This window comes from Pseudomonas serbiensis (assembly GCF_030580745.1).
Classification (GTDB): Bacteria; Pseudomonadota; Gammaproteobacteria; order Pseudomonadales; family Pseudomonadaceae; genus Aquipseudomonas; species Aquipseudomonas serbiensis.
The window spans coordinates 57,672-275,215 of sequence record NZ_JAUQOO010000007.1; the positions used below are offsets into that span (position 1 = coordinate 57,672).

The window sequence follows — 217,544 nt, forward strand, 5'->3', positions numbered from 1 at the left end:
GCCGGTGTCGGTGAACTCAACCTGATGCAGGTCAGCCAGATCGATATCCGGCGCATCCGCAGCGATCTCGGCATGTTCCACGGCCTCGGCGCGGACTTCCGGTGGCGTCGCGCCAAACGACTCTTCATGGTACTGCGCCATGTTGAAGCCGCTTTCCTGCAACATGCGCTTGACCGCACTCATGTACGGCGTCGGCCCACAACAGAACACCTCGCGATCCTTGTAGTCCGGCGCCATCAGCTCCAGCATTCTCTGGTTCAGGTAACCGCGATAACCGGCCCATGGCTCGCCGAGGCCGTGCTTCTCACAGATCAGGTGCAGACTGAAGTTATCGATCCGCGAAGCCATGTGTTCCAGCTCGCGGTGATAGATGATGTCCTTGGGTGAGCGGGCGCTGTGTACGAACACCATGTCGACATTGGCGTTGGTGTCGTAGAACCAGCGGGCCATGGACATGACCGGGGTGATGCCGACGCCACCGCTCAGGTAGAGAATCTTCGGGTTCGGGAAGTCGATGGCATTGAACAACCCGACCGGCCCGTGTACCGCCAGCTCCTGGCCTTCATGCAGCGTATCGTGCAGGTAATTGGAAACCTTGCCGCCCGGCACGCGCTTGACGGTGATGGAGAAACTGTACGGCACCGACGGCGAGCTGGAAATGGTGTATGAGCGCATGATGGGCAGGCCATCGATTTCCAGCTCCAGGGTAACGAACTGGCCCGGCTTGAAAAAGAACAGGATCGGCTGGTCGGCCATGAAGCAGAAGGTCCGCACATCCCAGGTTTCCTGGATCACCTTGACGACGCGCACAAGATGGCGGCCATTGGCCCATGTCTGGGTGGTTACCGGGTTGAGAAAGCTCTGGGACATACTTGATCTCCACGACCGACTGTCGGCCTTTTATGATGGGGATTCTGCGTAACGCGCAGGAGGCGCATTTACCTATCAACGACATTCACGTACTTACGGCGACCAGCCCCCATAGACCGTGGCTTCCCTAGTCGGGAACGGATTCGGCCATGTCGCCCATGGATAAGGTTCAGTCCGCGCCCAGCTCCACACTCCGGAACAGCCACGAAAGAATTCACAAGCATGAGCGATCCCGAATCGTCTTGCGTGCAGTGCTGCAAAGAACCGTATTAGCCACATTCGCAGGCCGCCATAGATGCGGTCATGAGGGAACTTGAAAAATGGACATCACCGCAACCTTGAGCCTTGGCGACCCACTGGAACCAGCACGCAAGGCCACTGCCGAGATGCTGCAGAATCGCGAACGCACCTATTCGCTGCCGCAGCCTTTCTACAGTGATGACCGACTGTTTGAAATCGACATGCAGGAAATCTTTCACAAAGAATGGCTGATTGCGGGGATGACGTGCGAAATCCCGGCCAAGGGCAACTACCTGACGTTGCAGATCGGCAAGAACCCGATCCTCGTCGTGCGCGCCCCGGACGGCAGCGTAAATGCATTCCACAATGTCTGCCGTCACCGCGGCTCACGCCTGTGTACCGGCGAGAAAGGCAAGGTCGCCAAGCTGGTCTGCCCTTACCACCAGTGGACGTACGAGCTGGACGGACGCCTGCTGTACGCGGGTACCGAGATGGGCGACGACTTCGACATGAAGAACTTCAGCCTCAAGCCCGTGAACGTCAAGACCGCAGGCGGCTATATCTTCATCAGCCTGGCGGAGAATCCACCCGCCATCGATGAGTTCCTGGCCACGCTCAAGCACTACATGGAACCCTACGACATGGAAAACACCAAGGTGGCGGTACAGACCACCTTGATGGAAAAGGCCAACTGGAAGCTGGTGATCGAAAACAACCGCGAGTGCTATCACTGCAACGGCTCACACCCGGAGCTGTTGAAAACCCTGCTGGAATGGGACGACGTCACCGACCCGCGTGCCGATCAGACCTTCAAGGACCATGTGGCCGCCTCCGCCGCAGCCTGGGACGCCGAGAAGATTCCCTACGCACACGCCAGCTTTGGCCTGCGCAACCGCATAGTGCGCATGCCGCTGCTCAAGGGCACTGTGTCCATGACCATGGATGGCAAGGTCGGCTGCAAGAAGCTCATGGGCCGTATCCAGAACCCGGATCTGGGCTCGATGCGCATCCTGCACCTGCCTCACTCCTGGAACCACTGCATGGGCGATCACATCATCGTTTTCACGGTATGGCCGATCAGCGCTCAGGAAACCATGGTCACGACCAAGTGGATCGTCCACAAGGATGCCGTGGAAGGCGTCGATTACGACGTGGAGCGCATGCGTCAGGTGTGGGACGCCACCAACGATCAGGACCGTCGCCTGGCCGAAGAGAACCAGCGCGGTATCAACTCCAGCGCCTACCAGCCAGGCCCGTACTCCAAGACCTATGAGTTCGGCGTGGTCAACTTCATCGATTGGTACAGCTCCCGCGTTCTGGAAAACCTCGGTGCAGAACCGGCTCCATACCTCAAAGGCGTAGCGGTCAACCACGAGTAACCCTGGCGGAGTTGGGTGTTGATCAAAAAACATCCAACTCCCTCGCAGCCCAGCTCTGCCGCCCTCTTCCGGGGTCAGCGAACAACTTATCCACAGAGCAACCCACAGCAATTGTGGGAAAGTCATCTTCCCGGCTCTCGAAAATCCAGAAAAAACCGAGACTTAGTAATTGTTGCAATTGCGGGACAATCTGATCATTTTTTGACCAAACCTTTGAAAGCCTTGTATTCAATGGGCTGTAAAGGAACACGAACACCTTATCCACAGAAGCGCCAACAGACTTTGGGGGCAACTTCGGATCTGGAGGCCATGGGCTGTGGAAAACTGCTCAAGACGTGATGCAGCAAGGCTTCAAAGCGAGCTTTATGCCGATTGACGATCAATTGATCATTTTTTATACGAAAGCTTGTAAGCCACGTTTTATATGGCTCTCAGGAGATCACGAACAACTTGTCCACAGAGAGGCCAACAGAGATTGTGGGCAATTGATTGAGCGTGTGATGATCGGTGGATTGTTTATCCACATGGAAAAGTCAGTAAAAACCGCAAGTTAGGTTGATCATTTTTCAACCAGAGGCCTGTAAGGCACGGTTTACATGGGGTTCAGCAACCCGCGAACACGTTATCCACAGGTGGGCGCACAGGGAATGTGTGTAACTGCGGTGGATAACCGCGTAGGAGCGAATTCATTCGCGAATGAATTCGCTCCTACGGTTTTTATCGGATGACGCCTTCTTCGACCAGCAGCTTGAGGATCGCTGCGGCACCCTCTTGCGGGCTGACGCCCTTGAGGACTTGCCCGGTGCCGCCGCTGGCCTTGGCGGTTGCGGCTTTCATGCGATCGGCGCCGCTCTTGGCCTTGATCACTTTCAGGCGTTTTGGGCGAGGTTTGGCCGGTTGCAGGGCATGAGCTGTGAGTAACTCATCCACAACCACTTCCACCTCCTCCACACCCAAGGCTCCACGCTGCGCCGGGCCATACGCGCTCTGACGTGGCTTGGGCGCGGCGTTATCCACAGTGGCCAGAAACGGCAGGCGAACCTTCAGGCGTCGCCGCTGGCCTCGCGGCAAGGCTTGCAGAACAAGGGCCACGCCGTTGTCCAGCGACTCAACCTGAGCCAGCCCCACCACCAGCGGCCAACCAAGCCTTTCCGCCAGCAGAAACGGCAGCATGCCCGAACCTTCACCGGTTTCCGCCTGACTGCCGGTGAGGACAATCTGTACCGCCGAATCGCGGATGTAATCGGTCAGCGCAGGCAATGCATCCGCGCCTTCTGGCTGCTCCAGCACCTGCAACTCATCCAGCCCCATGCCCATATAGGCCCGCAATACCGGCTCCCGGGCATTGCCCGCATGCAACACCTGCAAGTTATCCCCAGCCAGTTGCAGACCCAGTTCCACGGCGCGGGCATCCTGCTCGGCGCGGCGGGCGCGTCCCGAAGCCGGATGGGAGCCGATGGACACCAGGCTCATGACCTGCAATGCGCTCTTGTTCAATGAAGAATTATCCACAGACGAACTCGCTTGCTCAGGCCGCATCACGTTTTGCCTCATTGCGATAAGCCTCGACCGCGTCGATCAAGGCATTGAGGAGTTCTGCGCTCTCACCGATCACCGACAGATCAGCACGTTTGATCATGTCGCAGCCGGCATCCAGATTGATCGCAATCACCTTGTCGCAGGCGCCGATGCCTTGCAGGTGCTGGATCGCGCCCGAGATACCCACAGCCACATAGACCCGTGCCGTGACCCAGGTGCCGCTGGCACCGACCTGACGATCCCGGCTCATGAAACCGTCGTCCACAGCGACCCTGGATGCGCCCTCGGTCGCGCCCAAGGCAGCCGCTGTGCGATGGAACAGGTCCCAATCCTTGACGCCATTGCCGCCCGAGAAGATGAACTCCGCCTCGGCCATGGGGATAACTGCCGGATCGACCGCGACAGCACCGAGATCTTCAATGCGGGCCAGACTGCGGGCCACAGGTGTGGATAACTCCACTGGCAGCGCTTCATGTCGGGTTTCACTGACCGGTTCGGCGCACTCGGCAGCCGCCAGAATCAGACGGGCCAGCGGGCGGGCCAGATCTTCACGCCCCGCTCCGGCACGCCCGATACATTGCTCATCCTTGACCTGCCAGACACGAGTCGCCGGGCGCTCGCCCAGGCTGGCAGCAAAACGCCGCCCCAACTCCCCGCCGCCGCTGCGGCTGTCAGGCAGCAGCCAGTGCCGAGGGTTGAACTGGTTATCCACAGCCCGCAGCCCTTGCACGCGCTGCTCGGGTGAATAACCGCTGAATTCATCACCATCAAGCACCAACAGGCGATCGACACCCGCTGTATCGAAAGTGCTTTCCTTGTGCTCACCAAACACCACCGCCAATACAGCGCCATCGACGCCAGCCAGTTGGTGAGCCATCCCCAATAGATCACGGTCGTGACTGCTCAGGCGGCCACCGACCATATCGGGTACAACCGTGATGTAAAAAGCCGGCTCCGGTACTTGATGCAGCGGCAGGCTGACTTCGACGGCTGCCGAACGCTTGGCCGTACCGCCCTGCTGTGCGCCACTGCGGTCGATGCGCTTGATGCCGTTGGGGCCGATAAAACCCAGCCCATGCACGTTCTTGCGCACCAGACCGTTGGGCCCCATCCAGCTCGTTTGTACGGGCTGCATCGCCGCATGCAAGGGATGCAGACGGTTACGGGCAATCCATTCTGCACGCGGGTCGCGGCGGATAATGTCGCTCATCAATGCACCTCCGCAGGTTCACGCCTGGCAGGCGCTGGCTTGCTGACCACCGGCTCTTCAATCAAGGCATCGGCCACAAGCTCGGCAATGTCCTTGATCAACGGACGCGGCTCGACCACACCTTCAAGCATCGCCGTGCATTGTGGACAACCTACTGCCACCAGTTCGGCACCGGTTTCGCGGATATCTTCCATACGCATGTCGGGAATGCGCTGCTTGCCGGGAATGTCGGTAATGGGCGCGCCGCCACCGCCACCGCAGCAGCGGGAGCGGAAGCCGGAGCGCTGCATTTCCTTGACCTCGATGCCCAGGGCGCGCAACACCTCACGCGGCGCTTCGTACTCGCCGTTGTAACGGCCCAGATAGCATGGATCGTGATAGGTCACGCTGGAGCCTTTGTGTTGACCGAGCTTGAGGGCGCCGCCCTGAAGCAGCTCAGCCATATAAGTGCTGTGATGCTGCACGAGGTAGTCGCCACCAAAAGCGCCGTACTCGTTTTTCAGCACATGGAAGCTGTGCGGGTCGCAGGTAACGATGCGTTTGAAGCTGTACCGGGCCAGTGTCTGGATATTGCGTCGGGCAAGCATCTGGAAAGTCGCTTCATCGCCCAGACGACGGGCCACATCGCCACTGTCGCGTTCTTCAAGGCCCAGCACGGCGAAGTCGACCTTCGCGGCTTTCAGGACTTTGACGAAGGCGCGCAGCGTGCGCTGGTTGCGCATATCGAACGCGCCATCACCGACCCAGAACAGCACGTCGGTGGTTTTCTTCTCGCTGAGCAGGTCAAGGTTCAGGTCCGCCGCCCAGTTCATCCGCCCGCCCGGAGCGAACCCACCGGGGTTATCGGTGGCGATCAGGTTATCCAGCACTTCGGCGCCCTTGTTGGGGGTCGCGCCTTTTTCCAGGGTCAGGTGACGGCGCATGTCGACGATGGCATCCACGTGCTCGATCATCATCGGGCACTCTTCCACGCACGCCCGACAAGTGGTGCAGGACCATAGCGTCTCGGCATCCACCAGCCCGTTGACGATAGGCTGATGCGGATTGCCGCCATGTTCGCCGATGGGCTTGCCCTTGCCGTCGAGGGATGGATACGGGCTGCCTGCAAATCTGGCATCGGTGCCGCCCGCCAAGCCAACCACCATGTCCTGAATCAGCTTCTTGGGGTTCAAGGGCTGCCCGGCAGCAAACGCCGGACAAGCCGCTTCGCATTTGCCGCACTGCACACAGGCGTCAAAACCCAGCAACTGGTTCCAGGTGAAATCCTTGGGCTTTTCCACACCCAGCGGTGCGCTCGGGTCAGCAAGGTCCAGCGGCTTCAGGCCGGTGGAACGACCACCACCAAAGCGCTCGGCACGCCGGTGCCAGGCCAGGTGCAAGGCACCGGCGAAGGCGTGCTTCATCGGCCCGCCCCAGGTCATGCCGAAAAACAGCTCGCTGACGCCCCACAGCACGCCCACACCCAGAATCACGGCCAGCAACCAGCCACCGAAGTTCTCGGGCAGAATGCCCGCGACCGGCAAGGTCACCAGAAAGAAGCTGGCAGAAAACGCCATCAGGCTTTTCGGCAGACGCATCCACGGCCCTTTGGACAGACGCGCTGGCGGATTCAGCCGGCGACGATAGACAAACACCGCCCCCACGAACATCACTGCCGACATCAGCAGCAAGGCATAACCCAGGAAGCGGTTATGCAAGCCGAAACCATGCACCAGAATCGCCAGCACGATAGACGCCACTGCCCCACCGGCCGTAGCGACGTGGGTGTTGGCAATGTATTTGTCCCGAGCAACGACATGGTGCAGATCGACCATATAACGCTTGGGCATGGCCAGCAGCCCGCCCAGCAGATCGACCTTGGAAGCCCGACCATTGCGCCACATTTTGACCCGCCGCAAAGCCCCCAGCACCGCAAGGGCCAGGGCAGCGAAGAACAGGAGGGGGAGAATGGTGCTCAACATCAGAATAACCTCTGGCGAGGTGCAAGCCACAAGCCGTAAGCGACAAGTAAAAGCACAGCAGATCCGCTGCCCTCTCTTGCTGCTTACAGCTTATGGCTTGCAGCTTTCCTCAAAAATCCTTACACAACCGCAATCCGTCATAGATCGCTGCATGGGTATTACGCTGGGCCACGCAGTCGCCGATGCGGAACAGCAGATAGCCGTCACCCGGTTGGCTCAGCGAAGGTTGCGGCTGGATGGCGAACAGGGCCTCGATGTCGATCTGGCCTTTGTTGCGCGAACCTTCCTTGAGCCCGTAATAAAGCTCTTCGTCCGGACGCACACCGTTTTCGACGACGATCTGGTCGACTACCCGTTCCTCTTTGGCGCCGGTGTATTCGTTCTCCAGCACGGCAACCAGCTTGTCGCCTTCGCGGTAGACCTTTTCCAGCATCATGTCGCCGGTCATGATCACTTCCTTGGGGTACATGCTGCGGTAGTAGGTCGGGAACGAGGTGCCGCCAATCGCGACGCCGGGTTTGATGTCATCGGTGACGATCTCGACCTGCGAGCCCTTGTCGGCCAGGAAGTCGGCCACGGACATGCCGGTGAACTCACAGATGGTGTCGTAGACCAGCACGTTCTTGCCCGGCGCGACCTTGCCATCCAGCACGTCCCAACTGCTGACCACCAGCCCTTCGGCCGCGCCCCAATGCTCGTTCTGCTCCAGAAACGGATGACCGCCCACCGCCAGCACCACGATGTCCGGGCGCAGGTCGAGAATGGTCGCCGCATCGGCAGCGGTGCCCAGACGCAGATCGACTTTCAGGCGCGCCAGCTCCAGCTGGAACCAGCGGGTGATCCCGGCAATCTGGTCACGTTGCGGTGCCTTGGACGCCGTGGTGATCTGCCCGCCGATGAATTCCTTCTTCTCGAACAGCGTGACGTCATGGCCACGTTCGGCAGACACGCGAGCGGCTTCCATACCCGCAGGACCGGCACCGACAATCACCACCTTGCGCTTCGGCCCGGCGGATTTCTCGATGATGTGCGGCACGCCCATGTACTCACGGGACGTGGCGGCGTTCTGGATGCACAGTACATCCAGCCCTTGGTACTGGCGGTCGATGCAGTAGTTGGCACCGACGCACTGCTTGATCTGGTCGACCTGCCCCATCTTGATCTTGGTAATCAGGTGCGGGTCGGCGATATGGGCGCGGGTCATGCCGACCATATCCACATAGCCACCTTCCAGAATCCGGGTGGCCTGATTCGGGTCCTTGATGTTCTGCGCGTGCAGTACAGGCGCCTTGACCACTTCCTTGATACCGGCCGCAAGATGCAGGAACGGCTCCGGTGGATAACTCATGTTGGGGATAACGTTGGCCAGGGTGTTATGGGTATCGCAGCCCGAACCTACGACACCGATGAAGTCGATCATGCCGGTGGCGTCGTAGTATTTGGCGATTTCCTTCATGTCCTCATGGCTCAGGCCATCAGGGTGGAATTCGTCGCCGCAGATACGGATGCCCACACAGAAATCAGGCCCCACTTCCTTGCGTACAGCCTTGATCACTTCCAGGCCAAACCGCATGCGGTTCTCGAAACTGCCGCCCCACTCATCGGTACGCTTGTTGACGCGCGGGCTCCAGAACTGGTCGATCATGTGCTGGTGTACGGCGGACAACTCGACGCCATCCAGGCCACCGGCCTTGGCGCGTGCCGCGGCACTGGCGTAGTTGCCGATCACCCGCCAGATTTCTTCCGGCTCGATGGTCTTGCAGGTCGCACGGTGTACCGGCTCACGAATGCCGGACGGCGACATGAGGGTCGGCCAGTGATCGCCGTCCCAGCGGGAGCGACGCCCCATGTGGGTAATCTGGATCATGATCTTGGCGCCGTGCTTGTGCATGGCGTCGGCAAGGTTCTGGAAATGCGGGATGATCTTGTCAGTGGCCAGGTTGACCGACTTCCACCAGCCTTGCGGGCTGTCGATGGCCACACTGGAAGAACCGCCGCAGATCGCCAGGCCGATGCCGCCCTTGGCTTTCTCTTCGTAGTACTTCACGTAGCGGTCGGTGGTCATCCCGCCATCGGTGGCATAGACCTCGGCGTGAGCGGTACTCAGGACGCGGTTGCGGATCGTCAGTTTGCCAATCTGGATCGGCTGGAACATCGCTTCGAAAGCCATAACACGATCCTCGACTTACAACGGTTTGACGACAAACAGACCGTCGTCATGACCTTCTTGCGAACCGCCGTAAACCTGCTCGGCAACGGTACGGATCGAGCTGCCGCTGGCGGCCAGGATCTGATCGATTGCTCCGGCGAACCAGCCAGTGAACATGTAATCGACCTTGCGCCCGACCTTGCCGTAGACATACACGAACGCCGAGTGCTCAAGCTTCACGCTGGCGGTGCCTTTTTCCAGATCGATATCCTGAATCTTGAACAGCCCCCAGCCACGCTGCGACAGGCGATTCATGTAGTGCTCGAACACCGCAACGCCTTCAATGCCATGGCACTCGGCCTCTTTTTCGCACCAGTGCCAGGCAGATTTGTAACCGGCCTTGTAGAGAATCTCAGCGTAGGCCTCGGCACCCAGCACCTCTTCAATACCCATATGGTTATTGACGAAAAAATGGCGCGGCACATAGAGCATCGGCAATGCATCGGAGGTCCAGACGCCGGTTTCGCTGTCGACTTCGATAGGCAGTTGCGGGGCGATTTTAGCCATGGGGTCAAACTCCAGAAATTCGGGTTACGCCCACTGCGCACAGGGCAGCGGGGTTATCAATTCAATAAGGTGTGGGTGGCGGTTATTCGCCCCAGACGTCTCGGAGGACGTTGACCCAGTTCTCACCCATGATCTTGCGCACGACACGCTCGCTATGGCCGCGCTTGAGCAGGGTTTCGGTCAGGTTCGGGAATTCGCCTACGGTGCGGATGCCCAGCGGGTTGATGATCTTTCCGAAGTTGGTCAGCCGACGGGCATAGCCCTTGTCGTGAGTCAGGTACTCAAAGAAGTCCTGGCCATGACCCTGGGTGAAGTCGGTACCAATACCGATGGCGTCTTCACCGACGATGTTCATGGTGTACTCGATGGCTTCGGCGTAGTCGTCGATGGTCGACTCGATGCCCTTGGCCAGGAACGGCGCAAACATGGTCACACCGACAAAGCCGCCGTGATCGGCGATGAACTTCAGTTCTGCATCGGACTTGTTGCGGGGATGTTCCTTGAGCCCGGACGGCAGACAGTGGGAATAGCAGACCGGTTTTTTCGATTCGAGGATGACTTCTTCGGAAGTCTTGGAGCCCACGTGAGACAGGTCGCACATGACGCCGACACGGTTCATTTCAGCGACGATCTCACGACCGAAACCCGACAGGCCACCGTCGCGCTCGTAGCAGCCGGTGCCCACCAGATTCTGGGTGTTGTAGCACATCTGCACGATGCCAACGCCCAACTTCTTGAAGATCTCGACGTAGCCGATCTGGTCTTCGTAGGCATGGGCATTCTGGAAGCCGAACAGAATGCCGGTCTTGCCCAGCTCCTTGGCCTTGCGGATGTCGGCGGTGGTATGGACCGGCATCACCAGATCGCTGTTTTCGCGCATCAGCTTCTGGCTGGTGCAGATGCTGTTGATCGTGGCCTGGAAACCCTCCCACACCGATACTGTGCAGTTGGCCATGGTCAGGCCGCCCTTGCGCATGTCTTCAAACAGCTCGCGATTCCATTTGGCAATAATCAGCCCGTCAATAACGATGCTGTCGGCGTGCAGTTCGGCTGGGCTCATCAGGCTGTCCCCTTTTAGGTGCTTGCGCGCCGAATCGGCTGTCGGCGCTATTGGGGTCAGCATATGCCGGAGGGTCAGGCGAGCCGGGTGCAAAAACGACAGGGGGTTTGCCGAAAGCGTCAAGAAGCGACAAAGGGCAATCGGACGCTGCCAGCCTGCGTCGTAAACCTGTTCTTTGCCTCGCGCTTAGGCCAGAATTCACTGCATCAATGGATCGGAGCCACTAGATGAAAACGATTTTCCTGACCTTGGCCCTTATGGCGACAGCCGTGACGGGCGCACAAGCCGCTCAAGACCCGGACAGCACGCCGTGTGATGGCGTCGACAACGATAACCAGACGCTGGAATGCTCGGTCTACAGCCGGCACACCGCAGAAGAGCTGCTCAAGGAAAACTTTCAGAACCTCCTCAATCGCGTCCAGTCGCAATTTGTCGCCAACAAGTCGCAATACAACGACTTCACCAGCAAACTCAAGACTGCCCAGCAAGCCTGGGAAAAGCTGCGCGACGCCGATTGCGCGGTCGAAGTCTTCCCGTCAGCCGCTGGCAGCAAGGCTTACAACATCAACGAAAACGACTGCATTGCCCGCATGAGCGACGAGCGCTCGGAATATCTGGAATCAATTGCGCAGGAATAACGCCAGCGATGAGATAACCTGTTCCTTTATATGAACCGAAGGCACCAGGCATTCCCATGATTATTTGTGGTGTAGAAATCAAAGGCAGTGAAGCCATCTTCGCCCTGGCCACCCGTCAGAACGGCGGCATCTCGCATTTGCCGCTGGCAACCCGAAAGATCGCGCTGGAGGATGACGACGAGGCCGCCAACGTCAAAGCCTTCGCCGCGCAGATCGCCAGTTTCGTGCGGACCAACGGCATCAGCCATGTCGCGATAAAGAAGCGCAGCAAGAAAGGCGAATTCGCCGGTGGCCCGACCACCTTCAAGATCGAAACCGTCTTCCAGCTTCTGGCCGATTGCGACGTGATCCTCGTATCCCCCCAGACCATCAACGCCCAGAACAAGAAACACGACTTCGCCCTGCACGATACGTTGAACAAGTATCAGCATGAGGCTTACAAGACGGCGTGTGCAATGCTCATGAAATAGGCGCCAACCGGACGGTGATGCGCTCGCGAGGGGCCTGAAATCTGCGGCCACTCGCCCGAGCGCCAACTCCCTCAGACAAAATGCCCCTCTCGTCTCTATGGCTCATTTCATATTTTTCTGATCACTGAAAACCCACCGAAATGGCGATATGCCACTGCATGAGCTATACATCGCCGACAGCACACGATTAGAAGGAACTATCCATGCGATCCGACCGGCCCTTGCGCTCTAGCCGTTCCGCACTTTCATACGCATGCATACCGTTGGCATTGAGCCTGTTCACAGCAACGCAACCAGCCACAGCCTACGACATGAACCCTATAGATGTGGAATGCTGGGGGCAGTCCGCTTTCTGCTCGGTAACCAAACTGACCGAGGGCTTGAAGTATCCGGTGCATGAAACCATCACCCTCCTGGCCTATGACTACTATCTGGATCCCGAGAACACCGAGGGAGGAAGGGCCAAGACCTCCGCGGAGACACTCAAACAAAGAGGCGTACTCAGAGATCTTGTCCTAGGTAGCCAATGGAACGACGACCCTGATTCATTGCTGCGTCAGAACGTGACCCGGGCTTATCAATGGTACGCACTATTCAAGGACGCCCAACAACAGGCGCAATGCAAGGAAAACAGCGCACTCCCTTCATGTCGTGCAATCACCGTCACTGCCAACCCGATGATGCTGTACAGAAGCCATTTCGGCGATTTCCAGTTCATTCATTCGATGGCCTCATCACAACAGGAAACGGCACTCGATACCCAGGCAAAAATGCTGGCCTGGGCCAAGTTCACCTACACCCTCTCGATATCTTCCAACAACTTGGCCAAAGAGCCCATCGACGGCCCGGCCATCACTGCCTTCTCGGATATCGCTAGCTATCTCGGGAAACCAGGCTGGACAGTAGGGGCACTGTTCGACCCCATTCCCGGAGGTGAATGGAAACGTTCATTCAGGCCAGGAAAGTTTGGTACTTACGTCGCATCCGGGAATCCCAGAGTGCAGCATAGCTACAAGAGCCAGTCTGAGGCCGTCAGCGTCAAGCACATGGCTCTCGGCTCGCTGCTGCATATGATCCAGGACTCGTACTCGGACGCACACTCGGAACGGAAAGGGAGTTGTAACCCACTGGCCCGGGAGAAAGGCGCAATCATCTCGTTCCGCAACTACGTCTACCAATCCAGCGACGACCATGCCCACGCCGATATCAATCCCAAGTGGCTGGAAAACGGAAAGCTGAAAAAAAACAACCCGCTATGGGCTTCTGCCAAGTTGATCCAGTACTCCTTTTCGAAAACGCCTTGGGAAGGAGAAGTTGAGGCATTCCTGAAAAATGAGGTGTTGGCTTTGAGCAACCCAGGTAACGCACCGACCACCGGCGACCTACCCTGCTATTTGGGTACGCAGTGATCACCTCCAAGCATCAGGATTAAAAAGCGAGCCCTGCTCAAAAACGATGCCGAGCTATGGCAGTCGAGATATATGCGTCGGGCAGGTAAAAATTTTTGTGAGATAGCCTCCGCGGATGGGTCCCTCCTTTTGGGGCGCACTTCAGACTGCCGTCGCGGCCAAGGCCCCTCCCACGAAACCTGTGGGAGGGGCCTTGGCCGCGACTTCACAGTTGAAACGCCGCTAACAAAAAACCCGCATCTCTGCGGGTTTTTCATTACCGGATCAACACTCAGTTGATCTTGGCATCCAGCTCGCCTTTGGCATAGCGCTCGAACATGCGATCCAGGGAGATCGGCTTGATCTTCGAGGCGTTGCCAGCGGTGCCGAAGGCTTCGTAACGGGCGATACAGACGTCACGCATCGCGACGACGGTCTTGGCCAGGTATTTGCGAGGGTCGAACTCGCTGCGGTTCTTGGCCATGAATTCACGGATGGCACCAGTGGAGGCCAGACGCAGGTCGGTGTCGATGTTGACCTTGCGCACGCCGTACTTGATGCCTTCAACGATTTCTTCGACCGGCACGCCGTAGGTTTCTTTGATGTCGCCGCCGTACTCGTTGATGATCTTCAGCCATTCCTGAGGAACGGACGAAGAACCGTGCATCACCAGGTGGGTATTGGGAATACGCTTGTGGATTTCTTTGATGCGCTCGATCGCCAGGATGTCGCCGGTAGGCGGCTTGGTGAACTTGTAAGCGCCGTGGCTGGTGCCGATGGCGATTGCCAGGGCATCGACCTGGGTCTTCTTGACGAAGTCAGCGGCTTCTTCCGGGTCGGTCAGCATCTGGCTGTGATCCAGGATGCCTTCTGCGCCAACGCCGTCTTCTTCACCGGCCATACCGGTTTCCAGAGAACCCAGAACGCCCAGCTCGCCTTCCACGGAAACGCCACAGGCGTGAGCAAAAGCCACTACGCGACGGGTTACGTCAACGTTGTATTCGTAGCTGGCAGGCGTTTTGCCGTCTTCAGCCAGGGAGCCGTCCATCATGACCGAGCTGAAGCCTAACTGGATCGATCGCTGGCAGATGTCCGGGCTGGTGCCGTGATCCTGGTGCATGACCACCGGGATGTGCGGGAACTCTTCGACTGCCGCAAGGATCAGGTGACGCAGGAACGGGGCACCGGCGTATTTGCGGGCGCCGGCCGAAGCCTGAACGATCACCGGGGAGTCGGTCTTGTCGGCCGCTTCCATAATGGCGCGCATTTGTTCCAGGTTGTTTACGTTGAAAGCTGGAACGCCGTAACCGAATTCGGCTGCGTGGTCCAACATCTGGCGCATGCTGATAAGTGCCATTGTCTGTATCTCTCCCGGTCGGGTCGTTAATCGTGCAAGCCTGCCGTAGTGGCGACTGCTATTCAAGTTATACGCATTGGCCACAGGGCCATGCGGTGGTGGAACATCGGCTACGACTTATCTGGCCTTGCAGCCGCGTCCGATCAAATCGTTGGTGGCGTCCCAATAAATCAGGCCTTCGCTACCTTTGTTGGCAAACGCCAACACATTGTTACTGTAGAGCGTCCCGCTGGCAGCACCAGGTTCGGCCTTGAGCCTGAAAACCTGATCGCTCTGGTTCAGGCGTACATCCACTTCCTTTTTGGCCGAATCGGCAAAGCGCCAATGAACTTCGGCCTTGCTGTCACACACCCAATGGTTCCAGGAATCACTGGATTGCGGCGCCTTGGTGGTCGCACAACCGCCAAGCACTGCAAATGCCGCAAGGGCAATCAAGCCTTTCATCACGTCTCCTGGCCTGCCCCGGAAAGCCCGGCATGTGCCGCTCGCTTCTGTACTTCAGGGGCAGTTCTGTTCCTGATTACGGTCACTGGCCGGTTCACCCGTTACATGTGCCTCGACCCGCTGACTGTTTTCGGTCGTCGGAACACTCACGGAGGCCGGGCTGAATATTTCACAGGTACGGGCTTTAGAGCCCGGACTGCTGCAACCTGCCAATACAATGCAACTCACAAGAGCCAGGGTGGCGATTTTCATGGCGAAACTCCTTCTCGAAAAAGATCCCACCTTTTAATGACCGCCAAAGCTCGCAGATGTTGCCAGCGAGCTTTCAACCTGACTCAGAGACAGCCCACATCTCCCGTGCGCGGCATGAACTCGTAACGGTCCCATACTTCCTGACCGCCACGCTTGTAGATCACTGGCACGGTTTCAGCCTGCCAACCGGCCTGATAGCAACTCAATTGAAGCAACTGCGCCTGAGGCTCAGGTTCCGAATCGTTTATCTCAGGCTTGCTCGCACAACCGGCCAGCACACCTGCGATAAGCAACAGCGGTAACGTCCTGACCATGAACTACTCCCTTTCCTGAACCGGAAAATCAGGCCTTTGCACGCTGCTCAAGCACTTCAACGGCTGGCAGGACCTTGCCCTCGACGAATTCGAGGAACGCGCCACCACCGGTAGAAATGTAGGAAATCTGCTGTGCAACGCCGTACTTGTCGATGGCCGCCAGCGTATCGCCGCCACCAGCGATGGAGAACGCTACGCTTTCGGCAATGGCCTTGGCCAGTGTCTTGGTCCCTTCGCCGAACTGATCGAACTCGAACACGCCGACCGGACCGTTCCACAGGATAGTCCCGGAAGATTTCAGCAATTGGGCAAACTGGGCAGCAGTCTGCGGACCGATGTCGAGAATCATGTCGTCATCGGCAACGTCAGCGATGAGTTTGACGGTTGCTGCAGCGCTTTCAGCGAACTCCTTGGCAACAACGACGTCCACCGGCAGTGGCACGCTGACCTTGGCGGCGATGGCACGGGCGGTGTCCAGCAGGTCCGGCTCATACAGCGACTTGCCGACCTTGTGACCGGCTGCTGCCAGGAAGGTGTTGGCGATACCGCCGCCGACGATCAACTGGTCGCAGATTGCGCTCAGGCTGTTGAGTACATCCAGCTTGGTGGAAACCTTGGAGCCGGCAACGATGGCAGCCATTGGCTTGGCCGGAGCACCCAGGGCCTTGCCCAATGCTTCCAGCTCGGCCGCCAGCAGAGGTCCTGCCGCAGCGACCTTGGCAAATTTGGCAACGCCGTGGGTCGAGCCTTCGGCGCGGTGTGCAGTGCCGAAAGCGTCCATCACGAATACGTCGCACAGAGCGGCATACTTCTGCGCCAGCTCGTCAGCGTTCTTTTTCTCGCCCTTGTTGAAGCGCACGTTCTCGAACAGCACGACATCGCCAGCCTTGACGTCGACGCCATCAAGATAGTCGGCAACCAGCGGGACTTCACGGCCCAGCGCCTTGCTCAGGTAGTCGGCAACCGGCTTGAGGCTGTTCTCGGCCGAGAACTCTCCTTCGGTCGGACGACCCAGGTGCGAGCAGACCAGTACGGCAGCACCCTTTTCCAGCGCCAGCTTGATGGTCGGCAGCGAAGCAAGGATTCGGGCATCGCTACTGACAACGCCGTCCTTGATCGGGACGTTGAGGTCTTCGCGAATCAGCACACGCTTACCTTGCAGATCGAGGTCGGTCATCTTCAACACGGTCATGAGGCGTTCCTGTTTTTTACTGTTGTTGATCAGCGACGCGCAAGAAATGGTCCGCAACGTCGAGCATCCGGTTGGCAAAACCCCACTCGTTATCGAACCAGGCCAGCAGGTTTACCAGCCGGGGGCCGGAAACTCGGGTCTGACTCGCATCGACAATGGCCGAATGAGGGTCATGGTTGAAATCACAACTGGCATGCGGCAACTCGGTGTATGCCAGCAGGCCTTTGAGCGGGCCGCTGGTGGCGGCCTCACGCAAGATACGGTTGATTTCCACAGCATCGGTATCACGTGCCGTTTGCAGCGTGATATCCAGGCACGAGACGTTGACCGTCGGTACGCGAACTGCTTTGGCCTGAATTCGGCCCGCAAGTTCCGGCAGGAGCCGCTCAATTCCGCGTGCCAGACCAGTGGACACCGGAATTATCGACTGAAAAGCCGAGCGCGTACGGCGCAAATCCTCGTGGTGATAAGCATCGATCACCGGCTGATCGTTCATTGCCGAGTGGATGGTGGTGATCGAAATGTATTCAAGGCCCAGCGCATCATCCAGCAGACGCAACAACGGCACGCTGCAGTTGGTGGTGCAGGATGCGTTGGAAACCAGTCGCTCGGTGCCGGTCAGTTTCTGCTGATTGATACCGAACACGATGGTGGCATCCACATCGGACTCGCTGGCCATCGGTTGCGAAAACAGCACCCGCGACGCACCCGCATCGAGAAAGCGCTGGCCATCTTCGCGGGTGTTGTAGACGCCCGAACATTCAAGCACCAGATCCGCACCCAACGCCGCCCAGTCGATACCTTCCGGCGTTGCGCTGCGCAGAACCCTGATCCGGTGGTCGTTGATGTGCAGGTATTCCCCGTCGACCCGCACATCGCCGGGGAAACGGCCATGAGTGGAGTCGAAACGGGTGAGATATTCGAGGCTGGCCATATCGGCCAGATCATTGATCGCGACCACTTCAAAACCTGCCCGGGCACCTCGCTCACAGAGCGCGCGCAAGACACAACGACCGATCCGGCCGTAGCCGTTCAGAGCAACTTTGTAAGGGCGGTTTTGGGACATGGTGGTGCTCGCAAGACAAATCGTACTGCGCATAAACCTGTAGGAGCGGACTTGTCCGCGAAAACACTCTGCCAGACGATACAAAAGTATTGGCTGGGCTGGCCTCTTCGCGGATGAATCCGCTCCTACAAGATTATTGCGACCTTTCTCAGTCTTCCAACAACTCTTCAGCCGTGCTCAGGATGTTCTCCAGAGTGAAGCCGAACTCCTCGAACAACGCAGGTGCTGGTGCGGACTCACCGAAAGTGGTCATGCCGATCACGCGGCCTTCCAGACCGACGTACTTGTACCAGTAGTCAGCGTGGGCAGCTTCGATAGCAATACGAGCGCTGACCTGCAATGGCAGAACGGCTTGCTTGTAGCCTGGGTCCTGAGCTTCAAAGACGCTGGTGCAAGGCATGGAAACCACGCGCACCTTACGGCCTTGAGCGCTCAGGGCGTCGAACGCCTGCACGGCCAGACCGATTTCCGAACCGGTAGCGATCAGGATCAGCTCAGGCTCGCCCGCGCAGTCGCGCAGTACGTAGCCACCACGGGCGATGTCCGCCAGTTGAGCTTCGTCACGCGCCTGGTGAGGCAGGTTCTGACGCGAGAAGATCAGCGCCGACGGGCCGTCATTGCGCTCGATGGCGTATTTCCAGGCCACAGCCGATTCCACGGCATCCGCCGGACGCCAGGTGTCCAGGTTCGGCGTGGTACGCAGGCTGGTCAATTGCTCGACCGGCTGGTGAGTCGGGCCGTCTTCGCCCAGACCGATGGAGTCGTGGGTAAACACATGGATCACGCGCTTCTTCATCAGAGCGGCCATGCGCACAGCGTTACGGGCGTATTCCATGAAGATCAGGAAGGTCGCGCCGTAAGGGACGAAACCGCCGTGCAGGGCGATACCGTTCATCATTGCCGCCTGACCGAACTCACGCACACCGTAATGCAGGTAGTTGCCGTTGGCGTCTTCGCCGGTGATGCTCTTGCAGCCTTTCCAGATGGTCAGGTTGGAGCCGGCCAGGTCAGCCGAACCGCCCAGGATCTCAGGCAGCAGCGGGCCGAAAGCACCCAGAGCGTTCTGGCTGGCTTTACGGCTGGCGATGGTTTCGCCCTTGGCGTTGACTTCAGCAACATAAGCAGCCGATTTTGCAGCGAAGTCGGCAGGCAGCTCACCGCTCATGCGACGGATGAACTCGTTGGCCAGCTCAGGGAAAGCAGCGGAGTAGGCAGCAAAACGCTGATCCCAGTCAGCTTCGGCAGCCAGGCCTTTTTCCTTGGCATCCCATTGGGCATAGATATCAGCCGGGATCTCGAAAGGACCATGGTTCCATTTCAGCGCAGCGCGGGTCAGAGCGATTTCATCAGCGCCCAGTGGAGCGCCGTGGGACTCTTCCTTGCCTTGCTTGTTAGGTGAACCGAAACCGATGGTGGTCTTGCAGCAGATCAGGGTCGGCTGCTCGCTCTTGCGGGCGGTGTCGATGGCGGTCTTGATTTCGTCGGCATCATGACCGTCGACATTGCGGATGACCTGCCAGCCGTAGGACTCGAAGCGCTTCGGCGTATCGTCGGTGAACCAGCCTTCGACTTCGCCGTCGATGGAGATGCCGTTGTCATCGTAGAAGGCAATCAGCTTGCCCAGGCCCAGAGTACCGGCCAGGGAAGCAACTTCGTGGGAAATACCTTCCATCATGCAGCCATCGCCCATGAACACGTAGGTGTTGTGGTCGACGATGGTGTGGCCTGGACGGTTGAACTGTGCTGCCAGAGTCTTTTCGGCAACGGCAAAGCCGACGGCGTTGGCAAAACCCTGCCCCAGCGGGCCAGTGGTGGTTTCGACGCCCGGGGTGTAGCCGTATTCCGGGTGACCCGGCGTGCGGCTGTGCAGTTGACGGAAGTTCTTCAGGTCGTCGATGGACAGATCGTAGCCGGTCAGATGCAGCAACGAGTAAATCAACATCGAACCGTGGCCGTTGGACAGAATGAAGCGGTCACGGTCGGCGAACGCTGGGTTGGCCGGGTTGTGCTTCAGATAATCGCGCCACAGAACTTCGGCGATATCCGCCATGCCCATGGGGGCACCGGGGTGGCCGCTGTTGGCTTTTTGCACGGCATCCATGCTGAGGGCACGAATGGCGTTGGCACGCTCACGACGGCTTGGCATCGCTGATCTCCTGGAGAATGAAGGAATGGGATCGGAAAAAAGGCGACCATTTTCTCTCAGGCACTGCCTGGGAGCAATGAAAGATAGTCGTTGGCAGGTGTTTTTCCTGCCTTGTCGCCTTATTTACCCTCATTGATACAGTCTGGCTGCGCCAATAACGTGATGGACATCACGGACAGATGCTCCACCAACCAATATCAAAACTTTTTGATATTGCTATTGCAGCCGGACCGGTCGCTAACTAGACTGCGACCTTATGAACCTATGCGTACCTGCAATTAGCCATGACGACTGCGACGACCTCTCTGCCTTGTGCAAGGCCGGCGGCGACCCTCTACGGCTGAATGTATTGCGCGCCCTGGCCAACGATTCGTTCGGCGTACTGGAGCTGGCGCAGATATTTGCCATCGGTCAGTCAGGCATGAGTCACCACTTGAAAGTGCTGGCACAGGCCGCTCTGGTGGCAACGCGCCGGGAAGGCAACGCAATTTTTTACCGCCGCGCCCTGCCCCATACCGAACTGACCGGCGGCAGGCTGCACGCTGCCCTGCTCGACGAGGTGGATGCCCTGACCCTGCCGCAGGAAGTCAGCCTGCGCATCGACCTTGTGCATCGTCAGCGCGCCCAGGCCAGTCAGGATTTCTTTGCCCGTACTGCAGAAAAGTTTCGCGCCCAGCAGGATTTGATCGCCGGCCTTGGCCAATACCGTGACAGCCTGCTGAGCCTGCTGGACAAACTGAGCTTCACCGCCCAGGCAACAGCACTGGAAGTCGGCCCCGGCGACGGCGGCTTTCTACCGGAACTGGCCAGGCGCTTCGCCCATGTCACCGCCATGGACAACAGCCCGGCGATGCTGGAGCTGGCCCGCGATGTCTGCGAGCGCGAGAAGCTGGACAATGTCGAGCTGGTACTAGCCGACGCCCTCACGGGCACTAAAGTGAGCGCCGACTGTGTCGTTCTGAACATGGTGCTTCACCATTTGGCAGCACCGGCCGAAGCCTTGAGGCAACTGGCCGATCGATTGCAACCCGGCGGTAGCCTGCTGGTAACAGAGTTGTGTAGTCATGACCAAAGCTGGGCCAGGGAGGCCTGTGGCGATCTTTGGTTAGGTTTCGAACAGGATGATCTGGCCCGTTGGGCCATCGCTGCGGGGCTAGTTCCCGGGGAAAGCCTGTATGTAGGCTTACGTAATGGTTTCCAGATCCAGGTTCGCCATTTTCAGCGACCGGCTGGCAACACTCACCATCGGTAAAATTCAGGAAACCCGTAGAGATGAGCGAATACTCACTTTTCACCTCCGAGTCCGTGTCCGAAGGACATCCAGACAAGATCGCCGACCAGATTTCCGACGCAGTACTGGACGCTATCATTGCCCAGGACAAACACGCTCGCGTAGCAGTGGAAACACTGGTCAAGACTGGCGTTGCAATCGTGGCCGGCGAAGTTACCACCACTGCCTGGGTTGACCTGGAGCAGATCGTTCGTGACGTGATCAGCGACATTGGCTACACCAGCTCCGACGTCGGTTTCGACGGCGCCACCTGCGGCGTGATGAACATCATCGGCAAGCAGTCTCCTGACATCAACCAGGGTGTGGACCGTGCCAAGCCTGAAGATCAGGGCGCCGGCGACCAGGGCCTGATGTTCGGCTACGCCAGCAACGAAACAACTGAACTGATGCCTGCGCCAATCGCGTTCTCGCACCAGTTGGTGAAGCGTCAGGCTGAAGCCCGCAAATCCGGCCTGCTGCCATGGCTGCGCCCGGATGCCAAGTCCCAGGTGACTTGCAGCTATGAAAACGGCAAGGTCGTGGGCATCGACGCAGTCGTTCTGTCGACCCAGCACAACCCGGAAGTCTCCTACAACGATCTGCGCGAAGGCGTGATGGAACTGATCGTCAAGCACGTGCTGCCAGCCGAGCTGCTGCACAAGGACACTCAGTTCCACATCAACCCGACTGGCCAGTTCATCATTGGCGGCCCGGTGGGTGACTGCGGCCTGACCGGTCGCAAGATCATCGTCGACAGCTACGGCGGCATGGCTCGCCACGGCGGCGGCGCGTTCTCCGGTAAAGATCCATCCAAGGTTGACCGTTCCGCTGCCTACGCTGGCCGCTACGTTGCCAAGAACATCGTTGCTGCCGGCCTGGCCGAGCGCTGCGAGATTCAGGTTTCCTACGCTATCGGCGTCGCTCAACCGACTTCGATCTCGCTGAACACCTTCGGCACCGGCAAGATCAGCGATGACAAGATCATCAAGCTGGTTCGTGACATCTTCGACCTGCGTCCATACGCAATCACCACGATGCTCGACCTGCTGCACCCGATGTACCAGGAAACCGCTGCCTACGGCCACTTCGGTCGCACGCCGCAAACCAAGACCGTGGGTGACGACACCTTCACCACGTTCACCTGGGAAAAAACCGACCGCGCCGACGCCCTGCGCGCTGCTGCCGGTCTATAATACGCTTTAACGCTTCAACACAAAGCCCCGGACGACCTGATCGTTCGGGGCTTTGTTGTTTCTGCCAATTGCGAAAGCCTTGAATCCGCCGGTGACCTCGGTCGAGCCTGCCGGTATTTTTTCTTACAGCCGAAACTTAGTTTGAAATGTCCAGTCTGTATAGATAATAGCGGAATGCCACATTCGCAACAGTTTAAAATCAAAAGTCCGCTTTAATGACCCGGCCTTAACGAGGTGTCCCGCACACTAAGCCATTAATGGTTTCCCCGCCCCCAACAAATCAATCACTCTCGCAGAGTCGAGTGAGGCTGATTACTTTGCCAGTTATTCCTGCACTTATTGTAAGGAACATCATGAAACTCAAGGCTATCCTGCTGGGCTCCATTCTGATTGTTTCACCGTTCTATCAGGCTTTTGCCGATAATTGCAGAGCCAATATCTTTGGTGGTTATGACTGCCGTTATGACAATGGAACAACCTCAACCAGCAGGTCAAATATCTTCGGTGGGCAAGATACACAATACAGCGACGGCAGACGTTCAAATAGCCGTTCAAACATCTTCGGCGGGCAAGACACTCAATACAATGATGGCACCCGTTCAAACAGCCGCGCCAACATCTTTGGCGGACAAGACACACAATACAGCGACGGCAGAAGTTCAAACAGCCGCTCAAACATCTTCGGCGGACAAGACACCCGAAACAGTGATGGCAGCAGCTCAAAAAGCCGTGCAAACATCTTCGGCGGGCAAGATACAACCAATGAGAAATAACCGGGCCTCAAGCCCGCCGCGACACCAATAACACCGAAGCTGCTCCCGCAAGCAACCCGGCGCAAGCGCGATTGAACAAGCGCTTGCCGCTGGGTCGTGCAAACAGACGACGGGCATGCACGCCCATGTAGCCGTAAAGACAGATAGCGACACACTCCAACACAATGAACAGCCCGCCCAGTACCGCGAACTGGCTGGTAACGTGGTTGGTGTCATCGATGAACTGCGGCAGGAAGGCCGTGAACAGGAGAATCGCCTTCGGGTTGCCGATGGCTACCAGAAACTCCTGACGCGCCAGGCTCCACATGCTTGCAGAAGCACCGCTCATATCGCCCTGATCCTGAGGATTGGCTCGCCACAACTGCACTGCCAGGTAAAACAGATAGGCTGCGCCGAAAATCTTGATCACATGAAACAGCCATTCGGACGTATGCAGTACCGCCGCCAGGCCCACTGCGGCCAGCGAGATCATGATCACGAAAGCCAGCAATCGACCCGCGCCACCGACACATGACCTGACAAAGCCATAGCGCGTTGCGTTACTGATCGACAGCAGATTGTTCGGGCCGGGCGCCATGTTGAGAGCAAAACAGGCAGGAATGAAAACGGCGAGAGTTGATATATCCATTGAGCACCCGATCAAGAGCTGGACTGAATGCCTATTCTGCACGCCTGCAATAAAGACTAAAGACACAGCCATCCACGTAAATCACAGACATCTGTACCTGCCGAAAAAACCTGTAACCACCTTGTCCGCCGCAACAACGAACAGTGACTAGCCTCAAGGCCACTCCCTCAAGGCAAGGACGCTTCGATGTTGAACGCTGTACGTTTATTGAGCTGCGCAACCCTGTTTTTCAGTGTGTCGGCAGCCTTTGCCAACCCATGCCCTGACTGGTCACCGGCAAAGGCCAGCAACGAGATTCTGGCCCTGCAACATCAGGTTAGCCAATGGGACGATAGCTATCACCGCCAGGGCGTCTCGCTGATAGAGGACGAACTTTATGACCAGTCACGCCAGCGCCTGAGCTTTCTACAGTCCTGTTTCTCCTCGACCAGACCCTCCACTGACAACCCGCTGAAAACCGCCCGAGGCCCGCTTACTCACCCTATCCCGCATACCGGCGTGAACAAACTGGCAGACGAGCGAGCGGTGCAGGAGTGGTTGAAAGACCGAAAAGGCTTGTGGATACAGCCCAAGGTCGATGGGGTAGCGGTATCGCTGGTGTATGAAAACGGCAGGCTCAGCAAGGCAATCAGTCGCGGTGACGGCCTCAAGGGCCAGGACTGGACACGCCATGCACAAGGGATCTCTGCCATTCCCAAGCAACTTCCCCAGCCGGAAACGCTGGTTCTGCAGGGCGAGCTGTACTGGCGTCTGTCAGGCCATGTTCAGGCCACTTCGGGCAGCATCAATGCTCGCAGCAAGGTCGCGGGGCTGATGGCTCGACAAGACATGAGCGACAAAGAAGCGGCCAGTATCGGGTTATTCGTCTGGGACTGGCCAGCCGGCCCGGCAGACATGAAGGAGCGGATCGCCGGCCTGAAAGCCATGGGCTTCAGCGACAGCGCCATCTATACCCAGCCGCTGGAAAACTTCACCCAGGCCAGTGACTGGCGCAACCACTGGTATCGCACGGCCCTGCCCTTCGCCACTGATGGCGTCATCATGCGTCACGGCGAACGGCCACCTGCGCAGCGCTGGCAAGCCAGGGCACCGTACTGGATCGCTGCCTGGAAATACCCTTACGCTCAGGTGCTGGCCGAAGTGCGCAAGGTCAACTTCAATATTGGACGCAGCGGCAGAATCACGCCCGTGCTGGATCTCAACCCCGTGCGTCTGGATGACCGGACAATCAGCAAGCTCAGCGTCGGTTCCCTGCAACGCTGGCAAGCACTGGATATCCGCCCTGGCGATCAGGTTTCCCTGAGCCTGGCGGGCCTTACCATCCCGCGCCTGGACAAGGTAGTTTCACGAAATATCGAACGAATTGAACTGACGGTTCCGCAACAAAGCGATTTTCATGGTCTGAGTTGCTGGCAGCCAACGCCGGGATGTGAAAGTCAGTTCCGGGCCAGGCTGGGCTGGCTCAGCAGCAAGAAGGGGCTGGCACTGCCTGGAGTGGGCCCGGGAAGCTGGGACAAGCTGATCGAGGCCGGAGAAATCAACGGTTTGCTCGATTGGATGACCCTGAATCGTGGGCAGCTTGCTAAAATTCCGGGTTTTGCAGAACGCAGCGGCACTAAACTGTTCGATAGCTTGCAAATTGCTCGTGAAAGATCGTTCCAGACCTGGCTTGTCGCTATCGGCCTACCCCCGGCAGGCGGGATAAATCCGGGCATGGAATGGCACGAACTGGCTGCACGAAGTATCGAGCAATGGCAAAACGAACCGGGTATAGGCCCAGGAAGGGCAAAAAGACTCTGGGAGTTTTTTCAGGACCCGCAGGTGCAGGCATTGCGCGAGCAGCTACGGGAGCAAGGTATCGCAGGCTTTTAATATCGTTTTTTTCATCGCCCGCGTGCCCGGACGTTATGGTTTTTCAAGGAGTTCACATGAAGTTTCTTTCCACCCTGATTCTGATCGGCAGCTTTACGCTGTCAGCGTCGCCCTTAATGGCTGCCGAACAAGCCCCGCCCGTGTCGGAGTGCCTGGTTAAGAGTCAGGAGATCAATAACAGGATTCAAGAAGCCAAGGCCGAAGGCAACAAACGTGAGCAGGCGGGCCTGGAAAAAGCCCTGAGCGAAGTCAACGCCAACTGCACCGAGACTTCACTGCTCAAGCAACGGGAACAGAAAGTGCTGGATGCCAAGCGCGAAGTGAGCCGCCGCCAGACCGACCTGAACAAGGCCATGGCCAAAGGCGATCCGGAGAAAATCGACAAGCGTAAGGAAAAGCTCGCGGACTCACGCAAGGAATTGCAGGACGCCCAGACCGAGCTTGAAAAAGTCCAGTAAGGCACAAACAAACATTGTGGGAGGCAGCTTGCTGGCGAAAAGGCCTTGAAACCGGCAGATATTCTGCGCCTGTACACTGAAGTCGCCAGCAAGCTGCCTCCCACAAAGTGATTTAATCCTACGGGGTATTTGGCCTCAATGATTCCTGAACTCCCGATGACACGCCTGGCACGCACCCTCGACCTTATCGACCGCCGGTGTCAGGTTACTGGCTGAAAACGGCCTGACGCCGGACACAGCCACCAGTTCGCCTGTCGCCGCTTCGAGCGAGCGGGCCATTTCCTGAAAGCGGGCCTGTTTCTGCCAGACCGCATCCGTCGCACTTGTCTGGTCAGGCTCCTTGATCTGCGGGAAATGTTTCCAGGGCTCATGGGCCAGGCTGTCCAGCCGGATGGCACCCTCGCTGAAACGCTGGCCATCGAAAGCTATGCGTCCGCGCAACATGCCGCCCAGATCCTCGCTGGTCTTGAGCATTTCCTTGAAGATCGCCTTGCGTTGCCCCAAGGGTGAATCGGGGTCGACACCGCCACAGGCGCTCAATAGCAGACAGGACAGCAGGGCAACACACAGTCTTTTCAAATCAATACTCAATACATCAAATGGACAGTGGTGACCAAGGTCCCTGGCCACCACTGGAAAACACTCAGGCAGCCGGGAAAGCGGAAGCGCCAAACAACCCGACCACAAGACCCAACCCGATCAGCCAGACGATGGAACGCATGGTAGCCAGATCGGCAAGGTAGAAGATGATGTAGAGCAAGCGGCTGGTAATGAATAGAACAGCCAGCACGTCGATAGTGACCAACTGCGCATTGCCCGCGATATGGGCAATGATCACGGCCGCCGCGAACGCCGGGGTGATTTCATAGCTGTTCAACTGCGCCGCATGGGCGCGCTTGGGAAAGCCCTCAAGATGATCGAGAAAGTTTCGCGGGTCGTGATTATGTCGAGACGTGAATTTGCCATTCCCGTACTTGGCGATGGCTGAACACACGAGCGGCAGAAAAATCGCGACCAACACACACCAGAATGCAACTGTCATACCTATTTCCTATAGCTGGAACTTCATTAGAAACATGCCGAACAACACCAGCCCGCAAGCCAATAGCCGAGGGCGACCAAAAGGTTCTTTCAGATAACGCATACCAAACAACACCACCAGCACCACGCTGACTTCGCGCAATGCCGCGGCCTCGGCAACCGAGCCCAGTTGCATGGCCCACAGCACCAACGCATAACTGAACAGGACACACAGCCCGACACACAGCCCCAACTGCCATTGCTCACGCCAGAACGACATGAAGGCCGGGCGCTTGTGGCAGACCGCAAGTAACGGAAACGGCCAGGCGCTGATCAACGTCAGCCAGACCAGATAGTCCAGCGGATGCGCACCCAGCCGGATGGCTTGCCCGTCGATCCAGGTGTAGCTACCGATACATACGCCAATCAGGCCCACTACGGGCAACATCGACCAGGGCAGGCGAGCACCGCCACCTCCATGCCAAAGCAGGCAGACCATGCCACAGGGGATCATCACAATCCCGAAGATCTGCTGGGCGTTCAATTGCTCGCCCGCGAACATCAAGGTCAGCCCCAGCACGACCAACGGCGAAAGCCCGCGCATCAGCGGGTAAACCAACCCCAGATCACCTACCCGATAAGCCTTGATCAGCAGATAGCGATAAAGCAGCTCAAGCACTGCCGAAACCACCAGCCATGGCCAGATATGCCGTTCAGGCACCGTGACAAAGCCCAGCGCCAGTACTGCACAAACCAAGGCCACTGCATCCATGCTGGCAATCACAAGCAGTCGTTCGACACTGAACTTGACGAGGGTGTTCCATGTTGCATGCAGTACCGCTGCCATCAACACCAGAGCAGTTGCCAGCACTCTTTCTCTCCTTGAAACAATTCTCCGCAACGGCAGGAATGACCCCGAGCATAGAGGATTCAGCGAGTGCCCACAGCCTTGCCATGGAGAGAGCTGCTGCGATTGTCGGAGCGATTGGCTAAGATGCCACGACCGCCGCTTGCCGCTGGCGGGTCATGGATGCACAGGAGTAACAATGTCCACCGAAGAGGATATCGCCATCGTTGGCGGTACACCGATGATCCCCGATCAGCGCCGCGAACTGATGCTTCGTCAATTGCGCAAGCACCAGGTACTCAGCGTGCATCAGTTGATGGAGATGTTCGATTGCTCGCACATGACCATACGCCGCGATATCGCCGTGCTGGAGCAGGAAGGACGTGCCTATTCGGTGACCGGCGGCGCACGTATCGCCAGCCAGGTTCACAGTGAACCCAGCCATCAATCCAAGGCCGTCGTGGAGTTGCCCCACAAGCAAGGCATGGCCAGGCTCGCGGCCGGGCTGTTGCACCCGGACATGACCATTTATCTGGATGCCGGCACCAGCACTCTGGAGATCGTGCCGCATATCGTGGCGCTGTCCGGCATGACGGTGGTCACCAATGATTTCGGCATCGTCAACGCTCTGGCCGATGCCGCCCATGTGGATGTCATCCATACCGGTGGTCTGCTCGACCATCCCAACCGCTCCAGCGTAGGCGGCCTGGCTGCCGCGACGCTACGCCAACTGGCGACCGATGTTGCGTTCCTGTCCACCAGCTCATGGGACCTGCAACGGGGCACCACCACGCCGTCGGCGCTTAAAGTCGAAGTCAAACAGGCAGCCATGCAGTCGGCATCACAAACCGTGTTGATCGCCACCAGCTCCAAATACGGCACGTTCGGCATGTACAAGGTCTCGGCACTTGAGCAGTTCGACACCATCATCACCGATGCCGCGCTGGCAGAGGCCGCTGCCGATGGCATTCGCAAGCATCGTATCGAGCTGTTGCTGGCACCGGTCGGTAACAAGCGCTGACTGATTTCGCGAATGAATTCGCTACCGGGTAATGCCGATCAGTTAAGGCACAAGCAAAACTTGTGGGAGGCATCTTGCTGGCGAAAAGGCCTTGAAACCGGCAGATATTCTGCGCCTGCACACTGAAGTCGCCAGCAAGCTGCCTTCCACAAAGTTATTTATGACCTTAACTAACCGGCATTACTCCTACCGGGGTGGTGTGAATTCATTCGCGAACCGCTCATTCCGATAAGCGTCAATTGCCAGCATCCACGCGCTCTGACAGAATCGCGAATAGTTCTCGTTATTTAACACATTCCCATTCGAGGCCATTCGTGTCGTCAGCCCCAAGCACTCATAACGAGATCGTTGGCGTGTTGTATCGCGACCATCGCAGCTGGCTGCTGGCCTGGCTTCGACGCAATGTGGCCTGCCCACAGCGGGCTGAAGACCTGAGCCAGGACACTTTCGTTCGCCTGCTCGGGCGTGACGAACTCAAGGCCCCGAATGAACCCCGTGCTTTTCTGGCAGCCGTCGCCAAAGGCCTGCTGTTCGATTATTTCCGTCGCGCAGCACTGGAACAGGCTTATCTCAACGAGCTGATGCTGATCCCGGAAGCGGAGCACCCTTCCCCGCAGGATCAATTACTGATCCTTGAAGACCTCAAGACCATCGACCGCATGCTGGGCAAACTGTCGAGCAAGGCACGGGCGGCGTTTCTGTATAACCGTCTGGACGGCCTGAGCCATGGTGAAATCGCCGAACGGCTGGGCGTTTCGGTTTCACGGGTCCGGCAATATCTGGCCCAGGCCATGCGCCAGTGCTATGTCGCCCTTTACGGCGAGCCGACATGAAACTCGCAGGCTCCAGACCCGTTTCGGCGCAAGTTCTTGATGCCGCCATTGCCTGGCAACTCTGCCTGGACTCCGGCGACGGGATCGAGCAGGACGAATTCAGCAAATGGCTGGCCGCCAACGAAGAACATGCCAGGGCCTGGAGCCAGTTGGGCATGCTTAACCAGCGCTTCGCCATACCCTCAGGCCCGGCACGCAAGGCACTGCAACAAGCGCCCGGCACCCTTCGCCGTCGCGTGCGCAAGCTGGGCGGCGGGCTGGCCGGGTTGATGTTGAGCTGCGGGCTGGCGCTGTTCATGAGCGAGCGCTATCTGCCGCTGGATTACTGGCTCGCTGATCAGCGCACCGCTACCGGCGAACAACGTGACATTCGTCTGGCAGACAACACGCTGATCCGCCTCAACACCCACAGCGCAATCGATGTGCGTTTCGACGCGAAACAGCGCCGGGTCGTGCTCCAGGACGGCGAAATACTGGTCGAGACCGGCAGCCATGACGACCCGCGCCCCTTTATCGTCGAAACCAGCGACGGCAGGATGCGCGCTCTGGGCACGCGCTTTCTGGTCAGGCGCGAAGCCGATGGCACGCGCCTGAGCGTGCTGCAATCGGCAGTCGCGGCCAATCCGCGTGACAACGGGAACGAACAGGTCTTGCGCGAGGGTCAACAGATCCTGCTGACCCCAGACGGGCTCGGCCCGCTGCTGAGCCTGCCTTCAGGCGCTGATGCCTGGACCCGCGGCATGCTGGTGATGGACAACGCACGCCTGGGCGACATGCTCGACGAACTGAGCCGCTACCGGGTCGGCTACCTGGGAGTATCGCCTCAGGTGGCGGACTTGCGGATTACCGGGAGCTTCCCGTTGGGCAATACCGACTTGGCCCTCAAGGCCTTGTTGCCGACCTTGCCGGTGCAGATCGAACAGCACACGCCATGGTGGGTGAAAGTCCAGGCACGGAGCGAGAAAAACGACAGCGTTGCGCCCGAAAAACCCTGAGTCCGAATTTATTTTCAAACAGCCCTGTCACTTTCTCAGACTCATGCGGCAGAGAGGCAATAGATACCGTTTGCCCTGGAGCCTTGTATGTCTCGCCCGCTTGAAACCCTGATGCGTCCCAGCCTGTTGGCATTGGCAATCGCCCTTGGCGTACCGCTGGTGAGCACTTCACCCATTGCCGCCGAACAGGCTTCAAACGTTCGCGCCTACAACTTGCCGGCCGCTGCTCTGTCCACCACGTTGAATCAGATTGCCAGTCAGGCTGGATTGGCTCTGGCGATAGACCCTTCACTGGTCAGCGGCCGCACATCGGCACCGGTGCAAGGCCAGTTCGAGGCCACCGCAGCCATGCGTCAGGCATTGCGCGGAACGGGCCTGCAATTGGTACGGAGCACGTCGGGCACTTACAGCCTGGAAGCCGCACCGGAAGGAACCATGGCCTTGCCGGAAACCAACATTCAGGGGTTTCAGGGCGAAACTGAAACGGCATGGGGCCCGGTCGAAGGTTATACAGCGACCCGCACGGCGGCGGGCAGCAAGACGGATACGCCTATCGTGGAAGCGCCGCGTTCGATCTCGGTCGTGACCCGCCAGCAGATGGATGACCGCTCGGTGCTCAACCTCAACGACGCCCTGCGCTATACCGCTGGCGTCGTCAGCAGCGGTTATGGCTCCGACTCGCGCAACGACTGGCTGCGCATTCGCGGCTTCGTCCCGACCCAGTTCCTCGATGGCCTGCCGATGCCGGTCGGTTCCTATGCCAACCCCAAACCCGAGCCCTGGAACCTTGAGCGCATCGCAGTCCTGCGCGGCCCATCGTCTTCGGTCTACGGCCAGACACCGCCAGGCGGCATGCTCGACATGGTCAGCCGCCGCCCGCAAGCCGAAAGCAGCAACGAAGTCGGCCTGCAGGTCGGCAACAACGAACACAAGCAGATCAATTTCGACAGCACCGGCAAGATCGACGATGAAGGCCAGTTCCTGTATCGCGTCAGCGGTGTCGTGCGTGACAGCGGCTCGGCCATCGACCACATCCCGGACAAGCGCTACAACATTGCGCCCAGCGTGACCTGGAATATCGATGACGACACGCACCTGACGTTCATCTCGCAGTACACCCGCGACGATACCGGGATCACCGGCCAGTTCCTGCCCTTGCAGGGCACCAAACTGGATTCGGCTGCTGGCAGGATTTCCCATCACAAGAACCTGGGTGATCCGGACTGGGAATTCTATGACCGCACCTATTACGCACTGGGCTATGCCTTCGACCATCGCCTGAACGATGTCTGGCAGTTCCGCCAGAACCTGCGCTATACCAAGAGCGATCTGTCGTTCCAGGCCCTGAGCGTCGCCAATGGCGCGACTGCGGTCGACGCAGACGGCAATATTGGTCGCAGCACCGGTATCGTCAACGAAGACATCAGCCAGTTTGCCGTGGACAACAACTTCCAGGCCGACTTCCAGACCGGTGCGCTGAGCCACACCGTATTGCTGGGCCTGGACCATCAGCGCTCCAATACCAATTACCAGTGGAAGTATGGCTGGGGTAACGTGCCGGGCACCAACGTCAACCGCCCGGTGTACGGCGCGGATTTCTCCAACGTGCTCTACTCGACGCTGTACGACTACAACCAGAAAACCCAGCAGACCGGCCTCTATGCACAGGACCAGATCTCTCTGGACAAGTGGCGCCTGACCCTGGGTGGACGTGAAGACTGGATTCACACCGGCACGAAGTTCTATAACAACAACGACGTGACCAGCACCCAGCGCGACAGCAATTTCAGCACCAACGCTGGCTTGAGCTATGTGTTCGATAACGGCTTCACGCCTTACATTTCCTATACCGAGTCATTCCAGCCAGCCTCCGGCGCAGGCGTCAGTGCGACCGAATCGTTCAAGCCGACCGAGGGCCGTCAGTACGAAGCCGGCCTGAAGTACCAGCCGGTCGGCTCCAAAACCCTGCTGACTGCGGCAGTGTTCGATCTGCGCCAGAAGAACGTGTCGATCACCGAAAACAGCATCACCAGCCAGATTGGCGAGATCAAGGTCCGTGGCCTGGAACTTGAAGCCACTTCGGACGTGACTGATAACCTGAAACTGATCAGTTCCTACACCTACACCGACAGCGAAATCCTCAAGGGCGACGACAAGGGCAGCCGCGTCCCGCAAGTACCGCGTAATCAGGCCACCGCCTGGGCTGACTACACCTGGCACAACGGCACACTCGACGGCTTTGGCGTCGGTGCAGGCGTACGTTATGTCGGTGACACTTACGGCAACCAGAGCAATACCGACCTTGGGCATGTGGGTTCCTACACCGTATATGACGCCTCGGTGCATTACGATCTGGGCCGCCTGGCCAGCAGCCTTAAAGGTGCTTCGATAGCCGTGGATGCCAAGAACATCTTCAACAAGGATTACCTGGCTACCTGCGATGGTTTCTGGTGTTACTACGGCGATCAACGCAACGTCGTCGCCAGCGTCAATTACAAGTGGTGATTCAGCCACGGCATCTCTATTAAAGTGAGAACCAAAGGCCCCTGATTGTCAGCGGGCCTTTTGCTTTTGGAACATGCAATGAAAAGTCAAACCGTGCGCCGCTGGTCCATCGTTCATACCTGGAGCAGCCTGATCTGTACGCTGTTCCTGCTGATGCTGGCGATCACCGGCCTGCCGCTGATCTTTCATCACGAGATCGACCACCTGCTGGGCGACGCGCCGCACTATCGGGAAATGCCCGCCGACACGCCACGCCTGAACCTTGAACAACTGGTCCAGGCCGCAGAAACCCATCGCTCCGGTGAAGTACTGCAATACTTCGGCTGGGACGAAGACGATCCCGACGGGGTCATGGCGATTACGGCGGCGACGGCTGGCACCGAGCCCAATTCGTCCCACACCTTCGCCCTGGATGCACGCACCGGCGAAGCCCAGGAAATGCCTTCGGCCAACGGCGGCTTCATGATGGTCATGCTGCGCCTGCATGTGGATATGTATGCCGAACTGCCGGGCAAACTGTTGCTGGCGTTCATGGGCCTGCTGTTTGTAGTTGCGATTGTTTCCGGGACCGTGTTGTATGCGCCCTTCATGCGCAAGCTTGAATTCGGCACCGTGCGCGCAGGTAAATCCACCCGCACCCGCTGGCTGGACCTGCATAACCTGATTGGCGTCGTGACCCTGACCTGGGCACTGGTGGTCGGCGTAACCGGGGTTATCAGTGCCTGTGCCGACCTGTTGATTGCCTCATGGCGCAACGACGCGCTGGCCACGATGATCGAGCCATATCGCGATGCGCCGCCGCTGCTCCAGCGAGCGCCTGCCACAAACCTGCTGGAAATCGCCGAAGCCGCCGCGCCGGGAATGAAACCGGACTTCATCGCCTTCCCCGGCACACGCTTTTCCAGCGAGCACCATTACGCCGTGTTTCTCAAGGGCAATACGCACCTGACGGCTCACTTGGCGACACCGGTCTTGATCGATGCGCAAACCCTGAAAGTCACGGCCATCGTCGAACGACCCTGGTACATGGATGCCCTGGGCATGTCCCAGCCCCTGCATTTCGGGGATTACGGCGGCATGCCGATGAAAATCCTGTGGGCGGTGCTGGATGTGCTGACCATCATCGTGCTGGGCAGCGGTCTTTACCTGTGGTGGGTACGCCGTCGAACGCAGGTGAAAGCATGAAAAAGGGTTCGACCTTTGCCGTGCCCGGTCTGGTTGGCGTACTGACAGGCGCGGGCTTGTTCATGGCTCTGCTGGGAGATGGCTGGTGGGATACCCTGGCCTGGCTCGGGATGGGGATTGCTGCGGGGCTGAGTATTCGGGGGTTGATGAAACGTCGGGGATGACTCTGTGGGAGGGGCCTTGGCCGCGACTTCATTCACAGGCGCTGAAAACTGGAAGCTGATAAAAGAGCATTGGCCTCACCGGCCCCGTCGCGGGCAAGTCCCCTCCAACAAGGAATTCATTCGCGAAAACCGGATTGCAGACCCACAGCCCGCTGACTAGTCTATGAATCTGTACCCGCCGAGGAACATTCATGTCAGCACCTACCATGACGTTGTATTCCAACCCAGCCTCTCCCTTCGCCCGCAAGGTGATTGTCCTGCTGCATGAAACCGGACAGTTCGACAGAGTGAAGTTGCAGACGATATTGCTCACCCCCGTCACGCCCTCTGCCGAACTCAATGATGACAACCCTGCCGGCAAGATCCCGGCATTGCGCCTGGCTGACGGCAATATCATTCATGACAGCCGAGTGATCTTCGACTATCTGGATCACCAGCATGTCGGCAACCCGCTCATTCCCCGCGAAGGCTCGGCGCGCTGGAGGCGCCTGACCCTGGCTTCACTGGCCGATGCGCTCATGGACGCCGCCCTGTTGATTCGCTATGAAACCGCGCTGCGACCCGAGGAAAAGCATTGGGACCAGTGGCTCGATAACCAGCAGGAAAAGATCGAGCGCGCCCTGAGTTATTTCGAGCAGGATGCAATCACCGAACTCAGTTCAGCCTTCGATGTAGCCTCCATCAGCGTGGCCGCCGCCCTGGGTTATCTGGACTTCCGTCAACCGGACCTGCGCTGGCGCAGCAGCTATCCGCGACTGGCTACCTGGTACGCCGATGTCAGCCAGCGGCCATCGATGCTGGCGACCCGACCGTTCGTTTGAGTGATCGACAGCCTGTTCGCCTGACGCACAGCGTCGGGACGAACCGGCGTTGGCGAACAGGCTCCTGATCCCTTCGATCAAATACCTTGCCTGCACCTGCTCTTCGCGCAGCCCGAGCCAGTTACTCATGGCCGGCCTCCAGAACGGGCTCAGTGGTTTTTACCGACTTGCCCGGCGTGATGCTGTACCAGTCGAGCCTGCGGGTCAGGACCATGAACACACCCAGCAGGCCGAACAAGAGCAGCGCGCCCATCAGCAAGGCGTAGTCTTCAGCACTGAGCAGCCCGTAGAGCAAGCCATACAACGCCGTCAGACCAGCGGCGAACCCCAGGCCATGCAGCACGCCACCCAGCACGTAACAGACATAGAAGCCGATCAACAACACGCAGGCCACAGCCGACACCAGATAGGCACTGGCAAACCCGATGTGCTCGGACAGTGACAGCAACAGCAGGAAGAACAACGCCAGCGCCGCGCCCACCAGAGCATACTGAACAGGGTGTACTGCCATGCTCTTGAGGACTTCGAAGAGGAAGAAACCGGCGAAGGTCAACGCGATAAACAACAGCGCATATTTGATCGCCCGGTCGCTCTTCAGGTATTGATCGACCGGCTCGATGAAGCTGACACCGAAACTACGGTTCTTGAACTCCTGGCACTTGTTTGCCTGCTGGCAGCGGTTCAGCGCGTCTTCCAGATTGGTGGAGAAGAACGACGTCTGCCAGTTGGCACTGAAGCCTTCGGCGGAAATATCCCGGCGTGCAGGCAGATAGTTGCCGATAAAGCTTGGATGCGGCCAGTCGGCAGCCAGTTTCACCGTGCTGGATTTGCCCACGGGGATGACCTTGAATTGCCCGGTGCCTTGCAGACGCAGATCGAAAGCGAACTCCAGACTGGTCTGCTGTTTGCCATCCTGCATCGGCAGATTGACGCTCACGCCCTCGCCCAGCCAGCCCAACCGTGTACCGGGGACGAAATCCAGAGCCTGGCCTTCCAGTTGCAGTTTCATGGCACTTTCTATGCCACGCACATCGCTGATACCCACTGCCAGAAAAGGACGATCGAACTCGTAATCGGCAAGGTTCTCGGTGATCCCGAAATTCTCCGGCAACACGAAATGGCCGCTGACGCGATTGTCTGCATGGTAGAGACGAGCTTCGTAGATGCCCCGCGAACGCAACTCTGTCTGGACCTTGCCATCGAGCTCGAAGCGCTCCGGCAAAAAATACAGGTAACCCTTTTCCTGCGCAGGCTCCAGATAAGACTCGTTGGTCTGCACATTGGTCTTCCAGACCCGCACCGCCTTGCGATAAGGCACCGCCATGACCGGCCCGCTCAGCTGTTGGCTGAGGCTTGAGCTGCTGGCGATATTTTCCAGAACCGCATCGCGTTGCTTCTGCCGCTCCGCGATCAGGTTCCCGATCATCATCAACGGAATCAACAGCAGGATGACCAGCGCCGCGATCATTCCCAGTTTTACAGCCAGACTTCGGTTCATGGGGCTCTCCCTGTTTTCGATAGGGAAAGTCTGGAAGCGCTATGTGGAGAGATGATGGGGAGCGTGTGGAGATTGTGTGTTTGTATCGCGAACGAACCGGCTACAGCGACAAGGTCACCAGAACCCCGCCTTCAACATTTCCGACATGCAGTTCGCCGCCATGCAATTGCACGACCTCTTCGACGAAATTGAGCCCCAGCCCGGTGCTCTTGCGGCCGCTGTGCGGTCGGGGCAGTGAATAGAAGCGCTCGCAGAGACGCGGCAAGGCGTAATCGGGAATCGGTGCTGCGGTATTGAAGAGAGTGACGCGAATACGCTCATCGATTCGCTCGGCCGCCAGACGCAAGGTCCCGCCCGACGGAGTGAAATCCAGGGCGTTGTCCAACAGGTTGGCCATCGCCTGACGCAACAGGAACCGCTCGCCCAGCAGATACAGGTCGGTGCCGATCAGTTGCTCGATCTGTAAACCCTGGCGTTCGGTGCGAACACCGCGCTCGCCCAACAGTTCATCGACCAGCTCTGCCAGCGGCACGGCCACTTTCTCTTCCAGGCCCTGACGCTGCTCGACCATGGCCAGGTTGAGCAAGCGTTCGATCAATTGCTGCATGCGCTCGCTTTCACCATCGATATTGCTGACGAAGCGCTGACGCTGCTCGGCGGGCATTTCATCCTGCAATAACTCGGCAGCACCGCGAATCGCTGCCAGAGGGCTTTTCAGCTCGTGGGTCAGCGTATGCACATAGCGCTCGACATAGGCCTTGCCTTCCAGTTGGGTACGCATGTGTTCGACCGCTGTGGATAACTGCTCCAGCTCGCCACCGCGATAATGCGGCAGCTCGGCACGACGCCCTTTACTGACCGCCTGAGCATAGTCGGTCAGGCGGCGTAATGCCGAGCTGAGCCACCAGGAAAAAAGCGCGCCCAATAACAGGCCCAGAATGATCAGGCCGATGCCGTACCACAGCAGACGACGCTCGGCCCGGTCCACATAGGGCTGTAGCGAACTGTTGGGCTTGGAAACGGTAACCACCCCGATGATCTTGTCGTTGTCGCGAATCGGCGCTCCGACATACATCACCGACGAGTTGGTATCTTCGGGATCGCTGCGGGTCGAGCGGGCACCGTATTCGCCACGCAAGGTCAGGTAGACATCGTTCCAGCGCGAGTAATCCTGGCCCGTCGCTTCGCCGCTGGAATCGAACAGCACAATGCCTCTGGCGTCGGTGACGTAGATGCGGTTGTTGACCTGAGTCTTGGGCAACCCCCAGATTTTCGCGGCCGGCTGGCGCAGGCCGTAAGCCTTGAGCGCATCGGGAAAACGGCTCTGGTTCAGGGTGCCTTGACTGACATCGCTCTGGAGGATTTCAGCCAGCAGGTTGGCAGTGTCCACCAGCGTTTCTTCGGTGGACTGACGCACGCCGGGGCGCACTTCTTTCATGACAGTGCTGAGCACGAAATAGCCGGTCAAGGCGATGAACACCGCATAGACCAGGAAAATCCGGATACTCAGGGACATCAGCTGTGGCCTGGGCTGTAGCTGTAACCGAGGCCGCGATGGGTCTGGATCGGCTCTGCATCGGCGGCAACAAGACGCAGCTTTGCACGCAGGCTTTTGATATGGCTGTCGATGCTGCGCTCATAACCGGCATCGCACGCCACGCCCAGCGCGTCGAGCAATTGCTCGCGGCTGAATACCCGTTCGGGTTGCTCCAGCAGGCACTGCAACAAGCGGAACTCATGTCGGGTCAGGCTCAAGGCCTGGCCACGATAAGTGATCTGTACGCGCTCGCGGTCGACCTGAAACACTTCGTTGTCGCTGCCTGCCGCCGTGGCCGAGCGAGGCAGCATGCGCTTGAGGATAGCCCTGACCCGCGCCGCCACTTCACGAGGGCTGAACGGCTTGACCACATAATCGTCAGCACCGATTTCCAGGCCTACGACCCGATCGATTTCGCCATCCCGGGCACTGAGGAACATGACCGGGACGTTGCTGAAACGGCGCAATTGCTTGCAGGCCTCAAAGCCGGTGATATCCGGCAAGCCAATGTCGAGAATGATCAGGTCGGCCGGTGTGCCGCGTTGATGCTCGACCGCCGCCTGACCGAGGCCCAGCCAGGTCGTGGTAAAACCCTCGCCTTGCAGCGCATAGACCAGCGTGTCGGCTATCGCGGCCTCGTCTTCGACAATCAAAATATGCGGCATGGCATCCGGGCGCTTGAGATAAGGCCGCAAGGATTCGCGATTTCAGCCCTCGACGTCAATCAGCAATCGGGTTTGTCAGCGGTATAGCGACGCGCCGGGTTTACCGCTGCATCGAACTCGCGCAAGGCCTTGGCGCCGATCAGCAAGGGGTAGTTGAAGTGGCTGCGATCCACCAGATTCACTTCGACAGTGCGCTTCTTGTTGCCCAGGCACAGTTCAAGGTCAACAACAGGACGTTTGGTGGGGTCGATGACTTCATCGTCGTCATCGCCTTCCGAGCGGCCCTTGATCTTGCTGATACGCGAAACCTTGTGCTCATGGACCTTATTGTCCGCGTCCTTGGTGGCCAGACGGAAACGTACCCAGTCCTCGCCATCACGCTGGAACAACTCGATGTCCTTGGCCGACAACGACGCAGTCAGCGCACCGGTGTCCATCTTGGCCTTGAAGGTCTCGCCGATCTCGGGAACCTTGATGTTTTCATAGCGACCATACAGCGTCGGTTCGGCGGCCATGACAGGCAACGCCAGCAGGGACAATAGCGCCAGAATCGGTTTCACGTGGCAGGCTCCTCGCAATGTGCAGCGTCTGATTGACGCCCGGTTTTAGACAGCGAACTTGAAGTTTGTTCGGAGATGATCAGCATAATCGTCAGCGCGTGAAACATTTGTAAGCACCTGTGTAATTGGCGTCACAGATCAGTGTCTCTATCATTGCCAACCTTGAAGAGACTCAAGAGATCCTTATGCGTCGTGTGCTTGCTGGCTGTTTCGTCACACTGCTTCTGCTGATCAATACCCTCGTACTGATTGGCCCGCTACTGGTTTTCGCGCTGCTCAAACTGTTGTTTCAGGGCCACATGCGTGATCACTGCTCAGCGGCAGTGATGTGGATTGCCGAAACCTGGGCCGAGATCAACAAGCTCATCTTTGGCGCATTCACTCCGACCCGGTGGGAAATTCGTGGCCATGAAGGCCTGCGCAGCGATACGTCTTATCTGCTGATCTGCAACCATCAGTCATGGGTCGATATTCCGGCCTTGATCCAGGCGCTCAACCGCCGCACGCCGTTCTTCAAGTTCTTCCTGAAAAAGGAACTGATCTGGGTGCCGTTCCTGGGGCTGGCCTGGTGGGCACTGGATTATCCGTTCATGAAGCGCTACAGCAAGGCGTTCCTGGCAAAGCACCCGGAACTCAAGGGCAAGGATCTGGAAATCACCAAATCCGCCTGCGAGCTGTTCAAGCGCCAGCCGGTGACCATCGTCAATTATCTGGAAGGCACACGTTTCACCAAAGCCAAGCATGCGGCCCAGGCATCGCCCTACCGCAACCTGCTCAAACCCAAGGCCGGAGGTGTGGCGTTCGTGCTGGCTGCCATGGGTGAACAACTGGATGCGATTCTGGATGTGACGGTGGTGTATCCGGGTTCACGGATTCCGGGGTTCTGGGACATGCTGTGCGGGCGAGTGCCCAAGGTGATCGTCGACATCAAGACCCGCGAACTGGACCCGGCCCTGTGGCAGGGCGACTACGAGAGCGATCCGGTGTTTCGCGAGAAGATCCAGAACTGGGTCAACCAGCTCTGGATCGAAAAGGATGCGCACATCAGCGCATTGCGTACCGAATCAGCTACCGGCGCCCCATAGGCCGCTCAGGCTCTGCAATGCGGAGCCGCTGGCACCTTGCTGACCGAGGTATTGAAGGATCACCGGCACAAACTGGCTGACCATGCTGCTGTCCATACCCAGCGCCTTGAAGGCATTGTTCACGTCGCCCATGCTTTGCACGTTGCCGAGTGCGCTGTTGAGCACCGAATTGCTCCCGGATTTATCGCCACCACCCAGCAGGCTGCCAAGCCCGCTGCCACCCAGACTGTCCAGGGCCGAAACGCCCGATAGTTGATTCAAACCCGGAACGGATTGGGTCAGTTGCGAGTAATCGGCACCGGTCAGTTTGTTCTTCGCCAGCCCAAGCAAGGCGCCCGTGCCGCCAACGGCCTGTTCCGGGGTAACGTTCAGTTGTGTGCCAAGGGCATTGAGCAGGCCTGCGGCTTCAGGTGCCGCAGTGGCTTTCTGATTACCGCCTGTGGCGTTGGAAACCGCATTCGCTGCGTCATTCAGATTGAACGCAAAAGCCGGGCTTGCCGCCAGGGCCATCAATGTAGCAAGTGCCATACCGCGAGCAGTATTCATTACAGTCAACCTCTAACCGAAACCATCCAGTGGTGGATGATAAAACAGACGGTTTGACTGGAGGATGGAGGGCTTGTTCCCGGATGTAACGGCTGAAGGGTGGTTCTTTCCCATGAAGACGTGCCGTCTGTGATGATGCCGTCGCGGCCAAGCCCCTCCCTCGGGGGCATTGGCCGCGACAGGGCTCAGGCGGCGCTGAACAGTTTGTGCGGATCGATCACGAATTTCTTCGGCACGCCCGCATCGAACTCGCCGTAGCCACGTGGCGCGTCATCCAGGCTGATGACTTCGACACCCACCACATCGGCGATCTTGATGCGATCCCACATGATGGCCTGCATCAATTGACGGTTGTACTTCATGACCGGCGTCTGGCCGGTATGGAAGCTGTGGGACTTGGCCCAGCCCAGACCGAAGCGGATGCTCAGGCTGCCCATTTTCGCGGCAGCATCCACAGCGCCCGGATCCTCGGTAACGTACAGGCCGGGAATACCGATCTTGCCGGCAACCCGCACCACGCCCATCAACGAGTTGAGAACCGTGGCCGGTGCTTCGGACTGCGCACCTGCATGACCATGGCCACGCGCTTCAAAGCCCACGGCATCGATGGCGCAATCCACTTCAGGCTCGCCCAGCAGCGCGGCGATCTGCTCATGGAGCGGCGTATCCAGCGACAGGTCGGCAATCTCGAAACCCTGAGCCTTGGCATGAACCAGTCGCGTCGGATTCACATCCCCCACAATCACCACCGCAGCGCCCAGCAAGCGTGCCGAAGCGGCAGCCGCCAGACCAACAGGCCCGGCACCGGCGACATATACGGTGCTGCCAGGGCCGACACCGGCCGTGACGGCGCCGTGATAACCGGTTGGCAAAATGTCGGAGAGGCATGTCAGGTCGCGAATCTTTTCCATGGCCGCATCGCGGTCAGGCAGCTTCAGCAGGTTGAAATCGGCATAAGGCACCAGTACGTATTCAGCCTGGCCACCGACCCAGTCTCCCATATCGACATAACCATACGCCCCACCAGCACGCGCCGGGTTGACGGTCAGGCAGACGCCGGTGTGCTGCTCCTTGCAACTGCGGCAACGACCGCACGCCACGTTGAACGGCACGGATACCAGATCGCCGACCTTTAGATTTTCGACATCGCGCCCGGCTTCGAGCACTTCGCCAGTGATTTCATGACCGAGCACCAGCCCGGTCTGGGCAGTGGTACGACCGCGAACCATATGCTGGTCCGAGCCGCAGATGTTGGTGGAAACAACGCGCAGAATGACTCCGTGTTCGATGCGCTTGCCTCTTGGATCCTGCATTTTCGGGAAAGGAATTGTTTGCACCTCGACCTTGCCAGCGCCGAGATACACCACACCGCGATTACCAGACATGCTTTCACCTCTGTATTTTGTTGTTGGAAAAAAGAGGGGTTAGCTGCAAGTGGCAAGCTTCAAGCGGCAAGAGGATCTCGCCAGCCTTCAGCTTGCTGCTTGTAGCTTTTCGCTTTTCACTTGCAGCTTAAAACTTGCAGCTTGCAGCTTGCAGCTTGCAGCTTCAGAGCACTACCGTCCTGTTCGCATTCAAGAACACCCGCCGCTCAATGTGATACCCGACGGCGCGTGCCAGTGTCAGTCCTTCGATATCCCGGCCTTTGGCAATCAGGTCCTCGGGATAATGGCTGTGGTCTACCACTTCGACTCCCTGGGCAATGATCGGACCTTCGTCCAGGTCGTTGTTGATGTAATGCGCCGTGGCGCCAACCAGTTTCACGCCCTTGTTGTAGGCCTGATGGTAAGGCTTGGCCCCCTTGAAGCCCGGCAGCAGCGAGTGATGAATGTTGATCGCCTTGCCGTCGAGCTTGCGGCACAGGTCCGGTGACAGCACCTGCATGTAACGGGCAAGGATCACCAGTTCCGCGCCGGACTCTTCAATGACCTGCCAGACCCTGGCCTCTTGAGAAGGCTTATCGTTCGGGTCGAGTGGGAAATGGTAGTACGGAATTCCGTGCCAGCCAGCCAAAGGCTCAAGATCGGGGTGATTGGAGACCACCGCGACCACATCCATGGACAGTTGATTGATGCGCTGGCGGTAGAGAAGATCGTTCAGGCAGTGATCGGCCTTGGAGACCATGATGACGACTTTTGGCCGGTAGTTCGGGGCAGTCAGCTCGAAGATCATGCCAAACGCTTCGCCGCGCTCGGTCAGGCCCGAGCGAAATGCAGCTTCGTCGAAACCGTCAGGCTGGCGGAACTCGACGCGAATGAAAAAACGTCCCGACAACCGATCATCGAACGAATGGTGCTCGGTGACATAGCAGCCCTGCTCGAACAGATAGCGGGTCACCGCATCCACCGTCCCCAGCACGCTGGGGCAATCGGCAGTCAGAATCCATGTATCGGGGGCGCGACTCATATAAAAGAGACTCCTGCCTCATCAATTGTGATCTGTGGGAGGGAGCTTGCTCGCGACAGCGGTTTTCCAGACAACAAAATATGTCTATGGCCCGCTATCGCGACTAAAACGGATCGCCGCTCGGCCGCTCCTACGCCTTGATGCTCAACCCATATTCGGCACTGGCATCCTGCAACCACAGCCACCAGTAATCCGAGAAGCTGCGACGGATCAACAACTCCCAGGTTTCTTCGCCCGTGCGGCGGATCACCAGTTGCGACTTGGCGAACACAGTGCCGACGGCCTTGCCTACTGGGAAGTTGTCGGGGTGTACGTCATAGCTGGTGGACTTCATCAGCACGTCACGAACGTTGGGACCGGTCAGTTCCAGGATGGATTGGCCACCGCTGACATTCACCACCGAGATATGCAGCCCCGCCAGCGCTTCGCGCAGGCGTTGCTCGGTCGCGAACTCTTCGCCTGTAGGCACGATCAGCAGCCACTCGTCCGGGCCAAGCCATTGCAGCGAGCTTTCGCCACTGCTTACCAATGTGAGCGCGGCAGGCAGTTCCATGCCCAGAGCCTTGTGAACTCCGGCAGCAAACGCCGGATCACGGGCGTCGCCACGGAGGGTCAGATGGCCGAGCAGTTTCTTCTCGCGCAGCGTGACGCCGGGATTGGCGCGGCCTTTGCCGACCAGACTGCCGAGGTCGGCGTGGAACAGCGGCGATTCAGCCTTTACGCCCGCTTCGGGGCGCTGTTGGTATACGTTGACTGTGGTCATGGGACACCTGTCATGAATTCTGTTTTGTACTTGTAGGAGCGAATCGGGCGGCGCTCCGCTTATTCGCGAATGAATTCGCTCCCACGGTGTTATCAAGACCGCGTTTTACTCAACGTTCTGCTGATCGCCTTTCGGGTCGAAGAACACCGAAGAAACGATTTCGGCTTCGATCACGCTGCCATCGGCCAGCGGTGCAAAGACCCGCTCGCCCATGCGCTGCAAGCCGCCCTTGACCACACCCAGCGCAAACGAATAACCCAGTGAGTTATGGGCATAGCTGGAAGTGACGTGGCCGACCATCGTCATCGGAATCGTCTGTTGGGTGTCGAAGACCAGTTGCGCGCCTTCCGGCAGCCATTTGGTCGGATCGACCGGCTTGAGGCCCACCAGTTGCTTGCGTTGTTCACGCACACAGTCTTCGCGATTCATGCCGCGCCAGCCGATCCAGGAAAACGGCTTGGTACGACCCACGCACCAGCCCATGTTCAGGTCGTCCGGCGTCATCGAGCCGTCGGTATCCTGACCGACGATGATGAAACCCTTCTCGGCCCGCAGCACGTGCATGGTCTCGGTGCCGTAAGGCGTCAGGTTGTACTTCTTGCCGGCCTCGACGATCTTTTCCAGAACGCCCATGGCGTAATCAGCCTGGATGTTGACCTCGTAGGACAGCTCACCGGTAAAGGAAATACGGAACACCCGCGCCGGCACGCCAGCAACGAGGCCTTCCTTCCAGGTCATGAACGGAAACGCTTCACGGCCCAGATCGATATCGGTCACTTCACTGAGCAGCTTGCGGCTGTTGGGGCCGGACAGCGTCAGGGTCGCGTAATGGTCGGTAACCGAGGTGAAATACACCTTCAGGTCCGGCCATTCGGTCTGCTGATAGATTTCCAGCCATTGCAGAACGCGAGCAGCGCCGCCCGTGGTGGTGGTCATGATGAAGTGGTTGTCAGCGACGCAGGCTGTAACACCATCGTCGAAGACCATGCCGTCTTCCTTGCACATCAGGCCGTAGCGCGCCTTGCCCACATCCAGTTTGGTCCAGGCGTTGGTGTAGACGCGGTTGAGGAACTCCCGGGCATCCGGGCCTTGAATGTCGATCTTGCCCAGGGTCGAGGCATCCAGCAGGCCGACACTTTCGCGCACAGCCTTGCATTCACGGGCGACGGCGGCATGCATGTCTTCGCCGTTTTTCGGGAAGTACCAAGGACGTTTCCACTGGCCGACATCTTCAAATTCGGCACCGTTCTTGAGGTGCCAGGCATGCAGAGCGGTAAAGCGCACGGGCTCGAAGATATGCCCGCAATGGCGACCGGCTACGGCACCGAAGGTCACCGGCGTGTAGTTCGGGCGGAACATGGTGGTGCCCATCTCGGGGATGGAAACCTTCAGCGAATGGGCAGCAATGGCCAGACCATTGACGTTGCCAAGCTTGCCCTGATCGGTGCCGAAACCCAGTGCGGTGTAGCGTTTGACGTGTTCGACCGACTCGAAGCCCTCGCGGGTCGCCAGTTCGATGGCTGCGGCGGTGACGTCGTTCTGCAGATCCACGAACTGCTTGGGCGCACGGGCCGTGCCTTTTTCGTGAGGGACATGGAACAGCGCCAGCGCCGGCTCTTCTGCGCGGCTCAAAGCCTTCGGCATGATGCCTTCCACCGCCTTGAAACCTGCTTCGCTGGCGGCACGAGCGCCGCCTTCAAAGCCGTCGGCCAGCGTATCGGCCAGGCTGTAGACGCCATTTACGCCACCCACGCACACGCGCTTCTGCGGCGCTTCGCCCGGAACGAAACCGAGGATGTCTTCACGCCAGACCGGCTTGCCACCCAGATGCGAAGCCAGGTGTACGATCGGGCTGTAACCACCGGAGCTGGCAACCAGATCACATTCCAGCCATTCACCGGGGCTGGTGACGCTCAGTGTCTTGACGTCGATGGCGGCAACACGGGCAGCAGACACCCGCTTGCTGCCACGGGCTTCGATCACGGCACTGGACGTCAGGATACGAATGCCCTTGGCCCGCGCTTCTTCAACCAGCGGACCACGCGGGTTATGGCGTGCATCGGCAATCGCCACCACTTGCAGGCTGGCATCGATCCAGTCCAGAGCAACGCGATAGGCGTGATCGTTGTTGGTGGACAGCACCAGCTTACGACCCGGAGCCACGCCATAACGACGAACATAAGTGGAAACCGCACCGGCCAGCATGTTGCCCGGCACATCGTTGTTGCCGTAAACCAGTGGCCGCTCATGAGTACCACTGGCCAGCACGACACGCTTGGCGCGTACGCGATGCATGCGCTGACGTACCATGCCGAGTGGCGCACGATCACCCAGGTGATCGGTCAGGCGCTCATGAATGGTCAGAAAGTTGTGGTCGTGATAGCCGTTGACCGTGGCGCGAGGCAGCAGGGTCACGTTCTTCAGGCCCTTGAGCTCGTCGATAACAGTAGCGACCCATTCAGCAGCCGGTTTACCGTCAAGGCTCTCGCGGCTGTCGAGCAGGCTGCCGCCGAACTCTTCCTGCTCATCGGCCAGAATCACCCGTGCGCCACTGCGCGCAGCAGCCAGGGCAGCAGCCAGACCGGCAGGCCCGGCACCGACGATCAGCACGTCGCAGTGCTGGTTCATCGCATCGTAAGTGTCCGGATCGTTCTCGGTCGGCGAACGGCCAAGGCCGGCTGCCTTGCGGATGTACTTCTCGTAAGTCATCCAGAACGATTGCGGGTACATGAAGGTTTTGTAGTAGAAGCCCGGTGGCATCAGCTTGCCGCCGACCTTGCCGAGAATCCCCATCACGTCATTGTTCACACTCGGCCAGCCGTTGGTGCTGGTCGCAACCAACCCTGAATACAACGCCTGCTGCGTGGCACGCACGTTGGGTATCTGGGTCGCTTCGGTCGCGCCGATCTGCAATACCGCGTTCGGCTCTTCGGAGCCAGCCGCAAAAATGCCGCGAGGCCGGGAATACTTGAAGCTGCGGCCGATGATATCCACACCGTTGGCCAGCAGCGCAGCGGCCAGGGTATCCCCCTCGAAACCCTGATAAGACTGACCGTTGAAGGTGAAATTCAGCACCTTGCTACGGTCGATACGGCCACCGTGGGGCAGTCGGTTTGTCTGGCTCATGCCTTGTCTCCCTTGGCCGTGAACTGTGGCTTGGTGCCAATCGGATAGGTTTCCAGAATCTCGTAGGTCACGGTGTCGCGGGTGGCATTGAAGTACTGGCGGCAACCGGCAGCGTGAATCCAGAGTTCGTGGTGCAGGCCACGTGGGTTGTCACGGAAGAACATGTAGTCGCCCCACTCTTCATCAGTGCAGGCGTTCGGGTCCAGCGGACGCGGGATATGCGCCTGACCGGAGCCGTGGAATTCCTCTTCGGAGCGCAGTTCGCCACAGTGAGGACAGAAGATATGCAACATGAAAAGCTCTCCTTCTTAAAACCTCGTGAGAACGTAGCGAGCGAAGGTAATACAAGGCAAAAACAGGCGAGAAAGCGGAGTTTAGAATTCTAAATGAGCATTTCTCGCCTGTTTTTAACGCCGTATTACCGAGCGCAGTAGTTCTCACGTGGTTTTTGTTAGTGGGCGACCGCGGCAGCACCGTGCTCATCAATGAGAGCGCCATTGTGGAAACGCTCGATGGAGAAAGGCTTGGCCAATGGGTGCATTTCGCCCTTGGCAAGGCTGGCGGCAAACACGTTGCCTGAGCCGGGAGTTGCCTTGAATCCACCGGTGCCCCAACCGCAGTTGAAGAACATGTTCGGTACGGGAGTCTTGGAAATGATCGGGCAGGCGTCCGGCGTGGTATCGACGATGCCACCCCACTGGCGGTTCATGCGCACTCGCGACAGCACCGGGAACATTTCGACGATGGCCTGGATGGTGTGCTCGATCACCGGGTACGAACCGCGCTGGCCGTAGCCGACCCAGCCGTCGATACCGGCACCGATCACCAGGTCGCCCTTGTCGGACTGACTGATATAACCGTGAACGGCGTTGGACATGATCACGCTGTCGATGATGGGCTTGATTGGCTCGGAAACCAGCGCCTGCAACGGATGGGATTCAACCGGCAGACGGAAGCCTGCCAGTTTCGCCATGTGCCCGGAGTTACCGGCCGTCACCACGCCGACACGCTTGGCGCCGATGAAGCCCTTGTTGGTTTCTACACCGATGCAGACACCGTTTTCCTTGCGGAAACCGATCACTTCGGTCTGCTGGATCAGGTCCACGCCCAAGGCATCGGCGGCACGGGCAAAACCCCAGGCCACGGCATCGTGACGGGCAACGCCGCCACGGCGCTGGACCGTTGCGCCGATGATCGGGTAACGGGTGTTCTTCGAGCAGTCCAGGTACGGAATCTCTTCGGCAACCTGCTTGCCATTAAGCAGTTCGCCATCCACGCCGTTCAGGCGGTTGGCGCTGACCCGACGCTCCGAGTCGCGCATGTCTTGCAGCGTGTGGCACAGGTTGTACACGCCACGCTGGGAAAACATGACGTTGTAGTTCAGGTCCTGAGACAGGCCTTCCCACAGCTTCATTGCATGCTCATAGAGATGAGCCGACTCATCCCACAGGTAGTTGGAACGCACGATGGTGGTATTGCGCGCCGTGTTACCGCCGCCCAGCCAGCCTTTCTCGACCACGGCCACGTTCTTGATGCCGTGCTCTTTGGCCAGGTAATAGGCCGTCGCCAGACCATGACCGCCACCGCCGACGATCACGACGTCGTAGACCTTCTTGGGCGTCGGCGTGCGCCACATGCGCTGCCAGTTTTCATGATGGCTGAGGGAGTGTTTGAAAAGGCCGAAGCCTGAGTAATGCTGCATGAAAGGCTACTCCTGACTCAGCGATAAACCGGGAAATCGGCGCACAGTGCTGCGACCTGACTGGCGACATTGGCCTCGACATCGGCATCGCCGAGGTTGTCGAGAATGTCGCAGATCCAGCCTGCCAGCTCGATACACTGGGTCACTTTGAAACCGCGACTGGTGACGGCCGGAGTGCCGATCCGCAGGCCCGAAGTCACGAACGGCGACTGCGGATCGTTCGGTACAGAGTTCTTGTTGACGGTGATATGCGCACGGCCCAGAGCGGCGTCCGCATCCTTGCCGGTCAGGCCCTGACGGATCAGGCTGACCAGGAACAGGTGATTGTCGGTTCCACCCGATACCACATCGTAACCACGGTCCACGAATACCTGCGCCATGGCCTGGGCGTTATCGATCACTTGCTGCTGATAGGCCTTGAAGCCTGGCTCCAGCGCTTCCTTGAAGCAAACGGCCTTGGCGGCGATGACGTGCATCAACGGGCCGCCCTGCCCTCCGGGGAATACGGCGGAGTTGAGTTTTTTCTCGAGTTCTTCGTTGGCCTTGGCCAGGATCAGGCCACCACGCGGACCACGCAGGGTCTTGTGGGTGGTGGTGGTCACCACGTCGGCGTATGGCAGCGGGTTCGGGTACAAGCCAGCCGCCACCAGACCGGCAACGTGGGCCATGTCGACGAACAGGTAAGCGCCCACCTTGTCGGCAATTTCGCGGAAACGCGGGAAATCCAGGGTTTTCGAGTAAGCCGAGAAACCGGCAATGATCATCTTTGGCTTGGTTTCCAGGGCAATACGCTCGACTTCGTCGTAATCGATCAGCCCGGTATTGGTGTCGATGCCGTACTGCACAGCGTTATAAAGACGACCGGAAAAACTGACCTTGGCACCGTGGGTCAGGTGACCGCCGTGGGCCAGGCTCATGCCCAGAACGGTATCGCCAGCTTGTAGCAAGGCCAGATAGACAGCGGCGTTGGCCTGACTGCCGGAGTGCGGTTGAACGTTGGCGTAATCGGCACCGAACAATTGCCTGGCCCGCTCGATTGCCAGTTGCTCGACCTTGTCGACATGCTCGCAGCCACCGTAATAACGCTTGCCCGGATAGCCTTCGGCATATTTGTTGGTCAGCCCGCTGCCCTGAGCCTGCATCACACGCTTGCTGGTGTAGTTTTCGGAGGCGATCAGCTCGATATGGTCTTCCTGGCGCTGCTCCTCGGCATTGATCGCAGCCAACAGTGCATCGTCATATCCCTGAATCTGGTCTTGCTTGCTGAACATCGCGGTTCTCCCAGCGGCGGCGTTGCGCCTGGCTTGTCGGCAGGGCGTTGAGCTGCCCTTTGGATGCGATGGTAGGGCCGACGCAAACCGGCCAAATGCCTATGGACGCCACACAAAGGTGCGTTTACGACATGGCTTGGCGGGGAGAGACAAATCGATTGGCGGGAGCACCTGCCGGTAGGAGCGGATTCATCCGCGAGGCGTCATTGAGGGCGATGTATTTGCTTTGACTGTACGGTGTTTTTTGCGCATGAGCGGAGCGCCGCCCGATTCGCTCCCACGGAGATGCGTGGGAGCGGGTTCACTGATTAAAACTCAGGCAGGCTTGTCAGCGCGGAACATGGTGCGAATGCCACGCACGGCCTGACGGATGCGATCCTGGTTTTCAATCAGGGCGAAACGCACATGATCGTCGCCATATTCGCCAAAACCGATACCCGGCGACACACAGACCTTGGCTTCGGCCAGCAGCTTCTTGGCGAACTCCAGCGAGCCGAGGTGCGCGTAGGCGGGAGGAATCTTGGCCCAGACATACATCGACGCCTTGGGATTTTCCACCATCCAGCCCAGTTCATGCAGGCCTTTGACCAGCACATTACGGCGCTGACGATACTGCTCGGCAATATCCAGCACGCATTGCTGGTCGCCTTCGAGTGCAGCAATCGCGGCCACCTGCAAGGGCGTGAAGGTGCCGTAGTCGTGATAGCTCTTGATCCGCGCCAGAGCACTGACCAGTTCCGGGTTGCCGACCATGAAGCCGATACGCCAGCCCGCCATGTTGTAGCTCTTGGACAGGGTGAAAAACTCCACCGCAATGTCCTTGGCACCGGGGACCTGCATGATCGACGGAGCCTTCCAGCCGTCATAGACGATGTCGGCATAGGCCAGATCGTGAATCACCAGCACGTCGTATTGCTTGGCCAGTGCAACCACGCGCTCGAAGAAATCCAGCTCCACGCACTGGGCGGTGGGGTTGGATGGAAAGCCCAGGATCATCATCTTCGGCTTGGGGATCGAGCCACGAATGGCCTTTTCCAGCTCGGCAAAGAAGTCCACACCTGGCACCAGCGGTACCGAACGCACCTGGGCGCCGGCAATCACGGCACCGTAGATGTGGATCGGATAACTGGGGTTGGGCACCAGCACCGTGTCGCCCTGATCGAGGGTGGCGAGCATCAGGTGCGCCAGACCTTCCTTGGAGCCGATGGTGACAATGGCTTCGCTTTCCGGGTCGATATCGACCTCGTAGCGCTTCTTGTACCAGTTGGAAATGGCCCGACGCAGGCGAGGAATACCCCGTGAAGTCGAATAGCCATGGGTGTCTTCGCGCTGGGCAACGGTGACCAGTTTTTCGACGATATGCGGTGGCGTCGCCCCATCGGGGTTGCCCATGCTCAAGTCGATAATGTCTTCACCACGACGACGAGCAGCCATTTTCAGCTCGGCAGTGATGTTGAACACGTAAGGGGGGAGTCGATCTATGCGCGCAAAGCGGCGCGGCAAACCTTGGTCAGCCATGAGTATCTCGCAGACGTAAGCGCCCGGAACCGTCCGAGCGACGTTGGCCACATGAGGCGGCCTGCGGCGAAGATAAGTGCAGTCATGGCAATTTGTCTACAGATATCTGCAGGACCGAATTCATTCGGGAAAGCATCAGTGGGTCAGATACAGATGTTGCGCCTGGACTGGCCTCTTCCCGAATGAATTCGGTCCTGCGGGGTTGAGGGTGTAGTAGGAGCGAATTCATTCGCGAAGGCATCAGTGGGTCAGATACAGATGTTGCGCCTGGACTGGCCTCTTCCCGAATGAATTCGGTCCTACGGGGTTGAGGGTGTAGTAGGAGCGAATTCATTCGCGAAGGCATCAGTGGGTCAGATACAGATGTTGCGCCTGAACTGGCCTCTTCCCGAATGAATTCGGTCCTACGGGGTTTGGTTAGAGAGCCAATAACTCCCGAAGCCCCAGCAGAACCAGAAAGTGTCCGGGATAGATCGCATAAGCCCAGCGCCGCATCGGCATGACCGAAAAGCCCGGCTTCATACGCAGCAGTGCAATCCCCATCACTGGCGCGATCAGGCAGGCGATGATTGAGCCGATGGAAATCGGGTCGCCCCACGACGCGCCGGCAAACATATCGGGCCAGGCATTGCCTGCGACACAGAGCACCGCTGGAAAAACCGCGTACCAGAGCGGTTTCTGCAAGACCAGCAGCAACACCAGCGGCAGCAGCACACCAGCAAATCCAAACATCAGGTGTTGCTGAAATATCGCGGAAAACAGCAAGGCGGTGATGGCCATGAGTCGGGTCGTGACATTGCGATGTCGCCAGCCCTGCGCAACCAGAAGCCCCAGCAACAAGGTCGGCATCACATTCAGGGTCTTGGCGTCGACCATGAACAGTCGATAGGGAATTTCCGACAGCACCGAGAACGCCAGCACCCATCCCAGATAACGCCATTGCACACGTGGCGTCACCAGTGCCGCGCTACGGCGCGCCAGGTTGACGGCAATCGCCAAACAAAACCATGGAAACGCCAGGCGCCCCGGCACGTAGAGAACATTCACCGCCCAGCCCACATAGCGCAGGTGATCGAGCACCATGCTCAGCATCGCCAGCCATTTGAGCAGATCCAGCGCCTTGTCGCGTCCCGGTAGAAAAGGCGGGTTTGAAAGATCCATATCGCTCCCGAAAATAAAAGCATTTCAACCATTAACAATGGCATGACCCGACGCCACATTGTTCGCTAAAGTGCGCACCATAAACGACCACAAGGAATCGGCCATGACAGACCAAAGCCAACAGTTCGCCAGCGATAACTATTCCGGCATCTGCCCCGAAGCCTGGGCGGCCATGGAGCAGGCGAACAAAGGGCATCAGCGTGCCTATGGCGATGACCAGTGGACTGCCCGCGCTTCCGACGATTTCCGTCGACTGTTCGAGACCGATTGCGAAGTGTTCTTTGCCTTCAACGGCACAGCGGCCAACTCGTTGGCACTGTCGTCGCTGTGCCAGAGTTATCACAGTGTCATCTGTTCGGAAACTGCCCACGTCGAAACAGACGAATGCGGCGCACCGGAGTTCTTCTCCAACGGCTCGAAACTGCTCACGGCCCCCAGCGCCGGCGGCAAGCTGACGCCCGAATCGATCCGCGAAGTGGCGCTCAAGCGCCAGGACATTCACTACCCAAAACCCCGCGTCGTGACCCTGACTCAGGCGACCGAAGTCGGCGGCGTCTATCTGCCGGAAGAACTCCGGGCGATCAGCGCCACCTGCAAGGAACTGGGCCTGCACCTGCATATGGACGGAGCCCGCTTCTCCAATGCCTGTGCTTATCTGAACTGCTCACCCGCCGAACTGACCTGGAAATCGGGCGTCGATGTGCTGTGCTTTGGCGGCACCAAAAACGGTATGGCGGTGGGCGAAGCCATTCTGTTCTTCAATCGGGATCTGGCCGAAGACTTCGACTATCGCTGCAAACAGGCCGGGCAACTCGCCTCGAAAATGCGCTTCCTGTCTGCACCGTGGGTCGGCCTGCTGGAAAACGACGCCTGGCTCAAGCATGCCCGCCACGCCAACCATTGCGCGCAATTGCTGGCTGAGCTGGTCAAGGATATTCCAGGCGTGGAACTGATGTTCCCGGTGCAGGCCAACGGCGTGTTCCTGCAACTCTCGGAACCGGCCATTGCCGCACTGACCGCCAAGGGCTGGCGTTTCTACACCTTCATCGGCAAAGGCGGCGCACGCTTCATGTGCTCCTGGGATACCGAAGAGGCACGGGTACGGGAACTGGCGGCGGATATTCGATTGGTGATGCAGGGTTAAGAGTTATCGCCTTGTGCAGAATGTGTGGGAGCGAAAGCTTCGCGGATAAATCCGCTCCCACAACCTTTAACACTCAACCCTGCGAAATCGTCTTGGAAATCACATCAACCGTGGCGCTGACCTGTTCCTGATAGCGTGCCAGTTCGACCTTGTGTTGCTGCTCAAGCTCGATCTGCTGCGAACACAGATTCAACGCTGCCAGCACCAGCAGGCGGTCGCCGATCAGGGTCGGGTATTTGCGCTTGGTGTCGGCCAGGGAAGTCTTGAGCATCGCTGCCGCTTGCAGAAGCGTCTGATCCTCGCCTGCCGGAGCCTTGACCGAATATTCGTTACCCAGAATAGAAAGGACGGTTACCCCGTTTCTGTCGTGGTTCATGCGCTGACAGCACTGGCGCTGGTAGCACGCTCAACCAGCGCTTGAATACGCGCCGCGGTGCTGCCTTGCTTCTCTTCTTGCTCCATCAAGCTCAACTGCAGGCTGTCGTTCTCATCCTTGGCTTTGGCAAGTTCGGCGCTCAATTGCGCATTTGTGTCTTGCAGTTGCTGGTTCTGTTGCACCAGGTCACCGACAAGTTGTTCCAATTGGCTAAGGGAGGCTTCCAACATTCTGATTTCTCGAGCAAATTTCAACGGGCGCACACGATAAAGAAAAGTCACTGCGCATGCTAGGGCCTGAACAACTCTATAAAGCAACGGTTCAGGCGCAATGTGACTACGTTTAAGGCATCGGGTTCCTGCTGTTCGTCAGAACGCCGTCGCTGCGACAAAAGCGCACAGCAAAATACCCGACAACAACACCCGGAAAACGCTCCACCCATTGATTTCAAAGACTTGCAGGGTTTTTTCAATTTTTCCGGAAAAGCGCCATAAATTGATTCCCGTCAAAACACGTGCCCTCGCCTCAAGACTTTCGTCGTAGAACCGATAGGCAAACATCACGTATTTGCCTTTGCTTTTATACGACGCATGGAACGCGCCTTACTTATGGGAACTTCCATGTCACTACGTAATATGAACATCGCGCCGCGCGCGTTCCTCGGGTTTGCCGTGATCGGCACCCTCATGTTGATTCTCGGCATTTTCGCGCTTTCGCAGATGAGCAAGATCCGCGTGGCGACAGAAACCCTGGCCGAGAACAGTGTGCCCAGCATCAAAAGCCTGGACCGGTTTGCAGAGGTGAGTATCCGCCTGCGGGTTCTTTCCTATCGCCTGCTGGTCAACCGCGAACCTGATATTCAACAGAAAACCATCGACCTGCTGGCCATGCGCAACAAGCAGATCAGCGAAGCCCAGGTCATCTATGAAAAGCTGATTGGCGATCCCAAGGAGCAAGCACTCTATAACCAGTATGTGCAGTTGCTCGGTCAATACCGTCAGCTCGAAGAGCGTATGAAAATTCTGACCCGTGCCAACAGGGTCGATGAGCTGCAAGACCTGCTCAATAACGAAATGCTCAGTAACTCCGACCAGATGAACGTGGTACTCGGCAAGCTGGTGGACATCAACACGGAACAGTTGAATGACACCAAGCGTGAAGCCGCTCAGGAATATACTTCGGCCTTCAATCTGGTTATCGGCATGCTGGTCGTCGCCACGCTGCTGACCATTCTGTTCGCCTGGCTGCTGACCAAAAGCATTACCAGCCCGATTTCAGCAGCATTGCATGCGGCCGAAACCATTGCCGAAGGTAATCTGACACGTCCGATCAAGGTTGATGGCACCGACGAAGCCGGTCGTTTGCTGCTGGCCATGGAAACCATGCAAGGCAAGCTGCGCGACACCCTGCAACGTATTTCCGGTTCTGCGACTCAACTGGCCTCAGCGGCAGAAGAACTGAATGCGGTGACCGACGAAAGTGCTCGCGGCCTGGCACAACAGAACAACGAAATCGAACAGGCAGCTACTGCAGTCAACGAAATGACCAGCGCCGTCGAAGAAGTTGCCCGCAACGCAACCAGCACGTCCGAAGCCTCGAAGAATGCCACCTCGTCGGCGGGTGATGGCCGTGATCTGGTCGTGGAAACCGTCAATGCCATCGAACGCATGAGCGGCGACGTGCAAAGCACGGCCGAACTCATCAGCAACCTGGCTAATGAGTCCCGCGATATCGGCAAGGTGCTGGATGTGATTCGCGGTCTGGCCGACCAGACCAACCTGCTGGCCCTCAACGCCGCCATCGAAGCTGCCCGCGCAGGTGAAGCCGGACGTGGTTTTGCGGTAGTGGCCGATGAAGTCCGCGCCCTGGCGCACCGCACCCAGCAATCGACCAGCGAAATCGAACGCATGATCGGCAGCATCCAGGGCGGCACCGAACAGGCCGTGAACTCGATGCGCAACAGCACCGAACGCGCGGAGTCCACCCTGAGCATCGCCAAAGGCGCCGGACTGGCACTGGAGACCATCCATACGGCGGTAGAGGAAATCAACGAACGCAACCTGGTCATCGCCAGCGCCGCCGAAGAGCAGGCTCAAGTTGCCCGTGAAGTCGACCGCAACCTGGTGAACATCCGCGACCTGTCAGCCCAGTCGACGACAGGTGCCAACCAGACCACAGCAGCCAGCAACGAACTGTCGCGCCTGGCAGTCGACCTGAACAGCATGGTTTCGCGGTTTAGCTTGTAATGCCTCGCGAATGAATTAGCTCTCATCAAACATAAACGCAACATGATGAATTAAAGGGTTTTTCTGTAGGAGCGGACTTGTCTTGGGCGGCATTCCGACGATCGAGTGCGAAGCGCTCGCAAATCTACGACTGCTACGCAGCCGATCGCGGACAAGTCCGCTCCTACATCGCACTCTGTTTGCTGCGCGACAGCGCGGCGCCAAGGCAGCGGGTGATCTCCTGCACAACCCGTAGGAGCGAATTCATTCGCGAAAATACCGCCCGAAATATCCTGCCAGACATTAGATAAGCACTGCTCTGTCATCCAGCTAGATTCGGTATCTCTGAATCATTAGCCAAGGATGGCAAAAGATGTCAAAACATGCGCAGGCCTGCCGTCTTAGACTCGGTCGATACTCTCAAACCGGACAAATTTATCTAGTCACATCGGTAGTGCAAGAGCGCATTCCAATATTCAATGATTTTCGCCTGGGGCGACTTATAGTCGAAGAGTTCAGGCGTGCTCAGATGTCTGGCCAAGCCAAGTCATTGGCCTGGGTCGTAATGCCTGATCACTTTCATTGGTTGTTGGAGTTAGGCAACTATTCCCTTGATCAACTTATGAAGCAGGTCAAGGCATGCAGCTCTCTGTCCATCAACAGAGCCACTCAAAGAGAGGGACAGTTATGGCAGAAAGGCTTCCATGACAGAGCGATCCGACGTGAAGAAAATCTGCAAAACGTGGCACGTTATGTTGTTGCCAACCCCCTTCGTGCAGGCTTGGTAACACGACTGGGGGACTACTCGCTATGGGACGCCATTTGGATTTAAGCCTTCGCGAATGAATTCGCTCCTACACGGATGGGGCAGGAGCGAATTCATTCGCGAAAGGGGCCTTACAACCTCACGCTCGCAAATGTCGATTCGTTACGCGCCTGACTCAATGCCGACATGGGGCCAGACAGCGGGGCCAGTACCAGGGCTTGGGGGATTGGCATCATGGCGACTTGCTGGGTGGTGTTTGAACCCACACGTTCGTCACGTGGCGGGATGCCGAAGTATTCGCGGTAGCACTTGGAGAAATGTGGCGTCGATACGAAGCCACAGACCGATGCCACTTCAATGATCGACATGGGGGTTTGCTTGAGCAGTTGCCGGGCGCGGATCAGGCGCAGCTTGAGGTAATAGCGCGACGGTGAGCAGTGCAGGTACTTCTGGAACAGTCGCTCCAGTTGCCTGCGCGAAACCGCCACATAAACCGCCAGTTCATCAAGGTCGATCGGCTCTTCAAGATTGGCCTCCATCAACGCGACGATTTCCTGCAGCTTGGGCTGATTGGTGCCCAGCATGTGCTTGAGCGGCACACGCTGGTGATCCTGTTCGTTACGAATACGCTCGTAGACGAACATCTCGGAAATCGCAGCCGACAGCTCACGACCATGATCGCGGCTGATCAGGTGCAGCATCATGTCCAGCGGCGCAGTGCCACCGGAACTGGTGAAGCGGTTGCGGTCCAGCGTGAACAGGCGAGTGCTCATGGACACACGCGGGAAAGCCTCCTGCATCGCAGCCAGACACTCCCAGTGAACGCTGCAATCGAAACCATCGAGCAGACCGGCACACGCCAATGCCCAACTGCCGGTGCAGACTGCGCCCAGGCGACGGGACTGGCGGGCCTGGCTTTGCAGCCAGCTCACATGTTCACGGGTAACGGTACGCTGAATGCCGACACCACCACAGACAATGATGGTGTCCAGTGCCGGCGCCTTGTGCATGGCGGCATCTGGAGTGATCTGCAAGCCATCGCTGGCCCAGACCTGACCGCCGTCTACACTTAGCGTGGTCCAGCGATAAAGCTCACGACCGGAAAGCTGGTTGGCCATGCGCAGGGGTTCGACCGCCGACGCCAGGGAGATCAGGGTGAAGTTGTCCAGTAGCAGAAAGCCGATGGACTGTGGTGCGCGGTTCTGGGGTTGCGCCCCTGCATTGAACGAAGTCATCACGTATCTCCTCACTCTAGGCGTTGGTTGGCCTCAGGCGAGGCTCTTCTTAGTAGCCTTGCTTCATGCATGGCCTGCCAATCCCATCGCAAATCCCATGCCTAAAATTGAATAGCCATTCAATAACCACTGAAAGCGACGTCGCGAAGCGTCTATTCAGGTGCGACCGGCGTGTCCAATTGCGACGTGCCAGCCCATGACCTGCAAGGGAAGAGTGAGCAATTCGGTAGCACTTCAGGGAAACAGGGAAGAAAAGAACTGCGAGCCAGTGTCACTCATCGCACGAGGCAATAGCACTGCGCCACAACCGGTTTTTTTCGCGCTAAAAGGTGGCGACGCTCATCAGCAATGTTCAAAAAGCGAGCAGGCCGACCGATGCCTGTAACCGAAAATACGCCGCACCACTGAACTTCAATGCACCTTGTCGCCTCCACTATCTGGCCGTTTTTAGCTGCTCCATCCTGGTAAAAGTGCGCTTGCACGATAGAAAGAATCTGTAAGCGACCTTGCTCACACTGGATGCGACCCCGCCTGTACTGGATACGACGCCCCCTGTAGGCGTTTGATTTTCACTGTTACATGATCGGCTTCGACTCGATCGCCGGGCGCAGTGATAGAGCTTCGCAAAATGCCTCGCCAACACGTAAGCCGCGTCAGCGCTCGCCTGCTGATGAGATGAATAGAAAGAACTCACAGGAGTCCACCCCATGAAAGGTTCTAAATCGTTGCTGTTGGCCGCCACGCTCTGCTTGCCGCTACTGGCCCAGGCCGCTGAGCCGCAGGCGTGCCATACAGTCAACTTCTCGGACGTCGGCTGGACTGACATCACGGTCACCACCGCAGTGACCAGCGTTGTACTCGAATCCCTGGGCTACAAGACCAAGACCACCATGATTTCCGTGCCTGTGACCTACAAGTCTCTGGCTGACGGCAAGAACATGGACGTGTTCCTGGGCAACTGGATGCCGACCATGGAAAACGACATCAAGGCCTACCGCGAAGCGGGTACCGTCGAAACCGTTCGCGCCAACCTCGAAAACGCCAAGTACACCCTGGCCGTCCCTCAGGCACTTTACGACAAGGGCCTGAAAGACTTCTCCGATATAGCCAGATTCAAGAAAGAACTCGACGGCAAGATCTACGGGATCGAGCCGGGCAACGACGGCAACCGCCTGATCCAGAGCATGATCGACAAGGACGCCTTCGGTCTGAAGGCCGCAGGCTTCAAGGTCGTCGAATCCAGCGAAGCCGGGATGTTGTCGCAGGTCGATCGTGCAGCACGGCGTGGTACGGACGTGGTATTTCTGGGCTGGGAACCGCATCCGATGAACACCCGTTTCAAGATGCAGTACCTGACCGGTGGCGACGAGTATTTCGGGCCTAACTTCGGCCAGGCCACTATCTTCACCAATACACGCAAAGGCTATGTTCAGGAGTGCAGCAACGTCGGCCAGTTGCTCAAGAACCTATCGTTCACCCTGACGATGGAAAGCACGCTGATGGGTAACGTTCTGGACGACAAGATGAAACCCGATGCCGCCGCCAAGGCGTGGATCAAGAAAAACCCTCAAGTACTGGATACCTGGCTCGCTGGCGTTACCACCGTAGATGGCAAGCCAGGCCTGGAGGCTGCCAAAGCCAAACTGACCCAGTAAGACGATGGCAGGCGGGCCTGCCCGCCTGTTGTCCCATTTCTTCCCGCAAGCGGACAATCGATATCATGCTGACTGACCAAAAAATCCCTCTGGGCCAGTACATCGCGGCCTTTGTCGAATGGTTGACGCAACACGGCGCCAACTACTTCGACGCCATAGCCTCGACCCTGGAAATGATGATCCACGGCCTGACCTTCGGCCTGACCTGGTTCAACCCGTTGGTATTGATTGGCCTGATTGCGGCTCTGGCGCATTACATCCAGCGTAAATGGGGCCTGACAGTCTTCGTCATCCTGGCCTTCCTGCTGATCCTGAACCTGCATTACTGGCAGGAAACCATGGAGACCCTGGCCCAGGTGCTTTTCGCCACGCTGGTCTGTGTGGTGATCGGTGTGCCGCTGGGCATCATCGCCGCCCACAAACCCATGTTCTACACCGTCATCCGTCCCTTGCTGGACCTGATGCAGACCGTACCGACTTTCGTGTACCTGATTCCAACACTGACGCTTTTCGGCCTGGGCGTCGTGCCCGGTCTGATTTCGACAGTGGTTTTCGCCATCGCCGCGCCGATCCGCCTGACGTATCTGGGCATTCGCGATGTGCCTCATGAATTGCTCGATGCCGGTAAAGCCTTTGGCTCGTCACGCCGCCAGTTGCTGACCCGCATTGAACTGCCTTACGCCATGCCCAGCATCGCAGCCGGCATTACCCAGTGCATCATGCTGTCGCTGTCGATGGTGGTGATCGCGGCACTGGTGGGCGCCGACGGTCTGGGCAAACCCGTGGTCAACGCACTGAACACCGCTGATATCGCCCTGGGCTTCGAAGCCGGTCTGGCGATCGTATTGCTGGCCATCATGCTCGACCGTATCTGCAAACAACCCGAAGCCAAGGTAGGGTCCGACGCATGAGTATCATCAAATTCGATCAGGTAGACGTCATCTTCGCCAAGGACCCGCGTGAGGCCCTCAAGCTGCTGGACCAAGGCCTCACGCGCGACCAGATCCTGAAAAAGATCGGCCAGATCGTAGGCGTGGAAAAGGCCACTCTGGAAATCGAAAAAGGCGAAATCTGTGTATTGATGGGCCTGTCCGGCTCGGGCAAGTCCAGCCTGCTGCGTTGCATCAACGGCCTCAATACCGTCAGCCGTGGCTCGTTGTATGTCGAGCATGAAGGCTCGCAGATCAACATCGCCAATTGCACGGCGGCAGAACTGAAAATGATGCGCACCCAGCGCATCGCGATGGTGTTTCAGAAGTTCGCCCTGATGCCCTGGCTGACGGTTCGCGAGAACATCAGCTTTGGCCTGGAAATGCAGGGGCGGCCGGAAAAGGAACGACGCAAGCTGGTGGATGAAAAGCTTGAACTGGTCGGCCTGACCCAATGGCGCAACAAGAAACCCGATGAACTGTCCGGCGGCATGCAGCAGCGTGTCGGCCTGGCCCGGGCGCTGGCGATGGATGCAGACATCCTGCTGATGGACGAACCCTTCTCGGCTCTCGACCCGCTGATTCGCCAGGGTCTGCAAGACGAACTGCTGGCCCTGCAAAGCAAGCTGAGCAAGACCATCGTTTTCGTCAGCCATGACCTGGATGAAGCGCTCAAGCTGGGCAGCCGCATTGCCATCATGAAAGACGGCCGGATCATTCAATACAGCGTGCCCGAAGAGATCGTCCTCAACCCGGCCGATGATTACGTGCGCACCTTCGTTGCCCACACCAATCCGCTCAATGTGCTGTGCGGCCGCAGCCTGATGCGTACCGTCGACAATTGCACCCGGATCAACGGTTCGGTATGCCTGGACCCCGGCGTGGATTCCTGGCTGGACCTGGCCGAAGGCAACGTCATCAAAAGTGCTCGCCAGGGTACTGCGCAGCTCGATCTGCAGAACTGGACACCGGGTCAGGACGTCTCCAGCCTGGATCGCCGTCCGACACTGGTGCATTCCAATATCGGCATGCGCGACGCCTTGCAGATCCGCTACCAGACCGGTAACAAACTGGTGCTGCAGGATGGCAACAAGGTGGTCGGTATTCTGGGGGATAGCGAGTTGTATCACGCGCTGCTGGGCAAGAATCTGGGTTAAATATTTCTTTGTGGGAGAGGGCTTGGTCGCTTCACACGACCTCGTCGCGAGCAAGCTCCCTCCCACAAAATCGGCGCTCCGACGGCCCTTTTGTCACGTCCACAGGTTTTTATTGATTGATCGTTCAATTAAAAACAACTAGGCTAAAAAGGGTCAGCAGCCAAGGAGACTCAAGCCAATGCCCAAGGTTGGTATGCAACCCATCCGCCGCCAACAACTGATCCAGGCCACGCTCAGCGCGGTCGATCAAGTCGGCATGAGCGACGCCAGTATTGCCTTGATCGCGCGTCTGGCCGGAGTCTCCAACGGCATCATCAGCCATTACTTTCAGGACAAGAACGGCCTGATCGCGGCGACCATGCGCCACCTGATGAATGCCTTGATCCAGAGCGTGAGCGAACGCCGTCAGGCGCTGACCGATGACAGCCCGAGGGCGCATCTGCAAGTCATCATCGAGGGCAACTTCGATGCCAGCCAGGTCAACGGCCCGGCGATGAAAACCTGGCTGGCCTTCTGGGCCACCAGCATGCACCACCCGTCACTGCACAGGTTGCAGCGGATCAACGATCACCGCCTGTACTCGAACCTGTGCTGCCAGTTCCGCCGCGCTTTGCCGCTGGAGCAGGCACGCAGCGCAGCCCGTGGGCTTGCGGCGCTTATCGACGGTTTGTGGCTGCGCGGCGCTCTGTCAGGCGATGCCTTCGACACAGAGCAGGCGCAGCAGATCGCTTACGAATACATGGATTTTCAACTGGCGAAAGCGGTGGGCTGAAGCGCTTCAGAGCCTTGTTCACCGAACGACTGCAGCGCAATGTTGCCCAAACTTACCGGCACGCTGAAATCAGTCATCGCCCACCACCTGAATTTGCGAGGACTTTATGGCCCGTTTCGAATTGCAAAAACTTTATATCGATGGCGGTTACGTAGACGCCAGCAACCCCGCCACGTTCGATGCCATCAACCCGGCAAACGGCGAAGTGCTTGCGCAAGTGCAGCGAGCAAGCAAGGAAGATGTCGAACGCGCCGTCGTCAGTGCCGAGAAAGGCCAGAAGGTCTGGGCGGCCATGACCGCCATGCAGCGTTCGCGCATCCTGCGCCGCGCCGTAGACATCCTGCGTGAGCGCAACGATGAACTGGCAGCGCTGGAAACCCTGGATACCGGAAAATCCTGTTCAGAAACCCGTTATGTCGACATCGTGACCGGTGCCGACGTGCTGGAATACTACGCAGGCCTGGTCCCCGCCATCGAGGGCGAACAGATCCCGCTGCGCACATCCTCCTTCGTCTATACCCGCCGCGAGCCACTGGGCGTGGTCGCAGGTATCGGCGCCTGGAACTACCCGATCCAGATCGCACTGTGGAAATCCGCTCCGGCACTGGCGGCAGGCAACGCAATGATCTTCAAGCCCAGCGAAGTCACTTCCCTGACCACCTTGAAACTGGCGGAAATCTACACCGAAGCCGGCGTTCCTGACGGCGTGTTCAACGTGCTGACCGGCAGCGGCCGTGAAGTCGGTACCTGGATCACCGAGCACCCGCGCATCGAAAAGGTTTCCTTCACCGGCGGCACCGACACCGGCAAGAAAGTCATGGCCAGCGCGTCGAGCTCTTCGCTCAAGGAAGTGACCATGGAGTTGGGCGGCAAGTCGCCGCTGATCATCTTCGACGACGCGGACCTGGATCGTGCCGCCGACATTGCAATGATGGCCAACTTCTACAGCTCCGGTCAGGTCTGCACCAACGGCACACGGGTGTTCGTCCCCAACGCCTTGAAGGCGCAACTGGAAGCCAAAATCCTGGAGCGCGTAAAACGCATCCGCATCGGCAACCCGGAAGACGAAAATACCAACTTCGGCCCGCTGGTCAGCTTCGAACATATGGAAAGCGTGCTGGGCTACATCAACAAGGGCAAGGAAGAAGGTGCGCGCCTGCTGTGCGGTGGCGAACGCCTGACCGAAGGCGACCTCGCCAAAGGTGCCTTCGTGGCCCCGACCGTGTTCACCGACTGCACCGATGAAATGACGATCGTGCGCGAAGAGATCTTTGGCCCGGTGATGAGCATCCTCGGTTACGACAATGAGGAAGAAGTGATCCGCCGCGCCAACGACACCGATTTCGGTCTGGCAGCAGGCATCGTCACCCGCGACCTGAACCGCGCTCATCGCGTGATTCACCAGCTTGAAGCCGGCATCTGCTGGATCAACGCCTGGGGCGAGTCGGCGGCGGAAATGCCGGTCGGCGGCTACAAGCAATCCGGTGTCGGCCGCGAGAACGGCATCAGTTCACTGGCGCAATACACACGCATCAAATCCGTACAGGTGGAGTTGGGCGATTACGCGTCGGTGTTTTAAGACAGCCAGCGGCAAGCGGCAAGTTACGAGCCTCAAGTGAAGCCGCTTGCCGCCTCAATTCTTACAGGCACCCCTGAATGCCTTTGCTTGCAGCTTGAAACTTGAGGCTTGCAGCCCTACGAAGGACTTTCTATGACCACGCAATCCGAATTCGACTACATCATCATCGGCGCTGGTTCGGCCGGTAACACCCTGGCAGCCCGCCTCACCGAAGACGCGGGCGTCACCGTTCTGCTGCTGGAAGCTGGCGGCCCGGATTATCGTCTGGATTTCCGTACCCAGATGCCTGCGGCGCTGGCGTTTCCACTGCAAGGCCGTCGCTACAACTGGGCCTATGAGACCGAGCCTGAACCTCACATGAATAACCGCCGCATGGAATGCGGGCGCGGCAAGGGCCTGGGTGGGTCGTCGCTCATCAATGGCATGTGCTACATCCGCGGCAATGCCATGGACTATGACGGCTGGGCCAAGGAACCGGGCCTGGAAGACTGGAGCTACCTCGACTGCCTGCCGTATTTCCGCAAGGCCGAAACCCGCGACATCGGACCCAACGATTATCACGGCGGTGATGGCCCGGTCAGCGTGACGACGCCGAAGGCGGGCAATAACCCGCTGTTCAAGGCCATGGTCGAAGCCGGTGTGCAGGCAGGTTATCCGCGCACGGACGACCTCAACGGTTATCAGCAGGAAGGCTTCGGCCCGATGGACAGAACCGTGACGCCCAATGGCCGTCGCGCCAGCACCGCTCGCGGTTATCTGGATGAGGCCAAAAAGCGCCCGACCCTGACCATCGTCACTCATGCCCTGACGGATCGTATTCTGTTTGAAGGCAAACGTGCCGTGGGCGTGGCCTATCTGGTCGGCGACAGCGATACCCGCATCGAAGCCCGTGCCCGCAAGGAAGTCCTGCTGTGCAGCGGCGCCATTGCTTCACCGCAGATTCTGCAACGCTCCGGTGTCGGCCCGGCCGAACTGCTGAACACGCTAGATATTCCCGTGGTTCACGACCTGCCGGGTGTCGGCCAGAACCTTCAGGATCACCTGGAGATGTACCTGCAATACAGCTGCACCCAGCCTGTTTCGCTCTACCCTTCCCTGCTGTGGTGGAATCAGCCGGCCATTGGCGCGCAATGGATGTTCCTCGGCACAGGCATCGGTGCCAGCAACCAATTCGAGGCGGGCGGGTTCATCCGCTCCAGTGAAGAGTTCGAGTGGCCGAACATCCAGTACCACTTCCTGCCGGTTGCCATTAACTACAACGGCACCAAAGGTGTGAAAGAGCATGGCTTTCAGGCCCACGTCGGTTCCATGCGCTCGCCGAGCCGTGGTCGGGTGCAGGTCAAGTCCAAAGACCCTCGCGAGTACCCGAGCATCCTGTTCAACTACATGTCTAGCGAGCAGGACTGGCAGGAGTTCCGCGACGGCATCCGCCTGACTCGGGAGATCATGCAGCAACCGGCACTGGACCCGTACCGTGGCCGCGAGATCAGCCCAGGCATCGAAGTGCAGTCCGATGAAGAACTGGACGCTTTCGTCCGCGAGCACGCCGAAACTGCATACCACCCCTCGTGCACTTGCAAGATGGGCACCGATGACATGGCGGTGGTCGATGGCCAGGGCCGTGTTCATGGCCTGGAAAGCCTGCGCGTGGTGGATGCTTCGATCATGCCGATCATCACCACAGGCAACCTCAACGCACCGACCATCATGATCGCCGAGAAGATCGCCGACAGGATTCGTGGCCGCCAGCCGTTGCCACGCAGCACCGCCGACTACTTCGTGGCAGGTGATCGCCCGGCACGCGGCACACCGCTGCGAGGTTCAGTAGCACAGGCGTGATTCAGACTCTATGATCTGCGGGCACGCCTGTTCCCTTCGCGAATGAATTCGCTCCTACAGTAGGAGCGAATTCATTCGCGAACACCTTGCCCGCCCAACAAGGAGCCTCTCTGCATGTTCGATTTCTCCGCTCAGCTCAAGCAGCGGTTCGCCGCACTGCAGAGCGATGCGCAATTCTTTTCCGTACGTTATGTCCGCAGAACCAGCCAGCACCTGAGCGTACGCAAGAACGTGGCCGAGCCGCCATCGCTGGGTAGCGATGAAGGGGCGATGCTGACCGTGCGCCTCAATGGTGTCGAAACCTACGCCGCCACCAACGACATTTCCCAGCGTGGCTTGCAGGCCGCGCTGCACCAGGCCGAAGAGCTGGCTCGCCGCCTGGCGCCGCATTCGCTGCTGGACCTGACTGATCAGACTGTCTCGACAGCCCGCGCCGATTACCTGTCGCCCAACCTGAGCAATGCCTTCCCGAGCCTGAGCGATTGCATCGATGTGCTGATGGCCGAGTCGAAGGCCGTACCCAAAGACGAGCGTCTGGTGAACTGGCAAGCAGGGCTGGGACTCGAAAACGTTGAGCAGATTTACCTCAACAGCGCAGGCGCCGAGATTCGTCAGGCACAGCGCTTCGTCTTTCCAGGCATGACGGTAACCGCCTACGACGGTCGTGACAGCCAGACCCGCAGCCTGGGCCGCGATAACTTCGGCCAGCAAGGCGGTGCAGAAATCATCAGCAATTGCGGACTGATCGGCGCTGCCGCACAGGTTGCCGATCAAGCGCTGCAATTGATCCTGGCCCCCAACACACCAACTGGCCCGCGTGATCTGCTGCTGATGCCGGACCAGATGATCTTGCAGATCCACGAATCCATCGGCCATCCACTGGAACTGGACCGGATTCTGGGTGACGAGCGCAATTACGCCGGCACCAGCTTCGTCAAGGCATCGGACTTCGGCACGCTGCAATACGGCTCCAGCCTGCTCAACGTGACGTTCGACCCCGAAATCCCCGAGCAACTGGCCAGTTACGGTCATGACGACGATGGCACGGCGGCTAGCAAGCAGTTCCTGATTCGCGACGGCCTGTTACAGAGGCCATTGGGTGGTGCGCTGTCGCAATACCGCTCCGGCCTGCCGGGCGTCGCCAACAGCCGCGCCTGTAACTGGAACCGTCCACCCATCGACCGTATGGCCAACCTGAATATCGAACCGGGCGACCAGTCGCTGGAGCAACTGATCGGCAATATCGAGCACGGCATCCTGATGTCCACCAACCGCTCGTGGTCCATCGACGATGCGCGCAACAAATTCCAGTTCGGTTGCGAGTGGGGCCAGTTGATCGAAAACGGCGAACTCAGGGGCGTGGTCAAGAACCCCAACTATCGGGCTATTTCCGCGCAGTTCTGGCGCAACCTCAGCGCGGTCGGCGATGCCAGTACCTTCAAGGTGCTGTGCACGCCCAATTGCGGGAAGGGCGAACCCAATCAGGTGGTGCGTGTCGGTCATGCCTCGCCAGCCTGTGTCTTCGCCAATGTCGATGTATTTGGAGGTGATGCCTGATGTCTCATCAACAGCAATTCGAGGCATTGGTCGCCGTCCTCAAGGCAGATATCGGCCCGAACGAACATTTCACACTGGCTTATAACGCCGAAGCTTCGGATTTCATTCGCTTCAATCATGGCCAGGTCCGTCAGGCCGGGCATGTGCAGCAAGCCAGCGTGACCTTCAAACTGATCGATGACGGGCGGCATGCCGATCTGGAACTGACACTCTCCGGCGATGCCGAGGTCGACAGCCAGCGTCTGAAGCAGGCCTTGCTGCAACTGCGCGAAACCTTGGTATCACTCGCCAAGGACCCGTATCTACTGCCCAATACCGAGGCCTGGCACAGCAACAATCTGCAAGAGCCGCCGCTACCGGACAGTGGGCAAGTCGTGGAGCTGATCAGCGGGTTGTCCCAGGGTCTGGACCTGGTGGGCTTTTATGCAGCAGGTCCGGTGTATCGCGGCTTCGCCAGTTCCTGGGGGGCGCTGGGTTGGCATCAGGCCAACAGCTTCAATTTCGACTGGAGCCTGTTCCACGAGAACGGCCAGGCCGTGAAAGCCAACTATGCCGGGCATGACTGGAATAGCGAGGCCTTTACCAGACGCTTCAATCAGGCCCGCGAGCAGCTGGAGTTTCTCGGGCGTCCGCTGCGCACTCTGGAGCCCGGTCAGTACCGCGCTTACCTGGCACCTGCCGCACTGGATGAAATCATCGGCATGCTGTGCTGGGGCGGATTTTCCGCACAGGCACTGGCCAGCAAGCACAGCCCGTTGCAGCGACTGTACAGCGGCGACACCCGTTTCAGCCCGCTGTTCAGCCTGGATGAACAGGTCAGCGGCTCACTGTCACCGGCATTTTCCCGCGAAGGCTATCCACGCAAAGACCTGTCCCTGATCGCCGCTGGCGAAGCACGGGAACAACTGGTCGACTCCAGCAGCGCCGCCGAATACGGCCTGCAAGCAAACGGCGCGGACAACGGCGAGTGGCCAAGCGCACTGAGCATGGCGGGCGGTACTCTGGAGCAGGAACAGATTCTCAAGCAGCTCGGCACTGGCCTGTATATCAGCAACCTCTGGTATCTGAATTTTTCCGACCAGTCTGCCGCACGCCTGACCGGCATGACCCGCTTTGCGACCTTCTGGGTCGAGGACGGCAAGATCGTGGCACCGGTCAGCACCATGCGTTTTGATGACAGCGCCTACAGCCTGCTGGGCAACGCTTTGGAAAACCTGACCCGCGAGCGGGAGCTTATCCTGTCGGCCAGTACTTATAGCCAGCGGCAGACAGCTTCCATTCAGTTGCCCGGGGCTTTGATAAGCAAGCTGACGTTGACGTTGTAATACGCCCTTCGCGAATGAATTCGCTCCTACGGGCCGAATTCATTCGCGCACAACATCACAGGGAACGACATGCCGCACCTGGACGAAAAAACCCTGCGCTGGATGCCTTGGGTCATCGCCATCGCCTTCTTCATGCAAAGCCTGGACGGGACAATCCTCAACACGGCGCTGCCGTCCATGGCCCGTTCGCTGGAAGAAGATCCGCTGCGCATGCAGTCGGTGGTCATTGCCTACATGTTGACCATCGCCCTGCTGATTCCCGCTTCGGGGTGGATTGCCGATCGCTTCGGCATCAAACGCATCTTTTTCAGCGCCATCCTCTTGTTCAGCTTCGGCTCGTTGCTGTGCGCACTGTCCAACTCGCTGAACATGCTGGTGGCAGCACGGATCATTCAGGGGCTTGGCGGCGCGTTGATGCTGCCTATCGGGCGCTTGATCGTATTACGCGCCTACCCACGCTCGGAACTGGTGCGGATCATGGGCTTCATTACCGTGCCCGGCCTGTTGGGTCCGTTGCTCGGGCCGACCATGGGCGGCTGGATGGTCGAGTATTTCAGTTGGCACTGGATCTTCCTGATCAATATTCCGGTGGGTTTGCTGGGCTGCTATGCGGTCAAGCATTTCATCCCGGATATCCCAGGCGGCGGGCGCACACGTTTCGACGGCACAGGATTCATTCTGTTCGGAGCCTCGATGGTGCTGATCACCATTGCGCTGGAAGGCCTGGGCGAGCTGCACCTGCCGCACATGCGCGTGGTCTTGCTGCTGTTCGCCGGCCTGGGCTGTCTGGCGGCCTACTGGCTGCGGGCCGGGCATGTAGAGTTTCCACTCTTTGCACCGTCGTTGTTTCGCACCCGGACCTTTGCGGTGGGCATCCTGGGCAATCTGTTTGCGCGACTGGGCAGTGGCGCCCTGCCGTTTCTGGTGCCCTTGCTGCTGCAGATCCCGCTGGGTTATTCACCGGCGCAGGCCGGCATGAGCATGCTGCCGCTGGCCGCCGCCGGAATGTTCGCCAAAACCGTGGCCCGCTGGCTGATCGAACTGCTGGGGTATCGCACCATCCTGACCGGCAACACGCTGCTGCTTGGAATACTGCTGGCGACCCTGGCGCTGGTGGACACTCAAACCCCGTACTGGGTGCTGCTTGTCCATCTGGCCCTGCTGGGCGCAGTGAACGCCTTGCAGTTCACCGCCATGAACACCGTGACCCTGATCGACCTGGACGACGCCAGCACCGCCAGTGGCAACAGCCTGCTGTCGGTCGTCGCGCAATTGTCACTGAGCCTGGGCGTGGCATCCGCTGCCGCCCTGCTGGGCGGCTTTACCGATGACGTGGCCACGGGCGAAGTCAGCAGTGTGCTGGGGGCTTTTCAACTGACCTTCCTGAGCGTGGGAGTACTGGCGATGTTTGCGGCGGGGATATTTCTGCAACTGCCTGCGCAGGAAGGTAAGAAATTGAGATAAAGGGAGTAGGAGCGAATTCATTCGCGAATGACTGTTTTCGCGAATGAATTCGCTCCTACAGTTTGCTGCGCCATTTATCGACATTGCCATCTGAGCTGGCCTTACGACCTGATACACTGCGCGACATTTTTGTTTTGCAGGTCCTCTGTCGTGACTAACACCGCTTTCAACACTTTGCCCCTGTCCGCTGCCATGCTGGCTAACCTGGAGTCGCTTGGTTATGCCGAGATGACGCCGATTCAGGCGCAAAGCCTGCCGGTGATTCTCAAGGGCATGGACCTGATCGCTCAGGCCAAGACCGGCAGCGGCAAGACCGCCGCCTTTGGTATCGGGCTGCTGAACCCGATCAATCCGCGCTTCTTCGGTTGCCAGGCGCTGGTGATGTGCCCGACACGCGAGCTGGCCGATCAGGTGGCCAAGGAAATTCGCCGTCTGGCACGCTCCGAAGACAACATCAAAGTGCTGACCCTTTGTGGCGGCGTGCCTTTCGGGCCGCAGATCGGTTCGCTGGAGCATGGCGCGCACATCATCGTCGGCACGCCGGGCCGTATCCAGCAGCATTTGCGCAAGGGCTCGCTGGTACTGGACGGGCTGAACACGCTGATCCTCGATGAAGCCGACCGCATGCTGGACATGGGCTTCTACGACGCCATCGCCGACATCATCGAACAGACTCCGCAACGTCGCCAGACCCTGCTGTTCTCGGCCACCTACCCGGTCGGTATCAAGCAACTGGCGTCCAAATTCATGCGTGATCCACAGACCGTCAAGGTCGAAGCGCTGCATGCCGACAGCCAGATCGAGCAGATTTTCTACGAAATCTCCCCGGAGCAACGTCTGGAAGCGGTGGTCAAGGTGCTTGGGCATTTCCGCCCGACTTCCTGTGTCGCGTTCTGCTTCACCAAGCAGCAGGTCCAGGAAGTGGTCGACCACCTGACCGCCAAGGGCATGTCCGCCGTGGGCCTGCATGGCGACCTGGAGCAGCGTGATCGTGATCAGGTACTGGCGATGTTCGCCAACCGCAGCACTTCGGTACTGGTCGCCACCGACGTCGCAGCCCGCGGTCTGGATATCGATGCACTGGACATGGTCATCAACGTTGAGCTGGCCCGCGACTCGGAAATCCACATCCACCGTGTCGGTCGTACCGGGCGTGCGGGCGAGACAGGTATTGCCGTCAGCCTCGTGGCCCCTTCGGAAAGCCAGCGTGCCCGCGCCATCGAAGAGCTGCAGAAGGCTCCGTTGAACTGGCAGCAGTACGACAACCTGAGCGTCAAGGAAGGCGGCAAGTTGCTGCCTGCCATGACAACCCTGTGCATCGGCTCGGGTCGCAAGGACAAGCTGCGTCCGGGCGATATTCTGGGTGCATTGACGGGCGAGGCCGGTGTTCCGGGCGCGCAGGTCGGCAAGATCGCCATCTTCGACTTCCAGGCCTATGTGGCCGTCGAGCGCAGCATCGCCAAACAGGCGCTGGAGCGTTTGAACAATGGCAAGATCAAGGGCAAGTCGTTGCGGGTTCGTATCTTGTAAAAAGCGTCGCGGGCAAGCCCCCTCCCACAGGTTGAACACTATTCCCGGCTCCACACGAGGACCATGCTGTGCCCGTTACTGACGTTGTAATCATTGGCGCTGGCGCCGCAGGTTTGATGTGTGCGCTCACCGCCGCAGGTCGTGGGCGCAAGGTGATGCTGATCGATCACGCCAACAAGCCGGGCAAGAAGATTCTCATGTCCGGTGGCGGGCGCTGCAACTTCACCAACATGTACACGGAGCCGGGCAATTTTCTGTCGCAGAACCCGCACTTCTGCAAGTCGGCACTGGCCCGCTATACCCAGTGGGACTTCATCGCCATGGTCGCCAAGCATGGCGTTCCGTACCACGAGAAGAAGCTGGGCCAGTTGTTCTGCGATAACAAGTCCAGCGACATTCTCGAAATGCTCCTCGAAGAGTGCCGACAGGCCGGTGCCAGCCTGCACATGGACACTTCCGTGCAGCAGATCGAAAAGACTGAAACCGGCTATAGCCTGGAAACCACCCTTGGCACCTTGAGCTGCGAATCGCTGGTAATCGCCACCGGCGGTCTGTCGATCCCGACGCTGGGGGCCACAGGTTTCGGCTATCAGGTCGGCAAGCAATTCGGCCATACGCTGCTGCCGACTCGCGCCGGGCTGGTGCCGTTCACCATTACCGACCAGCTCAAGGAACTGTGCAGCGAGCTGTCGGGAACCTCAGTGGATTGTCTGGTCAGCTGCAATGACATGAGCTTTCGCGAGAACATCCTGTTTACCCACCGTGGCCTCAGTGGCCCGGCAATCCTGCAGATCTCGTCGTTCTGGCAGCCGGGCGACTGCGTGGAAATCAACCTGCTGCCCGATCACGACGTCCCGAACTGGCTGACCGAGCAGCAAGCCGAACGCCCGAACAGCGAGTTGAAGACCCTGCTAGGGGAAATCTTCACCAAGAAGATGGCCAACCTGATTGCCGAGCACTGGTTCGTTTCCAAGCCGATGAAGCAGTACACCCATGCAGAACTGGCCGGGATCGCTGAAAAGCTGGCGGGCTGGCAGGTCGTGCCAGCCGGCACCGAAGGCTATCGAACCGCCGAGGTTACGCTGGGCGGGATCGATACCCGTGAAGTGTCTTCCAAGACCATGGAATCGCTGAAATCGCCTGGGCTGTATTTCGTGGGTGAAGTGCTGGATGTGAGCGGCCATCTGGGCGGCTTCAATTTTCAGTGGGCCTGGGCATCGGCTTATGCGGCGGCCCAATACGTCTGACAGACAGGACGTAGCTCACAGCGGGCAATAATTTTTTTCCCAAGCGGATGTACAGGCCAGCCTCGGGCCTGTACATATCTTTCTGCGGGATCGATCAATTGCGAACAAGGCCGTCAGCTCATTCATGGCATCAAAATCTCTGCGTCATACACTCCGTCGGTTATGGGCGCTGGACAAGTTCAGCTATAGCGTTCGAGTCTTTATCGCGCTGACCGGCAGCATGGCGCTGTGTTGGTATCAAAATGAAATGGGCCTGTTGATTCCCCTGTTCCTGGGGATTATCGCCTGCGCCCTGGCCGAAACCGATGACAGCTGGCAAGGCCGTCTCAATGCGCTGGCTGTGACGCTGGTGTGTTTCAGCATTGCCGCGCTGGCCGTCGAACTCCTGTTTCCCTATCCCTGGCTGTTCGTTTGCGCGCTGGCCCTGGCCAGTTTCTGCCTGACCATGCTCGGGGCGCTGGGCGAGCGCTATGGTGCGATTGCCTATGGAACACTGATTCTGTCGGTCTACACCATGATTGGCGTGGACCAGCGCGGTGGCGAGGTTCTCGATTTCTGGCATGAACCGATGCTGCTGGTGGCGGGCGCGGCCTGGTACGGCTTGCTGTCGGTGTTATGGCAGATGCTGTTTTCCAACCAGCCGGTCCAGCAAGCGCTGGCACGGCTGTTTCGCGAACTTGGGCTGTACCTCAAGCTCAAGTCGACCCTGTTCGAGCCGATTCGCACCCTCAATGTGGAAGAACGACGCCTGGAACTGGCCAAACAGAACGGCCGGGTCGTTGCCGCGCTGAACACCACCAAGGAAATCATCTTGCATCGGGTCGGCAATGGCCGGCCCGGCTCGAAAGTCAGCCGTTATCTGAAGCTGTACTTCATCGCACAGGACATTCACGAGCGCGCCAGCTCTTCGCATTACCCGTACAACTCGCTGGCCGAAGCGTTTTTCCACAGCGATGTGCTGTTCCGCTGCCAGCGTCTGCTGCGCCAGCAGGGCGTGGCCTGTCAGGCGTTGTCCGAATCCATCCAGTTACGCCAGCCGTTTGTCTACGACCCAAGCTTTGCCGAAGCAATGGAGGACCTGCGCGCTTCCCTTGAGCACTTGCGCATCCAGAGCAACCCGGCGTGGCGCAGTCTGTTGCGCTCCTTGCGGGCACTGGCGGCCAACCTTGAAACCCTGGATCGCCTGATCAGCGATGCCAGCAACCCGGACGCCTTGGCCGATGCGACCGACAGCAGCCTGCTGGACCGTTCGCCGCGCAATCTCAAGGACGTCTGGACACGCCTGCGCCTGCAAATGACGCCGACCTCGCTGCTGTTTCGTCATGCCTTGCGCCTGCCGCTGGCCCTGACGGTGGGTTACGCCATGGTGCATCTGATCCACCCTTCACAAGGCTACTGGATCATCCTGACCACCGTTTTCGTCTGCCAGCCAAGTTACGGCGCGACCCGGCGCAAGCTGGTGCAAAGGATCATCGGCACCGCTCTTGGCCTGACCGTGGGCTGGGCGCTTTTCGATCTGGTGACCAACCCGGTCCTGCAATCGATGTGTGCTGTGCTGGCGGGCGTGGTGTTCTTCGTCAACCGCACAACGCGCTACACCCTCTCGACCGCAGCGATCACGGTGATGGTGCTGTTCTGCTTCAATCAGGTGGGCGATGGCTACGGGTTATTCCTGCCGCGCCTGTTCGATACCCTGCTGGGCAGCCTGATTGCCGGGCTTGCGGTATTCCTGTTCCTGCCTGACTGGCAAGGGCGCAAGCTGAACAAGGTGCTGGCCAATACCCTGAGCTGCAACAGCACCTACCTGCGCCAGATCATGCAGCAATACGCCAAGGGCAAGAGCGACGACCTGGCTTATCGTCTGGCACGACGCAATGCGCACAATGCCGATGCGGCGCTCTCCACGACGCTGGCGAACATGCTGATGGAGCCTGGGCACTTCCGCAAGGAAGCCGACGTGGGCTTTCGCTTCCTGGTGCTGTCGCACACGCTGCTGAGTTATCTCTCGGGGCTGGGCGCGCATCGCGATACACAACTGCCCAGCGATGTCCACGAACAGCTCATCGATGGTGCAGGCGCGGCACTGGCGACCAGCATTGATGAAATCGCCCAGAGCCTGGCCGAAAAGAAACCGGTAGCCGTGCAGAACGATGTGGAAGAAGAGCTGGCCACCCAACTGGAACAGATGCCCGACGAACTGGACGAAAGCCAGCGACTGGTACAAACGCAACTGGCCTTGATCTATCGCCAGCTGGCGCCACTACGCACACTGGCGGCGCATTTGATCAAAGGGCCGGAGGCAACAGACCGTGCCGTCTGAGTAGTTCGTCGTAGGTGCCATCTGCTTTCATGCACGCGATTTCCCGGTCAAAACCGGCAACGATTTCCGCATGCCTGGGGTTCTTCAGGCTGACCAGAATATGCAGGCTGTTCTCGCTCAACGAATCCGGCAGGAATTCCAGGCGGTTGCGCACCTCGTCAGGCTCGTTGGCAAGGCTGTAGCGGGCCACGAACTCATCTTCCAGAGCCAGATCAACACGCCCGGCAGCCAGCATGTTCGCAGCCATCGAAAAATTGTGGACCGGTACTTTTTTCAGCGCCGGGTCATTATCGAACGCCGGGTAGTAGGCATAACCGCGCACCACCGCAATGATGTACTTATGCAGTTGAGCAAGGTTCGAGGTATCGATATCCGAGCCTTTGCGCTTTAGAAAGCGCACACGATTGACCAGATACTCGGCAGAAAACTGGCCAACCCGCGTGCGCTCTTGATTGAACCAGGCATTGATCAGCACATCATTGCGCCCCTCGGCGATACCATGCATCGCCCGCGCCCAGGGGACCTGCTCGTATACCGTTCGATACCCGGCACGCTGCAAGGCGGTCCTCACGATATCGGTCGCCAGACCGTCGTTGAGCAGTGCGTCATCAGTGAAGGGAGGCCAGGCATCGGCGACCAGGCGCAACTTCTCCTCTGCGCCGGCCTGAGCGATCAACAGTAACCCCAGCAACCCAATGGCTTGAAGCAATCGCGACATGCTTGAATTCCCCAGGTGGGCAGCATGCCCGATCCAGACTGACAGCCGTTGACCAACACCGACACTTGAATCCTGACCTGTATTGAAGACCCAATCCCGCCAGGAAACAACCCAGATGAATGTTGCATATATACGATTGATCCAGAAAATATTTTGCCTCACATGGGCCAGAGCCACCGATGGACATCACGGCGTTTTATTGGGAATGCGGCCGGATGCGTTTAGAATTCCTTTCTGGTTTATCTGCGAGTCAAAAACATGCCTATCAAATGGATCTGCAAACACCATACCGACCTGAGCATCGAACAGCTTTATGCCGTTCTGAAACTGCGCTCCGAGGTGTTCGTGGTCGAGCAGCAGTGCGTGTATCAGGATGTTGATGGTCTGGACCTGACAGGCGATACCTGCCATTTGATGGCCTGGCAAGGAAGTAAGCTGGTGGCTTACCTGCGTTTGCTGGACCCGATCCAGCAAGGCGGCGATGTCACCATTGGCCGCGTGGTGACCGCACCGTCGATTCGCAGCAAAGGCATGGGCCATGAACTGATGGTGCAGGCGCTGGATCATGCAGAAAAGAAATGGCCCGACCAGCCCATCTATCTGTCGGCGCAAGCGCATTTGCAGGGCTACTACAGCCGCTACGGCTTCAACGCGGTCGGCGAGGTGTATCTGGAAGACGATATCCCGCACATCGGCATGCGCCGCGATCTCGAATAAAGCAGAACGCCCTCAGGGATAACCCAGCACGGATTTGATATTGGCCAGATTCCGGGTTATCCAGTCGCTGTCGATCGCACCCCAGTCACGAATCCGGTAGTGCCCTGCATGGTTGCGGGCGCCTTCCTGTTGCTCGAATTCGCATTCGATATCAAGGTCGGCCAGTGCGGCGATGGTGTCCTGGGCCGTACGGCGCGGCATGCCGGTGACCTCCGTCAACTCGGGCACCGTGCTGGCGATCTGGCGGTCGATCAGATAAGCCACATACAGGCGCCGATAAAAACTGCTTTTGGTCTTGCTGACATCCATCTTCAAATCCTTGTTGGCACGATATTCAGCTTGTCGATCTGGCGCCTGCCTGCAGATCGCGATATGTCAGATAAACCCGCAAGTCGAATTCCAGCTGGTGATAGCCGGGCTGCATGTACTCACACAACTGGTAGAACGCCTTGTTGTGATCGGACTCCTTGAAGTGAGCCAGCTCATGCACCACGATCATTCGCAAGAACTGCGGCGCCGCCTCCTTGAACAGCGCAGCGACGCGGATCTCCTTCTTGGCCTTGAGCTTGCCGCCCTGCACTCGCGAAACCGTGGTGTGTAAACCGAGCGCGCGATGAGTCAGGTCGAGACGGTTATCGAACAGCACCTTGTCGATAGGCGGCGCATTGCGCAGATGTTCCTGCTTCAAGGCCAGGGCATAGGCATACAGCGCCTTGTCACTCTGGATCTGATGCCGCTCCGAATAGCGCTGTTGCAGATAATCGCCCAGTTTGTCCTGCGCAATCAGTTGCCGCACCTGATCCTGAAGGGACGCAGGATAGGCTTGCAGGTATTTGAGCGGAGCAAGAGCTGAAGCAGTCATGGGGCCGTGACAAATGATTCAAAGGCGCCAGTCTACCGTAATCAGGCCAGCAGCCTCGACCAGTCATAGCGCTGAGGGAAAGACAGGGTGTCTCCGGCATCCAGCGGATAGGCCACCAGAAAACCCTGAATGACCTGGCAACCGTTGTTGACCAGCCACTCATACTGCTGGAGAGTCTCGACCCCTTCGGCAATCACCAATATGTCCAGGTTGCGGCACAGATCGATGATGCTGCGCGCCAGAACGGCATCGCGAGGCGAATCGAGCAGGTCGGCGATGAAGTGCCGGTCAAGCTTCAGGGTATCGAGCTGAAGATTGCGCAAGTGCGACAGCGAACAATCGCCCACACCGAAATCATCCAGCGCCACGCGCACACCGATATCGCGCAGTTGCTGTAATTGCTTGTGGCTGTGGCTCAGGTTGTTCACCAGCGAAGCTTCAGTGATCTCAACTTCCAGCTGGCCAGGCTGCAATTCAAAGCGCTCTATTGCCCGCCTCAGCTCCGCGGCCAGATTGGGCATGCAGAATTGTGTCGGGCTGATACTGACACTGACTACCAGATCGGAGGTAAAGACCCGACCCCACGTCTGGCGCTGCTCAGCGCTCTGATCGAAGATCCAGCTGCCCAGCCGGTTGATAAGCCGCGTTTCCTCCAGCAAGGGGATAAACAGGGCGGGCGGCACTTCTCCGACACTCGCGTGCTGCCAGCGCAACAGGGCTTCAAAGCCGCGCAGCCGTCCATCGGCGACGTAGACCTGAGGCTGATAGACCACAGAGAAGTTCTTGCCGTCGATGGCGTTGCGCACACTGTCTTCGAGCATCAGGCGCGAACGCGCACGACCGTTCATGTTCTGGTCATAGAACCGATACTGCTGGCGCCCTGCTCGCTTGGCTTCGTACATGGCGATATCCGCAGCTCGCAGCAAGCCATCGAGGTTGGAGCCACATTCAGGGTAGGTCGCAATTCCGATACTGACGCCCAAGGCAATATCAACACCGTCAACCTGACGCCTGACCGATACACGCTCGATAAGCTTTTCAGCCACCTTTGCAGCCTGTTCGGGATAGTCGAAGCCGTCGATCACCACGGTAAATTCGTCGCCGCCCATACGCGCCAGAACATCGTAGGGGCGCAGGCAATCCTTGAGCTGCCCAGCCACCCAGAGCAGGACCTGGTCGCCAGCATCATGGCCAAGCGAGTCATTGATCTGCTTGAAGCCGTCCAGATCCAGATACAGCACGACCAGATACTTGTCCGCATGCTCGTTGCGCAACAGCATCCCTTCAACAGCCTGATAGAAACCACGGCGGTTGAGCAGCCCGGTCAAGGCATCGGTAACGGCCTGCTGTTCGAGCTGGTTATACAGGTCGCGCACCACCGACATATCGAGAATGGTCAGCACCATTGCCTTTTGTTCACAAGGCAATGGCGCGCAAGACAGCGCCACAGGCAACTGGCCGCCCTCGACAGTGCACAAGACAGCATCATGTACGCGATAAGTGTCAGCCTGGCGATAGTGCTTGTAGAAGTCAGACTCCTGCCAGCTCTCGACCCCAGGTTCCAACACATAATCCAGCACGCTGGTCCCGCACAGTTGCTCGACAGTGGCATTGAGCAAACGGCAGATGGCCGGGTTGGCGAAACTGATAATGCCGCACTCATCGATCACCACAATGCCTTCAGCCACATTGGCCAGTACCGATGCATTGAACGCTCTTGCGCTCTCCAGCTCCAGAGTGAGCTTTTGCAAGGCACGACGATTGCGCTGCTGCTCCAGCAAGGCCTGAACCTTGGGCTTCAGCACGTTCGGGTCAAAGGGTTTGAACAGATAATCGACGGCACCGCTCGCATAGCCCTTGTGGACTGAAGCCGGGCTCTGCTCGTTGGCAGTAAGGAAGATGATCGGGGTCAAGCGCGTCCTCTGGCTGCCACGCATCAAACGTGCAACTTCGAATCCATCCATGTCAGGCATCTGCACATCCAGCAGAACCAGATCCACCTCCTGCTCAAGAAGCACCGTCAGCGCTTCGACTCCTGAACTGGCCGTGACAATGCGCCAGTCCGTGCGCTGCAGGACTGCGCACATCGTCACCAGGTTTTCAGGGTAGTCATCAACAACCAGAAGAACCGAAGAGCCATCATTGGGCTTGGATTGCACGCATTCCATGCTGCTTCTCTACTTGTGTGGGAGACGCCTGTTACAAAAAACCGTATCCAATCTGTATCAACTTTAGTCGCTCCTGAAAAAAGCAGCAGCAAGGCAGCTCATTGCCACCACAAAAGTTCCACATAACCGACTAACGGTATATTCCTACAGGCCATATAAATTCTGTCCTACAAGAAAAGTGACAGCACTTTGACGTCATTAGTTCGATCTCCAAGCATTAACAAATGCGCTTTCAAATCGTATAAGAACTGCCCGAACCCTCTGAATAGAGACTTCCGATAGTCGCATGAATATTTCTGGAAGCACAAAATGATAGATCTTGGATCCTGGAACCTCAGCATTCCGGTGGGCTCACCCCCCAAAACCATCGAAACCTCGCAACTGCGCCAAGGCTATGACGGCAAGTATTTCGAGTCGCACTCGGAATACATTTTCTTCTGGTCGCCCGTCACCGGGTCGCGCACCGAAAATGCCAAATACCCACGCAGCGAGCTGCGCGAGACGTGGTCTGACGGCACGTTGCACAACTGGCTGTACCCCGAAGCGGACAATTTTCTGAATGCGACCCTGGAGGTCAATCAGGTCCCGTCATCCGGCAAGATCGTGATTGGCCAGATACACGCCTACGACAGCACCGAGCCGATGCTGAAGGTCGAGTATCAGTACAAGACCAAAACCCAGACCGGCAATATCGTGGTGAAAGTTCGCAAACGCTTCGATGATGACGAAAGCAAAGTCATCAAGATTGCCGAAGGTGTTCCACTCAATGAGAAATTCAAATACATCATCCACCTGAGCCCCGGTGGTGAATTGAGTGTCAGTGCAAGAGATGTGAACTGGAGCACATCCATCAGCTCTTCCTGGAGTACAAAACCACTGTATTTCAAGGCTGGCGTATATACCCAGGACAACTCCGGCTACAGCACTGAAGGCGGAAAAGCCACGTTTTATAATCTGGATATCGATCACAACAAGATCTGATATGTACACCGCCTAAAAGAAAAGGCCCGCACTCAATGGGCGGGCCTCTTTCATCTCAGGACAAACCGATCAACGGGCAGCCTTGAACTCTTTCTCGGCAGCGATGAAACGCTCTTGCATCGAAGTCGACGGGCCTTTGCCAATCAGGCTGAAGAGCACAATCGCGAGGCTGGCGAAGATAAAGCCCGGCACGATTTCGTACAGGCCGATGGTGCTGAACTGTTTCCAGAGCACCACGGTTACTGCACCGACGACCACGCCAGCCAGCGCGCCATTGCGGGTCATGCCTTTCCACATCACCGAAATCAGCACCACCGGCCCGAATGCCGCGCCGAACCCGGCCCAGGCGTAGCTCACCAGACCCAATACGCGGTTTTCAGGGTTGGCGGCCAGCAGAATGGCAATCAAAGCCACCAGCAACACCATCGCCCGACCAACCCAGACCAGTTCAAGCTGCGAAGCGTTCTTGCGCAGATACGCCTTGTAGAAGTCTTCGGTCAGGGCACTGGAGCACACCAGCAACTGGCAGCTCAGGGTGCTCATCACAGCCGCAAGAATCGCGGACAGCAGCACACCGGCAATCCATGGGTTGAACAGCAGCTTCGCCAGCTCGATGAACACCCGCTCCGGGTTCTCGGTCACAGGCCCGGCCACATCCGGGTTCGCCGCGAAGTAAGCGATACCGAAGAAACCCACCGCAACCGCACCGGCCAGACACAGGATCATCCAGGTCATGGAGATACGACGGGCATTGGCAATCGATTTGACCGAATCAGCCGCCATGAAGCGCGCCAGGATATGCGGCTGACCGAAATAGCCCAGGCCCCAGGCCAACAGTGAAACGACACCGATGAAGGTGGTGTTCTTGAACATGTCGAAACTGGTCGGGTTCTGGGCTTCGATGGCCAGGAACGTTGTGTCGATGCCGCCGGTCGCCAGCAAGGCGATGATCGGCGTGAGAATCAGCGCGAAGATCATCAGCGTGGCCTGAACCGTATCCGTCCAGCTCACCGCCAGGAAACCACCCACGAAGGTGTAGATGATGGTTGCTGCCGCGCCCGCCCACAACGAAGTGGCGTAGGACATGCCGAAAGTGCTCTCGAACAGACGCGCGCCCGCCACGATGCCCGAAGCACAATAGATGGTGAAGAACACCAGAATCACGATGGCCGAGATAATACGCAGCACGCCGCTATTGTCTTCGAAACGGCTGCTGAAGTAATCCGGGAGGGTCAACGCATCACCGTTGTACTCGGTTTGCACACGCAGACGACCAGCTACGAACAGCCAGTTCAGGTAAGCACCGGCTATCAGACCGATGGCGATCCAGCTTTCCGACAGACCGGACATGTAGATGGCACCGGGCAAGCCCATCAGCAGCCAGCCGCTCATGTCCGAAGCACCCGCCGAAAGAGCGGTCACCACGCTGCCGAGGCTGCGTCCGCCAAGGATGTAATCGGAGAGGTTGTTGGTGGAGCGATAGGCCATGAGACCGATCAGCACCATAGCTGCGATATAGATCACGAAGGTGATCAGGGTAGGGTTGTTGAAGCTCATGAGTTCTGCCTTGGCATTGTTTTTATGAAACGCCCGATACTCAGGGGAAGTCGGTTACCGAACCTGTTATCCATGCCTGTGTATCCGACGCAGCGCTGGCTGAGATTTCCGCAAGGAAGCAGCCACTGAACGACTCGCTAACGGTTGCACCGTGGCTGCGAATCCTATTAGACAAACTGAAAAAGGTGCAACCAAATTAAACGAATCAGTTGCACCTTCTGCAAAATGATCATTGCACTGTGATTTCCGCCCCATTTTGAAGCGGCAAATGACGCTTACGCAAAAGAAAACGCACCAGAATCACTCATTTGTCCCGTATAGCGGGGCCTCAAGAGAAATAGCCTTGAAATATTCCGCAAAAAACAGGTTGCACCCGGTTGCACCTTTACCGGAGCAAAGCTAACCTGCGCCAAAGCCGAAGCCACGCACTAGAGTGGCGACAATGAGGACAAGACATGGCCACCACCACTCTGGGCGTCAAGCTTGACGACCTGACCCGCGAGCGATTGAAAGCAGCCGCGCAATCCATCGACCGTACGCCGCACTGGTTGATCAAGCAGGCAATCTTCAATTACCTGGAAAAGCTGGAGAGTGGTGCAACCCTGCAGGAACTCAATGGCCAGGGCAGCAAGGACGGCGATGAAAGCGGCGAGTTGCCGGCCGACACGAGCTATCAGAGTTTCCTGGAGTTTGCCGAAAGCATCCTGCCGCAATCGGTGCTGCGCGCCGCCATTACCGCCGCCTACCGTCGCCCCGAGCAGGAAGTGGTCCCCATGCTGCTGGAGCAGGCCCGCCTGCCCGCACCCATGGCCGAAGCCACCCACAAGCTGGCGGCCTCCATTGCCGAAAAACTGCGCAACCAGAAGAGCGCGAGCGGTCGCGCCGGAATCGTTCAAGGGCTGCTGCAAGAGTTCTCGCTCTCTTCCCAGGAAGGAGTGGCATTGATGTGTCTGGCCGAAGCATTGCTGCGCATCCCGGACAAAGGCACTCGCGATGCATTGATCCGCGACAAGATCAGCAACGGCAACTGGCAGCCGCATCTGGGCAACAGCCCGTCGCTGTTCGTCAACGCCGCGACCTGGGGCCTGTTGCTGACCGGCAAACTGGTTTCCACCCATAACGAAACAGGCCTCTCCTCGTCCCTGAGCCGCATCATCGGCAAGAGCGGCGAGCCCATGATCCGCAAGGGCGTGGACATGGCCATGCGTTTGATGGGCGAGCAGTTCGTGACTGGCGAAACCATTGGCGAAGCCCTCGCCAACGCCAGTCGCTTTGAGGCCAAAGGCTTTCGCTACTCCTATGACATGCTGGGTGAGGCAGCGCTTACCGAGCATGATGCGCAGAAGTACCTGGCCTCCTACGAGCAGGCCATACATTCCATCGGCAAGGCTTCTCACGGCCGCGGCATTTATGAAGGCCCGGGTATTTCCATCAAGCTGTCGGCGTTGCACCCTCGCTACAGCCGCGCTCAATACGAGCGCGTGATGGAAGAACTGTATCCGCGCCTGCTGTCGCTGACCCTGCTGGCCAAGCAATACGACATCGGCCTGAATATCGATGCTGAGGAAGCCGACCGCCTTGAGCTGTCGCTGGACTTGCTTGAACGTCTTTGCTTCGAGCCGCAACTGACTGGCTGGAACGGTATCGGCTTCGTCATTCAGGCGTACCAGAAACGCTGCCCGTACGTGATCGATTACGTGATCGACCTGGCCCGTCGCAGCCGCCATCGCCTGATGATCCGTCTGGTAAAAGGCGCGTACTGGGACAGCGAAATCAAACGCGCCCAGGTCGAAGGCCTGGAAGGCTATCCGGTCTATACCCGCAAGGTTTATACCGACGTTTCCTACATCGCCTGTGCCCGCAAGTTGCTGGCAGCACCGGAAGTCATCTATCCACAGTTCGCGACCCACAACGCCCATACACTGGCAGCCATTTATCACATCGCCGGTCAGAACTATTACCCCGGCCAGTACGAATTCCAGTGCCTCCATGGCATGGGCGAACCGCTTTACGAACAGGTGGTGGGCAAGGTTGCCGATGGCAAGCTGAACCGTCCGTGCCGTGTGTATGCGCCGGTCGGCACCCATGAAACGTTGCTGGCCTATCTGGTACGGCGCCTGCTGGAAAACGGCGCCAATACCTCGTTCGTCAACCGCATCGCCGACCAGTCGGTCTCGATTCAGGAACTGGTGGCCGACCCGGTCAGCAGCATCGAACGCATGGCGACCCAGGAAGGCAGCTTCGGTCTGCCGCACCCGCGCATTCCATTGCCGCGCGACCTGTATGGCCCGGAGCGTCCCAACTCCAGCGGCATCGACATGGCCAACGAACATCGTCTGGCCTCGCTGTCGTCGGCATTGCTGGCGACCGCACACAACGACTGGAAAGCCGCGCCGCTGCTGGGCTGCCCGGCAAGCGAAGGCACCGCTCAGCCAACCCTGAACCCGTCCGACCAGAGAGACGTGGTAGGCCATGTCCAGGAAGCCTCTCTGGAAGATGTCGATAACGCCATCCAGTGCGCGCTGATTTCAGGCCCTATCTGGCAAGCCACACCGCCAGCCGAGCGTGCCGCCATTCTTGAGCGCGCCGCCGACCTGATGGAAAACGAGATCCAGCCTTTGATGGGCCTGCTGGTCCGCGAAGCAGGCAAGACCTTCGCCAACGCCATTGCCGAAGTTCGCGAAGCCGTGGATTTCCTGCGCTACTACGCCGTTCAGGCCCGCAACAATTTCAGCAACGACACGCATCGCCCGCTCGGGCCGGTGGTCTGTATCAGCCCGTGGAACTTCCCGCTGGCGATTTTCAGCGGTCAGGTCGCAGCGGCATTGGCCGCTGGCAACCCGGTGCTGGCCAAACCTGCCGAACAGACCCCGCTGATCGCGGCCCAGGCCGTGCGCCTGTTGCTTGAAGCCGGTATCCCGGAAGGCGTGCTGCAACTGCTGCCCGGACGCGGTGAAACCGTCGGTGCCCGACTGGTGGGCGACGAGCGCGTCAAAGGCGTGATGTTCACCGGTTCCACCGAAGTGGCGCGCCTGCTGCAACGTAACATTGCCGGGCGTCTCGATGCTCAGGGCCGGCCGATTCCGCTGATCGCCGAAACCGGTGGCCAGAACGCCATGATCGTCGACTCGTCGGCACTGACCGAACAGGTGGTGATCGATATCCTTTCCTCGGCCTTCGACAGCGCCGGCCAACGCTGCTCTGCACTGCGCGTGCTGTGCCTGCAGGAAGACTCCGCCGACCGCGTGATCGAAATGCTCAAGGGAGCCATGGCTGAAAACCGCCTGGGCAACCCGGAACATCTGTCCGTGGATATCGGACCGGTGATCGATGCAGAGGCCAAGGCCGGAATCGAGAAACACATTCAGGGCATGCGCGACAAAGGCCGCACGGTCTATCAGGTGGCAATCGCCAACAGCACGGACCTCAAGCGCGGCACCTATGTGATGCCGACGCTGATCGAACTGGAAAGCTTCGACGAACTGCAACGGGAAATCTTCGGGCCGGTGCTGCACGTGGTTCGCTACAAGCGCAAGGAACTGGACCAGCTTATCGACCAGATCAATGCCACCGGTTACGGCCTGACACTGGGCGTCCACACCCGCATCGACGAAACGATTGCCAAGGTCATCGATAACGTCAATGCCGGTAACGTCTACGTCAACCGCAATATTGTCGGCGCCGTGGTCGGTGTGCAGCCATTCGGTGGCGAAGGCCTGTCGGGCACCGGACCGAAAGCGGGCGGGCCGCTGTATCTGTATCGCCTGTTGTCGACCCGTCCACAGGACGCCATCGAACAATCCTTTGACCGTGGCGACAAGCTGATCGCCCCCGATACTCGTCTGCAGGAAGCACTGGGCAAACCTTTACAAGCCTTGAAAGCCTGGGCCGCCAGCAATCAGCAGTCCGCACTGGATGAGCTGTGCAGCCAGTTTGCCGAGCAATCGCAAAGCGGCATTACCCGCCTGCTGACCGGGCCGACCGGTGAACGCAACAGCTACAGCATCCTGCCGCGTGAACACGTGCTGTGCCTGGCCGATGACGAAACCGACCTGCTGACGCAACTGGCTGCGGTTCTGGCCGTCGGCAGCACCGCCATCTGGCCGGAAACCACGACCAGCAAGCCTCTGCGCAATCGCCTGCCCAAAGAGGTTCAGGCCCGCATCAAGCTGGTTGCGGACTGGAGCAAGGATGACGTGCTGATCGACGCCGTTCTGCACCATGGCGATTCGGACCAGTTGCGTGCCATTTGCGAGCAGGTAGCCCAGCGCTCCGGCGCGATCCTCGGCGTCAACGGCCTGTCACACGGCGAAACCAACGTTGCCCTGGAGCGACTGGTGATCGAACGCGCCTTGAGCGTGAACACCGCCGCAGCGGGAGGTAATGCGAGCCTGATGACGATAGGTTGAGGAAAGCTGCAAGTTTTAAGCGGCAAGTTAAAAGCTTGAAGCTTTTAACTTGTAGCTTGCCGCTTGCCGCTTGCGCCCAATCGCTCCCCTACCATCACCCTTATCAATCATGCTGGGCAGCACCCCATCCCCGGCCTAGACTCTGCCCACTACAAGACAAAGGGTGAAGGTCATGTCCGAGACGCTGCTCAGTTCCCGCAATCTGGCTTTCGAGCTGTATGAGGTGCTGGATGCCGAAGCGCTGACCCGGCGCGAGCGCTTTGCCGAACATTCCCGTGAAACGTTCGATGCCGCCATCGGTACGGCTCGTACCATTGCCGAGAAGTACTTTGCCCCGCACAACCGCAAGGCCGATGAAAACGAACCTCGCTACGAGAATGGCGAGGCGGTGCTGATCCCCGAGGTCAAACCTGCGGTAGATGCGTTTCTGGAAGCCGGTTTTCTCAATGCAGCGCGGGACTTTGAAGAAGGCGGCATGCAGTTGCCGACGCTGTTATCCCAGGCCTGTTTCGCCCACTTTCAGGCCGCTAATGCGGGCACCACGGCTTACCCGTTCCTGAGCATGGGCGTGGCAAACCTGATCGAAAGCTTTGGCAGTGACGAGCAAAAGCAGCGTTTCCTGAAACCGATTATCGAAGGCCGTTTCTTCGGCACCATGGCGCTGACCGAACCCCATGCAGGTTCGTCGCTGTCAGATATCCGCACCCGGGCCGAGCCCGCTGCGGATGGCAGCTATCGCTTGCGCGGCAACAAGATCTTCATTTCTGGTGGCGATCACTCGCTGTCGGAAAACATCGTGCATATGGTGCTGGCCAAACTGCCGGACGCGCCTGCCGGTGTGAAAGGTATTTCGCTATTCATAGTGCCCAAGTTTCTGGTCAATGAAGACGGCACCAACGGCCCCCGTAATGACGTGATTCTGGCCGGTCTGTTTCACAAGATGGGCTGGCGCGGCACCACCTCGACGGCCTTGAACTTCGGCGATAACGGGCAATGTGTGGGCTATCTGGTAGGCAAGCCCCATCAGGGCCTGAGCTACATGTTCCAGATGATGAACGAAGCGCGGATTGGCGTGGGCATGGGCGCCATCATGCTCGGTTATGCGGGTTATCTGTATTCGCTGGACTACGCCCGGGAACGCCCGCAAGGGCGACTGCCGGATAACCGAAACCCGGAAAGCGCGCCCGTCCCGATCATTCAGCACGCCGATGTCAGGCGCATGCTGTTGACTCAAAAAGCCTACGTGGAGGGTGCATTCGACCTCGGCCTGTATAGCGCTCGTCTGTTCGACGATACCCAAACCGGCGAAACCGAAGAACTGCGGCGCCAGGCCCACGAACTGCTCGACCTGCTGACGCCCATCGTCAAATCCTGGCCTTCGGAGTTTTGCCTGAAAGCCAACGAACTGGCGATCCAGATTCTGGGCGGCCACGGTTATACCCGCGAGTATCCAGTTGAGCAGTATTACCGCGATAACCGCCTGAACCCGATCCACGAGGGCACCCACGGCATCCAGTCGCTGGACTTGCTGGGGCGCAAACTGGCGCAAAATAATGGTGCAGGGCTCAAGCAGTTGATACGGCTGATTGCCGACACCACCAAACGGGCCAGCGCCCACGAAAGCCTCGATGCCTTGCGCCAGCCGCTGGAGCAACTGGTGACGCGCCTGCAAACGGTAACTGTCGGCCTGCTGACCGATCTGGCACAAGGCAGGATCAGTACGACACTCGCCAATTCGGCACTCTATCTGAAAGTGTTCGGCCACACCGTCATCGGTTGGCGCTGGCTGGAACAGGCCATTCGCGCCACGGAAGGACTGACTCGGAATACCCCGTCAGATGACGACTTCTATCAGGGCAAGTTGCAGGCAGCCCGGTACTTCCTGACGTGGGAAGTACCAGGCTGTCATCATGAGCTGGTGCTACTGGAAAACCGGGATGATGCCTGCCTTGGCATGCAGGCAGATTGGTTTTAGAACCTCAGCCCCAACGGGTTGACCGGGAAAAACCGGTCAACCAGCCGCCGCCCCTGCTCACCCAGCTTTGCCGCAAAGCGTTCGCGGGTGAAGGGTTCGCCGGTGCGCAACTCATAGAGTCTGTGCCAGCTCTTGGGCTCGGAGATTTCAATCAGACGTACCTTGATGAAACGGTAATCGAGGCCGGAGACCTGATGGATGTCATCGATCAGGAAGTAGCGACCCGGCAGGAAAATCGATTCGACCTCCTCAGGATCAGTGGAAAACGGCGCGACAGGGGTTGCACCCAGGTAGTTTCTGGCTGGCAACTCAAAGACAACCGAAGTGTCGTCAAAACTGATGGCAATGCCTTTCCTGGCAAAACTCGCTGAATACTCGCCAGCCTGACTGCTACAGAAAGCCCTCGCCACATAAGGGTTTTCACTGAATGACAGGATGTCGGTGCTGACCAGCACATCGCCACTCTTGATCTGCCCACTACGGAAAAAACGTCCCGAGGTGCCACGCAAGTCACTGCCGCCACGATAAAGGGTGACGCTGTTGTCGAAACCAACGGTGCGCAGATCGTCGGCCAGTTCATCAATCAGGTCGACCTGGGCCGGGCCGGTGGATGTTCCGGTGCGCAGATACTGATTGAAGGAAGAGTCCTTGGCCGAATACAGCGGGATACGTCCACCCACATACTGGCCGTCCGACTTTTTGTAGATGTGATGCATATCCCCCCACTCGTCGATATACACCGGATTACCATTCAGATCCTGAGCGATCAGGTCGCCAGGGCTCAACTGCGGTACATTCATGAGCGCTTTTTGCCGGGCAAGGGCGACCTGCGACAGGCGTTCTTCTTCCCCGAGATTGAACTGCATGTAGACATCCCAGAAAGACGAACGAACAGCCACCAGCGACCCACTCGCCACTTCATTACTCACTTCGCCCACCGGCAGAACTTGCGCCGACGTGGCTGAAGGCTCGTTCCACTCCCATTCACTACGGGCATTGAGCCGTACTGCGCGGCTCGCGTCACTGGCCCAAGGGTTGGACGGATCGGTCAGGGTCCAGGCGTTGAGATCATCGTTGAACACGACCCGATACGGCATGTCGTCAAGGCTGATCCAGGTTTCGCCATTGGACAGCATCTGGATGCCACGCATGCGGGTATTGACCCTGACCGGAAGGGGCGCTGGCGGATTCAACTCGACCATGGGAATGGACTGCGGGGTCTCAGATCCGACAGCCGCACTCGTGCTGCGGTTACGCGCCCCCGTCCTGAGCATTCCCACCAGCATGGCGAGGTTGAACACCAGGGATATCGAACCGTAGATCACACTGATGATCCCGGCCTTGCGTTGACGGGGCTCGCGGGCATGGATGGTCTGATCGACCTTGAGTACAAGGCTGGCGGCACTCACGCCCACCATGAGCAAAGCCATCGGCCAGCCCAATGGCGCCAGAGCGCCTAACGTACTGCTGAACGCATTCAGGTAGCCGAGCCACATCTGCTTGCGCAAGTCGGTATTGGAAGTCAGCAAGGTACGCGCATCCTCGCGCATCTGCTCCTTCGCCAGCCCACGCAGGTAGATGAACGCATCACCCGAGATAGCGAAGTCCCTGCTGTTGATCAGGGTTTGTCCCGCAACCCAGGGCGTGTCCAGAATCTCCCGAGCATGCTCATCGAAGAACTCGCCATGCAACTGCCGGCTCGTAGCCGAGCGAATGAACAATTTCTTGAAGGTGGCTGTGGGCGAGGTATCGAGCAAGCGCTCCTGCACCCATTCATACAGCACCTTATCCGAGGGAAACACATGAAAGGCATCGGTATCGCCGGGTAGATAGAGAAACTGCTGCCCGGAGCCATCAACGATGCGGATGCTCTCGGTGCATACATAGCCGCCGATATCGAAGGTGCGCAGGGTCAGCCCGGCCTTCGGGATAACGCCAGTGCGCAACGCATCGTAGGTCATGACAGGTTGCAGCCTGCCAATGATCGTTTCAGTGACGAGCTTGAACTGCTCGATGTTCAGGCGGCCCTTGAGCATTTGCAAACCGGCAGATGCCAGAAACGCAGAGCGGGCCAGGGTGCAGAAATTATCGCGATGCAGCGTCCAGAAGCGCTCCATCCTGGCGGTGAAAATCCCACTGAAATCCAGCGCCCAGAAATCGTCGAGAACCTGCTGGGGACGCAACGCAACCTCGTTACGCTCATCGAACCACGGCTGTTGCGGCCCGCCACGGTAGAAGCCGCCATAGGATGCCAGCTCATCGCTGGCGTTCTGGTCTTCGACGCTGAAACGACGAATCATCAATTCGACGAGATTCATCGACTCCACAGGCGGTCCGGGATGCTGCCAGCCGGTAATGGTTTTCGAGCTACTCACTGCCGTGGAAAAACGGTGCCAATAGATACTCTCCGGATCCATCCATTTGCCGGTATGCCTGAACAACAGCTTGCGGGCTTCGGCATAGGCAAGACCGTGAATATCCGGGTAATCGTCGATGAATGCGCGAGCGATGGTCTTGAGTCGGTGCTCATCGTTACCAATCGCGATCCGGGTCACTTCAGTTGTAGGTGTCGACATGGCTTTCTTTTCCGATAGGAGACAAGCCATGCACGTGAGCAGATAGAGAAATTGTAAGGCGGTAATTATTTATAGGATTAGTCTGTAACCTTTTTTGACAGCCAGCCAATTCAACAGGTTAGAATCCCTTGGCATGCGGACTGCATGGTCAGTTTGTATCCTGCCTGTTCACAACCGTTTCTATCTGGAGTACCGCCCTTGGATGCCACGACCATCAACAGCCTGTTCCTGATCGGCGCGTTGCTGGTGGGCGCAAGTATTCTGGTCAGTTCTCTGTCTTCACGTCTCGGCATTCCGATTCTGGTCATTATTCTTGCCGTGGGCATGGTGGCGGGGGTCGATGGCGGCGGGATCATCTTCGACAACTACGCCACGGCTTATCTGGTGGGCAACCTGGCCCTGGCAGTGATCCTGCTGGATGGCGGCCTGCGTACCAGGGTCGCCAGCTTCCGGGTTGCGTTGTGGCCTGCATTGTCGCTGGCAACGGTCGGGGTGCTGATCACTACGGCACTGACCGGCATGGTCGCGGCATGGCTGTTTGACCTGAACATGATTCAAGGCCTGCTGATAGGCGCCATTGTCGGCTCCACCGATGCCGCAGCGGTGTTCTCGCTGCTGGGCGGCAAGGGCCTGAACGAGCGGGTAACCGCCAGCCTGGAAATCGAATCCGGCAGCAACGACCCCATGGCGGTGTTTCTGACCGTCACCCTGATCGGCATGCTCGCCAGCGGCCAGACCGGCCTGCACTGGGGGTTGCTGGGTCACCTTATTCAAGAGTTCGGTATCGGCAGCTTCATCGGCCTGGGTGGCGGCTGGCTGATGCTGCAACTGGTCAACCGCATCAATCTGGCAGCCGGTCTGTATCCGATTCTGGTCATTGCGGGCGGCCTGGCGATCTTTGCTCTGACCAACGCCATTCACGGCAGCGGCTTCCTGGCTGTCTATCTGTGCGGTCTGGTGCTGGGCAACCGGCCAATCCGCAGCCGCCACGGCATTTTGCACATGCTCGACGGCATGGCCTGGCTCGCGCAGATCGGCATGTTTCTGGTACTGGGCCTGTTGGTCACGCCCCATGACCTGCTGCCTATCGCCATCCCGGCCCTGGGCCTGGCGTTGTGGATGATTCTGGTAGCTCGCCCGCTTTCGGTCATGGTCGGCCTGTTGCCGTTCAAGGCGTTCCATGGTCGCGAAAAGGCGTTCATTGCCTGGGTCGGCCTTCGCGGCGCGGTACCGATCATTCTGGCAGTGTTCCCGTTGATGGCAGGCCTGCCCAATGCGCAGTTGTACTTCAACCTCGCGTTCTTCATCGTTCTGGTTTCACTGTTGCTGCAAGGCACCAGCCTGCCGTGGATGGCAAAACTGCTGAAGGTTACGGTTCCGCCTGATCCGGCACCGATTACCCGCTCGGCGCTGGAAGTGCATGTCACCAGTGAGTGGGAACTGTTCGTCTATCGCCTGGGCGCGGAGAAATGGTGCATCGGCGCCGCCCTGCGCGAGCTGAAGATGCCCGAGAATACCCGTATCGCGGCGCTGTTCAGGGATCAGCAACTGCTTCACCCTTCCGGCAGTACCACACTGGAGGTCGGTGACCTGTTGTGCGTGATCGGCCACGAACATGATCTTCCGGCGCTGGGCAAGCTGTTCAGCCAGGCCCCGCAACGTGGTCTGGACCTGCGCTTCTTCGGCGACTTCGTCCTTGAAGGCGATGCGCAACTGGGTGCCGTCGCGGCGCTGTATGGCCTCAAGCTCGACGGTCTGGATACGAATATGCCGCTCAGCCAGTTCATCATTCAGAAGAATCGCGGCGAGCCCGTTGTGGGCGACCAGATCGAATGGAATGGAACTATTTGGACTGTTGCGGTGATGGAAGGGAACAAGATCCTCAAAGTCGGCGTCAGATTCCCCGAAGGAAGCCGCCCGGGTCCCGGATTGTTCCTTTAAACTGCCAATCCACTCGTTTTATCAAGCGACCGGTGTCTATGTTTTCCCTGCGTGCCTTTTTTGCTGTCACCCTGCTTGGGCTCTGCCTTTCCACTTTCCCGGCGCTGGCGGCTGATCCGCCAACCAGCGCAGCCGTGCAACAAAGCCTGGACAAGATCGCCGACCGTAAGCTGCCGGAAGCCGACCAGAAAGCCCTGCAACAGGTGCTTGAGCAAACCCTCGCGTTCCTGGCGAGCCAGCAGGACAGCCAGGAGAAACTGGCAGCTCTCAAACAGCAGTTGAATCAGGCCCCCAAACAGACCACCGACAACCAGCGGGAACTGATCCGCCTGAAAGAAAGCAAGGTTATCCCGATTGCCCAACGCTATGGCAGCCTTGATGTGCCGCAACTCGAGCAGATGCTCAGCCAGCGCAGCACCCAGCAAAGCGATCTGCAAAAAGCCCTGAACGATGCCAACAGCCTGACCATCACTGCCCAGACGCGGCCGGAAAGGGCGCAGGCTGAAATCAGCGCCAACCAGACACGCATCCAGCAGATCAACGCCACTCTCAAGCTGGGCAAGGACAACGGCAAAACCCTCAGCGCCGACCAGCGCAACATGCTCAATGCCGAGCTGGCCTCGATCAATGCCCTGAACCTGCTGCGCCGCCAGGAACTGGCAGGCAACAGTCAGCTTCAGGACCTGGGCAACAGTCAGCATGACCTGCTGACCGAGAAAGTGACCCGTCAGGAGCAGGAAATTCAGGACCTGCAAACCCTGATCAACGACAAGCGCCGCGCCCAGTCCCAAAAGACCGTGGCCGAGCTGTCTCTGGAAGCCCAAAAGGCGGGCAGCAGCAGCCTGCTGGCCACCGAAAGCGCCGCCAACCTCAGGCTCTCCGACTACTTGCTGCGCGGCACCGACCGCCTCAATGAGTTGACCCAGCAAAACCTCAAGACCAAGCAGCAACTGGACAACCTGACCCAGACCGATCAGGCCCTGAACGAGCAGATCAACGTTCTGAGCGGCAGCCTGCTGCTGTCCAAGATTCTCTACAAGCAGAAGCAGGCCCTGCCCCATCTGCAACTGGACAAAGGCCTGGCCGACGAAATCGCCAACATTCGCCTGTACCAGTTCGAGATCAACCAGCAGCGCGAACAGATGAGCAGCCCTTCGGCCTACGTCGAAAAGCTGCTGGCGACCCAGCCGCCTGAAGACATTACCCCGCAACTGCGCAGAACCCTGCTCGATCTGGCCATTACCCGTAGCGACCTGCTGGAGCGTCTGAACCGTGAACTGAGCGCACTGCTCAACGAATCCATCACCCTGCAACTGAACCAGAAACAACTGACCAGTACCGCCATCAGCCTGCGCGCCACGCTGGACGAGCAGATGTTCTGGATACCCAGCAACAAGCCGCTGGACCTGGAGTGGTTCCAGAACATCTGGCCACGCCTGAAAAAGCAGCTCGCCACGCTTCCCTGGACATCCAGCCTCAGCGAACTGTCCGACGGGCTGACCCAACGCCCGCTGCTGTTCCTGCCGCTATTGCTGCTGATCGGGGTCCTGACATGGCGACGCAAGGCGCTTTATCAAAAGCTCGGCCGGTTGCATTCCGATATCGGTCACTTCAAGCGTGACAGCCAGTGGAAAACGCCTCTGGCTCTGCTGATCAATGTGCTGCTGGCCTTGCCCGTGGCGCTGGGTCTGGCGTTGTGCGGCTATGCACTGCAGATCGATGCCCGCGGGCAGAACGCCAATCTGGGCGAAGCATTGCTGCAGATTGCCCTGACCTGGCTGGTGTTCTACACGGCCTATCGCGTGCTGGCACCGGCCGGTGTTGCACAACTGCATTTCCGCTGGGAAACGGCTCAGGTCGAATTCCTGCGCGGCTGGGTGCGTCGCCTCGGGCTGGTGGTTCTGGCTCTGGTGGCGGTGGTCGCCGTTGCCGAGCATCAACCGGCAGCACTGGCCGACGATGTGCTGGGCATTGGCGTGGTGCTGACCTGTTATGCCTTGATGGCCTTGCTGCTCAGCCGCCTGCTGCTGTCCAGCCCGACCCATCACAACGCATCGCTGTTTCGCAAAGCCGTCGGTCTTGCGTTCACGGCCCTGCCCATCGCGCTGTTTCTGGCGGTCTGCTTCGGTTACTACTACACCGCACTGAAACTCAGCGACCGTCTGATCGATACCTTGTATCTGATCATGCTCTGGCTGGTGGCAGAGGCCACCTTCGTGCGCGGCCTGAGCGTTGCCGCACGTCGTCTGGCTTACCAGCGCGCACTGGCCAAGCGTCAGGCCGCGCGGGAAAGCGGTGACGGCGAAGTCGCGATAGAAGAGCCGAAGCTGGACATCGAGCAAGTCAACCAGCAGTCGCTGCGCCTGATCCGTCTGGCCTTGCTGGGCGGCTTCATTGGTGGGCTCTATCTGGTCTGGGCCGACCTGATCACGGTGTTCGCGTATCTGGACAACATCACCCTGTACGAATACACCAGCGGCACGGGTGCCAACATCAGCATGGTGCCTATCAGCCTGGGCGACATGATCGGCGCACTGGTGATCATCGGTATCACCTTCGTGCTGGCTGGCAACCTGCCAGGCCTGCTGGAAGTCCTGGTGCTGTCACGCTTGAATCTGGCGCAAGGCAGTGCCTATGCCACCACCACGCTGCTGTCCTATGCCATTGCCGGCATCGGCTTCGTCTCTACCCTCTCGACCCTGGGCGTGAGCTGGGACAAGCTGCAATGGCTGGTCGCCGCTCTATCGGTCGGCCTGGGTTTCGGCATGCAGGAAATTTTCGCGAACTTCATTTCCGGCATCATGATCCTGTTCGAGCGCCCGGTACGGATCGGTGACACCATCACCATCGGCAACCTGTCCGGCACGGTCAGCAAGATCCGCATCCGCGCCACGACCATCACCGACTTCGACCGCAAGGACATCATCGTCCCGAACAAGACCTTCATCACCGGTCAGCTCATCAACTGGTCGCTGACCGACACCATTACCCGCGTCACCCTGAAACTGGGCGTGGATTACGGCTCGGACCTGGATCTGGTCCGCACCCTGCTGCTCCAGGCCGCCCGTGACAACCCTCGCGTGCTGAAGGAACCGGAACCGATCGTCTACTTCCTGAACTTCGGCGAAAGCACCCTGGACCACGAACTGCGCATGCATGTACGCGACCTGGGCGACCGTAACCCGGTACTGGACGAGATCAACCGCTTCATCAACCGTGAGTTCAAGAAGCAGAAAATCAACATCTCGTTCCGCCAGATGGAGGTCTATCTCAAGAACCTCCACGGCCAGGAATACAAGATGGTGCCGATCGAAAACACCGACAAAACCATCCTGCCTGTCGAGCCTGAGACGCCGCCGGTCACGACCAAAGTTAAGCCAGCACCCAAGGATGCACCCGAGCCGCCTGAACTCAGGCTCGACTGACACGGCTAATCCCAGCAGAATGCTCGGACATTCTGCTGGAGATGGCCCGTGAAAGCCCTCGACGAACTCATCTTCGACAACCGCTTTGCCCGACTGGGCGATGTGTTTTCAACAGCGGTCCTGCCAGAGCCCATTGAAGAACCGCGCCTGGTAGTTGCCAGCGAGTCGGCTCTGGCTCTTCTGGATCTCGACCCGGCCCAGGCCGAACTCCCACTGTTCGCCGAAATTTTCAGCGGTCACAAGCTCTGGAGCGATGCCGATCCACGAGCAATGGTCTATTCAGGTCATCAGTTCGGCTCCTACAACCCAAGGCTGGGAGACGGACGCGGCCTGTTGCTGGGCGAGGTCTATAACGACGCAGGCGAACACTGGGACCTGCATCTCAAAGGCGCCGGACGCACACCTTATTCACGCATGGGCGACGGGCGCGCCGTATTGCGCTCCTCGATTCGTGAATTTCTGGCCTCAGAAGCCCTGCATGCCCTGGGCATCCCGACCAGCCGGGCAGCCTGCGTGATCGGCTCCAGCACACCGGTGTGGCGTGAAACCCAGGAGCGGGCGGCAATGGTCCTGCGCATGGCTCCAAGCCATATCCGTTTCGGCAGCCTCGAATACTTCTACTACACCAAGCAGCCGGAACGCCTTAAAGAACTGGGCGAACATGTACTGGCCCTGCACTATCCACAGTGCCTGGAGCAACCCGAGCCTTATCTGGCGATGTTCAGGGAAATCGTCGAGCGCAACGCCGAACTGATCGCAAAATGGCAGGCTTATGGCTTCTGCCATGGCGTGATGAACACCGACAACATGTCGATCATGGGTATCACTTTCGACTTCGGCCCGTTCGCCTTTCTTGATGATTTCGATGAGCATTTCATCTGCAACCATTCCGACCACGAAGGCCGCTACTCCTTCAGCAATCAGGTGCCTATCGCGCAGTGGAACCTCAGCGCGCTGGCTCAAGCCCTGACCCCCTTCATCAGCATCGAAGCCCTGCGAGAAACCATAGGCCTGTTCCTGCCGCTCTATCAGGCCCACTACCTGGATCTCATGCGCCGCCGCCTGGGCCTGACCAGCGCCGAAGACGAGGATGACAAACTGATCAGCCGTCTCCTGCAATTGATGCAGAACAGCGGCGTCGATTACACCTTGTTCTTCCGCCGGCTGGGCGACGAACCCGCGGCAGATGCACTGCGTAAACTGCGCGACGACTTTGTCGACATCAAGGGTTTCGACAGCTGGGCCGAAGGCTATCAAGCTCGCCAGGCCAGAGAAGACAGCGGCACCGAGCAGGATCGCCAGACGCGCATGCATGCCGTCAATCCGCTCTACATCCTGCGCAACTACCTGGCGCAGAACGCAATCGAAGCGGCAGAAAAAGGCGACTACACAGAAGTCCGCCGCCTGCATGAAGTGCTCTGCACCCCCTTCACCGAACAGCCCGGCATGACTAACTACGCGCAGCGCCCGCCGGAGTGGGGGAAACACCTGGAGATAAGCTGCTCGTCTTGATCCCGGGCCCTGAAGCAGCCGGAGTGTCGGCTTCCTTGGCGTCCGAAGTCTTTTCCTTCTCCTTGTCGTCCTTACCGGGTATCGCGCCCGCCAGGATTTCAAATAGCGTTAGTAGTCGCTCGTCTTTTTTTGGGCCAGCGGCTGCTTCAAGCATCCAGCCTTCAACTTTGGCTTCGTAATCGGCGGGAGATTGGGCTTGCTTGATCGGCGGCAGGGACCGGTAATAGATCAAATGCTCTGCATAAAAAAGATGGGGGTCTTGAATAAAATCACCTTGCTGGCTTCGACCGTAAATATCCATCCCCCACTCCAGTTCAATATGGCAAGCGCCCCGATAGGCCGCATGTCGTTCATGCAAGGTGAAGGTGTCGCTCTCGTCGTAAGCAATCACCGTCAATTGCTCATATGACAAACCAGCAAAAGGATTTCTGGCACAGGGATCACGCTGCATATCGCGAATCACATACTCCACCGCCTGCCGATCTCGTTCTCTCAGAAAGGGATCATTTATGGTGGCGTCTGGCAAAACACTCATTGCATCACTGCGATCATAAGGCACAGAACCAAAGTGAGCCTGGAATCTGAGTGCTAGATCTCCCAACGCCTGGCGGCTAAGCGATTGATCCCGAACCTCGGCCCGGGCGGCACTTTCGCTTAGCTGGCGAGACAGTATCGATATATTGGTTGTATCGGGTGAAGGTGCTGAAACTTCGGCAGGCTCATCGATATCTGGAGTAGCAACTGCTTTTATCGCTGATACCGGCGTGACGGGTAAAGGTGCTGCGTGACTTTCTATATTGTTTATCATATACAGCCCTCTCTTTGAGGAAGGAAACTCGTACCGAAAACAGTTCCCTGTTCCCGGTACGAAAACCGGAAGCTCTTATCTCATGACAAATTCAACCGTCCATTCATGCGTAGAGTTGTTGACAGAAACTATTCTGGCATCACAACGCGCTCCACCAGTTGCCACAGCCTCCTTGATCCACTTCGGCGCTCTCACCCCACGGGTATGAGCCATGATGTAAGTCGATTTGAACTTACATTCTTTAACACCCGCCCTGTAGCGAACAAACGCATGACTGGCATCAGGAGAAAGGCGCCCCTTAACAACATATGTATCTGTACCACCTGCAGAAACACTAGCACTGGGAGATTTCACAGCAAAACTCCTTGTCAGCCCCTCATTACTATCAATCGGACTATATAACGCAGCCGACGAACCATTATTCTTGAAAACAACTGTCACCGACGGTCCTGCCTGCGCCATACCTGCAGCAATAAATGTGGCAACAGCAACAACACTTTTAATACCTTTTAAAGTCTTCATTCCTTGATACCTTTTTTGTTAGTTCCTGCAAAAAAGGTTAAAGACATGAAGCGATTCACTCAACTGCCCGATCGGATAACCCGAAAGGATAGTTTTTCAAACAAACACAATCCGTAGGAGCGAATTTATTCGCGAACCAAACGGAATTTACTTATTTATTTGTAGGACCATTCCTTAATATTAATTACCGCCCCTAAAACATGCTTTTTTCGCCTAACCTCCAGACTTTCCAAAAGACAGAGGAAGCAGGCCATGCCATTTGTAGTCAGGGAAGGCGATCCAACCACCACGGGTGGTTTCGTGCTGTCAGCGTCCGCAACAGAATTGATAGATGAGCGCAGGGTCGCGCGCATGGGCGATCCAGTGTGGTGTCCGGCGTGCAAGAGCGTGGGCTACATCGCCCAGGGGAATCCGACCTATATCAATGGCTGTGTTGCCGTCGCCACGCACGGGCATGAAGTGAAATGCGGATGCCCGCCTGGCGACAATCGACTGACAGCCTCTCAGGAACACTCCAGGGCAGACATGGAGGCGACCATCAGCATTCCGCCAGAAATGGCCGAAAAGGCGTTGATGAATGCCGAGCGGATCATCGACTCGATCAAGGCAGGCACTTTTGCTTCCCCACTTTTCAAATCCGATGCGCAGGGCTAAGGCCTTTGGCAATGGGGTCTGGCGCCCCACTCCGGTACATCTTCAAGCCTGGGCTCTGGTTTCCAGCCAGTGGTGCAGGTCAACGAATTGCTGCGTCAACTTGTGGCGAGGGTCGAAATGGATCAAAGGCGTGCTGGCATGATGCGACTCGCGCATTTTCACCGAGGCACTGAGGTGAATCGGCAGGACCGGCAGTCCCTCGGCAATCAGTTCGTCAATCATTTGCTGGGGCAGGCTGGCACGAGGCTGGAACTGATTGACGATAATCCCTTCCACTTCAAGACCGTCGTTATGATCTTCCTTGAGTTCCTCAACCTCATGAAGCAACCCGTAAAGGGCCTGACGCGAAAAACTGTCGCAGTCGAAGGGAATGAGTACACGATCAGCCGCAATCAGCGCCGAAACGGCATAGAAATTCAGGGCTGGCGGGGTATCCAGATAAATGCGCTCGTAATCTTCGCTCAGCTCATCCAGCAGCTTTCGCAGCTTGTTGATCTTGTGCTTGGCCTCAAGCTTGGGCTGAAGGTCAGCCAGCTCGGCGGTCGCGGTTACCACATGCAGGTTGTCGTAAGGCGTTTCATAGATATCGACATGATTCTTCCTGCCGAACGGTGCGGAAGACAGCGTCTGCTTGAAGAACTCGGCAATCCCCATCGGAATATCGTTGCCCGTCAGGCCGGTGAGGTATTGGGTCGAATTAGCCTGGGCATCCAGGTCGATCAACAGTGTTCGATAACCTTCATTAGCGCTGACAGCCGCCAGATTGCAGGCGATGCTGGACTTGCCCACACCCCCTTTCTGATTGAACACCACGCGACGCATGCAATAACTCCTCGTTCAGTGAAGAAACAACCTGCAATGCCGATAAAGGCCTCGCAGGAAGTCCGAGTCTAGGCAATACATATGACAAGGGCGAGTTTTCCACAAGACAAGAGTCCATAGATGCCTCGCACACCGGCAATATGACCGCGATAAAGCATAAAAAAGCGCTAATAGACGTAAAAAAAGCGCCTACAAACAAATAATGTGTAACAAATTTGCTACTCATACGGACCATCAGGATAATGCGCGCAGTCAGTCAAAATGACGCACCAAGGCTGATATCGCTCGCCTGAAGCAGCAACAAGAAGTAGCCCGCAGGGGCGGGAAGAGAAGTGATCACATTCAACATCGCACAATGGCGTGCCTGGGCCCCTGGCCTGGCAAGCGTGGACGACTGGCAGCAGTGGAGCCGGAGTCCGACGCTTTTACAAAGCAGCGATGCCGCGCCGGACGTCTCTTTCCTTCCCGCCATGCAGCGCAGACGCCTGAGCAGAATGGCACGCATGGCCTTCACGGTTGGCTGGCCATTGGCAGAAGGTCATGAGCGACTGCCTCTGGTATTCGTGTCGCGCCATGGGGAAACGCCCCGCACCTTTGATATCTTGCGTGATCTCTCCGCGAACGAGCCGCTATCTCCGACCCAGTTCAGCCTTTCGGTGCATAACGCCGTCATTGGGCTGTGGTCGATAATGCGCGGAGAAACCTGTGAAATGACAGCCCTGGCCGCTGCCGGTGACGGGCTTGAACACGGGGTTTTCGAGGCTGTCACGCTGCTGGCCGAAGGCAATAACGCCGTTCTGCTGGTCGTGACAGAAGAGCAACCGCCAAGCGCCTATGCCCAATGGATCGATGACGTGCCCTTTCCCTATGCCGTTGGCTTGCTGCTGACCAAGGGTAATGACTGGCAGCTGTCTCTCGGTGGCGATACCCAGGCCACCGAACGAACCCAATGGCCCCACGCCCTGAATTTGTTACGCGCCCTGAATACCAACCAATCCGTTTGCCAACATCCCTGGAATAACCGGTTATGGAACTGGCAACGCAACCTCTGAAAAAGGGTCGGGACGCTTACTACTGGCGTCTGCTGGCCACCGGACTCAGTTTTGCCCTGTTCGGGTTGAGCGGGCTATGCCTGCGTCTGTTCGTTTTTCCGTTGCTGGGATGTCTGCCAGGGGATAAAGCCAGCCATCAGCGTCGCGCAAGACGCACCATCAGTCATCTGTTCTGGCTGTTTATTCGCTTCATGGCGCGCATGGGTGTTCTGACTTACGACGTACAAGGTGCCGAGCGACTGGGGCGTGCAGGGCAGATGATCATTGCCAACCATCCTTCGCTGATCGATGTGGTGTTCCTGATCGGGCTGGTTCGCGATGCCAATTGCGTGGTCAAGCGCAGCCTGTGGGACAACCCTTGCACTCGCGGTCCAGTCCGCTCCACCGGCTATATAAGCAATGACGGCAGCATGGACATGCTCGACTCTGCCGTCGACCGCCTGCAGGCAGGTCAGACACTGATCATCTTTCCGGAAGGCACACGCACTCAGCCGGGCATGGCCCCCGCCTTTCATCGAGGTGCTGCCGCCATCGCCCTGCGCGGTGCCAGCATGATTACCCCAGTCATCATCCAGGTCAGCCCGACGACCCTGACCAAGGCCGAACCCTGGTACCGGATCCCGCAACGCCGCGTGCACTTCACCCTGCGCGTTGGCGAAGACATCGACCCCAACAGTTTTACTGCGCTTGGCCCGCCTCCGCTGGCGTCGCGCAAACTCAACGATTACCTGCATGCGTATTTCATTAAGGAGCTCGCCACAGATGAGCGATCTACACCGGGACATTAAGCAACTGATCATCGATGCCCTGGGCCTCGAAGACATCACCCCCCACGACATAGGCAATGACCAGACTCTCTTTGGCGAAGGCCTGGGCCTGGACTCGGTCGATGCACTGGAGCTGGGGCTGGCGATTCAGAAACGCTATGGCATCAAGATCGATGCCGATGCAAAGGACACTCGTAACCATTTCACATGCGTAGACAGCCTTGCGGCCTTCGTCAGCGCCAGACAATCGGCCTGAGGACTGAACATGCAAACCCGCGAAGACATTTTCGAGACCCTGCGCACGTCCATGGTAGAGCTGTTCGAGCTTGAGCCAGAGCGCGTCACGCTACAGGCCAATCTCTATCAGGATCTGGAAATCGACAGCATCGATGCCGTGGACCTGATCGACCACATCAAACGCAAGACCGGCAAGAAAATCGCCGCAGAAGAGTTCAAGTCGGTAAGAACGGTCAACGACGTGGTCGAAGCCGTCTATCGCATGGCCAATCCAGCCGAATGAAACGGCTGATCGGCCCCGGTCTGCTACTGATCGGTGTGCTCTACCCGTTTGCCGTCTACTGGGGCACGGAGCATTTCGCGCCCTGGCAGTTCGCCCTGTTACTGGGTGGCCTGTGGCTGACACGCGCCCTGACGAGCGAAAGACGTGCAGGCACTCTGGCAATGGCAATTGCTGCCCTCGTGTTCTGCCTTTTGCTGGGCGTGCTGGACAGCCCCCTCCTGCTGCGCTGGTACCCGGTACTCATCAGCCTGTTCATGCTGTGCCTTTTCGGCTCAAGCCTGATGTATGGCATGCCCCTGGTGGAGCGACTGGCGCGCTTGAAAGAGCCGGAACTACCCGAAGTTGCCGTCCGCTATACGCGCCAGGTCACCCAGGTCTGGTGTGTGTTCTTTCTGGGCAACGGCCTGATCGCAGCAGCCTTGACGCTTTGGGCACCGCTGTCATGGTGGGCGCTGTATACCGGCCTTATTTCCTATGGACTGATGGGCCTGCTCTTCGCAGGCGAATTGATAGTCCGCCGACGTGTCCGAGGCGGAGCATGAAATGGATCGCATGAACTGGTTAAACCTCGAAAATCTGCTGCTTGAGCCCTCAAAGGATCGGCTGCTGACGCAAGAGCCCGCCCTGAACCACGCACAATTCTGTGAACAGGCATTGCGTCTGGCTGCCGGGCTTCAGGCCCGGAACATCAAACGCCTGGCAGTACACCTTGAGGACGCAGGCGAACTGGCCGTTGCGCTGTTCGGTGCCTGGCGCGCAGATGTAGAGGTATTGCTGCCCGCCGACCTGCAAGGTCAGACCCGCCAACGCTGGGTGAAGCATGTAGACATGTGGCTGACCGATCAGGCTGGCGACACAAAACCAGGCGAATTACAGGACGCAACACCGCTTGCCCCCATGGCGCTGGACCTGGACGAGTGCCGCCTGGACCTTTGTACCTCGGGCTCAAGTGGTGAACCCAAGCTGATCGAAAAGCGCCTGCGACAACTGGCCAATGAAGTCGAAGCACTGGAGCAGCTTTGGGGCGCGGAACTGGGCTCAGCCTGCATCATCGGCAGCGTGGCGTCTCAACATATCTACGGTTTGTTGTTTCGCGTGCTGTGGCCTTTGTGTGCAGCCCGACCGTTCGTTCGCAAACAACTGCCTTTCCCGGAAGACCTGCAACGTGCCAGCCGGGAATATCCGGCATTCGCCTGGGTCGCCAGCCCGGCACTGCTCAAACGAATGGGCGACAATCTGGACTGGGCCAGCCTGAGCGCCGTACGCCGAGTGTTTTCATCCGGCGGGTCGCTACCAACAGATGCAGCACAAGGTCTGCATCAACGTCTGGGGAAATGGCCCACCGAGATTCTCGGCAGCTCAGAAACCGGTGGGATCGCCTGGCGTCAGGGCGAAGACCTCTGGCAAACGTTCGACGGCGTGCAGTTGAGCCAGAACAAAGACGGTGCCCTGTGCATTCGTTCGCCCTATATGCCGCCCGATCATCTCGAACAGACTGCCGATGCTGCTCGCATTGACGAAAATGGCCGTTTCGAGCTGCTGGGACGTCTGGACCGCATCGTCAAGCTTGAAGAAAAACGCATCTCCCTGCCGCTTCTGGAAGAAGCACTGTTGAGCCATGAGTGGATCAACGAGGCACGTCTGGGAGTCATCCAGGAAAGCCGGGCATCGCTGGGCGCCCTGATTGTGCTGAGCCAAACCGGGATGCACGCGCTGCGCAACCAGGGCCGCCGAGCACTGACGCAAGCCCTTCGTCAACATTTGAGCCCACACTGCGAAGCCATCGCTCTTCCGCGCCGCTGGCGCCTGCTGCGACAACTGCCGTTCAACGCCCAAGGCAAGCTTCCGCAGGCGCAAATCCAGGCATTACTCATGGCCCAGCGCCCCAGGCAGCCAGAATTGCTGGAACAACAAACCGTCGATACCGAATTGCATCTGCACCTTCTGGTACCGCCGGATCTGGCTTATTTCAGCGGGCACTTCCCTAGAATCCCGGTGCTGCCCGGCGTGGTGCAAGTCGAGTGGGCGATGCATCTTGGCCAACAACTGTTGGCTGTTCCGCCTGTATTTGCAGGCATTGAAGTGCTCAAGTTCCAGCAACTGGTTCGCCCGGGCGACCAGCTCAAGCTGACCCTGCGCTTCGATGCCGAACGCTCCAAGCTCTATTTCGCTTTCACCAATACCGACGACGCCCCCTGCTCCAGCGGGAGAATTCTCTTGAAGGCCAGCCAGGATGCATAACCCCTGCGCCGTTATTCCGGTCTTCGACCATGAACTGGCCGTGCCCGATGTCGTCAAGGCACTGCGCGCAGCCGGTCTGCCGTGCGTTCTGGTCGACGATGCCAGCAGCCCGAGTTGTGCTGCGGTTCTGCAATCTCTGGCTGAAAACGATCAGGTCTTTCTGGTGACCCTGTCGGTCAATCAGGGCAAAGGCGGCGCGGTCATGGCCGGGCTTCGGGAAGCCTCACGACTGGGTTTCAGCCATGCGTTGCAAGTCGATGCCGATGGCCAGCATGACCTGAGCGATGTCGCGGTGTTTCTGGACAACTCGCGCCTCTACCCGGAAGCCATCATCTGCGGCTATCCCGAGTATGACGCCAGTGTGCCGAAAGGCCGGCTTTATGCCCGCTACCTGACCCATGTGTGGGTCTGGATCAATAGCCTGTCATTGCAGATTCGCGATTCGATGTGCGGTTTCCGGGTGTATCCATTGCCGCCGGTCCTGAAATTGATCGACTCGGTACACGTCGGCAAACGCATGGACTTCGACCCTGAAATCCTGGTGCGCCTGTCATGGCGCAAGCAGCCAATGCGCTGGCTGCCGACTCGGGTGCATTACCCGCAGGACGGGCTTTCTCACTTCCGTCTGTTCCATGACAACGCCTTGATTTCCAAAATGCACACCAAGCTGTTCTTCGGCATGCTGATGCGCCTGCCTCTGATCCTCTGGCGGCGGTTGAGGCCATGAGCGAAAACCCGCAGAAGCAGCACTGGGCCAACCACGAAGAACGTGGCAGCTTCCTGCTGATGAAACTCACCGCCTGGGGCGTGCGTGTGCTGGGGCGGCGCGTGCTCAGCCCGGTCTTGTACGGCATCGTTCTGTATTTCTTCCTGTTTGGCCGCCGGGCTCGCCGCAGTATCCGGGAATACCAGCAACGGCTGGCGGACTGGAGCGGCAAGCCGGAACTGCGCCCTACCCAATGGCGGGTTTTCGGGCAGTTCATGGCCTTTGCCGATGCCTTGCTGGACAAGCTTGATGTCTGGAACGGCAAGCTTGGGATCGAGCAGATTGAAATCATCGACCCCGCGCATCTGCGCGATCAGTTGCGAGGCGAACGCGGCCAGTTACTGGTCGGCGCCCATCTGGGCAACCTTGAGGTCTGCCGTGCGCTGGCCGAGCTGGGCGAAAAGGTCACCATGAATGTGCTGGTCCACACCAAGCACGCCGAGCGCTTCAATCGACTGCTGGGGCAGGCCGGCGCAACCAACCTGCGCCTCATACAGGTCAGCGAGCTGGACCCGGCAATCATGCTGCAACTGAGCCAGCGCCTGGACGAAGGCGAATGGCTGGCCATTGCCGGGGATCGCGTCACCCTGCATGGCGGACGCAACGTGCAGGCTGACTTCCTCGGGCAACCGGCCAGTTTCCCCCAAGGCCCATGGTTGCTGGCCGGGCTGCTCAAATGCCCGGTCAATCTGTTTTTCTGCCTGAAAGGCCCGAAAGGTTATCGAGTGATTCTCGAACCCTTCACCGACGCCGTTCAATGGCGCCGCAGCGACCGCGCAGAAGTTATTGCCCATTGGGCCAGCCGGTATGCCGAACGCCTTGGGCACTATTGCCTTGAGGCTCCACAGCAGTGGTTCAATTTCTATCCTTTCTGGAAGTCCGATGACGAATCAAGCTCCTGACACAGTCACGTTTGGCGAACGCGCGCTGCGTATCGAGGACGTTCTGGCCCTTGCCAATCGCCAGGCACCTACGGCCCTGCAAGACGACAGCGCCTTTCGGGAGCGCATCGCCAAAGGCGCGCAGTTCCTTGATTCCCTGCTGGACAAGGAAGGCGTGATTTACGGCGTCACCACCGGCTACGGTGACTCCTGCGTGGTCGCCGTGCCGTTGCAACATGTCGAAGCCCTGCCCCGTCATTTGTACACCTTCCATGGCTGTGGCCTGGGCAGGCTTCTGGATGCACAAGCCACCCGCGCCGTACTGGCAGCACGCTTGCAGTCGCTGTGCCATGGGGTTTCCGGCGTGCGTGTCGAGTTGCTGGAGCGCCTGCAAGCCTTCATCGAACACGACGTATTACCGCTGATCCCGGAAGAAGGTTCGGTGGGGGCCAGCGGTGACCTGACGCCCCTGTCCTATGTGGCAGCCACCTTGTCCGGCGAACGTGAAGTGATGTTCCGTGGCGAGCGACGTCAGGCCAGCGATGTGCATCGCGAACTGGGTTGGCAACCCCTCAGACTCAGACCCAAGGAAGCACTGGCACTCATGAACGGTACAGCCGTCATGACCGGTCTGGCTTGCCTGGCTTTCGCCCGCGCCGACTACCTGCTGCAACTGGCAACCCGTATCACGGCCCTGAATGTCGTGGCGCTGCAAGGCAACCCGGAGCATTTCGACGAGCGCCTGTTCGCCGCCAAACCTCATCCGGGCCAGACACAAGTCGCCGCCTGGCTGCGTCAGGATCTGGCCATCGATGCGCCCACCGCGCCGCTGCATCGCCTGCAGGATCGCTACTCGCTGCGTTGCGCGCCCCATGTGCTGGGCGTGCTGGCCGACAGCCTGAACTGGTTGCGCTCGTTCATCGAAACCGAGCTCAACAGTGCCAACGACAATCCGATCATCGATGCAGAAGCCGAGCGTGTTCTGCATGGCGGGCACTTCTACGGCGGGCATATCGCCTTTGCCATGGACAGCCTGAAAACCCTGGTTGCCAACGTCGCCGACCTGCTGGACCGGCAACTGGCCTTGTTGGTGGACACTCGCTACAACCACGGCCTGCCGAGCAACCTGTCCGGCGCCAGCAGTGAACGGGCCATGCTCAATCATGGCTTCAAGGCCGTGCAGATCGGTGCCAGCGCCTGGACCGCCGAAGCCCTGAAAAACACCATGCCCGCCAGCGTGTTCTCGCGCTCGACCGAATGCCATAACCAGGACAAGGTCAGCATGGGCACGATTGCTGCCAGGGATGCCATTCGGGTACTGGAGCTGACCGAGCAAGTCGCCGCCGCTACGCTGATCGCCGCCAATCAAGGGGTCTGGCTGCGCAGCCAGGCAGATGACGCACGTGCATTGCCACCGGCCCTGGCCGCCATGCACGAACAACTGGCCCGTGACTTCCCGCCGGTCATCGAAGACCGAGCGCTGGAAGCCGAGCTGCGCCTGTGCCTGAAGCACATCGCCAACCGCCACTGGAGGTTACATGCGCAGTAAGGGTTTCATTCACGTCGACACTGAAGTGTTGGTGCCATTTTTCGATGTCGACATGATGAACATCGTCTGGCACGGCCACTACGTCAAATACCTGGAAATCGCTCGCTGTGCGTTGCTGGACCATATCGGCCACAACTACGCCCACATGCTTGAATCCGGTTATGGCTGGCCCGTGATCGACCTGCAATTGCGCTACATGCGTGGTGCCGTATTCGGTCAGAAACTGATCGTGCGCGCCAGTCTGGTGGAGTGGGAAAACCGTCTGAAGATCAACTACCTGATCACCGATGCAGTCACCGGGGAGCGCATGACACGCGCCAGTACCGTGCAGGTCGCCGTGCATGTGGAAAGCCGCGAGATGCAACTGGCTTCACCTCAGGTCTTTATCGACGCCATTCAAAAGGCCCTGCCATGAACCGTGCTATGCGGGCGTTGTGCCTGCTCGGTCTGATGTGCCTGCCGTCACTGGCTCTGGCGTTCGATCTACAGCAACTGAGCGATCAGTTGGCCAAACCTGTCGTGGTACAAGGCAACTTCGTTCAGGAAAAACACCTGCGCGCACTGCCGAACCCCTTGCTCAGCAAAGGCCGCTTCGTCCTGTCCAGAGAATTCGGCTTGCTCTGGCTGCTGGAGACGCCACTGAAACAGGATTACCGCATCACGACTGCCGGTATCGCTCGCCGTGAAACGCCGGGCAGCGGCCCATGGAAACTCCTGCCGGGCAAAAGCGCAGGAGCCGAGCAGAACCGTCTTTTTCTCGCCGTATTGCAAGGCGACAGCAGCGGCCTGCAACGGGACTTCGAGCTGCAATTGAAAGGCGATGCACAGGCCTGGCACCTCACACTCATCCCGCGCTCGCTGCTGCTGCAACAAGTGTTCAAGCAGATCAATATCGACGGTGGTGAACTGGTGCAACGCATCGAACTGCTGGAAACCCAAGGCGACAGCACGGTCCTGAAAATGCTCGACAGCAGCAGCTCCCAGGCCTTGACCGACGTGCAGCGCAATGACTTCGTCAACTGAGCGCCTGCTGCCGCGCCTGTTCCTGCTGATTCTGGCGGGCGTTCTGGCCCTGGCCGGGTGGCAGTGGCATGACCGCTCGCCGCTGTCGGCCAACCTCATGGAGCTGGTCCCCGGCACCAACACCGATGCATTGGTATTGCGTGCCGAACAGCGTATGCAGGAACCGCTCAATCGGGAAATGCTGGTACTGGTCGGGCATGCCGATAGCCAGCAGGCCATCGAACTCGCTCGTCGATTAAGCGAACAATGGCAAGCCAGCGGGCTGTTCGAGAAAGTGCAGTGGACTCTGCAAGCGGATCTGCCTGCCTTGCGCAATCAACTGTTGCAGGGCCGGTTGGCAATGTTGCCAGACACAGACCGTAACCAGTTGATCAACGATCCACAGGCATTCATCGAGCAGCGCGTACAAAGCCTGTTCGATCCATTTGCCGGTTTCAGCCTGGTATCGGGCCAGGACGACTGGCTGGGCCTGACTGGACGAATTCAGAACGGGCTGCCGAAACAAGGCTCGGTCCAGCCGGATCTTGCCAGCGGCGCATTGATTGCGGTGGCCGATGACAAAAGCTGGGTATTGCTGCGCTCACGCACTCGCAGCGATGCATTCGACATGCACCTGCCCACTCAGGTCGCAAGCCTGTTGGACACTGCTCGCGAGCAGGCAAAACAGGCCGATGGCCAGCTACTCGCAGCCAGCGGCCTGTTGTATGCCGCCAATGGCCAGAAGCAAGCCAGCCGGGAGATTACCTGGGTAGGTGGCGGTGCCACGCTGGGCATTCTGTTACTGCTGTTGCTGGCTTTCCGTCGCTGGAAAGTACTTCTGGCATTCGTGCCAGTGCTGGTAGGCATGCTGTTCGGTGCCGTGGCCTGTGTGGCGTTCTTCGGCAGCATGCATGTGATGACGCTGGTGCTTGGCTCCAGCCTGATCGGCGTCGCCGTGGACTACCCGCTGCATTATCTGTCCAAGAGCTGGAGCCTGAAGCCATGGCGCAGTTGGCCTGCCTTGCGCCTCACATTACCCGGCCTGAGCCTGAGCCTGATCACCAGTTGCATTGGTTATCTGGCCCTGGCCTGGACACCCTTTCCGGCCTTGACACAAATCGCCGTGTTCTCGGCAGCCGGTCTGATCGGGGCCTATCTCACAGCGGTCTGCCTGTTGCCTGCGTTGCTCGCCAAGGTCGAAATACGGCCGGCGCAATGGCCTCTTGCTCTGGCACAGCACATGCTCGATTGCCGCGAAGCCTTGTTACGGCGGGTCAGTACACCTGTCCTGCTGGTCGTGCTGATGGCGTTCTGTGCAACGGGGCTTTGGCAACTGACCACCCGCAACGACATCCGCCAATGGGTTTCGGCTCCTCAGGCGTTGACGGACGAAGCCCAGGCCATTGCGCGCATCACCGGCTACCAACCCACCAGCCAGTTCTTTCTTGTTCGCGGCAAGGACGAGCAGCAATTGCTGGACCGACAATCAGATCTCCTTCAACGGCTCGATCAGTTGGTCAATGTGGGCAAGTTGCAGGGGTACATGGCGCTCAATCAACTGGTTGCATCGCCTGCCGATCAAGAGGCCACACGTAACGCACTCTCCAGGCTGGAGCCGCTTTGGCAGCCTCTGGTTCAACTGGGCGTTCCGGCCAGCGCCTTGCAAACCGAACTGAGTCGACTGCAAACGCTGCCGACACAAGATATCGACCTCGCGCTGACAGGCCCGCTCAGCGAGCCCTGGCGTACGCTCTGGCTTGGCCATAACGATGATGGCGTGGCTGCCATCGTGAGTTTGCGAGGGCTGAACAACCCCGCTCTGTTACGGGTTCAGGCGCAAGGGCTGGAAGGTGTACAACTCGTGGATCGTCTGGGCGAGCTCAATAGCGTATTCGCTGCCACCCAGATCAGCGCTGCCGAGCTGAAGCTGCTGTCCTGCGTCTTGATCGTCCTGTTGTTGATCGTGCCATTCGGCCTGAACGGTGCCTTGCGCATTGTCGCCCTGCCCTTGCTGGCGGCCCTGTGCAGCCTGGCAAGTCTGGGCTGGCTCGGTCAGCCGCTGACTCTCTTCAGCCTGTTCGGCCTGCTGCTGGTTACGGCGATCAGTGTCGATTACGCCATTCTCATGCGCGAACAGATTGGTGGCGCCGCCGTCAGTCTGCTGGGCACTCTGCTGGCGGCTATCACCACCTGGCTCTCGTTCGGCCTGCTGGCGATATCCAGCACACCGGCAATCAGCAATTTCGGACTGTCCGTCAGCCTTGGGCTGGCTTTCAGTTTCATCCTTGCGCCCTGGGCAAGTCCGAAGAAGGAGCATCGCTCGTGATGATCCTTCTGTTCTGGCTGATGGCGCTATTGGCCTTTGCCCTGGCAACCTGGGCGGGTCAGCGACTGGGCCTGATTCCTATCGTCAGCCAGTTGCTGCTGGCAACCTTTGGCTTGCCGCTGTTGATGTTGTTCTGGATAGAGCCGCACTGGCAACTGAGCGGCGCGCAACTGGTATCACCGGTATGGCTCAAGACCTTGTACGGCCTGGCCTTCGCGATAGTCCTGGGGCATATCCTCAGTGATGTCATCGACGCCAGACTGGACCGGCAGAGCCTGAAAGTGGCCATACCAAGCTTTCTGGTGCCCTTTGTCGCAGGGCTGGCCTGTGCGCTATGGCTGCTTGCGGATCAATCCTGGCTCAGTTCGCTGGCGATTGGGCTGGTGTTCGCCATCACCGCGATCCCGGTGCTTTATCTCTACCTGCAACACATCGGCTACCCGCCCCAGGCGACACGCCGTCTGGTACAAACCGCGATCCTTATCGATCTGGCCTGCTGGAGCCTGTTCGCCCTGGGCCAGGGCAGCCTGAAACCCGCCAGCCTGTTACTGCCGTTGCTGGGAGCCTGCATTCCCTTGCTGTTTCGCCTGCTGGGCCTGCGCCAGCCGTTGCTCTATAGCGTTACGTTCTTCGCGCTGCTGGTGGTGGCAGAACATTACAAACTCAACGCGCTGATCTTTGGTATTGGCTATCTGTTGTGCATGTCACGCCTGGGGCAAACCTGGACGCTGCCGTTGTCTACAACCGTGTTCAAGCGTTTGCAGAACCAGTTGGCAATCCCGTTGCTGCTGACCTTCGGCATTGTGCAAATCAATATCCACAGCGCCATGAGCACCTTGAGCTGGCTGCAACTGGGCGCGCTGATCGTCGTGCCCATCGTCAGCAAGATGCTGGGAAACTGGATCGGCCTGCGCTGGGCTCCGCCCTCTTTTACAGGCGCAAGCCGCTGGCGCGAAAGCGTACTGCTGAATATCCGCGGGCTGAGCGAGATCGTTTTTCTCAACCTTCTGCTGCAACAACAACTCATCAGCCCGGCGCTGTATTTCGCGCTGATGCTGATGAGCCTGCTGGCGACCCTCATGCCCGCACTGGCTGGCATGGGGCGTAAGCCATTGCCGTCTTCCCTTACAACCGACCAACCGATAAGGAACTCTTGTGCCCATCACTGATATGGAAAACCGGCAGGTTGTCGTCATTGGTGCCGGCCCTGCCGGTGCTATCGCCGCCGCTTTGCTCAAACGCAAGGGCCATGACGTTCTGATCATCGAACGCCAGTTGTTTCCACGCTTTTCCATTGGCGAAAGCCTGCTCTCCCATTGCCTGGACTTCGTTGAAGAAGCCGGCATGCTCGAAGCGGTTGAAGCGGCTGGTTTCCAGAAGAAAAACGGTGCTGCCTTTGCTTTCGGTGAGCAATACAGCGATTTCGATTTCGGTGACACATTCAGCAACGGCAAACCAACGACCTTCCAAGTGCAGCGCGCCGAATTCGACAAGTTGCTGGCCGATCAGGCAGCGCTGCAAGGCGTTGAAATCCGCTATCAGCAGGAAATCATCAACGCCGACTTCAGCGGCCCACAACCGACGCTGAACGTTCGTCGTGAGGACGGCAGCGAATACCGCGTGCAAGCCCAGTTCGTACTCGATGCCAGCGGTTATGGCCGCGTCTTGCCGCGCCTGCTCGACCTTGAAGCACCGTCTGGCTTCCCGGTACGCCAAGCCGTGTTCACCCATATCGAAGACCATATCGAAAGCCCGCCCTTCGACCGCGAAAAGATCTTGATCAGCATTCACCCTGAGCACCGGGATGTCTGGTTCTGGTCGATTCCGTTCAGCAATGGCCGCTGCTCCCTGGGCGTGGTGGCTTCGGCTGAACGCTTCAAGGACAAACCGCAGGACCTGGACGCCTGCCTGCAAGCATTCGTCGATGAAACGCCACAACTCAAGAATGTGCTGAAAAATGCCGTCTGGGATACTCCGGCACGGACCATTGGCGGCTACTCGGCTAACGTCAAAACCCTGCACGGCCCAGGCTTCGCACTGCTGGGCAACGCGGCGGAATTTCTCGACCCGGTGTTCTCGTCCGGCGTGACCATTGCCATGCGCTCGGCAAGCATGGCCGCAAACCTGTTGAGCCGGCAGTTGCAAGGCGAAAGCGTGGACTGGGAAACCGGGTTCGCCATCCCGCTCAAACGCGGCGTCGACACCTTCCGCGCCTATGTCGAAGGTTGGTATGACAACAGTTTCCAGGACGTCATTTTCTATCCCCACAGCACCCCTGAAATCCGCCGCATGATCAGCGCAATCCTGGCTGGCTATGCCTGGGACGAACACAATCCCTTTGTCAGCGAGTCCAAACGTCGGTTGCGGATGCTGGCCGAGTTCTGTTCGAGTAAAGCTTCATGAACCAGCCATTTCTGAGCGACAGCTATGTAGAAGAAACCCGTTTCGGTTTCTGGTTCCTGCGCAGCCACACCTGGCAACATCACGTCCTGCGGGTTGCCATCAATGATTTGCGCACGCTGTTCAATGACCAGCCGCCTGAAGCACCGGTGCTACTCGATGCCGGTTGCGGGCAAGGCAAGTCATTCCAGTACCTGCGTCAGGTATTCGCACCTTCACGCTTGCTGGGCGTGGACGCCGACCCTCACAGTCTGGACATGAGCCATGCAGAGGCTCGCCGCCAGGGCATCGATATCGAGTTGATCGGCAGTGATTGCGCCGCTCTGCAACTGCCGGATGCCAGCGTCGACATGCTGTTCTGCCACCAGACCTTTCATCATCTGGTCGAGCAGGAAAAATCCATTGCCGAGTTCTATCGCGTGCTGAAGCCGGGCGGTTATCTACTGTTCGCCGAGTCCACCGAGGCCTATATCGATACCTGGGTGATCCGCTGGCTGTTTCGCCACCCGATGCATGTGCAGAAAAGCGCTGAGCAGTATCTGGAGATGATTCGCGGCCAGGGTTTCGAGTTTGAAGCGAAAAATGTCTCGTATCCCTATCTGTGGTGGAGCCGCTCCAGGGATTTCGGCTTGCTGGAGCGCTTGAAGCTGCGCAAACCCAAACCGTTCGGGCAGCGCGAAGAAACCCTGGTCAATGTCGTGGCCCGCAAGCCGCTGAACGGCGAGACGTCATGATCCGCGTATGGTTTTTCGTGCTTCTGCTGCTCGGCGGCTGCGCCAGCCAGGCACCGCTGCCCGCAGTCATGCCGGAGTTGCAGTTGCCGATGCAACTGCACATTCAGCGTGAACAGGCCGATCAGCGCCAGGACTGGCTGCTGATCATCCAGCGTGAACAGGCAGGGCTGCGCTGGTCCCTGATGGACCCGCTGGGCATTCCACAAGCGCGCCAGCTGTTGATTGAGGGCAAGTGGCAGGCCGATGGTCTGCTGCCCCCGAACCCTGAGGCGCGCGAGCTGTTCGCGGCACTGCTCTTTGCCATGACGCCGCACGAAAATCTGCCCATCAGTTATCCTGCTGCGCAAAGCCAACAGATGCAGCGCCGCCTCGATGACCGCTGGCGGGTCGACTATCGCTCTGCCAATGTCTTTACGCTGAAGCTCAAGGAAGGGCTGAGTTATGAAATCACCCCCTTGAATGTCGAGACGCCACAATGACTGCCTACCTCAATGCCATGGGGCTGATCTGTGCCTTGGGCAATGGTCCTGAAGAGGTATCGCGCAAGCTGTTTGCCGCCGACAGTTGCGGGATGGTTGCAGAAAGCGGTTGGGTGCCTGATCGGGTATTGCCCGTCGGTGCGATCAAAGATGCACTGGCCCCCATCCCGGCGTCATTAAGCTCACAGGGCAGCCGCAACAATCAGTTGCTGCTGACTGCCGCGCTGCAGATCGAAGACGATATTCGCCAGGCCATCGAACGCTATGGTGCCGAGCGTATCGGGGTCATTCTGGGCACCAGCACTTCAGGCATCGACGAAGCCAGTAGCAGCATGGCAACCTGGTTACGCGACCAGAGCTTTCCCGAGCATTACGACTATCAGCAGCAGGAACTGGGGGCGCCAGCGACCTTTCTGGCGTCCTGGTTACAATTGCGCGGCCCGGCCTACGTGATTTCCACCGCCTGTACATCCAGCGCACGCGCCTTGCTCAGCGCACGGCGGGCTTTGGACATGGGTCTGTGCGATGCCGTTCTGTGTGGTGGCGTGGACAGCCTCTGCAAGCTGACGCTCAACGGCTTTTCGGCACTGGAAGCCTTATCACAACGACGCTGCAATCCCTTTTCCATCAACCGCGACGGCATCAATATCGGCGAAGCGGCAGTCCTGTTTCTCATGACCCGTGAAGCCAGCGGCACACATTCGATTGCCCTGCTTGGTGCCGGCGCCAGTTGCGACGCTCACCACATCTCCGCGCCCGAACCCAGCGGTCGCGGGGCCCGGGAAGCCATGCAACAGGCACTGGACAATGCACAACTCGTTGCGCAGCAAATCGGTTATCTGAACCTGCACGGCACAGCGACCCAGCACAATGACGCCATGGAAAGCCTGGCCGTGCATGCGGTATTCCCCGACGGCGTTCCCTGCTCCTCGACCAAACCGCTCAGCGGCCATACCCTCGGTGCCGCCGGAGCCCTGGAAATAGCGTTCTGCTGGCTCACACTGGCACCGCAGAACAGCGAGCACGCCTTGCCTCCGCATCTGTGGGACGGCCAGGCCGATCCATTGTTGCCTGCGTTGCAATGGACATTGCCCGGAGCGCATCTGTCGCCCACTGACTCTCGCTACCTGATGAGCAATTCCTTTGCCTTCGGCGGCAACAACATCAGCCTGATTATCGGAGATGCCCCATGATCGATTGGCCGCTCGCCGAGTTGATCCCCCATGCTGCCGACATGATCCTTATCGATCAGGTCTTGAGCTTTGACGAAGAACAGATCCAGACACGAGTGACCGTGCGCCCCGATGGCTTGTTCAGCCAGCCGGACGGCAGCCTTCCCGCCTGGGTCGGTGTAGAGCTGATGGCCCAGAGTGTTGCGGCCTATGCCGGCTGCCAGGCACGTCTTCAGGGCGAGCCCATCCAGTTGGGCTTCCTGCTCGGCAGCCGAAAATTCGAATGTAACGTCGGGCATTTCCCGGCGGGCAGCGAACTGACGATCCTGGCGACACGTTCATTGCAGGACGAAAGCGGCATGGGTGTCTTTGAATGCAACCTGACCGGCCCGGACATCCAGGCCTTTGCCCGCCTTAGCGTCTATTGCCCACCCAATGCTGCCCAATACCTGACCGAAGGAGCCCTGGCATGACTGAATCGATACTGGTCACCGGCTCCAGCCGTGGAATAGGCCGCGCCATTGCATTGCGTCTGGCCCAGGCCGGATATGACCTGGTCCTGCATTGCCGCAGCGGTCGCAGTGAAGCCGAAGCCGTACAGGCAGAAATCATCGCGCTGGGTCGTCAGGCCCGCGTTCTGCAATTCGATGTTTCCGATCGTGCCGCCTGCAAGGCAATTCTCGAACAGGATGTTGAAACCCATGGCGCCTATTATGGCGTGGTGCTCAACGCTGGCCTGACTCGCGATGGCGCCTTTCCGGCTCTCAGCGAAGAAGACTGGGATCAGGTACTGCGCACCAACCTCGATGGTTTCTACAACGTGCTGCACCCGGTCATGATGCCGATGATTCGCCGTCGTGCCGCAGGCCGGATTGTGTGCATCACTTCGGTTTCCGGCCTGATCGGCAATCGCGGGCAAGTGAACTACAGCGCTTCCAAAGCGGGCCTGATCGGCGCAGCCAAGGCTCTGGCCATCGAGCTTGGCAAACGCAAGATCACCGTCAACTGCGTCGCGCCGGGCCTGATCGATACAGCCATGCTGGACGAAAACGTTCCGGTGGACGAACTGATGAAAATGATCCCGGCCCAGCGCATGGGCACGCCTGAAGAGGTTGCAGGCGCGGTGAACTTCCTGATGTCCGCAGAGGCCGCTTACATCACTCGCCAGGTCCTGGCCGTCAACGGAGGCTTGTGCTGATGAAGCGCGTTGTCGTTACCGGCATGTCCGGCATTACTTCACTGGGCAGCGACTGGGCCAGCATCGAAGCCAACTTTACTGCCAATCGCAGTGGCATCCGGCGCATGGGCGAGTGGGATCGTTTCCCCGAACTCAATACCCGACTGGCCGGGCCTGTCGATGACTTCGCGGTCCCCGAACACTGGACACGCAAGCAGTTGCGCAGCATGGGGCGGGTATCGCGTCTGGCGGTGAGCGCATCGGAAAAAGCCCTGATCGATGCAGGATTACTGAACGACCCGATCATTCGCGACGGGCGCATGGGCACTGCATGTGGCTCATCCACGGGCAGCACCGACGATATAAAAGCGTTCGGCAACATGCTGCTCAACTCCGTGGCAGAGGGGCTGAACGCCAACTCCTATGTGCGGATGATGCCCCACACCACAGCCGCCAATATAAGCATCTTCTTCGGCCTGACCGGACGTTTGATCCCGACATCCAGTGCCTGCACCAGCGGCAGCCAGGGCATCGGCTATGCCTATGAGGCGATCAAGTTCGGGCGCTTGCCGCTGATGCTGGCGGGTGGCGCGGAGGAACTGTGCCCCACCGAAGCCATGGTATTTGATGCGCTGTACGCCACCAGCCTGAAAAACGACGCACCACACACCAGTCCAAGGCCTTACGACAGCGGCCGCGACGGGCTGGTGATTGGTGAAGGCGCCGGCATGATGGTGCTCGAAGAGCTTGAGCATGCGCTGGCCCGAGGCGCACATATCCATGCCGAAATCGTCGGTTTCGGCAGCAATGCCGATGGTGCCCACAGCACACGCCCGGAGCAGATCACCATGCGTCGCGCCATGGAGTTGGCTCTGGAGGACGCCAACCTGCCACCCGAGGCTGTCGGCTACGTCAACGGCCATGGCACAGCCACCGAACAGGGCGATATCGCCGAAACCCTGGCGACCAGCAGCCTCTTTGGCCCGCGCATGCCGATCAGCTCGCAGAAGAGCTTTTTCGGTCACACGCTCGGAGCCTGTGGGGCTCTGGAATCATGGTTCAGCATCGAAATGCTCAAACGCGACCGTTACATCCACACGCTCAACCTCGACAGCATCGACCCTCAATGTGGCGAACTGGATTACCTGATCGGCGAACCCCGGCAGATGAGCAACGAGTATGTGATGAACAACAACTTTGCGTTTGGCGGGGTCAATACTTCGCTGATCTTCCGCCGCTGGCACTAAACCGATCTACCTACGGAGTAAAGGGAATGAATCTGATCCACCGCATCGTCGCCTTGATGGCCTTGGCCTTGCTGCTCGGGGGCTGTACCAGCAAGCCGGTGTACAACGCCAAGGAAAACTTCGCCAGCGAGATGGGTTTCAGCAACGAGCAGATGAGCCGTGCAATCGTTACTGCACTCAATGACCGCCAATGGGTCGTGCAATCGGTCAAACCGGGGATGATCAAGGCCGCTATCACCGTGCGGGGCCGTCATCATGCCGAAGTCGATATTCCGTACACCCCGACCTCGTTTGAAATCGACTACCGCAGCAGTACCGGCCTGGATTACAAGGACGGCCAGATCCACCGTAACTACAACCGCTGGATCAACCTGCTGCGTGAAAGAATCCTCAAGGAGCTGTCGATCAATCCAGGCATCCAGGACTTCAATGCGGGGCATCGTCAATGACGACGTGATGATCTGGCGCAGGATGAACGCAAATCCTTGTGGGAGGGGGCTTGCCCGCGACGGGGCAAGACGGTATCTACCGGCCAGTCACCAGTTCAAAGAACGCCTTGGCCATTGGTGACTGTTCATCCTTTCTCTGTACCAGCCACACCGCGCTGGTTGCCGCCGGGTCCAGCAAGGTTCTATAGACCACGCCTTCGATGCGCATTCGCTGATAGGGAGCGGGCAGAACCGTTACACCCAGACCGGCTGCCACCAGCCCGATGATGGTCATTACCTCTCCAGCCTCCTGGGTAATCAAGGGGCTGAAACCGGCTTCTCGCGCCAGCTCCAGTATCTGAGCGTACAAACCGCTGCCGTAAGTACGAGGGAAAAACACGAACGGCTCGGCAGCCAGCTCCGACATATAAAGCCCCTGCTCGCTGCCCGCGGCCAAAGGATGGTCTGAACGCATGATCGCTACCAGCGGTTCACGCAGCAGCTCGAAAGACACCAATGAATCCGGCAAGGCAAGCGGACGCATGATGCCGACCTGTATCGACTTGTCCTCCAGTTGCTCGGACACATCCTTGCTGGTCATTTCCTTCAAGGCCAGGTGTACAGCCGGGTAGGTCTGGCGAAAGGCGAAGATCGCCTGCGGGATGCTGGACGTAAAAGGTGCAGAGGCCGTGAAACCGATTTTCAACTCCCCAAGCTCACCCAGTTGCGCCCGGCGCGCCACATCGGCGGCCTTGTCGACCTGCGCCAGTACGCCACGAGCCTCTTCGAGAAACAGCCGCCCCGCCTCGCTCAGTTGCACCCGTCGGTTGGTGCGATCGAACAAGCGCGCGCCAAGCTCCTGCTCCAGCGTCTGAATCTGCTGGCTCAGCGGTGGCTGGGAAATACCCAGCACTTGAGCGGCACGTCCGAAATGCAGCTCTTCGGCAACCGCGATGAAGTAACGCAAATGGCGCAATTCCATGCGGCCTCCGATCAAGTCGTTTTACATATCAAACAGGTCGAACAATATATTGGATTGAATGATTTCAGCGCTATATGCTTTTTTCATTACATGCCTGCCGCACCCCCGAGGTCCATCGTGAACCCTGCCGTTGCCCCGCTCTCCACTGAACAACAGCCCACAGCTGCCGCAGGCGACAGCTATATCGAAAAGAACACACCGGCGTTCACAAGAACGGTGCTGGCACTGTTCGCTGGTGGATTCGCAACCTTCGCCCTGTTGTATTGCGTGCAACCGATGATGCCGCTGTTGTCCCTGGAGTTCTCGATCAATGCAGCGCAAAGCAGCCTGATCCTGTCGGTTGCGACGGCGATGCTCGCCATTGGCCTGTTGATCACCGGACCGATTTCCGACCGGCTGGGACGCAAGCCAGTGATGGTGCTGGCGCTGTTCTGCGCAGCCATCTCGACCATTGCCAGCGCCCTGATGCCCAGCTGGGAAGGCGTACTCATCACCCGCGCTCTGGTCGGCCTGTCGCTCAGCGGGCTGGCGGCGGTGGCGATGACCTACCTCAGCGAGGAAATCCACCCGATGCACCTTGGTCTGGCCATGGGGCTTTATATCGGCGGCAGCGCGGTCGGCGGCATGAGCGGACGGCTGATTACCGGGGTGATGATCGATTACGTAAGCTGGCATACCGCGATGCTGGTGGTCGGCGGTATGGCACTGATTGCAGCAGCTGTGTTCTGGAGAATCCTGCCCGAGTCCCGCAACTTCCAGCCCCGCTCGCTGCATCCGCGCAGCCTGCTGGACGGCTTCGTCGTGCAATTTCGCGATGCCGGGCTGCCGTTGCTGTTTCTGCTCGCCTTTCTGCTGATGGGCGCGTTCGTCACCCTCTTCAACTACATCGGCTATCGCCTGCTGACCGAACCCTACAACCTGAGCCAGGCGGTGGTGGGCGTGTTCTCGGTGGTTTACCTGTCGGGTATCTACAGCTCCGCACAGATCGGCGCACTGGGCGACAGACTGGGGCGGCGCAAAGTGCTGTGGGCAGTGATCGTCATGATGCTGATCGGCCTGGCCCTGACCCTGTTCACCCCGCTGGCAGTCATCATTGTCGGTGTCTTGATCTTCACCTTCGGCTTCTTCGGCGCTCATTCGCTCGCCAGCAGTTGGGTCGGGCGCAGAGCCGTCAAAGCCAGAGGCCAGGCCACTTCGCTGTATCTGTTCTGCTATTACGCCGGCTCAAGCGTGGCCGGAACCGGCGGTGGCGTGTTCTGGCATTACGCAGGCTGGAATGGCATCGGGCTGTTTATTGGCACACTGCTGCTGATCGCACTGGGCGTAGCCTTGCGGCTGTCGAGGTTGCAGCCGCTGGCGGCAAAGGTCTAGACACAGACTGAACGCTGGCAGACACGGCAAGCCAAGGTACACTGGCGCATCTGCCAGACTTGGTAAAGGAAACCAGCATGCGCCTCGACCATCTCCACCTACAGAATTTTCGTTGTTACGAAGATGCCCGCTTTGACTTCCAGCCGGGGTTCAACCTGGTGGTTGGGGTCAATGGGAGTGGGAAGACGTCGTTGTTGCAAGGGGTGGCGGTGTCTCTTGTGCCGTTTGGCAACTCGATGGGATGTGACGAAAATAACTTACCTGCCGAAGATGTTCGCTTCGCTATTGATAAATACGAAGGGCGAAGCCGGTTTGAACGCAAACTTCCTGTTTTCATAAAAGCCGAGGGTGATATTTTTGGCCTTCCGGACTGGGGAGCGATAAAGCTGGCTGATATCTGGGAAGCAGGTATCAACCCATCATTCCTCAAGCATATGGAAGAAGTACATTCCAAGTGGAATGCGGGTGAGCGTATCGATCTACCGGTACTGGCTTTTTATCGCGCCAATCGCCGGTGGAAAAGCGCCAACGTATCGGCAGAGTTTTCGGCACAACAGAAAATATCCCGTTTCGATGGCTACCTGAACTGGTTCGACGCCGTAGCCGATCTACGCGACTTTGAAAGCTGGTTGATTGCCAGAACCCTAGAACGTCTTCAGGACCGCTTGGACTCGCACTCTAACAGCGAGCCCGATGATGAACTCAAGTGGGTGAACAAGGCGATACGGCTTGCACTTCCAGATGCGCTCGACCTCAGATATGACTTGAGGCTGCAAAGTCTGGTAGTAGATATGGGGCCAGGCAAGACCGTCCCGTTCCAAGATCTGAGTGATGGGCAGCGCAGTTTGATTGCTCTGATAGCCGATATTGCGCGCCGGATGTGCATCCTTAATCCACAGATGGGTAAAGATGTTCTGGAGAACACCAATGGCATCGTGATTATCGATGAGTTGGACATACACCTTCACCCAGCCTGGCAACGCAATATTGCCCCTACGCTCAAAAAAGCGTTCCCGAAAGTGCAATTCATTGCCACCAGCCATTCCCCCCAAGTCATCGGCAGCCTGCAACCAGAAGAAGTCATTCTGCTGCATAACGGCGACAGCTCTCATCCAAGAGTGACCTATGGGCTGGACTCCAGCAGCATCCTGGCGGAGGTCATGGGCGTAGAGCAGCGCCTGCCTGAGATCGAAGAGCTACTCAACGAGATGTTTACCTCTCTGGAAAACAACGAACTCGAAAAGGCCAGGCAACAACTCAAGGCACTAAAGAAAAAAGCACCCGACCTACCCGAGTATGCGGGTGCTGAAGCGTTGCTCAGGCGCAAGGAGATCATTGGTCGATGAAGCGTGTAGTCAAAGGAACTGAACCTGCTTCGTTTACCCAATGGAAGGCCAGCGCAAACGAGGATTGGACACCCACTTACCCAATCCTGCAAAACCCGCAAAAACGGGATTTGCATAACAGCTTGCTGGAAGAGCAAAACTTCTTTTGCTGTTACTGCGGCACAGAGATAGGCCTCGATAGCAGCCACATCGAACATTTCAGGCCACAAGAGGATTACGGCCCTCTGGCCCTGGAATATAAAAATCTCCATGCATCCTGCCTGCGAGAAACCAAGCCGGGAAACCCGCTGCACTGCGGCCATCACAAGAGCAACTGGTTCGATGAAAACCTGCACATCGCACCAACAGATAAAAACTGTGAGCAACGTTTCCGCTACCTGCTGACGGGCGTAATTCAGGAAGCACACGTCACAGACCTGGCAGCGGCAAAAATGATCGAGAAACTTGCCCTTGATATCGCTTACCTGAACCAACGACGGCAGGCAGCCATAAGAAAAGTCTTCGATGACCAGTTCCTGGATGATGTCAGCGATATGGAGCTACAGAAAATCGTTAGCGCACTACGCTCGGCAACCAATGACAAACAGATAGCCTTCGATCATGTGATTGCACGTTATGCAGAGCAATTGCTGCCGTAATAACGAACCGCATGCCTGCACATGAAAACGCCCGGCAAAAACCGGGCGTTTTCATGACCGCAATAACGAATTACTGGTGATACTGCGCCGAAAGCTCATGTACGGCTTCAATAAAGGCGCCCGCATTGGCCGGGTCGACTTCAGGAGTGATGCCGTGGCCGAGGTTGAAGACGTGGCCGGTGCCGCTGCCGTAGCTAGCCAGGATACGGGCCACTTCCTGGCGAATGGCTTCGGGGCGTGCATAAAGTACGGTCGGGTCCATGTTGCCTTGCAGCGCAACCTTGTTACCAACGCGCTGACGGGCTTCGCCGAGGTCGCAGGTCCAGTCCAGGCCCAGTGCATCGGCGCCGGCATCGGCGATACTTTCCAGCCACAGACCGCCACCCTTGGTGAACAGAATGACCGGAACCTTGCGGCCGTCGTGCTCGCGAATCAGGCCACTGACGATCTTGCGCATATAGGCCAGCGAGAACTCCTGATAAGCCGCTGCGGACAGACTGCCACCCCAGCTATCGAAGATCTGCACTGCCTGAGCGCCCGCCAGGATCTGGCCATTGAGGTACGAAGTCACCGACTGCGCCAGCTTGTCGAGCAGCAGGTGCATGGCCTGCGGGTACTCATAAAGCATGGCCTTGGATTTGCGGAAGTCTTTCGAGGAGCCGCCTTCGACCATATAAGTGGCCAGCGTCCATGGGCTACCAGAGAAACCGATCAGCGGGACGCGACCATTAAGCTCGCGACGGATGGTGCTGACCGCATTCATCACATAACCCAGGTCTTGCTGTGCATCGGGAATCGGCAGGGCTTCGATGTCGGCCAGAGTGCTGACAGTTTTCTTGAAGCGTGGGCCTTCGCCCGTCTCGAAATACAGGCCCAGGCCCATTGCATCGGGAACGGTGAGGATATCGGAGAACAGGATCGCAGCATCCAGCGGGTAACGATCCAGAGGCTGCAACGTGACCTCACAAGCGAATTCGGCGTTCTTGCACAGGCTCATGAAATCCCCCGCCCTGGCGCGGCTGGCGCGGTATTCAGGCAAGTAGCGACCGGCCTGACGCATCATCCAGACAGGCGTGACGTCTACGGGTTGCTTGAGCAGGGCACGAAGGAAACGGTCGTTCTTCAGGGCAGTCATGTCGGCATCCGCAAAAAAAGTGCGGGCATTTTCTCAGAGCTCGACACAAAAGGCACGGCAAGAGCCGTTTCTTTTCTCTATTGGGGTGATCAGCTTTAAGCTGCAAGCTTTAAGCGGCAAGCTAGAAGCAGAAAAGCCTGCCTTTGCTTACCGCTTGTAGCTTGTAGCTTGTAGCTTACAACTTGAAGCTGCCGCCATCAGACGCCCAGATAATCCAGAATCCCTTCAGCCGCATTACGGCCTTCAAAGATTGCGGTGACCACGAGGTCGGAGCCGCGCACCATGTCGCCGCCCGCGAAGATTTTCGGGTTGCTGGTCTGGTGCTTGAATTTCGCCTGTTCCGGGGCAATAACGCGGCCCTGGCTGTCGGTGTTGATGCCGAACTGCTCGAACCATGGCGCCGGGCTTGGACGGAAACCGAAAGCGATGACCACGGCATCTGCCGGGATGATTTCTTCGGAGCCCGGAATCGGCTCAGGGCTGCGGCGACCGCGGGCGTCAGGCTCGCCAAGGCGAGTCTCGACCACTTTCACACCTTCAACCTTGCCGTCACCAACGATGGCGATTGGCTGGCGGTTGTAGAGGAACTTCACGCCCTCTTCCTTGGCGTTCTTCACTTCCTTGCGCGAACCCGGCATGTTTTCTTCGTCGCGACGATAAGCGCAAGTCACCGATTTGGCGCCCTGACGGATCGACGTACGGTTGCAGTCCATCGCGGTGTCACCACCGCCCAGAACCACAACTTTCTTGCCTTTCATGTCGACGAAATCTTCCGGCGACTTCTCGAAGCCCAGATTGCGGTTGACGTTGGCAATCAGGAAGTCGAGCGCATCGTGTACGCCCGGCAGCTCTTCACCGGCAAAACCGCCCTTCATGTAGGTGTAGGTTCCCATACCCATGAACACGGCATCGAACTCTTCAAGCAGTTGATCGACGGTGACGTCCTTGCCGACTTCGGTATTGAGGCGGAACTCGATACCCATGCCGGTGAACACTTCACGGCGATTGCTCAATACGCTTTTCTCAAGCTTGAACTCGGGAATACCGAAGGTCAGCAGACCGCCGATTTCCGGGTTCTTGTCGAAGACCACCGGCGTCACGCCGCCACGTACCAGAACATCGGCACAACCCAGGCCAGCCGGGCCTGCGCCGATGATCGCGACGCGCTTGCCGGTCGGCACGACGCGGGACATGTCCGGACGCCAGCCCATGGCGAACGCCGTGTCGGTGATGTACTTCTCGACCGAACCGATGGTGACGGCACCAAAACCGTCATTGAGGGTGCAGGCACCCTCGCACAGACGGTCTTGCGGACATACGCGGCCGCAGACTTCCGGCAGGGTATTGGTCTGGTGCGACAGCTCGGCGGCCGCCAGGATATTGCCTTCGGACACCAGTTTCAGCCAGTTGGGGATGAAGTTGTGTACCGGGCACTTCCACTCGCAATACGGGTTACCGCAACCAAGGCAACGGTGAGCCTGATCGGCCGACTGCTGGGGCTTGAAAGGTTCGTAGATCTCCACGAACTCTTTCTTGCGCTGGCGCAGCAGCTTCTTCTTCGGATCTTTACGCCCGACATCGATGAACTGGAAGTCGTTACTGAGACGTTCAGCCATACTCTGGAACCTCTACACGGCAGCCTCAAGCTACAAGCCTGAAGCTGCAAGAATCATGATCGCAGGCAATTCGCGCACTGCTGTTAACTTGCGGCTTGAAACTTGCCGCTTGCAGCTACGTTTATTGCGGATTCGCCCGGGTGCTGGAGAGCAGCGATTTCAGGTTGGCAGCCTTGGGCTTGACCAGCCAGAAACGGCGCAGGTAGTCGTCCAGGTTTTCAGCCAGGTTACGACCCCACTCGCTGTCGGTTTCGGCGACATACTCGTTCAGCACGCTTTGCAGGTGAGTGCGATAAGCCTCCATCGCCTCGCCGCTGATGCGCTGAATCTCGACCAGCTCATGGTTGACCTGGTCAACGAAGGTGTTGTCCTGGTCGAGCACGTAAGCAAAACCGCCAGTCATGCCGGAACCGAAGTTGTAGCCGGTCTTGCCCAGCACGCAGACGAAACCGCCAGTCATGTATTCGCAGCAGTGGTCGCCAGTGCCTTCCACGACTGCATGAGCACCCGAGTTACGCACAGCAAAACGCTCACCCGCAGTACCAGCGGCGAACAGCTTGCCGCCAGTCGCGCCGTACAGACAGGTGTTGCCCACGATGGCGCTTTCGTTGGTCTTGAACGGGCTGCCTTTAGGCGGAACGATCACCAGCTTGCCAGCGGTCATGCCTTTGCCGACGTAGTCGTTGGCATCGCCTTCCAGGTACATGTTCAGGCCACCGGCGTTCCACACACCGAAACTCTGCCCGGCAGTGCCTTTGAAACGGAAAGTGATCGGTGCCTTGTTCATGCCCTGGTTGCCGTGCAGCTTGGCGATTTCACCGGAAATCCGCGCGCCAATGGAACGGTCGCAGTTGCAGATATCCAGCTCGAACTCACCGCCACTCAGGGATTCGATAGCCGGCTTGGCCATCTCCACCATTTTCTCGGCCAGCAGGCCCTTGTCGAACGGCGGGTTGCGGTCCACAAGGCTGAACTGCGGCTTGTCGGCAGGCACGTGGTCGCTGCCCAGCAGAGGCGTCAGGTCCAGATGCTGCTGCTTCTCGGTTTCGCCCGGCAGGATGTCCAGCAGGTCGGTACGACCGATCAGTTCTTCCAGGGAACGCACGCCCAGCTTGGCGAGCCATTCACGGGTTTCTTCAGCCACGTACGTGAAGAAGTTGATCACCATATCGACGGTGCCGATGTAGTGGTCCTTGCGCAGTTTGTCGTTCTGGGTCGCTACGCCGGTGGCGCAGTTGTTCAGGTGGCAGATACGCAGGTATTTGCAGCCAAGAGCGATCATCGGCGCAGTACCGAAGCCGAAGCTTTCAGCACCGAGGATGGCGGCCTTGATCACGTCCAGACCGGTTTTCAGACCACCGTCGGTCTGTACCCGGACCTTACCGCGCAGGTCGTTGCCACGCAGGGTCTGGTGAGTCTCGGCCAGGCCAAGCTCCCACGGCGCACCGGCGTACTTGATCGAAGTCAGAGGCGAAGCGCCTGTGCCGCCGTCGTAGCCGGAAATGGTGATCAGGTCGGCATAGGCCTTGGCCACGCCAGCGGCGATAGTACCAACGCCTGCCTCTGCTACCAGCTTGACCGAAACCAGCGCCGACGGGTTGACCTGTTTCAGGTCGAAAATCAGCTGCGACAAGTCTTCGATGGAATAGATGTCGTGGTGCGGCGGAGGCGAGATCAGGGTCACGCCCGGTACGGCATAGCGCAGTTTGGCGATCAGGCCGTTGACCTTGCCGCCCGGCAGTTGCCCGCCTTCACCCGGCTTGGCGCCTTGAGCGACCTTGATCTGCAACACATCGGCATTGACCAGATATTCAGGCGTCACGCCGAAACGGCCAGTGGCGATCTGCTTGATCTTGGAGCTGCGGATGGTGCCGTAGCGCGACGGATCTTCGCCGCCCTCACCGGAGTTGGAGCGAGCGCCCAGGCGGTTCATCGCCTCGGCAAGTGCTTCGTGAGCTTCCGGCGACAGCGCGCCGAGGGAAATCCCGGCAGAGTCGAAACGCTTGAGGATATCGCTCAGCGGCTCGACTTCGTCGATGCTCAGCGGCTGGTCGAGGGTCTTGACCTGGAACAGGTCGCGAATCATCGACACCGGACGCTTGTCCACCAGCGTGGTGTATTCCTTGAACTTGCTGTAGTCGCCCTGCTGCACGGCAGCTTGCAGGGTGCTGACCACGTCCGGGTTGTAGGCGTGGTACTCGCCACCGAATACGAACTTGAGCAGGCCACCTTGCTGAATCGGCTTGCGCGGGCTCCAGGCTTCGGCAGCCAGAGCCTTCTGTTCGGCTTCGATATCGACAAAACGGGCGCCTTTCAGGCGGCTAGGTACGCCACGGAAGCTGACGTCGCAGACTTCCTCGGACAGGCCGATGGCCTCGAACAGTTGCGCGCCACGGTATGACGCAACGGTCGAGATACCCATCTTCGACAGAATCTTGAGCAGGCCCTTGGTGATGCCTTTGCGGTAGTTCTTGAAGACTTCGTAAAGGTCACCCAGCACTTCACCGGTACGGATCAGGTCGCCCAGCACTTCATAGGCCAGGAACGGATAGACCGCCGAAGCACCGAAACCGATCAGCACGGCAAAGTGGTGCGGGTCACGGGCCGTTGCGGTTTCGACCAGGATGTTACTGTCGCAACGCAGCCCTTTTTCGGTCAGACGGTGGTGAACCGCGCCGACCGCCAGGGAAGCGTGAGCAGGCAGTTTGCCTGGAGCGATATGACGGTCGCTCAGCACCAGCAGTGTGCGACCGGCACGTACGGCTTCTTCAGCCTGATCGGCGATGTTGCGAATCGCCGCTTCCAGACCGATGTTTTCGTCGTAGTTCAGGTCGATGATGTGACGCTCGAAGCCTGGACGCTCCAGGTTCATCAGCGAACGCCACTTGGCCGGGGAAATGACCGGCGAGCTGAGAATCACACGCGAGGCATGCTCAGGCGACTCCTGGAAGATGTTGCGCTCGGCACCGAGGCAGATTTCCAGCGACATGACGATGGCTTCACGCAGCGGGTCGATCGGCGGGTTGGTCACCTGCGCGAACTGCTGGCGGAAGTAGTCGAATGGCGAACGCACACGACGCGACAGCACAGCCATTGGCGTGTCGTCACCCATGGAGCCGACCGCTTCCTGGCCCTGCTCGCCCAGCGGGCGCAGTACCTGATCACGCTCTTCAAACGTGACCTGATACATCTTCATGTATTGCTTGAGCTGGTCACTGTTATAGAAAGCCGAACCGTGGTCGTTGTCTTCCATGGTCGCCTGAATGCGCAGAGCGTTCTTGCGCAGCCATTGCTTGTACGGATGACGCGACTTCAAGCGGTTGTCGATGGCGTCGGTGTTGAGGATCTGACCGGTTTCGGTATCCACCGCGAAAATCTGCCCTGGACCGACACGGCCCTTGGCAATGACGTCTTCAGGCTTGTAGTCCCATACGCCGATTTCCGACGCCAGGGTGATGTAGCCGTTCTTCGTCGTGACCCAGCGAGCCGGACGCAGACCGTTACGGTCGAGCAGGCAGACCGCATGGCGACCTTCGGTCATCACGACGCCGGCCGGACCATCCCACGGCTCCATGTGCATGGAGTTGTACTCATAGAACGCCCGCAGATCGGGGTCCATGGTTTCGACGTTCTGCCACGCTGGCGGAATGATCATCCGCACACCACGGAACAGGTCGATACCACCGGTGACCATCAGTTCAAGCATGTTGTCCATGCTCGACGAGTCGGAACCGACACGGTTGACCAGCGGGCCGAGTTCTTCCAGATCCATCAGATCGTTGGTGAACTTGGTGCGACGCGCCTGTGCCCAGTTACGGTTGCCGGTGATGGTGTTGATCTCGCCGTTGTGGGCGAGGAAGCGGAACGGCTGCGCCAGCGGCCATTTCGGCAGGGTGTTGGTCGAGAAGCGCTGGTGGAACACGCAGATCGCGGTTTGCAGGCGCTCGTCGCTCAGGTCCGGGAAGAATGCCGTCAGGTCGCGCGGCATCATCAGACCTTTATAGATGATGGTCTTGTGCGAAAAGCTGCAGACGTAATGGTCGGCATCAGCGGCGTTGGCCACCGACGAACGGCGACGCGCACTGAACAGCTTGATAGCGAATTCCTGATCGCTCAGGCCTTCACCACCGATGAATACCTGTTCGATCTTGGGCAGACGTTCGAGAGCGAGACGGCCCAATACGCTGGTATCGACCGGCACCTTACGCCAGCCGACCAGAGTCAGGCCTTCGGCGAGGATTTCGCGATTCATGTTCTCGCGAGCGATATCGGCCTTGGCGTCGTCCTGATTGAGGAACACCATGCCCACGGCATATTGGCGGGGCAGATCGGCCCCAAAGTGATCCTTGGCGACAGCGCGCAGGAATGCATCGGGCTTCTGAATCAACAGACCACAACCGTCACCGGTCTTGCCGTCGGCGTTGATACCGCCACGGTGGGTCATGCAGGTCAGGGCCTGGATAGCCGTCTGCAACAGGTGATGACTGGGCTCGCCCTGCATATGAGCGATCAGGCCAAAGCCACAGTTATCCTTGAATTCATCTGGTTGGTATAGACCTGCTTTCATAGACACTTTCTCACCAGGCTGCCTCTATGCGAGGCATATTTCTTTTCAATTCAATCAATTACCTGTCACGTCGAACGTACGCCGACTTTGGAGAGGCAAAACGGAGGTCATTGTACACAGCGACACAAAGGCCCACAAATTTAACGGCGAAAAGCCGAAAATTAATGTCGCATTTATGAAGGTTTTATAGGCGGACACCGTGCTAGTCAAAGTATTTTTCAATATTCTGACCGAAGCGACCGAAACGTCATGGCGTTTGTAACGCAGACACCGCAAGGCGCGCCGCCCAAAAACGGCGCGTCCAGGCAGGTAAAATCAGGGTTGCCGGGTGAGCGGCCTGGATAAGGCCGCTGCGACTTCAGCGAGTGGCGCCCAGCTCCTGTTGGATGCTGGCGACAGTACGGGGCCAAGGTTTACCAGCCTGAACCTTGGCTGGCAAGACTTTGATGGCTGCAAGGGCAGCAGCGCGGTCTGCAAAATTACCGTATGTCACTACATACAGGGGCTTGCCCTGCAATGTTTTCTTGAAGTACCGGTACTCGCCACCTTGCTCGGCAACATAGGCCTGGGCTGTCGCTTCCGAGCTGGTGCCCAGGATCTGCACGACATAATGCCCCGGCGCCTGACCGCTGTACCAGTTACCGCCAGCAGCCGGTTTGGCAGCGGCAGCGGCTGGTTTTTCAGCAGGCTTGGCAGCAGGAGCAGCCGGTGCCGGCTTGGCCGTTGCGACCTGAGTCGGCGCTGCGGCTGGCGCAGGAGCAGGCGTAGGCCTGGCTGCCGGTGCCACAGGCGTTGCAGCCACAGGAGCCGGAATGGAAGAACGAGGCACCGCACCGGCCTGTGCGCCCGCAGGAGGCGCAGTAGTGGTGACAGTGGCAGGCTGGGCTGGCGAGCCCATTGGCACTGCATCCTCGTCGCTGTCACCAGCACCTGCCGCTTCGGCCAGAGGGCCGCGCATCACAGGCTGCGAATTACCCACCAACGGCAGAGGCATCGGCTGCGAGTTACCTGCGAACTCGATTGCCGGACCACCATTATTGGATTGTTGATTCGCTGGCGTGCCCTGTCCCAGCGGCAATTGCGCCTGGGCCGGAGCATTGGCTGGCGCGGCAGCCTTGTCGCCACGGCCAGGGATCAGCACTGCGGCTGCCACTGCGACCACGACAACTGCGCCCAGGGCCAGTACGTGTTTTTTCGGCATGTTGAACCCCACACTTGGGCGTTTGACCGCAGTACGACTAGCGATCATCGCCTCGATCATTGAATCGCGGGCAACCTGGTTGATATTCCCAGGCCAGCCATCGGACTGCTCATGGATATCGGTAATCTGCTCGGCAGTGAACAACGCGATTCCTTGCCCTGCACCTTCCAGACGTTGAGCCAGATATTCCCGGGTTTCTTCTTCGGTATAAGGTTGCAACTCAATGACATGAAAGCGCTCGCCTTCGACATCACCCTGCAGGTCGGCGCACAGTTGATCGAGACGGTCGATCAGCGACGGCTCGCCAAACAGGAACACATGCGGACGCCCTTCCGGCGTGCCTGCGGCCAGCCCCAGCAACGCTTCGAGCGCCGAATCGCCAAGTTGTTCCGCATCGTCGACCAGCAAATAGACTTCCTGACCGGTCAGCGCGAGTTGCACGACCTGCGCCAGAATCGCCTGCATTTCGGCCTGGGCGACAATCAGCGCCTGCGCGACCTGCTGCAGTACACCTGCCGCATCACTGGCGCCACGCGCCGAAATGACCACACTCTGCACTGACTGCTTGTTGGTGCTGGCCACCAGAGCCTGACGCAGCAGGGTCTTGCCACTGCCCTGAGGGCCGGTCACTGCAAGCAGCAACTGGCTATAGCGGGCCAGATGATGGAGCTGACCCAGCACCGACTTGCGCTGGGCAGGGAAAAATTTGAAGCCAGGTACCCGCGCTGCAAAGGGGTCATGACTCAACTGATAATGGCCGAGGAAAGCCTCGTCGGCATGCAAACTAGTCATGGGTTTTCCGTTAACCTCTAAGCTGATCCACCAGGGCGCGGTAATCCGCAACCAAAGTGGCCTGTAGTACTTCTTTTGGATAATCGTCCGTGATAACCGCTTCACCCATCTGACGCAGAAGCACCAGACGCAGGCGACCATCGATCACTTTCTTGTCGATCGCCATGTGCTCAAGGAAATCGCTTTCCGTCATGTCCTGCGGCGGCACAACCGGCAAACCGGCACGCTGGAACAGGCGAATACCGCGATCGCGCTCCTGGGTAGTGATCCAGCCAAGACGCGAAGACATTTCCAGGGCCATGACCGTACCGGCGGCAACCGCCTCGCCATGCAGCCAGACACCATAGCCCATATGCGTTTCGATGGCGTGGCCGAAAGTGTGACCCAGGTTCAAGGTTGCCCTTACACCGGACTCGCGCTCATCGGCACCGACCACCAGCGCCTTGGCGGCGCACGAACGCTCGATGGCGATGGTCAGGGCTTTCTGGTCAAGACCACGCAACCGGTCGACATGATCTTCCAGCCAGGTCAGGAAGGGCTCGTCGCAGATCAGGCCGTACTTGATGACTTCAGCCAGCCCCGCGGACAGTTCACGCTCGGGCAGGGTGTTGAGGGTGGTGGTATCGATCAGCACGACGCCCGGCTGATAGAAAGCACCCACCATGTTCTTGCCCAGCGGGTGGTTGATGCCGGTCTTGCCACCCACCGACGAGTCCACCTGGGACAGCAGGGTGGTCGGGATCTGGATGAAGTTCACGCCGCGCTGATAGCAGGCGGCAGCAAACCCGGCCATGTCGCCGATCACACCGCCACCGAGGGCGATCACTGTCGTGCGGCGATCATGCCGTGCCGTGAGCAGGCCATCGAAGATGGTTTGCAGGGTTTCCCAGTTCTTGAACGCCTCGCCATCGGGAAGCACCACTGACACAACGTTGTAGCCCACCAGGGTGCGCGTCAATCGCTCGAGATAAAGAGGAGCCACCGTGGTATTGGAGACGATAGCTACCTGCCGCCCGACGATATGCGGGATCAGAAGCTCCGGCTTGTCCAGAAGGCCTTCGCCAATATGAATCGGGTAGCTACGCTCACCAAGCTCGACCTTAAGTGTCTGCATGTGTCCCCACATTGATTACCGATTGGGCATTGCGCATGTTTTTTCGTGCGCCAGGACAGCAAATGACTGTCGCTGTTTTGATGGTCGCCGAGGATAGCGCATTTTCGTCTGCGCTTTAACGGGGAGGAAGCTCTGCCAGGCGGGCAAGTATGTCAAGAACGACCATACGAGGTGGCCGTTCATCGGTTTCAACCACCAGATCGGCGATTTCCCGATACAGCGGGTCACGAATGGCCAGCAACTCGCCCAACACACGAGCCGGATCGGCGGTGCGCAGCAATGGGCGATTACGGTCACGTGCGGTGCGTCCGACCTGCTGCTCGACCGACGCATGCAGATACACCACGCGCCCACCGGCATGCAGTGCCTGACGGTTTTCGCTGCGCATGACGGCTCCGCCGCCCGTCGCCAGAACGACGCCATCGGCTTCACACAACTCCGCAATCATCGCCTGCTCGCGGTCACGAAAGCCCGGTTCGCCTTCCTTGTCGAAAATCCACGGAATATTTGCACCCGAGCGCAGCTCGATTTCCTTGTCGGAATCCTTGAACGGTAGACGCAGCTCTTTGGCAAGCAAACGGCCGATGGTGCTTTTACCAGCCCCCATCGGCCCTACAAGTATTAAATTTCGCACAGAATCAACGACTCACAGCAATCGCCTGGTTGTTCATGATACGCGGAGTCAGAAATACCAACAGCTCGGATTTCGCTTCTGACACCGTATCTCGACGGAAAAGGCGGCCAAGATACGGTACATCGCCAAGAAATGGCACTTTCTCTACAACTTTACTTTGCGTATTGGAGAACACGCCACCGATCACGATGGTCTCGCCATCGGAAACCAGCACCTTGGCGTTGACCTCGTTTTTCCTGATCGGAGGCACGCCGAGCACCGCATTGAGGTAATCCGGCTCATCCTTGGTGACCTTGACCTCCATGATGATGCGGTTATCCGGCGTGATCTGCGGCGTCACCTCCAGCGACAGGGACGCCTCCTTGAAACTCACGGTTGTCGCGCCGCTGGAGCTGGATTCCTGGTAAGGGATTTCCGTACCCTTGAGGATCTTGGCGGTTTCCTTGTCGGAAGTGACCACCTTCGGCTGAGAGACGATTTCACCGTTGCCGGTCTTCTCCATCGCGCTCAGTTCAAGATCGAGCAAGGTGTTGTTGGTGACGAAGGCGATCCCGATACCGGAGGTCGCATCGGCAGCGCCCAGGTCGACGAACGGCGTGTTGGCACTCAGGTCAGAGCCGGTATTGCCCGCTTCGTCGCCGTTATCGTCCAGGCCGTAGGTATTCCAGTTGCCGCTGCCGACCTTGGTTCCACCCCAACGCACACCCAGCGCCTTGTCATAATCGACGTTGGCCTCAACGATGCGTGCTTCGATCATTACCTGACGCACAGGAATATCCAGTTGAGACACGATACGGCGCAGTTCGTCGAGCCGGTCCTGGGTCTGGTAGGCAATGATGTTGTTGGTGCGCTCATCCACAGTGATCGAACCACGCTCGTCGGCTTTCGACTCGACGCTGGTCACTGACTGGAACAGCTTGGCGATATCCGCCGCCTTGGCGTAGTTGACCTGCAAAAGCTCGCGACGCAACGGCGCCAGCTCGGAAATCTGCTTGAGGGATTCCAGCTCCTGACGCTCACGGGCGGCAATCTCATCGGCTGGCGCAACCAGAAGAACACTGCCGACCTTGCGCTTGTCCAGCCCCTTGGTCTTGAGCACCAGATCCAGCGCCTGATCCCACGGCACGTTCTGCAGGCGCAGAGTAATACCGCCCTGAACCGTGTCGCTGGCCACCAGATTCAGGTTGGTGAAGTCGGCAATCAATTGCAGCACCGAGCGCACATCGATGTCCTGGAAGTTCAGCGACAGCTTTTCACCGGTGTAGACCGGTTTGTCGGCGGCACGGCGATCCAGGTCTTCATTGGTCAGAGGGCGCACGCTGATGGTCAGCTTGTTTTCGGTCTGGTAGGCCGAGTAATCGAAGGCTCCCGAAGGCTCGATGCTGATACTCGCCTTGTCGCCGGAAGTCGTGGCACTCACGAACTGCACAGGCGTGGCGAAATCCTTGACGTCCAGCCTGACCCGCAACGGCTCAGGCAACTGGGTCTTGGCGAAATCGACACGAATCTTGCCGCCCTGCTCCTGGATATCAGGAGAAATGCCCGGGCTGCTCAGATCGATGACCACATTGCCTTCGCCCAGCTCACCGCGCTGGAAGTCGATATTCTTGATGGCTTTCACGCCAGCCGGCACGTAAGGCCGGGCGGCTGCCGGAGCGGGTGCCGGGACCGCGACTCGCGGTGTTCCCATGGCCGTGCTCGGCTGGGAGGACTGCGCAGCGGCAGCGCCCTGGCCGACGACCACGAACAGGTTGTTGCCTTCGACACGCGAGCTGTAGGGCGACAGCGTCGTCATGTTGATGATGACGCGCGTACGATCCTGGGCCTGGACCACCACGACACTGCGCGCATTGCCCGATCCCAGATCACGACTCTTGGTAGCCAACTGACTGGTCACACCCGGCAGATCCAGCGCGATGCGTGCTGGCTGCTCGGTGGTATAGCCGCGCGGCGCAGGAACCGGAGAATCGAAGGAAAGCTTCAGTTCGATCCGGTCACCCGGCAAGGCTGCGACATCCAGCGTTTTGAGATTGGCTGCCTGGAGAACCGGCGAAAGCATCGCTATCCCTAGCGAAACGCCGATAATCGAGAGAATCCTGATCATGATGAATTTCCGTTGTGCGGTGTTATGCATGCTTGGCCTTGCCCACTTCATGAGCGTTCTTTGAGGGAAATACTGCGTGGCCTTTCAAGCCAGGCCCCCTCTCCATCAGGAACTATTTCAATGACATCGACCTGCGCATCGCTGACCGACACAATCCGGCCGTTATTGCGGCCCAGATAATCGCCCACTTTCACGCGATGAACGCCTCCGGCGCCGCGCAACAAGGCGAATGTACCCGATTCGTTGCCAATGGTTCCGACCATCTCGAACGATTCGATATTGAACCCCTCAAGAAACTGTTTGACCCGCGTCTCATCAGGCTTGACCAGCCGCGAGCCTTTCTGGCGATTGAGCAGGTCGATCTTCACCGGAGGCTGGAACGGACTGCGCAGATTGGCCGCGTTATAAGTAAAGGTTTCATAGGGCCGGAACTTGGGCAATGGATCGATATTGCCTGAAGGACGCGCCTTGACCTCATTGACGAAGGTGCTGAGGTCCGCGAACTCCTGATCGTTATCACAGCCGGCGAGCCCCATCACAAGCATACTGACGCACAACAGTCGCGCCGCCCTCATTTCTTCAGCCCTTCATCGTTGTAGCGGTAAGTCTTGGCCAGAATGTTCATGCGCAGCTTGGTCTGGGATTTCGGATCGACCGGCTTTATCTCAAAATCATGCAGCGTCACGATACGCGGCAGGCTGGCAACGCCACTGACGAACGTCGCAAGGTCGTGATAGCCGCCCACGACAGTGATCTGAATCGGCAATTCGATGTAGAACTGCTGGACAACCTCGGGCAACAGCTTGATTTCCTCGAACTCCAGACCGCTTCCAAGCCCCGTGCGCGTAATGTCTTCGAGCAGACCCGGCACTTCGGTATCGCTGGGCAATTGCCGCAGCAATGCACCGAAGGTGTTTTCCATCTCCGTCATCTGCTTCTTGTAAGGCTCCAGATTCGCGGCCTGGAAGGCCTTGGTCGACACCTGTTCGCGCAGCATCAGCTCGTTGGCCTGAGCCACTTCGAGCCGGGTTTCCAGTTCCTGGATGAAAAAGAAATAACCCAGCGCAAATACCAGCAGCATCACCAATACACCGGAGATAGCCTTGACTGCGGCAGGCCAGGAGCCCAGGTTGTTGAGGTCCAGATCGTTGATGTCGACCTTGCGAAGCCCTTCCAGCCATTCGGAAAAATTCATGGCTTGGCTCCTTCAACAACGACAGCAGCAGGCTGGGTCTGACGTACGGTCAACTGAAAGACGTTGGCCTGATCCACCGCGCCGGCCGTGGTCGCCTTGACCTCGGTCAGGCTTGGCGACTCCAGCCAGTCGGAAGCGTCCAGGTTACGCATCAGGTCCGAAACCCGGTTGTTCGACTCGGCAGCTCCGCTGATCGAAATCAATTTGTCGGTCATTTTGACATCTGAAAAATAAACGCCATCCGGCAAGGTCCGCGCCAGTTGATCGAACATCCGGCCAATGATCGGGCGATTGCCCTGCAAGTCCTGAATGATCTTCATCCGCTCCAGCAACTGTTTGCGCCGGGCTTTCAGGTCGCTGATTTCCTTGATGCGGATATCGAGCTGGGCAATTTCCTTCTGGATGAATGCGTTACGCGACTCCTGATAGGTGATCGAATTACTGACGTAACGATCAATCAGAAACAGGGTACCTACCGAGAAAACCAGCACACCGACCAGCGCGGTCAGGAAGCGTTTCTTGCGCTCTTCGCGAAGCTCTTCACGCCACGGTAAAAGGTTGATCCGTGCCATTAGTCGAAGCTCCTCAAGGCCAGACCGCAGGCGATCATCAAGGCAGGAGCATCACTGGCCAGGGCACCGGCGTTGACCTTGGAACTCAGAGCCATGTCGGCAAAAGGGTTGGCGACCATGGTCGGTGTCCCAAGACGTTTCTGGATCAAATGTTCAAGCCCTGGAATGGAAGCCGTACCGCCTGCCAACATGATGTAATCCACGGTGTTGTACTGACCGGCAGCAAAGAAAAACTGCAGCGAGCGCGAAACCTGCTGCACCAGGGCATCCTTGAAAGGGTTCAACACTTCACTGACGTAATCGTCGGACAGCCCGCCCTGCTTCTTCGCAAGACCCGCCTCTTCCATGGACAGGCCATAGCGACGCTGGATTTCCTCAGTCAGTTGCCGACCGCCGAACAGTTGCTCGCGTGTATAGATGATACGCCCGTGATGCAGGACGCTGAGGGTGGTCATGGTCGCGCCGATGTCCACCACAGCCACCGTCAGTTGATCGTGACCATTGCCCAGTTGTGCAGACAGCAGACCGAAAGAACGCTCCAGCGCATAAGCCTCTACATCGACGACACGGGCCGTCAGCCCGGCCAGCGCCAATGCAGCCTCACGCACTTCCACGTTTTCCTTTCGGCAGGCAGCCAGAAGCACTTCGACACGCTCGGGGTTGCGCGCCGAATAGCCCTGGACTTCAAAATCGATGGCGACTTCTTCGAGGGGGTAAGGAATGTACTGGTCAGCTTCAAGCTTGAGCTGGTTTTCCATATCGTCATCGGACAGACCGGCGTCCATCTCGATGGTCTTGGTGATGACCGCCGATCCTGCAACGGCGACCGCCACTATTTTGGCGCTCGTCTTGGCCTTGACCAGCACACGAGACAACGCATGGCCGACACCTTCAAGTTCGGCAATGTTCTTTTCGACTACGGCATTGGCCGGCAGCGGTTCGACCGCATAAGACTCGACCTTGTAACGAGTGCCGGAACGACTCAACTCAAGGAGTTTTACCGAGGTAGAGCTAATATCGATCCCTAGAAGGGTGTTGGCCTTCTTACCGAAGAGTTCGAACACAACCTGATTCCTATGAGTTTTCCGCCACTTACGGAGTAATTTTTGGTCAACGTCACTGTCAACAGCCTTGACAGTAGCGCAAATCACGCTTGGAGACGAAAAATGCTTATAATGCCCAGCGTTTTTTTCGTTTAACAAAGCTTCAAGGCGTGTTCATTTGTAAATGCCTGTGCTTAACCCATTCTTTTTCGTGGAAATCCAAAAGCCTTGATACGCTTGTTGAAGTTTCTCTGGTGGTCTCTCGTTGCAGTGTTCTGCAGCCTGCTGCTCGGTCTGAGCGGCGCATTCCTTTATCTGAGCCCGAATCTGCCTTCTGTCGAAGCGCTGAGAAGCATTCAGCTGCAAATCCCCCTGCGCGTCTACAGCAGCGACGGCAAGCTGATCGCGGAGTTTGGCGAGATGCGCCGTACCCCAATCCGCTTTGCCGAAATCCCGCCCAACTTCATCAACGCCCTGCTGTCGGCCGAAGACGACAACTTCGCCAATCACTACGGCGTCGACCCAAGCAGCCTGATGCGTGCCGCTACCCAACTTGTAAAAAGCGGCCATATTCAATCAGGCGGCAGCACCATCACAATGCAGGTCGCGAAAAACTTTTTCCTGACCAGCGAAAGAAGCTTTTCACGTAAAACCACCGAAATTCTTCTTGCCTTGCAAATCGAGCGCCAACTGACCAAGGATGAAATCCTTGAGCTGTACGTCAACAAGATTTATCTGGGCAACCGCGCCTATGGCATCGAAGCAGCGGCGCAAGTCTACTATGGCAAATCGATTCGCGATGTAAGCCTTGCGCAAATGGCCATGATTGCCGGCTTGCCCAAGGCTCCGTCACGCTTCAACCCGCTGGCCAACCCGGCCCGCGCCAAGGAACGTCGCGACTGGATTCTTGGGCGCATGTACCGCCTGGGCAAAATTGACCAGAACGCTTACCAGACGGCCTTGAACGAGCCGATCAACGCCAGCTACCACGTTCCGACGCCGGAAGTTTACGCGCCTTACATCGCCGAAATGGCCCGCGCCGAGATGGTCGGCCGTTACGGCAGCGAAGCCTATACCGAAGGCTTCCGCGTCACCACTACTGTTCCAAGCGACCTTCAGGAACATGCCAACACAGCCGTGCAGCAAGGCCTGATCGAATACGACCAGCGCCATGGCTATCGCGGGCCGGAAAGCCGCTTCCCGGGCATGACACATGCCGGCTGGGCTCAGGAACTGACCAAGCAACGCACGATCAACGGCCTGGAGCCTGCAATCGTCACGCAGATCGACAAGAACGGCATCCGCGTCCTGACCCGCAATGGCGAGAAAGAAGAAAGCGTCGACTGGAGCAGCATGAAATGGGCTCGCCCTTACCTGAACACCAACAGCCTGGGGGCAAATCCGCGCCAACCTGCTGACGTTGCTCATGTGGGTGATCTGGTTCGCCTGCTGCGTCAGGCAGACGGCTCGCTGAAATTCAGTCAAATTCCCGCCGCACAGAGCGCGCTGGTTTCACTGGACCCGCAAAACGGTGCCATTCGCGCCCTGGTCGGTGGCTTCGCGTTCGAGCAAAGCAATTACAACCGCGCCATGCAGGCCAAGCGTCAGCCGGGCTCCAGCTTCAAGCCTTTCATCTACAGTGCAGCGCTGGACAACGGCTACACCGCCTCCAGCCTGGTGAACGATGCACCGATCGTGTTCGTCGACGAGTATCTGGACAAGGTCTGGCGCCCGAAGAACGATACCAACACCTTCCTTGGCCCGATCAGGCTGCGTGAAGCGCTCTACAAGTCGCGCAACCTGGTTTCGATCCGCCTGTTGCAGGCCTTGGGCATCGACAGCACGATCGACTACATCACCCGCTTCGGGTTCGCCAAGCAGGATCTGCCACGCAACCTGTCGCTGGCACTGGGCACGGCAACCCTGACGCCGATGGAGATCGCCACCGGCTGGAGCACATTTGCCAACGGCGGCTACAAGGTCAGCCCGTACCTGATCCAGAAGATCGAGAACCGTGACGGCCAGACACTGTTCGTGGCCAATCCGGCCAGCGTACCGGCCAACGATGCCAAGACAGCACCTGACACCTCGACATTCGCGGTACACGACAGCCCGATTGACACTGCCTCACCGACTTCACCTGCCGAACCTCAGGCGCCAGTCGTTGCAGAACGCATTGTCGACGGCCGCACCACTTACATCCTCAACAGCATGTTGCAGGACGTGATCAAACGCGGCACCGGGCGGCGCGCCCTGTCCATGAACCGGCCGGATATCGCGGGCAAGACCGGTACGACCAACGAATCCAAGGATGCGTGGTTCTCCGGCTATAACGCAGATTACGTGACGACAGTCTGGACAGGCTTCGACCAGCCGGAAAGCCTCGGGCGCCACGAGTTTGGCGGCACGGTCGCCTTGCCGATCTGGATGGATTACATGAGCGCCGCGCTCAAGGACAAGGCACCTCACCAACAGGCTGAACCGGATGGAATCCTGAGCCTGCGGGTTGATCCTGTAAGCGGCCGCGCAGCAACCCCAAGCACGCCCAATGCATTCTTCGAGCTGTTCAAGAGCGAAGACACGCCTCCAAGCGTGAACGAACTGGGCGGCAGCGTACCGGGCAGCCCGCTGCCAGCAGACGAATCGGCACCGATCGATTTGTTCTAAAGATAGCTGGAAGCGGCAAGCAAGAGCAGTTGCGCGCTCTTCTCTTGCAGCTTGCAGCTTGAATCTTCCCCATAAAAAAACCGGCCCAAAGGCCGGTTTTTTTATGGGCTGCTGTTAACCCTTAAACACATCATCCACGCTGGTCAGCGGGTAGTGCTTCGGATACGGCAGGGTAGCAACGCCGCTTTCGATAGCAGCCTTGGCCACTGCGTCGGAGATCAGGCCCAGCAGGCGAGCGTCCATTGGTTTCGGAATGATGTACTCACGACCGAATTCCAGCTTGATGCCGCCGTAGGCGTCGCTGACTTCCTGAGGGACAGGCAGCTTGGCCAGTTCGCGCAGGGCGTTGGCAGCAGCGATTTTCATTTCTTCGTTGATGCGCTTGGCGCGAACGTCCAGAGCACCACGGAAGATGAACGGGAAGCCCAGCACGTTGTTGACCTGGTTCGGGTAGTCGGAACGACCGGTCGCCATGATCACGTCGTCACGGGTAGCGTGAGCCAGCTCTGGGGAGATTTCCGGATCAGGGTTCGAGCAAGCGAACACGATCGGGTCTTTGGCCATCAGCTTCAGGTTTTCAGCGCTCAGCAGGTTAGGACCGGACAAGCCAACGAAAACGTCAGCGCCGTCCAGAGCTTCGCTCAGGGTACGCTTCTCGGTTGCGTGAGCGAAAACAGCCTTGTACTGGTTCAGGTCGGTACGGCCGGAGTGAACCACGCCAGTACGGTCAACCATGAAGATGTTCTCGATCTTCGCGCCCATGCTCACCAGCAGCTTCATGCAGGAGATGGCCGCTGCACCAGCGCCCAGGCAGACGATCTTGGCGGTGTCGAGGCTTTTGCCGACGATTTCCAGAGCGTTGATCATGCCCGCGGCGGTCACGATAGCGGTGCCGTGCTGGTCATCGTGGAAAACCGGGATGTCGCATTGTTCGATCAGAGCCTTTTCGATTTCAAAGCACTCAGGTGCCTTGATGTCTTCCAGGTTGATGCCACCGAAGGTGATGGAGATGCGCTTTACGGTGTCGATGAAAGCTTGCGGGCTTTCGGAGTCGACTTCGATATCGAAAACGTCGATACCGGCGAAACGCTTGAACAGAACCCCTTTACCTTCCATGACCGGCTTGGAAGCCAATGGACCCAGATCGCCGAGGCCGAGAATCGCGGTGCCATCGGAAATAACTGCTACCAGGTTGCCTTTGCCGGTGTACTTGTAGGCAAGCTCGGGATCACGGGCAATTTCACGCACAGGTTCAGCAACACCAGGGCTGTAGGCCAGGGACAGGTCACGAGCAGTTGCGGTCGGCTTGGTGAGTTCGACGCTCAATTTACCAGGACGTGGATTGGCATGGTATTCGAGCGCGGCAGTTTTCAGATCTGACATTTAGGGATTCCGCTTTTTTTACTGTGGGACAGACGGACCGCCGAGGATACGCAAGATGCATAGTCCTAACAAGACTGACCAGTCACTGCTGTCAATAGGCGCGGGTATAGACTTTACGCTTAGAGCCTTGGAATACAAAACCCGGACCGCTCATCAGCAAGATGCCCGCGTCAGGGCTTTGATGACTAACGGTTCGACAGGCTCAGCATGGCAGGATGAGTAATCGGCATCATCCAGCGCGCCTGCCCTGACTCTAGACCACCGCGCCGGGAACGATCCACCACCCAGCCACGCGCCTCGACCTGCTTGCCTTGCAGGCGTTCGAGCATCGCGCTGTCGAATTGCGAAAGCAGGTCGGGGGCGATGCGCAGCACCAGCGAACCCTGCAACTCGAGCCAGACACCGCCGCGGTTGCTCTGTACGCTGCGAACCTGCCCGGAAATCAGGGCAAAGCCGCCTTTGTCGATCTGCCCGGCGGACTGGACCGGCGAACTGCGCCACACGCCCAACCCGGCCTGACGTGCCTTGAGTTCCGCGCCCTTCTGGCAGTCGACCAGCGCCACGTTGGGCGCAACTGCCACCAGATAACCCAGCCCTTCGCTCAGCATCTGCGCCTCAAGGTTGGCGCCATTGCGGCCATAGACATTGGCCAGCATACGGCCGTAATGATCTTCGGCCTGCTGACCGACCCGCAGACTGACCTGACCGCCGCTCTCATCCACCAGAACCTGCAAACGACGCTGTGCGGCCACGGCAAAAGGCTCGGCTGAGCGGCCGCTCTTGCCGGTTTCGGGAGTATTGAGGCCGATCATGCGTACATTGCGCCCATCGACAAGACGCAAGGTGTCGCCATCCACTACCCGTTGCACCTGGGCGACCGGCAACCCTTGAGGCGCCGGGCAGAAGGCCTGGGCAGCAGGCAGCCAGATCGCGGCCACAAAAAAGGCACCCACAAGGGGTGCCTTTTCAAGCTGCCTGGAGTAGCGCACACGCCAGCCCAGAGCGGCCAACATTACTTGGCTTTGGTTGCGCCGAACGCACCGAAACGCGACTTGAACTTGTCGACGCGGCCGCCAACGTCCAGAGTCTTTTGCTTACCGGTGTAGAACGGGTGGCACTCGTTGCAAACGTCCAGGCTCAGAGGCTGGGCGAGAGTCGAACGGGTTTTGATGACATTGCCGCAGCTGCAGGTTGCGTCAATGGCTTCGTAAACTGGATGGATATCTGCTTTCATGGGGTACTTCCTCGGTCTAGCGAGCCGCCACCCAACACTATTGTTGAATACCGCACGCAATTAGGCCGCGGATATTACCAGACAATCCATCTGACGCAAGCGAACCTTTAAACCGGTCGTCTGCTAAGATCGCGCATTCTTCGCCCTCCACCACAGGAAGCATCGCTTGCCAAACGCCATCCTGCGCCTGGCCCTGCCCTCGCCGCTTCGACGCCTGTTCGACTATCGCGCTCCGGCCGGAGTATCGCGTAGCGCCTTGCAGCCGGGCATGCGTTTGCGGGTGCCATTCGGGCGGCGGGAAATGATCGGCATTCTGGTGGAAGTGGTCGATCACAGCGAAGTCCCCGACGAAAAGCTCAAGCCCGCCATCGCCCTGCTCGACAGTCAGGTACCCTTGCCGCCATCACTGTTCAAGCTGTGCCTGTGGACAGCCCAGTATTACCAGCACAGCCTGGGCGATACCCTGAGTTGGGCGCTGCCGGTTCTGCTGCGTCAGGGCGAACTGGCCGAAACACGCCAGGAGCGCTTCTGGCACGTGACACCTGGCGCAAGCGTCGACGACCCGCGTATCGCCCGTGCGCCCAAGCAGCGGGAAGCCCTGACCACCCTGGCCCAGCATCCGCACGGTGTAGCGCATCAATTGCTCAGCAAGCTGATGCTTAATAAGGAAAGCCTCAATCTGCTGCTGGCCAAAGGGCTGGTAGAGGTTGAGGTCCGCAGTCATGCACCGGCAGCGCGCCATGAGCACTGGCTGGCGCAGCCGGAACTGCCGCTCAATACAGAACAGCGCGCCGCTTGCGAAGCCATTCGGGCCGGTTTCGGCAGCTTTCATGCTTTCTTGTTGGCAGGCGTTACGGGCAGCGGCAAGACCGAAGTCTATTTGCAGTTGATCCGCGAAACGCTGGAAGCAGGCAAGCAGGCTCTGGTGCTGATCCCGGAAATCAACCTCGGGCCGCAAACACTGGCGCGTTTCGAGCAGCGTTTCAATGCCCGGATCGCCTTGCTGCACTCGGCCGTCAATGACCGCGAACGGCTGGACGCCTGGCTGGCGGCACGGGATGGCGAGGCCGATATCATAATCGGTACACGTTCGGCGCTGTTCACCCCGATGAAGAATCCGGGACTGATCATCATCGACGAAGAGCACGACGGCTCCTATAAACAGCAGGAAGGCCTGCGCTATCACGCCCGCGATCTGGCGCTGGTCCGCGCTCGACAAGAAAACATCCCGATTGTGCTGGGCTCGGCCACACCGTCTCTGGAAAGCCTGCATAACGCCTATACCGGCCGCTACGGCCTGCTGCGCCTGAACCAGCGGGCTGGCGGCGCACAGCAACCACGCTTCCTGCGCCTGGATGTGAAAAGCCGGCCGCTGGACAGCGGAATCTCAGGGCCGATGCAGCAAGCCATCGGCCAGACTCTCGCGGCCGGCCAGCAAGTACTGGTCTTCCTCAATCGTCGCGGTTTCGCGCCCACCTTGCTGTGCCACGACTGCGGCTGGCTGTCGGGATGCCAGCGCTGCGATGCGCGCATGACCGTGCATCAGCGCTCCGGCGAGTTGCGTTGCCATCATTGCGGGCATGTCGAGCGCGTGCCGCGCCAGTGCCCTTCATGCGGCAAGGTGGATTTGCGGCCAGTGGGCGCAGGCACCGAGCGGGCCGAGGAACGACTGGCGATTCTGTTCCCGGATTACCCGGTGCTACGGGTCGACCGTGACAGCACGTCGCGCAAGGACGCGATGAATCAGTTATTCGCCACCATTCAACGCGGGCAGCCGTGCATTCTGGTGGGCACGCAAATGCTCGCCAAAGGGCATCACTTCCCCCGCGTGACGCTGGTCTCGATCCTGGACGCCGATGGCGGGTTGTTCTCAGGTGATTTCCGCGCCAGCGAGCGTATGGCGCAGTTGATCGTGCAGGTGGCCGGGCGTGCTGGCCGCGCCGAAGAACCGGGCAAGGTGATTATCCAGACCCATCTGGCCGATCATCCGCTGCTGATCCAGTTGACCGAGCAAGGCTACTTCGCCTTTGCCGAACAGGCCCTGAGCGAGCGTCGTGCTGCCGGTCTGCCGCCCTTCTCGCATCTGGCCCTGCTGCGCGCCGAAGCCCACAAGCCGGGGCAGGCAGAAGAGTTTCTCGATCAGGCCTGCGCCGAGGCCGAGCAATTGCTGGCCCAAATGAATCTGGGCGGCGTTGAACTACTTGGCCCGGTCCCCGCTCCCATGGAACGGCGCGCCGGACGCTACCGGGCGCAATTGCTGGTCCAGGCCAACGCCAGAGCACCACTGCATCGCATGCTCAACAGTTGGCTGCTGATACTGGAGCAGATGCCCAGCGGCAGGCAGGTGCGCTGGTCGCTGGATGTGGACCCGGTGGATCTTTATTAAGCAGGTGGGTGTGCATTTTCGCGAATGAATTGGCTCCCACACCGTACGCAGCCGGATAGGAGCGAATTCATTCGCGAAGCCCACAGGCTAAGAAGGTTGGCAAGCTTGCCCCGGCAACGGATAATGCCCAGTTTTTCCACCCGCGCATCCCGGCGCCACCGCGCTTGCGGTTGAAGAGAGCATCATGAAAGACACCATTCGCCAGCTGATTCAACAAGCCCTGACCCGTCTCGTCACCGAGGGCGTCTTGCCAGAAGGGCTGACGCCGGCGATTCAGGTGGAAAACGCCCGAGACAAGACCCACGGCGATTTCGCCAGCAATATCGCGATGATGCTCGCCAAACCGGCCGGCATGAAACCCCGCGATCTGGCCGAAAAACTCATCGCCGCCCTGCCTGCCGACGAGCAGGTCAGCAAGGTCGAAATTGCAGGCCCGGGCTTTCTGAACTTCTTCCAGAACACTCAGGCACTGGCTGCGCGCCTGGATGCCGCACTGGCCGACGCGCAACTGTCGGTACGCAAGGCCAGCGCATCCCAGCGCGTGGTCGTTGACCTGTCGGCCCCGAACCTGGCCAAGGAAATGCACGTTGGCCACTTGCGCTCGACCATCATCGGCGACGGCGTGGCCAACGTTCTGGAGTTTCTGGGCGATACCGTGATTCGCCAGAACCACGTGGGCGACTGGGGAACCCAGTTCGGCATGCTGCTGGCCTACCTTCAGGAAAAACCCGCCACCAGCGACGAACTGTCCGACCTGGAAAACTTCTACCGCGCCGCCAAGCAGCGCTTCGACGAGTCCGAAGAGTTCGCAGAGCGCGCTCGCGGTCTGGTGGTCAAGTTGCAGGCGGGCGATGCCGATTGCCTTGCTCTGTGGAACCGCTTCAACGAGATCTCGCTGTCTCACTGCCAGAAGACCTACGAGCGCCTCAACGTCAAACTGACACCGGCTGACGTCAAGGGCGAAAGCGCCTACAACGACGATCTGGCCAACGTGGTCAGTGACCTGAAAGCTTCGGGCCTGCTGGTTGAAAGCAACGGCGCGCAGTGCGTCTTCCTCGAAGAATTCCGCACCGCCGAAGACACGCCACTGCCGGTCATCGTGCAAAAGGCCGGTGGCGGTTACCTGTATGCCACCACTGATCTGGCGGCCATCCGCTATCGCAGCAAGATCCTGAAAGCCGACCGCGTGTTGTACTTCGTCGACCAGCGTCAGGCTCTGCACTTCCAGCAAGTGTTTGAAGTCGCCCGCCGCGCCGGTTTCGTTCATGACGGCATGCAACTGGAGCACATGGGCTTCGGCACCATGAACGGCGCCGATGGCCGTCCGTTCAAGACCCGCGATGGCGGCACCGTCAAACTGATCGACCTGCTCGACGAAGCCGAAGAACGCGCCTACACGCTGGTGAAAGAGAAGAACCCGGAAGTCGCCGAAAGCGAGCTGCGGACCATCGCCAAGGCAGTGGGCATCAGCGCGGTGAAATACGCCGACCTGTCCAAGCATCGCACCAGCGATTACAGCTTCAACTTCGATCAGATGCTCAGTTTCGAGGGCAACACCGCGCCTTATCTGCTGTATGCGTACACCCGCGTTTCCGGCGTATTCCGCAAACTGGGTACGCCGTTCGATGCCACTCAAGGCCAGATCGTTCTGCAAGCACCGCAGGAGCAGGAACTGGCTGCACGCCTGGCTCAGTTCACGGAAACCCTGAATAACGTTGCAGAAAAAGGCACGCCTCACGTTCTTTGTGCTTACCTGTATGACCTTGCGGGTCTGTTTTCCAGCTTCTATGAAAACTGCCCGATCCTTGGTGCGGAAAATCCCGATCAACAACAGAGCCGTCTGCGTCTGGCGGCCCTGACCGGTCGCACTCTCAAGCAAGGCCTGGATCTATTGGGTCTGGAAACTCTGGAGCGTATGTAAGTTGGCAGTTGCGAAGAAGAAACCGGCTCCCAAGCGGGGCGCCAGCCGTTATCAGGCACCCGCGAAGAAGCCGATTCCAGGATGGTTATGGCTGGCGATTGGCTTGACCGTGGGTGCATTCATCGTCTTTCTGATGAAGCTCGAACCCGGCGGTGAAGACGTAAAACGTGCCAAGGCCGAGGCCAAGGCAGCAAAAATCGCCGAAGCGAACAAGACGCCACCGAGCCCGACGGCACCGGTCAAGCCGAAGTACGACTTCTACACGCTGCTGCCGGAATCGGAAGTGATCGTGCCGAACGAAGCGGTACCGGAAAAGACGCCACCGCCCGTGACCCCGATTGCACCCGTGTCGCCTGAGCAGGCGGCAAAGATCGACACCGCACGCGCCCAGGCGGCCCTCAGCGGCCTGACACCGCCACCGGCACCACCTGTAGCGACCGCAAAACCGGCGCCAGTGACCCAGTTCTTCCTGCAAGCGGGCTCGTTCCGCAAGAAAGAAGATGCTGACAAGGTGCGCGCGCAGATCATCCTGCTAGGCCAGACCTCGACAGTGGAGTCCGGCACGGTCAAGGAAGAAACCTGGTACCGGGTTCTGGTCGGCCCGTTCAGCAACCGCGAACAACTCACCACCGCCCAGAAGCAATTGGCGAGCGGCGGATTTAGTAACCTGTTGTTGCAACAGCGCAGCAAGCAATAACACAGGCTTCTGACCTCTTCGCGAATAAATTCGCTCCTACGGAAGCACACAGCAGCCCCGGTAGGAGCGAATTCATTCGCGAAAGCTTCATCACTGGCTTTTTCGCAAATGAATTCGCGGTTGAAATACCCAACCCCACCCCCATATGAGTCTGCATCAGGGCATTTTCGCCCCGCTGCGTGGAGACTCTCCCTTGACCACCATCGTTTCAGTGCGCCGCCACGGCAAAGTCGTCATGGCTGGCGACGGCCAGGTTTCCCTGGGCAACACCGTCATGAAAGGCAACGCGAAGAAAGTACGCCGCCTGTATCACGGTGAAGTTATCGCCGGTTTCGCCGGGGCCACGGCTGACGCTTTCACGCTGTTCGAGCGTTTTGAAGGCCAGCTGGAAAAGCATCAAGGCCATCTGGTACGTGCTGCCGTCGAACTGGCCAAGGACTGGCGTACCGATCGCTCCCTCAGCCGCCTGGAAGCCATGCTGGCCGTCGCCAACAAGGACGCCTCGCTGATCATCACCGGTAACGGCGATGTCGTGGAACCTGAAGATGGCCTGATCGCCATGGGCTCGGGTGGCGCATTCGCCCAGGCTGCTGCCCGTGCGCTGCTGCTCAAGACCGATCTGTCGGCCCGCGAGATCACCGAGACTGCATTGCACATCGCTGGCGATATTTGCGTGTTCACCAACCACAACATCACCATTGAGGAGCAGGACCTCGCTGAATAAGCCGTTGTCCGGCTGCGTAACCCGCACCCCTGCCGACTTCTTTATGCCTGAGGACCATCAATTACCATGTCCATGACTCCCCGTGAAATCGTCCACGAACTCAATCGCCACATCATTGGCCAGGACGATGCCAAGCGCGCCGTCGCCATTGCCTTGCGAAACCGCTGGCGCCGGATGCAGTTGCCAGAAGAACTGCGCGTCGAAGTAACTCCAAAGAACATTCTGATGATCGGCCCGACCGGCGTCGGTAAAACCGAAATCGCCCGTCGTCTGGCCAAGCTGGCCAATGCGCCGTTCCTGAAGGTTGAAGCCACCAAGTTCACTGAAGTGGGCTATGTGGGCCGTGACGTGGAGTCGATCATTCGTGATCTGGCCGACGCCGCCATCAAGCTGCTGCGCGAACAGGAAATCGTCAAGGTCCGTCACCGCGCAGAAGACGCTGCCGAAGACCGCATCCTTGATGCCTTGCTGCCACCTGCTCGCAACGGTTTCAGCGAAGAGCCGGTTTCGACCAGCGATTCCAATACCCGTCAGCTGTTCCGCAAGCGTCTGCGCGAAGGCCAACTGGACGACAAGGAAATCGAGATCGAGGTCAACGACACCGTGGGCGTCGATATTTCCGCGCCGCCCGGCATGGAAGAAATGACCAACCAGCTGCAAAGCCTGTTTGCCAACATGGGCAAGGGCAAGAAGAAGAGCCGCAAGCTCAAGGTCAAGGAAGCGCTCAAGCTGGTGCGCGACGAAGAGGCCAGCCGCCTGGTCAACGATGAAGAGTTGAAGGTCAAGGCTCTGGAAGCCGTCGAACAACACGGCATCGTGTTCATCGACGAGATCGACAAGGTCGCCAAGCGCGGCAACTCCGGCGGTGTCGATGTTTCCCGCGAAGGCGTACAGCGCGACCTGCTGCCGCTGATCGAAGGCTGCACCGTGAATACCAAACTGGGCATGGTCAAGACCGACCACATCCTGTTCATCGCTTCGGGTGCGTTCCACCTGAGCAAGCCAAGCGATCTGGTGCCCGAGCTGCAAGGCCGTCTGCCGATTCGTGTCGAACTCAAGGCCCTCACGCCTCAAGATTTCGAGCGCATCCTCAGCGAACCGCATGCCTCGCTGACCGAGCAATATCGCGAACTGCTCAAGACCGAAGGCCTGGACATCGAGTTCAAGCCTGACGGCATCAAGCGTCTGGCCGAGATTGCCTGGCAGGTCAACGAGAAAACCGAAAACATCGGTGCCCGCCGCCTGCACACCCTGCTGGAACGCCTGCTTGAAGAAGTGTCGTTCAGCGCCGGCGATCTGGCTGGCAGCCCGGATGCCTCGCCGATCCTGATCGACGCCGACTACGTCAACAGCCACCTGGGCGAACTGGCCAACGACGAAGACCTGTCGCGGTATATTTTGTAAGTAGCTGCAAGTTGGGAGCTGTAAGCTGCAAGCTGATTGTGCTTGTAGCTTGCAGCTGCTTTCACTTGAAGCTTGTCACTGCTTCACTTGTAGCTTGTCACTTGTAGCTTGAGGCTCCCCACCGTGCCCCCCATCCCAACCGCCATCCAGCTCCACAAAGCCTCGAAAACCCTGACGCTCAAGTACGGGCCGGATGAGGCATATCATTTACCTGCGGAGTTTCTGCGGGTGCATTCGCCTTCCGCCGAGGTTCAGGGCCATGGCAAGCCGATCCTGCAATTCGGCAAGCTGGGGGTAGGTCTGACCAAGATCGAGCCTGCGGGCCAGTACGCGCTGAAACTGACCTTCGATGATGGCCATGACAGCGGCCTGTTCACCTGGGAATACCTCTACGAGCTGTCCAGACGCCAGGAGTCCTTGTGGGAGGATTATCTGCTGGAGTTGCAAAAGGCAGGTAAATCCCGCGACCCTTCCGAGCAAGTCATCAGGCTTATGCTCTAGTCATCAGAAAAAATGACGACACACGCTCGTCAGTTTTTCCAGCAGCCCCAGACAACGCATATATCTTCCAGAAAGCTCTAGCCTGCCGTTTGACGTATTAGGAAGCGCTTTCTAATCTGTTTTGTTTCAATGTCCCGCGCAGCGGTCAATGACTGACGCTGCTTGCGATTTTTTGAAATCTCGCGTAACCAATGACTTTGGTAAATTCCCTGCATCCCTTCGATGCGCGAATAACAAGCAGTATGCAAAGCAGTGGTCACATGAAGCGCAGCTGTTCAGGCGCCTTCGCGGTAGCTTGCATAAACCACGGGAATTGGCAGCCAAGCCATCATCGGTCACACGAGCAGTAGTACTGACGACTCGCCTGTGTCACTGGCTCACAGGGAAAGTCAGTACTCGTCTCAGGACAATGGAGCGTCGTAGATGAGTAGCAAGAACAACGATGACCTGCAGCAACAAGCCTCTGAACACACCTTGGGTTTGAACCCGGTGGTTGGCTTGCGCCGCAAGGATTTACTGACCACCGCTCGCATGGTTCTGCGCCAGGCAATCAAGCAGCCGTTCCACAGCCTCAAGCATGTCGCCCACTTGAGTGTTGAAATAAAGAACGTGATGTTCGGCAAGTCTGCCCTGCAGCCAGCCGCTGACGACAGACGCTTTGCGGACCCGGCATGGAGCCAGAACCCGCTGTATCGTCGTTATTTGCAGAGCTACCTGGCCTGGCGCAAGGAGCTGCATGACTGGATCGACGGCAGCAACCTCACCCCTCAGGACATCAGCCGTGGTCATTTTGTGATCAACCTGATGACCGAAGCCATGTCTCCGACCAATACGGCCGCCAACCCGGCTGCGGTAAAGCGTTTCTTCGAGACTGGCGGTAAAAGCATATTCGATGGCCTGGCGCACATGGCCAAGGATCTGGTGCATAACGGTGGCATGCCGAGCCAGGTCAACATGGACGCCTTTGAAGTCGGCAAGAACCTGGGGACCACCGAAGGTTCGGTGGTGTTTCGCAACGATGTGCTGGAGCTGATCCAGTACAAGCCCATCACCGAGCAGGTCCATGAACGGCCATTGCTGGTGGTGCCGCCGCAGATCAACAAGTTCTACGTCTTCGACCTGAGCCCGGAAAAAAGCCTGGCGCGCTTTTGTCTGCGCAGCAACGTACAGACCTTCATCGTCAGTTGGCGTAACCCGACCAAGGCGCAGCGTGAATGGGGCCTGTCCACTTACATCGAGGCCTTGAAGGAAGCGGTCGATGTGGTGACAGCCATCACCGGCAGCAAGGACATCAATATGCTCGGCGCCTGCTCGGGCGGCATCACCTGCACCGCATTGCTTGGGCATTACGCCGCGCTGGGCGAGCAGAAGGTTCATGCACTGACGCTACTGGTCAGCGTGCTGGATACCACGCTGGATACCGAAGTTGCCCTGTTCGTCGATGAACAGACCCTGGAAACGGCCAAGCGCCACTCCTATCAGGCTGGCGTGCTGGAAGGTCGCGACATGGCCAAGGTCTTCGCCTGGATGCGCCCCAACGACCTGATCTGGAACTACTGGGTCAACAACTACCTGCTGGGTAACGAACCGCCCGTGTTCGACATCCTGTTCTGGAACAACGACACCACTCGCCTGCCGGCTGCCTTTCACGGCGATCTGATCGAGATGTTCAAGAACAACCCTCTGACCCGCCCCAATGCCCTTGAGGTCTGTGGCACTCCGATCGATCTGAAGCAGGTCACCAGCGATGTGTTCTGTCTGGCGGGCACCAACGACCACATCACGCCTTGGGCGTCGTGCTACAAGTCGGCCCGTCTATTCGGCGGCAAGACCGAGTTCGTGCTCTCCAGCAGCGGCCATATCCAGAGCATTCTCAACCCGCCGGGCAACCCCAAGGCCCGCTACATGACCAACAACGAACTGCCGGCCGAACCTTCGGCATGGCAAGAAAACGGCACCAAGCACACCGATTCATGGTGGCTACACTGGCAGGCCTGGAAGACCGAGCGCTCGGGCAAACTGAAAAAGGCCCCTGCGACACTGGGCAACAAGGCCTACCCTGCAAGCGAAGCTTCACCCGGTACCTACGTTCACGAACGCTAAGCGGATTGGATACGAGCGAATGCGCGCTGCCGGGTCCAGGATGGAAGTACCGGCGGCAAACGTTACGCAAACATGACCGGCGCACCTCGGTCGATCTGGTAAAAGCGCAGGACGGCTTTCCCAGCGGTTTAACCAACAGGGCTTAGCGTATGCCTCAACCGTTTGTTTTCCGTTCCATTGACCTGGACGGTCATACCATTCGCACAGCTGTGCGACCCGGCAAGAGTCATCTGACGCCCTTGCTGGTGTTCAACGGCATTGGTGCCAACCTTGAGTTGGTGTTTCCGTTTGTTGACGCCCTGGACCCGGATCTGGAAGTCATCGCCTTCGATGTGCCGGGCGTCGGTGGCTCCTCGACACCCAGTCGCCCCTATCGTTTTCCGGGGCTGGCGAAGCTGGCGGCGCGTATGCTCGACTATCTGGATTACGGCCAGGTCAATGCGATTGGTGTGTCATGGGGCGGAGCACTGGCTCAGCAGTTCGCCCACGATTACCCGGAGCGTTGCAGGAAACTGGTCCTGGCGGCCACTGCGGCAGGCATGGTCATGGTGCCGGGCAAGCCCCGTGTTTTGTGGTTGATGGCCAGCCCGCGGCGTTATATCCAGCCGTCACATGTGATCCGCATTGCGCCGGAGATCTATGGCGGGGCATTCCGGCGAGATCCGCATCTGGCCGCCAACCACGCAGCCAAGGTACGTTCGTCCGGCAAACTCGGCTACTACTGGCAACTGTTCGCAGGCATGGGCTGGACCAGCATCCACTGGCTGCACAAGATTCATCAGCCGACACTGGTTCTGGCCGGTGACGACGATCCGTTGATCCCTTTGGTAAATATGCGCCTTTTGGCTTGGCGTATACCCAATGCCCAGCTACACATAATCGATGACGGTCATTTGTTCCTGATTACCAGGGCCGAAGCCGTAGCCCCCATCATCATGAGTTTTCTGCAGCAGGAGCGCCAACGCGCTGTCATGCATCCACAGCCCACACCACCCAAAGGGCACTGATCAGACCTGTAGTACTCAAGGAAGCAGGAAAGCTTCGAGAACTATTCGCTTCACCGACTGCGCCGCGTACCGGAGTGTCGCACAGCGCAGAACGACGCACGCTGCCATGACAGGCACTGCGTCAGTCTATTGGTTGATGGCTTGACGAAGGAGTGTTGCCCTCATGCGAGACAAATCAACGAAGGTTGCCGCCACTACACCGGCGACCTTCATAAACGCACAAAGCGCCATTACCGGCCTGCGTGGTCGCGACCTGTTTCATACGCTGCGAAGCGTCGCCTCCCAAGGCTGGAAACACCCCCTTCGTAGCGCCCGACATGCCTTGGCGTTAGGTAGCCAGTTAGGCAAAGTCATGCTTCTGGGAGAAATGCCTCATACACCCAACCCGCGTGACAGCCGCTTTGCAGACCCGACCTGGAGCCTGAACCCGCTGTATCGCCGTGGCTTGCAGGCTTACCTGAGCTGGCAGCATCAGACCAGGCTCTGGATCGATGAAAGCGATCTGTCCAAGGATGACCGGGCACGGGCGCACTTTCTCTTCACGCTGATCAACGATGCGCTGTCGCCGTCCAATACCCTGCTCAACCCGCTGGCCATCAAAGAGCTTTTCAATTCAGGCGGCAGCAGCCTGTTCAAAGGCCTGGGCCACATGGCCGATGACCTGCTGCACAACAATGGCCTGCCTCGCCAGACCACCAAGGACGCCTTCGAGATCGGTCGCACTGTCGCCACCACGTCCGGAGCCGTGGTGTTTCGCAACGATATTCTGGAGCTGATCCAGTACAAGCCGATGAGTGAAAAGCAATACTCACGGCCATTGCTGATCGTGCCCCCGCAGATCAACAAGTTCTACATCTTCGACCTCAGCCCCAACAACAGCTTTGTGCAGTACGCCCTGAAGAACGGCCTGCAGACCTTCGCCATCAGTTGGCGCAACCCCGATGTGCGGCATCGCGAATGGGGGCTGTCCAGTTACGTCGAGGCGACCGAAGAAGCCATGAATGTCTGCCGGGCGATTACCGGCGCCCGCGAGGTCAATCTGTTGGGTGCCTGTGCAGGCGGCCTGACCATCGCCGCCCTGCAGGGGCATTTGCAGGCCAAGCGACAGATACGCCGGGTTGCCAGCGCTACCTATATGGTCAGTCTGCTGGACAGCCAGATCGAAAGCCCTGCCACCCTGTTCATCGACGAGGAATCGCTGGAAGCTGCCAAGCGGCGCTCCTACCAACGCGGCGTGCTGGAAGGCAGCGACATGAGCCGGATCTTTGCCTGGATGCGCCCCAACGATCTGATATGGAGCTACTGGATCAACAACTACCTGCTGGGCAAGGCACCGCCACCGTTCGACATCCTCTACTGGAACAACGACACCACTCGCCTGACGGCGGCCCTGCATGGCGACCTGCTGGACTTCTTCAAGCACAACCCGCTCAGCCATCCGGGCGGGCTGGAAGTGTGCGGCACGCCTATCGACCTGCAAAAAGTGACCGTAGACAGCTTCAGCATTGCCGGTATCAACGACCACATCACGCCATGGGATTCGGTCTATCGCTCTACGCTGCTGCTGGGCGGCGAGCGACGTTTCCTGCTCTCCAACAGCGGTCATGTGCAAAGCATTCTCAATCCACCGGGCAACCCGAAAGCCAACTTCGTCGAGAACGACAAGCTGAGCAGCGACCCGCGAGCCTGGTATTACGATGCCAAACACAACGATGGCAGTTGGTGGCCAACCTGGCTGAAATGGATTCACGAGCGCTCAGGCACCCAGCACGAAACCCGGATCGAGCTTGGCAACGCCAATTACCCTTCGATGGAAGCCGCGCCGGGAACCTATGTGCATATGCGTTGAAGGTATAAACAGGAAACCTGCGACCACATCGGCGCCACGCTGTTGCATAACAAACAGGTAGGAGCGCGCTTGCCATTCATGCTGTGGCGTCCGAGCCATAACCCAAACAAGAAGACTGGATGAAAACCCGCGACCGAATACTTGAATGCGCCCTGATACTGTTCAATCAGCAGGGCGAGCCTAATGTGTCCACCCTGGAAATCGCCAACGAACTGGGCATCAGCCCCGGTAATCTGTACTACCACTTCCATGGCAAAGAGCCGTTGGTGATGGAGTTGTTCGAGCGTTTCCAGAACGAACTGACTCCACTGCTCGATCCGCCCTCCGATGCGCGACTCAATGCCGAAGACTATTGGCTGTTCCTGCACCTGATCGTCGAGCGCCTTGCGCACTACCGATTCCTGTTTCAGGACCTGTCCAACCTGGCCGGGCGCCTGCCCAAGCTGGCACGCGGCATTCGCAACCTGCTCAACTCGCTCAAGCGCACCCTGGCTTCGCTGCTGGCACGACTCAAGGCTCAGGGACAATTGATCAGCGAAACACAGGCACTGGGCCAACTGGTGGAGCAGATCACCATGAACCTGCTGTTCTCACTGGACTATCAGCGCATTCTGGGTCGCGAAGGGGAAGTGCGGGTGGTGGTCTATCAGATCATGATGCTCGTTACACCGCATCTGGTGCCGACATCAAGGCAGGCGGCCGAAGAGCTGGCCATGCAGTATTTGAGCAGGTAAACCCGGCCTGTGGAACAGGCCGGGCTGGATGTAGCAAGCTGTTATCAGGCCTGACCGGTTGTTGGCGCCGACGCAGCGGGGGTCGACGGCGCAGCAGCCGGAGCAGCAGCTGGTGCTGCCGAAGCCGCTGGCTTGGCAGCAGGTTTTGCAGCCGGCTTCCTGGCAGCAGGTTTTTTCGGCGCAGGCTTGGCCGCAGACTTGGCTTTGTCCGCAGTTGCAGCCGCAGCTTTGCTTACAGCATCAACCGGCTTGGCGGCCGCTTTCTTGACTGCCGGTTTGGCCGCTGCAGTTTTAGTCGCAACCTTGTTCGCGGTCTTCTCTACAGTTTTGGCTGCAGCCTTGACCAACGGTTTAGCGGTGCTTTTGGCAGGTGCAGTCGAGCGCGACGCAACCGGCCTGGCCTTGGTACCGGTCAGCAGCTCGATCTGGCGGGTCAATTCATCGACCTTGCTGTGCAACGCCTGCACTTCATTACGGCTTGGAACACCCAGGCGCGAAATGGCACTGTTCAGACGCTTGTCGAACGCGCCTTCGAGTTCATTCCATTTGCCCAGCGCAAGATCCTTGACGTCACCTACACGGGACTTGGCCGCCTTCGCGGTATCCTTGGCATTGTCGAGTTGCTTCCCGGCTTCCACCTTGGTCTGCTTCTCGGCCTTTTCGCCGTCTTTTACCAGTGTTTCAAATAACTTACTGCCGTCATTGCTGATCTTGGAGTAAGCGCCCAAACCAGCCAGCCAGATCTGGCGAGAGTACTTCTCAACCTCGCCAATCCAGGAGCTGCCTTCTTTTTCAACTTTTTTCTTGCCAGCCATCCTGCTCTCCTTAATGTTCAGGCTCGATACGTTCGAGCTTTTTGGGCTCGTTACGTTCGAGCTTTTTAGGCCCGACACGTTCAAGCAATGCCGTCAGCTCATCGAGCTTAGCAGAGAGTGTCTCAACATCATGTTTAGATGGAATGCCGATCCGGTTCAAGCCCTTGGCAACACGACGATCAAAGGCGCTTTCGATCTTGTCGAGCTGAGCCTCGACACGGCCCTTGACGCCTGAAACCTCGCCCTTGATCGAATCGATTTCGCTGTTGGCCGCTTCAAGCTTTTCATCGACAGCCTTCTTGGCGTCTTTCTCCACTTTTTCGCCAGTCTTGATCAGTTCTCTGACGTACTCGGTGCCTTCCTGATTGGCCTTGGCATAAGCGCCCAGGCCAGCCAGCCAGATTTTGCGGGCATACAGTTTCACTTCGGAAAACGCTGTTGCCTGCTCGTCTTCAATTTTTTTCTTCAGGGTAGCCTTGGCCATGGTGCACCTCACTCTCGAAAGTTCAAGGAACCGCCCTTGTCGGGGCATGACTCAAAAGTACGGAGAAAAATTAGAATGCACACCCTAGGTAACAGGTTATGAATGACTCGTGCAGCCTGCGCAGTCATTTCCCTTAACTTTTCAGGGTCTTGTCTCTATAAAAATCAAAGGGTTAGCGCATGAAAGCAAGCGTTCCAAGGCATCAAGAAAGTATTGGACGTACCATGAAATTCAATAGCGCCACCCTGTTTCTCGCTCTCGTCCTGGCAGGATGCGACGAAGAGCCACAACCTGCGCAGATGCCTGCTTCAGAAGACGCACTGGCCCAGTATCAAACAATTCGCATCGGCAATGAGCGGTTGAGCCTGCCCACCATTGCATTGCTCTCCTCGACCACGAACAGCAACCTGATACTGAACGACGGCACAGAGGTGCCTGCAAAAAAGGTGTTATCACACAGCACACATGGCACATATGTCTCGCTGATTCAGTTGGACCTTGATGCTTATAGTCAGTTACAAGATTTCGCCCTCGATACACATGCTTATGTTTCCAGGGCTTTTTGCGAGAAGCTGTTGACGCATTGGGAAAGGAGTCAATGCAAAACGGGCCTCTATGATGGAAAGCATGTGTTCAGCCCTCACACGTTCAGTGTTGTCGAACGCAGCTACCTCATCGACTCGAAAGAACAGCTATTTGCATTCGCTGGCAAGGGGCCGACCGGTGGCGATGCGGCCCGGAAAATGATCGCAGAGGGATCTGGGTCGCAGATTACGTGCGTCCCCACGCAACAGCCGCTGTGCACAGCGCTCATGCCCATTCGGGACGATCTTCTGGTCGTCTGGGCCACTCGACAGGAGTCGGTGGAAGAGGATCGAAAGAACGTCCGCTGGATCGTGGAAAAGTACCTGGGCAAGTAGCCTCACGGCAGCAGGAGTGAATTCATTCGCGAAGGGGCGGGACCTGCAGAGGAAATGCGTCGGTCGGAGTGACGTCATCGCGGATGAATCCGCTCCTACGGGCGACGTGTAGGAGCGAATTCATTCGCGAAAAACCAGAAACATCGAGTTCAGGCAACCAGCGCCTTGTCCAGCACCCGCTCAACTTCTGACTTGATCGAACCGCTCATGGCCGACAGGATGAAGTTCAGTTCGATGCTGACCCGGATAAGCGCATCTTCAACTTCAACCTTGCCTTTGGCGCCCTTGCCTTCGAGCTTGACGGTATCGCCGGCCCATTCGTGAGCCAGTCCGTATTTCTCGGCCAGTTTCTCGACCAGTTGCTCAGCCCTCTCCCGCGCCTTGTCACGGCCCAGAGTGTGCGGGCGCTCAACAGTTATTTTCGCCATTGGAGAGTTCCTTTTCTGTCGGTTGAATCGCGGCGCAACTATAACAGTCGCTCGTCCCGAAGAAAGCCCTGACGATGAGCCTTGTCAAGACAAAGCCAGCCCTGGCGATTAGAATGATCGGCATTCTATTCCGGCGGCAGCGATATGAACGATCAGCGCAAAGGTAGCGATACCGAACCCACCACTCATTTCGGCTACAAAAACGTACCGGAAAGCCAGAAGGCCGAGAAAGTCGCTGAGGTTTTCCACTCCGTAGCGGCCAAATACGACCTGATGAACGACCTGCTGTCCGGTGGCATGCACCGGCTGTGGAAGCGTTTCGCTATTGAGCTTTCCGGTGTTCGCACGGGCAACCGGGTCCTGGATATCGCGGGCGGCACGGGCGACCTGACCCGCAAGTTCTCGAATCTGGTCGGCCCGACCGGTCATGTGGTCCTGGCAGACATCAACGCTTCGATGCTCAAGGTCGGGCGCGATCGCCTGCTGGACCTGGGCGTTTCGGGCAATGTCGAATTCGTACAGGCCGACGCCGAGAAGCTGCCTTTTCCTGACAACCATTTCGATTGCGTGACCATCGCTTTCGGTCTGCGCAACGTGACGCACAAGGAGGACGCCCTGCGCTCCATGCTGCGTGTGCTCAAGCCCGGCGGTCGTCTGTTGGTGCTGGAATTTTCCAAACCGACCAACAAGCTGATGTCAAAAGCCTATGACGCCTACTCGTTCGCGTTCATGCCGTTCATGGGCAAGCTGGTGACCAATGATTCGGAAAGCTACCGCTATCTGGCAGAGTCGATCCGCATGCACCCGGATCAGGAAACCCTCAAGTCGATGATGGTAGACGCCGGCTTTGACCGCGTGACCTATCACAACATGACCTCGGGCATCGTCGCCCTGCATCGCGGTATCAAACCCTGATGCTCCTGCGCGGTCTGCTCGCCAGCGTCGAGCACGGCATCAATCGCGTGTTGCGTCTGGACAGCACGGCTGCGCCGCGTCTTGCCGAACTGGCTGGCAAGGTGATAGCCATCGATTGCCGCGACCCGGCGCTGCAACTGTTCATCCTGCCCAGCGACGAAGGTCTGCTGCTGGCGGCTGACTGGGCAGCGGATGCCGATTGCATCCTGCGCGCTCCGGCAGCCAGCCTGCTGCGTCTGGCGCTGAGCCAGGACAAGACTGCCGTGCTCCACGGCCCGGAAGTCGAGCTGGACGGTGACAGCGCAGTCTTGCTGGAGTTGGTCAGCATCCTTCAAGACCTGGAGCTGGACTGGGAGCATGAACTCTCCCGCTGGCTCGGTCCGGTAGCCAGCCAGTTGCTCAGCGGCCACCTGCGCAGCCGCGCACGCTGGACCCGCGATAACTTCGCCAGCCTCAGCCAGAATGTGGCCGACTACCTGAGTGAAGAATCGCGTACTCTGGTCGGCAAACACGAGGCCGAAGCCCGCTTTGCCGAACTCGATCAGATCAAAATGGATCTGGAACGTCTTGAGGCGCGCTTTGCACGTCTCACCCAATCCCTCAATTCCAGCGATAACGCATGAAGCTGCTTGCCGTCCGCCGTCTGTTTCGTATCCAACGTGTCGTGATCCGCTACCGCCTCGATGACCTGCTCTTCGCCCTGCCGCTTCCTTGGTGGATGCTGGCCGTGCGATTCGTCCTGCCCTGGCGCTGGTTGCCACGCAAGACTCTGGACCTGAGTCGTGGTGCCTGCCTGCGTCTGGCGCTTCAGGATCTGGGGCCGATATTCATCAAGTTTGGGCAGTTGCTTTCGACCCGCCGCGACCTGCTGCCCGAAGACATCGCCGACGAACTGATGCTGCTGCAAGACCGCGTACCGCCGTTCGATCAGCAACTGGCCGTGAACCTGATCGAAGAGCAACTGGGTGCAAAAATCAGTGAGGTCTTCAGCCGCTTCGACGTGACGCCTCTGGCGTCGGCCTCCGTGGCGCAGGTCCATGCCGCACGCCTCAAGACCGGCGAAGAAGTGGTGGTCAAGGTCGTGCGCCCTGGCCTCAAGCCAGTCATCGGTCAGGATCTGGCATGGCTGTTCATTCTGGCCCGCACCGCCGAGCGGCTGTCGGCCGATGCCCGGCTGCTGCATCCGGTGCAGGTGGTCAGCGACTACGAAAAGACCATCTACGACGAGCTGGACCTGCTGCGTGAAGCCGCCAACTCCAGCCAGTTGCGCCGCAACTTCGAGGGCTCCGATCTGCTGTATGTGCCACAGGTCTACTGGGACTGGTGCCGTCCGAAAGTGTTGGTCATGGAGCGGATCTACGGCGTTCAGGTCACCGATCTGGCCACCCTGGCCGATCAGCGCACCGATATGAAGCTGTTGGCAGAGCGCGGCGTGGAGATCTTTTTCACCCAGGTATTCCGCGACAGTTTCTTCCATGCCGACATGCACCCGGGCAACATTTTCGTCAGCACGGTCAATCCATGGCGTCCGCAGTACATCGCCATCGACTGCGGGATCGTCGGCAGCCTGACGCCGCAGGATCAGGATTACCTGGCCCGCAACCTGTTTGCCTTCTTCAAGCGCGATTATCGCCGGGTGGCGCAATTGCACATCGATTCAGGCTGGGTGCCCGCCGAAACCAAGCTCAACGAGTTTGAAGCCGCGATTCGTACCGTATGCGAACCGATCTTCGAGAAGCCGCTCAAGGACATTTCATTCGGTCAGGTGCTGATGCGCCTGTTCCAGACTGCACGCCGCTTCAATATGGAAGTCCAGCCACAACTGGTGCTGCTGCAAAAGACCCTGCTCAATATCGAAGGTCTGGGCCGTCAGCTCTATCCTGATCTGGACCTGTGGAGCACCGCTCAACCCTTCCTGGAGCGCTGGATGCGTGAGCGGGTCAGCCCCAAGACGCTGGTTCAGAACCTGCAAACCCAGGTCGAACAGTTACCGCATATTGCAGGCATGACCCGCGACCTGCTGGAGCGCCTGTCCAGGCCCCATGCGAACGACCCGCCGCCACGCTCTGGCCCCAGCGATAACTGGGCCTTGCGCCTGCTGGGCGCGGCGCTTTTGAGTGGCGGCGTGGTTCAGGTCTGGGCGCTGAGTGCAGCCGGCCTTCCGCTATTGACGCTGACCGCCTGGCCGGTTGGAATCATGCTGGTGTCAGGGCTGTATCTGATCGTTCGCCGATAGCCAGCGACGCATGTGACTGGCACACTGTTCAACCCGCCGGGATTATTGAGGCCCGGCTGCCGGAGTAGTTATGAAAGACTGGCTGGACGAGATTAAGTGGAACAGCGACGGTCTGGTGCCTGCAATCGCTCAGGATCACAAGACTGGCCGTGTATTGATGATGGCCTGGATGAATCGCGAATCCCTGAGCCTGACTGCAAAAGAGAACCGTGCAATATATTGGTCGCGTTCGCGTGGCAAACTCTGGCGCAAGGGAGAGGAATCCGGCCACGTTCAGCAATTGCATGAGCTGCGCCTGGATTGCGACGCCGACGTCATCATCCTGATGGTCGAGCAGATCGGCGGCATTGCCTGCCATACCGGACGCGAAAGCTGCTTCTACCGGGTTTATGAAAACTCGGGCTGGAAGACGGTCGACGCGGTGCTCAAAGACCCGGATGCCATTTATCACGCAGGACACTGAACATGACTGATACCTTGTCCCGTCTGGCCCAGGTGCTGGAATCGCGCAAGGATGCCGCTGCCGACAGCTCGTATGTCGCCAGTCTGTACCACAAGGGTTTGAACAAGATTCTGGAAAAGATCGGTGAAGAATCGGTCGAAACCATCATCGCTGCCAAGGATGCCGCCATCAGCGGCGATTGCAGCGATGTAATCTACGAAACCGCTGACCTCTGGTTTCACAGCATGGTAATGCTGGCTGCACTGGGTCAGCATCCACAAGCCGTGCTTGATGAACTGGACCGCCGCTTCGGGCTGTCCGGACACGCAGAAAAAGCTGCACGCACAGCGGATTAACTACCTGTCTTTCAGGTTCGAATTTTCTACGAGGAATGCTTCATGGGTATTTTTGACTGGAAACACTGGGTCGTCATCCTGATCGTTGTCGTGCTGGTTTTCGGCACCAAGAAACTCAAGGGCCTGGGTAGCGATATCGGCGAATCGATCAAGGGCTTTCGCAAGGCCATGAACGACGACGAAAAACCTGCCGAACAACCTGGCGCTCAACCGCAACAGGCGCAGGCGGCACCTCAGACTTCTCCGCTGAACCAGCCACACACCATCGACGGGCAGGCGCATAAAGTCGAAGAGCCGACCCGCAAAGACCAGGTTTAAGCCATGTTCGGTATCAGCTTCTCTGAACTGCTGCTCGTAGGGCTGGTGGCCTTGCTGGTGCTTGGCCCTGAGCGCTTGCCGGGTGCTGCGCGCACCGCCGGTCTGTGGATCGGCCGGTTGAAGCGCAGCTTCAATGCGATCAAACAGGAAGTTGAACGTGAAATCGGTGCCGACGAAATCCGTCGGCAACTGCACAACGAACACATTCTGTCGCTGGAAGAAGAGGCGAGAAAGATTTTCTCGCCTCATTCCGAGCCTGAGCCAGAACCTGTCGCCGAGTCGCAGAGCGAACCGCAAGCAGCAGCCACCCAGGAAATCGGTCCGGCAGAGCCGGCACCCAAGAGCCAACTGTCTCTGGAAAAGCGCCCTAAACAAACGGCGTCCCCGGTCCCCGTCACGCCGCCTTCCGCCCACGATTCGTCACTGCCCCCACGAGCCCCATGAGCGATATTCCGGAAAACGATCAGCAAATGCCGCTGGTCTCGCACCTCACAGAATTGCGTACACGCCTGCTGCGCTGTGTTGCGGCGGTGTTCCTGATTTTTGCCGGCCTGTTCTACTTCACCCAGAAGATCTACACGCTGGTTTCGGCTCCGCTACGGGTGTACCTGCCCGAAGGCGCGACGATGATCGCCACCGACGTGGCCTCACCGTTCATCACACCGTTCAAGCTGACCATGATGGTGGCGCTGTTCCTGTCCATGCCGGTCATCCTGCATCAGATCTGGGGCTTTATCGCGCCGGGCCTTTACAAGCATGAGAAGCGCGTTGCCGTTCCGCTGCTGGTATCGAGCATCATCCTGTTCTACGCAGGCATGGCGTTCGCTTACTTTCTGGTCTTCCCGCTGATTTTCCACTTCTTCGCCAGCGTGACTCCCGAAGGCGTGTCGATGATGACCGACATCGCCAGCTACCTCGACTTCGTCATGACGCTGTTCTTTGCCTTCGGTGTGGCCTTCGAGATTCCGGTAGCCGTGGTGCTGCTGGTCTGGATCGGCATCGTCGACGTCAAATACCTGAAAAAGATTCGTCCCTACGTGATCATCGGCTGCTTCGTGGTCGGCATGATCCTCACTCCGCCGGACATCTTCTCCCAGACCTTGCTCGCCGTGCCCATGTGGCTGCTGTTCGAGCTGGGCATCCTGTGCAGTTCGATGATCAGGAAGCGTGGCGAACACCCGGACGACCAGCCCGACGACGCTGACAAGCAAGACCAGCCGCCCGCGACCCTGTCGTGAACCTGCTGCTACTTGAAGAGGCCGACTTCATTGCGGCCGACAGAGTCATCCTGCGCGACCGGCGCCTCACGCACATGCAAGAGGTGCATCGCGCAGAGGTCGGCGACAGCCTGCGCGTCGGTCGCGTAAACGGCTTGCTGGGCACTGCCGAGCTGATTCGTCTGGAAAGCCACGAAGCCGAGCTGCGCATCAGCCTCGACAGCGCGCCTCCCGCCAAGCTGCCATTGACCCTGTTACTGGCACTGCCACGCCCCAAGATGCTGCGCCGGGTTTTCCAGACGGTCGCGACCATGGGCGTGCCCAAGGTCATCCTGCTCAACAGTTACAGGGTTGAAAAAAGCTTCTGGCAGACGCCGTTTCTGGAGCCTGAAGCCATTCGTGAACAGTTGATCCTGGGGCTTGAACAGGCACGCGACAGCGTCCTGCCCGAGATCGTGATCGAAAAGCGTTTTAAACCGTTCGTCGAAGACCGTCTGCCGCAACTGGCCCAAAATACACTCGGGCTGGTGGGTCATCCCGGCGAATTCCCTGCCTGCCCACGCGCAGTCGAGCAACAGGTCACACTGGCAATCGGCCCGGAAGGTGGCTGGATCCCTTATGAAATCGACCTGCTGCGCAAGGCCGGCCTGCAACCGGTACAACTCGGCGAGCGAATACTGAGGGTCGAAACCGCTGTGACCGCCCTGCTGGCCCGTCTGTTCTAAGCCTTTCTTTTATCAGAGCAATGACTACAGTTTCTCAATCAGGAGCCGATGTAAAAGCGGATCTATAAAAATAGAGATTGAGGAGTTGTCATGTATCGCTGGTTCGCTCGAAGTCTCGCCAATGCGAGTGTAAGTTTGAAATTAGCGATCGGCTTCGGTCTGGTCCTGGCATTGACCCTGATGATTACGGCTACGGCCTGGTTAAGCACGCAGGGCCTTATCTCTCGCGGGGACAGGGTTGCGGCGATCACCGATGTCAACGTGCTGACGCTTGAGCTGCGTATCAATCGCATGCGCTACGAGACACTGTACAACGCCGAAACAGCGTCCGCTGTAGTAGCAAATCTGGACAAGCTCGATGCAGCCCTCAAGGCCGCCAGGGCTTTGCTGCGTTCCGCCGAGAACATCAAGCGCCTCGACTCCCAGATCCAGAGCGCCAACGAATATCGCCAGGCATTCGGCGAAATGACCAAGGCCATCGAAACCCGGGAAGGCACTCGCAGCCTGATGGGCGACAATGCCGACAAAGCCGTTGCCGAAGTCGGCAAGATCGAAGCCGAACTGCTGAAGGCCGACAACATTCTGGCCTTCAACAATATCGTCGGTGCCAGCAAACAGATCCAGCAGGCCCGCTTTCAAGTGCGCGGCTACACCTACAGTGGCCGTGCCGAGTTCGAGAAGAACGCCAATGCGGCCATCGATGAAGCGATGACCGGCATCAATACTCTGGCAGGTGATATCTCTTCCTCCTACCTGCCCATGCTGCAACAGGCCATTGCAGGCCTGAAAGGCTATCGCGCCGCCGTTGGGCAATATCGCGATGCCCAGGCAGCCAGCAAGGCAGCACTGGAGAAAATGACGGCGCTGGGCACCAAGATGCTGACCGTCAACGATGAAATGATCGATGCACAGACCGCCAGCCGCGATGCCGAAAGCGCAAAGTCGGTCATGATGATTGCCATCGCAACAGCCCTGGCACTGGTCTTTGGCATTCTGGCGGCCTGGGTCATCACTCGCCAGATCACCGTACCGCTGCAAAAGACACTCGACGTGGTAGAACGTGTTGCCTCCGGTGACCTGAGCCAGAATCTGGTCATTGATCGCAATGACGAACTGGGCAGGCTGCAAGGCAGTATCCAGCGCATGACGGTTTCCCTGCGCGAGCTGATTGGCGGCATTCGCGATGGCGTGACACAGATCGCCAGCGCGGCCGAAGAGCTGTCCGCCGTCACCGAGCAGACCAGCGCCGGGGTCAACAGCCAGAAGGTCGAGACCGATCAGGTCGCCACCGCCATGCACGAAATGACCGCAACGGTGCAGGAAGTCGCACGCAACGCCGAAGAGGCCTCGGAAGCGGCCGTAGCAGCCGATCAGCAGGCTCGCGAAGGTGAGCGCGTAGTGAAAGAAGCTATTTCCCAGATCGAGCGTCTGGCCTCGGCAGTCGGTAACTCCACCGAAGCCATGGGCGCGCTCAAGCTGGAAAGCGACAAGATCGGCAGCGTCCTGGACGTGATCAAGTCGGTTGCCGAACAGACCAACCTTCTGGCCCTCAACGCCGCTATCGAAGCGGCACGCGCAGGTGAAGCCGGTCGCGGGTTTGCGGTAGTGGCGGACGAAGTTCGCAGCCTGGCGCAACGTACCCAGAAGTCCACCGAGGAAATCGAAGCGCTGATCGCCAGCCTGCAGAACGGCACACAGCAAGCCTCAAGCATCATGGACAGCAGCCGCGACCTGACTGCCAGCAGCGTGGACCTGACGCGCCGTGCCGGTACTTCGCTGGAAAACATCACCCAGACCGTTTCCGCGATCCAGTCGATGAACCAGCAGATCGCCGCTGCGGCCGAACAGCAAAGCGCTACCGCTGAAGAGATCAACCGCAGCGTACTCAACGTGCGTGACGTCTCCGAGCAAACCTCCGCAGCCAGTGAAGAAACAGCCGCCTCCAGCGTTGAGCTGGCGCGTCTGGGCAATCATCTTCAGGTGCTGGTAGGTCGCTTCAAAATCTGACGCGAGCAGGAAGCGGTGCAGGCCACCGCTTCCTTCCCGCCATTGGCCACGCGCATAAACGTGACCCGCTTCACCCGCCCACTCTCCCCGGAAATCTCCTACGACCTCTTCAGGTCGTGCAATACCCGCTTCCTGCCGATGCGCTCATGACGCATGCCCTGCAACGTTCAGGGCCTGCTTTTGTTCGCTTACAGCAGGAGAAGTCCGATGTTTCGATGGATCAATCACTCGCTCGATAACATGAGCGTCAAACTCAAACTGTCGCTGGGCTTCGGCCTGGTTCTATTACTGACTCTCGCCATCACGCTGACCGGCTGGCATGGCCTGGACGCGATGATCGAGCGCTCCGAGTCCATTTCCTCCATCGGCCAGCTCAGCAACCTGACCAAGGACCTTCGCACTGAACGCATTGTTTTCCGCTCAGAAAACACTCATGAAAACGCAACCAGAGTTGTAGAGCGGCTCAATGAACTGGAGGCCCAACTGGTGACGCTGCGCAGGGAAACCGACGATGCCAAAAGCCTTGCTCTGCTGACCGAGCAGAGTCAGGTCATCAGCCGTATGGAAAAGACCTTCACCGACCTTGGCCTTGATCGCAAAGCCCGTGACCAGTCGCGCATCGAGCTGGAACAGCAATCGGAACAGGCTGTGAAAGCCGTGGAGCAGGTCGAAAGCGAAGTGCTCAAGGCCGTAAGCCAGGAGCAGGACAACAGCGAGCGCCTGGATGAATTCACCAATATTTCCCAGCTCAAGCAGCAAATCCAGATTGCCCGCTCTCAGGTCCAGGCTTACACCTTCACCAACAAGGAAGCCGATGAAACCGCTGCGATTGCAGCCATCGACGAAGCGCTCAAGGAAGTGCAGCAGATCTCCCAGGATCAGGCCGATGACAATATCCAGGGGCTCAAACCCGCCAGCGAGGCTTTGCGGCGCTATCGCGAACAACTGAACCGCTTCAAGGACATCCAGATCAAGGTCGAGGCCCTTCAGGAAACCATGGAGGAGCTGGGTGACAAGATGCTGGATCTGGTTGCCCGGCTGATAAACCTGCAAGGCACTCAGCGCGATGTCGAGGCCGCTGGCTCGCGAACCCTGTTGAGCGGTGTTGCCGGGCTGGCCTTGCTCATCGGCCTGTTGGCCGCCTGGGTCATGACGCAGCAGATCACACTGCCGCTGCAACAGACCTTGACCGCTGCCGGGCGTATCGCCCAAGGCAATCTGAGCAAGGATCTGGATATCCAGCGTCAGGATGAAATGGGCCAGCTTCAAGACAGCATGCAGGCCATGACCTTGAGCCTGCGCGATCTGGTCAGCGGCATTGGCGATGGTGTCACCCAGATCGCCAGTGCCGCCGAACAGCTCTCGGCGGTGACGGAGCAGACTTGCGTCGGGGTCAACAGCCAGAAGGACGAAACCGATCAGGTCGCCACCGCCATGAATCAGATGGCAGCCACCGTGCAGGAAATCGCCCGCAATGCACAGCAAGCCTCTCAGGCAGCGGTCGCTGCAGATCAACAAGCCCGCGACGGCGATCAGGTGGTCAGTCAGGCCATCAGTCAGATCGAGCAACTGGCCAGTGAAGTCGCCAATTCGACGCTGGCGATGAATCAGCTCAAGCTGGAAAGCGGCAAGATTGTCGGGGTGCTCGATGTGATCAAGTCCGTCTCCCAACAGACCAACCTGCTGGCTCTCAATGCAGCCATCGAAGCGGCACGTGCCGGCGAGGCCGGGCGCGGGTTTGCGGTAGTTGCCGATGAAGTGCGCGGCCTCGCGCAGCGCACTCAGGAGTCCACAGAGGAAATCGAGGAACTGATCGCCGCCTTGCAGAGCGGCACCCAGCAAGTCGCCACGACTCTGGACAGCAGCCGTAACCTGACCGACAACAGCGTAGAACTGAGTCGACGTGCAGGCTGTGCTCTGGAGCAGATCACCCGGACCGTGGCCACCATTCAGGACATGAACCAGCAGATCGCGACTGCCAGCGAGGAGCAGAGCGCAGTGGCCGAGCAGATAAACAGCAATGTGCTCAGGGTGCGGGACATTTCGGAACAGACCGCTGCGGCAAGCGACGAGACGGCAGCATCAAGCATTGAGCTGGCCCGGTTGGGCACTCATCTGAGGGAATTGGTGGGGAAATTTCGGGTTAATTAAGAGCTTCGCGAATAAATTCGCTCCTACGGGGATTTACAACACCGTAGGAGCGGATTTATCCGCGAAAGGACAGTGCAGCTTACGCCAACACTGGCTCCGCATCCTGCTTGACCGGCTGAAGCGGCAGCAGAGGTGCATGTGGATCGGCTTCGATGGAAGCACGCCACGCAGCCAGCCACTCAGGGTGGCCTGCATTCCAGACCTGATCGTGCAGACGCCCCAGGGCGACAGGGTCGCTCAGCAGCATCAGACGCTCATGGTTGCTGAGCTTCTCGGGACCGACCTTGAGTGCATGCTCGACGCGCTCATGACGAACCGTCTCGACAGGCTGGGCCAGACGGTGACGGGAAGTCGCCAGCGCACACGCCAGGGCGTTCTGCTGAGGATCGACCACGGCACGAATGAAGCCGTCCTTCAACGCATGCCAACGGTTCTCGTGGGTGTACTGATCGGTAGAAATCAGCTCCTGAGGCGTGTCGTACTCTTCCGGAATCAGGAAGAAGCTCTCGTCACGCGCCTTGAGACCCAGCTTGGTACGGCTGGAAATCACCGATACCGGAATCGACAGCATCAGGGAAACCACAATCGGCGCAAGCCACCACAGGAAGCTTGGGTTCAACCAGGCCACCAGCAAGGCCCAGCAGGCACCCAGCAAGGTCTGCGGACCATGGCGCTTGACCGCCTCGATCCATGGCGTGGAATCGTCGTCACGCTGCGGAGAATTCCAGGTCGCCGCCCAGCCCAGGAAAGCAGCCAGCACGAAACGAGTATGGAACAGCATGCGCACCGGAGCCAGCAGCACCGAGAACAGCATTTCCAGCAGCATCGAAACCGTGACCTTGAACTTGCCGCCAAATGCCTTGGCGCCCTTGGCCCAGATCAGAATGACGCTGAGCAGTTTGGGCAGGAACAACAGGACAATGGTGGTCGAGAACAATGCGACGGCTTTTTCCGGGTGCCATTGTGGCCACAGCGGATACAGCTGACGCGGTTCAAGGAAGTAGGTCGGCTCCATCAGGGTGTTCACTGCCAGCAAGGCCGTGGACAACACCAGGAAGAAGAACCATAACGGCGCCGATAGATACGACATCACGCCTGTCAGGAACACTGCACGGTGAACCGGGTGCATGCCCTTGACCAGGAACAGCCTGAAGTTCATCAGGTTGCCGTGGCACCAGCGGCGGTCACGCTTGAGTTCGTCCAGCAGGTTGGGCGGCAACTCTTCGTAGCTGCCCGGCAGGTCGTAGGCAATCCACACACCCCAGCCGGCACGGCGCATGAGCGCAGCTTCGACGAAGTCGTGGGAAAGAATCGCACCGGCGAATGCCCCCTTGCCCGGCAACGGCGCCAGGGCGCAGTGCTCGATGAAGGGTTTCATGCGGATGATCGCGTTGTGACCCCAATAATGGGATTCACCCAGTTGCCAGAAGTGCAGACCGGCAGTGAACAGCGGGCCGTAAACGCGGGTTGCGAACTGCTGCATGCGCGCATACAGCGTGTCCATGCCCGAGGCACGTGGCGCAGTCTGGATGATACCGGCGTCAGGAGTAGCCTCCATCAGGCGTACCAGACTGGTCAGGCATTCGCCGCTCATCACACTGTCGGCATCGAGCACGACCATGTAGCGGTAATCGCCACCCCAGCGACGGCAGAAGTCATCGAGGTTGCCGCTCTTGCGTTTTACACGACGGCGACGACGACGATAGAAGATCTTGCCGAAACCACCGGTCTCACGGCACACGTCCAGCCAGGCTTGCTGCTCGGCCACCGCGATGTCGGTATCGTTGGTATCGCTGAGCACGAAGAAATCGAAACGGTCCAGATCGCCCGTTGCGGCAACCGACTCGAACGTCGCACGCAGACCGGCAAATACCCGTGGCACGTCTTCATTGCAGATCGGCATGACCAGTGCGGTACGCGCACCGGCTTCGATCGGCTCGTTACCGGCGCTGGCACCAGAGATACGGTACTTGTCGCGGCCCGTGAGCAATTCGAGAAAGCCCATCAGCGCCGTCCAGAAACCGGCCGAAACCCAGCAGAACAGAATACCGAACAGCAACAGAATGCTGGTCTGCAAGGCGTAAGGCAGTACCTGCCACGCCGTCTGCACAAAGGTCTGGCGAGTGATTTCGTCCAGTGAAACCAGCGACCAGCCCTGATACGGCAGAATGCCTTTCATGTACCAGCCAGCCACGATGGTCTGGCCAAGCATCAACAGCAGCAGAATGTAACGACGAATCGAGCCGACCGTACGCCAGCGCGCCTTGGGCAGATCACGGGGCAAATCGCTGTGATCGGGCTTGGGAGGGTTGGTCTTGCCGGTCAGACGCCGCCAGCCACGCACCAGAATGTTGGTGCGCCATGGCTCTGGAACAACCTTGGTCCGACGGATCGGTGGCGTAGCCTTCAGACGAATGCGACCGCTGGCATCGACGTCGAGAAGCTCGGCGTCCTGCAATTCTTCAGCCGTGGACAGCGTCAGGCGACGGCCGACGGACGCCTGGGCGACCTCGGCCTTATCGCTTACCGGCTGTGCGGAAAGACGTTCGTGCAATTCAGCGAACGACTTGCAGCTGGCAAGTTCTGCCCGCTGCTCGTCACTCATCGGCAGGTGTGCCAGGTACTCGTTCAGAGACTCTGGCACGGGTAGAGAATTACTCATCGCTTGGCAACTGGTAGCTCCAGGTCTCGGTCATGACTTGCAACGTCTTGGCCGGCTCCGGATGGGTGGGTGCGGCCTCGGCTTCAGGCTGCTTGATCTCTTTACCGTCAGCATCTTTGGCCACGTCGGCTTTCGCTACGTCAGCCTTGTCAGCTTTTGCTGCATCAGCCTTGGGTGCATCGGCTTTCTTGGCTGGATCAGCCTTGGCGGCGTCAGTCCTGGCTGCATCGGCTTTGGCGACTTCAGGCTTGGCATCGCCAGTCTTGGTCGCATCGGCCTTGGCTACGGCGGCGTCAGCCTTGGCAACTTCCTTGGCGGCTGCAGGTTTTGCAGCTTCCTTGGACGCTGGCTTCTTGTCTTCTTTGTCAGCAACAAGCAGCGCAGGTTCCTTGCCCGGCTCGGCAGGAATTTCACGCAACAGGTAGGCACGCATCTCGGTCGGCTTGTTACGGTCCTTGACCTTCACACGCAGAGTCAGACGATAGCCCTTGGTAACCGGGTTGTAGCGCAGGTTGTTCTCGACCAGTTCGACGTTGTCATCGGTGGTCACCTGGCTGCGGATGGTCTTGTCTTCAGGCAATGCGGCCAGCACCGGACCGACGAAGTCGACCAGGAATGCCAGGCTGCCGTCCGGCTGACGAACCAGGTTGGACTGCCTTACGTCACCGATGGAGCGCTGGGTCTGCTTGACCCAACCCAGATCAGGCGAGTGAATGGCGTTTTCCTGCATGGTCCAGTGCAGACGGTAGTTGAACTCCATCGGCTCACCCGGCGCGGCCAGGGTGTCAGGCTTCCAGAACGCAACGATGTTGTCGTTGGTTTCGTCGGCAGTCGGAATCTCTACCAGATCGACGGTGCCTTTGCCCCAGTCGCCTTTCGGCTCGATCCAGGCACTTGGACGCTTGTCGTAGCGGTCGTCGAGGTCTTCGTACTGACTGAAATCACGGCCACGTTGCAGCAGACCGAAGCCACGCGGGTTCTCGACCGAGAAGCTGCTGACGGCCAGGTGTTTCGGGTTGTTCAGCGGACGCCATACCCACTCGCCATTGGCTGCCTGGATCGACAGGCCGCTGGAGTCGTGCAGTTCACGACGATAGTTAGGCACACGCGACGGCTGGTTGGCACCGAACAGGAACATGCTGGTCAGCGGAGCAACACCCAGCTTGGTGACGTTTTCACGCAGGAACATGCGCGATTTGACGTCGACCAGCGTGTTGGTGCCAGGACGCAGGGTCAACTGGTAAGCACCGGTGGCGCGAGGCGAATCGAGCAGGGCAAAGATCACCAGATGGTTGTCATCCGGGCCTGGCTTCTCGATCCAGAATTCTTTGAAACGCGGAAACTCTTCGCCGGACGGCAAGGCGGTATCGATTGCCATGCCGCGAGCGGACAGACCATAGACCTGACCCTTGCCGATCACGCGGAAGTAGCTCGCGCCCAGCATGGTCATGATTTCGTCCTGCTTGTCATCCTTGTTGATCGGATACAAGACGCGGAAGCCCGCATAACCAAGTTTTTCGGTGGCCTTCGGGTCGACCTTGCTGTCGCCGAAATCGAAACGGCTCGCGTCGTACTTGATCTCTTCGACGGTTGTGGCCGTGACTTCGTTGATCTTGACTGGTGTGTCGAAGTGCATGCCCTGGTGATAGAACGACAGCTTGAACGGCGTCTTGTCGGTCGCCCACTCAGCCTTGTCTTCACGGAAGCGGATTTTCTGGTAGTCCGCGAACTTCATGTCGCGCAACTCGGTGGGCAGATTGCTCTTGGGAGCCTCGAACTTCTGCCCGGCCATTTCTTTGGCCTTTACCGCTACATCATCAAGATTGAACGCCCATAGCTGGCCTGAACCCAACAGGCAGACAAGAGCCGAGCTTGCCAAAAGCGCACTACGCAACCGCTTGACAGGTGTCTTTGGAGCATCACAGGGACTAACAATCACGAGCAACCCTCGCCGAAAACAGATGAAAAAACCAACGGCCAGCTATCAGATGCCGGGTTGGCGAGCATTGTTCCGACTCCGAATGGGCTTAATGATTCCCCAATCAATGTCAGAACCCGCTTCTGAATACGCAGTGGACCAACTCTCGTCGGTCCCCGTAGCGCGCGATTATCCAGTAGCTCGCGTCACAACGCATCAGTTATGACAAAGAATTTCTCACGCGCAGGACTAATAAATCCGGGGCAGGCAGAGAATTCATCTTGTCAGGTATCAAGCAAAAATGTCACAGGGCCATCATTCACTAAATGAACCTGCATGTCCGCACCAAATTGGCCCGCAGCAACCACCGGATGCGCGATCCTGGCCTGTGACAATAAATAGTCGAACAACTCGGCACCCAATGCCGGTGAGGCGGCCTTTGAAAAGCTCGGGCGCATGCCGCTTTTGGTATCCACCGCCAGAGTGAACTGCGAAACCAGCAACAATCCGCCGCCTACATCACGCAATGAAAGGTTCATCTTGCCTTCATCATCACTGAACACTCGATAGTTGAGCAGCTTATGCAGCAACTTATCGGCACTGGCCTGTGTGTCTTGAGGCTCTACACCCACAAGGACCAAAAGTCCTTGATCGACAGCACCCACAACTTCCCCAGCTACTTCCACACGCGCACTTTGCACGCGCTGCAACAAGCCTTTCATCAATAAGAATCCGTTATTCAGGCTGTGTTGGAGCGACTTCAGTCGAGAAGAAAGCAGAGGCCTCTTCGCGGATGAATCCGCTCCTACAGGGGTTATGCCTCTTCTGGCGGCAGGTCCAGCAAGCGGCGGGCGATCTGCGAAGCCGCACGTACCAGCGCGTCGGTAATGCCTGGCTCGGACGCCGCATGCCCGGCATCACGAATGACCTGCAACTCACTGTTGGGCCACGCCTGATGCAGCTCCCAAGCGTTATCCAGCGGGCAAATTACATCGTAGCGGCCATGAACGATGATGCCAGGCAGATGCGCGATCTTGGGCATATCGCGTATCAACTGGTTTTCTTCCAGGAAGGCATTGTTGGTGAAGTAATGACATTCGATGCGCGCAATGGACAAGGCACGTTGCGGCTCGGAGAAACGGTCGACGACCTGCGGGTTGGGCCGCAAGGTCGCGGTGCGGCCTTCCCAGGTGGACCATGCCTTGGCGGCATGCATCTGGGCGATCTGATCGGCACCGGTCAGGCGCTTGTGAAAGGCCGCCAGCAGGTTATCGCGCTCATCCAGCGGAATCGGCGCCACGTAATCCTGCCAGTAATCAGGGAACAGGCGGCTGGCGCCGGACTGATAGAACCACTCGATTTCCTGCGCACGGCACAGGAAAACGCCGCGCAGTATCAAGGCGTGGACACGCTCGGGATGCGTCTGGGCGTAGGCCAGCGCCAGGGTCGAGCCCCACGAGCCGCCGAACAGCACCCATTTATCGATCCCCAGATGTTCGCGAATGCGTTCCAGGTCTTCTACCAGATGCCAGGTGGTGTTGCTCTCAAGGCTGGCATGCGGAGTCGAACGACCGCAGCCGCGCTGATCGAAAGTGATGATGCGGTACAGGTTCGGATCGAAATAGCAGCGACTTTGAGCATCACATCCCGCACCCGGCCCGCCGTGAATGAACACAACTGGCAAGCCTTCTGGAGAGCCGCTTTCATCGACATAGAGCACATGCGGCTGTTCCACGGCCAGATCGTGCCGGGCGTAGGGTTTGATCTGCGGGTACAAAGTCTGCATACATGCTCCATAAGTCCAGTTCAGAGGCGTCTATTATTCTGCCGTTGGGCATCATAAACCCGAAACGATGAATGAGCATGCTGCACATTCAAGATCAGGCTGGAACGATCAATGCAAGCGTTTTGCCAATTGCACAGGTTCGCGAACCAGCGCCTTGCGACCGGGTCGAAACGTTTGCGTTCTGCCTGGTTATTTAAAATTTTTTCAGGAAATAACTGACGACACGCCTACAGTCAAAGAACCCACTTTTCACTCGTCTGACTACTTGAGGTCGTACCGATGTCTCAGGAACCACTTGTTCGTGACGCTGATGTGGCCGCTTTTCGCGCCGCTGTTCTTGCCAAACTCACCTATGCAGTGGGCAAGGACCCTGACCATGCGTTTGAGCATGACTGGTTTGAAGCTGTAGCACTGGCTGCTCGCGACCATATGGTCGAGCACTGGATGGACCATACGCGGCAGATTTATCGCAAGGTCCAGAAGCGCGTTTACTACCTGTCCCTTGAATTCCTGATCGGTCGGCTTCTGTACGACAGCCTGAGTAACCTCGGGCTGCTGGAAATCGCTCGCGAGGCGATGACCGAACTGGGCGTGGATATCGAACGCATACGCCTGCTGGAACCGGATGCAGCCTTGGGCAATGGTGGCCTGGGTCGTCTGGCAGCCTGCTTCATGGAAAGCATGTCGACACTGGGCATCGCCGGTCATGGCTATGGCATTCGTTACGAGCACGGCCTGTTCCGTCAGGCGATCGTCGACGGCTGGCAGCAGGAGCAAACGGAGAACTGGCTGGACTTCGGCAACCCATGGGAGTTCGAGCGCCCCGAGGTGGTCTACTCCATCGGCTTCAGCGGCAGCGTGGAAACCGTACTCAATGAGTCGGGTGAAGCGCGGCAGGTATGGCGTCCGGCTGAAACCGTGCGCGCCATTGCCTATGACACCCCCGTTGTGGGCTGGCGTGGCGCCAGCGTCAACACCTTGCGTCTGTGGCGTGCGCGGGCAGTGGAAGATCTGCATCTGGAGCGTTTCAACGCAGGCGACCACTTCGGTGCGGTTGCCGAAGTGGTGCGGGCCGAAAGTATTTCCCGCGTGCTCTACCCCAACGATGCAACGGAGGCGGGCCAGGAACTGCGCCTGCGTCAGGAGTACTTCTTTGTATCGGCGTCGCTGCAGGACCTGCTGCGTCGCCATCTGAACATGCATGCAACCCTGACGGATCTGCCGGAACACGCCGCCATCCAGATGAACGATACCCACCCGTCGATTGCCGTGGCCGAGCTGATGCGCCTGCTGATCGACACCCACGGTATCGCCTGGGATGCAGCATGGAAAATCACGGTCGGCACGCTGAGCTACACCAACCACACCCTGTTGCCCGAGGCACTGGAAACCTGGTCGGTGGGCCTGATGGAGCGCATGTTGCCGCGCCACATGCAGATCATCTATCTGATCAACGCTCAGCACATCGACACCCTGCGCGCCAAAGGCGTTCATGATTTCGACGTCTTGCGGGCCGTGTCACTGATCGAGGAAGACAATGGTCGCCGGGTACGCATGGGCAACCTTGCGTTCCTGGGCTCCCACAGCGTAAACGGTGTTTCTGCGCTGCATACCCAACTGATGCGCAAGACCGTGTTCGCCGAGCTGCACAAGATTTACCCGGAACGGATCAACAACAAAACCAACGGCATTACCTTCCGCCGCTGGCTGTACCAGGCCAACCCGAAGCTGACCGAAATGCTGGTCGAAGCTCTGGGCGAGGATGTACTGGACAATGCCGAGACACGCCTGATCGAACTGGAGCCGTTCGCGGAAAAAAGCTCGTTCCGCAAGCAGATGGCAGACCAGCGCCTGCACAGCAAGCGCGCACTGGCGGCCATCATCCATGAACGCCTCGGGATCGTGGTCAATCCGGCTGCGATGTTCGATGTGCAGGTCAAGCGTATCCACGAGTACAAGCGCCAGTTGCTCAACCTGTTCCACACCGTCGCGCTGTATCAGGCCATTCGCGCCGAGCCCGGCACGGACTGGGTGCCTCGGGTGAAGATCTTCGCCGGTAAGGCAGCAGCCAGCTATCACTCGGCCAAACTGATCATCAAACTCACCAACGACATCGCCCGTACCGTCAACAACGACCCGACCGTGCGTGGCCTGCTCAAAGTGGTGTTCATGCCCAACTACAACGTCAGCCTGGCCGAAAGCATCATCCCGGCAGCCGACCTTTCCGAACAGATATCCACTGCCGGCCTGGAGGCTTCGGGTACCAGTAACATGAAGTTCGGCCTCAACGGCGCGCTGACCATTGGCACGCTGGACGGCGCCAACGTGGAAATGAGTGAGCAGGTCGGCCTTGAGCATATGTTCATCTTCGGCATGACATCGCAGCAGGTCGGAGCCCGCAAGCAAACCGGCGATTTCAGTGCCTACGCCGATGTGGCCGCATCCGGTCGCCTCAATGATGTGCTGCAAGCGATTCGCGGCGGTGTGTTCTCGCCGGACGATCCGAACCGCTATGCGGGCTTGATCGATCAGTTGCTGGCGTACGACCGCTTCCTGGTCTGCGCCGACTTCGACTCGTACTGGGCCGCCCAGGCCAAGGTCGAAGAGCGCTGGCACGACTCCAAGCAATGGTGGCGTTCGGCAGTCCTCAATACCGCGCGCATGGGCTGGTTCTCGTCAGACCGCACCATCCGCGAGTACGCAGGCGAAATCTGGAAAGCGCTGGACTGACCGGACCAAGACCGCCCATAACCCGCGTAGGAGCGACTTCAGTCGCGAATGAATTCGCTCCTACGCAACTTTTGCCCCTGACTCACTTCCTTTTGTTCACAGGTATTGGCATATCGCTATCGGTGGTGGGATATTTCACACACTACCGCGGAAACATTCCGATCAAAAATCGGCGCGGAAACAGGTTCAGACTCTGACATAGAGCCTACCCAACCGTGAGGAACACGTTCGTGAGTCGTCCGCTCGTCATCAAAATCGCTGTGCTCGGCGCAGCCCTGTGTGCGGCGATGACCGTCAACGCTTTGGAAAAACCGGCGGATTTCACTAGCAAGACGCCCTTGACCCTGATCGGCCAAGGCCCGCTGTATCGCATCGAATTACCTCTCGCACTGCAATTGAATGCGCTTCAGGGCAATCTGAACGATCTGCGAGTATTCGATGCCGCCGGCCAGGCTCAAGCCTATGCTCTGGTCCGCAAACAAGCGCCACGCGAAGAAGATCCAGCGTTGACGCCTGTGAACTGGTTCCCGCTGTATACCACCGCCGAGGCGGGCGATGCAGTACCGATCATTCGCAGCAAACGGTCGAGCGACGGCGCAATCATCGATGTCCAGCCACAGAGCGACATCGAAGCGGGTGAAGAAATACTGCGCGGCTGGCTGCTGGATGCAACCACGGTCAAGGCGCCTCTTGAACAGTTGCTGATCGACTGGAGCGCCGAACGCGAGGGCTTCCAGCACTTCAGCATCGAAGCCAGCGATGATCTGCAGAACTGGCAGGCCTGGGGCGAAGGACAAGTGGCGCGGCTGACGTTTTCCGATGAAATGGTCGAGCAGCGAGAAGTCGGCCTGCCCGGCCAGAACGCCCGTTATCTGCGCCTGCTGTGGCGCTCGCCACAAAGCGCACCGACTCTGGTTTCTGCGTACCTGCTGAGCGCCAGCCCCGAGAACGCTCCGGCGACATTGACCTGGTCGCCATTGATCAGCGGTGTCGTTGAGCAACCCAATGAATATATCTGGCAGTTGCCGACCGACCTGCCAGTGGAACGGGTGAAAGTTGATATCACCCAAGACAACAGCCTGGCACCCGGCACGCTTTATGGACGACTCGATGCCGGGCAGGAATGGCAGGTCATCAGCAATGGCTTGCTGTACCGACTGACTCAGAACAATGGAGAGATCGTTCAGGACCAGTTGCAGCTCACGGGACACAAGGTCCGGCAACTGAAACTGGTCGTCGATGATCGCGGCGGCGGACTGGGAGCAGAAGCGCCCAGATTGAGCGTTGCCGTTCCTGCAATCCAGGTTGTGTTCCAGCCTGTGGGCAACGGGCCGTTCACCCTCGCCGTCGGTAATGCATCGGCTCCGGCTACAGGCCTGCCAGTGACGGCACTGATTCCCGACTTCAATCCGCAAAGACTGGCAGCCCTGGGCAAGGTCAGGCTGGCGACTGCACCTGCAGCCAACGCAGCCGTTCCTGTGCCGCCAGTTGCCGAGAGCATCGACCTCAAACGCCTCGGTCTGTGGGCTGTGCTGGTACTGGGTACGCTGTGTCTGGGCTGGATAGCCATCAGTTCTCTGCGCGCCTCAAAACATTGACACATCGCAGCTTTAACCCCGGTTTTGCAGCTACGCTGAGCTGGCGTATGAACTCAATTACCCATAAGCCAGTCTGATAGCAGTATTACGTCGCCACTCGCGTTAAACTGCGCGGGTTTTTTCATCCCCCATTTTCGGAGCTATCCATGTCCCGCGTTACACTGAGTCGCTTTTTGATTGAGCAGACCCGCAGCAACAATACTCCTGCCGATCTGCGCTTCCTGATCGAAGTAGTGGCGCGAGCATGCAAGGAAATCAGCCATGCCGTCTCCAAAGGCGCGCTGGGTGGCGTACTGGGCAGCATGGGCACCGAAAACGTACAGGGTGAAGTGCAGAAAAAGCTCGACGTGATTTCCAACGAAATCCTGCTTGAAGCCAACGAATGGGGCGGTCACCTGGCCGGCATGGCGTCCGAAGAAATGGACAATGCCTACCAGATTCCGGGCAAATACCCGAAAGGCGCCTACCTGCTGGTATTCGACCCGCTGGACGGCTCTTCCAACATTGATATCAACGCCCCGGTCGGCACTATCTTCTCGGTACTGCGTTGCCCTAACGAATACCTGAGCCAGAACGAAGCCCTGAACGAAAAGGCCTTCCTGCAACCGGGCACCGAGCAGGTAGCCGCCGGTTATGCCATCTATGGTCCACAGACCATGCTGATCCTGACCCTGGGCAATGGCGTCAAAGGCTTCACCCTGGACCGCGAAATGGGCAGCTTCGTGCTGACCCACGAAGACATCAAGATCCCGGAGTCCACTCAGGAGTTCGCGATCAACATGTCCAACCAGCGTCACTGGGAAGCGCCGGTACAACGCTACGTCGACGAATTGCTGGCTGGCGAAGAAGGCCCGCTGAAAAAGAACTACAACATGCGCTGGGTCGCGGCGATGGTCGCAGACGTACACCGCATCCTGACCCGTGGCGGCCTGTTCATGTACCCACGCGACAGCCGTGAGCCTTCCAAGCCGGGCAAACTGCGCCTGATGTACGAAGCCAACCCGATGTCCTTCCTGGTCGAGCAGGCAGGCGGTGCATCCACCGACGGCCATCAGCGCATCCTCGACATCCAGCCTGAAGGCCTGCACCAGCGTGTAGCCGTTTTCCTGGGTTCCAAAGAAGAAGTCGAGCGCGCCACGGCGTACCACAAGGAATAAGACCATGTCCGCTCCCTGGCTGCCTCTGCTGCAATGGTGGTTCGGTTCTGCCGAGTCAGCCAGCGAAGTGGTGAAAGCCAGGGAACCGCTCTGGTTCGGCAAGAATCCGGACAATGACACCGAAGCCCGCAAGCGCTTCGGTGTTCTGGTCGAGCAGGCCTTGTCGGGCGGCCTCAAGGAATGGGCAGAAAACCCCAAGGGCTGGCTGGCACTGGTCCTGCTGCTCGATCAACTGCCGCGCATGATCCATCGCGATACGCCCAAGGCATTCGCTGGCGATCAACGCGCCCAGGCACTGGTGCAACACGGCCTGAAACTGGGCCGGGACCAGCATCTGGAACCGCTGGAGCGCACCTTCATCTATCTGGTGCTGGAACACAGCGAAAACCTGGATGTGCAGGACCAGGCCATCGCCTGCTTCAGCAAACTACTACCGCTGCTCCCTGCCACAGATCGCGATTATTTCAATCACAGCCTGGATTACGCTGAGCGTCACCAGAAAGTCATCGCCCGGTTCGGTCGCTTTCCCCATCGCAACGAAATTCTCGGCCGAGCTTCGACCGATGAAGAGATCGAGTTTCTCCAAGAGCCCGGCTCAAGGTTTTAAGAGCTTTCGCGAAGCTCCACACATCGAACATCCTGCCCCAAGGGAACCAGATCGCGGTTTTCTCTTCTAAGCTTTCGGCATTGCGCCAGCATTGGGTCAGAGAGCCTGTTGCTGCGACGCAGCCCCCTTCCGTTCAGGAGCTTCATCCATGTCTTTGCGCTCTCTAGCGTTACTGTCGTTTTGCGTGCTGCTGGCTGCCTGCAGCAAAATCACTCAGGAAAACTACTCAAAACTTTCCGCTGGCATGCCCAAGGCGCAGGTCGAAAATCTGCTGGGCAGCCCGACTGAATGCTCGGGCGCACTGGGGATGTCCAGTTGCACATGGGGCGACCAGAAAACCTTTATCAGCGTGCAGTACGCTGGTGACAAAGTACTCATATTCTCGGGCCAAGGTCTGAAATAACCCATGATCAAGCTACTTCTACGCTTTGGCATTCTTGTCATGGCCAGCTTCCTGGCCATTGGCTTCGCCCATTCGGCTGACAATCTCGATCCAAAAACCGTCGACAGCGTTGATCTCAACCGCTATCAGGGCACCTGGTATGAGCTGGCACGGCTGCCGATGTTCTTCCAGCGCAACTGCGCACAGTCCGAAGCCCATTACACACTCAAGCCTGACGGCAATATCGCCGTGACCAACCGCTGCCGCACGGCCGAAGGAGAATGGCAGGAAGCGACAGGCACCGCTTCCCCACAAGTACCGGGCAAGACCGACAAACTGTGGGTGGTTTTCGACAACTGGTTCTCGCGACTGCTGCCGGGCCTGGCCAAGGGCGATTATTGGGTATTGGCCATCGGTGACGACTACAAGACCGCCGTGGTCGGCAACCCTGATCGCAAGTACCTGTGGCTGCTGTCCCGCACACCCACCGTGACGGAGTCGGTCAAGCAGGAGATGCTGAGCAAGGCGCGCCAGCAGGGGTATGACACCAGCCGGTTGATCTGGCGGGAGAGTGATTCAAAGATCGGCAAGTGATCTGCATCCATGGAGGGGTCTCGAGACCCCTTCGTGAATAAATTCACTCCTACCCCAGCAACTCCCGAAGCACCTGCGCAAACGCCCGGCTGCTTTCTTCCTCTCCCGCATGCCGCCCTTCGCGCACCACCCAGCGGCCATTGACCATTACATCGCGAACCTGACGATCAGCGCCCGCAAACAGCCAGCGGTTGAGGATCGTATCGCCGGATGCGGTTGCCAGATACGGGTCTGAGCCATCCAGCACTAGCCAGTCTGCGCGATGCCCGGCTTCAAGCTTGCCGATCTTCTGTCCCAAGGCCTGTGCGCCACCCGCCAGTGCTGCATCGAACAGGGTCCGGCCCACCATCGGTTGATCGCTGCGATAGAGCCGGTTGCGGCGCTGGTCTCGCAGGCGCTGGCCATATTCCAGCCAGCGGAGTTCTTCGACCACACTGAGCGAAACATGGCTGTCCGAGCCAATGCCCCAGCGTCCGCCCTGAGCGATGTAATCCACTGCGGGGAAGATGCCATCGCCCAGGTTGGCTTCGGTTGTCAGGCACAAACCCGCCACGCTGCCACTTTTCGCCATGAGGCTGACTTCATCCGGTTCGGCATGGGTCGCATGCACCAGACACCAGCGCGGATCCACGGCTACGTTTTCATACAACCATTGCAACGGGCGTCGGCCACTCCAGCTCAGGCAGTCATCGACTTCCTTTTGTTGCTCGGCGATATGGATGTGTACAGGACACTGCCGATCGCTGGCTGCCAACACGTCGCTGATCTGTTGCGCAGTAACGGCGCGCAACGAGTGAAAGCAAAGACCAAGACTCTGGGACGCCTGACTGGCAATGACCGGCTTGAGGCGGTCCTGCAAATCAAGATAGCTGTCGGTGCTGTGGATAAACCGGCGTTGCCCTTCGTTCGGCGCTTGCCCACCAAACCCGGAATGGCTGTAGAGCACCGGCAGCAGGGTCAGGCCGATGCCCGCTGAAGTGGCGGCCTGGCTGATCTGCAAGGCCAGTTCGGCAGGGTCGGCATAAGGCTTGCCATTGGTGTCCTGATGGACGTAGTGAAACTCTGCAACCGAGGTGTAACCGCCCTTGAGCATTTCGATATAGAGCTGTCGGGCGATGACACCCACCTGCGGCGCACTGATCTGCCCGACAAGACGATACATGAGGTCGCGCCAGGTCCAGAAACTGTCGCTGGGGTTGCCCGCCACCTCCGCCAGCCCGGCCATCGCCCGCTGGAAGGCATGGGAGTGCAGATTCGGCATGCCAGGCAGCAACGGACCGCTGACAGACTCGGCGCCCTGCCGGTCAGCATTGGCCTGCACCGAACTCAACAAACCATCAGAACTGACCTCCAGACGGACATTATCGGCCCAACCACCGGGTAGTAATGCGCGCTCGGCAAAGAAGGCTGGCATTGACTTCAAACCTCATCACTGTAATTTGTATATACATATACAGACGTTTTGATGCCCGGTAAACCTTCGCACGCTTGCCGTACCGTAGGTTAATGGTTAGCTTGGGCGCTATTTCGTAGCTGAACCACCCAGAACAAGGACCCGCACGTGCCGACTCCACCCGCCTCTTCCACCTTGGCATCCCAGATGGGCGAAAGTCCGGCACCGCTCTATGCCCGCGTCAAACAGATGATTGCCCTGCAAATCCAGAACGGCACCTGGCCGCCGCATCATCGAGTGCCGTCGGAAAGCGAACTGGTGACCCAACTGGGTTTCAGCCGCATGACCATCAACCGGGCCTTGCGCGAGCTGACCGCCGAAGGCCTGCTGGTGCGCATGCAGGGCGTCGGCACTTTCGTCGCTGAACCCAAAAGCCAGTCGGCACTGTTTGAAGTCAACAACATCGCTGACGAGATCGCCACGCGAGGCCACAGGCACTCCTGCAAGGTCATCATTCTCAAGGAAGAATCCGCCGGCTCCGAGCGGGCTCTGGCACTGGACATGCGCGAAGGCCAGAAGGTGTTTCACTCACTGATCGTACACTTTGAAAACGATATCCCGGTGCAGATCGAAGACCGCTTCGTCAATGCACAGGTGGCACCGGACTACCTCAAGCAGGACTTTACCCGGCAGACGCCTTACGCCTATCTGTCGCAAGTCGCGCCGCTGACCGAGGGCGAGCATGTGGTCGAAGCGATACTGGCCGACGCCGACGAGTGCCAGTTGCTGCAAATCGATGCAGGCGAGCCATGCCTGCTGATTCGCCGTCGGACATGGTCAGGACGTCAGCCGGTTACCGCCGCTCGCCTGATTCACCCCGGCTCCCGCCATCGCCTGGAAGGACGCTTCACCAAATGACCCGGACCAGAACCCTGCGCGCCATCGATTACCCTCGCATGCCCTGGAAAAACGGCGGCGGCAGCACCGAAGAAATTGCTCGCGATGGCGGGCAGGATCTGGAAGGCTTCGGCTGGCGCCTGTCGATTGCCGATATCGAAACGTCTGGCGACTTTTCGGTGTTTGCCGGTTATCAGCGAATCATCTCGGTGATTCAGGGCGCCGGCATGACGCTGGATATAGACGGTGTCACCAGCCGCCCCTTGCTGCCAACCGACCCGCTGGCCTTCAGCGGTGACAGCCAGGTCAGTTGCGCCCTGCTCGACGGCCCTATTCGTGATTTCAACCTGATCTATGCTCCACAGCGTTACAGCGCTCGCCTGCACTGGATCGACGTACGCCAGCCACAACGAATATTCAGTTGCGCCAGCACCTTTTTGCTGTTCAGCGTTGCCGAGCAGATCGGCGTCAGCGTGAATGAAGACCCCTGGGAAATCCTTGGCAGAAACGACTGCCTGCAAGTGGACAACCCAGGCGGCCTGCTGGAAATCGAGTTGCAAGCACCCAGCGCCAGCCGCTGCTGCCTCATCGAGTTGAGCGCCTTGCGCGCTTGACCCGCCAAATCAAGATCCTGTTTCAAGGACGAGCATGACCCAATTCCCTCCAAAGGAAACACCTAGAGCCGTTGCCATTCTGGCCAGCTTCCTGTCATCGGAATCGGCAGGCGGCATTGTCCTGATGGGCGCGGCGCTGGCTGCACTGATCGTTGCCAACTCACCTCTGGCTCCCGGCTACTTCGCCATTCTGCATAGCGTCTGGCTGGGGCTTTCCGTCGAGCTATGGATCAACGACGGGCTCATGGCGATCTTCTTTCTGATGGTCGGCCTGGAAATCAAACGCGAAGTACTCGCCGGCGGGCTCGCCACGTGGGAACAACGCGCCCTGCCCGGTTTTGCAGCGGCAGGCGGCATGCTGGTCCCGGCGTTGATCTATATAGCGATCAACTGGGGCAACCCGCAGACCATCAGCGGCTGGGCGATACCCGCGGCAACCGACATTGCTTTCGCACTCGGGGTTTTGTCATTACTGGGCAACCGGGTGCCTGCGTCCCTGAAAGTGTTCCTGGCGGCGCTGGCGATTCTCGACGATCTGGGGGCCGTGACCATCATCGCCTTCTTCTACAGCTCGGGCCTGAATCTGCCCATGCTGCTGGCATCTTTCGCGACACTGGCGGTACTGATCGCGATGAACCGCCTGAAGGTGCGGCGCTTGTTGCCGTACCTGATACTGGGCGCGCTGCTGTGGTTCTTCGTGCTGCAATCGGGTGTGCATGCCACGCTGGCAGGCGTTGCGCTGGCGCTGTGCATTCCCTTGGGCAAGCCAGAGGAAGAAGCGCGCTCGCCACTGCTGTTTCTCGAAGAAAAGCTGCATTACTGGGTCGCCTTCGCCATCGTGCCGGTGTTCGGATTCGCCAATGCGGGGGTTTCGCTTTCAGGCATTTCCGCCGAAAACCTGCTGGACCCTGTGCCGCTCGGGGTAGCGCTGGGGCTGTTCGTCGGCAAGCAGATCGGTGTTTTCCTGGCTGCGGCGCTTGCGATCCGGGCCGGGCTTGCGGTCCTGCCACAAGGCAGCAACTGGGTGCAGCTCTATGGCGTGGCGCTGCTTTGCGGCATCGGTTTCACCATGAGCCTGTTCATCGGCAACCTCGCTTTCCCCGGCGCAGTGCATCTGGTGGACGAGGTAAAAATCGGCGTTCTCATGGGTTCGGGGTTTGCCGCGATTGCAGGTGTGCTGCTGTTGCGCAGCCGTTTCAGTCGGCCCTGAAAAAATATTTTCAAATCACTGCATCCAGATTGTTTTCTCGCGGGTAGTACATACAGCAGCCACTTCGAGTTGCTGAGCGCGGTTAAACAATCTGGAGATTTTCTGCATGAACGCAAAACGTTTGCTCTGCCTTGCAGGTAGTACCCTGGCTCTCACTTGCCTGACTTCTGTTGCCATGGCTCAGACCTCCCTACCCGAAAGCGTACGGGTCCCGGACGGTCACAAGATCACTCTGGAAACCACCGGCGTGGGCGAGATCACTTACGAATGCCGCGCCAAGGCCAACTCTGCTACCGAAACCGAATGGGTATTCGTCGGCCCCAAAGCTGTCCTCAATGATCGCAGCGGCAAACAGGTCGGCACTTACTACGGCCCACCGGCTACCTGGGAATCCAAAGACGGCTCCAAGCTGACCGGCACTCAAGTGGCCGTTGCACCTTCCAGCGCGGGCAACCTGCCTTACCAACTGGTCAAGGCCAATCCGGCTGAAGGCAAAGGTGCCCTGACCGGTACGGCCTACATCCAGCGCGTGGCACTGAAAGGCGGCGTTGCACCAGCCACTGCCTGCTCGGCCAGCAACAAGGGCGCGAAGGAAGTGGTCAAGTACCAGGCTGACTACATCTTCTGGGCCAGCAAGTGATCAAAGCCATTCAATGGGGTGCCGCGCAGTCAGTAGTCTATGCTGCTGCGCGGGAGCCTTGTGATGTCAACGAGGCAGCAATCATCCATTGATGGCGGATCGACGTGTCTTCACACGAATCTCTCTTTGACTACGAAGCCACGCTGCATGCCTGCGCCCGCGGTGAGCGCCAGGCATTGCAGCGTCTCTATCAACAGGAAAGCGCCCGGCTGCTCGGCGTCGTCGTGCGGCTCGTGCGTGACAACGCACTGGCGCAAGACATCGTGCATGATGCATTCCTCAAGATCTGGACCCATGCGGCAAGCTTCGATCAGGCAAGAGGTTCGGCACGCGGCTGGATTTTCAGCGTGACCCGTCATCTGGCGCTCAATCGCCTGCGCAACCATGCCCGGGAAGTACGCCTGGAAGACGATGGCAGCGAGGACCACCACGAAGCTGCCACCCTTGAAGGCTGGCAGGAAACCGGTGATGCCTTTGACTGGCGCGTCAATCCGGGACGGATTCAGTTCTGCCTGGAACAGCTTGAACCGGTGCGACGCAACTGTGTTTTTCACGCTTACGTGGACGGCTACTCGCATCAGGAAATCGCGCAGAAAATCGGCGCGCCCTTGGGTACGGTCAAAGCCTGGATCAAGCGCAGCCTTACGGCTTTGCGGGAGTGTATGGGATGACTCGGCCTACAAATGAAAACATCCATGAGCTGGCCGGCGAGTACGTGCTCGGCACCTTGTCTGCTCAGCAAAGAATCGACATCCAGAACCGGCTGGCGCATGAGCCCGATTTGCAGGCCGCAGTCGATGCCTGGGAAGAGCGCCTGCTGCCGCTGACGGCAATGGTCGAACCTGTGACGCCTGAGCCGGGACTCTGGAGCCGTATCGAACGCAGCATCACCGGGCTCTCCGCCAACAGAAGCGAACCGCAACGTACACGCTGGTGGGACAGCCTTTCGATCTGGCGCGGGCTGGCCGGTGCCGGACTGGCCGCATCGCTGGTGCTGGGCACGATGCTTTTCATACAGCCATCGCAGGCACCGTCCTACCTGGTCGTACTCGTCGCCCCACAGGACAAGGCGCCTGGCTGGGTCGTCCAGGCCAGCAACTCGCAGGAAATCCAGCTCATTCCACTGGGCGAAACCCAAGTCCCTGCGGACAAGGCCCTGGAGTTCTGGACCAAGGCTGACGACTGGCAAGGACCGGTATCACTCGGCTTGGTAAAACCGGGCCAGACCCTGCATATACCGCTCGATAAATTGCCACCGCTGCAACATAACCAGTTGTTCGAGCTGACACTGGAGAAGTCCACGGGCTCGCCTGTTGGTAAACCGACCGGACCGATACAGTTTATCGGGCGGGCGGTGAAGGTGATTTAACCTGCTGCACCGGCTCCACCTTCAACGGATGCGTTCCTTGTACTGGCGAGGATTGAACCGCAACACAATCCCGATCATCACCACCATCACCGCTGTCAACGTCCACCACGCCCCCTCGAAACTCCCCGACTGGTCACGGATGACGCCAGCCAGCAGAGGCGACAGCGCCGCAATCAGGTAGCCGATGCCCTGCACAAAGGCGGTCAGGCTACCGGCGCGAACGGGGTTATCGATATGGTCCATCGAGATGATCAGGCTCATGGGGAACAGACCGCCGATACCCAGCCCCAGCAGGCAAGGCCACAGCAACGGCATGTGATCGAACGACAGGATAAGGCCGCAGAAACCGGCAACGATCGACAGCAGCAAGGCAGCCAATGCCCAACGTTTGTCCCGGGTCTGGTTGACCATCGCAGGTACCGCCAGACCGGCCAGAACCTCCATCGCAGTCAGGAAGCCCAGCACCAGCCCGGCGTCCTGCTCGCTCCAGCCTCTTTCCACGTAATAAGGTGCCAGCCAGGCCAGCACACAGGTGTACGAAGCCGTGCCAAGGCCGAAGAACACGGCCAACAACCAGGCGCGTGGATTGCCGAAAAACGAGTCACTTTTGCCTTTGGGAGCGGCTTCGACGACCGGAATCGCCGAGCGTTGAAACGTCCACAGGACCAGCGCCAGCAACGCGAGCACACCCCATATCGCCAACGAAACCTTCCAGCTACCGCTCTGCTTGAGCACGAAGGGCGAGAACGACGCCGCCAGTGCAGCACCGCCCATGATCGAGGTGACATACAGGCCCATGAACAGGGACACGTTGTCCTTGAAACGGGTCTTGATCAAGGCCGGCATCAACGCCTGAATCATCGCGATCCCCAGTCCAGAGAGGACTGCACTCACGATCAACTCCAACGCGCCATCGATGGACAGCCGGGACGCACTGGCGATACCAATCACTAGCAGCGACAACCCGATTGCCCGATGCTCGCCCAATGACTGAGCCAGCCTCATCCCGAAAAACATCCCGAGTCCCATCGCCATCACCGGCAACATGGTCAACAGCGAGGCCAGGCTGAAACTGAGGGGAATATCACCCCGAATAGCCGACAGAAGCGGCCCGATGGCCGCCATGCCGGGCCGAAGATTCAACGCCACCAACACGACACTGGCCATCAACCAGAAAGCGTGAGTGGTTGAAGCACGAATGTTTTCCATCACAAGACCTTGCCATCCTAAAGACACGATTAGGCCGCGCAGCCTGTGCATGGGACAAATTAAAATCTGGGGGGATGTATTGAGAAATTAGGTTGGTGGAGGGAAGTAACTGCCTTTATCGATCTGCTCACCGTCCAGCAAATCAGAAAGCACAATGACTTACGGGGCCTCCCCCATGCTGCCATGATTCAGGAATCGTTCCGCGACGGAAGCAAAAGTGGCGTAGCAAGTTTCAAAATCCGGCTTGTCAGTGGCATACAGCAATGGCTTTAGACGATCGTCAAAGTCAGCTTTGATCCCCTTGTGGGTGGCTGCACAGACCAAGCTTCGCCGAAGCACCGCGTAGGGAGCCAGGTCAAACTCCGGATGCTGCCCCTTGAACTCCTCCGCATCCTTTTGAACTATCGCAGCGAAGATTTCGCATGCAGGCTCAATGGCTTCAGGCTGGCTGCCGACGATACGCCAGACATCATAGACGTGACGAACCAGCGCAGTGTCAAATTCGCCACGTTGACGTCCATCCCAGCTCCAAGCGCAGCGGCGCAGTAACGACACCACCTTTTCAGCCAAGGTCTCTGCCACTGTGATACAGGTCATGGAAAAGCGGTGAGGAGTTGCGCGAGGGACAAACTCGTCAAGCATGTATCCCATTTCACGGGTTTCAGCGGCCAATATCGGAGGACGATGAATGAGTTCGACCTTGAGTTGTGGACGAAGCACGCCAGAAACATCCTGAAAATGCGCACTGTATGAAACCAGCAGGCAATAGTAGCGTCGGTTATCGCGCGATACGGGGTTTTCCTTGTTGTCGTGCTCTACATACTCGAAGCCCATTTTCGTCAAATGGCGTCCAACTTCTCGATGTAACTCACCTAAACGCGCTCGATCTGAGAATCCGTTCGGCAGGGCATAGCCTTCAGGTACGTCTTCCAGCATGACCTTGATGTCAATGTCTTCGGACATCCTTTCGATAAGACCATGAGCTTTGGAAAGGCAGGTGCCACCAGCGAAGATTAACCGTGTAGCCAACGTGACTGATTTTGGCTTCGAATCCCCCTTCAGGCGATCCTTCTGATATGCGGTGTGCGTGATTTGAATTTGGGCTAAAACGCTCAGTGCATCCGTTATGTGCTGGTCTTTCTCGGCTACGGCAGCAGGGAGGTTTCCCAGCATTCCTGCAGTCGCAGCGTCCTCTATATCAGACTTAAGCTCGTCTGGAATTTTTTTCATAATTTAAGGTGCTATTCCCTACTGTCACTTTCCGCGTGATGCGTCGAGATCCAGTGTTGACAGTCGCTCCCATTGGAATCTGGGTCGATTTGCCTCTGTTGTACTCCTCTACCAGTGAACTTGGCGCTACATAAATATTGAGCTTGCGAAAAAGCTCTGCAGCGATCATTTCCAATGTTCCAGCCGGGGTTGGCTTGCCCGTGAACTTGTTGATGCGGGTCTTGGCGAACGCCCCCTTGCTTACACGAATGAGAATCCCATTCTCCACAAATCGAGCAAGCACGCGCCCAACCTGAGAGTCACTCCCCATTTTCGTAAAGTCCGAGCGCAAGACGACCACGCTTTCACGCTGCTTAATTGAGCGGCCCATGCGATCTTCAAGCTTCATACCTTATCTCCCATGCAAAGCTAAATTCTGCAAGGTCACTCTAGCCTTTAATTCTATTTATAACCAGTAAATATAGGGTTTTTAACTTACAAAACCTGCGCATTGATACGCAGTTTTTGCTTATTGAGAATGGAAATCCGGGGGCCTTTTTTGCCATCAAACCACTTGGCAACGCACCTGACAGACACTCCCGAGACCAAGGCCTTCTCCATTAAGGCCCCAGCACAAAGCAAACACTCCACCCCACTGTTACCCATCGCCCCAAAATCGTGCAAAACATCCCGCCCGTCACAAGCCATCCATTGATCCCCAACAACTTCACATGACCGTAAAAACCTTGAACACCACGGTTTACAAAGGTTTTCAGCCTCCGGCCCATCCACGCACCAGCCAGCAGACAAAGTTGGTCTATCAATTGCATATGCTTGTATGTACAAGTAGAGACAGGTTATAAATACCCCACGCTCTACCCGACAGAATTCGCCTGAGTGCCAGGCACCACTCGCCCGTCATCGGGCTGGTTTGGATTGATCGCTGAGGATTTTTTTGTGACCGACAATAATCAAGACCGCAAGCAAGACTGGACCCGCCATCGTGACGTCGAAGTGCGGGCTGCCCGTGGCACACAACTGACAGCAAAGAGCTGGCTGACCGAAGCCCCGCTGCGCATGCTGATGAACAACCTTGATCCTGAAGTGGCCGAAAATCCGAAGGAGTTGGTAGTTTATGGCGGGATCGGGCGTGCGGCGCGTAACTGGGAGTGCTACGACAAGATCGTCGAGAGCCTGACCCGGCTCAACGATGATGAAACCCTGCTGGTGCAATCCGGCAAGCCGGTCGGTGTGTTCAAGACTCACAACAATGCGCCGCGTGTGCTGATCGCCAACTCGAACCTGGTACCGCACTGGTCAAGCTGGGAGCATTTCAACGAGCTGGATGCCAAAGGTCTGGCCATGTACGGCCAGATGACCGCAGGCAGCTGGATCTATATCGGCAGCCAGGGCATCGTTCAGGGCACTTACGAAACCTTCGTCGAAGCCGGTCGTCAGCATTACGACGGCAGCCTGAAAGGCCGCTGGGTGCTGACCGCAGGCCTGGGTGGAATGGGTGGCGCACAGCCGCTGGCCGCAACACTGGCCGGAGCTTGTTCGCTGAACATCGAATGCCAGCAGAGCCGCATCGACTTCCGTCTCAAGACCCGTTACGTCGATGAGCAAGCCACCGACCTGGACGACGCCCTGGCGCGTATCGCCCGCTACACCGCCGAAGGCAAGGCCATCTCCATCGCCCTGTGCGGCAACGCTGCTGAAATCCTGCCGGAAATGGTCCGTCGCGGCGTGCACCCGGACATGGTCACCGACCAGACCAGCGCTCACGATCCGCTCAATGGCTACCTGCCCAAAGGCTGGAGCTGGGAAGACTACCGCGCACGTGCGCTGACCGAGCCGGCCGCCGTCGTCAAAGCGGCCAAACAGTCCATGGCCGAACACGTCGAAGCCATGCTGGCGTTCCAGAAAGCAGGTATTCCAACCTTCGACTACGGCAACAACATCCGTCAGATGGCCAAGGAAGAAGGCGTAGCCAATGCCTTCGATTTCCCCGGCTTTGTGCCCGCCTACATCCGGCCATTGTTCTGTCGCGGCGTAGGCCCTTTCCGCTGGGCGGCCCTGTCGGGCGATCCGCAGGACATCTACAAGACAGATGCCAAGGTCAAGGAACTGATCCCGGACGATGCGCACCTGCATAACTGGCTGGACATGGCCCGCGAACGCATCAGCTTCCAGGGTTTGCCAGCACGTATCTGCTGGGTCGGCCTGGGACAGCGCGCCAGACTCGGCCTGGCGTTCAACGAAATGGTCCGCAGCGGCGAATTGTCTGCTCCCGTGGTGATCGGTCGCGACCATCTGGACTCCGGCTCGGTCTCCAGCCCCAACCGTGAAACCGAGTCCATGCAGGACGGTTCCGACGCAGTATCCGACTGGCCGCTGCTCAACGCCCTGCTCAATACCGCCAGCGGTGCGACCTGGGTGTCGCTGCATCATGGCGGCGGTGTCGGCATGGGCTTCTCTCAGCATTCGGGCATGGTGATTGTCTGCGACGGCACCGATGAAGCGGCCGAGCGCATTGCCCGCGTTCTGCACAATGACCCGGCCACAGGCGTCATGCGTCACGCCGATGCCGGTTACCAGATAGCGATTGATTGCGCCAAAGAGCAGGGCTTGAACCTGCCGATGATCGGGCGTTAAGGGCATTTGCCATGGATGTGGCGGCTCAGAGCCGTCACATCGAAAAAGTCAGGATAGACACTGATAACGCCCACAGGCCGGATGCCTACTTGAAGCTGCCGTCATCCCTTTCAGGCTTTGGAGCATCGACAATGAAAATGAAAAAAGCGCTGTTAACCACTCTGGTATCTGCTGGCCTGCTGGTCAGCGCCGGTGCAAGTCAAGCGGCCGGGTGGTGCGAGTCAGGCAAGCCGGTCAAGTTTGCCGGTCTGAACTGGGAAAGCGCGATGTTGCTGACCGACATTCTTCAAGTCGTCCTGAGCAAAGGCTACGGTTGCAGCGTGGATGCGTTGCCGGGCAATTCCATAGCCATGGAAAACGCCCTGAGCACCAATGACATTCAAATCTTCGCAGAAGAGTGGATAGGCCGCAGCGAAGTCTGGAACAAGGCCGCAGCGGCTGGAAAAGTCGTAGGCGTCGGCGCGCCCGTGGTCGGCGCAGTCGAAGGCTGGTACGTGCCGCGCTATGTGATTGAAGGCGATGCCAGGCGCAAGCTGGAAGCCAAGGCACCGAACCTGAAGTCAATCGCAGATCTGGCTCAATACTCAGCCGTGTTCAGGGATCAGGAAGAACCCGGCAAAGGCCGCTTCTACAACTGCCCCGCCGGCTGGACCTGCGAGCTGGAAAACAGCGAAATGCTCAAGACCTACGGCCTGGAAAGCAAGTACACCAACTTCCGCCCAGGCACCGGCCCGGCACTGGACGCGGCTATTCTGTCCAGCTACAAGCGCGGTGAGCCGATCCTGACGTATTACTGGTCGCCCACTCCGTTGATGGGGCAAGTCGATCTGGTTCGTCTGGAAGAACCAGGCGTCAACAAGACCATCGATATCAAGGTCGGTGTGTCCAAGGCTTTCCACGAACAGGCACCTGAACTGGTCGCCGTACTGGAGAAGGTCAACCTGCCTATCGACCTGCTGAACCAGAACCTGGGACGCATGGCCAAGGAGCGGATCGAATCGCCGAAACTGGCGAAGATTTTCCTCAAGGAACACCCGGAAGTCTGGCACAAGTGGGTCAGCGAAGACGCTGCGAAAAAGGTTGAGGCCTCTCTGTAAACCCCGGAGCAGATTATCTGCGCAGGCACAGGCGACAGTGCTGTGCCTGACAACTTGATCGAGAGCACCTTATGTTTCCCGAAAGTTTTACCTTCTCCATTGCCAACTGGGTCAACGACGGGGTTGATGCGCTGGTCACCGAGTACGGCGATGTGTTCCGGCACATCTCCGATACCTTGCTGTGGGCCATCGTCAATCTGGAAAGCCTGCTGCGTATGGCACCCTGGTGGCTGGTGCTGATGGTCGTCGGCGGCATTGCCTGGCATGCGACCCGGAAAATCGTCACCACCGCATTGATTGTCGGCCTGCTGTTCCTCGTCGGCGCTGTCGGGCTGTGGGACAAGCTGATGCAGACATTGGCGCTGATGCTGGTCGCCACGTTCATCGCGGTGTTGATCGGCATTCCTCTGGGCATTCTTTCGGCACGCAGCAACCGCCTGCGCTCGGTGCTGATGCCGCTGCTGGACATCATGCAAACCATGCCCAGCTTCGTTTACCTGATCCCGGTGCTGATGCTGTTCGGCCTGGGCAAGGTCCCGGCGATCTTCGCTACCGTGATTTACGCCGCGCCGCCGCTGATTCGTCTGACCGACCTGGGTATCCGTCAGGTCGATGGCGAGGTGATGGAGGCGATCAACGCCTTTGGTGCCAATCGCTGGCAACAACTGTTCGGCGTGCAACTGCCACTGGCGATGCCAAGCATCATGGCCGGGATCAACCAGACCACCATGATGGCGCTGTCGATGGTCGTGATTGCTTCGATGATCGGTGCCCGAGGTCTGGGCGAGGACGTTCTGGTGGGTATCCAGACCCTCAATGTCGGGCGCGGCCTGGAAGCCGGTCTGGCCATTGTCATTCTGGCGGTTGTCATCGACCGCATCACGCAGGCCTATGGCCGCCCACGGCATGAGGCGAGCAAATAATGAGCCTGGAACCGAACAAAATCGTCGTCAAAAACGTGTTCAAGATATTCGGCAGCCGCTCGAAAGAAGCGCTGGCGATGGTGCAACAGAGCAAGAGCAAGGATCAGGTGCTGGCCCAGACCGGCTGTGTGGTCGGCGTCAACGACCTGTCGCTGTCGATCGGTAGCGGCGAGATATTCGTCATCATGGGATTGTCGGGCTCGGGCAAATCGACGCTGGTGCGCCATTTCAATCGCCTGATCGATCCTACCAGTGGCGAGATTCTGGTGGATGGCGAAGATATCCTGCGGTACGACATGGAAGCCCTGCGCCAATTCCGTCGTCACAAGATCAGCATGGTGTTCCAGAGCTTCGGCCTGCTGCCGCACAAGAGTGTGCTGGACAACGTGGCGTACGGCCTGAAGGTGCGCGGCGAGAGCAAAGCGCTCTGCCAGGAGCGTGCGCAACACTGGATCACCACCGTGGGCCTCAAAGGCTACGAGAACAAATACCCGCATCAGCTCTCTGGCGGCATGCGTCAGCGCGTTGGTCTGGCACGGGCACTGGCGGCCGACACCGACATCATCCTGATGGATGAAGCGTTCAGCGCTCTCGATCCGCTGATCCGCGCCGAGATGCAGGACCAGTTGCTGGAGCTGCAATCGACGCTGAAGAAAACAATCGTGTTCATTACCCACGACCTGGACGAAGCCGTGCGTATCGGCAACCGGATCGCGATTCTCAAGGATGGCCGCCTGATTCAGGTCGGAACGCCCAAGGAAATCCTTCACTCGCCCGCCGACGATTACGTTGATCGCTTCGTGCAACGGCGCGCAGTCACTCTTTAAGGATGGTGTCGATGTCACGAGCCAGACAGATTGTTTTCGGTGATGCCCCGACAGGCTGGCAGGACGTGGTGGCCGTGGCTCGTGATGGCGCGCACCTGATACTGTCGGAGCAGGCCTGGGCGCGCATCGACAATGCCCAGGCCATCGTCCAGCGCATCGTTGCCAGCGGCGAACGGGCTTACGGTGTGAATACCGGCCTCGGTGCGCTGTGCAATGTCTCACTGGCAGACGAACAACTCAGTCGCCTGTCGCGCAACACATTGCTCAGCCATGCCTGTGGCGTAGGCGCACCACTGCCCGACGAGCAGACGCGGGCCATCATCTGTGCCGCGATTCTCAACTACAGCCAGGGCAAGTCCGGCATCCATAGACAGGTTGTGCAAGCGCTGCTGGCCTTGCTCAATCAAGGCATCACGCCGCAAGTGCCATCGCAGGGGTCGGTGGGTTATCTGACCCATATGGCGCACGTCGGCATTGCGCTGCTGGGTGTGGGTCAGGTCAGTTATCGCGGGCAGATCATTTCGGCGCAGCAGGCATTGAGCGAAGAAGGCCTGTCCCCCGTCGAGCTGGGTGCCAAGGACGGGCTGTGTCTGGTCAACGGTACACCCTGCATGACCGGCCTGAGCTGTCTGGCCATTGCCGACGCCACGCGCCTGACACAATGGGCAGACGTGATCGGTGCCATGACCTTTGAAGCACTGCGCGGCCAGCTCGATGCCTTCGATGAAACCATCATCGCTCTCAAACCACATCCGGGTATGCAACAGGTCGGCAAGAACCTGCGCAGCCTGCTGGCGGGCAGCGAAGTTCTCGCCAGCAGCCAAGGCATTCGTACCCAGGATGCACTGAGCATTCGTTCGATACCACAAGTGCATGGCGCAACGCGGGACCAACTGGCCCACGCGATCAGGCAGGTCGAAACCGAGCTGAATGCAGTCACCGATAACCCCTTGCTGCTGGGCACTCCAGAGGATTACCGCGTGGTGTCGCAAGCCAACCCGCACGGCCAGTCAGTCGCCATGGCGGCAGATCTGCTGTGCATGGCGGTTGCGGAGCTGGGCTCGATTGCCGAGCGGCGTCTGGATCGGCTGATCAACCCGGCCGTCAGCGGCTTGCCGGCTTTTCTGGTCAGCCAGCCGGGCGTCAATTCGGGGATGATGATCGTCCAGTACGTGGCCGCTTCGCTGTGCGCAGAAAACCGCCAGATGGCACAACCGGCGGTGGTCGATAACTATGTCACCTCGGGCTTGCAGGAAGATCATCTGAGCCTGGGCACCAGCGCTGCCTTGAAGCTGCACAAGGTACTGGGCAACGCGACGCAGATTCTGGGCATCGAATACCTGCTGGCGGCCCAGGCGTTCGAGTTTCTCAAACAACAGCGTTTCGGGGCAGGTACCGGCATGGCCTGGCGCGCGCTGCGCGAGCAGATCCCCGCTTACGACGAAGACCGCTGGCTGGCCCCGGATATTGCCAGCAGCGTAGCCGTACTCAAGAACGAAGAAGTGCTGGAGAGGATTTTCCGGCACTGTCGTGAACAGACGACAACCCCATGACAACAGGGCTGCAAGGCGACGCGCTGCAAAAAAGCAGTCGCCTGACATCAATCAAGGAGTAGCTGCATCGTGACCAAACCATCTGCCAAGTCATTGAATCTGATCCCGGGCCAACTGACCCTGGCGCAACTGCGTGCAATCTATCAGCAACCGGTAACGCTGAAGCTCGATAGCAGCGCCGATCAGCAGATCGAAGACAGCGTGGCCTGTGTGGAGCGCATTCTCGCCGAGAACCGCACGGCCTATGGCATCAACACCGGTTTCGGCCTGCTGGCCTCGACCCGCATTGCCAGCGAGGACCTGGAAAACCTGCAACGCTCTCTGGTGCTGTCCCATGCCGCCGGTGTCGGGCAGCCGATCAGCGACGATCTGGTGCGCCTGATCATGGTGCTCAAGGTCAACAGCCTGAGCCGTGGTTTCTCCGGTATCCGGCGTCTGGTGATCGATGCCTTGATCGCCCTGATCAATGCCGAGGTCTATCCGCATATCCCGCTCAAGGGTTCGGTCGGTGCTTCCGGTGACCTCGCGCCACTGGCCCATATGTCTCTGGTGCTACTGGGCGAAGGCAAGGCTCGCTACAAAGGCGAATGGCTCGATGCCGTCGATGCGCTTGAAGTTGCAGGCCTGAAACCGCTGACTCTGGCTGCCAAGGAAGGTCTGGCATTGCTCAACGGAACGCAGGTTTCCACCGCGTTCGCACTGCGCGGCCTGTTCGAGGGTGAAGACCTGTTCGCCGGAGCCATGGCCTGCGGCGCCCTCACCGTGGAAGCCGTGCTCGGTTCGCGCTCGCCTTTCGACGCCCGCATCCATGCCGCTCGCGGTCAGCGCGGTCAGATCGATGCAGCAGCCTGCTATCGCGACCTGTTGGGGGAAAGCAGCGAAGTGTCCGAGTCCCATCGCAACTGCGACAAGGTTCAGGACCCGTACTCGCTGCGCTGCCAGCCACAGGTCATGGGTGCCTGCCTGACCCAGTTGCGTCAGGCTGCCGAAGTGCTGGAGATCGAAGCCAACGCCGTCTCCGACAACCCGCTGGTATTCGCTGCCGAAAACGATGTGATCTCCGGCGGCAACTTCCACGCGGAACCGGTTGCCATGGCCGCCGATAACCTGGCGCTGGCCATCGCGGAAATCGGTTCCCTGAGCGAACGCCGCATTTCGCTGATGATGGACAAGCACATGTCGCAGTTGCCGCCCTTCCTGGTGGCCAACGGCGGGGTCAACTCCGGCTTCATGATCGCCCAGGTCACCGCTGCCGCCCTGGCCAGTGAAAACAAGGCTTTGGCCCATCCACACAGCGTCGACAGCCTGCCGACTTCAGCCAATCAGGAGGACCATGTTTCCATGGCTCCGGCAGCCGGCAAGCGGTTATGGGAAATGGCAGAAAACGTTCGCGGGATTCTTGCCGTAGAATGGCTGGCTGCATGCCAGGGTCTGGACTTGCGCAACGGCCTTAAAACCTCTCCGAAACTGGAGCAGGCCCGTGCCGCGCTGCGCAGCAAAGTACCGCCCTATGAGAAGGATCGTTTTTTTGCACCGGACATAGAAGCTGCCAGCCAGCTGTTGTCCTCAACTTGCCTGAACCAGTTGGTTCCTGCACGTCTGCTACCCAGTCTGTGATGTACCGCGAGCCTGGCAGGGCTCGCAATGGTAGTTCGCTGCGGGAAGCCGAAAGCAGGTGTTCTCGCAGCTATTTGCCATACCCAGTAATGAGATGGACGGAAATGACGTCAAAAGATGGTTTGAAACGCGGGTTATCCGCCCGCCACATTCGCTTCATGGCTCTGGGCTCTGCCATCGGCACAGGGTTGTTCTATGGTTCCGCCGCCGCGATTCAGCAAGCGGGGCCTGCGGTTCTGCTGGCTTACCTGATCGGCGGCGCGGCGGTCTTCATGGTCATGCGCGCCCTTGGCGAGATGGCCGTGCATAACCCGACCTCCGGCTCGTTCAGCCATTACGCCAGCCGCTACCTCGGCCCTCTGGCGGGTTTCGTGCTGGGCTGGACCTACGCTTTCGAGATGATCATCGTCTGCCTGGCCGATGTCACCGCGTTCGGGATCTACATGGGCTTCTGGTTCCCGGAAGTGCCACGCTGGATCTGGGTGCTGGGCATCGTGTTCCTGATCGGCGCGCTCAACCTGTGCAACGTCAAGGTCTTCGGTGAAACCGAGTTCTGGCTATCGCTGCTCAAGGTCGGCGCCATCGTGGCGATGATCGTCGCAGGTTTCGGCATCATGCTGTTCGGCATTGGCTCATCCAGCGGTGACAACACCATCGGCATCAGCAACCTCTGGACCCACGGCGGCTTCATGCCCAATGGCATTGGCGGCCTGATCGCCTCGCTGGCAGTGGTGATGTTCGCCTTTGGCGGCATCGAAATCATCGGCATCACGGCCGGCGAAGCCAAGAATCCTCAACGCACGCTGCCACAGGCCATCAATGCCGTGCCGCTGCGCATTCTATTGTTCTACGTCCTGACGCTGTTTGTGCTGATGTCCATCTACCCATGGCCGCAGATCGGTACCCAAGGCAGCCCGTTCGTGCAGATTTTCGACAATCTGGGCATCGCCTCGGCAGCGACCATTCTCAATATCGTGGTGATCTCGGCAGCGGTGTCAGCGATCAACAGCGACATCTTCGGCGCAGGCCGCATGATGTATGGCATGGCGCTTGAAGGTCAGGCACCTGCCGGTTTCGCCAGGCTGTCGCGTCAGGGCGTGCCATGGATGACGGTCGTGGTGATGGGCGTGACGCTGCTGGCTGGCGTGCTCCTCAACTACCTGATCCCGAAGGACGTCTTCCTGCTCATCGCTTCGCTGGCCACCTTCGCCACGGTCTGGGTATGGCTGATGATCCTGCTGACCCAGGTCGCCATGCGCCGTTCCATGAACCCCGAAGAAGTCGCACAACTGAAGTTCCCGGTGCCGTTCTGGCCTTATGGGCCGGCTGCCGCCATCGTCTTCATGCTGTTCATCTTCGGCGTGCTGGGCTATTTCCCGAACAACCGGGCTGCGCTGATCGTCGGCGCGATCTGGATTGTGCTGCTGGTTATCGCCTACTACCTGTGGATAAAACCCAGACATACCAAAAACACCCAATGACCCAAGGAGGCCCGGGATGACAACACTCTGGAAGAACTGTCACATCGCAACCATGGCGCAAGGCAACTACTCGATCATCGAGGATGCCGCCATCGTGACCTCTGGAGAGTTCATCCACTGGATCGGGCCTCACAATCAGCTCTCGGAAACAGATTTTGGCAGCACCGTAGACCTGGGCGGCGCCTGGGTTACTCCGGGCCTCATCGATTGCCACACCCATACGGTGTTCGGTGGCAATCGCAGCGGTGAATTCGAGCAGCGCCTGCAAGGTGTGAGCTATGCCGACATCGCCGCTGCGGGTGGCGGCATTGCCAGCACCGTGCGGGCAACACGAGCGGCCAGCGAAGACGAACTGTTCGCCAGTGCCGAGCGGCGCTTGAAGCATCTGCTTCGCGACGGCGTGACCACGGTAGAGATGAAGTCCGGCTACGGCCTGGATCTGCCAAGCGAACGCAAGATTCTCAAGGTGATCCGTCGCCTGGGCAGCAGCCTGCCCGTCACCGTGCGCAGCACATGCCTGGCTGCCCACGCCCTGCCCCCGGAATACGCTGACCGCGCCGACGATTACATCCGGCATATCTGCGACGAAATGCTTCCGGCGCTGGCCGAGGAAGGTCTGGTGGATGCCGTGGATGCGTTCTGCGAGTACCTGGCGTTTTCGCCAGCTCAGGTCGAGCAGGTGTTCATCACCGCAAAGCAACTGGGCTTGCCGGTGAAACTCCACGCCGAACAGCTTTCGTCACTGGGCGGCTCAAGCCTTGCGGCGCGTTATCAGGCCTTGTCGGCGGACCATCTGGAGTTCATGACCGAAGACGATGCCATTGCCATGGCTGCTGCCGGAACCGTCGCCGTGCTACTGCCGGGCGCCTATTACTTTCTGCGCGAAACCCAGTTGCCGCCGATGGAAGCCCTGCGCAAGCATGGCGTGCCTATCGCCATCTCCACCGACATGAACCCCGGTACCTCGCCCGGCCTGTCACTGCGCCTGATGCTGAACATGGCCTGCACACTGTTCCGCATGACGCCTGAAGAAGCCCTGGCGGGCGTCACCCTCAATGCCGCGAAAGCACTGGGCCTGGATAAAACCCATGGCTCGCTGGAAACCGGCAAGGTAGCGGACTTCGTCGCCTGGAACATCGAACGCCCTGCCGATCTGGCCTACTGGCTGGGCGGCGATCTGGACAAACGTATCGTGCGCCACGGCGTCGAATCATCGATCTGAAGGAGAGCCCTGTGGATAACGTTCTGACATTCAAGCGTGGCCGGGTCCCGCTGCTGATCAGCATGCCTCATGCCGGCTTGAAGCTGACACCGGCAGTCGAAGCCGGGCTGGTGGACGAAGCCTTGAGCCTGCCGGATACCGACTGGCACATCCCGCAGCTGTACGACTTCGCCGCCGAACTGGGGGCCAGCACCCTGGCTGCCGAGTATTCGCGCTTCGTCATCGACCTCAATCGCCCGTCCGACGACAAACCGCTGTATGCCGGTGCGACAACCGGGCTGTTTCCTTCGATCCTGTTCGACGGCGTGCCGCTGTTCAAGGACGGCCAGGAACCCGACGCGGCCGAGCGCGCCAGCTACCTGCAACAGATCTGGGTACCTTACCACCAGACCCTGGAGCAAGAGCTGCAACGCCTGCGCGATGAGTTCGGTTATGCGCTGCTGTTCGATGCCCACTCCATTCGCGGCCACGTCCCGCATCTGTTCGACGGGCGACTGCCGGACTTCAACCTCGGCACCTTCAACGGTGCCAGTTGTGATCCGCAACTGGCAGGCAGGCTGGAAAGCCTGTGTGCAGCGGCCAAGGACTACAGCCATGTGCTCAATGGCCGCTTCAAGGGCGGCCATATCACCCGCCATTACGGCGACCCGGCCAACAATATCCACGCCGTACAGCTGGAACTGGCGCAGAGCACCTACATGGAAGAGTTCGCCCCTTTCCATTACCGCCCTGATCTTGCTGCGCCGACCCAAGAGGTATTGAAGGGGTTGCTGGAGACCTTTATTGCCTGGGGGCAGGAGAGGTTTGGTTGATTACGCTTTCGCGAATAAATTCGCTCCTACGGTAGGAGCGAATTCATTCGCGAAAAAACCCCAAATTGCTCACTTCTTGAGCAATCTCAACCCGTTGAATACCACCAGCAAGCTCACGCCCATGTCGGCAAACACCGCCATCCACATGGTCGCCATACCCGCAAAGGTAATCCCCAGGAAGAACACCTTGGTGACAATCGCCAACGCAATGTTCTGTTTGAGAATTGCCGAAGTATCGCGTGACAGTCGGATAAACGCCGGGATCTTGCGCAGATCGTCGTCCATCAGTGCGACATCAGCAGTTTCAATGGCCGTGTCGGTGCCCGCCGCTGCCATGGCGAAACCGATCTCCGAACGGGCCAGCGCAGGTGCATCGTTGATGCCATCGCCCACCATGCCGACGCGATGCTTGCGGGTATACAGGTCTTCAATGGCCTGCAACTTATCCACAGGCAGCAGATTGCCCTGAGCCTGATCGATCCCCACTTGCGCAGCGATGGCCTTGGCGGTGTGCGGGTTGTCACCGGTCAGCATCAGGGTCTTGATACCAAGCTCGTGTAACTGGGCGATAGCCTCGCGGCTGCTGTCCTTGACCGTATCGGCGACCGCGAACAGCGCCAGCGGGCCAGAGGTGTCCAGCAACAGAACCACGGTCTTGCCTTGTATTTCCAGCGCATCGAGCCTGGCTTCAAGCTCCGGCGAGCACAGCCCCAGTTCTTCGACCAGACGGTGGTTGCCCAGGTGGTAGAGCTGGCCATTGATCTCGCCTTTCACGCCACGCCCCGGCAATGCCTCGAACGCACTGACCTCATGCACACCCTGCCCTTGCCCCGACGCCTTGGCGATGGCCTGGGAAACCGGATGATCGGAACGACCAGCCAGGCTGGCAGCAATGGCTGGCGCATTGTCGGCGACAGTCACATCCAGTGGTAGATAGTCGGTCTGCACGGGCTTGCCGTGGGTGATAGTGCCGGTCTTGTCGAGGGCCAGGTAATCGAGCTTTTCGCCCATTTCCAGATAGACGCCACCCTTGATCAGAATCCCCTTGCGCGCCGCAGCGGCCAGACCGCTGACGATGGTCACCGGGGTAGAAATCACCAAAGCACAAGGACAGGCAACAACCAGCAACACCAATGCCCGGTAGATCCAGTCAAACCAGGCACCGCCGAAGAACAGTGGCGCAACAAGGGCCACGGCCAGTGCGGTCAGGAAAACCACCGGTGTGTAGATTCGCGAAAAGCTATCGACAAAACTCTGGGTCGGAGCCCGCGCGCCTTGAGCCGCTTCCACCGCATGGATGATCCGCGCCAGCGTGGAATGGCTCGCGGCAGCCGCCACCCGGTACTCAAGCGAGCCGGACTGGTTGATCGTGCCGGCAAACACCTTGTCGCCCACGGTTTTTTCCACAGGCAGGCTTTCACCGGTAATCGGCGCCTGATCGATGGTCGAGTTACCCGATACCACCTCGCCATCAAGGCCGATCCGCTCACCCGGCCGAACCCGCACGATAGCGCCCATTTCGACGCTCTTGACCTCGGTTTCGACCCAGCTTCCATCACTCTGCCTGACGGTCGCCACATCGGGCGTCAACTGCATCAGACTGCTGATGGCGTTACGGGCACGATCCAGAGACTTGGCCTCGATCAGTTCGGCCACGGTAAACAGGAACATCACCATCGCCGCTTCAGGCCATTGGCCGATCAGGACCGCGCCGGTCACCGCGATGCTCATCAAGGCGTTGATGTTGAGGTTGAAGTTCTTCAGCGCGATCCAGCCCTTTTTGTAGGTGGTCAGGCCGCAACTGAGGATAGAAACAATGGCCAGCAGCGCAACGACCCAAGTTGGGCCAAGCTGAGCGAAATGGACGATTTCGGCGCCCAGCGCCATCACGCCGGACAGTGCCAGAGGCCACCAATGCTTTTTCGGCGCAGGTGCCGCGGGCACATCCTGGCTCGCGCCTTCCTCGATGGGGTCGGCCTGCATGCCCAACGCACCGATGGCTTCACGAATCGGCTCGGTCGTCGGCAGGTCATGCCAGACGCCAAGGATGCGATTGATCAGGTTGAATTCCAGCTTATGCACACCGGGCAGCTTGCCCAGCTTGTTCTGGATCAGAGTCTGCTCGGTCGGGCAGTCCATCTGCTCGATGCGGAAACTGCTCAAACGCCCACCGGCTGCGGGCGCCTCATCAAAAGTGACAGTGGCAGGCGCGGCTGCGCCGGAGCAGCAAGAATGAGCATGCGCAACGTGCTTGTGCCCGTCTTTATGATCATCGTGCTTTGGAGAAATATCTGTAATCTGGCCCATGGTCCGCTCCCGGGATCTACTTGTTGCCAAGTGAACACCCTGTAGCCACTATAGGGTCAAGCGCTCAAACGAGATGAAACATATGAAGATCGGCGAACTGGCGAAGTTGACGGATTCTCAGGTTGAAACCATTCGTTATTACGAGCGTGAAGGCCTGCTGCCTGCACCGGCCCGCAGCGACGGCAATTACCGCTTGTACACCCAGGCGCATGTAGAGCGGCTGTCGTTCATCCGCAACTGCCGCAGCCTGGACATGACGCTGGAAGAAATCCGCAGCCTGCTCAACCTGCGCGACAGCCCGCAGGACCAGTGCGAAAGCGTCAACGCGCTGATCGACGAACACATCGAACACGTCAATGCGCGCATCGCCAGCCTGCAAGTCCTGCAGGAGCAGCTACAGGACCTGCGCCGCCGTTGTGGCGACGGTAAATCGGACCATTGCGGAATTCTGGAGCGTCTGGAAGTGACAGGCGCCGTGGCGGCGGCAGAAGGCGAGCCTTCACATGTGGGCAAGAGTCATGGACATTGAAGCAGCTGCAAGCTTCAAGCTGAAAGCCTCAAGCAACTTGCAGCTTACAACTTGCCGCTTGCAGCTCGCCCCCTATACCGCCATCGGTGCTGTCATCGCCGGATGGTGCTCGTAACCTTCCAGCGAGAAGTCGGAAGGTTCGATCAGCTCCAGCCATTCAGGCTGATAGACACCGGTCTTGGCGAACTCGGGCACACGGTCGGAGATCACCAGTTTCGGCATCGGGAACGGCTCACGGGTGAGCTGTTCGTTGAGCATGTCCAGGTGGTTCTCGTAGACATGGGCATCACCGATGAAATAGGTGAACCAGCGCGGCGTGTAGCCGGTCAGGCGGCCGATCAGGCTCAGCAGTGCAGCGCCTTCGGTCAGGTTGAACGGCGTCCCGAGGCCCAGATCGTTTGAGCGAATGTACAGCGTCAGGGAGATTTCCCGGGTCTGCGGGTTCGGGTGCAACTGGTAAAGCAGGTGACAAGGTGGCAAGGCCATCTCATCGAGCTGCGCGCAGTTCCAGCCGTGGAACAGGATACGGCGGCTGCCCGGATCCTTGATGATGGTGTCGACGCACTGGCGAATCTGATCGATGGCCTTGTACAGCACCACAAAGCTCTGGCCATCCTCTTCGGACTCTGCGATCTGCTTGTAACCCTGGCTGACGGCCAGTTCAATCGCCGCCGCATTGCTGGTTTCAATACGCTTGTAGGCCGGCCATTTGCGCCACTGCACGCCGTAGATCTCGCCCAGATCATCCTCGCCCTTGCGGAACGGGTTGTTCAGCCACTGAGCGTTCTCGTTGGCGTTCTGATCCCAGACCTTGCAGCCCAGTTCGCGAAATTCGGCTGCATTGCTGACGCCACGCAGGAAACCGACCATTTCGCCGATGGCCGACTTGAAGGCCATACGCCGTGTGGTGATCGCCGGAAAACCTTCCTGCAGGTCATAACGCAGCATCGCGCCGGGGAAACTGATGGTGTTCACGCCGGTACGGTTGGACTGCAAGGTCCCGTGCTTGATCACATGGGCGACTAGTTCAAGATATTGCTTCATAAATTACCTGCATCGTTGAACACGCTGGGCAACATCACCCGGCGTTTCAGTATTAAGCCGCTGCCTTGGCAGGTTCGCGCTTGTAGGCCAGCCAGATCATGGCCAGACCAGCGATAATCATCGGCAGACTCAGAATCTGCCCCATGGTGACCCAGCCCCACGCCAGATAGCCCAATTGCGCGTCCGGCACGCGGACGAACTCGACGATAAAGCGGAAGATCCCGTAAAACAGGGCGAACATGCCGGAAATGGCCATGGTCGGGCGCGGTTTGCGTGCATAGAGGTTGAGAATGATGAACAGCGCCACGCCTTCAAGGGCGAACTGATACAGCTGCGATGGATGACGCGCCAGTTGCGCCGGGTCGCTGAACGGCGGGAAGACCATGGCCCATGGCACATCGCTTGGCTTGCCCCACAACTCGGCATTGATGAAGTTGCCGATACGCCCGGCACCCAGACCAATCGGCACCAGCGGAGCAACGAAGTCCATCAGTTGGAAGAAAGTCTTGCCATTGCGTCTGCCAAACCACCAGGCCGCCAGCATCACGCCGACAAAACCGCCGTGGAAGGCCATGCCGCCTTTCCAGACTTCAAAGATCAACAGCGGATTGGCGAGATAAGCCGACAGGTCGTAGAACAGCACATAACCCAGACGCCCGCCGACAATGACGCCCATGGCCAGCCAGAAAATCAGGTCGGAGAGTTTTTCCTTGGTCCAGGTCGGATCGAAAGCATTCAAGCGACGCGACGCAAGCAGCCATGCGCCACCTATGCCGACCAGATACATCAGTCCATACCAGTGAATTTGCAGCGGGCCGAGGGATACGGCTACCGGGTCAATCTGCGGGTAAGGCAGCATTGCAACTCCTCAATTGGAACGCTCTTGCGAGCGACTGAATCCGAAAGACAGCTAAATCAGGAAACTGGTGCCCACGCATAACAGCAGCGCAGCGAACAGTCGTTTCAATAGACGTGGCGACAGTTTATGCGCCAGCCGGGCGCCGAAGCGCGCAAAAAACATACTGGTGACCGCAATGCCAAGCAGCGCGGGCAGGTAAACGAAGCCCAGACTATGCGGTGGCAGCTGGGGATCGTGCCACCCCAGAATCATGAAACTTATTGCACTTGCCAACGCGATAGGAAAGCCGCACGCCGCTGAAGTTGCTACCGCCTGTTGCATGGACACGCTGCGCCAGGTCAGGAACGGCACGGTCAAAGAGCCGCCGCCGATCCCGAAAATCGCCGAAGCCCAGCCGATCACCACACCTGCCGCTGTCAGGCCTGGCTTGCCGGGCACGCTACGGCTGGCCTTGGGCCGCAGATCCAGCGCCATCTGCAAGGCGACCAGCAGGGCGAACACACCAATGATCTTCTGCAGATAAGGCCCGGCAATGTAACTGGCCGTCAACGAGCCGAGGCCTGCGCCCACCAGAATGCCTACCGTCAGCCATGCAAAGATCGGCCAACGCACCGCGCCCATGCTGTGATGAGCGCGAACGGAGTTGATCGACGTGAATACGATAGTCGCCAGAGAGGTCCCGACCGCCAGGTGAGTCAGCACCGACGCATCGAAACCTTGCAGGCCGAAGCTGAGCACCAGCACCGGAACGATAATGATGCCACCGCCAACGCCAAACAGGCCGGCCAGCACACCCGCACAGGCACCCAAGGCCAGATAGAGCACAAATTCCATGGGAGCCCCCAAAATCAGTCCGGCATGTTACCGGAGCACGGCTTGATGCTCTAGCGGTGGGCGATGAAACGTGGAGGGGCTGAAACGCATCGCGGGCAAGCGCGCTCCTACGGACACCAAACCTGTGGGAGGGGCCTTGGCCGCGACAGATCGATACAGTCGAAGCGGCCTCAATGCCCTTTGACCGACCCCGGATTGATCATCCGGGACAGGCCCAGATTGCGCAGCGCCAGTTGCAGCGAGCTGCTGATCACTTGCGGGTTGTCGTTGGTCATCAACTGGGCCAGCAGTTCCTTGGCCTTGCTCAGGTTGATCTGGCGCAGCATCCATTTCACTTTCGGCAGGTTGGTGGCGTTCATCGACAGGCTGTCGAAACCCATCGCCATCAACAGCACAGCCGCAGCAGGATCGCCCGCCATCTCGCCGCAGATACTCACCGGCTTGCCTTCGGCATGGGCATCGCGCACGACGCTTTGCAGCGCTTGCAGCACCGCCGGGTGCAGGTAGTCGTAGAGGTCGGCGACACGCGGGTTGTTGCGGTCAACCGCCAGCAGGTATTGGGTCAGGTCGTTGGAGCCCACGGACAGGAAGTCCACCTGACGGGCCAGGTCGCGGGTCTGATAGACCGCAGCCGGAATTTCGATCATGACGCCTACAGGCGGCATCGGCACATCGGTGCCTTCGTCGCGGACTTCGCCCCATGCGCGATGGATAAGGTGCAAGGCCTCTTCCACTTCATGGGTGCTGGAAATCATCGGCAGCAGAATGCGCAGGTTGTTCAGACCTTCACTGGCCTTGAGCATGGCGCGGGTCTGCACCAGGAAGATTTCCGGGTGGTCGAGGGTGACGCGAATGCCGCGCCAGCCCAGGAACGGGTTCTCTTCCTTGATCGGGAAGTAGGACAGCGCCTTGTCGCCGCCGATATCCAGGCTGCGCATGGTCACCGGCAGCGGATGGAAGGCTGCCAGTTGTTCACGATAAATGGCCAGCTGTTCCTTTTCGCTCGGGAAACGCTGATTGATCATGAACGGCACTTCGGTGCGATACAGGCCCACACCTTCGGCGCCACGCTGTTGGGCACGTGCGACGTCAGCCAGCAAGCCGGTATTGACCCACAGCGGCATGCGATGACCATCCAGTGTCACGCAAGGCAGCTCGCGCAGGGCATCGAGCCCTTGGGACAGCTGACGCTCTTCCTCCACCACCTTGGTGAACTGCTGGCGCATGATGTCGCTGGGGTTGGTGAAGACTTCACCGTGATAGCCATCGACGATCAGGTCGATCCCATCCACCTTGGAATAAGGGAAGTCCACAAGGCCCATGACCGTGGGAATCCCCATGGCCCGCGCCAGAATCGCGACATGGGAGTTACCCGAGCCCTGTACCGACACCAGCCCGACCAGCTTGCCTTCCGGCACTTCACCCAGCATCGCCGGTGACAGTTCTTCACTGACCAGAATGGTGTTGTCGGGGTAGACCAGTGCCTGCTGCCGGGCTTCCTGAAGGTAACCCAGCAAGCGGCGACCCAAATCCTTGACGTCCGATGCACGCTCGCGCAAGTAGGCGTCGTCCATCAGCTCGAAACGGTTGACGTGCTCGTTCACCACCGAACGCAAGGCACCCTGCGCCCATTGGCCGGTCTTGATGATATTGGTCACTTCGCTACCCAGCGAAGCGTCGTCGAGCATCATCAGGTAAACGTCGAACAGTGCCAGCTCTTCAGGCCGCAACTGGGTCGCAAGCTTGGCTGACAGGGTACGCATGTCATTGCGCACGCCTTCCAGCGCATTCTGGAACAGCGCCAGTTCGGCATCGATATCAGTGACAGCTTTATCGGGGACCACTTCCAGATCGGCGGGTGGCAACATGACCACCGCCACGCCAACCGCCGCACCGGGCGAACCGGCCACGCCGACAAACTTGGCTTCCTGGATACCCTTGCCCTGACGACCCAGACCGCGGATCGAGCCAGTGGCTTCGGCATGGGCGATTACGCCTGCCAGTTGGGCACTCATGGTGACGAGGAAGGCTTCTTCCCCTTCGTCGAACTGACGCCGCTCCTTTTGCTGGATCACCAACACGCCAACCACACGACGGTGATGGATGATCGGCGCGCCCAGGAAAGAGGCATAACGCTCTTCACCGGTTTCGGCAAAGTAGCGATAACGGGGGTGATCGGCAGCGTTTTCGAGGTTCAGCGGCTCTTCGCGTGTACCGACAAGGCCCACAAGGCCTTCGTTCGGCGCCATGCTCACCTTGCCGATGGAGCGCTTGTTCAGGCCCTCGGAAGCCATCAGCACAAAACGGTTGGCTTCGGGGTCAAGCAGATAGACCGAGCAGACCTGGCTACCCATGGCCTCCTTGACGCGCAACACAATAATGCCCAACGCCGCCTTGAGATCCTTGGCGGAGTTAACTTCCTGGACGATCTTGCGCAGCGTATTGAGCATGGCTCGGGGTCGAACTCCGTGTCAGTCGCGCGATAAAAGGCGCGGGGCAAGCTCTTTGAGTGCGCGTCGATACACCTCGCGCTTGAATGTCACCACTTGGCCTAACGGATACCAATAGCTGACCCAGCGCCAGCCATCGAACTCCGGTTTACCGGTCAAATCCATCCGCACCCGCTGCTCGTTGGAGATCAGGCGCAGGAGAAACCATTTCTGTTTTTGGCCGATACATAGCGGTTGGCTATGAGTACGGACCAGTCGTTGCGGCAGACGATAGCGCAACCAGCCTCGGGTACAGGCCAGAATCTGCACATCCTGTCGTTCCAGCCCGACTTCTTCATTCAATTCACGATAAAGCGCGTCTTCCGGCGTCTCCTGAGGGTTGATTCCACCCTGCGGAAACTGCCAGGCATCTTGGTTAATACGCCGAGCCCATAGGACCTGACCAGCATCGTTTGTCAGAATAATCCCGACATTAGGACGGAAACCATCGGGGTCGATCACGGCAACAACCTCGCAAACGCATGTCGCCGCATTGTTCCACAAAGGCGATCAAAGCAGCAACGAGCCTTAGCACCTTATGTGAAGTCTTGTGAAAACCTCGTATTCTTGTGCTCTTTTTTCAGTTATTTCAGCGAGTAACCACATGCGCCTGGCTTTATTCGACCTCGACAACACACTTCTGGGCGGTGACAGCGATCACGCTTGGGGCGATTACCTGTGCGAACGCGGCATCCTCGATGCCGTGGCCTACAAAACGCGCAACGACGCATTCTATGAAGATTACCTGGCCGGCACGCTCAACCTGAACGACTACCTGAATTTCAGCCTTGAAATCCTGGGTCGCACAGAAATGGCCCAGCTTGATGAATGGCACCGGGACTTCATGCGCGACTGCATCGAACCTATCGTACTGCCCAAGGCGCTGGAACTGATCGCCAAACACCGCGACGCAGGTGACAAACTGGTGGTCATAACCGCCACAAACCGCTTCGTCACCGCGCCAATCGTCGCCCGCCTGGGGATCGACACCTTGCTGGCGACCGAGTGCGAGCAGATCGACGGGCGCTATACCGGCCGCACGACAGGTATACCCTGCTTCCGTGAAGGCAAGGTGACTCGGCTCAATCATTGGCTTGAAGAGAACGCATTCAGTCTGGAAGGCAGCTATTTCTATAGCGATTCCATGAATGACCTGCCATTGCTGGAACAGGTCGCCCATCCAGTGGCCGTGGACCCGGACCCGAAACTGCGTGCAGAAGCAGAGAAGCGCGGCTGGCAGGTGATTTCCCTGCGTTGAGAAATGCCGCGATCAAGCCGGTTTGAAGACCATCAGACCGGCCATCACTATAAGGCAGACGGTGGTAATGACTGCCAGCGCCAAGGTGAACCGCAGATTGCCAGCCTTCCCGGCCAGCCGACTCACCAGCCAGACCCAACTGAAAAGCCCCACAACATAAAGCACGCTACTGGCCAGCACCCACGTCTGCCCCAGTGACCAGCCGAGCAGATGAACCAGCCACCAGCCGCTGAAAGGCAGGATCGTCAGGCAGACAGCCATCAGCAGCCAGACAAACAAGGCCGGGCGTTGCAAAAGGCGGTCATGAACATGCTTCTTGATGACCCAGAAAGCCAGCCCGAAGGCGCTGAGCAACCATAGCGTGATGGCGGCTATATGCAGGGTTTTCAGCGCTGTGATGTATTCCATTGCGGACATCCCTTGCTGGCGAAGCTGTATTGAGCGTAGCAAATCAAGGTGGAAATCGGGTGGCTGGAATCACAATCCGTGGGAGGGGCCTTGGCCGCGACAGCATAGTTTCAGGCGCTGAAAACATGTTGCCTGTAAGCAAGTCGTCGCGGCCAAGGCCCATCCCGCAAGTGATATGCATGCCTTAGATCAGCATTACACCCACAGACCGCTTACCCCAGAAACAGCTTGTACGCCGGATTCTGGCTCTCATCCCAGTACGGATAGCCAATCTCCTCCAGCGCTGCGCCCACCAGATGCCGTTCCTCTTCCGGCACCACCAGCCCGGCCACTACGCGGCCATCGGCGGCGCCGTGGTTGCGGTAGTGGAACATCGAGATGGTCCAGCGCCCGCCCAGCTTGTTGAGGAAGTTGAACAGAGCGCCCGGCCGTTCCGGGAACTCGAAGCGCAGCACCACTTCATCATCCACCCGCTCGGCATGCCCGCCGACCATATGCCGGATATGCAGCTTGGCCAGTTCGTTATCGGTCAGGTCCAGCACCGGGA

The 217,544-nt window shown here is 58.6% G+C and carries 189 protein-coding genes and 4 pseudogenes (1 of these 193 only partly in view); 114 read left to right on the top strand and 79 right to left on the bottom strand.

Translation table 11 applies throughout. The features are described 5' to 3' along the window. Positions 1-870, bottom strand: partial view of a glycine-betaine demethylase subunit GbcB gene (gene gbcB, locus Q6A51_RS11065; protein WP_201018231.1) — the 5' portion only. 231 nt of this gene lie to the left of the window's left edge; 870 of the gene's 1,101 nt are visible here — the first part of the coding sequence; its start codon is at positions 868-870; its stop codon lies beyond the left edge, outside the window. Positions 871-1,190: 320 nt separating this feature from the next. Here gbcB and gbcA point away from each other — a divergent pair, with 320 nt between their 5' ends. Next, on the top strand, positions 1,191-2,489 hold the full coding sequence (gene gbcA / locus Q6A51_RS11070) for a glycine-betaine demethylase subunit GbcA (RefSeq protein ID WP_201018232.1): 1,299 nt from the start codon (positions 1,191-1,193) through the stop codon (positions 2,487-2,489). 18 nt (positions 2,490-2,507) lie between these two features. After that, the gene (locus Q6A51_RS11075; protein ID WP_304574805.1) at positions 2,508-2,828 is read left to right on the top strand and encodes a hypothetical protein; all 321 of its coding nucleotides are present in this window, start codon (positions 2,508-2,510) and stop codon (positions 2,826-2,828) included. Between the two features lie 378 nt (positions 2,829-3,206). Here the strand turns inward: Q6A51_RS11075 and etfB are convergent, their stop codons facing one another. The 6 genes from etfB to Q6A51_RS11105 all read right to left on the bottom strand — a co-directional run bounded on the left by etfB (position 3,207) and on the right by Q6A51_RS11105 (position 10,975). After that, positions 3,207-4,028: an electron transfer flavoprotein subunit beta gene (etfB, locus tag Q6A51_RS11080; protein ID WP_304574806.1), complete on the bottom strand. Its 822-nt coding sequence runs from the start codon at positions 4,026-4,028 to the stop codon at positions 3,207-3,209. After that, positions 4,018-5,238 carry an electron transfer flavoprotein subunit alpha gene (etfA, locus tag Q6A51_RS11085; RefSeq protein WP_304574807.1) on the bottom strand — a complete coding sequence of 407 codons (1,221 nt, stop codon included), beginning with the start codon at positions 5,236-5,238 and terminating at the stop codon, positions 4,018-4,020. The genes etfB and etfA overlap by 11 nt, the downstream gene beginning before the upstream one ends. Continuing rightward, positions 5,238-7,199 (bottom strand): dimethylglycine demethylation protein DgcB, encoded by a 1,962-nt coding sequence (gene dgcB, locus Q6A51_RS11090; RefSeq protein ID WP_304574808.1) that lies wholly within the window; start codon positions 7,197-7,199, stop codon positions 5,238-5,240. The genes etfA and dgcB overlap by 1 nt, the downstream gene beginning before the upstream one ends. A 109-nt stretch (positions 7,200-7,308) precedes the next feature. Continuing rightward, positions 7,309-9,369, bottom strand: coding sequence for a dimethylglycine demethylation protein DgcA (gene dgcA, locus Q6A51_RS11095; protein ID WP_304574809.1), 2,061 nt, complete (start codon positions 9,367-9,369; stop codon positions 7,309-7,311). 15 nt (positions 9,370-9,384) lie between these two features. Continuing rightward, positions 9,385-9,915, bottom strand: a complete 531-nt coding sequence (locus tag Q6A51_RS11100; protein WP_304574810.1) for a DUF5943 domain-containing protein — start codon at positions 9,913-9,915, stop codon at positions 9,385-9,387. 82 nt (positions 9,916-9,997) lie between these two features. Next, positions 9,998-10,975, bottom strand: a complete 978-nt coding sequence (locus Q6A51_RS11105) for a dipeptidase (RefSeq protein ID WP_117181710.1) — start codon at positions 10,973-10,975, stop codon at positions 9,998-10,000. A gap of 227 nt (positions 10,976-11,202) precedes the next feature. Here Q6A51_RS11105 and Q6A51_RS11110 point away from each other — a divergent pair, with 227 nt between their 5' ends. The 3 genes from Q6A51_RS11110 (at position 11,203) to Q6A51_RS11120 (ending at position 13,492) form a co-directional block, all read left to right on the top strand. Then, positions 11,203-11,613: a lysozyme inhibitor LprI family protein gene (locus tag Q6A51_RS11110; RefSeq protein ID WP_201018238.1), complete on the top strand. Its 411-nt coding sequence runs from the start codon at positions 11,203-11,205 to the stop codon at positions 11,611-11,613. Positions 11,614-11,669: 56 nt separating this feature from the next. Then, on the top strand, positions 11,670-12,083 hold the full coding sequence (locus Q6A51_RS11115) for a DUF3010 family protein (protein ID WP_201018239.1): 414 nt from the start codon (positions 11,670-11,672) through the stop codon (positions 12,081-12,083). Positions 12,084-12,286: 203 nt separating this feature from the next. After that, a complete protein-coding gene (locus Q6A51_RS11120) occupies positions 12,287-13,492 on the top strand; it encodes a hypothetical protein (RefSeq protein WP_304574811.1) in 1,206 nt (401 codons plus the stop codon). Positions 13,493-13,763: 271 nt separating this feature from the next. On the opposite strand, the gene fba is transcribed toward Q6A51_RS11120, so the two are convergent. The 7 genes from fba to tkt form a co-directional block, all read right to left on the bottom strand. Next, positions 13,764-14,828 (bottom strand): class II fructose-bisphosphate aldolase, encoded by a 1,065-nt coding sequence (gene fba, locus Q6A51_RS11125; RefSeq protein WP_025258230.1) that lies wholly within the window; start codon positions 14,826-14,828, stop codon positions 13,764-13,766. Between the two features lie 117 nt (positions 14,829-14,945). Beyond that, positions 14,946-15,272: an MliC family protein gene (locus tag Q6A51_RS11130; RefSeq protein ID WP_201001681.1), complete on the bottom strand. Its 327-nt coding sequence runs from the start codon at positions 15,270-15,272 to the stop codon at positions 14,946-14,948. Positions 15,273-15,326: 54 nt separating this feature from the next. Continuing rightward, on the bottom strand, positions 15,327-15,524 hold the full coding sequence (locus Q6A51_RS11135) for a hypothetical protein (protein WP_201001680.1): 198 nt from the start codon (positions 15,522-15,524) through the stop codon (positions 15,327-15,329). A gap of 83 nt (positions 15,525-15,607) precedes the next feature. Next, entirely contained in the window at positions 15,608-15,838 is a 231-nt protein-coding gene (locus Q6A51_RS11140; protein ID WP_201001679.1) for a putative periplasmic lipoprotein, read from the bottom strand. 28 nt (positions 15,839-15,866) lie between these two features. Then, complete coding sequence (locus Q6A51_RS11145) at positions 15,867-17,030, bottom strand: phosphoglycerate kinase (protein ID WP_304574812.1); 1,164 nt, start codon at positions 17,028-17,030, stop codon at positions 15,867-15,869. A 16-nt stretch (positions 17,031-17,046) separates the two neighbouring features. Next, positions 17,047-18,096 carry an erythrose-4-phosphate dehydrogenase gene (gene epd / locus Q6A51_RS11150; RefSeq protein WP_304574813.1) on the bottom strand — a complete coding sequence of 350 codons (1,050 nt, stop codon included), beginning with the start codon at positions 18,094-18,096 and terminating at the stop codon, positions 17,047-17,049. Positions 18,097-18,244: 148 nt separating this feature from the next. Beyond that, positions 18,245-20,242: a transketolase gene (gene tkt, locus Q6A51_RS11155; protein ID WP_201018243.1), complete on the bottom strand. Its 1,998-nt coding sequence runs from the start codon at positions 20,240-20,242 to the stop codon at positions 18,245-18,247. A gap of 256 nt (positions 20,243-20,498) precedes the next feature. On the opposite strand from tkt, the gene Q6A51_RS11160 reads away from it, so the two are divergent. From Q6A51_RS11160 to Q6A51_RS11170, 3 genes are all read left to right on the top strand, one after another. Further along, entirely contained in the window at positions 20,499-21,494 is a 996-nt protein-coding gene (locus Q6A51_RS11160; RefSeq protein ID WP_201001673.1) for an ArsR/SmtB family transcription factor, read from the top strand. Between the two features lie 20 nt (positions 21,495-21,514). Continuing rightward, positions 21,515-22,705, top strand: coding sequence for a methionine adenosyltransferase (metK, locus tag Q6A51_RS11165; RefSeq protein ID WP_201001671.1), 1,191 nt, complete (start codon positions 21,515-21,517; stop codon positions 22,703-22,705). Between the two features lie 353 nt (positions 22,706-23,058). Beyond that, on the top strand, positions 23,059-23,478 hold the full coding sequence (locus Q6A51_RS11170; RefSeq protein WP_304574814.1) for a hypothetical protein: 420 nt from the start codon (positions 23,059-23,061) through the stop codon (positions 23,476-23,478). A 7-nt stretch (positions 23,479-23,485) separates the two neighbouring features. On the opposite strand, the gene Q6A51_RS11175 is transcribed toward Q6A51_RS11170, so the two are convergent. After that, a complete protein-coding gene (locus tag Q6A51_RS11175; protein ID WP_201018245.1) occupies positions 23,486-24,106 on the bottom strand; it encodes a LysE family translocator in 621 nt (206 codons plus the stop codon). Positions 24,107-24,292: 186 nt separating this feature from the next. On the opposite strand from Q6A51_RS11175, the gene ligB reads away from it, so the two are divergent. Together ligB and Q6A51_RS11185 are read left to right on the top strand one after the other, a co-directional pair. Next, positions 24,293-25,978: an NAD-dependent DNA ligase LigB gene (gene ligB / locus Q6A51_RS11180; protein ID WP_304574815.1), complete on the top strand. Its 1,686-nt coding sequence runs from the start codon at positions 24,293-24,295 to the stop codon at positions 25,976-25,978. Positions 25,979-26,034: 56 nt separating this feature from the next. Next, the gene (locus Q6A51_RS11185; protein ID WP_201018247.1) at positions 26,035-26,436 is read left to right on the top strand and encodes a DUF1090 domain-containing protein; all 402 of its coding nucleotides are present in this window, start codon (positions 26,035-26,037) and stop codon (positions 26,434-26,436) included. 135 nt (positions 26,437-26,571) lie between these two features. Here the strand turns inward: Q6A51_RS11185 and Q6A51_RS11190 are convergent, their stop codons facing one another. From Q6A51_RS11190 to Q6A51_RS11200, 3 genes are read right to left on the bottom strand one after another with little or no spacing between them, the layout of a single operon-like run. Further along, positions 26,572-27,021: a c-type cytochrome gene (locus tag Q6A51_RS11190; protein ID WP_201018369.1), complete on the bottom strand. Its 450-nt coding sequence runs from the start codon at positions 27,019-27,021 to the stop codon at positions 26,572-26,574. A gap of 58 nt (positions 27,022-27,079) precedes the next feature. Continuing rightward, complete coding sequence (locus tag Q6A51_RS11195; RefSeq protein ID WP_304574816.1) at positions 27,080-27,478, bottom strand: MAPEG family protein; 399 nt, start codon at positions 27,476-27,478, stop codon at positions 27,080-27,082. Positions 27,479-27,487: 9 nt separating this feature from the next. Next, positions 27,488-28,327, bottom strand: a complete 840-nt coding sequence (locus Q6A51_RS11200; protein WP_304574817.1) for a DMT family transporter — start codon at positions 28,325-28,327, stop codon at positions 27,488-27,490. A gap of 175 nt (positions 28,328-28,502) precedes the next feature. Here Q6A51_RS11200 and Q6A51_RS11205 point away from each other — a divergent pair, with 175 nt between their 5' ends. The 7 genes from Q6A51_RS11205 to Q6A51_RS11235 all read left to right on the top strand — a co-directional run bounded on the left by Q6A51_RS11205 (position 28,503) and on the right by Q6A51_RS11235 (position 35,827). Further along, positions 28,503-29,324, top strand: coding sequence for a DeoR/GlpR family DNA-binding transcription regulator (locus Q6A51_RS11205; RefSeq protein ID WP_201018250.1), 822 nt, complete (start codon positions 28,503-28,505; stop codon positions 29,322-29,324). A gap of 314 nt (positions 29,325-29,638) precedes the next feature. Beyond that, a complete protein-coding gene (locus Q6A51_RS11210) occupies positions 29,639-30,157 on the top strand; it encodes an RNA polymerase sigma factor (protein WP_201001662.1) in 519 nt (172 codons plus the stop codon). Then, on the top strand, positions 30,154-31,152 hold the full coding sequence (locus Q6A51_RS11215) for a FecR domain-containing protein (RefSeq protein WP_304574818.1): 999 nt from the start codon (positions 30,154-30,156) through the stop codon (positions 31,150-31,152). The genes Q6A51_RS11210 and Q6A51_RS11215 overlap by 4 nt, the downstream gene beginning before the upstream one ends. Positions 31,153-31,239: 87 nt before the next feature. Further along, on the top strand, positions 31,240-33,657 hold the full coding sequence (locus Q6A51_RS11220; protein WP_304574819.1) for a TonB-dependent siderophore receptor: 2,418 nt from the start codon (positions 31,240-31,242) through the stop codon (positions 33,655-33,657). Positions 33,658-33,735: 78 nt separating this feature from the next. Next, positions 33,736-34,842 carry a PepSY-associated TM helix domain-containing protein gene (locus tag Q6A51_RS11225; RefSeq protein WP_201018253.1) on the top strand — a complete coding sequence of 369 codons (1,107 nt, stop codon included), beginning with the start codon at positions 33,736-33,738 and terminating at the stop codon, positions 34,840-34,842. Then, positions 34,839-35,006, top strand: coding sequence for a hypothetical protein (locus Q6A51_RS11230; RefSeq protein WP_201018254.1), 168 nt, complete (start codon positions 34,839-34,841; stop codon positions 35,004-35,006). Before Q6A51_RS11225 ends, Q6A51_RS11230 begins: the two co-directional genes overlap by 4 nt. A gap of 191 nt (positions 35,007-35,197) precedes the next feature. Continuing rightward, on the top strand, positions 35,198-35,827 hold the full coding sequence (locus Q6A51_RS11235; RefSeq protein ID WP_201018255.1) for a glutathione S-transferase family protein: 630 nt from the start codon (positions 35,198-35,200) through the stop codon (positions 35,825-35,827). Between the two features lie 121 nt (positions 35,828-35,948). Here Q6A51_RS11235 and creD read toward each other — a convergent pair whose 3' ends face one another. The 4 genes from creD to rloA2 form a co-directional block, all read right to left on the bottom strand. Next, complete coding sequence (gene creD / locus Q6A51_RS11240) at positions 35,949-37,325, bottom strand: cell envelope integrity protein CreD (protein WP_304574820.1); 1,377 nt, start codon at positions 37,323-37,325, stop codon at positions 35,949-35,951. A gap of 100 nt (positions 37,326-37,425) precedes the next feature. Continuing rightward, positions 37,426-38,841: a two-component system sensor histidine kinase CreC gene (gene creC / locus Q6A51_RS11245; RefSeq protein WP_304574821.1), complete on the bottom strand. Its 1,416-nt coding sequence runs from the start codon at positions 38,839-38,841 to the stop codon at positions 37,426-37,428. Next, the gene (gene creB, locus Q6A51_RS11250; protein ID WP_304574822.1) at positions 38,841-39,527 is read right to left on the bottom strand and encodes a two-component system response regulator CreB; all 687 of its coding nucleotides are present in this window, start codon (positions 39,525-39,527) and stop codon (positions 38,841-38,843) included. Before creB ends, creC begins: the two co-directional genes overlap by 1 nt. 59 nt (positions 39,528-39,586) lie before the next feature. Continuing rightward, positions 39,587-40,087 (bottom strand): retropepsin-like aspartic peptidase RloA2, encoded by a 501-nt coding sequence (gene rloA2, locus Q6A51_RS11255; protein WP_201001647.1) that lies wholly within the window; start codon positions 40,085-40,087, stop codon positions 39,587-39,589. Between the two features lie 185 nt (positions 40,088-40,272). Between rloA2 and Q6A51_RS11260 the strand changes: the two genes are divergently transcribed. Further along, positions 40,273-41,172: an acyltransferase gene (locus tag Q6A51_RS11260; protein ID WP_304574823.1), complete on the top strand. Its 900-nt coding sequence runs from the start codon at positions 40,273-40,275 to the stop codon at positions 41,170-41,172. On the opposite strand, the gene Q6A51_RS11265 is transcribed toward Q6A51_RS11260, so the two are convergent. The 10 genes from Q6A51_RS11265 to Q6A51_RS11310 form a co-directional block, all read right to left on the bottom strand. After that, complete coding sequence (locus Q6A51_RS11265; protein WP_201001645.1) at positions 41,152-41,718, bottom strand: DUF2780 domain-containing protein; 567 nt, start codon at positions 41,716-41,718, stop codon at positions 41,152-41,154. The genes Q6A51_RS11260 and Q6A51_RS11265 overlap by 21 nt on opposite strands. 185 nt (positions 41,719-41,903) lie before the next feature. Continuing rightward, positions 41,904-43,103 (bottom strand): formaldehyde dehydrogenase, glutathione-independent, encoded by a 1,200-nt coding sequence (gene fdhA / locus Q6A51_RS11270; RefSeq protein ID WP_304574824.1) that lies wholly within the window; start codon positions 43,101-43,103, stop codon positions 41,904-41,906. A 163-nt stretch (positions 43,104-43,266) separates the two neighbouring features. Next, positions 43,267-44,124 (bottom strand): formyltetrahydrofolate deformylase, encoded by an 858-nt coding sequence (purU, locus tag Q6A51_RS11275; protein ID WP_201001643.1) that lies wholly within the window; start codon positions 44,122-44,124, stop codon positions 43,267-43,269. A gap of 130 nt (positions 44,125-44,254) precedes the next feature. Next, the gene (locus tag Q6A51_RS11280; protein ID WP_304574825.1) at positions 44,255-44,887 is read right to left on the bottom strand and encodes a sarcosine oxidase subunit gamma; all 633 of its coding nucleotides are present in this window, start codon (positions 44,885-44,887) and stop codon (positions 44,255-44,257) included. A gap of 105 nt (positions 44,888-44,992) precedes the next feature. Continuing rightward, a complete protein-coding gene (locus Q6A51_RS11285; RefSeq protein ID WP_201018263.1) occupies positions 44,993-48,013 on the bottom strand; it encodes a sarcosine oxidase subunit alpha in 3,021 nt (1,006 codons plus the stop codon). Further along, the gene (locus Q6A51_RS11290; protein WP_201001638.1) at positions 48,010-48,306 is read right to left on the bottom strand and encodes a sarcosine oxidase subunit delta; all 297 of its coding nucleotides are present in this window, start codon (positions 48,304-48,306) and stop codon (positions 48,010-48,012) included. Before Q6A51_RS11290 ends, Q6A51_RS11285 begins: the two co-directional genes overlap by 4 nt. A gap of 158 nt (positions 48,307-48,464) precedes the next feature. Then, on the bottom strand, positions 48,465-49,715 hold the full coding sequence (locus tag Q6A51_RS11295; protein WP_201018264.1) for a sarcosine oxidase subunit beta family protein: 1,251 nt from the start codon (positions 49,713-49,715) through the stop codon (positions 48,465-48,467). A gap of 17 nt (positions 49,716-49,732) precedes the next feature. Then, a complete protein-coding gene (gene glyA, locus Q6A51_RS11300; protein ID WP_201001636.1) occupies positions 49,733-50,986 on the bottom strand; it encodes a serine hydroxymethyltransferase in 1,254 nt (417 codons plus the stop codon). A 315-nt stretch (positions 50,987-51,301) separates the two neighbouring features. Then, the gene (gene alaC / locus Q6A51_RS11305; RefSeq protein ID WP_025258199.1) at positions 51,302-52,504 is read right to left on the bottom strand and encodes an alanine transaminase; all 1,203 of its coding nucleotides are present in this window, start codon (positions 52,502-52,504) and stop codon (positions 51,302-51,304) included. A 417-nt stretch (positions 52,505-52,921) separates the two neighbouring features. After that, on the bottom strand, positions 52,922-53,665 hold the full coding sequence (locus Q6A51_RS11310) for a TraX family protein (protein ID WP_304574826.1): 744 nt from the start codon (positions 53,663-53,665) through the stop codon (positions 52,922-52,924). Positions 53,666-53,768: 103 nt separating this feature from the next. On the opposite strand from Q6A51_RS11310, the gene Q6A51_RS11315 reads away from it, so the two are divergent. Beyond that, positions 53,769-54,809, top strand: coding sequence for a threonine aldolase family protein (locus Q6A51_RS11315; RefSeq protein WP_201018267.1), 1,041 nt, complete (start codon positions 53,769-53,771; stop codon positions 54,807-54,809). 73 nt (positions 54,810-54,882) lie between these two features. On the opposite strand, the gene Q6A51_RS11320 is transcribed toward Q6A51_RS11315, so the two are convergent. From Q6A51_RS11320 to Q6A51_RS11330, 3 genes are all read right to left on the bottom strand, one after another. Continuing rightward, complete coding sequence (locus Q6A51_RS11320) at positions 54,883-55,185, bottom strand: cell division protein ZapA (protein WP_201001633.1); 303 nt, start codon at positions 55,183-55,185, stop codon at positions 54,883-54,885. Beyond that, positions 55,182-55,415, bottom strand: a complete 234-nt coding sequence (locus Q6A51_RS11325) for a hypothetical protein (RefSeq protein ID WP_201001860.1) — start codon at positions 55,413-55,415, stop codon at positions 55,182-55,184. Before Q6A51_RS11325 ends, Q6A51_RS11320 begins: the two co-directional genes overlap by 4 nt. A 138-nt stretch (positions 55,416-55,553) precedes the next feature. Then, the gene (locus tag Q6A51_RS11330) at positions 55,554-55,748 is read right to left on the bottom strand and encodes a hypothetical protein (protein WP_201018268.1); all 195 of its coding nucleotides are present in this window, start codon (positions 55,746-55,748) and stop codon (positions 55,554-55,556) included. A 72-nt stretch (positions 55,749-55,820) separates the two neighbouring features. Between Q6A51_RS11330 and Q6A51_RS27480 the strand changes: the two are divergent. From Q6A51_RS27480 to Q6A51_RS11340, 3 genes and pseudogenes are all read left to right on the top strand, one after another. Then, positions 55,821-56,576 (top strand): annotated as a pseudogene (locus tag Q6A51_RS27480) (MCP four helix bundle domain-containing protein); the annotation flags it as partial. Further along, entirely contained in the window at positions 56,568-57,431 is an 864-nt protein-coding gene (locus Q6A51_RS27485) for a methyl-accepting chemotaxis protein (RefSeq protein WP_405046139.1), read from the top strand. The pseudogene Q6A51_RS27480 and the gene Q6A51_RS27485, both read left to right, overlap by 9 nt. A gap of 352 nt (positions 57,432-57,783) precedes the next feature. Beyond that, on the top strand, positions 57,784-58,242 hold the full coding sequence (locus Q6A51_RS11340) for an REP-associated tyrosine transposase (protein ID WP_304574827.1): 459 nt from the start codon (positions 57,784-57,786) through the stop codon (positions 58,240-58,242). A gap of 65 nt (positions 58,243-58,307) precedes the next feature. Here the strand turns inward: Q6A51_RS11340 and gbdR are convergent, their stop codons facing one another. Then, positions 58,308-59,411 carry a choline metabolism transcriptional regulator GbdR gene (gene gbdR, locus Q6A51_RS11345; RefSeq protein ID WP_201001626.1) on the bottom strand — a complete coding sequence of 368 codons (1,104 nt, stop codon included), beginning with the start codon at positions 59,409-59,411 and terminating at the stop codon, positions 58,308-58,310. Between the two features lie 707 nt (positions 59,412-60,118). On the opposite strand from gbdR, the gene Q6A51_RS11350 reads away from it, so the two are divergent. The 12 genes from Q6A51_RS11350 to yccS all read left to right on the top strand — a co-directional run bounded on the left by Q6A51_RS11350 (position 60,119) and on the right by yccS (position 76,785). After that, the gene (locus tag Q6A51_RS11350) at positions 60,119-61,066 is read left to right on the top strand and encodes a choline ABC transporter substrate-binding protein (RefSeq protein WP_304574828.1); all 948 of its coding nucleotides are present in this window, start codon (positions 60,119-60,121) and stop codon (positions 61,064-61,066) included. A gap of 62 nt (positions 61,067-61,128) precedes the next feature. Then, positions 61,129-61,977, top strand: coding sequence for a choline ABC transporter permease subunit (choW, locus tag Q6A51_RS11355; RefSeq protein WP_201001859.1), 849 nt, complete (start codon positions 61,129-61,131; stop codon positions 61,975-61,977). Beyond that, positions 61,974-63,152, top strand: coding sequence for a choline ABC transporter ATP-binding protein (choV, locus tag Q6A51_RS11360; protein WP_201018272.1), 1,179 nt, complete (start codon positions 61,974-61,976; stop codon positions 63,150-63,152). The genes choW and choV overlap by 4 nt, the downstream gene beginning before the upstream one ends. A gap of 178 nt (positions 63,153-63,330) precedes the next feature. Beyond that, on the top strand, positions 63,331-63,924 hold the full coding sequence (gene betI, locus Q6A51_RS11365; protein WP_201001619.1) for a transcriptional regulator BetI: 594 nt from the start codon (positions 63,331-63,333) through the stop codon (positions 63,922-63,924). Between the two features lie 106 nt (positions 63,925-64,030). Further along, positions 64,031-65,503, top strand: coding sequence for a betaine-aldehyde dehydrogenase (gene betB / locus Q6A51_RS11370; RefSeq protein WP_201018273.1), 1,473 nt, complete (start codon positions 64,031-64,033; stop codon positions 65,501-65,503). A gap of 132 nt (positions 65,504-65,635) precedes the next feature. Further along, on the top strand, positions 65,636-67,342 hold the full coding sequence (gene betA / locus Q6A51_RS11375) for a choline dehydrogenase (RefSeq protein ID WP_304574829.1): 1,707 nt from the start codon (positions 65,636-65,638) through the stop codon (positions 67,340-67,342). A gap of 114 nt (positions 67,343-67,456) precedes the next feature. Beyond that, positions 67,457-68,899, top strand: a complete 1,443-nt coding sequence (locus tag Q6A51_RS11380; protein ID WP_304574830.1) for a TldD/PmbA family protein — start codon at positions 67,457-67,459, stop codon at positions 68,897-68,899. Beyond that, a complete protein-coding gene (locus Q6A51_RS11385) occupies positions 68,899-70,224 on the top strand; it encodes a TldD/PmbA family protein (RefSeq protein WP_304574831.1) in 1,326 nt (441 codons plus the stop codon). Before Q6A51_RS11380 ends, Q6A51_RS11385 begins: the two co-directional genes overlap by 1 nt. Positions 70,225-70,293: 69 nt before the next feature. Further along, complete coding sequence (mdtD, locus tag Q6A51_RS11390; protein ID WP_201018277.1) at positions 70,294-71,688, top strand: multidrug transporter subunit MdtD; 1,395 nt, start codon at positions 70,294-70,296, stop codon at positions 71,686-71,688. 150 nt (positions 71,689-71,838) lie between these two features. Beyond that, on the top strand, positions 71,839-73,218 hold the full coding sequence (gene dbpA / locus Q6A51_RS11395; protein WP_201018278.1) for an ATP-dependent RNA helicase DbpA: 1,380 nt from the start codon (positions 71,839-71,841) through the stop codon (positions 73,216-73,218). A 68-nt stretch (positions 73,219-73,286) separates the two neighbouring features. Further along, a complete protein-coding gene (locus Q6A51_RS11400) occupies positions 73,287-74,465 on the top strand; it encodes a BaiN/RdsA family NAD(P)/FAD-dependent oxidoreductase (protein ID WP_304574832.1) in 1,179 nt (392 codons plus the stop codon). A 124-nt stretch (positions 74,466-74,589) separates the two neighbouring features. Continuing rightward, positions 74,590-76,785 carry a YccS family putative transporter gene (gene yccS, locus Q6A51_RS11405; RefSeq protein ID WP_201001603.1) on the top strand — a complete coding sequence of 732 codons (2,196 nt, stop codon included), beginning with the start codon at positions 74,590-74,592 and terminating at the stop codon, positions 76,783-76,785. On the opposite strand, the gene Q6A51_RS11410 is transcribed toward yccS, so the two are convergent. Beyond that, on the bottom strand, positions 76,751-77,503 hold the full coding sequence (locus Q6A51_RS11410; RefSeq protein WP_304574833.1) for a substrate-binding periplasmic protein: 753 nt from the start codon (positions 77,501-77,503) through the stop codon (positions 76,751-76,753). The genes yccS and Q6A51_RS11410 overlap by 35 nt on opposite strands. 258 nt (positions 77,504-77,761) lie before the next feature. Here Q6A51_RS11410 and Q6A51_RS11415 point away from each other — a divergent pair, with 258 nt between their 5' ends. Further along, complete coding sequence (locus Q6A51_RS11415) at positions 77,762-78,220, top strand: GNAT family N-acetyltransferase (RefSeq protein WP_304574834.1); 459 nt, start codon at positions 77,762-77,764, stop codon at positions 78,218-78,220. A gap of 12 nt (positions 78,221-78,232) precedes the next feature. Here the strand turns inward: Q6A51_RS11415 and Q6A51_RS11420 are convergent, their stop codons facing one another. Genes Q6A51_RS11420 through Q6A51_RS11430 form a run of 3 tightly spaced genes read right to left on the bottom strand, consistent with a single transcriptional unit; the run spans position 78,233 to position 81,250 of the window. Further along, positions 78,233-78,529 carry a winged helix-turn-helix domain-containing protein gene (locus Q6A51_RS11420; protein ID WP_201018281.1) on the bottom strand — a complete coding sequence of 99 codons (297 nt, stop codon included), beginning with the start codon at positions 78,527-78,529 and terminating at the stop codon, positions 78,233-78,235. Between the two features lie 25 nt (positions 78,530-78,554). Continuing rightward, a complete protein-coding gene (locus tag Q6A51_RS11425; RefSeq protein ID WP_201001596.1) occupies positions 78,555-79,082 on the bottom strand; it encodes a M48 metallopeptidase family protein in 528 nt (175 codons plus the stop codon). Positions 79,083-79,123: 41 nt separating this feature from the next. Beyond that, positions 79,124-81,250: a two-component system response regulator gene (locus Q6A51_RS11430; protein WP_304574835.1), complete on the bottom strand. Its 2,127-nt coding sequence runs from the start codon at positions 81,248-81,250 to the stop codon at positions 79,124-79,126. Between the two features lie 309 nt (positions 81,251-81,559). Here Q6A51_RS11430 and Q6A51_RS11435 point away from each other — a divergent pair, with 309 nt between their 5' ends. Continuing rightward, the gene (locus Q6A51_RS11435; protein WP_201001594.1) at positions 81,560-82,231 is read left to right on the top strand and encodes a polysaccharide lyase family 7 protein; all 672 of its coding nucleotides are present in this window, start codon (positions 81,560-81,562) and stop codon (positions 82,229-82,231) included. A 69-nt stretch (positions 82,232-82,300) separates the two neighbouring features. On the opposite strand, the gene putP is transcribed toward Q6A51_RS11435, so the two are convergent. Next, entirely contained in the window at positions 82,301-83,788 is a 1,488-nt protein-coding gene (gene putP / locus Q6A51_RS11440; RefSeq protein ID WP_201001593.1) for a sodium/proline symporter PutP, read from the bottom strand. 455 nt (positions 83,789-84,243) lie between these two features. Here putP and putA point away from each other — a divergent pair, with 455 nt between their 5' ends. Together putA and Q6A51_RS11450 are read left to right on the top strand one after the other, a co-directional pair. Then, positions 84,244-88,197, top strand: a complete 3,954-nt coding sequence (putA, locus tag Q6A51_RS11445) for a trifunctional transcriptional regulator/proline dehydrogenase/L-glutamate gamma-semialdehyde dehydrogenase (protein WP_304574836.1) — start codon at positions 84,244-84,246, stop codon at positions 88,195-88,197. A gap of 172 nt (positions 88,198-88,369) precedes the next feature. Then, complete coding sequence (locus Q6A51_RS11450; RefSeq protein ID WP_304574837.1) at positions 88,370-90,172, top strand: acyl-CoA dehydrogenase; 1,803 nt, start codon at positions 88,370-88,372, stop codon at positions 90,170-90,172. Here Q6A51_RS11450 and Q6A51_RS11455 read toward each other — a convergent pair. After that, on the bottom strand, positions 90,169-92,748 hold the full coding sequence (locus tag Q6A51_RS11455) for a dermonecrotic toxin domain-containing protein (RefSeq protein ID WP_304574838.1): 2,580 nt from the start codon (positions 92,746-92,748) through the stop codon (positions 90,169-90,171). The two genes, Q6A51_RS11450 and Q6A51_RS11455, sit on opposite strands and share 4 nt — an antisense overlap. Positions 92,749-92,946: 198 nt before the next feature. Here Q6A51_RS11455 and Q6A51_RS11460 point away from each other — a divergent pair, with 198 nt between their 5' ends. From Q6A51_RS11460 to selO, 3 genes are read left to right on the top strand one after another with little or no spacing between them, the layout of a single operon-like run. Then, on the top strand, positions 92,947-94,689 hold the full coding sequence (locus Q6A51_RS11460) for a potassium/proton antiporter (protein WP_201001529.1): 1,743 nt from the start codon (positions 92,947-92,949) through the stop codon (positions 94,687-94,689). 38 nt (positions 94,690-94,727) lie between these two features. After that, entirely contained in the window at positions 94,728-98,114 is a 3,387-nt protein-coding gene (gene mscK / locus Q6A51_RS11465; RefSeq protein WP_304574839.1) for a mechanosensitive channel MscK, read from the top strand. Between the two features lie 48 nt (positions 98,115-98,162). After that, complete coding sequence (gene selO / locus Q6A51_RS11470) at positions 98,163-99,626, top strand: protein adenylyltransferase SelO (protein WP_201018287.1); 1,464 nt, start codon at positions 98,163-98,165, stop codon at positions 99,624-99,626. Here selO and Q6A51_RS11475 read toward each other — a convergent pair. Together Q6A51_RS11475 and Q6A51_RS11480 are read right to left on the bottom strand one after the other, a co-directional pair. After that, positions 99,565-100,434, bottom strand: a complete 870-nt coding sequence (locus Q6A51_RS11475; RefSeq protein WP_304574840.1) for a hypothetical protein — start codon at positions 100,432-100,434, stop codon at positions 99,565-99,567. The two genes, selO and Q6A51_RS11475, sit on opposite strands and share 62 nt — an antisense overlap. A 75-nt stretch (positions 100,435-100,509) precedes the next feature. Next, the gene (locus Q6A51_RS11480) at positions 100,510-100,956 is read right to left on the bottom strand and encodes a hypothetical protein (protein WP_201018289.1); all 447 of its coding nucleotides are present in this window, start codon (positions 100,954-100,956) and stop codon (positions 100,510-100,512) included. 252 nt (positions 100,957-101,208) lie between these two features. Between Q6A51_RS11480 and Q6A51_RS11485 the strand changes: the two genes are divergently transcribed. Continuing rightward, on the top strand, positions 101,209-101,610 hold the full coding sequence (locus tag Q6A51_RS11485; protein ID WP_201018290.1) for a PAAR domain-containing protein: 402 nt from the start codon (positions 101,209-101,211) through the stop codon (positions 101,608-101,610). Between the two features lie 42 nt (positions 101,611-101,652). Here Q6A51_RS11485 and Q6A51_RS11490 read toward each other — a convergent pair whose 3' ends face one another. Continuing rightward, positions 101,653-102,432, bottom strand: coding sequence for a ParA family protein (locus Q6A51_RS11490; protein WP_201001521.1), 780 nt, complete (start codon positions 102,430-102,432; stop codon positions 101,653-101,655). A 332-nt stretch (positions 102,433-102,764) separates the two neighbouring features. On the opposite strand from Q6A51_RS11490, the gene Q6A51_RS11495 reads away from it, so the two are divergent. From Q6A51_RS11495 to Q6A51_RS11595, 21 genes are read left to right on the top strand one after another with little or no spacing between them, the layout of a single operon-like run. After that, complete coding sequence (locus Q6A51_RS11495; RefSeq protein WP_201018291.1) at positions 102,765-103,484, top strand: beta-ketoacyl synthase chain length factor; 720 nt, start codon at positions 102,765-102,767, stop codon at positions 103,482-103,484. Further along, positions 103,460-104,272 carry a lysophospholipid acyltransferase family protein gene (locus tag Q6A51_RS11500; RefSeq protein WP_201018292.1) on the top strand — a complete coding sequence of 271 codons (813 nt, stop codon included), beginning with the start codon at positions 103,460-103,462 and terminating at the stop codon, positions 104,270-104,272. The genes Q6A51_RS11495 and Q6A51_RS11500 overlap by 25 nt, the downstream gene beginning before the upstream one ends. Further along, the gene (locus Q6A51_RS11505; RefSeq protein WP_201018293.1) at positions 104,247-104,507 is read left to right on the top strand and encodes a phosphopantetheine-binding protein; all 261 of its coding nucleotides are present in this window, start codon (positions 104,247-104,249) and stop codon (positions 104,505-104,507) included. The genes Q6A51_RS11500 and Q6A51_RS11505 overlap by 26 nt, the downstream gene beginning before the upstream one ends. Positions 104,508-104,516: 9 nt before the next feature. Continuing rightward, positions 104,517-104,771, top strand: coding sequence for an acyl carrier protein (locus tag Q6A51_RS11510; protein ID WP_201001515.1), 255 nt, complete (start codon positions 104,517-104,519; stop codon positions 104,769-104,771). After that, positions 104,768-105,313: a COG4648 family protein gene (locus tag Q6A51_RS11515; protein WP_304574841.1), complete on the top strand. Its 546-nt coding sequence runs from the start codon at positions 104,768-104,770 to the stop codon at positions 105,311-105,313. Before Q6A51_RS11510 ends, Q6A51_RS11515 begins: the two co-directional genes overlap by 4 nt. Positions 105,314-105,323: 10 nt before the next feature. After that, a complete protein-coding gene (locus Q6A51_RS11520) occupies positions 105,324-107,012 on the top strand; it encodes an acyl-CoA synthetase family protein (protein ID WP_304574879.1) in 1,689 nt (562 codons plus the stop codon). Then, positions 107,005-107,739, top strand: coding sequence for a glycosyltransferase family 2 protein (locus tag Q6A51_RS11525; protein ID WP_304574842.1), 735 nt, complete (start codon positions 107,005-107,007; stop codon positions 107,737-107,739). The genes Q6A51_RS11520 and Q6A51_RS11525 overlap by 8 nt, the downstream gene beginning before the upstream one ends. Continuing rightward, entirely contained in the window at positions 107,736-108,680 is a 945-nt protein-coding gene (locus tag Q6A51_RS11530) for an LpxL/LpxP family acyltransferase (RefSeq protein ID WP_201018296.1), read from the top strand. Before Q6A51_RS11525 ends, Q6A51_RS11530 begins: the two co-directional genes overlap by 4 nt. Next, complete coding sequence (locus Q6A51_RS11535) at positions 108,661-110,208, top strand: HAL/PAL/TAL family ammonia-lyase (protein WP_201018297.1); 1,548 nt, start codon at positions 108,661-108,663, stop codon at positions 110,206-110,208. Before Q6A51_RS11530 ends, Q6A51_RS11535 begins: the two co-directional genes overlap by 20 nt. Then, the gene (locus Q6A51_RS11540) at positions 110,198-110,623 is read left to right on the top strand and encodes an acyl-CoA thioesterase (protein WP_201018298.1); all 426 of its coding nucleotides are present in this window, start codon (positions 110,198-110,200) and stop codon (positions 110,621-110,623) included. The genes Q6A51_RS11535 and Q6A51_RS11540 overlap by 11 nt, the downstream gene beginning before the upstream one ends. Continuing rightward, positions 110,620-111,231 (top strand): outer membrane lipoprotein carrier protein LolA, encoded by a 612-nt coding sequence (locus Q6A51_RS11545; RefSeq protein ID WP_201018299.1) that lies wholly within the window; start codon positions 110,620-110,622, stop codon positions 111,229-111,231. Before Q6A51_RS11540 ends, Q6A51_RS11545 begins: the two co-directional genes overlap by 4 nt. Continuing rightward, positions 111,215-113,536 carry an MMPL family transporter gene (locus Q6A51_RS11550; protein ID WP_304574843.1) on the top strand — a complete coding sequence of 774 codons (2,322 nt, stop codon included), beginning with the start codon at positions 111,215-111,217 and terminating at the stop codon, positions 113,534-113,536. The genes Q6A51_RS11545 and Q6A51_RS11550 overlap by 17 nt, the downstream gene beginning before the upstream one ends. Beyond that, positions 113,533-114,705 carry a cation:proton antiporter gene (locus tag Q6A51_RS11555; RefSeq protein WP_304574844.1) on the top strand — a complete coding sequence of 391 codons (1,173 nt, stop codon included), beginning with the start codon at positions 113,533-113,535 and terminating at the stop codon, positions 114,703-114,705. The genes Q6A51_RS11550 and Q6A51_RS11555 overlap by 4 nt, the downstream gene beginning before the upstream one ends. Beyond that, positions 114,692-115,939, top strand: a complete 1,248-nt coding sequence (locus tag Q6A51_RS11560) for an NAD(P)/FAD-dependent oxidoreductase (protein WP_304574845.1) — start codon at positions 114,692-114,694, stop codon at positions 115,937-115,939. Before Q6A51_RS11555 ends, Q6A51_RS11560 begins: the two co-directional genes overlap by 14 nt. Beyond that, a complete protein-coding gene (locus Q6A51_RS11565) occupies positions 115,936-116,670 on the top strand; it encodes a class I SAM-dependent methyltransferase (RefSeq protein ID WP_201018303.1) in 735 nt (244 codons plus the stop codon). Before Q6A51_RS11560 ends, Q6A51_RS11565 begins: the two co-directional genes overlap by 4 nt. After that, positions 116,667-117,149, top strand: coding sequence for a hypothetical protein (locus Q6A51_RS11570; protein ID WP_201018304.1), 483 nt, complete (start codon positions 116,667-116,669; stop codon positions 117,147-117,149). Before Q6A51_RS11565 ends, Q6A51_RS11570 begins: the two co-directional genes overlap by 4 nt. Next, complete coding sequence (locus Q6A51_RS11575; protein ID WP_304574846.1) at positions 117,146-118,342, top strand: beta-ketoacyl-[acyl-carrier-protein] synthase family protein; 1,197 nt, start codon at positions 117,146-117,148, stop codon at positions 118,340-118,342. The genes Q6A51_RS11570 and Q6A51_RS11575 overlap by 4 nt, the downstream gene beginning before the upstream one ends. Further along, positions 118,339-118,794 (top strand): hotdog family protein, encoded by a 456-nt coding sequence (locus Q6A51_RS11580; protein ID WP_304574847.1) that lies wholly within the window; start codon positions 118,339-118,341, stop codon positions 118,792-118,794. The genes Q6A51_RS11575 and Q6A51_RS11580 overlap by 4 nt, the downstream gene beginning before the upstream one ends. Beyond that, complete coding sequence (gene fabG / locus Q6A51_RS11585) at positions 118,791-119,519, top strand: 3-oxoacyl-ACP reductase FabG (RefSeq protein WP_201018307.1); 729 nt, start codon at positions 118,791-118,793, stop codon at positions 119,517-119,519. The genes Q6A51_RS11580 and fabG overlap by 4 nt, the downstream gene beginning before the upstream one ends. Then, on the top strand, positions 119,519-120,745 hold the full coding sequence (locus Q6A51_RS11590) for a beta-ketoacyl-ACP synthase (RefSeq protein WP_201018308.1): 1,227 nt from the start codon (positions 119,519-119,521) through the stop codon (positions 120,743-120,745). The genes fabG and Q6A51_RS11590 overlap by 1 nt, the downstream gene beginning before the upstream one ends. A 26-nt stretch (positions 120,746-120,771) precedes the next feature. Then, complete coding sequence (locus Q6A51_RS11595) at positions 120,772-121,194, top strand: hypothetical protein (RefSeq protein WP_201018309.1); 423 nt, start codon at positions 120,772-120,774, stop codon at positions 121,192-121,194. 76 nt (positions 121,195-121,270) lie between these two features. Here the strand turns inward: Q6A51_RS11595 and Q6A51_RS11600 are convergent, their stop codons facing one another. Beyond that, positions 121,271-122,155, bottom strand: coding sequence for a LysR family transcriptional regulator (locus Q6A51_RS11600; RefSeq protein ID WP_201018310.1), 885 nt, complete (start codon positions 122,153-122,155; stop codon positions 121,271-121,273). Positions 122,156-122,272: 117 nt separating this feature from the next. Between Q6A51_RS11600 and Q6A51_RS11605 the strand changes: the two genes are divergently transcribed. The 3 genes from Q6A51_RS11605 (at position 122,273) to Q6A51_RS11615 (ending at position 125,510) form a co-directional block, all read left to right on the top strand. Next, positions 122,273-123,526, top strand: coding sequence for an MFS transporter (locus tag Q6A51_RS11605; RefSeq protein ID WP_304574848.1), 1,254 nt, complete (start codon positions 122,273-122,275; stop codon positions 123,524-123,526). 77 nt (positions 123,527-123,603) lie between these two features. After that, entirely contained in the window at positions 123,604-124,872 is a 1,269-nt protein-coding gene (locus Q6A51_RS11610; RefSeq protein ID WP_201018312.1) for an AAA family ATPase, read from the top strand. After that, the gene (locus Q6A51_RS11615) at positions 124,869-125,510 is read left to right on the top strand and encodes a retron system putative HNH endonuclease (RefSeq protein WP_201018313.1); all 642 of its coding nucleotides are present in this window, start codon (positions 124,869-124,871) and stop codon (positions 125,508-125,510) included. Before Q6A51_RS11610 ends, Q6A51_RS11615 begins: the two co-directional genes overlap by 4 nt. Before the next feature lie 70 nt (positions 125,511-125,580). Here the strand turns inward: Q6A51_RS11615 and hemE are convergent, their stop codons facing one another. From hemE to Q6A51_RS11670, 11 genes are all read right to left on the bottom strand, one after another. Further along, positions 125,581-126,645, bottom strand: a complete 1,065-nt coding sequence (hemE, locus tag Q6A51_RS11620; protein WP_304574849.1) for a uroporphyrinogen decarboxylase — start codon at positions 126,643-126,645, stop codon at positions 125,581-125,583. 197 nt (positions 126,646-126,842) lie between these two features. Continuing rightward, on the bottom strand, positions 126,843-128,261 hold the full coding sequence (locus Q6A51_RS11625) for an FAD-dependent oxidoreductase (RefSeq protein WP_201018315.1): 1,419 nt from the start codon (positions 128,259-128,261) through the stop codon (positions 126,843-126,845). A gap of 121 nt (positions 128,262-128,382) precedes the next feature. Next, positions 128,383-132,828, bottom strand: coding sequence for a glutamate synthase large subunit (gene gltB, locus Q6A51_RS11630; protein ID WP_304574850.1), 4,446 nt, complete (start codon positions 132,826-132,828; stop codon positions 128,383-128,385). Positions 132,829-133,186: 358 nt separating this feature from the next. Next, entirely contained in the window at positions 133,187-134,821 is a 1,635-nt protein-coding gene (locus Q6A51_RS11635) for an AAA family ATPase (RefSeq protein ID WP_304574851.1), read from the bottom strand. 10 nt (positions 134,822-134,831) lie between these two features. Next, positions 134,832-135,935: a 3-dehydroquinate synthase gene (gene aroB, locus Q6A51_RS11640; protein WP_201001476.1), complete on the bottom strand. Its 1,104-nt coding sequence runs from the start codon at positions 135,933-135,935 to the stop codon at positions 134,832-134,834. Positions 135,936-136,050: 115 nt separating this feature from the next. Further along, a complete protein-coding gene (aroK, locus tag Q6A51_RS11645) occupies positions 136,051-136,569 on the bottom strand; it encodes a shikimate kinase AroK (RefSeq protein WP_095067284.1) in 519 nt (172 codons plus the stop codon). 4 nt (positions 136,570-136,573) lie between these two features. Next, complete coding sequence (gene pilQ / locus Q6A51_RS11650; protein WP_201001475.1) at positions 136,574-138,673, bottom strand: type IV pilus secretin PilQ; 2,100 nt, start codon at positions 138,671-138,673, stop codon at positions 136,574-136,576. Positions 138,674-138,720: 47 nt separating this feature from the next. Further along, entirely contained in the window at positions 138,721-139,248 is a 528-nt protein-coding gene (pilP, locus tag Q6A51_RS11655; protein WP_201018319.1) for a type 4a pilus biogenesis lipoprotein PilP, read from the bottom strand. After that, positions 139,245-139,868, bottom strand: a complete 624-nt coding sequence (gene pilO / locus Q6A51_RS11660) for a type 4a pilus biogenesis protein PilO (RefSeq protein WP_201001472.1) — start codon at positions 139,866-139,868, stop codon at positions 139,245-139,247. Before pilO ends, pilP begins: the two co-directional genes overlap by 4 nt. Then, positions 139,865-140,440 (bottom strand): PilN domain-containing protein, encoded by a 576-nt coding sequence (locus Q6A51_RS11665; protein ID WP_201001471.1) that lies wholly within the window; start codon positions 140,438-140,440, stop codon positions 139,865-139,867. The genes pilO and Q6A51_RS11665 overlap by 4 nt, the downstream gene beginning before the upstream one ends. Continuing rightward, positions 140,440-141,504, bottom strand: coding sequence for a pilus assembly protein PilM (locus Q6A51_RS11670; RefSeq protein WP_201001470.1), 1,065 nt, complete (start codon positions 141,502-141,504; stop codon positions 140,440-140,442). The genes Q6A51_RS11665 and Q6A51_RS11670 overlap by 1 nt, the downstream gene beginning before the upstream one ends. 210 nt (positions 141,505-141,714) lie before the next feature. Between Q6A51_RS11670 and Q6A51_RS11675 the strand changes: the two genes are divergently transcribed. Next, positions 141,715-144,150, top strand: coding sequence for a penicillin-binding protein 1A (locus tag Q6A51_RS11675; RefSeq protein WP_374063407.1), 2,436 nt, complete (start codon positions 141,715-141,717; stop codon positions 144,148-144,150). A gap of 114 nt (positions 144,151-144,264) precedes the next feature. On the opposite strand, the gene Q6A51_RS11680 is transcribed toward Q6A51_RS11675, so the two are convergent. The 3 genes from Q6A51_RS11680 to rpmE all read right to left on the bottom strand — a co-directional run bounded on the left by Q6A51_RS11680 (position 144,265) and on the right by rpmE (position 146,767). Next, entirely contained in the window at positions 144,265-145,533 is a 1,269-nt protein-coding gene (locus Q6A51_RS11680) for a malic enzyme-like NAD(P)-binding protein (protein WP_201001467.1), read from the bottom strand. A gap of 185 nt (positions 145,534-145,718) precedes the next feature. Further along, complete coding sequence (locus tag Q6A51_RS11685) at positions 145,719-146,522, bottom strand: thermonuclease family protein (RefSeq protein ID WP_304574880.1); 804 nt, start codon at positions 146,520-146,522, stop codon at positions 145,719-145,721. Between the two features lie 23 nt (positions 146,523-146,545). Continuing rightward, positions 146,546-146,767, bottom strand: coding sequence for a 50S ribosomal protein L31 (rpmE, locus tag Q6A51_RS11690; RefSeq protein ID WP_025262296.1), 222 nt, complete (start codon positions 146,765-146,767; stop codon positions 146,546-146,548). Positions 146,768-146,933: 166 nt separating this feature from the next. Between rpmE and Q6A51_RS11695 the strand changes: the two genes are divergently transcribed. The 10 genes from Q6A51_RS11695 (at position 146,934) to Q6A51_RS11740 (ending at position 160,093) form a co-directional block, all read left to right on the top strand. Next, entirely contained in the window at positions 146,934-149,153 is a 2,220-nt protein-coding gene (locus Q6A51_RS11695) for a primosomal protein N' (RefSeq protein WP_201018321.1), read from the top strand. Positions 149,154-149,337: 184 nt separating this feature from the next. Beyond that, the gene (argS, locus tag Q6A51_RS11700) at positions 149,338-151,074 is read left to right on the top strand and encodes an arginine--tRNA ligase (RefSeq protein WP_201018322.1); all 1,737 of its coding nucleotides are present in this window, start codon (positions 149,338-149,340) and stop codon (positions 151,072-151,074) included. Position 151,075: 1 nt separating this feature from the next. Further along, entirely contained in the window at positions 151,076-151,771 is a 696-nt protein-coding gene (locus Q6A51_RS11705) for an SPOR domain-containing protein (protein WP_025262299.1), read from the top strand. A gap of 193 nt (positions 151,772-151,964) precedes the next feature. After that, complete coding sequence (gene hslV / locus Q6A51_RS11710; protein WP_025262300.1) at positions 151,965-152,495, top strand: ATP-dependent protease subunit HslV; 531 nt, start codon at positions 151,965-151,967, stop codon at positions 152,493-152,495. Positions 152,496-152,561: 66 nt separating this feature from the next. Further along, on the top strand, positions 152,562-153,899 hold the full coding sequence (hslU, locus tag Q6A51_RS11715) for an HslU--HslV peptidase ATPase subunit (RefSeq protein ID WP_304574852.1): 1,338 nt from the start codon (positions 152,562-152,564) through the stop codon (positions 153,897-153,899). A 123-nt stretch (positions 153,900-154,022) separates the two neighbouring features. Further along, the gene (locus tag Q6A51_RS11720; RefSeq protein ID WP_201018324.1) at positions 154,023-154,400 is read left to right on the top strand and encodes a gamma-butyrobetaine hydroxylase family protein; all 378 of its coding nucleotides are present in this window, start codon (positions 154,023-154,025) and stop codon (positions 154,398-154,400) included. A gap of 423 nt (positions 154,401-154,823) precedes the next feature. Next, positions 154,824-156,503 carry a class II poly(R)-hydroxyalkanoic acid synthase gene (gene phaC, locus Q6A51_RS11725; protein ID WP_304574853.1) on the top strand — a complete coding sequence of 560 codons (1,680 nt, stop codon included), beginning with the start codon at positions 154,824-154,826 and terminating at the stop codon, positions 156,501-156,503. Positions 156,504-156,652: 149 nt separating this feature from the next. Continuing rightward, entirely contained in the window at positions 156,653-157,510 is an 858-nt protein-coding gene (gene phaZ / locus Q6A51_RS11730; RefSeq protein ID WP_122315867.1) for a poly(3-hydroxyalkanoate) depolymerase, read from the top strand. 163 nt (positions 157,511-157,673) lie between these two features. Further along, positions 157,674-159,359: a class II poly(R)-hydroxyalkanoic acid synthase gene (gene phaC / locus Q6A51_RS11735; protein ID WP_201018325.1), complete on the top strand. Its 1,686-nt coding sequence runs from the start codon at positions 157,674-157,676 to the stop codon at positions 159,357-159,359. 119 nt (positions 159,360-159,478) lie between these two features. Beyond that, a complete protein-coding gene (locus tag Q6A51_RS11740; RefSeq protein WP_201018326.1) occupies positions 159,479-160,093 on the top strand; it encodes a TetR/AcrR family transcriptional regulator in 615 nt (204 codons plus the stop codon). 44 nt (positions 160,094-160,137) lie between these two features. On the opposite strand, the gene Q6A51_RS11745 is transcribed toward Q6A51_RS11740, so the two are convergent. Together Q6A51_RS11745 and Q6A51_RS11750 are read right to left on the bottom strand one after the other, a co-directional pair. Continuing rightward, on the bottom strand, positions 160,138-160,908 hold the full coding sequence (locus Q6A51_RS11745; protein ID WP_201018327.1) for a phasin family protein: 771 nt from the start codon (positions 160,906-160,908) through the stop codon (positions 160,138-160,140). A gap of 10 nt (positions 160,909-160,918) precedes the next feature. Next, positions 160,919-161,392, bottom strand: a complete 474-nt coding sequence (locus Q6A51_RS11750) for a phasin family protein (RefSeq protein WP_201001456.1) — start codon at positions 161,390-161,392, stop codon at positions 160,919-160,921. A gap of 224 nt (positions 161,393-161,616) precedes the next feature. Here Q6A51_RS11750 and Q6A51_RS11755 point away from each other — a divergent pair, with 224 nt between their 5' ends. Continuing rightward, entirely contained in the window at positions 161,617-162,312 is a 696-nt protein-coding gene (locus Q6A51_RS11755; protein WP_304574854.1) for a hypothetical protein, read from the top strand. A gap of 149 nt (positions 162,313-162,461) precedes the next feature. Here Q6A51_RS11755 and Q6A51_RS11760 read toward each other — a convergent pair whose 3' ends face one another. Next, the gene (locus tag Q6A51_RS11760; protein WP_201001454.1) at positions 162,462-162,740 is read right to left on the bottom strand and encodes a polyhydroxyalkanoic acid system family protein; all 279 of its coding nucleotides are present in this window, start codon (positions 162,738-162,740) and stop codon (positions 162,462-162,464) included. Between the two features lie 144 nt (positions 162,741-162,884). On the opposite strand from Q6A51_RS11760, the gene ubiE reads away from it, so the two are divergent. The 13 genes and pseudogenes from ubiE to Q6A51_RS27495 all read left to right on the top strand — a co-directional run bounded on the left by ubiE (position 162,885) and on the right by Q6A51_RS27495 (position 173,107). Continuing rightward, positions 162,885-163,655, top strand: coding sequence for a bifunctional demethylmenaquinone methyltransferase/2-methoxy-6-polyprenyl-1,4-benzoquinol methylase UbiE (ubiE, locus tag Q6A51_RS11765; protein ID WP_025262310.1), 771 nt, complete (start codon positions 162,885-162,887; stop codon positions 163,653-163,655). Then, positions 163,655-164,278, top strand: coding sequence for a ubiquinone biosynthesis accessory factor UbiJ (locus tag Q6A51_RS11770; RefSeq protein WP_304574855.1), 624 nt, complete (start codon positions 163,655-163,657; stop codon positions 164,276-164,278). Before ubiE ends, Q6A51_RS11770 begins: the two co-directional genes overlap by 1 nt. After that, complete coding sequence (ubiB, locus tag Q6A51_RS11775) at positions 164,275-165,891, top strand: ubiquinone biosynthesis regulatory protein kinase UbiB (protein WP_304574856.1); 1,617 nt, start codon at positions 164,275-164,277, stop codon at positions 165,889-165,891. The genes Q6A51_RS11770 and ubiB overlap by 4 nt, the downstream gene beginning before the upstream one ends. Before the next feature lie 70 nt (positions 165,892-165,961). Then, the gene (gene hisI, locus Q6A51_RS11780; protein ID WP_025262313.1) at positions 165,962-166,354 is read left to right on the top strand and encodes a phosphoribosyl-AMP cyclohydrolase; all 393 of its coding nucleotides are present in this window, start codon (positions 165,962-165,964) and stop codon (positions 166,352-166,354) included. A gap of 2 nt (positions 166,355-166,356) precedes the next feature. Further along, positions 166,357-166,689, top strand: a complete 333-nt coding sequence (locus Q6A51_RS11785) for a phosphoribosyl-ATP diphosphatase (RefSeq protein WP_025262314.1) — start codon at positions 166,357-166,359, stop codon at positions 166,687-166,689. Positions 166,690-166,731: 42 nt separating this feature from the next. Continuing rightward, positions 166,732-167,007 (top strand): twin-arginine translocase TatA/TatE family subunit, encoded by a 276-nt coding sequence (locus Q6A51_RS11790; protein ID WP_201001448.1) that lies wholly within the window; start codon positions 166,732-166,734, stop codon positions 167,005-167,007. Between the two features lie 3 nt (positions 167,008-167,010). Beyond that, the gene (gene tatB / locus Q6A51_RS11795; protein WP_201018331.1) at positions 167,011-167,451 is read left to right on the top strand and encodes a Sec-independent protein translocase protein TatB; all 441 of its coding nucleotides are present in this window, start codon (positions 167,011-167,013) and stop codon (positions 167,449-167,451) included. Then, positions 167,448-168,245, top strand: coding sequence for a twin-arginine translocase subunit TatC (gene tatC, locus Q6A51_RS11800; protein WP_201001446.1), 798 nt, complete (start codon positions 167,448-167,450; stop codon positions 168,243-168,245). Before tatB ends, tatC begins: the two co-directional genes overlap by 4 nt. Beyond that, entirely contained in the window at positions 168,242-168,949 is a 708-nt protein-coding gene (locus tag Q6A51_RS11805) for a 16S rRNA (uracil(1498)-N(3))-methyltransferase (protein ID WP_201018332.1), read from the top strand. Before tatC ends, Q6A51_RS11805 begins: the two co-directional genes overlap by 4 nt. 180 nt (positions 168,950-169,129) lie before the next feature. After that, positions 169,130-170,101, top strand: a pseudogene (locus tag Q6A51_RS27730) (methyl-accepting chemotaxis protein); the annotation flags it as partial. Beyond that, positions 170,093-170,956 carry a methyl-accepting chemotaxis protein gene (locus Q6A51_RS27735; protein WP_445177095.1) on the top strand — a complete coding sequence of 288 codons (864 nt, stop codon included), beginning with the start codon at positions 170,093-170,095 and terminating at the stop codon, positions 170,954-170,956. The pseudogene Q6A51_RS27730 and the gene Q6A51_RS27735, both read left to right, overlap by 9 nt. 333 nt (positions 170,957-171,289) lie before the next feature. Beyond that, positions 171,290-172,249, top strand: a pseudogene (locus Q6A51_RS27490) (methyl-accepting chemotaxis protein); the annotation flags it as partial. A gap of 141 nt (positions 172,250-172,390) precedes the next feature. Then, positions 172,391-173,107 carry a methyl-accepting chemotaxis protein gene (locus Q6A51_RS27495; RefSeq protein ID WP_405046141.1) on the top strand — a complete coding sequence of 239 codons (717 nt, stop codon included), beginning with the start codon at positions 172,391-172,393 and terminating at the stop codon, positions 173,105-173,107. Between the two features lie 79 nt (positions 173,108-173,186). On the opposite strand, the gene mdoH is transcribed toward Q6A51_RS27495, so the two are convergent. The 4 genes from mdoH to pip form a co-directional block, all read right to left on the bottom strand. Continuing rightward, positions 173,187-175,769, bottom strand: coding sequence for a glucans biosynthesis glucosyltransferase MdoH (gene mdoH / locus Q6A51_RS11820; protein ID WP_201018335.1), 2,583 nt, complete (start codon positions 175,767-175,769; stop codon positions 173,187-173,189). After that, complete coding sequence (locus tag Q6A51_RS11825) at positions 175,762-177,708, bottom strand: glucan biosynthesis protein G (RefSeq protein WP_304574859.1); 1,947 nt, start codon at positions 177,706-177,708, stop codon at positions 175,762-175,764. The genes mdoH and Q6A51_RS11825 overlap by 8 nt, the downstream gene beginning before the upstream one ends. Positions 177,709-177,971: 263 nt before the next feature. Then, positions 177,972-178,409, bottom strand: a complete 438-nt coding sequence (gene dtd / locus Q6A51_RS11830) for a D-aminoacyl-tRNA deacylase (protein ID WP_304574860.1) — start codon at positions 178,407-178,409, stop codon at positions 177,972-177,974. A gap of 92 nt (positions 178,410-178,501) precedes the next feature. Next, the gene (gene pip, locus Q6A51_RS11835; RefSeq protein WP_201001438.1) at positions 178,502-179,473 is read right to left on the bottom strand and encodes a prolyl aminopeptidase; all 972 of its coding nucleotides are present in this window, start codon (positions 179,471-179,473) and stop codon (positions 178,502-178,504) included. Positions 179,474-179,752: 279 nt separating this feature from the next. Between pip and Q6A51_RS11840 the strand changes: the two genes are divergently transcribed. The 6 genes from Q6A51_RS11840 (at position 179,753) to Q6A51_RS11865 (ending at position 186,541) form a co-directional block, all read left to right on the top strand. After that, entirely contained in the window at positions 179,753-182,203 is a 2,451-nt protein-coding gene (locus Q6A51_RS11840) for a glycogen/starch/alpha-glucan phosphorylase (RefSeq protein WP_201001437.1), read from the top strand. 248 nt (positions 182,204-182,451) lie between these two features. Next, positions 182,452-183,801, top strand: coding sequence for a DUF3999 domain-containing protein (locus Q6A51_RS11845; protein ID WP_304574881.1), 1,350 nt, complete (start codon positions 182,452-182,454; stop codon positions 183,799-183,801). Between the two features lie 146 nt (positions 183,802-183,947). Beyond that, on the top strand, positions 183,948-184,958 hold the full coding sequence (locus tag Q6A51_RS11850; protein ID WP_201001436.1) for a class 1 fructose-bisphosphatase: 1,011 nt from the start codon (positions 183,948-183,950) through the stop codon (positions 184,956-184,958). Between the two features lie 4 nt (positions 184,959-184,962). Further along, positions 184,963-185,565: a DUF924 family protein gene (locus tag Q6A51_RS11855; protein ID WP_304574861.1), complete on the top strand. Its 603-nt coding sequence runs from the start codon at positions 184,963-184,965 to the stop codon at positions 185,563-185,565. A 148-nt stretch (positions 185,566-185,713) separates the two neighbouring features. Next, entirely contained in the window at positions 185,714-185,968 is a 255-nt protein-coding gene (gene bamE / locus Q6A51_RS11860; protein ID WP_201001434.1) for an outer membrane protein assembly factor BamE domain-containing protein, read from the top strand. A 3-nt stretch (positions 185,969-185,971) separates the two neighbouring features. Then, positions 185,972-186,541, top strand: a complete 570-nt coding sequence (locus Q6A51_RS11865; protein WP_304574862.1) for a lipocalin family protein — start codon at positions 185,972-185,974, stop codon at positions 186,539-186,541. A gap of 49 nt (positions 186,542-186,590) precedes the next feature. On the opposite strand, the gene Q6A51_RS11870 is transcribed toward Q6A51_RS11865, so the two are convergent. Next, positions 186,591-187,955, bottom strand: coding sequence for a formimidoylglutamate deiminase (locus Q6A51_RS11870; protein ID WP_304574863.1), 1,365 nt, complete (start codon positions 187,953-187,955; stop codon positions 186,591-186,593). Between the two features lie 186 nt (positions 187,956-188,141). On the opposite strand from Q6A51_RS11870, the gene hutC reads away from it, so the two are divergent. The 6 genes from hutC (at position 188,142) to Q6A51_RS11900 (ending at position 192,664) form a co-directional block, all read left to right on the top strand. Then, entirely contained in the window at positions 188,142-188,852 is a 711-nt protein-coding gene (hutC, locus tag Q6A51_RS11875; protein WP_201001856.1) for a histidine utilization repressor, read from the top strand. Then, a complete protein-coding gene (locus Q6A51_RS11880) occupies positions 188,849-189,445 on the top strand; it encodes a HutD/Ves family protein (RefSeq protein WP_304574864.1) in 597 nt (198 codons plus the stop codon). The genes hutC and Q6A51_RS11880 overlap by 4 nt, the downstream gene beginning before the upstream one ends. A 34-nt stretch (positions 189,446-189,479) precedes the next feature. Then, positions 189,480-190,655 (top strand): Na+/H+ antiporter NhaA, encoded by a 1,176-nt coding sequence (gene nhaA, locus Q6A51_RS11885; protein WP_304574865.1) that lies wholly within the window; start codon positions 189,480-189,482, stop codon positions 190,653-190,655. Positions 190,656-190,761: 106 nt separating this feature from the next. Continuing rightward, complete coding sequence (locus Q6A51_RS11890) at positions 190,762-191,295, top strand: DUF3455 domain-containing protein (protein WP_122321715.1); 534 nt, start codon at positions 190,762-190,764, stop codon at positions 191,293-191,295. A 104-nt stretch (positions 191,296-191,399) separates the two neighbouring features. Then, a complete protein-coding gene (locus Q6A51_RS11895) occupies positions 191,400-191,966 on the top strand; it encodes a sigma-70 family RNA polymerase sigma factor (protein WP_122321717.1) in 567 nt (188 codons plus the stop codon). Beyond that, positions 191,963-192,664 carry an anti-sigma factor gene (locus Q6A51_RS11900; RefSeq protein WP_201001425.1) on the top strand — a complete coding sequence of 234 codons (702 nt, stop codon included), beginning with the start codon at positions 191,963-191,965 and terminating at the stop codon, positions 192,662-192,664. Before Q6A51_RS11895 ends, Q6A51_RS11900 begins: the two co-directional genes overlap by 4 nt. 21 nt (positions 192,665-192,685) lie before the next feature. Here Q6A51_RS11900 and Q6A51_RS11905 read toward each other — a convergent pair whose 3' ends face one another. The 3 genes from Q6A51_RS11905 to Q6A51_RS11915 form a co-directional block, all read right to left on the bottom strand. Next, a complete protein-coding gene (locus Q6A51_RS11905) occupies positions 192,686-193,873 on the bottom strand; it encodes a cyanate transporter (protein ID WP_304574866.1) in 1,188 nt (395 codons plus the stop codon). A gap of 159 nt (positions 193,874-194,032) precedes the next feature. Continuing rightward, positions 194,033-195,103 carry a nucleotidyl transferase AbiEii/AbiGii toxin family protein gene (locus tag Q6A51_RS11910; RefSeq protein ID WP_304574867.1) on the bottom strand — a complete coding sequence of 357 codons (1,071 nt, stop codon included), beginning with the start codon at positions 195,101-195,103 and terminating at the stop codon, positions 194,033-194,035. Continuing rightward, a complete protein-coding gene (locus Q6A51_RS11915; protein WP_201001420.1) occupies positions 195,078-195,491 on the bottom strand; it encodes a DUF6088 family protein in 414 nt (137 codons plus the stop codon). Before Q6A51_RS11915 ends, Q6A51_RS11910 begins: the two co-directional genes overlap by 26 nt. 548 nt (positions 195,492-196,039) lie before the next feature. On the opposite strand from Q6A51_RS11915, the gene hutU reads away from it, so the two are divergent. The 9 genes from hutU to hutG all read left to right on the top strand — a co-directional run bounded on the left by hutU (position 196,040) and on the right by hutG (position 207,269). Next, entirely contained in the window at positions 196,040-197,737 is a 1,698-nt protein-coding gene (hutU, locus tag Q6A51_RS11920; RefSeq protein ID WP_304574868.1) for a urocanate hydratase, read from the top strand. A 131-nt stretch (positions 197,738-197,868) separates the two neighbouring features. Continuing rightward, positions 197,869-198,834, top strand: coding sequence for an ABC transporter substrate-binding protein (locus Q6A51_RS11925; RefSeq protein WP_201018347.1), 966 nt, complete (start codon positions 197,869-197,871; stop codon positions 198,832-198,834). 71 nt (positions 198,835-198,905) lie between these two features. After that, positions 198,906-199,757, top strand: coding sequence for an ABC transporter permease (locus Q6A51_RS11930; RefSeq protein ID WP_304574869.1), 852 nt, complete (start codon positions 198,906-198,908; stop codon positions 199,755-199,757). Next, a complete protein-coding gene (locus Q6A51_RS11935; RefSeq protein WP_374063405.1) occupies positions 199,757-200,584 on the top strand; it encodes a quaternary amine ABC transporter ATP-binding protein in 828 nt (275 codons plus the stop codon). The genes Q6A51_RS11930 and Q6A51_RS11935 overlap by 1 nt, the downstream gene beginning before the upstream one ends. 11 nt (positions 200,585-200,595) lie before the next feature. Continuing rightward, positions 200,596-202,137, top strand: a complete 1,542-nt coding sequence (locus Q6A51_RS11940) for an HAL/PAL/TAL family ammonia-lyase (protein WP_201018349.1) — start codon at positions 200,596-200,598, stop codon at positions 202,135-202,137. Between the two features lie 69 nt (positions 202,138-202,206). Continuing rightward, positions 202,207-203,754 (top strand): histidine ammonia-lyase, encoded by a 1,548-nt coding sequence (gene hutH, locus Q6A51_RS11945; protein ID WP_201018350.1) that lies wholly within the window; start codon positions 202,207-202,209, stop codon positions 203,752-203,754. 104 nt (positions 203,755-203,858) lie between these two features. Then, a complete protein-coding gene (locus Q6A51_RS11950; protein WP_304574870.1) occupies positions 203,859-205,235 on the top strand; it encodes an amino acid permease in 1,377 nt (458 codons plus the stop codon). Between the two features lie 16 nt (positions 205,236-205,251). Continuing rightward, a complete protein-coding gene (gene hutI / locus Q6A51_RS11955; protein WP_304574871.1) occupies positions 205,252-206,457 on the top strand; it encodes an imidazolonepropionase in 1,206 nt (401 codons plus the stop codon). A gap of 11 nt (positions 206,458-206,468) precedes the next feature. Then, positions 206,469-207,269 (top strand): N-formylglutamate deformylase, encoded by an 801-nt coding sequence (gene hutG, locus Q6A51_RS11960; protein ID WP_304574872.1) that lies wholly within the window; start codon positions 206,469-206,471, stop codon positions 207,267-207,269. Positions 207,270-207,338: 69 nt separating this feature from the next. On the opposite strand, the gene Q6A51_RS11965 is transcribed toward hutG, so the two are convergent. Then, positions 207,339-209,576: a heavy metal translocating P-type ATPase gene (locus tag Q6A51_RS11965; RefSeq protein ID WP_304574873.1), complete on the bottom strand. Its 2,238-nt coding sequence runs from the start codon at positions 209,574-209,576 to the stop codon at positions 207,339-207,341. A gap of 82 nt (positions 209,577-209,658) precedes the next feature. Here Q6A51_RS11965 and cadR point away from each other — a divergent pair, with 82 nt between their 5' ends. Then, positions 209,659-210,105, top strand: a complete 447-nt coding sequence (gene cadR / locus Q6A51_RS11970; protein ID WP_304574874.1) for a Cd(II)/Pb(II)-responsive transcriptional regulator — start codon at positions 209,659-209,661, stop codon at positions 210,103-210,105. A 72-nt stretch (positions 210,106-210,177) separates the two neighbouring features. On the opposite strand, the gene Q6A51_RS11975 is transcribed toward cadR, so the two are convergent. The 5 genes from Q6A51_RS11975 to Q6A51_RS11995 all read right to left on the bottom strand — a co-directional run bounded on the left by Q6A51_RS11975 (position 210,178) and on the right by Q6A51_RS11995 (position 215,793). Continuing rightward, positions 210,178-211,149 carry a thymidylate synthase gene (locus Q6A51_RS11975; protein ID WP_201001402.1) on the bottom strand — a complete coding sequence of 324 codons (972 nt, stop codon included), beginning with the start codon at positions 211,147-211,149 and terminating at the stop codon, positions 210,178-210,180. Positions 211,150-211,201: 52 nt separating this feature from the next. Continuing rightward, complete coding sequence (gene lgt / locus Q6A51_RS11980; protein ID WP_201001401.1) at positions 211,202-212,008, bottom strand: prolipoprotein diacylglyceryl transferase; 807 nt, start codon at positions 212,006-212,008, stop codon at positions 211,202-211,204. A 51-nt stretch (positions 212,009-212,059) separates the two neighbouring features. Then, entirely contained in the window at positions 212,060-212,842 is a 783-nt protein-coding gene (locus tag Q6A51_RS11985) for a sulfite exporter TauE/SafE family protein (RefSeq protein WP_304574875.1), read from the bottom strand. A gap of 170 nt (positions 212,843-213,012) precedes the next feature. Beyond that, positions 213,013-215,292: a phosphoenolpyruvate--protein phosphotransferase gene (gene ptsP, locus Q6A51_RS11990; RefSeq protein ID WP_201018357.1), complete on the bottom strand. Its 2,280-nt coding sequence runs from the start codon at positions 215,290-215,292 to the stop codon at positions 213,013-213,015. A 21-nt stretch (positions 215,293-215,313) separates the two neighbouring features. After that, the gene (locus Q6A51_RS11995) at positions 215,314-215,793 is read right to left on the bottom strand and encodes an RNA pyrophosphohydrolase (protein WP_025262356.1); all 480 of its coding nucleotides are present in this window, start codon (positions 215,791-215,793) and stop codon (positions 215,314-215,316) included. 142 nt (positions 215,794-215,935) lie between these two features. On the opposite strand from Q6A51_RS11995, the gene Q6A51_RS12000 reads away from it, so the two are divergent. Continuing rightward, the gene (locus Q6A51_RS12000; protein ID WP_304574876.1) at positions 215,936-216,589 is read left to right on the top strand and encodes a histidinol-phosphatase; all 654 of its coding nucleotides are present in this window, start codon (positions 215,936-215,938) and stop codon (positions 216,587-216,589) included. A gap of 12 nt (positions 216,590-216,601) precedes the next feature. On the opposite strand, the gene Q6A51_RS12005 is transcribed toward Q6A51_RS12000, so the two are convergent. Continuing rightward, complete coding sequence (locus Q6A51_RS12005; RefSeq protein WP_304574877.1) at positions 216,602-216,997, bottom strand: DUF2269 family protein; 396 nt, start codon at positions 216,995-216,997, stop codon at positions 216,602-216,604. Between the two features lie 212 nt (positions 216,998-217,209). Beyond that, positions 217,210-217,544, bottom strand: a pseudogene (locus Q6A51_RS12010) (threonine dehydratase); the annotation flags it as partial.

Coding starts and splice junctions, on each gene's coding strand:
- gbcA (WP_201018232.1), top strand. CDS start 1,191: ATGGACATCACCGCAACCTTGAGCCTTGGCGACCCACTGGAACCAGCA.
- etfB (WP_304574806.1), bottom strand. CDS start 4,028: ATGCGGCCTGAGCAAGCGAGTTCGTCTGTGGATAATTCTTCATTGAAC.
- etfA (WP_304574807.1), bottom strand. CDS start 5,238: ATGAGCGACATTATCCGCCGCGACCCGCGTGCAGAATGGATTGCCCGT.
- dgcB (WP_304574808.1), bottom strand. CDS start 7,199: ATGTTGAGCACCATTCTCCCCCTCCTGTTCTTCGCTGCCCTGGCCCTT.
- dgcA (WP_304574809.1), bottom strand. CDS start 9,369: ATGGCTTTCGAAGCGATGTTCCAGCCGATCCAGATTGGCAAACTGACG.
- Q6A51_RS11100 (WP_304574810.1), bottom strand. CDS start 9,915: ATGGCTAAAATCGCCCCGCAACTGCCTATCGAAGTCGACAGCGAAACC.
- Q6A51_RS11105 (WP_117181710.1), bottom strand. CDS start 10,975: ATGAGCCCAGCCGAACTGCACGCCGACAGCATCGTTATTGACGGGCTG.
- Q6A51_RS11110 (WP_201018238.1), top strand. CDS start 11,203: ATGAAAACGATTTTCCTGACCTTGGCCCTTATGGCGACAGCCGTGACG.
- Q6A51_RS11115 (WP_201018239.1), top strand. CDS start 11,670: ATGATTATTTGTGGTGTAGAAATCAAAGGCAGTGAAGCCATCTTCGCC.
- Q6A51_RS11120 (WP_304574811.1), top strand. CDS start 12,287: ATGCGATCCGACCGGCCCTTGCGCTCTAGCCGTTCCGCACTTTCATAC.
- fba (WP_025258230.1), bottom strand. CDS start 14,828: ATGGCACTTATCAGCATGCGCCAGATGTTGGACCACGCAGCCGAATTC.
- Q6A51_RS11130 (WP_201001681.1), bottom strand. CDS start 15,272: ATGAAAGGCTTGATTGCCCTTGCGGCATTTGCAGTGCTTGGCGGTTGT.
- Q6A51_RS11135 (WP_201001680.1), bottom strand. CDS start 15,524: ATGAAAATCGCCACCCTGGCTCTTGTGAGTTGCATTGTATTGGCAGGT.
- Q6A51_RS11140 (WP_201001679.1), bottom strand. CDS start 15,838: ATGGTCAGGACGTTACCGCTGTTGCTTATCGCAGGTGTGCTGGCCGGT.
- Q6A51_RS11145 (WP_304574812.1), bottom strand. CDS start 17,030: ATGACCGTGTTGAAGATGACCGACCTCGATCTGCAAGGTAAGCGTGTG.
- epd (WP_304574813.1), bottom strand. CDS start 18,096: ATGTCCCAAAACCGCCCTTACAAAGTTGCTCTGAACGGCTACGGCCGG.
- tkt (WP_201018243.1), bottom strand. CDS start 20,242: ATGCCAAGCCGTCGTGAGCGTGCCAACGCCATTCGTGCCCTCAGCATG.
- Q6A51_RS11160 (WP_201001673.1), top strand. CDS start 20,499: ATGAACCTATGCGTACCTGCAATTAGCCATGACGACTGCGACGACCTC.
- metK (WP_201001671.1), top strand. CDS start 21,515: ATGAGCGAATACTCACTTTTCACCTCCGAGTCCGTGTCCGAAGGACAT.
- Q6A51_RS11170 (WP_304574814.1), top strand. CDS start 23,059: ATGAAACTCAAGGCTATCCTGCTGGGCTCCATTCTGATTGTTTCACCG.
- Q6A51_RS11175 (WP_201018245.1), bottom strand. CDS start 24,106: ATGGATATATCAACTCTCGCCGTTTTCATTCCTGCCTGTTTTGCTCTC.
- ligB (WP_304574815.1), top strand. CDS start 24,293: ATGTTGAACGCTGTACGTTTATTGAGCTGCGCAACCCTGTTTTTCAGT.
- Q6A51_RS11185 (WP_201018247.1), top strand. CDS start 26,035: ATGAAGTTTCTTTCCACCCTGATTCTGATCGGCAGCTTTACGCTGTCA.
- Q6A51_RS11195 (WP_304574816.1), bottom strand. CDS start 27,478: ATGACAGTTGCATTCTGGTGTGTGTTGGTCGCGATTTTTCTGCCGCTC.
- Q6A51_RS11205 (WP_201018250.1), top strand. CDS start 28,503: ATGTCCACCGAAGAGGATATCGCCATCGTTGGCGGTACACCGATGATC.
- Q6A51_RS11215 (WP_304574818.1), top strand. CDS start 30,154: ATGAAACTCGCAGGCTCCAGACCCGTTTCGGCGCAAGTTCTTGATGCC.
- Q6A51_RS11220 (WP_304574819.1), top strand. CDS start 31,240: ATGTCTCGCCCGCTTGAAACCCTGATGCGTCCCAGCCTGTTGGCATTG.
- Q6A51_RS11225 (WP_201018253.1), top strand. CDS start 33,736: ATGAAAAGTCAAACCGTGCGCCGCTGGTCCATCGTTCATACCTGGAGC.
- Q6A51_RS11230 (WP_201018254.1), top strand. CDS start 34,839: ATGAAAAAGGGTTCGACCTTTGCCGTGCCCGGTCTGGTTGGCGTACTG.
- Q6A51_RS11235 (WP_201018255.1), top strand. CDS start 35,198: ATGTCAGCACCTACCATGACGTTGTATTCCAACCCAGCCTCTCCCTTC.
- creD (WP_304574820.1), bottom strand. CDS start 37,325: ATGAACCGAAGTCTGGCTGTAAAACTGGGAATGATCGCGGCGCTGGTC.
- creC (WP_304574821.1), bottom strand. CDS start 38,841: ATGTCCCTGAGTATCCGGATTTTCCTGGTCTATGCGGTGTTCATCGCC.
- creB (WP_304574822.1), bottom strand. CDS start 39,527: ATGCCGCATATTTTGATTGTCGAAGACGAGGCCGCGATAGCCGACACG.
- Q6A51_RS11260 (WP_304574823.1), top strand. CDS start 40,273: ATGCGTCGTGTGCTTGCTGGCTGTTTCGTCACACTGCTTCTGCTGATC.
- Q6A51_RS11265 (WP_201001645.1), bottom strand. CDS start 41,718: ATGAATACTGCTCGCGGTATGGCACTTGCTACATTGATGGCCCTGGCG.
- fdhA (WP_304574824.1), bottom strand. CDS start 43,103: ATGTCTGGTAATCGCGGTGTGGTGTATCTCGGCGCTGGCAAGGTCGAG.
- purU (WP_201001643.1), bottom strand. CDS start 44,124: ATGAGTCGCGCCCCCGATACATGGATTCTGACTGCCGATTGCCCCAGC.
- Q6A51_RS11280 (WP_304574825.1), bottom strand. CDS start 44,887: ATGACCACAGTCAACGTATACCAACAGCGCCCCGAAGCGGGCGTAAAG.
- Q6A51_RS11285 (WP_201018263.1), bottom strand. CDS start 48,013: ATGAGCCAGACAAACCGACTGCCCCACGGTGGCCGTATCGACCGTAGC.
- Q6A51_RS11290 (WP_201001638.1), bottom strand. CDS start 48,306: ATGTTGCATATCTTCTGTCCTCACTGTGGCGAACTGCGCTCCGAAGAG.
- Q6A51_RS11295 (WP_201018264.1), bottom strand. CDS start 49,715: ATGCAGCATTACTCAGGCTTCGGCCTTTTCAAACACTCCCTCAGCCAT.
- glyA (WP_201001636.1), bottom strand. CDS start 50,986: ATGTTCAGCAAGCAAGACCAGATTCAGGGATATGACGATGCACTGTTG.
- alaC (WP_025258199.1), bottom strand. CDS start 52,504: ATGGCTGACCAAGGTTTGCCGCGCCGCTTTGCGCGCATAGATCGACTC.
- Q6A51_RS11310 (WP_304574826.1), bottom strand. CDS start 53,665: ATGGATCTTTCAAACCCGCCTTTTCTACCGGGACGCGACAAGGCGCTG.
- Q6A51_RS11315 (WP_201018267.1), top strand. CDS start 53,769: ATGACAGACCAAAGCCAACAGTTCGCCAGCGATAACTATTCCGGCATC.
- Q6A51_RS11320 (WP_201001633.1), bottom strand. CDS start 55,185: ATGAACCACGACAGAAACGGGGTAACCGTCCTTTCTATTCTGGGTAAC.
- Q6A51_RS11325 (WP_201001860.1), bottom strand. CDS start 55,415: ATGTTGGAAGCCTCCCTTAGCCAATTGGAACAACTTGTCGGTGACCTG.
- Q6A51_RS27485 (WP_405046139.1), top strand. CDS start 56,568: ATGCAAGGCAAGCTGCGCGACACCCTGCAACGTATTTCCGGTTCTGCG.
- Q6A51_RS11340 (WP_304574827.1), top strand. CDS start 57,784: ATGTCAAAACATGCGCAGGCCTGCCGTCTTAGACTCGGTCGATACTCT.
- gbdR (WP_201001626.1), bottom strand. CDS start 59,411: ATGACTTCGTTCAATGCAGGGGCGCAACCCCAGAACCGCGCACCACAG.
- Q6A51_RS11350 (WP_304574828.1), top strand. CDS start 60,119: ATGAAAGGTTCTAAATCGTTGCTGTTGGCCGCCACGCTCTGCTTGCCG.
- choV (WP_201018272.1), top strand. CDS start 61,974: ATGAGTATCATCAAATTCGATCAGGTAGACGTCATCTTCGCCAAGGAC.
- betI (WP_201001619.1), top strand. CDS start 63,331: ATGCCCAAGGTTGGTATGCAACCCATCCGCCGCCAACAACTGATCCAG.
- betB (WP_201018273.1), top strand. CDS start 64,031: ATGGCCCGTTTCGAATTGCAAAAACTTTATATCGATGGCGGTTACGTA.
- betA (WP_304574829.1), top strand. CDS start 65,636: ATGACCACGCAATCCGAATTCGACTACATCATCATCGGCGCTGGTTCG.
- Q6A51_RS11380 (WP_304574830.1), top strand. CDS start 67,457: ATGTTCGATTTCTCCGCTCAGCTCAAGCAGCGGTTCGCCGCACTGCAG.
- Q6A51_RS11385 (WP_304574831.1), top strand. CDS start 68,899: ATGTCTCATCAACAGCAATTCGAGGCATTGGTCGCCGTCCTCAAGGCA.
- mdtD (WP_201018277.1), top strand. CDS start 70,294: ATGCCGCACCTGGACGAAAAAACCCTGCGCTGGATGCCTTGGGTCATC.
- yccS (WP_201001603.1), top strand. CDS start 74,590: ATGGCATCAAAATCTCTGCGTCATACACTCCGTCGGTTATGGGCGCTG.
- Q6A51_RS11410 (WP_304574833.1), bottom strand. CDS start 77,503: ATGTCGCGATTGCTTCAAGCCATTGGGTTGCTGGGGTTACTGTTGATC.
- Q6A51_RS11415 (WP_304574834.1), top strand. CDS start 77,762: ATGCCTATCAAATGGATCTGCAAACACCATACCGACCTGAGCATCGAA.
- Q6A51_RS11420 (WP_201018281.1), bottom strand. CDS start 78,529: ATGGATGTCAGCAAGACCAAAAGCAGTTTTTATCGGCGCCTGTATGTG.
- Q6A51_RS11425 (WP_201001596.1), bottom strand. CDS start 79,082: ATGACTGCTTCAGCTCTTGCTCCGCTCAAATACCTGCAAGCCTATCCT.
- Q6A51_RS11430 (WP_304574835.1), bottom strand. CDS start 81,250: ATGGAATGCGTGCAATCCAAGCCCAATGATGGCTCTTCGGTTCTTCTG.
- Q6A51_RS11435 (WP_201001594.1), top strand. CDS start 81,560: ATGATAGATCTTGGATCCTGGAACCTCAGCATTCCGGTGGGCTCACCC.
- putP (WP_201001593.1), bottom strand. CDS start 83,788: ATGAGCTTCAACAACCCTACCCTGATCACCTTCGTGATCTATATCGCA.
- putA (WP_304574836.1), top strand. CDS start 84,244: ATGGCCACCACCACTCTGGGCGTCAAGCTTGACGACCTGACCCGCGAG.
- Q6A51_RS11450 (WP_304574837.1), top strand. CDS start 88,370: ATGTCCGAGACGCTGCTCAGTTCCCGCAATCTGGCTTTCGAGCTGTAT.
- Q6A51_RS11455 (WP_304574838.1), bottom strand. CDS start 92,748: ATGTCGACACCTACAACTGAAGTGACCCGGATCGCGATTGGTAACGAT.
- mscK (WP_304574839.1), top strand. CDS start 94,728: ATGTTTTCCCTGCGTGCCTTTTTTGCTGTCACCCTGCTTGGGCTCTGC.
- Q6A51_RS11475 (WP_304574840.1), bottom strand. CDS start 100,434: ATGATAAACAATATAGAAAGTCACGCAGCACCTTTACCCGTCACGCCG.
- Q6A51_RS11480 (WP_201018289.1), bottom strand. CDS start 100,956: ATGAAGACTTTAAAAGGTATTAAAAGTGTTGTTGCTGTTGCCACATTT.
- Q6A51_RS11485 (WP_201018290.1), top strand. CDS start 101,209: ATGCCATTTGTAGTCAGGGAAGGCGATCCAACCACCACGGGTGGTTTC.
- Q6A51_RS11490 (WP_201001521.1), bottom strand. CDS start 102,432: ATGCGTCGCGTGGTGTTCAATCAGAAAGGGGGTGTGGGCAAGTCCAGC.
- Q6A51_RS11500 (WP_201018292.1), top strand. CDS start 103,460: ATGGAACTGGCAACGCAACCTCTGAAAAAGGGTCGGGACGCTTACTAC.
- Q6A51_RS11505 (WP_201018293.1), top strand. CDS start 104,247: ATGAGCGATCTACACCGGGACATTAAGCAACTGATCATCGATGCCCTG.
- Q6A51_RS11510 (WP_201001515.1), top strand. CDS start 104,517: ATGCAAACCCGCGAAGACATTTTCGAGACCCTGCGCACGTCCATGGTA.
- Q6A51_RS11515 (WP_304574841.1), top strand. CDS start 104,768: ATGAAACGGCTGATCGGCCCCGGTCTGCTACTGATCGGTGTGCTCTAC.
- Q6A51_RS11520 (WP_304574879.1), top strand. CDS start 105,324: ATGAACTGGTTAAACCTCGAAAATCTGCTGCTTGAGCCCTCAAAGGAT.
- Q6A51_RS11525 (WP_304574842.1), top strand. CDS start 107,005: ATGCATAACCCCTGCGCCGTTATTCCGGTCTTCGACCATGAACTGGCC.
- Q6A51_RS11530 (WP_201018296.1), top strand. CDS start 107,736: ATGAGCGAAAACCCGCAGAAGCAGCACTGGGCCAACCACGAAGAACGT.
- Q6A51_RS11535 (WP_201018297.1), top strand. CDS start 108,661: ATGACGAATCAAGCTCCTGACACAGTCACGTTTGGCGAACGCGCGCTG.
- Q6A51_RS11540 (WP_201018298.1), top strand. CDS start 110,198: ATGCGCAGTAAGGGTTTCATTCACGTCGACACTGAAGTGTTGGTGCCA.
- Q6A51_RS11545 (WP_201018299.1), top strand. CDS start 110,620: ATGAACCGTGCTATGCGGGCGTTGTGCCTGCTCGGTCTGATGTGCCTG.
- Q6A51_RS11550 (WP_304574843.1), top strand. CDS start 111,215: ATGACTTCGTCAACTGAGCGCCTGCTGCCGCGCCTGTTCCTGCTGATT.
- Q6A51_RS11565 (WP_201018303.1), top strand. CDS start 115,936: ATGAACCAGCCATTTCTGAGCGACAGCTATGTAGAAGAAACCCGTTTC.
- Q6A51_RS11570 (WP_201018304.1), top strand. CDS start 116,667: ATGATCCGCGTATGGTTTTTCGTGCTTCTGCTGCTCGGCGGCTGCGCC.
- Q6A51_RS11575 (WP_304574846.1), top strand. CDS start 117,146: ATGACTGCCTACCTCAATGCCATGGGGCTGATCTGTGCCTTGGGCAAT.
- Q6A51_RS11580 (WP_304574847.1), top strand. CDS start 118,339: ATGATCGATTGGCCGCTCGCCGAGTTGATCCCCCATGCTGCCGACATG.
- fabG (WP_201018307.1), top strand. CDS start 118,791: ATGACTGAATCGATACTGGTCACCGGCTCCAGCCGTGGAATAGGCCGC.
- Q6A51_RS11590 (WP_201018308.1), top strand. CDS start 119,519: ATGAAGCGCGTTGTCGTTACCGGCATGTCCGGCATTACTTCACTGGGC.
- Q6A51_RS11595 (WP_201018309.1), top strand. CDS start 120,772: ATGAATCTGATCCACCGCATCGTCGCCTTGATGGCCTTGGCCTTGCTG.
- Q6A51_RS11600 (WP_201018310.1), bottom strand. CDS start 122,155: ATGGAATTGCGCCATTTGCGTTACTTCATCGCGGTTGCCGAAGAGCTG.
- Q6A51_RS11610 (WP_201018312.1), top strand. CDS start 123,604: ATGCGCCTCGACCATCTCCACCTACAGAATTTTCGTTGTTACGAAGAT.
- Q6A51_RS11615 (WP_201018313.1), top strand. CDS start 124,869: ATGAAGCGTGTAGTCAAAGGAACTGAACCTGCTTCGTTTACCCAATGG.
- hemE (WP_304574849.1), bottom strand. CDS start 126,645: ATGACTGCCCTGAAGAACGACCGTTTCCTTCGTGCCCTGCTCAAGCAA.
- Q6A51_RS11625 (WP_201018315.1), bottom strand. CDS start 128,261: ATGGCTGAACGTCTCAGTAACGACTTCCAGTTCATCGATGTCGGGCGT.
- gltB (WP_304574850.1), bottom strand. CDS start 132,828: ATGAAAGCAGGTCTATACCAACCAGATGAATTCAAGGATAACTGTGGC.
- Q6A51_RS11635 (WP_304574851.1), bottom strand. CDS start 134,821: ATGACTAGTTTGCATGCCGACGAGGCTTTCCTCGGCCATTATCAGTTG.
- aroB (WP_201001476.1), bottom strand. CDS start 135,935: ATGCAGACACTTAAGGTCGAGCTTGGTGAGCGTAGCTACCCGATTCAT.
- pilQ (WP_201001475.1), bottom strand. CDS start 138,673: ATGATCAGGATTCTCTCGATTATCGGCGTTTCGCTAGGGATAGCGATG.
- pilP (WP_201018319.1), bottom strand. CDS start 139,248: ATGAGGGCGGCGCGACTGTTGTGCGTCAGTATGCTTGTGATGGGGCTC.
- pilO (WP_201001472.1), bottom strand. CDS start 139,868: ATGAATTTTTCCGAATGGCTGGAAGGGCTTCGCAAGGTCGACATCAAC.
- Q6A51_RS11665 (WP_201001471.1), bottom strand. CDS start 140,440: ATGGCACGGATCAACCTTTTACCGTGGCGTGAAGAGCTTCGCGAAGAG.
- Q6A51_RS11680 (WP_201001467.1), bottom strand. CDS start 145,533: ATGTCAGATCTGAAAACTGCCGCGCTCGAATACCATGCCAATCCACGT.
- rpmE (WP_025262296.1), bottom strand. CDS start 146,767: ATGAAAGCAGATATCCATCCAGTTTACGAAGCCATTGACGCAACCTGC.
- argS (WP_201018322.1), top strand. CDS start 149,338: ATGAAAGACACCATTCGCCAGCTGATTCAACAAGCCCTGACCCGTCTC.
- hslU (WP_304574852.1), top strand. CDS start 152,562: ATGTCCATGACTCCCCGTGAAATCGTCCACGAACTCAATCGCCACATC.
- phaC (WP_304574853.1), top strand. CDS start 154,824: ATGAGTAGCAAGAACAACGATGACCTGCAGCAACAAGCCTCTGAACAC.
- phaZ (WP_122315867.1), top strand. CDS start 156,653: ATGCCTCAACCGTTTGTTTTCCGTTCCATTGACCTGGACGGTCATACC.
- phaC (WP_201018325.1), top strand. CDS start 157,674: ATGCGAGACAAATCAACGAAGGTTGCCGCCACTACACCGGCGACCTTC.
- Q6A51_RS11740 (WP_201018326.1), top strand. CDS start 159,479: ATGAAAACCCGCGACCGAATACTTGAATGCGCCCTGATACTGTTCAAT.
- Q6A51_RS11745 (WP_201018327.1), bottom strand. CDS start 160,908: ATGGCTGGCAAGAAAAAAGTTGAAAAAGAAGGCAGCTCCTGGATTGGC.
- Q6A51_RS11750 (WP_201001456.1), bottom strand. CDS start 161,392: ATGGCCAAGGCTACCCTGAAGAAAAAAATTGAAGACGAGCAGGCAACA.
- Q6A51_RS11755 (WP_304574854.1), top strand. CDS start 161,617: ATGAAATTCAATAGCGCCACCCTGTTTCTCGCTCTCGTCCTGGCAGGA.
- Q6A51_RS11760 (WP_201001454.1), bottom strand. CDS start 162,740: ATGGCGAAAATAACTGTTGAGCGCCCGCACACTCTGGGCCGTGACAAG.
- ubiE (WP_025262310.1), top strand. CDS start 162,885: ATGAACGATCAGCGCAAAGGTAGCGATACCGAACCCACCACTCATTTC.
- Q6A51_RS11770 (WP_304574855.1), top strand. CDS start 163,655: ATGCTCCTGCGCGGTCTGCTCGCCAGCGTCGAGCACGGCATCAATCGC.
- ubiB (WP_304574856.1), top strand. CDS start 164,275: ATGAAGCTGCTTGCCGTCCGCCGTCTGTTTCGTATCCAACGTGTCGTG.
- hisI (WP_025262313.1), top strand. CDS start 165,962: ATGAAAGACTGGCTGGACGAGATTAAGTGGAACAGCGACGGTCTGGTG.
- Q6A51_RS11785 (WP_025262314.1), top strand. CDS start 166,357: ATGACTGATACCTTGTCCCGTCTGGCCCAGGTGCTGGAATCGCGCAAG.
- Q6A51_RS11790 (WP_201001448.1), top strand. CDS start 166,732: ATGGGTATTTTTGACTGGAAACACTGGGTCGTCATCCTGATCGTTGTC.
- tatB (WP_201018331.1), top strand. CDS start 167,011: ATGTTCGGTATCAGCTTCTCTGAACTGCTGCTCGTAGGGCTGGTGGCC.
- tatC (WP_201001446.1), top strand. CDS start 167,448: ATGAGCGATATTCCGGAAAACGATCAGCAAATGCCGCTGGTCTCGCAC.
- Q6A51_RS27735 (WP_445177095.1), top strand. CDS start 170,093: ATGACGGTTTCCCTGCGCGAGCTGATTGGCGGCATTCGCGATGGCGTG.
- Q6A51_RS27495 (WP_405046141.1), top strand. CDS start 172,391: ATGAATCAGATGGCAGCCACCGTGCAGGAAATCGCCCGCAATGCACAG.
- mdoH (WP_201018335.1), bottom strand. CDS start 175,769: ATGAGTAATTCTCTACCCGTGCCAGAGTCTCTGAACGAGTACCTGGCA.
- dtd (WP_304574860.1), bottom strand. CDS start 178,409: ATGAAAGGCTTGTTGCAGCGCGTGCAAAGTGCGCGTGTGGAAGTAGCT.
- pip (WP_201001438.1), bottom strand. CDS start 179,473: ATGCAGACTTTGTACCCGCAGATCAAACCCTACGCCCGGCACGATCTG.
- Q6A51_RS11840 (WP_201001437.1), top strand. CDS start 179,753: ATGTCTCAGGAACCACTTGTTCGTGACGCTGATGTGGCCGCTTTTCGC.
- Q6A51_RS11850 (WP_201001436.1), top strand. CDS start 183,948: ATGTCCCGCGTTACACTGAGTCGCTTTTTGATTGAGCAGACCCGCAGC.
- Q6A51_RS11855 (WP_304574861.1), top strand. CDS start 184,963: ATGTCCGCTCCCTGGCTGCCTCTGCTGCAATGGTGGTTCGGTTCTGCC.
- bamE (WP_201001434.1), top strand. CDS start 185,714: ATGTCTTTGCGCTCTCTAGCGTTACTGTCGTTTTGCGTGCTGCTGGCT.
- Q6A51_RS11865 (WP_304574862.1), top strand. CDS start 185,972: ATGATCAAGCTACTTCTACGCTTTGGCATTCTTGTCATGGCCAGCTTC.
- Q6A51_RS11870 (WP_304574863.1), bottom strand. CDS start 187,955: ATGCCAGCCTTCTTTGCCGAGCGCGCATTACTACCCGGTGGTTGGGCC.
- hutC (WP_201001856.1), top strand. CDS start 188,142: ATGGGCGAAAGTCCGGCACCGCTCTATGCCCGCGTCAAACAGATGATT.
- Q6A51_RS11880 (WP_304574864.1), top strand. CDS start 188,849: ATGACCCGGACCAGAACCCTGCGCGCCATCGATTACCCTCGCATGCCC.
- nhaA (WP_304574865.1), top strand. CDS start 189,480: ATGACCCAATTCCCTCCAAAGGAAACACCTAGAGCCGTTGCCATTCTG.
- Q6A51_RS11890 (WP_122321715.1), top strand. CDS start 190,762: ATGAACGCAAAACGTTTGCTCTGCCTTGCAGGTAGTACCCTGGCTCTC.
- Q6A51_RS11900 (WP_201001425.1), top strand. CDS start 191,963: ATGACTCGGCCTACAAATGAAAACATCCATGAGCTGGCCGGCGAGTAC.
- Q6A51_RS11905 (WP_304574866.1), bottom strand. CDS start 193,873: ATGGAAAACATTCGTGCTTCAACCACTCACGCTTTCTGGTTGATGGCC.
- Q6A51_RS11910 (WP_304574867.1), bottom strand. CDS start 195,103: ATGAAAAAAATTCCAGACGAGCTTAAGTCTGATATAGAGGACGCTGCG.
- Q6A51_RS11915 (WP_201001420.1), bottom strand. CDS start 195,491: ATGAAGCTTGAAGATCGCATGGGCCGCTCAATTAAGCAGCGTGAAAGC.
- Q6A51_RS11925 (WP_201018347.1), top strand. CDS start 197,869: ATGAAAATGAAAAAAGCGCTGTTAACCACTCTGGTATCTGCTGGCCTG.
- Q6A51_RS11930 (WP_304574869.1), top strand. CDS start 198,906: ATGTTTCCCGAAAGTTTTACCTTCTCCATTGCCAACTGGGTCAACGAC.
- Q6A51_RS11935 (WP_374063405.1), top strand. CDS start 199,757: ATGAGCCTGGAACCGAACAAAATCGTCGTCAAAAACGTGTTCAAGATA.
- Q6A51_RS11940 (WP_201018349.1), top strand. CDS start 200,596: ATGTCACGAGCCAGACAGATTGTTTTCGGTGATGCCCCGACAGGCTGG.
- Q6A51_RS11950 (WP_304574870.1), top strand. CDS start 203,859: ATGACGTCAAAAGATGGTTTGAAACGCGGGTTATCCGCCCGCCACATT.
- hutI (WP_304574871.1), top strand. CDS start 205,252: ATGACAACACTCTGGAAGAACTGTCACATCGCAACCATGGCGCAAGGC.
- Q6A51_RS11965 (WP_304574873.1), bottom strand. CDS start 209,576: ATGGGCCAGATTACAGATATTTCTCCAAAGCACGATGATCATAAAGAC.
- cadR (WP_304574874.1), top strand. CDS start 209,659: ATGAAGATCGGCGAACTGGCGAAGTTGACGGATTCTCAGGTTGAAACC.
- Q6A51_RS11975 (WP_201001402.1), bottom strand. CDS start 211,149: ATGAAGCAATATCTTGAACTAGTCGCCCATGTGATCAAGCACGGGACC.
- lgt (WP_201001401.1), bottom strand. CDS start 212,008: ATGCTGCCTTACCCGCAGATTGACCCGGTAGCCGTATCCCTCGGCCCG.
- Q6A51_RS11985 (WP_304574875.1), bottom strand. CDS start 212,842: ATGGAATTTGTGCTCTATCTGGCCTTGGGTGCCTGTGCGGGTGTGCTG.
- ptsP (WP_201018357.1), bottom strand. CDS start 215,292: ATGCTCAATACGCTGCGCAAGATCGTCCAGGAAGTTAACTCCGCCAAG.
- Q6A51_RS12000 (WP_304574876.1), top strand. CDS start 215,936: ATGCGCCTGGCTTTATTCGACCTCGACAACACACTTCTGGGCGGTGAC.
- Q6A51_RS12005 (WP_304574877.1), bottom strand. CDS start 216,997: ATGGAATACATCACAGCGCTGAAAACCCTGCATATAGCCGCCATCACG.